Annotated in this window: 212 protein-coding genes, 5 tRNA genes and 4 pseudogenes (2 of these 221 only partly in view); 110 read left to right on the plus strand and 111 right to left on the minus strand. The window is 66.8% G+C overall.

All coding sequences use genetic code 11. From position 1 onward, the window contains the following. Positions 1–117, minus strand: partial view of an Hsp20 family protein gene (locus AC07NI_RS01820; protein WP_494615463.1) — the 5' portion only. Its footprint begins 345 nt before the window's first position; the window shows 117 of its 462 coding nt (coding positions 1–117); the start codon lies at positions 115–117; the stop codon falls past the left edge of the window. 246 nt (positions 118–363) lie between these two features. On the opposite strand from AC07NI_RS01820, the gene AC07NI_RS01825 reads away from it, so the two are divergent. From AC07NI_RS01825 to AC07NI_RS01845, 5 genes are all read left to right on the plus strand, one after another. Continuing rightward, the gene (locus AC07NI_RS01825; RefSeq protein ID WP_494615466.1) at positions 364–1,206 is read left to right on the plus strand and encodes a class I SAM-dependent methyltransferase; all 843 of its coding nucleotides are present in this window, start codon (positions 364–366) and stop codon (positions 1,204–1,206) included. 44 nt (positions 1,207–1,250) lie between these two features. After that, entirely contained in the window at positions 1,251–2,147 is an 897-nt protein-coding gene (locus AC07NI_RS01830; RefSeq protein ID WP_494615468.1) for a class I SAM-dependent methyltransferase, read from the plus strand. Next, the gene (locus AC07NI_RS01835) at positions 2,144–2,791 is read left to right on the plus strand and encodes a DUF2987 domain-containing protein (protein WP_494615470.1); all 648 of its coding nucleotides are present in this window, start codon (positions 2,144–2,146) and stop codon (positions 2,789–2,791) included. The genes AC07NI_RS01830 and AC07NI_RS01835 overlap by 4 nt, the downstream gene beginning before the upstream one ends. Positions 2,792–2,880: 89 nt before the next feature. Beyond that, positions 2,881–3,189 carry an SCP2 sterol-binding domain-containing protein gene (locus AC07NI_RS01840; RefSeq protein WP_125158677.1) on the plus strand — a complete coding sequence of 103 codons (309 nt, stop codon included), beginning with the start codon at positions 2,881–2,883 and terminating at the stop codon, positions 3,187–3,189. A 7-nt stretch (positions 3,190–3,196) separates the two neighbouring features. Continuing rightward, a complete protein-coding gene (locus AC07NI_RS01845; protein WP_494615473.1) occupies positions 3,197–4,180 on the plus strand; it encodes an alpha/beta fold hydrolase in 984 nt (327 codons plus the stop codon). Here AC07NI_RS01845 and hisN read toward each other — a convergent pair. Together hisN and AC07NI_RS01855 are read right to left on the minus strand one after the other, a co-directional pair. Continuing rightward, positions 4,155–4,991, minus strand: a complete 837-nt coding sequence (gene hisN / locus AC07NI_RS01850; protein WP_494615475.1) for a histidinol-phosphatase — start codon at positions 4,989–4,991, stop codon at positions 4,155–4,157. The two genes, AC07NI_RS01845 and hisN, sit on opposite strands and share 26 nt — an antisense overlap. Positions 4,992–5,036: 45 nt before the next feature. Continuing rightward, entirely contained in the window at positions 5,037–5,426 is a 390-nt protein-coding gene (locus AC07NI_RS01855; protein WP_494615477.1) for a helix-turn-helix domain-containing protein, read from the minus strand. A gap of 126 nt (positions 5,427–5,552) precedes the next feature. On the opposite strand from AC07NI_RS01855, the gene AC07NI_RS01860 reads away from it, so the two are divergent. Next, positions 5,553–6,500: a lysophospholipid acyltransferase family protein gene (locus AC07NI_RS01860; RefSeq protein ID WP_494615479.1), complete on the plus strand. Its 948-nt coding sequence runs from the start codon at positions 5,553–5,555 to the stop codon at positions 6,498–6,500. Here AC07NI_RS01860 and AC07NI_RS01865 read toward each other — a convergent pair. From AC07NI_RS01865 to xseA, 4 genes are all read right to left on the minus strand, one after another. Then, positions 6,497–7,027 carry a response regulator gene (locus AC07NI_RS01865; RefSeq protein WP_494615480.1) on the minus strand — a complete coding sequence of 177 codons (531 nt, stop codon included), beginning with the start codon at positions 7,025–7,027 and terminating at the stop codon, positions 6,497–6,499. The two genes, AC07NI_RS01860 and AC07NI_RS01865, sit on opposite strands and share 4 nt — an antisense overlap. A 135-nt stretch (positions 7,028–7,162) precedes the next feature. Beyond that, positions 7,163–8,011, minus strand: coding sequence for a M23 family metallopeptidase (locus AC07NI_RS01870; RefSeq protein WP_494615481.1), 849 nt, complete (start codon positions 8,009–8,011; stop codon positions 7,163–7,165). Further along, positions 7,996–8,208 (minus strand): DUF2093 domain-containing protein, encoded by a 213-nt coding sequence (locus tag AC07NI_RS01875; protein WP_494615484.1) that lies wholly within the window; start codon positions 8,206–8,208, stop codon positions 7,996–7,998. The genes AC07NI_RS01870 and AC07NI_RS01875 overlap by 16 nt, the downstream gene beginning before the upstream one ends. Before the next feature lie 27 nt (positions 8,209–8,235). Further along, complete coding sequence (xseA, locus tag AC07NI_RS01880; RefSeq protein ID WP_494615488.1) at positions 8,236–9,762, minus strand: exodeoxyribonuclease VII large subunit; 1,527 nt, start codon at positions 9,760–9,762, stop codon at positions 8,236–8,238. 36 nt (positions 9,763–9,798) lie between these two features. On the opposite strand from xseA, the gene AC07NI_RS01885 reads away from it, so the two are divergent. Continuing rightward, positions 9,799–10,278, plus strand: a complete 480-nt coding sequence (locus AC07NI_RS01885; protein ID WP_494615490.1) for a DUF7079 family protein — start codon at positions 9,799–9,801, stop codon at positions 10,276–10,278. A gap of 79 nt (positions 10,279–10,357) precedes the next feature. On the opposite strand, the gene gcrA is transcribed toward AC07NI_RS01885, so the two are convergent. After that, positions 10,358–10,882, minus strand: a complete 525-nt coding sequence (gcrA, locus tag AC07NI_RS01890) for a cell cycle sigma 70 cofactor GcrA (protein ID WP_494615492.1) — start codon at positions 10,880–10,882, stop codon at positions 10,358–10,360. Between the two features lie 239 nt (positions 10,883–11,121). On the opposite strand from gcrA, the gene AC07NI_RS01895 reads away from it, so the two are divergent. From AC07NI_RS01895 to AC07NI_RS01910, 4 genes are all read left to right on the plus strand, one after another. Further along, the gene (locus AC07NI_RS01895; protein WP_494615494.1) at positions 11,122–11,943 is read left to right on the plus strand and encodes an ABC transporter permease; all 822 of its coding nucleotides are present in this window, start codon (positions 11,122–11,124) and stop codon (positions 11,941–11,943) included. A gap of 155 nt (positions 11,944–12,098) precedes the next feature. Beyond that, a complete protein-coding gene (locus AC07NI_RS01900; RefSeq protein ID WP_494615496.1) occupies positions 12,099–13,313 on the plus strand; it encodes an aspartate aminotransferase family protein in 1,215 nt (404 codons plus the stop codon). Positions 13,314–13,382: 69 nt separating this feature from the next. Then, the gene (argF, locus tag AC07NI_RS01905) at positions 13,383–14,318 is read left to right on the plus strand and encodes an ornithine carbamoyltransferase (protein ID WP_494615497.1); all 936 of its coding nucleotides are present in this window, start codon (positions 13,383–13,385) and stop codon (positions 14,316–14,318) included. Positions 14,319–14,500: 182 nt separating this feature from the next. After that, positions 14,501–15,412, plus strand: coding sequence for an Hsp33 family molecular chaperone (locus AC07NI_RS01910; protein WP_494615498.1), 912 nt, complete (start codon positions 14,501–14,503; stop codon positions 15,410–15,412). A 45-nt stretch (positions 15,413–15,457) separates the two neighbouring features. On the opposite strand, the gene AC07NI_RS01915 is transcribed toward AC07NI_RS01910, so the two are convergent. The 3 genes from AC07NI_RS01915 to metZ form a co-directional block, all read right to left on the minus strand. Next, positions 15,458–15,940: a hypothetical protein gene (locus AC07NI_RS01915; RefSeq protein ID WP_494615500.1), complete on the minus strand. Its 483-nt coding sequence runs from the start codon at positions 15,938–15,940 to the stop codon at positions 15,458–15,460. A 75-nt stretch (positions 15,941–16,015) separates the two neighbouring features. Next, positions 16,016–16,480 (minus strand): Co2+/Mg2+ efflux facilitator ApaG/CorD, encoded by a 465-nt coding sequence (gene apaG, locus AC07NI_RS01920; RefSeq protein ID WP_494615502.1) that lies wholly within the window; start codon positions 16,478–16,480, stop codon positions 16,016–16,018. After that, a complete protein-coding gene (gene metZ, locus AC07NI_RS01925) occupies positions 16,461–17,645 on the minus strand; it encodes an O-succinylhomoserine sulfhydrylase (protein ID WP_494615504.1) in 1,185 nt (394 codons plus the stop codon). Before metZ ends, apaG begins: the two co-directional genes overlap by 20 nt. 187 nt (positions 17,646–17,832) lie before the next feature. Here metZ and AC07NI_RS01930 point away from each other — a divergent pair, with 187 nt between their 5' ends. The 8 genes from AC07NI_RS01930 (at position 17,833) to AC07NI_RS01965 (ending at position 23,349) form a co-directional block, all read left to right on the plus strand. Next, positions 17,833–18,051, plus strand: a complete 219-nt coding sequence (locus AC07NI_RS01930) for a hypothetical protein (protein WP_494615509.1) — start codon at positions 17,833–17,835, stop codon at positions 18,049–18,051. 51 nt (positions 18,052–18,102) lie between these two features. Further along, positions 18,103–19,128, plus strand: a complete 1,026-nt coding sequence (locus AC07NI_RS01935; RefSeq protein ID WP_494615511.1) for a 2'-deoxycytidine 5'-triphosphate deaminase — start codon at positions 18,103–18,105, stop codon at positions 19,126–19,128. A 100-nt stretch (positions 19,129–19,228) separates the two neighbouring features. Continuing rightward, positions 19,229–20,107 (plus strand): TraB/GumN family protein, encoded by an 879-nt coding sequence (locus AC07NI_RS01940; RefSeq protein ID WP_494615513.1) that lies wholly within the window; start codon positions 19,229–19,231, stop codon positions 20,105–20,107. Positions 20,108–20,259: 152 nt separating this feature from the next. Then, complete coding sequence (locus AC07NI_RS01945) at positions 20,260–20,562, plus strand: hypothetical protein (RefSeq protein WP_494615516.1); 303 nt, start codon at positions 20,260–20,262, stop codon at positions 20,560–20,562. Between the two features lie 109 nt (positions 20,563–20,671). Continuing rightward, a complete protein-coding gene (locus tag AC07NI_RS01950) occupies positions 20,672–21,259 on the plus strand; it encodes a hypothetical protein (RefSeq protein ID WP_494615518.1) in 588 nt (195 codons plus the stop codon). After that, a complete protein-coding gene (locus tag AC07NI_RS01955) occupies positions 21,256–21,450 on the plus strand; it encodes a helix-turn-helix transcriptional regulator (RefSeq protein ID WP_395444243.1) in 195 nt (64 codons plus the stop codon). The genes AC07NI_RS01950 and AC07NI_RS01955 overlap by 4 nt, the downstream gene beginning before the upstream one ends. An 82-nt stretch (positions 21,451–21,532) precedes the next feature. Beyond that, positions 21,533–22,423, plus strand: a complete 891-nt coding sequence (locus AC07NI_RS01960; protein WP_494615524.1) for an alpha/beta fold hydrolase — start codon at positions 21,533–21,535, stop codon at positions 22,421–22,423. 47 nt (positions 22,424–22,470) lie between these two features. Further along, positions 22,471–23,349 (plus strand): TraB/GumN family protein, encoded by an 879-nt coding sequence (locus tag AC07NI_RS01965; protein ID WP_494615527.1) that lies wholly within the window; start codon positions 22,471–22,473, stop codon positions 23,347–23,349. A 15-nt stretch (positions 23,350–23,364) separates the two neighbouring features. On the opposite strand, the gene AC07NI_RS01970 is transcribed toward AC07NI_RS01965, so the two are convergent. Further along, a tRNA-Gly gene (locus AC07NI_RS01970) sits at positions 23,365–23,439 on the minus strand. A gap of 230 nt (positions 23,440–23,669) precedes the next feature. Here AC07NI_RS01970 and AC07NI_RS01975 point away from each other — a divergent pair. Beyond that, positions 23,670–24,041: a winged helix-turn-helix domain-containing protein gene (locus AC07NI_RS01975; RefSeq protein ID WP_494615530.1), complete on the plus strand. Its 372-nt coding sequence runs from the start codon at positions 23,670–23,672 to the stop codon at positions 24,039–24,041. A gap of 56 nt (positions 24,042–24,097) precedes the next feature. Here AC07NI_RS01975 and AC07NI_RS01980 read toward each other — a convergent pair whose 3' ends face one another. From AC07NI_RS01980 to AC07NI_RS02015, 8 genes are all read right to left on the minus strand, one after another. Further along, a complete protein-coding gene (locus tag AC07NI_RS01980; RefSeq protein ID WP_494618211.1) occupies positions 24,098–24,934 on the minus strand; it encodes an alpha/beta fold hydrolase in 837 nt (278 codons plus the stop codon). Positions 24,935–25,273: 339 nt separating this feature from the next. Beyond that, positions 25,274–25,603, minus strand: a complete 330-nt coding sequence (locus AC07NI_RS01985) for an EF-hand domain-containing protein (RefSeq protein WP_494615533.1) — start codon at positions 25,601–25,603, stop codon at positions 25,274–25,276. A gap of 135 nt (positions 25,604–25,738) precedes the next feature. Continuing rightward, positions 25,739–26,137: a nuclear transport factor 2 family protein gene (locus AC07NI_RS01990; RefSeq protein WP_494615535.1), complete on the minus strand. Its 399-nt coding sequence runs from the start codon at positions 26,135–26,137 to the stop codon at positions 25,739–25,741. A gap of 87 nt (positions 26,138–26,224) precedes the next feature. Further along, complete coding sequence (locus AC07NI_RS01995; protein WP_494615537.1) at positions 26,225–26,602, minus strand: biopolymer transporter ExbD; 378 nt, start codon at positions 26,600–26,602, stop codon at positions 26,225–26,227. A 3-nt stretch (positions 26,603–26,605) separates the two neighbouring features. Beyond that, a complete protein-coding gene (locus AC07NI_RS02000) occupies positions 26,606–27,544 on the minus strand; it encodes a prephenate/arogenate dehydrogenase family protein (protein ID WP_494615542.1) in 939 nt (312 codons plus the stop codon). Beyond that, positions 27,545–28,654 carry a histidinol-phosphate transaminase gene (gene hisC / locus AC07NI_RS02005; protein WP_494615547.1) on the minus strand — a complete coding sequence of 370 codons (1,110 nt, stop codon included), beginning with the start codon at positions 28,652–28,654 and terminating at the stop codon, positions 27,545–27,547. 30 nt (positions 28,655–28,684) lie between these two features. Then, on the minus strand, positions 28,685–29,485 hold the full coding sequence (locus AC07NI_RS02010) for a chorismate mutase (RefSeq protein ID WP_494615549.1): 801 nt from the start codon (positions 29,483–29,485) through the stop codon (positions 28,685–28,687). Between the two features lie 104 nt (positions 29,486–29,589). Then, positions 29,590–30,612, minus strand: a complete 1,023-nt coding sequence (locus AC07NI_RS02015) for a DUF2125 domain-containing protein (RefSeq protein WP_494615553.1) — start codon at positions 30,610–30,612, stop codon at positions 29,590–29,592. Positions 30,613–30,641: 29 nt separating this feature from the next. Between AC07NI_RS02015 and AC07NI_RS02020 the strand changes: the two genes are divergently transcribed. Next, positions 30,642–31,190: a gamma-glutamylcyclotransferase gene (locus AC07NI_RS02020; protein WP_494615557.1), complete on the plus strand. Its 549-nt coding sequence runs from the start codon at positions 30,642–30,644 to the stop codon at positions 31,188–31,190. Here AC07NI_RS02020 and AC07NI_RS02025 read toward each other — a convergent pair. The 4 genes from AC07NI_RS02025 to ftsE are packed head-to-tail and all read right to left on the minus strand — an operon-like array spanning position 31,187 to position 34,099. Further along, entirely contained in the window at positions 31,187–31,891 is a 705-nt protein-coding gene (locus AC07NI_RS02025) for a lysophospholipid acyltransferase family protein (RefSeq protein WP_494615562.1), read from the minus strand. The genes AC07NI_RS02020 and AC07NI_RS02025 overlap by 4 nt on opposite strands. Continuing rightward, positions 31,888–32,505 (minus strand): YdcF family protein, encoded by a 618-nt coding sequence (locus AC07NI_RS02030; RefSeq protein ID WP_494615564.1) that lies wholly within the window; start codon positions 32,503–32,505, stop codon positions 31,888–31,890. The genes AC07NI_RS02025 and AC07NI_RS02030 overlap by 4 nt, the downstream gene beginning before the upstream one ends. Beyond that, positions 32,502–33,395 (minus strand): cell division protein FtsX, encoded by an 894-nt coding sequence (locus AC07NI_RS02035; RefSeq protein WP_494615567.1) that lies wholly within the window; start codon positions 33,393–33,395, stop codon positions 32,502–32,504. Before AC07NI_RS02035 ends, AC07NI_RS02030 begins: the two co-directional genes overlap by 4 nt. Continuing rightward, positions 33,392–34,099 (minus strand): cell division ATP-binding protein FtsE, encoded by a 708-nt coding sequence (gene ftsE, locus AC07NI_RS02040; protein WP_494615571.1) that lies wholly within the window; start codon positions 34,097–34,099, stop codon positions 33,392–33,394. The genes AC07NI_RS02035 and ftsE overlap by 4 nt, the downstream gene beginning before the upstream one ends. A 58-nt stretch (positions 34,100–34,157) precedes the next feature. Between ftsE and AC07NI_RS02045 the strand changes: the two genes are divergently transcribed. Both AC07NI_RS02045 and AC07NI_RS02050 read left to right on the plus strand, forming a co-directional pair. After that, positions 34,158–35,120: an MJ0042-type zinc finger domain-containing protein gene (locus AC07NI_RS02045; RefSeq protein ID WP_494615575.1), complete on the plus strand. Its 963-nt coding sequence runs from the start codon at positions 34,158–34,160 to the stop codon at positions 35,118–35,120. Continuing rightward, the gene (locus tag AC07NI_RS02050) at positions 35,059–35,643 is read left to right on the plus strand and encodes a phosphoribosyltransferase (RefSeq protein ID WP_494615580.1); all 585 of its coding nucleotides are present in this window, start codon (positions 35,059–35,061) and stop codon (positions 35,641–35,643) included. The genes AC07NI_RS02045 and AC07NI_RS02050 overlap by 62 nt, the downstream gene beginning before the upstream one ends. A 2-nt stretch (positions 35,644–35,645) precedes the next feature. Here the strand turns inward: AC07NI_RS02050 and AC07NI_RS02055 are convergent, their stop codons facing one another. The 4 genes from AC07NI_RS02055 to argH all read right to left on the minus strand — a co-directional run bounded on the left by AC07NI_RS02055 (position 35,646) and on the right by argH (position 40,353). Continuing rightward, the gene (locus AC07NI_RS02055) at positions 35,646–37,256 is read right to left on the minus strand and encodes a methyl-accepting chemotaxis protein (protein ID WP_494615584.1); all 1,611 of its coding nucleotides are present in this window, start codon (positions 37,254–37,256) and stop codon (positions 35,646–35,648) included. 98 nt (positions 37,257–37,354) lie between these two features. Further along, positions 37,355–38,620, minus strand: a complete 1,266-nt coding sequence (gene lysA, locus AC07NI_RS02060) for a diaminopimelate decarboxylase (protein WP_494615587.1) — start codon at positions 38,618–38,620, stop codon at positions 37,355–37,357. Positions 38,621–38,629: 9 nt separating this feature from the next. Further along, positions 38,630–38,935: a hypothetical protein gene (locus AC07NI_RS02065; protein WP_494615589.1), complete on the minus strand. Its 306-nt coding sequence runs from the start codon at positions 38,933–38,935 to the stop codon at positions 38,630–38,632. Further along, a complete protein-coding gene (argH, locus tag AC07NI_RS02070) occupies positions 38,932–40,353 on the minus strand; it encodes an argininosuccinate lyase (protein ID WP_494615595.1) in 1,422 nt (473 codons plus the stop codon). Before argH ends, AC07NI_RS02065 begins: the two co-directional genes overlap by 4 nt. Here argH and AC07NI_RS02075 point away from each other — a divergent pair, their 5' ends adjacent. The 5 genes from AC07NI_RS02075 to AC07NI_RS02095 all read left to right on the plus strand — a co-directional run bounded on the left by AC07NI_RS02075 (position 40,354) and on the right by AC07NI_RS02095 (position 44,023). Continuing rightward, a complete protein-coding gene (locus tag AC07NI_RS02075; protein ID WP_494615598.1) occupies positions 40,354–40,977 on the plus strand; it encodes a TlpA family protein disulfide reductase in 624 nt (207 codons plus the stop codon). Continuing rightward, positions 40,974–41,702 (plus strand): GNAT family N-acetyltransferase, encoded by a 729-nt coding sequence (locus AC07NI_RS02080; RefSeq protein WP_494615600.1) that lies wholly within the window; start codon positions 40,974–40,976, stop codon positions 41,700–41,702. The genes AC07NI_RS02075 and AC07NI_RS02080 overlap by 4 nt, the downstream gene beginning before the upstream one ends. A 113-nt stretch (positions 41,703–41,815) precedes the next feature. Then, complete coding sequence (locus AC07NI_RS02085; protein ID WP_494615602.1) at positions 41,816–43,033, plus strand: acyltransferase family protein; 1,218 nt, start codon at positions 41,816–41,818, stop codon at positions 43,031–43,033. Positions 43,034–43,050: 17 nt separating this feature from the next. Continuing rightward, a complete protein-coding gene (locus tag AC07NI_RS02090) occupies positions 43,051–43,701 on the plus strand; it encodes a hypothetical protein (protein ID WP_494618213.1) in 651 nt (216 codons plus the stop codon). A 7-nt stretch (positions 43,702–43,708) separates the two neighbouring features. Further along, the gene (locus AC07NI_RS02095) at positions 43,709–44,023 is read left to right on the plus strand and encodes a winged helix-turn-helix domain-containing protein (RefSeq protein ID WP_494615603.1); all 315 of its coding nucleotides are present in this window, start codon (positions 43,709–43,711) and stop codon (positions 44,021–44,023) included. A gap of 2 nt (positions 44,024–44,025) precedes the next feature. Here AC07NI_RS02095 and gluQRS read toward each other — a convergent pair whose 3' ends face one another. Next, the gene (gene gluQRS / locus AC07NI_RS02100; protein ID WP_494615607.1) at positions 44,026–44,868 is read right to left on the minus strand and encodes a tRNA glutamyl-Q(34) synthetase GluQRS; all 843 of its coding nucleotides are present in this window, start codon (positions 44,866–44,868) and stop codon (positions 44,026–44,028) included. A gap of 7 nt (positions 44,869–44,875) precedes the next feature. Further along, positions 44,876–45,499 carry a TetR/AcrR family transcriptional regulator gene (locus AC07NI_RS02105; RefSeq protein ID WP_494615609.1) on the minus strand — a complete coding sequence of 208 codons (624 nt, stop codon included), beginning with the start codon at positions 45,497–45,499 and terminating at the stop codon, positions 44,876–44,878. Between the two features lie 161 nt (positions 45,500–45,660). Here AC07NI_RS02105 and AC07NI_RS02110 point away from each other — a divergent pair, with 161 nt between their 5' ends. The 5 genes from AC07NI_RS02110 (at position 45,661) to AC07NI_RS02130 (ending at position 48,403) form a co-directional block, all read left to right on the plus strand. Continuing rightward, positions 45,661–45,771 carry a hypothetical protein gene (locus AC07NI_RS02110; protein WP_494615611.1) on the plus strand — a complete coding sequence of 37 codons (111 nt, stop codon included), beginning with the start codon at positions 45,661–45,663 and terminating at the stop codon, positions 45,769–45,771. Between the two features lie 180 nt (positions 45,772–45,951). After that, positions 45,952–46,434 (plus strand): transcription elongation factor GreA, encoded by a 483-nt coding sequence (gene greA / locus AC07NI_RS02115; RefSeq protein WP_494615613.1) that lies wholly within the window; start codon positions 45,952–45,954, stop codon positions 46,432–46,434. A gap of 52 nt (positions 46,435–46,486) precedes the next feature. Then, positions 46,487–47,128, plus strand: coding sequence for a DNA-3-methyladenine glycosylase family protein (locus AC07NI_RS02120; protein WP_494615615.1), 642 nt, complete (start codon positions 46,487–46,489; stop codon positions 47,126–47,128). A gap of 174 nt (positions 47,129–47,302) precedes the next feature. Beyond that, positions 47,303–47,866 (plus strand): HNH endonuclease, encoded by a 564-nt coding sequence (locus tag AC07NI_RS02125; RefSeq protein WP_099576605.1) that lies wholly within the window; start codon positions 47,303–47,305, stop codon positions 47,864–47,866. Positions 47,867–48,121: 255 nt separating this feature from the next. Next, positions 48,122–48,403, plus strand: coding sequence for a hypothetical protein (locus AC07NI_RS02130; RefSeq protein ID WP_494615616.1), 282 nt, complete (start codon positions 48,122–48,124; stop codon positions 48,401–48,403). On the opposite strand, the gene AC07NI_RS02135 is transcribed toward AC07NI_RS02130, so the two are convergent. The 6 genes from AC07NI_RS02135 to AC07NI_RS02160 all read right to left on the minus strand — a co-directional run bounded on the left by AC07NI_RS02135 (position 48,396) and on the right by AC07NI_RS02160 (position 54,983). Further along, complete coding sequence (locus AC07NI_RS02135; RefSeq protein WP_494615619.1) at positions 48,396–48,896, minus strand: VanZ family protein; 501 nt, start codon at positions 48,894–48,896, stop codon at positions 48,396–48,398. The two genes, AC07NI_RS02130 and AC07NI_RS02135, sit on opposite strands and share 8 nt — an antisense overlap. Positions 48,897–48,977: 81 nt before the next feature. Continuing rightward, entirely contained in the window at positions 48,978–50,735 is a 1,758-nt protein-coding gene (locus tag AC07NI_RS02140; protein ID WP_494615623.1) for a M1 family metallopeptidase, read from the minus strand. 76 nt (positions 50,736–50,811) lie between these two features. Further along, complete coding sequence (locus AC07NI_RS02145) at positions 50,812–51,372, minus strand: demethoxyubiquinone hydroxylase family protein (RefSeq protein ID WP_494615627.1); 561 nt, start codon at positions 51,370–51,372, stop codon at positions 50,812–50,814. Next, the gene (locus AC07NI_RS02150; protein WP_494615632.1) at positions 51,372–51,998 is read right to left on the minus strand and encodes a disulfide bond formation protein B; all 627 of its coding nucleotides are present in this window, start codon (positions 51,996–51,998) and stop codon (positions 51,372–51,374) included. The genes AC07NI_RS02145 and AC07NI_RS02150 overlap by 1 nt, the downstream gene beginning before the upstream one ends. Continuing rightward, complete coding sequence (locus tag AC07NI_RS02155; RefSeq protein WP_494615635.1) at positions 51,995–52,603, minus strand: YqaA family protein; 609 nt, start codon at positions 52,601–52,603, stop codon at positions 51,995–51,997. The genes AC07NI_RS02150 and AC07NI_RS02155 overlap by 4 nt, the downstream gene beginning before the upstream one ends. Positions 52,604–52,784: 181 nt before the next feature. After that, positions 52,785–54,983, minus strand: a complete 2,199-nt coding sequence (locus tag AC07NI_RS02160; RefSeq protein ID WP_494615638.1) for a TonB-dependent hemoglobin/transferrin/lactoferrin family receptor — start codon at positions 54,981–54,983, stop codon at positions 52,785–52,787. Between the two features lie 160 nt (positions 54,984–55,143). On the opposite strand from AC07NI_RS02160, the gene AC07NI_RS02165 reads away from it, so the two are divergent. The 6 genes from AC07NI_RS02165 to AC07NI_RS02190 all read left to right on the plus strand — a co-directional run bounded on the left by AC07NI_RS02165 (position 55,144) and on the right by AC07NI_RS02190 (position 58,634). Next, positions 55,144–55,929 (plus strand): DUF4198 domain-containing protein, encoded by a 786-nt coding sequence (locus AC07NI_RS02165; protein ID WP_494615640.1) that lies wholly within the window; start codon positions 55,144–55,146, stop codon positions 55,927–55,929. An 11-nt stretch (positions 55,930–55,940) separates the two neighbouring features. Then, positions 55,941–56,408, plus strand: a complete 468-nt coding sequence (locus tag AC07NI_RS02170; RefSeq protein ID WP_494615643.1) for an EF-hand domain-containing protein — start codon at positions 55,941–55,943, stop codon at positions 56,406–56,408. Between the two features lie 107 nt (positions 56,409–56,515). After that, positions 56,516–56,764, plus strand: coding sequence for a DUF3297 family protein (locus AC07NI_RS02175; protein WP_494615645.1), 249 nt, complete (start codon positions 56,516–56,518; stop codon positions 56,762–56,764). Between the two features lie 41 nt (positions 56,765–56,805). Next, positions 56,806–57,048, plus strand: a complete 243-nt coding sequence (locus AC07NI_RS02180; RefSeq protein WP_494618215.1) for a hypothetical protein — start codon at positions 56,806–56,808, stop codon at positions 57,046–57,048. Between the two features lie 78 nt (positions 57,049–57,126). Beyond that, positions 57,127–57,897, plus strand: coding sequence for a hypothetical protein (locus tag AC07NI_RS02185; RefSeq protein WP_494615650.1), 771 nt, complete (start codon positions 57,127–57,129; stop codon positions 57,895–57,897). Positions 57,898–58,124: 227 nt separating this feature from the next. Beyond that, positions 58,125–58,634 carry a MarR family winged helix-turn-helix transcriptional regulator gene (locus AC07NI_RS02190; protein WP_494615651.1) on the plus strand — a complete coding sequence of 170 codons (510 nt, stop codon included), beginning with the start codon at positions 58,125–58,127 and terminating at the stop codon, positions 58,632–58,634. On the opposite strand, the gene AC07NI_RS02195 is transcribed toward AC07NI_RS02190, so the two are convergent. Beyond that, positions 58,621–59,616, minus strand: a complete 996-nt coding sequence (locus tag AC07NI_RS02195; protein WP_494615654.1) for a P1 family peptidase — start codon at positions 59,614–59,616, stop codon at positions 58,621–58,623. The two genes, AC07NI_RS02190 and AC07NI_RS02195, sit on opposite strands and share 14 nt — an antisense overlap. 81 nt (positions 59,617–59,697) lie before the next feature. On the opposite strand from AC07NI_RS02195, the gene AC07NI_RS02200 reads away from it, so the two are divergent. Both AC07NI_RS02200 and AC07NI_RS02205 read left to right on the plus strand, forming a co-directional pair. After that, positions 59,698–59,782: transfer RNA gene (locus AC07NI_RS02200), tRNA-Leu, on the plus strand. 195 nt (positions 59,783–59,977) lie between these two features. Then, positions 59,978–60,571, plus strand: coding sequence for a hypothetical protein (locus tag AC07NI_RS02205; protein ID WP_494615658.1), 594 nt, complete (start codon positions 59,978–59,980; stop codon positions 60,569–60,571). A gap of 61 nt (positions 60,572–60,632) precedes the next feature. Here AC07NI_RS02205 and AC07NI_RS02210 read toward each other — a convergent pair whose 3' ends face one another. Together AC07NI_RS02210 and msrB are read right to left on the minus strand one after the other, a co-directional pair. Next, the gene (locus AC07NI_RS02210) at positions 60,633–61,238 is read right to left on the minus strand and encodes an alpha/beta hydrolase (RefSeq protein WP_494615661.1); all 606 of its coding nucleotides are present in this window, start codon (positions 61,236–61,238) and stop codon (positions 60,633–60,635) included. A gap of 127 nt (positions 61,239–61,365) precedes the next feature. Continuing rightward, positions 61,366–61,848 (minus strand): peptide-methionine (R)-S-oxide reductase MsrB, encoded by a 483-nt coding sequence (gene msrB / locus AC07NI_RS02215; protein WP_494615666.1) that lies wholly within the window; start codon positions 61,846–61,848, stop codon positions 61,366–61,368. A 58-nt stretch (positions 61,849–61,906) separates the two neighbouring features. Here msrB and AC07NI_RS02220 point away from each other — a divergent pair, with 58 nt between their 5' ends. Further along, on the plus strand, positions 61,907–62,482 hold the full coding sequence (locus AC07NI_RS02220; RefSeq protein ID WP_494615672.1) for a type 1 glutamine amidotransferase family protein: 576 nt from the start codon (positions 61,907–61,909) through the stop codon (positions 62,480–62,482). A gap of 144 nt (positions 62,483–62,626) precedes the next feature. On the opposite strand, the gene AC07NI_RS02225 is transcribed toward AC07NI_RS02220, so the two are convergent. Next, positions 62,627–63,127: a GlcG/HbpS family heme-binding protein gene (locus AC07NI_RS02225; protein WP_494615676.1), complete on the minus strand. Its 501-nt coding sequence runs from the start codon at positions 63,125–63,127 to the stop codon at positions 62,627–62,629. Beyond that, positions 63,124–67,038, minus strand: a pseudogene (locus tag AC07NI_RS02230) (LamG-like jellyroll fold domain-containing protein). Before AC07NI_RS02230 ends, AC07NI_RS02225 begins: the two are co-directional and overlap by 4 nt. Positions 67,039–67,059: 21 nt before the next feature. Here AC07NI_RS02230 and AC07NI_RS02235 point away from each other — a divergent pair. Genes AC07NI_RS02235 through AC07NI_RS02245 form a run of 3 tightly spaced genes read left to right on the plus strand, consistent with a single transcriptional unit; the run spans position 67,060 to position 70,046 of the window. Further along, the gene (locus AC07NI_RS02235) at positions 67,060–69,054 is read left to right on the plus strand and encodes an acetyl-CoA carboxylase biotin carboxylase subunit (protein WP_494615680.1); all 1,995 of its coding nucleotides are present in this window, start codon (positions 67,060–67,062) and stop codon (positions 69,052–69,054) included. A 41-nt stretch (positions 69,055–69,095) separates the two neighbouring features. Beyond that, positions 69,096–69,593, plus strand: a complete 498-nt coding sequence (locus AC07NI_RS02240; RefSeq protein ID WP_494615682.1) for a DUF805 domain-containing protein — start codon at positions 69,096–69,098, stop codon at positions 69,591–69,593. 42 nt (positions 69,594–69,635) lie between these two features. After that, positions 69,636–70,046 carry a DUF805 domain-containing protein gene (locus AC07NI_RS02245; RefSeq protein WP_494615685.1) on the plus strand — a complete coding sequence of 137 codons (411 nt, stop codon included), beginning with the start codon at positions 69,636–69,638 and terminating at the stop codon, positions 70,044–70,046. Positions 70,047–70,738: 692 nt separating this feature from the next. Here the strand turns inward: AC07NI_RS02245 and lipB are convergent. After that, positions 70,739–71,464, minus strand: coding sequence for a lipoyl(octanoyl) transferase LipB (gene lipB / locus AC07NI_RS02250; RefSeq protein WP_494615689.1), 726 nt, complete (start codon positions 71,462–71,464; stop codon positions 70,739–70,741). Between the two features lie 12 nt (positions 71,465–71,476). Here lipB and AC07NI_RS02255 point away from each other — a divergent pair, with 12 nt between their 5' ends. From AC07NI_RS02255 to AC07NI_RS02275, 5 genes are all read left to right on the plus strand, one after another. After that, a complete protein-coding gene (locus AC07NI_RS02255) occupies positions 71,477–71,788 on the plus strand; it encodes a FliM/FliN family flagellar motor switch protein (RefSeq protein ID WP_492919988.1) in 312 nt (103 codons plus the stop codon). A gap of 87 nt (positions 71,789–71,875) precedes the next feature. Beyond that, a tRNA-Leu gene (locus tag AC07NI_RS02260) sits at positions 71,876–71,960 on the plus strand. Between the two features lie 151 nt (positions 71,961–72,111). Next, positions 72,112–73,566, plus strand: coding sequence for a magnesium transporter (mgtE, locus tag AC07NI_RS02265; RefSeq protein ID WP_494615695.1), 1,455 nt, complete (start codon positions 72,112–72,114; stop codon positions 73,564–73,566). Positions 73,567–73,662: 96 nt separating this feature from the next. Further along, positions 73,663–74,982, plus strand: coding sequence for a lysozyme-family localization factor SpmX (spmX, locus tag AC07NI_RS02270; RefSeq protein ID WP_494615697.1), 1,320 nt, complete (start codon positions 73,663–73,665; stop codon positions 74,980–74,982). Between the two features lie 84 nt (positions 74,983–75,066). Next, the gene (locus AC07NI_RS02275; RefSeq protein ID WP_494615701.1) at positions 75,067–76,221 is read left to right on the plus strand and encodes an isovaleryl-CoA dehydrogenase; all 1,155 of its coding nucleotides are present in this window, start codon (positions 75,067–75,069) and stop codon (positions 76,219–76,221) included. A 101-nt stretch (positions 76,222–76,322) separates the two neighbouring features. On the opposite strand, the pseudogene AC07NI_RS02280 reads toward AC07NI_RS02275, so the two are convergent. Then, positions 76,323–76,408 (minus strand): annotated as a pseudogene (locus AC07NI_RS02280) (hypothetical protein). Positions 76,409–76,496: 88 nt separating this feature from the next. Continuing rightward, on the minus strand, positions 76,497–76,646 hold the full coding sequence (locus AC07NI_RS02285; RefSeq protein ID WP_494615705.1) for a hypothetical protein: 150 nt from the start codon (positions 76,644–76,646) through the stop codon (positions 76,497–76,499). Positions 76,647–76,762: 116 nt separating this feature from the next. Here AC07NI_RS02285 and AC07NI_RS02290 point away from each other — a divergent pair, with 116 nt between their 5' ends. After that, positions 76,763–77,536: a methyltransferase domain-containing protein gene (locus AC07NI_RS02290; RefSeq protein ID WP_494615708.1), complete on the plus strand. Its 774-nt coding sequence runs from the start codon at positions 76,763–76,765 to the stop codon at positions 77,534–77,536. On the opposite strand, the gene AC07NI_RS02295 is transcribed toward AC07NI_RS02290, so the two are convergent. After that, on the minus strand, positions 77,514–79,289 hold the full coding sequence (locus AC07NI_RS02295; protein WP_494615711.1) for a patatin-like phospholipase family protein: 1,776 nt from the start codon (positions 79,287–79,289) through the stop codon (positions 77,514–77,516). The two genes, AC07NI_RS02290 and AC07NI_RS02295, sit on opposite strands and share 23 nt — an antisense overlap. Before the next feature lie 170 nt (positions 79,290–79,459). Here AC07NI_RS02295 and AC07NI_RS02300 point away from each other — a divergent pair, with 170 nt between their 5' ends. The 5 genes from AC07NI_RS02300 to AC07NI_RS02320 all read left to right on the plus strand — a co-directional run bounded on the left by AC07NI_RS02300 (position 79,460) and on the right by AC07NI_RS02320 (position 85,844). After that, entirely contained in the window at positions 79,460–81,052 is a 1,593-nt protein-coding gene (locus tag AC07NI_RS02300; protein ID WP_494615714.1) for a carboxyl transferase domain-containing protein, read from the plus strand. Between the two features lie 22 nt (positions 81,053–81,074). Further along, complete coding sequence (locus tag AC07NI_RS02305) at positions 81,075–81,914, plus strand: enoyl-CoA hydratase-related protein (protein ID WP_494615716.1); 840 nt, start codon at positions 81,075–81,077, stop codon at positions 81,912–81,914. Positions 81,915–81,944: 30 nt separating this feature from the next. Then, positions 81,945–83,231, plus strand: a complete 1,287-nt coding sequence (locus tag AC07NI_RS02310; RefSeq protein WP_494615718.1) for a DUF3667 domain-containing protein — start codon at positions 81,945–81,947, stop codon at positions 83,229–83,231. 8 nt (positions 83,232–83,239) lie between these two features. Further along, complete coding sequence (locus AC07NI_RS02315; RefSeq protein WP_494615720.1) at positions 83,240–85,204, plus strand: acetyl/propionyl/methylcrotonyl-CoA carboxylase subunit alpha; 1,965 nt, start codon at positions 83,240–83,242, stop codon at positions 85,202–85,204. A 238-nt stretch (positions 85,205–85,442) separates the two neighbouring features. Then, positions 85,443–85,844, plus strand: a complete 402-nt coding sequence (locus tag AC07NI_RS02320) for a DUF1489 family protein (protein ID WP_492812237.1) — start codon at positions 85,443–85,445, stop codon at positions 85,842–85,844. Positions 85,845–86,024: 180 nt separating this feature from the next. Here AC07NI_RS02320 and panC read toward each other — a convergent pair whose 3' ends face one another. Continuing rightward, positions 86,025–86,873: a pantoate--beta-alanine ligase gene (gene panC / locus AC07NI_RS02325; RefSeq protein WP_494615725.1), complete on the minus strand. Its 849-nt coding sequence runs from the start codon at positions 86,871–86,873 to the stop codon at positions 86,025–86,027. Between the two features lie 196 nt (positions 86,874–87,069). On the opposite strand from panC, the gene mipZ reads away from it, so the two are divergent. From mipZ to AC07NI_RS02345, 4 genes are all read left to right on the plus strand, one after another. Then, on the plus strand, positions 87,070–87,906 hold the full coding sequence (gene mipZ, locus AC07NI_RS02330; protein WP_494615731.1) for a division plane-positioning ATPase MipZ: 837 nt from the start codon (positions 87,070–87,072) through the stop codon (positions 87,904–87,906). A 72-nt stretch (positions 87,907–87,978) separates the two neighbouring features. Beyond that, a complete protein-coding gene (locus AC07NI_RS02335) occupies positions 87,979–88,413 on the plus strand; it encodes a J domain-containing protein (protein ID WP_494615733.1) in 435 nt (144 codons plus the stop codon). A gap of 15 nt (positions 88,414–88,428) precedes the next feature. Further along, positions 88,429–88,488, plus strand: a complete 60-nt coding sequence (locus AC07NI_RS02340; RefSeq protein WP_024265769.1) for a hypothetical protein — start codon at positions 88,429–88,431, stop codon at positions 88,486–88,488. Between the two features lie 76 nt (positions 88,489–88,564). Next, positions 88,565–89,782, plus strand: coding sequence for an aminotransferase-like domain-containing protein (locus tag AC07NI_RS02345; RefSeq protein ID WP_494615737.1), 1,218 nt, complete (start codon positions 88,565–88,567; stop codon positions 89,780–89,782). 58 nt (positions 89,783–89,840) lie between these two features. On the opposite strand, the gene AC07NI_RS02350 is transcribed toward AC07NI_RS02345, so the two are convergent. After that, positions 89,841–91,157, minus strand: coding sequence for a D-alanyl-D-alanine carboxypeptidase family protein (locus AC07NI_RS02350; protein WP_494615739.1), 1,317 nt, complete (start codon positions 91,155–91,157; stop codon positions 89,841–89,843). Between the two features lie 321 nt (positions 91,158–91,478). Between AC07NI_RS02350 and AC07NI_RS02355 the strand changes: the two genes are divergently transcribed. The 5 genes from AC07NI_RS02355 (at position 91,479) to AC07NI_RS02375 (ending at position 94,899) form a co-directional block, all read left to right on the plus strand. Continuing rightward, positions 91,479–91,913, plus strand: a complete 435-nt coding sequence (locus AC07NI_RS02355) for a phasin family protein (protein WP_454716986.1) — start codon at positions 91,479–91,481, stop codon at positions 91,911–91,913. Positions 91,914–92,028: 115 nt separating this feature from the next. Next, the gene (locus AC07NI_RS02360; RefSeq protein WP_494615743.1) at positions 92,029–92,490 is read left to right on the plus strand and encodes a RidA family protein; all 462 of its coding nucleotides are present in this window, start codon (positions 92,029–92,031) and stop codon (positions 92,488–92,490) included. Beyond that, positions 92,490–93,263, plus strand: a complete 774-nt coding sequence (locus AC07NI_RS02365; protein WP_494615746.1) for a glycerophosphodiester phosphodiesterase — start codon at positions 92,490–92,492, stop codon at positions 93,261–93,263. Before AC07NI_RS02360 ends, AC07NI_RS02365 begins: the two co-directional genes overlap by 1 nt. Next, positions 93,260–94,432 carry a GNAT family N-acetyltransferase gene (locus tag AC07NI_RS02370; RefSeq protein WP_494615747.1) on the plus strand — a complete coding sequence of 391 codons (1,173 nt, stop codon included), beginning with the start codon at positions 93,260–93,262 and terminating at the stop codon, positions 94,430–94,432. The genes AC07NI_RS02365 and AC07NI_RS02370 overlap by 4 nt, the downstream gene beginning before the upstream one ends. Next, the gene (locus AC07NI_RS02375) at positions 94,432–94,899 is read left to right on the plus strand and encodes a cobalamin biosynthesis protein (protein ID WP_494615750.1); all 468 of its coding nucleotides are present in this window, start codon (positions 94,432–94,434) and stop codon (positions 94,897–94,899) included. Before AC07NI_RS02370 ends, AC07NI_RS02375 begins: the two co-directional genes overlap by 1 nt. A 2-nt stretch (positions 94,900–94,901) precedes the next feature. On the opposite strand, the gene AC07NI_RS02380 is transcribed toward AC07NI_RS02375, so the two are convergent. Together AC07NI_RS02380 and AC07NI_RS02385 are read right to left on the minus strand one after the other, a co-directional pair. Next, the gene (locus tag AC07NI_RS02380) at positions 94,902–95,390 is read right to left on the minus strand and encodes a pyridoxamine 5'-phosphate oxidase family protein (RefSeq protein ID WP_494615752.1); all 489 of its coding nucleotides are present in this window, start codon (positions 95,388–95,390) and stop codon (positions 94,902–94,904) included. 50 nt (positions 95,391–95,440) lie between these two features. Continuing rightward, positions 95,441–96,022 carry a DUF4287 domain-containing protein gene (locus AC07NI_RS02385; protein WP_494615754.1) on the minus strand — a complete coding sequence of 194 codons (582 nt, stop codon included), beginning with the start codon at positions 96,020–96,022 and terminating at the stop codon, positions 95,441–95,443. 54 nt (positions 96,023–96,076) lie between these two features. On the opposite strand from AC07NI_RS02385, the gene AC07NI_RS02390 reads away from it, so the two are divergent. Continuing rightward, on the plus strand, positions 96,077–96,511 hold the full coding sequence (locus AC07NI_RS02390) for an HIT family protein (RefSeq protein ID WP_494615756.1): 435 nt from the start codon (positions 96,077–96,079) through the stop codon (positions 96,509–96,511). 59 nt (positions 96,512–96,570) lie between these two features. Then, positions 96,571–97,017 (plus strand): BLUF domain-containing protein, encoded by a 447-nt coding sequence (locus AC07NI_RS02395; protein ID WP_494615758.1) that lies wholly within the window; start codon positions 96,571–96,573, stop codon positions 97,015–97,017. Here AC07NI_RS02395 and AC07NI_RS02400 read toward each other — a convergent pair. The 6 genes from AC07NI_RS02400 to AC07NI_RS02425 form a co-directional block, all read right to left on the minus strand. Then, positions 97,014–97,370: a hypothetical protein gene (locus AC07NI_RS02400; protein ID WP_494615761.1), complete on the minus strand. Its 357-nt coding sequence runs from the start codon at positions 97,368–97,370 to the stop codon at positions 97,014–97,016. The two genes, AC07NI_RS02395 and AC07NI_RS02400, sit on opposite strands and share 4 nt — an antisense overlap. A 107-nt stretch (positions 97,371–97,477) precedes the next feature. Beyond that, on the minus strand, positions 97,478–99,808 hold the full coding sequence (gene clpA, locus AC07NI_RS02405) for an ATP-dependent Clp protease ATP-binding subunit ClpA (RefSeq protein WP_494615764.1): 2,331 nt from the start codon (positions 99,806–99,808) through the stop codon (positions 97,478–97,480). Between the two features lie 11 nt (positions 99,809–99,819). Beyond that, positions 99,820–100,149 carry an ATP-dependent Clp protease adapter ClpS gene (gene clpS, locus AC07NI_RS02410; RefSeq protein WP_013079900.1) on the minus strand — a complete coding sequence of 110 codons (330 nt, stop codon included), beginning with the start codon at positions 100,147–100,149 and terminating at the stop codon, positions 99,820–99,822. Positions 100,150–100,389: 240 nt separating this feature from the next. Next, positions 100,390–101,646 (minus strand): DNA polymerase IV, encoded by a 1,257-nt coding sequence (locus tag AC07NI_RS02415; RefSeq protein WP_494615771.1) that lies wholly within the window; start codon positions 101,644–101,646, stop codon positions 100,390–100,392. A gap of 10 nt (positions 101,647–101,656) precedes the next feature. Next, positions 101,657–102,547, minus strand: a complete 891-nt coding sequence (locus AC07NI_RS02420; protein WP_494615777.1) for an ROK family protein — start codon at positions 102,545–102,547, stop codon at positions 101,657–101,659. Then, complete coding sequence (locus tag AC07NI_RS02425) at positions 102,544–103,191, minus strand: hypothetical protein (RefSeq protein WP_494615781.1); 648 nt, start codon at positions 103,189–103,191, stop codon at positions 102,544–102,546. The genes AC07NI_RS02420 and AC07NI_RS02425 overlap by 4 nt, the downstream gene beginning before the upstream one ends. 114 nt (positions 103,192–103,305) lie before the next feature. Here AC07NI_RS02425 and divK point away from each other — a divergent pair, with 114 nt between their 5' ends. The 7 genes from divK (at position 103,306) to AC07NI_RS02460 (ending at position 110,006) form a co-directional block, all read left to right on the plus strand. After that, complete coding sequence (gene divK, locus AC07NI_RS02430; protein ID WP_494615784.1) at positions 103,306–103,686, plus strand: cell-cycle response regulator DivK; 381 nt, start codon at positions 103,306–103,308, stop codon at positions 103,684–103,686. Then, positions 103,683–105,047 carry a PleD family two-component system response regulator gene (locus tag AC07NI_RS02435; protein WP_494615787.1) on the plus strand — a complete coding sequence of 455 codons (1,365 nt, stop codon included), beginning with the start codon at positions 103,683–103,685 and terminating at the stop codon, positions 105,045–105,047. The genes divK and AC07NI_RS02435 overlap by 4 nt, the downstream gene beginning before the upstream one ends. A 106-nt stretch (positions 105,048–105,153) precedes the next feature. Next, positions 105,154–106,539 carry a glycoside hydrolase family 28 protein gene (locus tag AC07NI_RS02440; RefSeq protein WP_494615789.1) on the plus strand — a complete coding sequence of 462 codons (1,386 nt, stop codon included), beginning with the start codon at positions 105,154–105,156 and terminating at the stop codon, positions 106,537–106,539. A 62-nt stretch (positions 106,540–106,601) separates the two neighbouring features. Further along, positions 106,602–107,741, plus strand: a complete 1,140-nt coding sequence (locus AC07NI_RS02445) for a sugar-transfer associated ATP-grasp domain-containing protein (protein WP_494615792.1) — start codon at positions 106,602–106,604, stop codon at positions 107,739–107,741. A 101-nt stretch (positions 107,742–107,842) separates the two neighbouring features. After that, positions 107,843–108,871: a D-alanine--D-alanine ligase family protein gene (locus AC07NI_RS02450; RefSeq protein WP_494615794.1), complete on the plus strand. Its 1,029-nt coding sequence runs from the start codon at positions 107,843–107,845 to the stop codon at positions 108,869–108,871. Next, positions 108,855–109,676 (plus strand): NTP transferase domain-containing protein, encoded by an 822-nt coding sequence (locus AC07NI_RS02455; RefSeq protein WP_494615800.1) that lies wholly within the window; start codon positions 108,855–108,857, stop codon positions 109,674–109,676. Before AC07NI_RS02450 ends, AC07NI_RS02455 begins: the two co-directional genes overlap by 17 nt. A 99-nt stretch (positions 109,677–109,775) precedes the next feature. Next, entirely contained in the window at positions 109,776–110,006 is a 231-nt protein-coding gene (locus AC07NI_RS02460) for a hypothetical protein (protein WP_494615805.1), read from the plus strand. Between the two features lie 61 nt (positions 110,007–110,067). On the opposite strand, the gene rpmG is transcribed toward AC07NI_RS02460, so the two are convergent. The 3 genes from rpmG to AC07NI_RS02475 form a co-directional block, all read right to left on the minus strand. Continuing rightward, positions 110,068–110,235: a 50S ribosomal protein L33 gene (gene rpmG / locus AC07NI_RS02465; protein ID WP_010920317.1), complete on the minus strand. Its 168-nt coding sequence runs from the start codon at positions 110,233–110,235 to the stop codon at positions 110,068–110,070. Positions 110,236–110,316: 81 nt separating this feature from the next. Further along, positions 110,317–110,769, minus strand: coding sequence for a DUF6265 family protein (locus AC07NI_RS02470; protein ID WP_494615808.1), 453 nt, complete (start codon positions 110,767–110,769; stop codon positions 110,317–110,319). A gap of 10 nt (positions 110,770–110,779) precedes the next feature. Next, the gene (locus AC07NI_RS02475; RefSeq protein ID WP_494615812.1) at positions 110,780–111,508 is read right to left on the minus strand and encodes an NUDIX hydrolase; all 729 of its coding nucleotides are present in this window, start codon (positions 111,506–111,508) and stop codon (positions 110,780–110,782) included. A 75-nt stretch (positions 111,509–111,583) separates the two neighbouring features. Here AC07NI_RS02475 and AC07NI_RS02480 point away from each other — a divergent pair, with 75 nt between their 5' ends. After that, positions 111,584–112,882, plus strand: a complete 1,299-nt coding sequence (locus AC07NI_RS02480; protein ID WP_494615817.1) for an amidohydrolase — start codon at positions 111,584–111,586, stop codon at positions 112,880–112,882. 121 nt (positions 112,883–113,003) lie between these two features. Further along, entirely contained in the window at positions 113,004–113,450 is a 447-nt protein-coding gene (locus AC07NI_RS02485) for an ion channel (protein ID WP_494615819.1), read from the plus strand. Here AC07NI_RS02485 and AC07NI_RS02490 read toward each other — a convergent pair. Continuing rightward, positions 113,407–114,555, minus strand: coding sequence for a pyridoxal phosphate-dependent aminotransferase (locus AC07NI_RS02490; protein WP_494615822.1), 1,149 nt, complete (start codon positions 114,553–114,555; stop codon positions 113,407–113,409). The two genes, AC07NI_RS02485 and AC07NI_RS02490, sit on opposite strands and share 44 nt — an antisense overlap. A gap of 53 nt (positions 114,556–114,608) precedes the next feature. Here AC07NI_RS02490 and AC07NI_RS02495 point away from each other — a divergent pair, with 53 nt between their 5' ends. Next, complete coding sequence (locus tag AC07NI_RS02495; protein ID WP_494615825.1) at positions 114,609–115,625, plus strand: SGNH/GDSL hydrolase family protein; 1,017 nt, start codon at positions 114,609–114,611, stop codon at positions 115,623–115,625. Here AC07NI_RS02495 and rnr read toward each other — a convergent pair. Genes rnr through topA form a run of 3 tightly spaced genes read right to left on the minus strand, consistent with a single transcriptional unit; the run spans position 115,622 to position 121,054 of the window. Then, positions 115,622–117,904 (minus strand): ribonuclease R, encoded by a 2,283-nt coding sequence (gene rnr / locus AC07NI_RS02500; RefSeq protein WP_494615829.1) that lies wholly within the window; start codon positions 117,902–117,904, stop codon positions 115,622–115,624. The two genes, AC07NI_RS02495 and rnr, sit on opposite strands and share 4 nt — an antisense overlap. 44 nt (positions 117,905–117,948) lie before the next feature. Further along, complete coding sequence (locus tag AC07NI_RS02505; protein ID WP_494615834.1) at positions 117,949–118,314, minus strand: hypothetical protein; 366 nt, start codon at positions 118,312–118,314, stop codon at positions 117,949–117,951. A gap of 37 nt (positions 118,315–118,351) precedes the next feature. Next, the gene (gene topA / locus AC07NI_RS02510; protein ID WP_494615837.1) at positions 118,352–121,054 is read right to left on the minus strand and encodes a type I DNA topoisomerase; all 2,703 of its coding nucleotides are present in this window, start codon (positions 121,052–121,054) and stop codon (positions 118,352–118,354) included. 180 nt (positions 121,055–121,234) lie between these two features. On the opposite strand from topA, the gene AC07NI_RS02515 reads away from it, so the two are divergent. Continuing rightward, positions 121,235–121,405, plus strand: a complete 171-nt coding sequence (locus AC07NI_RS02515) for a hypothetical protein (protein WP_494618217.1) — start codon at positions 121,235–121,237, stop codon at positions 121,403–121,405. Here the strand turns inward: AC07NI_RS02515 and AC07NI_RS02520 are convergent. Further along, positions 121,402–121,980, minus strand: coding sequence for a hypothetical protein (locus AC07NI_RS02520; protein ID WP_494615838.1), 579 nt, complete (start codon positions 121,978–121,980; stop codon positions 121,402–121,404). The two genes, AC07NI_RS02515 and AC07NI_RS02520, sit on opposite strands and share 4 nt — an antisense overlap. 138 nt (positions 121,981–122,118) lie before the next feature. Here AC07NI_RS02520 and AC07NI_RS02525 point away from each other — a divergent pair, with 138 nt between their 5' ends. Continuing rightward, positions 122,119–122,916: a hypothetical protein gene (locus AC07NI_RS02525; RefSeq protein WP_494615841.1), complete on the plus strand. Its 798-nt coding sequence runs from the start codon at positions 122,119–122,121 to the stop codon at positions 122,914–122,916. Here AC07NI_RS02525 and AC07NI_RS02530 read toward each other — a convergent pair. From AC07NI_RS02530 to AC07NI_RS02555, 6 genes are all read right to left on the minus strand, one after another. Continuing rightward, a complete protein-coding gene (locus tag AC07NI_RS02530; RefSeq protein WP_494615843.1) occupies positions 122,913–124,121 on the minus strand; it encodes a methyltransferase domain-containing protein in 1,209 nt (402 codons plus the stop codon). The two genes, AC07NI_RS02525 and AC07NI_RS02530, sit on opposite strands and share 4 nt — an antisense overlap. Before the next feature lie 34 nt (positions 124,122–124,155). Beyond that, a complete protein-coding gene (gene dprA / locus AC07NI_RS02535; RefSeq protein ID WP_494615844.1) occupies positions 124,156–125,253 on the minus strand; it encodes a DNA-processing protein DprA in 1,098 nt (365 codons plus the stop codon). Beyond that, complete coding sequence (plsY, locus tag AC07NI_RS02540) at positions 125,250–125,906, minus strand: glycerol-3-phosphate 1-O-acyltransferase PlsY (RefSeq protein WP_494615846.1); 657 nt, start codon at positions 125,904–125,906, stop codon at positions 125,250–125,252. Before plsY ends, dprA begins: the two co-directional genes overlap by 4 nt. Positions 125,907–126,015: 109 nt before the next feature. Then, positions 126,016–126,291 (minus strand): hypothetical protein, encoded by a 276-nt coding sequence (locus AC07NI_RS02545; RefSeq protein ID WP_494615848.1) that lies wholly within the window; start codon positions 126,289–126,291, stop codon positions 126,016–126,018. A gap of 185 nt (positions 126,292–126,476) precedes the next feature. After that, complete coding sequence (gene pyrC, locus AC07NI_RS02550) at positions 126,477–127,778, minus strand: dihydroorotase (RefSeq protein WP_494615850.1); 1,302 nt, start codon at positions 127,776–127,778, stop codon at positions 126,477–126,479. Continuing rightward, positions 127,775–128,773 carry an aspartate carbamoyltransferase catalytic subunit gene (locus tag AC07NI_RS02555; protein WP_494615853.1) on the minus strand — a complete coding sequence of 333 codons (999 nt, stop codon included), beginning with the start codon at positions 128,771–128,773 and terminating at the stop codon, positions 127,775–127,777. The genes pyrC and AC07NI_RS02555 overlap by 4 nt, the downstream gene beginning before the upstream one ends. Positions 128,774–128,963: 190 nt before the next feature. Here AC07NI_RS02555 and AC07NI_RS02560 point away from each other — a divergent pair, with 190 nt between their 5' ends. Further along, entirely contained in the window at positions 128,964–129,476 is a 513-nt protein-coding gene (locus AC07NI_RS02560) for a hypothetical protein (RefSeq protein ID WP_494615855.1), read from the plus strand. Between the two features lie 105 nt (positions 129,477–129,581). Here AC07NI_RS02560 and AC07NI_RS02565 read toward each other — a convergent pair whose 3' ends face one another. The 4 genes from AC07NI_RS02565 to AC07NI_RS02580 form a co-directional block, all read right to left on the minus strand. Beyond that, a complete protein-coding gene (locus AC07NI_RS02565) occupies positions 129,582–130,127 on the minus strand; it encodes a hypothetical protein (RefSeq protein ID WP_494615856.1) in 546 nt (181 codons plus the stop codon). Between the two features lie 212 nt (positions 130,128–130,339). Further along, positions 130,340–130,609 carry a hypothetical protein gene (locus tag AC07NI_RS02570; RefSeq protein WP_494615858.1) on the minus strand — a complete coding sequence of 90 codons (270 nt, stop codon included), beginning with the start codon at positions 130,607–130,609 and terminating at the stop codon, positions 130,340–130,342. Positions 130,610–130,702: 93 nt separating this feature from the next. After that, positions 130,703–131,173 (minus strand): Holliday junction resolvase RuvX, encoded by a 471-nt coding sequence (ruvX, locus tag AC07NI_RS02575; protein ID WP_494615860.1) that lies wholly within the window; start codon positions 131,171–131,173, stop codon positions 130,703–130,705. A 10-nt stretch (positions 131,174–131,183) separates the two neighbouring features. Next, a complete protein-coding gene (locus tag AC07NI_RS02580) occupies positions 131,184–132,779 on the minus strand; it encodes a M28 family metallopeptidase (RefSeq protein ID WP_494615862.1) in 1,596 nt (531 codons plus the stop codon). Positions 132,780–132,969: 190 nt separating this feature from the next. On the opposite strand from AC07NI_RS02580, the gene gatC reads away from it, so the two are divergent. Next, positions 132,970–133,257 carry an Asp-tRNA(Asn)/Glu-tRNA(Gln) amidotransferase subunit GatC gene (gatC, locus tag AC07NI_RS02585; RefSeq protein WP_494615864.1) on the plus strand — a complete coding sequence of 96 codons (288 nt, stop codon included), beginning with the start codon at positions 132,970–132,972 and terminating at the stop codon, positions 133,255–133,257. Continuing rightward, the gene (gene gatA, locus AC07NI_RS02590) at positions 133,257–134,729 is read left to right on the plus strand and encodes an Asp-tRNA(Asn)/Glu-tRNA(Gln) amidotransferase subunit GatA (RefSeq protein WP_494615866.1); all 1,473 of its coding nucleotides are present in this window, start codon (positions 133,257–133,259) and stop codon (positions 134,727–134,729) included. The genes gatC and gatA overlap by 1 nt, the downstream gene beginning before the upstream one ends. Positions 134,730–134,787: 58 nt before the next feature. Here gatA and AC07NI_RS02595 read toward each other — a convergent pair whose 3' ends face one another. Then, a complete protein-coding gene (locus tag AC07NI_RS02595) occupies positions 134,788–135,399 on the minus strand; it encodes a hypothetical protein (RefSeq protein ID WP_494615868.1) in 612 nt (203 codons plus the stop codon). A gap of 240 nt (positions 135,400–135,639) precedes the next feature. Between AC07NI_RS02595 and gatB the strand changes: the two genes are divergently transcribed. Further along, entirely contained in the window at positions 135,640–137,139 is a 1,500-nt protein-coding gene (gene gatB, locus AC07NI_RS02600; protein WP_494615870.1) for an Asp-tRNA(Asn)/Glu-tRNA(Gln) amidotransferase subunit GatB, read from the plus strand. A 77-nt stretch (positions 137,140–137,216) separates the two neighbouring features. Here gatB and AC07NI_RS02605 read toward each other — a convergent pair whose 3' ends face one another. Continuing rightward, on the minus strand, positions 137,217–137,561 hold the full coding sequence (locus AC07NI_RS02605) for a proteophosphoglycan 5 (RefSeq protein WP_494615872.1): 345 nt from the start codon (positions 137,559–137,561) through the stop codon (positions 137,217–137,219). A 192-nt stretch (positions 137,562–137,753) separates the two neighbouring features. Then, positions 137,754–138,275 (minus strand): RcnB family protein, encoded by a 522-nt coding sequence (locus AC07NI_RS02610; protein WP_494615873.1) that lies wholly within the window; start codon positions 138,273–138,275, stop codon positions 137,754–137,756. Positions 138,276–138,485: 210 nt separating this feature from the next. On the opposite strand from AC07NI_RS02610, the gene AC07NI_RS02615 reads away from it, so the two are divergent. Both AC07NI_RS02615 and AC07NI_RS02620 read left to right on the plus strand, forming a co-directional pair. After that, complete coding sequence (locus AC07NI_RS02615) at positions 138,486–139,211, plus strand: glutathione S-transferase N-terminal domain-containing protein (RefSeq protein WP_494615875.1); 726 nt, start codon at positions 138,486–138,488, stop codon at positions 139,209–139,211. Between the two features lie 172 nt (positions 139,212–139,383). Continuing rightward, the gene (locus tag AC07NI_RS02620) at positions 139,384–139,665 is read left to right on the plus strand and encodes a sel1 repeat family protein (protein ID WP_494615878.1); all 282 of its coding nucleotides are present in this window, start codon (positions 139,384–139,386) and stop codon (positions 139,663–139,665) included. A 49-nt stretch (positions 139,666–139,714) separates the two neighbouring features. On the opposite strand, the gene AC07NI_RS02625 is transcribed toward AC07NI_RS02620, so the two are convergent. Next, the gene (locus AC07NI_RS02625) at positions 139,715–140,479 is read right to left on the minus strand and encodes a polysaccharide biosynthesis/export family protein (protein WP_494615880.1); all 765 of its coding nucleotides are present in this window, start codon (positions 140,477–140,479) and stop codon (positions 139,715–139,717) included. An 85-nt stretch (positions 140,480–140,564) separates the two neighbouring features. Here AC07NI_RS02625 and AC07NI_RS02630 point away from each other — a divergent pair. The 3 genes and pseudogenes from AC07NI_RS02630 to AC07NI_RS02640 all read left to right on the plus strand — a co-directional run bounded on the left by AC07NI_RS02630 (position 140,565) and on the right by AC07NI_RS02640 (position 144,111). After that, positions 140,565–142,096, plus strand: a pseudogene (locus AC07NI_RS02630) (Wzz/FepE/Etk N-terminal domain-containing protein). Positions 142,097–142,144: 48 nt separating this feature from the next. Further along, a complete protein-coding gene (locus tag AC07NI_RS02635; RefSeq protein ID WP_494615884.1) occupies positions 142,145–142,846 on the plus strand; it encodes a P-loop NTPase family protein in 702 nt (233 codons plus the stop codon). 86 nt (positions 142,847–142,932) lie between these two features. Then, on the plus strand, positions 142,933–144,111 hold the full coding sequence (locus AC07NI_RS02640; protein ID WP_494618219.1) for an O-antigen ligase family protein: 1,179 nt from the start codon (positions 142,933–142,935) through the stop codon (positions 144,109–144,111). On the opposite strand, the gene hfsH is transcribed toward AC07NI_RS02640, so the two are convergent. Genes hfsH through hfsE form a run of 4 tightly spaced genes read right to left on the minus strand, consistent with a single transcriptional unit; the run spans position 144,108 to position 148,771 of the window. Then, positions 144,108–144,881 (minus strand): oligosaccharide deacetylase HfsH, encoded by a 774-nt coding sequence (gene hfsH / locus AC07NI_RS02645; protein ID WP_494615888.1) that lies wholly within the window; start codon positions 144,879–144,881, stop codon positions 144,108–144,110. The two genes, AC07NI_RS02640 and hfsH, sit on opposite strands and share 4 nt — an antisense overlap. Next, positions 144,881–145,810: a polysaccharide biosynthesis protein HfsG gene (gene hfsG, locus AC07NI_RS02650; protein WP_494615889.1), complete on the minus strand. Its 930-nt coding sequence runs from the start codon at positions 145,808–145,810 to the stop codon at positions 144,881–144,883. The genes hfsH and hfsG overlap by 1 nt, the downstream gene beginning before the upstream one ends. Next, on the minus strand, positions 145,807–147,246 hold the full coding sequence (gene hfsF, locus AC07NI_RS02655) for a polysaccharide biosynthesis protein HfsF (protein WP_494615890.1): 1,440 nt from the start codon (positions 147,244–147,246) through the stop codon (positions 145,807–145,809). Before hfsF ends, hfsG begins: the two co-directional genes overlap by 4 nt. 10 nt (positions 147,247–147,256) lie before the next feature. Then, entirely contained in the window at positions 147,257–148,771 is a 1,515-nt protein-coding gene (gene hfsE / locus AC07NI_RS02660; RefSeq protein ID WP_494615891.1) for a polysaccharide biosynthesis protein HfsE, read from the minus strand. A gap of 132 nt (positions 148,772–148,903) precedes the next feature. Here hfsE and AC07NI_RS02665 point away from each other — a divergent pair. The 4 genes and pseudogenes from AC07NI_RS02665 (at position 148,904) to AC07NI_RS02680 (ending at position 150,394) form a co-directional block, all read left to right on the plus strand. Next, positions 148,904–148,994 (plus strand) — tRNA-Ser (locus AC07NI_RS02665). Positions 148,995–149,261: 267 nt separating this feature from the next. Further along, positions 149,262–149,345: pseudogene (locus tag AC07NI_RS02670) on the plus strand (Arm DNA-binding domain-containing protein); the annotation flags it as partial. 60 nt (positions 149,346–149,405) lie between these two features. Then, positions 149,406–150,158, plus strand: a complete 753-nt coding sequence (locus AC07NI_RS02675; protein WP_494615894.1) for a tyrosine-type recombinase/integrase — start codon at positions 149,406–149,408, stop codon at positions 150,156–150,158. Next, positions 150,155–150,394, plus strand: a complete 240-nt coding sequence (locus AC07NI_RS02680) for a hypothetical protein (protein WP_494615897.1) — start codon at positions 150,155–150,157, stop codon at positions 150,392–150,394. Before AC07NI_RS02675 ends, AC07NI_RS02680 begins: the two co-directional genes overlap by 4 nt. On the opposite strand, the gene AC07NI_RS02685 is transcribed toward AC07NI_RS02680, so the two are convergent. Further along, complete coding sequence (locus AC07NI_RS02685) at positions 150,354–150,605, minus strand: helix-turn-helix domain-containing protein (RefSeq protein WP_494615899.1); 252 nt, start codon at positions 150,603–150,605, stop codon at positions 150,354–150,356. The genes AC07NI_RS02680 and AC07NI_RS02685 overlap by 41 nt on opposite strands. Before the next feature lie 267 nt (positions 150,606–150,872). On the opposite strand from AC07NI_RS02685, the gene AC07NI_RS02690 reads away from it, so the two are divergent. Further along, positions 150,873–152,018, plus strand: coding sequence for a hypothetical protein (locus tag AC07NI_RS02690; protein ID WP_494615903.1), 1,146 nt, complete (start codon positions 150,873–150,875; stop codon positions 152,016–152,018). Here the strand turns inward: AC07NI_RS02690 and AC07NI_RS02695 are convergent. The 8 genes from AC07NI_RS02695 to AC07NI_RS02730 form a co-directional block, all read right to left on the minus strand. After that, positions 152,015–152,743: an ABC transporter permease gene (locus AC07NI_RS02695; RefSeq protein WP_494615908.1), complete on the minus strand. Its 729-nt coding sequence runs from the start codon at positions 152,741–152,743 to the stop codon at positions 152,015–152,017. The genes AC07NI_RS02690 and AC07NI_RS02695 overlap by 4 nt on opposite strands. Continuing rightward, positions 152,740–153,381 carry an ATP-binding cassette domain-containing protein gene (locus AC07NI_RS02700; protein WP_494615911.1) on the minus strand — a complete coding sequence of 214 codons (642 nt, stop codon included), beginning with the start codon at positions 153,379–153,381 and terminating at the stop codon, positions 152,740–152,742. Before AC07NI_RS02700 ends, AC07NI_RS02695 begins: the two co-directional genes overlap by 4 nt. A gap of 2 nt (positions 153,382–153,383) precedes the next feature. Continuing rightward, positions 153,384–154,955 carry a hypothetical protein gene (locus AC07NI_RS02705; RefSeq protein WP_494615916.1) on the minus strand — a complete coding sequence of 524 codons (1,572 nt, stop codon included), beginning with the start codon at positions 154,953–154,955 and terminating at the stop codon, positions 153,384–153,386. Further along, positions 154,942–156,324: a hypothetical protein gene (locus tag AC07NI_RS02710; RefSeq protein ID WP_494615919.1), complete on the minus strand. Its 1,383-nt coding sequence runs from the start codon at positions 156,322–156,324 to the stop codon at positions 154,942–154,944. The genes AC07NI_RS02705 and AC07NI_RS02710 overlap by 14 nt, the downstream gene beginning before the upstream one ends. A 9-nt stretch (positions 156,325–156,333) precedes the next feature. Then, positions 156,334–157,437: an ABC transporter substrate-binding protein gene (locus tag AC07NI_RS02715; protein ID WP_494615922.1), complete on the minus strand. Its 1,104-nt coding sequence runs from the start codon at positions 157,435–157,437 to the stop codon at positions 156,334–156,336. Between the two features lie 316 nt (positions 157,438–157,753). Next, entirely contained in the window at positions 157,754–158,116 is a 363-nt protein-coding gene (locus tag AC07NI_RS02720; protein WP_494615924.1) for a hypothetical protein, read from the minus strand. A gap of 64 nt (positions 158,117–158,180) precedes the next feature. Further along, positions 158,181–164,474 (minus strand): NACHT domain-containing protein, encoded by a 6,294-nt coding sequence (locus AC07NI_RS02725; protein ID WP_494615926.1) that lies wholly within the window; start codon positions 164,472–164,474, stop codon positions 158,181–158,183. A 141-nt stretch (positions 164,475–164,615) separates the two neighbouring features. Continuing rightward, positions 164,616–165,041 carry a hypothetical protein gene (locus AC07NI_RS02730; protein ID WP_494615928.1) on the minus strand — a complete coding sequence of 142 codons (426 nt, stop codon included), beginning with the start codon at positions 165,039–165,041 and terminating at the stop codon, positions 164,616–164,618. Positions 165,042–165,233: 192 nt separating this feature from the next. On the opposite strand from AC07NI_RS02730, the gene AC07NI_RS02735 reads away from it, so the two are divergent. Continuing rightward, positions 165,234–165,923 (plus strand): putative phage abortive infection protein, encoded by a 690-nt coding sequence (locus tag AC07NI_RS02735; RefSeq protein ID WP_494615932.1) that lies wholly within the window; start codon positions 165,234–165,236, stop codon positions 165,921–165,923. Positions 165,924–166,016: 93 nt separating this feature from the next. On the opposite strand, the gene AC07NI_RS02740 is transcribed toward AC07NI_RS02735, so the two are convergent. From AC07NI_RS02740 to AC07NI_RS02755, 4 genes are all read right to left on the minus strand, one after another. Next, on the minus strand, positions 166,017–167,540 hold the full coding sequence (locus tag AC07NI_RS02740) for a hypothetical protein (protein WP_494615938.1): 1,524 nt from the start codon (positions 167,538–167,540) through the stop codon (positions 166,017–166,019). 61 nt (positions 167,541–167,601) lie between these two features. Continuing rightward, positions 167,602–168,231 (minus strand): hypothetical protein, encoded by a 630-nt coding sequence (locus tag AC07NI_RS02745; RefSeq protein WP_494615943.1) that lies wholly within the window; start codon positions 168,229–168,231, stop codon positions 167,602–167,604. 66 nt (positions 168,232–168,297) lie between these two features. Further along, a complete protein-coding gene (locus AC07NI_RS02750; protein ID WP_494615946.1) occupies positions 168,298–173,106 on the minus strand; it encodes a hypothetical protein in 4,809 nt (1,602 codons plus the stop codon). Beyond that, positions 173,103–180,266 (minus strand): hypothetical protein, encoded by a 7,164-nt coding sequence (locus AC07NI_RS02755; protein ID WP_494615949.1) that lies wholly within the window; start codon positions 180,264–180,266, stop codon positions 173,103–173,105. Before AC07NI_RS02755 ends, AC07NI_RS02750 begins: the two co-directional genes overlap by 4 nt. Positions 180,267–181,737: 1,471 nt before the next feature. On the opposite strand from AC07NI_RS02755, the gene AC07NI_RS02760 reads away from it, so the two are divergent. From AC07NI_RS02760 to AC07NI_RS02780, 5 genes are all read left to right on the plus strand, one after another. Further along, the gene (locus AC07NI_RS02760) at positions 181,738–182,391 is read left to right on the plus strand and encodes an exopolysaccharide biosynthesis polyprenyl glycosylphosphotransferase (RefSeq protein ID WP_494615954.1); all 654 of its coding nucleotides are present in this window, start codon (positions 181,738–181,740) and stop codon (positions 182,389–182,391) included. 162 nt (positions 182,392–182,553) lie between these two features. Beyond that, positions 182,554–183,861, plus strand: a complete 1,308-nt coding sequence (locus tag AC07NI_RS02765; RefSeq protein WP_494615958.1) for a UDP-glucose dehydrogenase family protein — start codon at positions 182,554–182,556, stop codon at positions 183,859–183,861. A gap of 128 nt (positions 183,862–183,989) precedes the next feature. Beyond that, a complete protein-coding gene (locus tag AC07NI_RS02770) occupies positions 183,990–185,177 on the plus strand; it encodes a polysaccharide pyruvyl transferase family protein (RefSeq protein ID WP_494615961.1) in 1,188 nt (395 codons plus the stop codon). 275 nt (positions 185,178–185,452) lie between these two features. Further along, positions 185,453–186,955: an oligosaccharide flippase family protein gene (locus tag AC07NI_RS02775; protein ID WP_494615965.1), complete on the plus strand. Its 1,503-nt coding sequence runs from the start codon at positions 185,453–185,455 to the stop codon at positions 186,953–186,955. A 54-nt stretch (positions 186,956–187,009) separates the two neighbouring features. Then, the gene (locus AC07NI_RS02780) at positions 187,010–188,227 is read left to right on the plus strand and encodes a glycosyltransferase family 2 protein (protein ID WP_494615970.1); all 1,218 of its coding nucleotides are present in this window, start codon (positions 187,010–187,012) and stop codon (positions 188,225–188,227) included. Here the strand turns inward: AC07NI_RS02780 and AC07NI_RS02785 are convergent. Next, positions 188,212–189,165: a glycosyltransferase family 2 protein gene (locus tag AC07NI_RS02785; RefSeq protein ID WP_494615974.1), complete on the minus strand. Its 954-nt coding sequence runs from the start codon at positions 189,163–189,165 to the stop codon at positions 188,212–188,214. The genes AC07NI_RS02780 and AC07NI_RS02785 overlap by 16 nt on opposite strands. Before the next feature lie 388 nt (positions 189,166–189,553). Between AC07NI_RS02785 and AC07NI_RS02790 the strand changes: the two genes are divergently transcribed. Then, positions 189,554–190,660: a glycosyltransferase family protein gene (locus AC07NI_RS02790; protein WP_494615978.1), complete on the plus strand. Its 1,107-nt coding sequence runs from the start codon at positions 189,554–189,556 to the stop codon at positions 190,658–190,660. Then, positions 190,653–191,639, plus strand: coding sequence for a glycosyltransferase family 2 protein (locus AC07NI_RS02795; RefSeq protein ID WP_494615980.1), 987 nt, complete (start codon positions 190,653–190,655; stop codon positions 191,637–191,639). The genes AC07NI_RS02790 and AC07NI_RS02795 overlap by 8 nt, the downstream gene beginning before the upstream one ends. Positions 191,640–191,648: 9 nt before the next feature. On the opposite strand, the gene AC07NI_RS02800 is transcribed toward AC07NI_RS02795, so the two are convergent. Both AC07NI_RS02800 and AC07NI_RS02805 read right to left on the minus strand, forming a co-directional pair. Further along, positions 191,649–192,767 carry a glycosyltransferase family 4 protein gene (locus tag AC07NI_RS02800; protein WP_494615981.1) on the minus strand — a complete coding sequence of 373 codons (1,119 nt, stop codon included), beginning with the start codon at positions 192,765–192,767 and terminating at the stop codon, positions 191,649–191,651. Between the two features lie 29 nt (positions 192,768–192,796). After that, positions 192,797–193,936: an O-antigen ligase family protein gene (locus AC07NI_RS02805; protein WP_494615983.1), complete on the minus strand. Its 1,140-nt coding sequence runs from the start codon at positions 193,934–193,936 to the stop codon at positions 192,797–192,799. Between the two features lie 251 nt (positions 193,937–194,187). Here AC07NI_RS02805 and AC07NI_RS02810 point away from each other — a divergent pair, with 251 nt between their 5' ends. From AC07NI_RS02810 to AC07NI_RS02820, 3 genes are read left to right on the plus strand one after another with little or no spacing between them, the layout of a single operon-like run. Next, positions 194,188–195,129: a glycosyltransferase gene (locus AC07NI_RS02810; RefSeq protein WP_494615987.1), complete on the plus strand. Its 942-nt coding sequence runs from the start codon at positions 194,188–194,190 to the stop codon at positions 195,127–195,129. 41 nt (positions 195,130–195,170) lie between these two features. Further along, positions 195,171–196,322 (plus strand): glycosyltransferase family 2 protein, encoded by a 1,152-nt coding sequence (locus AC07NI_RS02815; protein ID WP_494615992.1) that lies wholly within the window; start codon positions 195,171–195,173, stop codon positions 196,320–196,322. Then, positions 196,315–197,211 carry a glycosyltransferase family 2 protein gene (locus AC07NI_RS02820; protein WP_494615997.1) on the plus strand — a complete coding sequence of 299 codons (897 nt, stop codon included), beginning with the start codon at positions 196,315–196,317 and terminating at the stop codon, positions 197,209–197,211. Before AC07NI_RS02815 ends, AC07NI_RS02820 begins: the two co-directional genes overlap by 8 nt. Here AC07NI_RS02820 and AC07NI_RS02825 read toward each other — a convergent pair. From AC07NI_RS02825 to AC07NI_RS02855, 7 genes are all read right to left on the minus strand, one after another. After that, on the minus strand, positions 197,208–198,194 hold the full coding sequence (locus AC07NI_RS02825) for an NAD-dependent epimerase/dehydratase family protein (RefSeq protein ID WP_494615999.1): 987 nt from the start codon (positions 198,192–198,194) through the stop codon (positions 197,208–197,210). The two genes, AC07NI_RS02820 and AC07NI_RS02825, sit on opposite strands and share 4 nt — an antisense overlap. A 119-nt stretch (positions 198,195–198,313) precedes the next feature. Next, complete coding sequence (locus AC07NI_RS02830; RefSeq protein ID WP_494616002.1) at positions 198,314–199,255, minus strand: UDP-glucuronic acid decarboxylase family protein; 942 nt, start codon at positions 199,253–199,255, stop codon at positions 198,314–198,316. Between the two features lie 228 nt (positions 199,256–199,483). Beyond that, a tRNA-Cys gene (locus AC07NI_RS02835) sits at positions 199,484–199,557 on the minus strand. Between the two features lie 119 nt (positions 199,558–199,676). Continuing rightward, entirely contained in the window at positions 199,677–201,899 is a 2,223-nt protein-coding gene (locus tag AC07NI_RS02840; RefSeq protein ID WP_494616005.1) for a TonB-dependent receptor domain-containing protein, read from the minus strand. A gap of 97 nt (positions 201,900–201,996) precedes the next feature. Next, positions 201,997–202,515 (minus strand): DUF6702 family protein, encoded by a 519-nt coding sequence (locus AC07NI_RS02845; RefSeq protein WP_494616008.1) that lies wholly within the window; start codon positions 202,513–202,515, stop codon positions 201,997–201,999. Then, on the minus strand, positions 202,512–204,926 hold the full coding sequence (locus tag AC07NI_RS02850; RefSeq protein ID WP_494616011.1) for a M1 family metallopeptidase: 2,415 nt from the start codon (positions 204,924–204,926) through the stop codon (positions 202,512–202,514). The genes AC07NI_RS02845 and AC07NI_RS02850 overlap by 4 nt, the downstream gene beginning before the upstream one ends. A gap of 83 nt (positions 204,927–205,009) precedes the next feature. Beyond that, a complete protein-coding gene (locus AC07NI_RS02855; protein WP_494616015.1) occupies positions 205,010–206,977 on the minus strand; it encodes a TonB-dependent receptor in 1,968 nt (655 codons plus the stop codon). A gap of 146 nt (positions 206,978–207,123) precedes the next feature. On the opposite strand from AC07NI_RS02855, the gene AC07NI_RS02860 reads away from it, so the two are divergent. Next, entirely contained in the window at positions 207,124–208,185 is a 1,062-nt protein-coding gene (locus tag AC07NI_RS02860; RefSeq protein ID WP_494616018.1) for a sterol desaturase family protein, read from the plus strand. On the opposite strand, the gene AC07NI_RS02865 is transcribed toward AC07NI_RS02860, so the two are convergent. Then, positions 208,182–210,488 (minus strand): acyl-CoA dehydrogenase, encoded by a 2,307-nt coding sequence (locus AC07NI_RS02865; RefSeq protein WP_494616020.1) that lies wholly within the window; start codon positions 210,486–210,488, stop codon positions 208,182–208,184. The two genes, AC07NI_RS02860 and AC07NI_RS02865, sit on opposite strands and share 4 nt — an antisense overlap. Before the next feature lie 68 nt (positions 210,489–210,556). Beyond that, the gene (locus tag AC07NI_RS02870) at positions 210,557–213,334 is read right to left on the minus strand and encodes a PAS domain S-box protein (RefSeq protein ID WP_494616022.1); all 2,778 of its coding nucleotides are present in this window, start codon (positions 213,332–213,334) and stop codon (positions 210,557–210,559) included. A gap of 159 nt (positions 213,335–213,493) precedes the next feature. On the opposite strand from AC07NI_RS02870, the gene AC07NI_RS02875 reads away from it, so the two are divergent. The 4 genes from AC07NI_RS02875 to AC07NI_RS02890 are packed head-to-tail and all read left to right on the plus strand — an operon-like array spanning position 213,494 to position 216,961. Next, positions 213,494–214,474 carry an ABC transporter ATP-binding protein gene (locus AC07NI_RS02875; protein ID WP_494616025.1) on the plus strand — a complete coding sequence of 327 codons (981 nt, stop codon included), beginning with the start codon at positions 213,494–213,496 and terminating at the stop codon, positions 214,472–214,474. 1 nt (position 214,475) lies between these two features. Then, on the plus strand, positions 214,476–215,213 hold the full coding sequence (locus tag AC07NI_RS02880; protein ID WP_494616030.1) for an ABC transporter permease: 738 nt from the start codon (positions 214,476–214,478) through the stop codon (positions 215,211–215,213). Positions 215,214–215,215: 2 nt separating this feature from the next. Further along, positions 215,216–216,352 carry a sensor histidine kinase gene (locus AC07NI_RS02885; protein ID WP_494616032.1) on the plus strand — a complete coding sequence of 379 codons (1,137 nt, stop codon included), beginning with the start codon at positions 215,216–215,218 and terminating at the stop codon, positions 216,350–216,352. A 3-nt stretch (positions 216,353–216,355) separates the two neighbouring features. Then, positions 216,356–216,961, plus strand: coding sequence for a response regulator transcription factor (locus AC07NI_RS02890; protein ID WP_494616035.1), 606 nt, complete (start codon positions 216,356–216,358; stop codon positions 216,959–216,961). Here the strand turns inward: AC07NI_RS02890 and AC07NI_RS02895 are convergent. Beyond that, positions 216,958–217,950, minus strand: coding sequence for a flippase-like domain-containing protein (locus AC07NI_RS02895; RefSeq protein WP_494616037.1), 993 nt, complete (start codon positions 217,948–217,950; stop codon positions 216,958–216,960). The genes AC07NI_RS02890 and AC07NI_RS02895 overlap by 4 nt on opposite strands. After that, a complete protein-coding gene (locus tag AC07NI_RS02900; protein ID WP_494616040.1) occupies positions 217,947–219,149 on the minus strand; it encodes a glycosyltransferase family 4 protein in 1,203 nt (400 codons plus the stop codon). The genes AC07NI_RS02895 and AC07NI_RS02900 overlap by 4 nt, the downstream gene beginning before the upstream one ends. A 352-nt stretch (positions 219,150–219,501) precedes the next feature. Here AC07NI_RS02900 and AC07NI_RS02905 point away from each other — a divergent pair, with 352 nt between their 5' ends. After that, on the plus strand, positions 219,502–220,266 hold the full coding sequence (locus tag AC07NI_RS02905) for a phosphocholine cytidylyltransferase family protein (protein WP_494616042.1): 765 nt from the start codon (positions 219,502–219,504) through the stop codon (positions 220,264–220,266). Positions 220,267–220,270: 4 nt separating this feature from the next. Here AC07NI_RS02905 and AC07NI_RS02910 read toward each other — a convergent pair whose 3' ends face one another. The 3 genes in view from AC07NI_RS02910 to AC07NI_RS02920 are tightly spaced (each overlapping or abutting the next) and all read right to left on the minus strand, a layout consistent with a single transcriptional unit that may run on beyond the window. Beyond that, positions 220,271–221,146: a nucleotidyltransferase family protein gene (locus tag AC07NI_RS02910; protein WP_494616046.1), complete on the minus strand. Its 876-nt coding sequence runs from the start codon at positions 221,144–221,146 to the stop codon at positions 220,271–220,273. Next, the gene (bcerS, locus tag AC07NI_RS02915; protein WP_494616051.1) at positions 221,050–222,204 is read right to left on the minus strand and encodes a ceramide synthase; all 1,155 of its coding nucleotides are present in this window, start codon (positions 222,202–222,204) and stop codon (positions 221,050–221,052) included. The genes AC07NI_RS02910 and bcerS overlap by 97 nt, the downstream gene beginning before the upstream one ends. Further along, positions 222,204–222,440, minus strand: the 3' end of a protein-coding gene (locus AC07NI_RS02920; protein WP_494616053.1) for an LptF/LptG family permease. Its footprint extends 825 nt past the window's final position; the window shows 237 of its 1,062 coding nt (coding positions 826–1,062); the start codon falls outside the window, past its right edge; the stop codon is at positions 222,204–222,206. The genes bcerS and AC07NI_RS02920 overlap by 1 nt, the downstream gene beginning before the upstream one ends.

A 222,440-nucleotide genomic window follows, 5' to 3' on the forward strand; every position in this document is an offset into this window, starting at 1 on the left:
GTTGTAGGGGGGATAGCCCGAGGCCGCTTCGGTGCGGGCGGCGGCGTCCAGCTGGTCGGCGAGGCGGTCGAAGCCGACGAGCGAGCGGTACAGGGGCGAAAGGTCGATCGTACGCATAGGGTCAGATCCTTCTTATCAAGCAAGGTCTTTGATGTTCGTCCCGTCGGCGACCCGAAATCGGCATCGCCAGGTGGTCCGGAAGGCCCGGGTGTCCAGCGCCTTCGTGAAACTAGTTGGTGAGCGGATTTTCCGGTTCAAGGGGCGTCCAACTCAAAGAACGTGAATCGTTTGACGCACGGGTTCCCCCGGCTAAGGTCCCCGCACTTCCAACCCGTCGCCCCCTCCGTCGAAGGACACGACCCCATGCCGCTTCGCCGCCAAGTCCTGCTGCTCGCCGCCGCGCTGAGCCTTTCCGCGACCGCCGCCTTTGCGTCGACCGACGCCGCTCTCAAGGCCGCCGTCGCCTCGTCGACCCGCCCCGCCGGCGATGTCGCCCGCGACGGCGCCCGCCATCCTTATGACAGCCTGTCGTTCTGGGGCGTGAAGCCCAAGCAGACGATCATCGAGATCTCGCCGGGCGGCGGCTACTGGACCGAAATCCTTGCCCCGTACGCCAAGGCCACCGGCGGCACGTACGTCGCCGCGGTCGCCGACCTGTCGAACCCGAAGATCTCGGAAGGGGCCAAGAAGGGCCGCGCCGACTTCGAGGCCCGCTTCGCCGACGCGGCCAAGTACGGCAAGCCGCAGTTCGCCAACTTCGGCGCCGTCTCGGGTCCGCTGGGCGCGCCCGGCTCGGCCGACGTCGTGCTGACGGCCCGCAACGTCCACAACTGGACGCAAGCGCCGGGCATGGCCGACAAGGTGTTCGCCGACTTCTTCGCCGTGCTGAAGCCGGGCGGCGTGCTGGCGATCGAGGATCACCGCGCCGACCCGCGCTCGGAAAAGGAAGCCGGCGCCGACGGCTACCTGAACACCGCCACGGTGGTCGCCCTGGCCGAGAAGGCCGGCTTCAAGCTGGACGCCAAGTCCGAGATCAATGCCAATCCCAAGGACACCAAGGACCATCCCTTCGGCGTCTGGACCCTGCCGCCGACCAAGCGCACCGCGCCGGGCGGCCAGCCGGCCAACCCGAACTTCGACCGCGCCAAGTACGACGCGATCGGCGAGAGCGACCGCATGACCCTGCGCTTCAAGAAGCCGGCCTGACTTTGGTCAAGGTCGGCCCATAGGCTGGCGCGCGTTTCGGGGGGATGATGCTTCCAGCTCAGTATTGGTCGCGGCGAGGGGTCCTGGCGAGCGTTGGCGCGCTGGGCCTCTCGGCCTGCGGCAAGAAGAACGATCCGTCCAAGACCGAGGCCAAGGCCGCCGAAAAGGCCGGGCCGGCGACCATCGAGTCGGCCGTGGCCGGCGACTGGCGCCTGCCCGCCGACCGAGCCCGCGATCTGTGGCGGCATCCGGTCGAGACCCTGAAGTTCTGGGGGCTGCAGCCCGGCCAGACCGTGGTCGAGTTCTGGCCCGGCGCGGGCTGGTACACCGACATCCTCGGGCCCTTCCTGGCCGACAGCCACGGCAAGCTCTACGAGGCGGTGCTGGAGACCAGCGATCCTTCCGACCCGGCCGCCGCCGAGATCGTCGAGGGGTATCGCCGCAAGCTGACCGAGAAGAAGAAAATCTATGGCGAGGTGGCCTTCACCGCCTTCGGCCCGACCAGCGGCCCGGTGGCGCCGGCGGGCACGGCCGACCTCGTCCTCTTCCTGCGCAACCTGCACAACTGGATGGCCGGCGGCGTCGCCGAGAAGGCCTTCAAGGACGCCCTGGCGGCGCTGAAGCCGGGCGGCGTCCTGGGCGTCGAGGAGCATCGCGGCGAGCCTGGCCGGGTGCAGGACGTGCTGGCCGCCGACGGCTATGTCCAGCAGGACTACGTGATCCAGATGGCCAAGGAGGCGGGCTTCGTCCTGGCCGGGACCAGCGAGATCAACGCCAATCCCAAGGACACCAAGGACCACCCGTTCGGCGTCTGGACCCTGCCGCCGACGCGCCTTTCCGCCCCGCGTGGCGAGCCAGCCGAGCCCGGTTTCGACCATGCCAAATATGACGCCATCGGCGAAAGCGACCGCATGACCCTGAAGTTCGTGAAGCCCAAATGAAGCGCATCCTGATCCTGGCCGCCGCCCTGGCGGTGGTCGCCACGCCGGCCCTGGCCGAGAAGACCGCGCCCGCCGACAAGGTGCTGCCGTATCTCGAGAAGTTCCTGAAGGTCCCGCCCGCCGAGCGCTCGCGCGTCAAGCTGGCCTACGCCCTGCGCCACGAAGGCAAGCCGGCCGCGAACCTCAAGGTGACCCTGGTCGAGAAGAGCGGGACGCGCACGCCGCTGCCGGTCAACGCCGACGGCTATTTCGAGCGCCTGCCGACCGCGGCCCAGATGGGCGGCGATCCGACCCTGGTCTTCGATGTCCCGCCCGACTGGAAGATGGGCACGGTCATGGACTTCGGCACGCAGCTGAAGTCGGCGACGGAGTACGACGTCCGCGAGCTGACGGCGACCGTCGACGAGGCCAACGGCCTGATCGGCCGCCTGGCTGGGGTGGCCAGCTTCATGGCGCCGAAGATGTCCGGGATCACCTTCCTGAACGCCGACGGCGGGGTCGTGGTGTTCGCCGACGGGCATACGGCGCCGCTTCCGGAGGCGAAGGCGATGCCATATTTCCGTCCCGACGATCACAAGGGCGCCGTACGGGTAAAGTTGACAAAAACGCCAACTAAGGTCGCCTTCTATGTGGGGAAGAAATAGACCCTGGGTCGTCTGAACGGTGTTTACTTAACCGGACGGCCCGGTCTAGCTATCCGTCAAACTTTTTCGCGCAGAGGGAGATCGCGCTCATGGCCACGCTTCAGGAAATCACCGACCGCATCAAGGGCGCCGTGGGCGACGACAGCGGTCTCGGCAAGAGCCTCAAGTTCGACCTGAAGGACGCCGGCGTCATCCACATCGATGGCGGTTCGGTCACCAACGAGGACAAGCCGGCCGACCTGACCATGACGCTGAGCCTGGACGACCTGCTGGCCATCGGCGCCGGCTCGCTGGACCCGACCATGGCGGTCATGACCGGCAAGCTGAAGCTGTCGGACATGGGCACGGCCATGGCCCTGCAGCCCAAGATGGGCGCTCTGTTCGCCAAGATGCGCTAAGCCGAAGATGACGGAAGAACCGGCGCGTCTGGTCTCGATTCCCGAGGCGCTGGTTCCCGCAAACGGCAAGGCCGAATGGTTTCGCGGCGCGGATGGGGCGACCCTCCGCGCCGCGACGTTTTTCCCGCAAGGCCCCGCGCGGGGTTCGGTGGTGCTCAGCCCCGGACGCAGCGAGCCGATCGAGAAGTATTTCGAGGTCGTCGAGGACCTCCTGAGCCGCGGCTTCGCCGTGCTGCTGCATGACTGGCGAGGGCAGGGGCTGTCGGCCCGCGGCTTGCCGGACCGCCTCAGGGGCCACGCCCGGGGCTTCAAGACCTTCGTCTCCGACTACACCGCGCTGCTCGACACGTTCGAGGCGCGGATGCCCAAGCCGTGGATCGCCATGGCCCACTCGATGGGCGGCTGCCTGACCATGCTGGCCCTGGCCCACGGCGAGACGCGTTTCGCCGCCGCCGTGCTGTCCGCGCCGATGCTGGGGCTGAACACGGCCGGCGTGCCGCCGTGGCTGGCCAAGCCCCTGGCCTGGACAATGTCCCGGGTCGGGATGGCCGGCGAATACGTCTCGGCCGCCTACGATCCGCTGACCCAGACCTTCCAGGGCGACGGCCTGACCCATGACGAGACACGTTACGATCGCTACCAGGCCCAACTGAGGGCCGATCCCGAGATCGCGCTGGGCGGCATGACCTGGGGCTGGGCGGACTTCGCTATCTCGGCCTGCGCCTGGCTGCGGAGTAGCAAGGGCGTCGAGAAGATCCAGATCCCGGTGACCATCGCCGGGGCGGAACTCGACAACCGGGTGCTGAACGCCGACTCGGAATCGATCGCCAAGCGCATCCCCAAGGGGCGCTATGTCGAGGTCCCGGGGGCCTTCCACGAAATCCTGGTCGAGACCGACGCCCGCCGCGCGATCTTCTGGCAGGCCTTCGACGAGACGGTCGATCCCGTCGCGCCGCGTGAGCCGATTACTTCGCTGAACGCTTCAGACTGACCAGCGCCTCGTCCAGCGGACGACGGTCGCCGGAGATGACCATCTGGCCGCCGTTCGGGCCGACGGGCTCGCCGCGCCAGTTGGTGACGATGCCGCCGGCGCCTTCGATCAGGGGGATGGCGGCTTCGATGTCCCAGGACTTCAGGCCGGCCTCGATGACCATGTCCATCTTGCCCATGGCGACCATGGCGTAGGCATAGGCGTCGCAGCCCAGGCGGGCCAGCTTGGACGCCGCGCGCACCTGCAGCCAGGCGCCGCGTTCGGCCCCGTCGAAGCAGGCGTCGGGATCGGTGGTGGCGATGACGGCGTCGGTCAGGTCGGCGCACTCGCGGACCTTGATCGGCGCGCTCTTGCCGCGCGACATCAGCCGTGAGCCGCCGGCGTGGCCGATGAAGATCTCACCGACATAGGGTTGGCCGATCGAGCCCAACACGGGGCGACCCTGATGGCGCAGGCCGATCAGGGTGGTCCACAGCGGCAGGCCCGAGATGAAGGCGCGCGTGCCATCGATCGGGTCCAGCACCCAGACGAACTCGGCGTCCGGACGGTCCTCGCCATACTCTTCACCGATCACGCCGTGCTCGGGATAGCGCTCCGAAATCAGCTTTCGGATCGCCGCCTCGGCGCCGCGATCGGCCTCCGTCACCGGGTCGAACGCGGCATGGCTGTCGCGCGGGAGGTTCTTGCCGGCCCCCTTGTCCTCAAGCCCATGGTCGGCCCGGAACAACGGCAGGATCACCTCCGCGGACGCGCGGTTCAGATCGATCGTGAAGGCGTCGAGCGCCGCGAGCGTGTCAGCGGAAAGCGTCATGAGCGGGGGTTTAGCGCCCCCGCATCACGTACGCCACAACCGATCTTATGCGTCCGCGTGCTCGGGACCGCCGCCGTTCAGCGACTTGGCCAGGTCCAGCAGGCGACGGCGCGGACGCTCGCCCAGCAGGTAGTAGGCGCGGATCAGGTCCAGCGTCTCCTTGCGGGCGAACATCTCGCCACCCTCGGCCGACTCGCTGGCGGCCTCGCGGCGCACGTCCGACAGGCCGTCGTAGAAGTAGCCGACCGGCACTTCCAGGGCCTCGGACAGTTGCCACAGACGCGCGGCTGAGATGCGGTTGGCGCCGCACTCGTACTTCTGGATTTGCTGGAAGCGCACGCCAACCGTGCCGGCCAGTTGCTGCTGAGTCAGACCCAGCAGACGACGGCGGCGACGCAGGCGCTTGCCCAGGTGAGTGTCGATGTCGTTGCCCATGGAAGCCTTGCCCCCTAGTTTCTCGCGACCCGTCCCGAAACGGAACGGTCTGGGCTGACAGCCGCAAGTCGCGTGCCGGGCGAAGCCACGTTGCGCGATACGTGCGAGCAAGCCTACTTAGAAGCCATGTCGGATAAGCGTCAGCCCTGGGTTCAGGACATTCTTTGGCGGTTGGAGGCCCTGGGCTTCGACCTCTTTATCGGCGCGGTGCGCCTGATGGGCGTGGATCGCGCCTCGGACTTCGGCGGCTGGTTGGGCCGCACGTTCGGGCCGATCAGCGGCGCGCACAAGGTCGCGAGCCGCAATCTGAAGCTGGCCTTCCCGGAAAAGGACGCCGCCTGGCACGCCCGCATCCTGGACGAGCAGTGGGAGGGCCTGGGCCGCTCGTTCGCCGAATTCCCGTTGATGGACAAGATCCTGCCGTCCACCGGCCGGGTCGAGGTGATCAACAAGGAGCGCCTGGAGGAGATCGCCAAGGGCGATGTCCCGGTGGTGTTCGTCTCGGGCCACCTGTCGAACTGGGAGGTCATGCCGGCGGCCATCGTCGACAGCGGCGTGGCCTGCGAGATGACCTATCGCGCGGCCAACAACCCCTATGTCGACAAGCGCATCCGCGACAGCCGCTTCCGCTATGGCGTGCGCCTGTTCGCGCCCAAGGGCGGCGACGGCTCGCGCGAACTGCTGCGGGGGATGAACCAGGGCCGATCCGTGGCCCTGATGAACGACCAGAAGTTCAACAGCGGCGTAGCGGCCCCGTTCTTCGGCCACGACGCCCGCACCGCGCCGGCTCCGACCCGCATGGCGATCCGTTTTGGCACGGTGCTGCAGACCATGTCGGTGCAGCGAGTAAAGGGCGCCTATTTCCGGGCGGTGGTGCACGAGCCGATCGTGCCGCCCAACACCGGCGACCGCACGGCCGACATCGAGGCCGGCGTGCGGATGATCAACGCCTTCCTGGAAGAGCGCATCCGCGAGCGGCCGGCCGAGTGGTTCTGGGTCCACCGGCGCTGGCCGAATGAGGTCTATGCGGCGCTGGCCGAGCGCGAACGCGCGGCGGCGGGGCAGGGCGGCTAGATTTCCAGCGTATCGGAGGCGTCGCCGCCGCCCGCGTCCTTCTCGCCCGAGCGGCGGAAGGGACCGGTATGGTGCGGGTCGACGCGCCGACGGCGGCAGGGCCCGAAATATTCCGGCGAGCGGATGAACGGCCGCGGATGGAAGATCACCGTGTTGATCCGGTCCAGCAGCGAGCGGGCCGTGACGGGCTTCACCACCACCTCGGTCACGCCGGCGTCGCGGGCCTCGAACACGCGGTGACGCTCGGCGAAGCCGGTCAGCATGATGATCGGCAGGAACGGGTCGACACTGTCGGGCGAGTTGCGCACCAGCTGGGTGAACTGCACCCCGTCCAGCGGCGTCATCTTGAAGTCGACGATGGCGATATCGGTCTGCCAGTCGCGCAGGATCTGCAGGCCCTCGGCCCCGTCCATGGCTTCACGGATGTGGCGAACGCCCACGCCCTTGAGGATGGCCGAGACGATCGACCGGATATGCTGGTTGTCGTCCACCAGCAAAAAGCGCAGCTTTTCCAACGCCGCCGACATGCGGGAGCCGCCTCCTAAGGGATGTTGCGGGAAGACCGAAACGTCAGATCGCTCCCCCGCGACCCTCCTGATCCGATAACGGCGGCATAGCTAACGAAAGATTGAAATTCGCGCCAGGGGCGAAAGCGCGGAAATTCACGTTCGGAAGGGGCCCGCTCCGACCAGAAGCGACGGATCCAGATTGCGGCCGCGCCACTTCATGCGCCAGCACAGGTGCGGTCCGGTCGCCCGACCTTCCTTGCCGGTCTGGGCGATCAGCTGGCCCTGGGTCACATAAGTCCCCGCCGGCGCTAGGATTTTGGACAGGTGCAGATAGGCGGTCACCAAACCTTGGCCGTGATCGACCAGGACGAGACCGCCCTCGTAGTGCAATCCGGTCTCGGCGAAGCAGACCAGGCCCGCAGCCGGAGCGCGAACCGGCGTGCCCACCGGCGTGGCCAGATCAACCCCATAATGGGGACGTTTGGGTTCGCCATTGAGGATACGCTGTCCGCCGAAGCGGGCCGAACGGCGCGCGCCCACAACCGGGAGTATGAAGCCGTCGCGGAATCCCTCGAGGTCGGCCTGGCTGGCGAAGCCGGCGACCTTGCGGATGTTCTCGGCGGTGATCCGCTCCAGCAGGGCCGGATCGGTCGGCGTCACCTGTTCGGGCGGCAGGCCGTCGATGCGCTGGATGTCGAAGTCGCCGACCGCGATGGTCCGCTCGTCGACCGAGGAGCCGTCGGGCGTGGTCACGGTCAGCTTGCTGGTCGGCGGGGCGTCGCGATCGAAGCCGATCACGAACCAGCCGTTGGCCGAGGCGGTGGTCTGCACCAAGCCGTCGACATCGATCAACGCGCGCGGCGTGGTGCGGCCGACGGCATAGCCGCCCTGGACGAACTTGCCCGTCAGCGATAGGCCCGGCGCGGCGGCGCGGGTCGTTCCGGCGAGGGTGGTCAGCGGCAGCGCGGCGAGGACCGCGCGGCGGCTCAGGCCCCCTGCCAACGCTTCAGCGCTTCGGCGGGACCGGCATAGGCCTCCTGGTGCTCGGGGCTCCAGTAGCGCAGGGCGTCCAGGGGGATCTGCTTGTTGGTGATGGCGCACAGCACGAAGCGGCCGGGGCTGAGCACGGCGAACTCGCCGTCGCCATAGTGCAGGACGGCCAGACCGTCCTTGCCGAGATCACGATCGAAAGCGTTCATAGGCTCACTCTACGCCAAACAGGCGTCTCAGAACAGATCGCCCTGGCCGGCCGGCGGCGCGGCGGGCTTGGGGCGGGGCTTGGGCGCGGGGGCGGCGGCCGGCGCCGGCGGCGGGACGAAGCCGCCTTCGCCGTCGATCACCGCGTCGCGGTCGCCGCTCTTGAACTTCAGGTTCACGCGCTCGCCGGAGACGAGGTCGGCCGCCGAGCGGGCCAGGGTGCCGTCGCCCTTGCGGACCAAAGCAAAGCCCAGCTCCAGCGGGCGTTCGGGGTTCAGAGACTGGCGCAGCTTCTCCAGGCCGGCCAGGCGGTCGGCGTCGCGCTGCAGGCGGCGGTCGCCCGCCGCGTTCAGGCGTTGCCACAGGGCGGGCAGGCGGGCGTGCTGGGCGACGCGGTCCGGCGCGCGGCGGGCGGCCAAGTCCAGGCGCTTGGCGAGGTCGCCCAGGCGATCGGCCTTGATGGCGCGCTGGCGGGTCAGCACCTCCGGCGTCAGGCGCGCGGTGACCTTCAGCAGCTCTTGCGCGTGGACGGTGGTGTTGCGGTGCAGGGCCGCGTCCAGGCGTCCCGACGCGATGTCGAACCGCTGCTGGGCCAGCGCGAGGATGTCGTCGGGACGGGGCAGGCCGCGCGCGGCGCTGACCAGGCGGGTGCGGCGGTCCTCGATCAGGCGTGCGCCCGTGCGGTTCAGGCGGCGGTCGAAGTCCGAGATCAGGGCGCGGAGTTCGGCCAGCACCGGCGTCGCCATCTCGGCGGCGGCCGTCGGCGTGGGCGCGCGGCGGTCCGAGACGAAGTCGATCAGGGTGGTGTCGGTCTCGTGGCCGACGGCCGAGATCAGCGGGATGGTCCCCTCGGCCACGGTGCGGGCCAGGCTCTCGTCGTTGAAGGCCCAGAGGTCCTCGACCGAACCGCCGCCGCGCGCGACGATCACGATGTCGGGGCGCGGCACGGGGCCGCCGGGTTCAATGGCGTTGAAGCCGCGAATGGCCGCGCTGACCTGGGCCGCGGCGGCGTCGCCCTGGACGACGCACGGCCAGACCAGCACCTGGCAGGGCCAGCGGTCGCGGATGCGATGGAGGATGTCGCGGATCACCGCGCCGGTCGGGCTGGTGATGACGCCGATCACGGCCGGCATCGAGGGCAGGGGCTTCTTGCGCTCGGGCGCGAACAGGCCCTCGGCTGCCAGCTTGGCTTTCAGGCGTTCCAGCTGGGCCAACAGCGCGCCGACGCCGGCGGCTTCCATGCTGTCGATGACGATCTGGTAGCGCGAGCCGGCCGGATAGGTGGTGATCTTGCCGGTGACGATGACCTCGAGGCCATGCTCGGGCCGTACGCCCAGGCCGCGGACATTGCCCTTCCACACGACGCCGTCGATCGCGGACTTGTCGTCCTTGATGGTCAGATAGACGTGGCCATTGCTGTGGTGGGTGACCTTGCTGAGCTCGCCGCGCAGCCGCACGAAGCCATACCGGTCCTCCAGCGTCCGCTTCAGGGCGAAGGCCAGCTCGGAGACCGAATAGGGCGGGGCGTTGGAATCGGTTGGCGGCAGATCGCTCATGGGCTTCTAGATAGGACAAAGCCGGGGCGGGGTTAAATGGCTGAACGCGTACTGAGCGAAGATGAGATCACGGCGCGCATGCCGCTCTGGTGCGCGCTGGCGGAGCTGTTGCTCGACACCCAGATGCAGCGCCAGGACTATGAGGCGATCGCCCGGGCGGCGCGCGAGGGCGGCTTTTCGGCGGATCAGGTCCGGGAAATCTTCGAGCGGGAGGTCTTCCCAGCCCTGGCCTACAACCTGATGCAGGTCGCCGGTGAGTGGGCGGGCTTTGATCCGGACTTCGTGCGTGAGCGGATCCTGTTGACCCTGGGCCGTCCTCAGGCGAGCCGGTTCCTGACCGGCGGTCTGAAGAAGCATCTGCTGGCCGAGGAGTGGCCGCGCGTGCAGGCGGTGTTGGAGGGGCGCGAGCCCGATCTCTCAGAAACGCCGGTCAAGCCGGATCCGCCCATCCTGCTGATCGGGGTCGGCGCTCTTGTCGTCCTGGCGGGCCTGGCTCTGGTCTTCGGCTGGCTCTGACGCCGGCTCCGGACATAGAAAATCCCGGACGGCCTTTTGGGCCATCCGGGATCCGCCGCCTGAGAGACTATTGTTCTTATTAGATGTAGCGGCGAAGCGAACGGGCGAGCTCGGTGGCGCCGCCCTTCTTCTTGGTCTGCTGCGGCTGGTACGCCACGCGGGCGTGCTCGACGCAGTAGGGGCCTTCCGACGAGCGGCGGCCGCAGAAGGTGAAGCCGTCGGTCGACGGATCGCCGATCGGCCACTTGCACATGTGCGCGCCCAGGGTCAGCACGGTGGCCGAGCCCGGCTCTTCATGACGGAAAGCCGGCAGCGACGGCGGGGCCGAGGCGACCGGAACCGACGAGGTCGGGGCCTCGACCGGCGTCACGCGACGCGGGGCCGACGGCATGGCCTGGGCGGCCGGACGCGCCGGACGCGGAGCCTTGAAGGCCGGACGCGCTGGTTGCGAGGGGGCCGCGCGGCCCGAAAGGCCCAGGCGGTGCACCTTGCCGATGACGGCGTTGCGCGTGACGCCGCCCAGTTGCTTGGCGATCTGGCTGGCCGACAGGCCGTCCAGCCAAAGCTTCTTCAAGGTCGAGACTCGTTCGTCGGTCCAGCTCATAACCCGTCTCCGCCGTTACCTAGGAGAGACGGGCGTCCCCACGCCCATCACCCCTATATGTGGTGATCAGACCGCCCCGCCGGCGGTCGTCCTACTACATATCGTAAAGAAAGCGTTAAAAGGTACAATGGGCGGTAACGACTCTGTCCACAGAAACAAGATGTTGATTCAGGCAAGCCCAAGCTTGCGGAAACGACCCCCAGAGCGCACATGGCCAAGCAACACAACGGGTTGAGCGTATGAGAGACATGGCCGACAGCGTCATTCCGCCGCAGCCGCGCGACTATCACGGCTGGAATTGGTCCGGGTTCGTCACGCTGTATCAGCGCGAAATCCGTCGATTCTGGAAGGTCGGCACCCAGACGGTGGCCGCGCCGGTGGTCACCACGCTGCTCTACATGCTGGTCTTCGTGGTCGCTGTGGGCGCCAGCCGGCCGGCCGTGGGTGGCGTCACCTTCGGCCATTTCGTGGCCCCGGGCCTGATCATGATGGCGATCCTCAACAACGCCTTCGCCAATTCCTCGTCCTCGCTGATCCAGGCCAAGATGATGGGCCTGACGCCGGACTTCCTGACGCCGCCGCTGTCGGCGCTGGAGCAGGTGCTGGGCTTCACCCTCGGCGCGGCGACCCGCGGCGTGGTCGTGGGCGCCGTCACGGCCATCGTCATCGGCGTGCTGCCGGGCGCGGGCCTGTCGGTCGCCCACCCGTGGGCCATCGCCTATTTCGCCGTGACGGCGTCGCTGATCCTGGGCCTGGCCGGCGTGCTGGCCGGTCTGTGGGCCGAGAAGTTCGATCAGCTGGCGGCCGTGACCAACTTCCTGATCATGCCCATGACCTTCCTGTCGGGCACCTTCTACCTGGTCGACAAGCTGCCCGAGCCGTTCCGCTCGGCCAGCCACTTCAACCCGTTCTTCTATCTGATCGACGGCTTCCGCTACGGCTTCATCGGTCATGCCGACGGCTCGATCCTGATCGGGGTGATCAGCATGGGCGTGCTGACCACCGGCATGTTCCTGTGGTGCTGGCGTCTGTTCGTCACCGGTTACCGTCTGAAGAGCTGACGCAACAGCCGCCGGAAAACGCCAGAATTCGTCGGTTTTTCAGCGACCTTCACAGTCCCTTGATTGACACGACGTCGTTCCACGGCGACAACCTGCGGCCTTCCGGTCCCCGTGCTCACGCGCGGGGGCTTCTTTCCTTTTAAGGAGGGCCGGTCTTGAGCACCGCGACGTCGTCCAACCCCGCACAACACCACATCATGGGCGTCTACAACCGCGCCCCGCTGGCGTTCGAGCGAGGCCGAGGCGCGCGCCTGTTCTCGACCACGGGCGACGAATATCTGGACTGCGTGGCGGGCATCGCCACCTGCGGCCTGGGTCACGCCCACCCGGTCCTCGTGGACGCGCTGAAGACCCAGGGCGAGAAGCTCTGGCACGTCTCCAACATCTACACGATCCCCGAGCAGGAAACGCTGGCCGACAAGCTGTGCGCGGCCACCTTCGCCGACGTGGTGTTCTTCACCAACTCGGGCACCGAGGCGATCGAGTGCGCCCTGAAGGCCGCCCGCCGCTATCACGTGATGAACGGCCAGTCCGAGCGCATCGACATCATCGGCTTCGACGGCTCGTTCCACGGCCGCTCGTACGCCGCCGTCAACGCCTCGGGCAACGCCGGCTATCTGGACGGCTTCGGCCCGCGCCTGCCGGGCTTCGTGCAGCTGCCGTTCGGCGACTTCGACGCCCTGAAGGCGGCGATCGGCCCGACCACGGCCGGCGTCATCATCGAGCCGGTGCAAGGTGAGGGCGGGGCGCGGGCCCTGACCGAAGCCCAGCTCCTGGAGCTGCGCCAGATCACCCGCGACGCCGGCGTCCTGCTGATCTACGACGAAGTCCAGAGCGGCATGGGCCGGACCGGCAAGCTCTTCGCCTACGAGTGGGCGCCGGGCAGCGAGCCGGACATCATGTGCGTGGCCAAGGCCCTGGGCGGCGGCTTCCCGGTCGGCGCTTGCCTCGCCACCAACGAAGCGGCCAAGGGCATGACGCCTGGCACCCACGGCTCGACCTACGGCGGCAACCCGCTGGCCATGGCGGTCGGCAACGCGGCCTTCGACGCGATCAACAGCGAAGAGCTGCTGGACAACGTCAAGACCGTCGGCGGCTACTTCACCCAGCAGCTGAACGGCCTGAAGGATCGCTTCCCGGACGTCATCGTCGACATCCGTGGCAAGGGCCTGCTGGTCGGCATCAAGGTCGTGCCGAACAACCGCGAGTTCATGGTCATGGCGCGTGACGAGAAGCTGCTGATCGCCGGCGGCGGCGACAACTGCGTGCGCCTGCTGCCGCCGCTGAACCTGACCGTCGAGGAAGCCAGCGAGGCGATCGCCAAGCTGGAAAAGGCCTGCGAAACCGCGCGCGCCAAGGCCTCGGCCTAAAACGACAACAAACACTAGCCGCCCGCTCCGGACCCCGGGGCGGGCGGAACCGTTAGGGACATGGCCAAGATGACCACCCCCCGGCACTTCATCGACCTGTGGAAGCTGGACGGCGCGACCCTGCGCCTGATGCTGGACGACGCCCACGCCCGTAAGGCGGCCCGCAAGGGCTGGCCGCAGGGCAAGGTCGACGCCGACGCGCCCGCCAAGGACCGCGTGCTGTCGATGATCTTCCAGAAGAACTCGACCCGCACCCGCTTCTCGTTCGACGCGGCCATGCGCCAATTGGGCGGCAGCGCCATCATCTCGACGTCCAACGACATGCAGCTGGGTCGCGGCGAGACCATTGAGGACACCGCCAAGGTGCTCTCGCGCATGGTCGACGCGGTGATGATCCGCGCCAACCGGCACGAGGATGTTGAGCGTTTCGCCCAGCACTCGACCGTGCCGGTGATCAACGGCCTGACCGACAAGAGCCACCCCTGCCAGATCATGGCCGACATCCTCACCATCGAGGAGCATCGCGGCCCGATCGCCGGCAAGACGATCGCCTGGGTCGGCGACGGCAACAATGTCTGCTCCAGCTTCATCCACGCCGCCCCGCTGCTGGGCTTCGAGCTGAAGATCGCCTGTCCGGCGGTCTATCACGCCGACCTGCACGACCTGGCCCGCGCCGAGGGCCTGCAGGGCAAGGTCAGCATGACCACCGACGCCAAGGCCGCCGTGGCCGGCGCTGACGTGGTGGTGGCCGACACCTGGGTCTCGATGGGCGACACCGACCACGACGAGCGCCTGGCCGCGCTGGAGCCCTACCAGGTCGACGACGCCCTGATGGACCTGGCCGCCGGCAACGGCGTCTTCCTCCACTGCCTGCCGGCCCACCGCGGCGAGGAAGTCACCGACGCGGTGCTGGACGGCCCGCGCTCGCTGGTCTGGGACGAGGCCGAGAACCGCATCCACGCCCAGAAGTCCGTGCTGGCCTGGGTGTTCGGCGCGATCGGGTAGGGCCTTCAAGATCCTCCCCCGCGATGCGGGGGAGGTGTCGGCGGAGCCGACGGAGGGGGCAAGCTGGAGGTCGGCCGCGCTGGCCCCCTCCGGCCCGCTGGGCCACCTCCCCCGCAACGCGGGGGAGGATCTAAAAGTACGGCCCTCGCAATTCTCCTGTGGCTCACCTATCTAGCCTCCCCATGACCGACATCGCTCCCAATCCCGGCGTCCTCGACGACGTCGTTTCCGCGTTTCAGATCGAAGGCCTGCCCGTGCGCGGCCGCATGGTCCGCCTCGGCGACGCCGTCGACGAGGTGCTGACCCGTCACGCCTATCCCGAGGCTGTCGCCAACCTGCTGGGCGAGGCGTGCGCGCTGGCCGCCCTGGTCGGCTCCAGCCTGAAGTTCGAGGGCCGCCTGATCGTCCAGGCCCAGGGCGACGGCCCGGTGCGCTATGTCGTGGTCGACTACGACACCAGCGGCGGCCTGCGCGGCTATTGCCGGTTCGATCCGGAAGAGGTCGCCAAGGTCTCGGAAGGCTTCACGCGTCCGGGCGCCAAGACCCTGCTGGGCGGCGGCGTGTTCATCATGACCCTGGACCAGGGCGCGGACATGGACCGCTATCAGGGCGTCACGCCGATCGAAGGCGAGACCCTGGCCCTGTGCGCCGAGCAGTACTTCGCCCAGTCGGAACAGACCCCGACCCGCGTGCGCCTGGCCGTCGGCCAGGTCGATACGGGCGAGGGCCCCAAGTGGCGCGCCGGCGGTATCCTGATCCAGGTCATCGCGGGCGACCAGGCGCGCGGCGACACCCAGGACGCCTGGACCCACGTCCAGGCCCTGTTCGAGACCACCGGCGAGGACGAGTTGATCGACCCGACCGTCACGACCCCGACCCTGCTGTGGCGGCTGTTCAACGAGGACGGCGTGCGTCTCCTCGAGGAGAAGCCGATGCGGGCCTTCTGCCGCTGCTCGGACGAGCGGATCGGCGTGGTGATGGACTCGTTCTCGGCCGAGGAAGTCGCCGACATGGTCGAGCCCGACGGCAAGATCCACGTGACCTGCGAGTACTGCTCGCGCGTCTACAAGCTGGACCCGCCGGCGGCGGCCTGATCACCCTGGAGCGGGCGGCGTCGCCGTCCGCTCGCCAGCCTTCGATCAGCTGTATTCGACCGTGAAGGAGCCGTCCGCGGCTTGGGTCACGGTCGCGGTGGTGTGTGGCCTGCCGGTGAAGTCGATGGCCGCGCTCTTACTGCTGACGGCGGAATAGTCGATCATCGAGCCCGCGACATAGAGGCCGTCGGAGACATAGAATTTCGTCACCGGGGTGATGTTGTAGACCGCGTTCGGCTGGGCATCGAACCTCGCCACGGGCGTGGCGATCCCGGGCGCGAACACCACCGGTTCGCCAATTTGCACCGAGGGGACGTCGGCGGCCACCAGGCTGTCCGTCGCGGGGGGGCGGTTGTCGTACACCACCGTGTCCCAGCCGCCGTCGGTGATGCTCTCGAAGGTCGCCCAGGCGTTGGTGTAGATCGGGTTGGCGCCCTCGTTCGGCGTCGGCTGGGCCGGGTCCATGAACGCGACGTAGCTCTTGTCCACCGACGACTGGTTGACGATCCTGATCGTATAGTTCGACATCGACCTCACTCCCCATGAGGCGCGAAGTAGACGCGAACGCCGATGTCTTCGCAACTCCTGGTGAGGCTAGCTTGGCTAGTTCAGCTTCGCCGCCGCGCCCGGCAGGTGCAGCGAGAACTCCGGGATCTCGACCTCGAACAGGTCGCCCTGGTCGGTGACCATCTGGTAGCTGCCCTTCATCGCGCCCGACGGCGTGGGCAGGGGGCAGTTGGAGACGTAGCGGAAGGCCTCGCGCGGCTTCAGTTCGGGCTGTTCGCCGACCACGCCGGAGCCCTCGACGTCATTGACGCGATTGAAGCCGTCGGTGATCGACCAGCGCCGCGAGATCAGGGTCACCGTCTCGCCGCCGTGGTTCTCGATCTCGACCGTATAGGACCAGAGATACAGGCCCTGGTCGGGCGAGGACTCCTCGGCCGCGTAGACCGGGAAGACGCGCACGACGATGTCACGGGTGCGGGCCTCATAGGCCGCGCCGTCCTGGCCGCGACGGCGGCGCATCCGCTGCATCGGCGGAGAGGTTTCACGCCTGATCGAGCGCACGGGTCACATCTCGCTGAAGGTCGGCCAGGGCTTCCAGGCCCACGGAAAGGCGCACGCCGCCCTCGGTCACGCCCAGGGACGGGCGCTGCTCCTCGGGCACCGAGCGGTGGGTGGTGGTCGGTGGGTGGGTCGCCATCGACTTGGCGTCGCCCAGATTGTTGGAGATGTCGACGATCTCCAGCGCGTTCAGGAACTTGAAGGCCGCCTCGCGCGAGCCCAGGTCCATGGCGATGACGGTGCCGCCGCCGCTCATCTGCGCCTTGGCGACGTTGTGGCCGGGGTGGTCGGAGCGGAACGGGTAGAGCACCCGCTGCACCTTCTTGTGCTCGGCGATGGTGTTGGATAGGGCGAACGCGCTGTCGGCCTGACGACGGACGCGCAGGTCCAGGGTCTCCAGACCCTTCAGCATCACCCAGGCGTTGAACGGCGACAGCGACGGGCCGGTGTGGCGCAGGCTGTCGCGGTAGAATTCCTCGTTGATCGCCTCGCTGGTCAGGATGGCCCCGCCCAGCACGCGGCCCTGGCCGTCGATGTGCTTGGTGGCCGAATAGACGACGACGTCAGCGCCTAGCTCCAGCGGCTGCTGGAAGATCGGGGTGGCGAAGACATTGTCGACGATGACCTTGGCGCCGACCGCGTGGGCCATCTCGGAGACGGCGCGGATGTCGGTGATCTCCAGGACCGGGTTCGAAGGCGTCTCGATCAGCACAGCCTTGGTGTTGGGACGGATCGCCGCTTCCCATTCTTTCAGGTCGGTGGCGTCGACGAAGGTGGTCTCGACGCCGAAGCGCGGCAGCCATTCGCTGACGATCCAACGGCACGAGCCGAACAGGGCGCGGCCGGCCACCACGTGGTCGCCGGCGCGGACCAGGCCCATCAGGGCGCTGTGGATCGAGGCCATGCCGGTGGCCTGGGCGCGGCACACCTCGGCGCCTTCCAGCAGGGCCAGGCGGTCCTCGAACATCTTCACGGTCGGGTTGTTGAACCGCGAATAGACGAAGCCCGGATCCTCGCCCGAGAAGCGGCGGTCGGCCGCCTCGGCGCTGTCATAGGTGAAGCCTTGCGTCAGGTAGAGCGCCTCGGCGGTTTCCATGAACTGCGAGCGCGCGATCCCCCCACGAATGAGCTTCGTCGCGACGTCCCAGTCTTTTGGATCCTCGGCCACCGGCTTCCTCACGCTTTACCTGAAAGGCCGGCATGAAAGGTATCGGAGGGGGGCGGGTCAAGCCGACAATCGCGTGGCGATACACCTATTCGTCCCATGCGCGATCTGTCGGGAACCAAACGCCCGTCGTTAACCTTAGGCGTCAGGCTCTTTGCTCAAGCTTCCGATCCGGATTTGGAGACCGTCCATGATGCTGACGCTCGTGTTCCGCGTTTTCGCCGCCATCCTCGCCATCTTCGGCGCGCTGAACATCCTGCTGCTGATCCTGTCGGATCGGGTGCTGTCGTTCCTGCCCGTCGAGTTCCACCCGATCAGCAGTCTGACGGAAGCCACGGCGCTGTTCGGCGTCGGGGCGGGCATCTATCTGCTGGCTGGCCACCAGGCCAAGAAGGCGCATCACCACTAAACCCTGCTTCCCCGCTTGCTTCAGGGCGGCGCTTTAGCGAGTGTCGCGCCGATGACCGACGCCCATGCCGCAGGGATTCTGCCCTGCCAGAATATCGAAGAGCTGATCGCCGAAGAGGCGATCACCTCGGCCACGCCCTTCGACACCGATCAGGTGCAGCCCGCCAGCCTGGACCTGCGGCTGGGCGCGCGCGCCTGGCGCGTCCGGGCCTCGTTCCTGCCGGGCCTGGCCCGCAAGGTGCCCGAGCGCCTGAAGGACGTGGCCATGCACGAGCTGGACCTGACCAAGGGCGCGGTGCTGGAGAAGGGCTGCGTCTATATCGCCGAGATCCAGGAGCGCCTGGCCCTGCCGATGACGGTGTCGGCGCGCGGTAACCCCAAGAGCTCGACCGGCCGAGTGGACGTCTTCGTGCGCCTGCTGACCGACCACAGCCGCGCCTTCGATGACGTGGACGCCGGTTACACGGGCCCGCTCTATATCGAGATCGCGCCGCAGACCTTCTCGGTGCTGGTCCGGGCCGGCACGCGCCTGAACCAGTTGCGCCTGAAGCGCGGCGAGCCGGCCAAGCTGGCCACCCGCAGCGTCGGCGTCGACCTGCTGTCCGAGAACGGCGTCGTCGGCTTCCGCGGCCGTCGCCACGCCGGCGTCGTCGACCTGGACCACGAGGACGGCCACGACCCGCGCGACTACTGGGAGCCGCTGGAAGCCCGCCACGGCGAGCTGCTGCTGGACCCGGGCGAGTTCTACATCCTGGCCTCCAAGGACGACATCGAGATCCCGGTGCTGGAAGCGGCCGAGATGACCCCGATCGACCCGTCGGTCGGCGAGTTCCGCGTCCACTATGCCGGCTTCTTCGACCCGGGCTTCGGCACCGAGGAAGCCTTGGCCCAGGGCTCCAAGGGCGTGCTGGAAGTGCGCAGCCACGAGACGCCGTTCCTGCTGGAGGACGGCCAGACCGTCGCCCGGCTGGTCTATGAACCGCTGACCGCGCGACCCAAGCGGCTGTACGGCGAGGGCGGCTCGCACTACCAGCGGCAGGGCCTGAAGTTGTCCAAGCATTTCAAAGCCTGGAGCTGACCGGGCGACTCTCTGAGTCGTTATGTCGCGGCCGTCGTTCACTAACGGCTTAACCACCCCGCGCTTACCTTGAGGTCCAGTACAGGTCGGGCCTTGATGGATGTTGCGTAGCGTAGTGAAGCGTCTGGCGTTCGGGGTGTTCGCGGCCGTGGCCTGCTTCGGCGCGGCCCAGGCGGCCCCGGCCATGTGGGAAGTCCGCGACAAGGACAGCGTCGTCTACCTGTTCGGTTCGATGCACGTGCTGGCGCCCAATGTGCGCTGGCGCACCCGAGCCTTCGATCACGCCTATGCCGCCGCCGACCGGGTGTGGTTCGAGACGCGGGCCGATGTCGGTCCCGACCGCATCAAGGCCCTGGTCGACCGCTACGGCGTCGATCCCGACCGCTCCCTGACCGAGAAGCTCTCGCCCACGGCCCTGGCCACACTGCGGCCGGTGCTGGATCGGGGCGGCGTGCCCTTGGAGCGCGTCGAGCGCCTGCGGCCCTGGGCGGCGGCGATGATGTTGTCGGTCGCGCCGATGACTCAGGCGGGCGGCAAGGTCGAGAGCGGCGTCGATGTCGCCACCACCCAGCGTGCCCGCACCGCCGAGAAGCCGATCGAGACCTTCGAGACGATCGAGCAGCAGCTGCGCATCTTCGCCGACCTGCCCGAACCGGTGGAGCTGGCCTATCTGGACGACGTCGCTCGCGAGCAGCTGTCGCCGCCGCGCGACGGCGTGGTGCTGGAGCGCGCCTGGCTGAAGGGCGACATGAACCGCCTGGGCTCGGCCCTGGTCGACCACATGAAGACCGAGCGCCCAGAGCTCTACCAGGCCCTGCTGCTGCGTCGGAACCTGGCCTGGGCCGACCGGCTGGATGCGGTCATGCGGCAAGGGCAGGGGACCGATCTGGTGGTCGTTGGAGCCCTGCACATGGCCGGGAACGAAGGCCTTCCGGCCCTGATGAAGGCGCGCGGTTATGCCGTGCGGAGGATCCAATGAGGCTGTCGCAGCTACGCCGCGCGGCAACGCGCCGCACTACATCTGGTGGACAGTCGGTGCGGTTACACAAATTCTAGCCCTCGTTCCCGTCCGGCGCGACTCACTGAGTCGGCAGCTCGACGGGGCCGGTGAAACTCTCCACGGAGGCCGTCTTGGCCCGCACTGCACATGATCCGTTCCTGATCCTGCAAGGCCGCGTCGAGGCCTGGGAGCGGTGCGCGCGTATCCCCGGCTGTGACAAGGCCGTCTGGCGCCAGGACGCCGAGGGCCGGGTGATCCGCTGGTCCGACTTTGGCGACCGCTTCTCGCGCTACGGCTGGGAAGTCGTCAGCCGCCCGCGCCCCGGCGTGCTGGGCCGCGCCCTGTCGGTCAAGCGCCTGGAGGCCACCCACTGGCGCGGCGTGACCCTAGACGCCGTCTCGTCCGACCCGTTCCAGGACCGCAAGGCGGCCTGATCCCCGAAGAAGCTTACGCCAAGCTCACTCTACAAAATGACAAAGGTGCTTGACACGATCGCGCTCTGATATGACAAGTCTGCTTGTCAAATAGAGAGGGGTGCTTGTCATGGACGCCGACGCGAAGCCCAAGTGGCCTAGGTATGTCCTGTTCTTCGCCGGCGCGGCGGCCCTGTCGGCCATCCCGTTCTGGCTGGCCTTCGCCCGTCCGTTCTCGGGGACGGCGATGCTGGTCGCCATGCTCGTCTGGTTCCTGGTCTACATGGCCTATGTCTATGTCGGCTCGTCGCGACTGAAGGCCGGCCAGATCGGACCCGTCATGAAGCGCTATCGCCGCCGCCTGGCCGTGGCGATGCTGGCCTATTTCGTGTTCCTGATCGGCTCGCTGACCTTGCTGCGCGACGGCCACCTCGCCGGGCCGTTGCTGTGGATCGTGGCCGCCGCGCCGGCCATCCCGATCCTGGGCGTGCTGGTCGTGATGGGTCTGTACCTCAAGGAAGAGCCCGACGAGTTCGAGCGCATGATCCATGTCGAGTCCATGCTGTGGGGTCTGGGCGCGGTCCTGGGGGTCTCCACCGTCTGGGGCTTCCTGGCCAATGCGCAGGTCGTGCCGAGTCCGCCGCTGTTCCTGGTCTTCCCGCTGTTCTGCCTGGCCTGGGGCTTCAGCCAGCCGCTGATCCGGAGGCGGTACCAATGAAGAACCGCCTGAAGGTCCTGCGCGCCGAGCGGGACTGGAGCCAGGCGGACCTCGCCGAGAAGCTCCAGGTCTCCCGCCAGACCATCAACGCCCTGGAGACGGGCAAGTACGATCCCAGCCTGCCGCTGGCCTTCAAGATCGCCCGCCTCTTCGAGCAACCGATCGAAGCGATCTTCCAAGACGAGGCCTAAGGGCCTCCCACCACCCGGACTTCAACCCAAAGCTCGGCGCGCCGCGCCGAACCCTTCCGCACGCCTGTGCCCAGGAGAAACCATGCGCAAGCCCACCGTCCGTTTCCGCTTCCTGGTGATGTTCATCGCCATCATGGCCGCCTGCGGCGTCTTCGGCGGCAACCACGCCCACGCCGCCGACCGCATCACGGTCACCGTCACCGGCAAGGGTCCCGACGTCGTCCTGATCCCCGGCCTGGCCTCGTCCGGCGCGGTCTGGGACGAGACCGTCAAGCAGCTGGCCCCGACCCACCGTGTCCACGTCGTCCAGGTCGCGGGCTTCGCCGGCGCGCCGGTCGCCGGCAACGCCGAAGGCCCGGTCGTCGAGCCGCTGGTCGAGGCGGTCGACGGCTACATCAAGGCCAACCACCTGAAGTCGCCGGCCGTGATCGGTCACTCGATGGGCGGCTTCACCGGCCTGATGCTGGCCCGCCGTCATCCCGAGGACGTCAGCCGCCTGCTGATCGTCGACAGCCTGCCGTTCTTCTCGGTGCTATTCTCGCCGACCGCCACCGCCGAGAGCATGAAGCCCCAAGCCGCCGCCCTGCGCGACGCCACGGTCGCCATGAGCGCCGACGCCTTCGTCAGCCAGCAGGCCATGACCATGCCGCGCTTCGTCAAGTCGCCGGAAGGCCAGAAGACCACCCTGGCCTGGTCGGCGGCCTCGTCGCAGTCGGTCGTGGCCCGCGCCATGTACGACCTGCTGACCACCGACGCCCGCGCCGAGCTGCCGGCGATCAAGACCCCGACCACGCTGCTCTATCCGTACGACCCTGCCATGGGGGCGCCGACGGCGATGATCGACAAGACCTATGCCGACGCCTACGCCACCCTGCCGGGCGTGACCCTCAAGCGCATCGACGACAGCCGCCACTTCATCATGCTGGACCAGCCCAAGGTCTTCGCCGACGCGGTCGAGAGCTTCTTGAAGTAGAGGACGACGCGGTCCAAGCATGGGGCCAACGCATCAGCGGGGGTCCCATGCTTCTCAATCTTCGTCGCCTGGCAGCGGGGCTGGCTTCGATCCTGGCTCTGGGCTTCGCCGGGTCCGCCCTGGCCGAGCCGGCGCTGTGGAAGATCCAAGACGCGGACTCCACCATCTACCTGTTCGGCACGATCCATGTGCTGAAACCCAGCACCGTCTGGCGCTCGCCCAAGATCGACAAGGCCCTGAAGGACAGCGGCGACCTGACCCTGGAGATCGTCGGCGCCGACGACCCGGCCGTGATGCAGCCGCTGGTGCTCAAATATGGCCTGGACCCCAACAGCCCGCTGTCGGGCAAGATCGACGCCGCCGCCTTCCAGAAGGCTTCGACCCTGGCCCAGGTCGGCGGCGTGCCGCCCGCGCTGCTGAACGCCATGCGGCCCTGGCTGGCGGCCGTGCAGCTGTCGCTGATCCCGGTGATCAAGGCTGGTTACGACCCCAAGAGCGGCGTCGAGCCGATCCTGGCCGGCGAGATCAAGGCCGCTGGCAAGCCGGAAGGCGCGTTCGAGACCCCCGAGCAGCAGATCCGCTTCTTCGCCGACCTGCCGATCAAGACCGAGACGGACTTCCTCAAATCGACCCTCGACGAGGCCGATGAAGGCGTCGGCAAGATCGACAAGATGGTCGCCGCCTGGGCCGCCGGTGACACCCGCGAGCTGGAGACCGAGTTCGTCACCGAGATGAAGGGGCAGTACCCCGAGCTCTACGACCTGCTGATCACCAAGCGGAACCAGGACTGGGCGCGGCAGCTGAAGACCAAGCTGGCCGGCAAGGGCGTCAGCTTCGTCGCCGTCGGCTCGGGCCACCTGGTAGGCCCCGACAGCGTCCAGGCGCAACTGGCCAAGCTGGGCGTCAAGGCCGAGCGGGTCGAGTAGGACTGGGGGAGACCTTGGAGCGGGCGGGGGGAATCGAACCCCCGACATTCAGCTTGGGAAGCTGACGTTCTACCTCTGAACTACGCCCGCCAAAGGGACGCTCCGTGTAGCCTGTGACGTGCGCCTACTCAAGCCGCCTTCGCGCGGTTCGGCGCCGCTTGTGCGGGCAGATGGGCGATGGTGGGCTGCAGCCAAGCTGACCAAATTGCGCCGCACAATTCGTCTCCCTATCCCGGATGTGAAGCAGGGGAGTCGATCGACGCGTGCCAGTTCTGTCGGAAAGCCCTCGGGAAGCCGAACCCCGCCCAGCTCCGCCTCGGATGGCGTTCGGCGAGGTGACGGTCGATGTCGAAAGCCTGGAGCCCAAGGTCCTCGACCTGCTGCTGACCCTGGCCGAGCGGCCGGGCCTGACCGCCTCGCGCGATCACCTGATCGAGACCGTGTGGGACCGGGACGTCGGCTCCAGCCTGGCGCTGGACCAGGCGGTGGTCGACCTGCGCCGGGCCCTGGGCGACGACGCCCGCGCGCCGCGCTTCATCGAGACGGTGCCTCACATCGGCTATCGCTGGATCTTCGCGCCGCCGCCGGAGCGTCCGTCGCCGCCGCGCTGGTCGCTGGGGTCGGCCTGGTCGGCCCTGGCGGTGGTCGTGGGCGGCCTGGGCCGCGAGCCGCGCAGCTTCACCGAGCGCTAGACGCGAAGAAAGCGGACGCCGCAGCGCCCGCCTTCCAAGGTTCAGTGCGAACCGGATCAGGCCTTGATGAAGGCCAGCAGGTCCGGGTTCACGATGTCCGGGTGGGTGGTGCACATGCCGTGCGGCAGGCCCGGATAGGTCTTCAGCGTGCCCTTCTTCAGCAGCTTGATGCCGATGCGGGCGCTGTCGTCGATCGGCACGATCTGGTCGTCCTCGCCGTGCATCAGGAACACCGGCACGTCGACCTTCTTCATGTCCTCGGTGAAGTCGGTCTCCGAGAAGGCCTTGATGCAGTCGTAGTGGGCCTTGGTCCCGCCCATCATGCCCTGGCGCCACCAGTTCTCGACCGTGGCTTGCGAGACCTTCGCGCCGGGGCGGTTGAAGCCATAGAACGGGCCCGCCGCCACATCGTGGAAGAACTGGGCGCGGTTGGCGATCTGGGCGGCGCGGAAGCCGTCGAACACCTCGATCGGCAGGCCGCCCGGATTGGCGGCGGTCTTCAGCATGATCGGCGGCACGGCGCCGATCAGCACGGCCTTGGCCACGCGGCCCGGCTTGGCGCGGGCTACGTAGTGGATCACTTCGCCACCGCCGGTCGAGTGGCCCACGTGGACGGCGTTCTTCAGGTCCAGGTGATCGGTCAGGGTCGCGACGTCGGCGGCGTAGGTGTCCATCTCGTTGCCGGTGTCGGTCTGGGTCGAGCGACCGTGGCCCCGACGGTCATGGGCGATGACGCGGAAGCCCTGGCCCAGGAAGTACATCATCTGGTTGTCCCAGTCGTCGGCGCTCAGCGGCCAGCCGTGGTGGAACACGATCGGCTGGGCGGTCTTGGGACCCCAGTCCTTGTAGAAGATCTGCGTGCCGTCCTTGGTGGTGACGAAACCGCTGCTCATGTTCGAAGCTCCTGGAGCGGCCATCGCGACGGCCGGGGTGGTGAGAGTGGGGAGGGCGGCGAGCGCGCTGAGAGCGATCCCGCCCGCCAGCACGTCGCGGCGCGAGGTTCGGATCGGTTCGTTGGCGTCCATGGTCTTGCCCCTCGGATGAAGCGGCTGCCTGAGCGGCGGCCGTCGTTCTGCGACACGGACATTGGCCCGGTGGGCGCGGTCGCGATTGGATGACCTGGACGCGGTTTGAATGTTCGTGAGGCTTGTCGCCAAAAGGGTGAAGGCCTGGAATGCAAAACGCCGCCCGGCGGACCGGGCGGCGTTCGAAAGCGTCTTTGGCGGGAGCGCCTAGTTGCCTTGCGGCGGCTGGCCTTCCGGCGGCGGACCGGGAGGCGGGCCGCCTTCCTGCGAACGGCGGGCGCGCATCTTCTCGAAGGCGGCCTTCAGTTCGTCCAGGGTGACCTTGCCGTCGTTATTGGCGTCGATCATGGCGAAGCGGTCGGCCGGACGGCCCGTGGCGTCCCATTCGGCCTTGTCGACCGCGCCGTCGCCATTGGCGTCCCAGCGCTTGAAGATGTCTTCCGGCGCCGGCATCTGGCGCGGAGCGTCCTGAGCCAGGGCGACGCCGCCGGCCAGGGTGGTGAGCGAAGCGAGCGCGACGATAAGCGTGCGGCGCATGGGTGGGTTTCCTTCCCCGATGAATGTCCCTGACCTTGGTGGATGGGCTCGTATTGTTGCCGTCTTATTGCGGGATTGGGGCGGGAAAAGGCGGGGCCGTCAGGCCATGAGGACCGGACGGCGCGCCGGGATCGCTCAGTGGGCGGCGTTCAGGATGCGCGCCGTATCCACGAATTCCTTGTAGTCGATGACCTTGCCGTCCCGGAATGTGAAGACGTGGGCCCAGTCGACTTCGACGGCCTTTCCAGTGGCCCGCATCACGCCGTCGGTCTTGCCCAAGACCACGACCGTGTCGCCCTCGACCACGAACTGGTAGGGCTTGATCGACGTGATGTTGAGCGTCTCGCCGAGCTTGGCGAGATAGTCCCGGGCGCCATCTTGTCCCGTGTATTCGCCGAATGGTGCGAACGAGCTGGGCTCGCCCATCACCTTCCAGCTGACGCTCTGATCCAGAAGCTCTGCGACGGCCTCCACGTCGCCACGGGCGACATCCGAATACGCTTGTTGAAGGGTCGTTACATTGACGCTGTCCATGCTCACCTCCTCAAGTTGTCGACCTGAAGAGGGTCCGCCTGTACGGCGCTGAATGCAAGTCTGGCGCGAGAAGTTTGCAAAGACCCGTCAGGGGGCATCAGGGCCGTGGATGTCTTCGTTGATCAGACCGACCTTTATCCAGCCGCTATCCTTGAGGCGGTTCAGGACGGCCATGAAGGTGTCGTATCTGACGCCCTGACCCGCGTGCATCATGATCCGCTGCTCCGCCGGGCTTGCGGCGTGCGAATGGGCGGCGACGTCACGCGGAAGCGTCTCGAGATTGGAGGGGGCGCCATCCACGGTCAGCTGCCCGGTGTCGCTGATCTGGATGTGGACTGGCGGAGCAGGGACGGGTTCAGCGGGCGGCAACTCGATGCGGATCGAAACGATGCTCAGGCGCAGCGCCAGGACGATCACCGCGAGACCGATCAGGACGCCGATCGCGATCTTCGTCCGCCGTTTCATCGCCTAGTGCTTCCCGCGATCGCGTCCGAAGTTCGGTTCGGCGCTCTCCTGGCCCGCCGCCACGATCCCACGGCGGATCGCCCGCGTCCGCGTGAAATGCGCGTGAAGGGTGTCGGCGTCGCCCCAGCGGATCGCGCGGCTCATGGCCTGGAGGTCCTCGGTGAAGCGGCCCAGCATCTCCAGCACCGCGTCCTTGTTGGCCACGAAGATGTCACGCCACATGGTCGGGTCGCTGGCGGCGATGCGGGTGAAGTCGCGGAAGCCCGAGGCCGAGTACTTGATGACCTCGTTCTCGGTGACGTTCTCCAGGTCGGCCGCGCTGCCGACGATCGTATAAGCGATCAGGTGGGGCAGGTGGGAGACGACGGCCAGGACGAGGTCGTGGTGCTTCTCCTCCATCAGCTCGACCTGGGCCCCGAAGGCGCGCCAGAAGGCTGACAGCTTGGCGACGGCGGCGGCGTAGTGCTCGTCGTCGCTCTCGAAGGGGGTCAGGATCGTCCAGCGGTTCTCGAACAGCTCGGCGAAGCCGGAGTCGGGCCCCGACTGCTCGGTGCCGGCGATCGGGTGGCCGGGGATGGCGAAGATCTTCGACAGGTCCTGGGCGCGGAAGGCCTCGGCGACATTGGCCTTGGTCGAGCCGACGTCGGTCAGGGTCGCGCCGGCCTTCATGGCCGGGATGACGACGGCGGCCAGTTCCGGGATCGACAGCACCGGGGTGGCGATGACGACGAGATCGGCGTCCTTGACGGCCTCGGCGATATCGCCGGTGACGTGCTCGGCGATGCCCAGTTCGACGACGCGGGCGCGGTTGGCCTCGCTGGCGTCGGCCACGGTGACCTCGCCGACGACGCCGTGCTCACGCGCCGCGCGGATCACCGAACCGCCGATCAGGCCGCAGCCGATGACGGTGAGCTTGGGGTAGAGGAGACCGGGAGCCGACATCTAGCGACCCATGAACTCGGAGAGCAGGTCCACGACAGCGCGGTTCTGCTCTTCCAGGCCGATGGTGATCCGGATCGCGTCGGGCAGATTGTAGTTGCCGACGGCGCGGACCAGATAGCCCTTCGACGCCAGGAACGCCTCGGCCTCCTTGGCGGTCTTGCCCGGCGTGGTCGGGAAGCTCGCCAATACAAAATTGGCCGCCGACGGTGTCACTTCCAGCCCCAGGCCGCCCAGCTGCTGGGCCAGCCACGGACGCCATTGCTCGACCAGGGCCAGCGAGCGGGCCTGGAAGTCGTCGTCGAACAGGGCCGCGACGGCGGCTTCCTGGCCGGGGATCGAGGTGTTGAACGGCGGGCGGATACGCTCCAGCGGCTCGATGATGTGCTCGGGCGCATAGCCCCAGCCGACCCGCAGGGCGGCCAGGCCGTGGAGCTTGGAGAAGGTGCGGGTGACGATCACGTTCTCGGCGGTGCGGGCCAGGTCCAGGCCGTCCTCGAAGCGCGGGTCGCTGCAGAATTCGGAATAGGCGCCGTCCAGCACCAGGATCACCGACGGCGGCAGGGCCGCGTGGAGGGCGCGGATCTCCTCGCCCGTCAGCCAGGTGCCGGTCGGGTTGGCGGGGTTGGCGATGAAGACCAGACGCGTGCGCTCGTCGACGCATTTCACCGTCTCGTCGATGTCGATGCGGTGGTTGATCTCCTTGGCCATGCGGACCTCGGCCTGGCAGGCGCGGGCCCCGATGGCGTAGGCGGCGAAGCCGTGCTCGCCCTGGACGATGTTGTCGCCGGGCTCCAGATAGACTTGGCACAGCAGGGCGAAGATCTCGTCACTGCCGTCGCCGAAGGTCAGGCGCTCGGGCTCCAGCTTGAAGCGCTCGGCCACGGCGGCGCGCAGGATGCCGGCCTTGCCGTCCGGATAGATGTGCATCCGGTCGACGGCGTTGCGATAGGCCTCCTTGGCCTTGTCGCTGCTGCCCAGGATGTTCTCGTTGCTCGACAGCTTCACCGGATGGGCGATGCCTTCGACCTTCGACTTGCCGCCGACATAGGCGTGGATGTCCATGATCCCGGGCTTGGGGACAGGACGGGGCGCGGCGAAGCGATCGGTCATCGGAATACTCAGTCTAGAGACGGGGGTCTCTTACACGTCGAACTGTTCGGGCGCAGCCCCGATGACGCCCGTAAGTTGGCCGGGCGCGCGGGCCAGGCGCTCGTCATCGGCCTGGAAGAAGCCCGACAGCGAGAACAGTTTCAGGCCCCCGGCGTCGGCGACCTGTTCGGCGGCGACGCCGTCCAGGCTGAGGGCGTCGATGATGGCGGACGTGCTCTTGGCCGAGTCGGTGACCCAGAAGGTCTGGTCGTGGCCGGTGGGCTCAACCTCGACTTCGGCCACGGCCAGCGCGGCTTGAGGACCCCAAGTGGCCAGGCAGGGCAGGGCGGCGAACACCTTCAACTTCGGCTCGGCCAGCAGGCGGCCCCACCAGGGCGTCTCGGCGGCCAGCGGCAGGACGGCGACGCCCCACGGGGCGCGAGCGACGGCCAGGGCGTCCTGGGCGGTGGGGACGATCGACAGGCGCGGGGCAGAGCCGAAGCGCAGGCGAGTCAGCTCGACCGCACGAGCCGGCTCGCGGCCGCCGAACACGGCCAGTTGATAGGGACCCTGGCGCGCCAGGTTGTCGGCCATGATCTCGCGCCAGATGCGGATGACCAGGGCGTTGGAGGCGCCGGTGCGGGGGCTCTCCAGCAGCTTGCGGACGATCTGGGCCTCGCGGCCGGGACGCAGGCCAAAGCCGGTATCGCCCGAGGCGCGCTTGGCGGCCGCGACGGCGCCGGCCAGGCCCGCGCGCTCGTCGAGCAGCTTCAGCAGTTCACCGTCGATGGCGTCCAGTCGCCATCGGACCTCTTCGAGAGACGGTGTGGCGTCCGTCGCGTCGCTGCCCATGTTCTTCCCCGAAATTGGAGGCCGGACCATAGTCTTTGCCGCCGAACACGCAATACCCGACCCCTTCGGGGAAGAAAATTGCGCGCTCGACGATCAGCGATCGGTCAGTACACCTTCGGCGCCGGCCCCGTATCGATCACGCCGAGGTAGCTGCGGCCGTTGGCGAACTTCAGGTCGGCTTCGATCACCGGCTCCTGGCCGGCGGCCTGCGCCATGGCGGACAGGGCCTGTTCCGGGGTCTTGATCGGCTGGGAGAGATCGGCCCGTTCCTTGAGCGCCACGCTCAGCGAACCGGTGACCGCGCCGTTGGCGTCAACCGACAGCACGCCCGACTTGGCCTTGCCCTCGGCGTCGCCGGCCAGCAGCTGGCTCTGCTGCACACTGATCTGGCCGCCGGCCTCGCTCCAGCGCTTGACGGCGGCTTCCCAATTGCGGCCGCGCAGGTACGAGACGTGCGACAGGCGGGTCTCCAGGATCATCGAGGCGGTCTTGTCCTGTGCGATGCGGCCCAGCAGGCCCGTGAAGGCGGTCTTGGCGCCGTCGGCCTTGAAGAAGATCGCGCCCTGGTCGTCGGGACCCGAGCGCGTGTGCAGCTGCATCTTGTCGGCCGAGATCAGCTGGAAGGGCTTGGTCCCCGGAGCGGGGGTGAAGGTCAGCTTGGCGCCCTCCACCGAGACGCGCGGCGGATATTCGGCCACGTGCGAGATGCTGGCGCGCAGGGCCTGGCCGGTGATGGTCACGTCGCCGGCCTCGGGACGGGTCAACACGACGCCTTCCGGCGCGACGAGCACCCAGTGGGTCAGGTCGTAGATCTCGGCCTCGCCCTTCAGGGTCGGGGTGCGGACGGCCCAGCCGGTCGGCTCGGCCATGCGGGCGTTGGTCAGGTCGACATTCATCCGGAACGGGAAGCCGTGGAACCGGCGGGCGCTCCACGACAGGTCATAGCCGCGCGACTTCAGGTCGGCCGACTGGGCGTCCATCCGCTGCTCGGCCTGACCGCGCAGCCAGAACCAGCCATAGCTCCAACCGCCCGCAATGACGGCGGCGAGGACAAAAGGCGTGAACAGACGACTGCGCCGAGCCTTTTGGGGGGCTTTGCGGGACGGGGCGGCGTCGTTATGGGTCATGTATTGGGCGCGTCCAGTCGGGATCGGGAATGGGTTTGGCAGGCGACAGCGAAGATCGCTGGGTGTTCGGATACGGATCGCTCATGTGGCGGCCCGGGTTCCCGTTCATAGACCGAAGAACGGCCGTGCTCCACGGGCGGCGGCGGGCCTTCTGCATCTATTCCGTCCACCATCGCGGCACCTACGAGCGACCGGGCCTGGTGCTGGGCCTGGCCCCCGGCGGCGCGGTGCGCGGCATGGCCTACCGGGTGGCGGCCAGCGAGTGGGAAGAGGTCTACGCCTATCTGCGCGAACGCGAGCAGCCGACCGAGACCTATTTCGAGACCTGGCGCGATGTGAAGATCGACGGCGGGGAGAAGACGCCGGCCCTGGTTTTCCTGTCGGACATGAAGCACGCCCAGTGGGCCGGGGCCCTGACCCTGGAGCAGCAGGCGGAACTGATCGCCGGCGCCAAGGGCCTGTCGGGCCGCAACATCGACTACCTCTCCGACCTCGTTCTGCACCTGCGCGAGGACGGCGTGCGGGACGTGGCGATGGAGAAGCTCTTGAAGATGGTCGAGGCGATCGAGCCGGCTTAGACGCCGCTGTCTTCCAGCGCCTTGGTCGCGGTGTCGATCCGGGTCTGCAGCTCGCGCATGAACTCGCCGCGCTTCAGGCCGGCGGGGATGGGCTCGAGGTAGTCGAAGACGATCGTGCCAGGTTTGATCACGAAGCCTTTGTTCCAGTGGCTGCCGCAGTTGAGGGCCAGCGGCGTGACGGGCATGTTCAGCTCGCGATAGAGCGCGGCGATGCCCGGCTTGTACTCGCCGGGCTGGCCGGGGAGGCCGCGCGTGCCTTCCGGGAAGATCACGATCTGGCGCGTCTCCTTCATGCGTTCGACGGCGTCGCGGACCAGCTTCTTCAGCGCGGTCGAGTGGCCGCCGCGATCGACGACCAGCATGCCAGCCTTCAGGCCGTGCCAGCCGAACAGCGGCACCATCAAGAGTTCCTTCTTCATCACGAAGCAGGCGTCGGGCAGCAGGGCGAACTGGCTGAAGACGTCGAACATCGACTGATGCTTGGGCGCGACCAGGGCGTTGCCGGTCGGGCGTTGGCCGCGCACCTCGACCTTGACGTCGGCCAGCCAGCGCAGACCCCAGATCAGGCCCTTGGCCCAGGTCGTCAGCGACCAGGTGTTGACGCGGCGGGGCAGGGGATAGGTGGCGATCATCAGGACCGCCGTCCCGATCGACCACAGCCAGAAGAACAGCTGGAACAGGAACGAACGCAGATAGATCAAGACGCTTCCTTCGCCGCCGGAGCGGCCTTCTCTTTCGGCCCTAGCCCCAGGAACGCTTCGCGGCCCAGGATCGCCAGGTACTTGCAGTATTCCACGATCATCCGCCGGGCGCTGATGCTGGTTCGCCACCAGCGATGGGCGTTGAGGTCGGTCTTGACCGGATAGGCGTAGAGCTCGACGTGCGGCATGGCCGCCCGCAGCTCCAGCATCGAGCGCGGCATGTGGTAGTCGGCGGTGACGACAATAAGGCTCTTATAGCCCTTGGACTTGGCCCACTCGGCCGTCTCGCGGGCGTTGCCGACGGTGTTGGCGGCCGCGAAGCCGAGGTCGACGCAGCAGTCATAGATCGGCTTGACAGCCTTGGTGACCGTCTGGACGTCGGCGCGGGTGGCCTCGCGGTTGACGCCGGAGATCAGCAGGCGCTGACCCTTGCCTTCTTCCAGCAGCTTGGTGGCCGCCTCCAGGCGCAGGGTCGAGGCGCCGGTCAGGGCCACGACGCCGTCGGCGACCGGCGGCTCCTTGGCGGGCGTCGACTGGTCCACCCGGCCGGTGAAGGCCAGCAGGCCCAGGCCCCAGATCATCATCGCGATCAGCAGCGCGGCTAAGGTCTTCACGGCATCTCCCCCACGATCCGCGACGCCGCCAGACGGGCCGACAGCCCGGCGATCAAGGCCGCGACCACCGGAGCGGGCAGGGCGGCGACCAGATCGATCCAGGCTAGCGGCAGAACCGGCGCAACCCCCGCGCCGCCGGCGAAATAGCGTGCAACGGCGCCGATGATGGCCGCGCCCGCGCCGCCCAGCAAGCCCGCCAGCGCGCCCATGGTCGCGAAGCGGTTCTGGAACAGGCCGGTGATGAAGCCCTGCTCGGCGCCGGAGAAGTGCAGCACCTCGATCACGTCACGGCGCGCGGCCAGGCCCGCGCGGGTGGCGAAGGCGATGACGGCGGCGGTGGCGGCGGCGATCAAAGCAAAGACGGCCAGGGCCGCCAGGCGGGCCATGTCGGCGGCGCGCTCGATGTCGGCGATCCAGCGGCTGTGGTCGTCGACCGTGGCGTCGATGCCGGCCGAGCGCAGGGCCTTGTCCAGCACCTGGGCGGTCGGCGGAGCCTTGGGGTCGAGGTCCAGGGTGACGAGGCGCGGCGTGGGCAGGTCGTCGACCAGGGCTTCCTGGCCGATCCACGGGGCCAGCAAGGCCTCGGCCTTCTCGCGCGGCAGGGCCTGGGCCTCGGCCACGCCCTTGATCCCGGCCAGGGTCTCGGCGGCGCGGGCGGCGGCGCTGTCGGGCGTCTCGTTGGCGCGGGCCCGGACCACAACGGTGGCCGAGTTGACCAGCTGGGCGGTCCAGCCGTGGGCGGCGCGGTTGGAGGCCAGGGCGGCGAAGGCGGTCAGGCAGGCCAGGAAGCACAGCACCGCGACCACGAAGACCAGCGCCCCATCGCGGGCGTCGTTCGGCGGGAGCAGCGGGCCGGGCTTCCAGCGGGCGACCTGGAAGAACTCGCTCATGGGCGACCTCCCACATCCACGAGGCGGCCCTGGTCCAGGTGCAGGGTCGGCCGCGCGGCGCGGGCCACCAGGTCCTCGTCGTGGGTGGCGATCAGCACCGTGGTGCCCAGGCGATTGAGCTCCACGAACAGGCGCAGCAGGCGCAGCGACATGGCCGGATCGACATTGCCGGTCGGCTCGTCGGCCAGCAGCACGTCGGGACGGTCCACGACGGCGCGGGCGATGGCCAGGCGCTGCTTCTCGCCGCCGGACAGGGTGGCGGGCAGCGCATGCATGCGTTCGCCCAGGCCGACCCAGCTCAGCAGCTCGGCGACGTCCTCGCGATAGGTGGCGGGCTTGCGCTTGAGGATGCGCAGGGGCAGGGCGGCGTTGTCGAACACCGAGAGGTGCTCCAGCAGCCGGAATTCCTGGAACACCACCCCGATCCGGCGGCGCAGGAACGGCAGGTCCGAGGTGTGGGTGAGGCTGACATCACGCCCGAAAAGCTCGACGCGACCCCGTGACGCACGGTGCGCCAGATAGATCAGCTTGAGCAGGGAACTCTTGCCCGCGCCCGACGCACCGGTCAGGAAATGGAACGAGCCTGGGGCCAGGGAAAAGCTGATATCCCTTAGGGTTTCCGGCGCGCGGCCGTAACGCATCGAGACGCCATCGAACCGGACCACCGGAAGGGCGTCATCGCCCTGTTCTGTGTCGATCCGCAAGGCGCGTCACTTGGGTTTCTGGACATCAGGGTTAAAATCAGCGACCCCCTTTAGGTGTGTGGGGAGCGTTCGATTCGCGGCCATGATACTGACCTGTCCGGAGTGCGCCAGCCGCTATTTCGTCGACGACTCCAAGGTCGGCGCGACGGGTCGCGTCGTGCGTTGCGCCTCCTGCGGTCACCGCTGGAACGCGCGCAACGAAGCCGCCGTCGACGACCTGTTCGACGAGCCTGAAACCCCGACCCTGGCCAGCCAGATCGAGAGCATCGAGCAGGTCTCCGAAACCACGGACGCCAGCGCCGACGCCGAAGAGCCGCCCGTCAGCGCCCTGCCGGGCGAGGAGCTGCCCAAGGTCTTCCGCGCCCGGGCCGACGCCGAGCGTCGCCTGCGCGAAGCCACCGCCACCGGCGTCATCTGGGCCGGCATGGCCGCCGCCATGGCGGTGGTCGTGGTCGCCGCCCTGATCTTCCGCATCGACGTGGTCAAGATCCTGCCGGGCTCGGCCGGGGCCTATGCCGCCGTCGGCCTGCCGGTGAACACCATCGGCCTCGTCATCGACCGCGACAGCATCAAGGCCCAGCCGATCATGCTGGAAGGCCACGCGGCCGTGACCGTCACCGGCACGATCCGCAACATCACCGAGCACGACGTGCTGGCCCCGCCGCTGCGGGTGGAGCTGCTGAACAAGCAGGAGAAGCGCGTGGCCGGCCAGCTGGCCGCGGCCGCCGACGCCAAGATCCCGCCGGGCCAGGTGCGCCACTTCTCGATCACCTTCATGAACCCGCCGCGCACGGCCAAGGACCTGCAGATCGGATTCGCCACCGAGGCCGGCGCCGCCAAGGCGGTGAAAGCTGCCCTGAAGAAGCCCGAAGGCCACGGCGAAGAGCCGCAATTGGACCTGCGCGGCGCACAGGACGCCCCCGCTGAGCACGAAGCGGCTGGACAGGAACCCTCGGGACATGAGAGCGGGGAGGCAACGCCTCCTCCCGCAGACTCTCACGAATCCGAACATCATGAATGACATCACCAAGCCCGAAGTCCTGATCTCGGAAGCCGAGATCGCCGAACGGGTTCAGAAGCTGGCCGAAGCCATCGCGCCGCGCATCGACAACGACACCGTCGTGGTCTGCCTGCTGACCGGCGGCCTGTGGTTCGCCGCCGATCTGACCCGCGCCCTCTACAAGGCCGGCCGCGACGTGCGGTTCGACGCCCTGTGGCTGGCCTCCTATCACGACGAGCGCAAGAGCACGGGCCGCTGCGAGGTCCGCGCCGACCTGCAACGCCCGCTGATCGGCCGCCGCGCCCTGGTCGTCGACGACGTCTTCGACACCGGCCTGTCGCTCTCGGAAGCCGCCCGCCTGGTTAAGGACGCCGGCGCCAGCGAAGTGCTGACCGCCGTCTTCGCCCGCAAGCCCTGGCCCAAGGATCGCGGCATGGAGCCCGACTTCGTCGCCTGGGAAGCGCCCGCGCGCTACCTGGTCGGCTATGGCCTCGACGACGAGGGCAAGAGCCGCGGCCTGCCCTATATCGGCGCGATGGACTGATTTCAGGCCGCCCGCTGCGCTTCGGCGTGGCGGGCCTGGCCGATCTCGAACAGGCCGACGCGATCGGCCAGTTCCTGCGATTCCGAGCTCAGAGCGTGAGCGGCGGCGGTGGTCTCCTCGACCATGGCCGCGTTCTGCTGCACCACCTGATCCAGCTGACCCATCGTGACATTGACCTCGCCCAGGCCCGTGGCCTGTTCGCGGGCCGAGGCGGCGATGGTCTTCACCTGGGTGTCGATTTCGGCCACGCGGGCGACGATGCGCGCCAGGGCCTCGCGGGTGCGGGCGACGCGCTCCACGCCGGCGGCGACCTGGTCGCCCGAGACGTTGATCAGCATCTTGATCTCGCGGGCCGCGTCAGCCGAGCGCTGGGCCAGGGCCCGCACTTCTTGAGCGACGACGGCGAAGCCGCGACCGGCCTCGCCCGCCCGAGCGGCCTCGACCCCTGCGTTCAGGGCCAGCAGGTTGGTCTGGAAGGCGATCTCGTCGATGACGCCGATGATCTTGCCGATCTGGCCGGACGAGGTCTCGATCTGGGTCATGGCCTCGACGGCCTCGATGACCACCGGATCGGAGCGCTCGGCCTCCTCGCGGGCGTGGTGGGCCGCGGCATTGGCCTGGTTGGCGCTGTCGGCGGTGCTCTGCACCGTGGCGGTGATCCCGTCCAGGGTGGCGGCGATCTGGACGAGGCTGGCGGCCTGGTGCTCGGTGCGGCGGGCCAGCTCGTCCGAGGCGCGCGACATGTCGGCGACCCCAGCGGTCATGGTCGAGGCGTTGCCGGAAATCTCACGCATGGCGGCCTGGAGCTTGCCAAGGGCGTCGTTGAAGTCCTCGCGCAGGCCCTCGTAGCGGATGGCGAAGGGCTCCTCCAGACGCCAGGTCAGGTTGCCGCGCGACAGGTGGGCCAGGGCCTCGGCCAGTTGTTCGACGACCTGGGTCTGTTCGGCTTCCAGGGCGGCCTTCATACGAGCCTGTTCGGCATTGGCGCTGTCGCGGGCGGTGCGCTGGGCCTCGGCTTCGGCGTTGGCGGCGTCCGCTCGCGTGGCGGCGTCCAGGGCTCGGTCGGTGCGGGCGGTGACGGTGACGAACAGGCGCGAGACGCTGGCGGTCAGCCAGACCAGCGACCAGGCCGTCACCAGGGTGACGCCGGCGTTGGCGGCCAGGCGCAGGGCGGTGACCTCGCCGGTCATCATCAGCTGCGGCGCAAGCGTGCCGAGCGCGACGTCGATGGCCACGACGGTTCCAGCCCCGACCGCGACGGCCCGCCAGTCGCCATAGGCCACCAGCAGGGCCAGCGCCGCCAGATAGGCCATGCGGGCCTCGGCCTGCAGCGGGTGGCCCGAGAAGGCGGCGATGAACAGGCTGACCTGGCCCATCAGGGTCACGGCGGTGGAGATGCGCTGGGCGGCGTTGTCGCGCCAGATGGCGAAACCGCCCCAGGCCAGGGCGGCCAGCAGCAGCGATCCGCCGGCCAGCTTGAGGGCTGAGGAATGGCCGGCGAACAGGCTGACGGCCGGGGTGATCAGCGCTAGCGCGGCAATGCAGGCCAGGACCAGATGGCCGCCGACCTTGCGCTGCGCTTCGATGCTGTCGAATTCAATGAGGTTGCCCACCGCCGAGCTCCACTGTTCCCGAGACTGGGCCAGCAGATGCGGCGGTGGAGGTTAATCCCCTATAACTGTAGGGTCTTTCGAGGCTTCCGTACGACTACCTAGACCCAGTCCGGGACCAGGTCCCGGGCCAGGATCTCGTCATAGGTTGGCCGCTTGCGGATCACCGCGTAGCGGTCGCCATCGACCAGGACCTCGGGGACCAGCGGGCGGGTGTTGTACTCGCTGGCCATGGCCGAGCCGTAGGCGCCGGCCGACATGAAGGCCACCAGATCACCGGCCGAGAACGGCGGCAGTGCGCGATCGCGGGTGAAGGTGTCGCCGGTCTCACAGACGGGACCGACCACGTCATAGACGGTCTCGCCGGCGCGCTTGATCACTGGGCGGATGTCGTGGAAGGCGTCGTACATGGCCGGACGGACCAGGTCGTTCATGGCCGCGTCGATGACCAGGAACTTGCGGCCTTCCGGGCGCTCGTGGACGTGCATCACTTCGGAGACCATCACGCCGGCGTTGGCGGCGATGACCCGGCCCGGTTCGAAGGCCAACTTCACGGGCAGGCCCTTGGTGACCTCGCCGACCATCGCGCCGAACTCGGTGGGCGAGGGCGGTTCGGGGTGGTTGAAATAGGGCACGCCCAGGCCGCCGCCCAGGTCCAGGCGCTCGACCGACAGGCCTTCGCCCAGCAGTTGCTCGACCAGGCCCCGCATCTTGGTGAAGGCCGCGCGCATGGGCGCAAGGTCGGTGATCTGGCTGCCGATGTGGCAGGCCACGCCGACGGGCTCGAGATTGGCGTTGTTGCTGGCGTTGGCGTAGAGGCGCGCGGCCTCGGCGAACGAGACGCCGAACTTGTTCTCGGACTTGCCGGTGGCGATCTTGGCGTGACCGCCGGCCGCGACGTCCGGATTGACCCGGAAAGCGACTTTCGCGCGGACGCCCAGCTCGCCGGCCACCTGAGCGATCAGGTTCAGCTCCGGCTCGGACTCGACATTGATCTCGGCGACACCGGCCTTGAGGGCAAACTCGATCTCGCGGCGGGCCTTGCCGACGCCGGAGAAGACGATGCGTTCGGGCGGGATGCCGGCGGCCAGGGCGCGACGGACCTCGCCTTCCGAGACCGTGTCGGCCCCAGCGCCCAGGTCGCCCAGCACCTTCAGCACCGCAACGTTGGAATTGGCCTTCACGGCGTAGGCGACCAGCGGGTCGACCACGCCGCCGGCCACCAGGGCGTCGCGGAACACGGTGAAGTGCCGCTCCAGCGTGGCGCGGCTGTAGACATAGACGGGCGTGCCGACCTCGGCCGCGATCTTGGCCAGGGGCACGCCTTCGCAGGCCAGGCCCTCGGGGCCGTATTCGAAGTGGTTCAACTTAGTCTCTTAGTTGGGGGTAGCGCCGGGGAAGCCCTTGGCCGAAGGGCCGCCGAACGGGTCCTTGGTGCCGGGCAGGGGCGCGGCGCGGATGGTGCGGTCGCTGGAGGCCGGGTCGCGGACTTCCTGGGCGCCGCCGGCGCGGGCCGGCTGGTTGGCCTGGGCCGAGGCGGCGCGGCGTTCGGCTTCCCAGGCGGCTTTCTTGACCGGGTCCCACAGCGGGGCGGGACGATCCAGCGTGCCTTGCTTGCCGCAGGCGGCGGCCGTCAGGGCCAGGGCGGTCAGCGCGAGCAGGGTGACAGAACGCGACTTCATGCGAGGACTTCCTTCCAACGCGCGATCTGGGCGCGGACCTGGGCGGGGGCGGTCCCGCCGTAGCTCATGCGGCTGGCCGCCGAGGCGGCCGGGGTCAGAACGGCGTAGACGTCCTGGGTGATCCGGGCCTCGATCGCCTGGAACTGTTCCAAGGTAAGATCGGCCAGATCGACGCCAAGGCCTTCGGCCGTCTTTACCGCCGAGCCTGTCACGTGGTGGGCGTCGCGGAAAGGCATGTTCAGCGTCCGCACCAGCCAATCGGCCAGATCGGTGGCGGTCGAGAAGCCCGCGCCGGCCGCCTGGGCCATCTTGTCGGTGTTCGGGGTCAGGTCGGCGACCATGCCGGCCATGGCCAGCAGGGACAGCTCCAGCGCGTCGAAGGCCTCGAAGGTCGGGACCTTGTCCTCCTGCATGTCTTTCGAATAGGCCAGCGGCAGACCCTTCATGACCACGGTCAGGGTGGTCAGCGAACCGAGGATGCGGCCGACCTTGGCGCGGATCAGCTCGGCGGCGTCCGGGTTCTTCTTCTGCGGCATGATCGAGCTGCCGGTCGTGAAGGCGTCGGTCAGCTTGATGAAGCCGAACATCGGCGTCGTCCACAGCACGATCTCTTCCGCCAGGCGCGACAGGTGCGTGGCGGTGATCGAGGCGGCCGACAGGGCTTCCAGAGCGAAGTCGCGGGCCGAGACGCTGTCCAGCGAGTTGGCCGTCGGACGGTCGAAGCCCAGGGCCGCCGCCGTCTGGTGGCGATCGATCGGGAAGGGCGAACCGGCGAGAGCCGCCGCGCCCAGCGGGCACTCGTTCATGCGGGCGCGGGCGTCGCGGAAGCGGCTAGCGTCGCGGCCGAACATCTCGACATAGGCCATCAGGTGGTGGCCGAAGGTCACCGGCTGGGCGGGCTGCAGGTGGGTGAAGCCCGGCATCAGGGCGTCGGCATAGGCCTCGGCCTGGGCCAGCAGGGCCTTCTGGAGGGCCTCCAGCTGGGCGGCCGAGCGGTCGGCGGCGTCGCGGACCCACAGACGGAAGTCGACGGCAACTTGGTCGTTGCGCGAGCGGGCGGTGTGCAGCCGGCCGGCGGTCGCGCCGATCAGCTCGCGCAGCCGCGCCTCGATGTTCATGTGGATGTCTTCGTATTCGTCGCGGAACGGGAAGGCCCCGGCCGTGATCTCGCCCTCGATGGCGTCGAGCCCTTTGAGGATTTCCTCACCGTCGGCGCTTGCAATCACACCTTGGCTGATCAACATCCGGGCGTGGGCGCGGGAGCCTGCCAGGTCCTGCGCCCAGAGGCGCTTGTCGAAGCCGATGGAGACGTTGATCGCCTGCATCAGTTCCGCCGGCTTGGCCGAGAACCGACCGCCCCACATGGCTTGACCCTGGCCCTTGTCGGCCTTGGGCGTATCGGAGGCGTTGTCGGTCATATGAGCGAAGTCCAATCGGAGGCGGCGGCCAAGAAGCGCAACCCTGTGAGGCTGGCGCTGGGCGGCGTCTTCCTCGTCGGCGTGGCGGCGGTTCTATACGTCATCGCCAGTGCTTCGTTCAAACCCTCAGGGCCCGCCGACCTCACAGAATTCAAGAAAGGGACGTTGGTAAAGCTCGACGTGCCGTCCACGCCGCGCGCCGCGCCCGACACCGTCTTCACCAGCCTGGACGGAAAGCCGGCGACCCTGGCCGATTTCAAGGGCCGCGTGGTGGTCATGAACCTGTGGGCGACCTGGTGCGCGCCGTGCAAGGCCGAGATGCCGACCCTGGCCAAGCTGCAGGCCACCTACGCGACCCAGCCGGTCACCGTGCTGCCGATCAGCGTCGACCGTGACGGCGACCTGAATCTCGTGAACGAGGAGATGGCCGCCAACCCGCCGCTGAAGACGTATCGCGACCCATCCTACAAGATGTCGTTCTCGCTGACGCCCAAGGCCGAGGGCTTCCCGACCACGGTGATCTACGACCGCCAGGGCCGCGAGCGCGCTCGGATGAGCGGTCCGGCCGACTGGTCCAGCGCCGAAGCCAAGGGCATCGTCGAGAAGCTGCTGGCCGAGAAGTGATCGACCCAGCAGCGCTCGAACCCCTGGCCGACGACGCCTGGCCGGCCCGCGAGCGGGCGCGGCTGGGCGGTTGGCGGCTCAACGCTTCGTCCGGCCGCTCGATGCGGATCAACGCCTGCTGGCCGCTGGCGGCGCCGGACCGCGAGGTCGAGGCGGCGCTGGACGCCACGGAGGCCTGGTTCGCCGAGCGCGGCCTGCCGCCGCGCTTCAAGCTTACCGACGGCGTGGTGGCGCCGGCCGACCTGGCCGAGCGCTTGGCGGTTCGGGGCTACGCGCCCTGCAAGACGACCCTGGTGATGCTGGGTCCGACGGGCGGGGCGGGCGATGCCGCCATCCGTGTCTCGGACGCGCCCGACGCCACCTTCGAGGCCGTGTTCACCGCCACGGCCGGCGATCCGGAGGACGGCCGCGAGCGGCTGGAGGCTCTCGGCCGTATCCCCGCGCCGGCCCGCTTCGCCCGGCTGGATATCGACGGCGCTCCGGCCGCGATCGGAGCCAGCGCCATCGGCGGCGGCTATGCCGGGATCTTCGGCATGCGCACCGTCCCCGACCATCGCCGCAAGGGTCTAGCCCGGCGGGTCTTGCGCGCCCTGCTGGCCGAGGCGCGCGCGCTGGGCGCCGATCGCGCCTGGCTGCAGGTCGAGGCCGAAAACGCTCCGGCGATCGCGCTCTATGCCGACGAGGGCTTCGAGCCCGGGTATCGCTACAGCTACTGGGTTCGCTGAGAGCGGCGCGCACAAGCTCGCGCGCCACATCACAAAACGGCGTTTGATAGACTAGTTTACAAAACAAACTTGTTGATACATGGTGCGGACATCTTCAAGGGGAGGATCAACCCATGCACGCGCCTCTCGGCGCCGCCGAACGATCGACCGTTGCGCAGCTCGGTAGTCGCAACGCTCCGATCGGCGCCTTGCGCGCCTTCGTCACCCTGCTGGTGATCGCCCACCACACGGTGCTGGCCTACACGCCGCAGCCGCCGCCCGTTCAGGCTTTCGACGCGGCGCCGTACCTGTGGATGGCGTTTCCGGTCCGTGATCCTCAGCAATTCGCGCCGTTCGGGCTGCTGACCATGGTCAACGACCTCTTCTTCATGTCGCTGATGTTCTTCATCTCCGGCCTGTTCGTCGCCGACGGCCTGCGGGCCAAGGGCGAAGGCGGGTTCCTGGGAGGAAGGGTCCTGCGTCTGGGCATCCCGTTCGTGCTCGCCGCGGGACTGCTGGCGCCGCTGGGCTATTTTCCGGCGTGGCTACAGGCGGGCGGGGCAGGTTCGCTCCCGGCCTTCGTCGACGCCTGGACCCACCTGCCGTTCTGGCCCAGCGGCCCAGCCTGGTTCCTGTGGGTGCTGCTGGCGTTCGGTGCGCTGATCACCGCCGCCCACATCGTGTTCCCCGGCGTGATCGAGGCGCTCGGCCGGCTGGCGGAGGGCGCGGAGGCCAAGCCGCTCCACTTCTTCCTGGGCCTGACCGCCCTCAGCGCCATCGCCTACATCCCGATGAGCGCGACGTTCGGCTTCATGCACTGGACGCAGGTCGGGCCGTTCATGGTCCAGACCTCGCGGGTGCTGCACTACTTTATCTATTTCCTGGCCGGGGTCGCGGTCGGCGCGGCGGGCGTCGGCTATGGCCTGACCGATCCGGAGGGCAAGCTGGCCAAGCGCTGGTGGCTCTGGCAGGTCGCGCCGGTCCTGCCGATCGTGGGCGTCATCGCCGTCTTCATCATGGCCATGTCGCCGCAGCATCCGCCCCGGCTGTTCCTGGATACGTTCGGCGGCGTGATGTTCGCCCTGGCCTGCGCGGGCCTGTCCTTCGCGGCCCTGGCGACCTTCCTGCGCTTCGTCCGCAAGACCGGCCCGCTCTCAAAGAGCCTTCAGGCCAACGCCTACGGCATGTACCTGACCCACTACGTCTTCACCTCGTGGCTGGCCTGGCTGCTGTTGCCGCAGAGCTGGGGCGGCCTCGCCAAGGGTTGCGCGGTGTTCGGCGGGGCGGTGGCCCTCAGCTGGCTGACCACCATGGCCCTGCGCCGCATGCCGCTGTTGGGTCGAATCCTGTGACCGTCCATGATGCAGCGCTGAAGGGGATCGGCATGTCCGAAGATCATCTCAAGACCGTCCAGGACGACCTGGCCTTCCTGCGCGGCCTGGCCGATGGCGCGGGTGAGCGCGGCGGGCTGGGCGTGGCCGGGGGCGCGCTCTACGGCTCGGCCGGCGTGCTCTACGGCATCCAGACCCTGATCTATGTCGCCCAGGAGTGGGGCTGGGTCAGCCTGGGCTTCGCCGGCAACATGTGGCTGGCCTGGCTCCCGACGGTGATCTTCCTGATCTTGATGACCATCGTCATCATCCTGGACCGCAAGAACCCCCAGCGCGGCGTCACCAACCGCGCGGTGAACGCCGCCTTCTCGGCGGCCGGGGTGGCGAACCTGGCCTTGATCATCGTCTTCGCCGCGGCTGCCGCGCGTCACAAGGACTTCCACTACTGGCTGTTCCATCCGGCGGTGGTGTTCATCCTGCAGGGCGCGGTCTGGCAGGTGACCTTCGTGCTGCGCCGGCGGATGTGGACGCTGGCGGTGGCCATGGGCTGGATCGTCTGCGGCGTGGCCATGGGCGTGCTGATCGAGCGCGCTGACCTCTATCTGCTGATCGCCAGCTTCGGCCTGTTCGCGTTCATGGCCGCCCCCGGCTTCTTCATGATGCGCCAGGCCCTGCGGCCGGCCGCCTGAGACGATCGTGGGTCCGAGGTTCGACATCAGCGGGCTGGACGACGTCATCCACGGCCGCGTGCGGCTGGGGATCGTCGCCTATCTGGCCAGCGCCGAGGTCGCCGACTTCACCGAGCTCAAGGACGTGCTGGAGGTGACCCAGGGCAACCTGTCGATCCACCTGCGCAAGCTGGAGGAGGCGGGATATGTGGCGATCGACAAGAGCTTTGTCGGTAGGAAGCCTTTGACCCGCGTGCGTTTGACCGAGGCCGGACGGGCGGCGTTTTCGAACTATCTAAAGGCGATGGGGCAGTTGGTCGAGCAGGCGGGCAAGACCTCCTGAATTCAGGAGAAGCCGAGTTCGGCCCGCAGTTCGGCGGGGCTCATCCCCGCCGCCCGTAGCTCCCGCAGCGTCTGGGCCCTATCCCGCTTCGCATACCGCTTGCCGTCCGGACCGACCAGCAGACCATGATGCCGGTAGATCGGCGTCGGGTAGCCTAGCAGGGCCTGGAGCAGGCGCTGGATGTGAGCGGCCTCGAACAGATCCACGCCCCGGATCACGTGGGTGACGCCTTGCAGGGCGTCGTCGTGGACTACGGCCAGGTGGTAGGCGACGCCGACGTCCTTGCGGGCCAGGACGATGTCGCCGGCGGTCTCGGGACGGGCCTGGATGACGCCGGTCTCGCCGTCGGGGCCCGCGCCTTGCTCGACGAAGGTCAGGCCCTCGAACCCGCCCAGGGCTTCCCGCGCCGCCGTCAGCGACAGCCGCCAGGCGAAGGCCTCGCCGCGTTCGAGGCGTTCGGCTTCCTCGTCAGCGGGGAGGGGCTCGCCGACATACGGAACCGCCGGCTCGTGTGGGGCGCGGCCGATGTCGATCTCCTTGCGGGTCTTGAAGCAGCGATAGACCAGGCCGCGCTCACGCAGGGTCTCGATGGCCGCATGGAAGTCGGCCAGGTGCTCGGACTGCCGGCGCACGGGCTCTTCCCACTCCAGGCCCAGCCAGGCCAGGTCCTCGAAGATCGCCGCGTCGTACTCCGGCCGGCAGCGGGTGGCGTCGATGTCCTCGATGCGCAGCAGGAAGCGACCGCCGGCGTCCTGCGCGGCGCGCCAGGCCGTCAGCGCCGAGAACGCATGGCCGCGATGCAGATAGCCCGTCGGGGAGGGGGCGAACCGGGTGGCGAAGCGCACGTGGGCCTCAGGCCGGATCGGTGAACTTCGCGAACATGCCCAGGTGCTCGAACACCGCGCGCAGGAAGGCTTCCTCGCCGCCCAGCTGCGCCTTCAGCGACGTGAACTGCTTGAAGCCGATCATCTCGGCCAGGCCGTGGCCGGCGCACCAGGCGGCGATGGTCGCCAGCTCCAGGTCGATGTCGCTGACGTGGCCGCCGCTGTTCTCGTTGATGGTGTTGCGGACCTGGCAGTAGGCGCCGTCGTCCTTCAGCTGGTCGGGCAGGGCGTCCTTGTCGCGCGAGCGATCGTACATCACGCGGTACAGGGCCGGGTTGTCACGCGCGAAGCAGACATAGGCCACGCCGATATTGGTCATCCGCGAGCGGGGGTCTTCCGTCGAGGCGCGGGCGGTGGAGAGCGCCACGTCCAGCTCGTGCCAGCCCTCGTGGGCGACGGCTTCCAGCAGTTCGGCCTTGTCCTTGAAGTGGTGGTAGGGCGCGGCGGGACTGACCCCGGCCTCGCGCGCCACGGCCCGCAGCGACAGCGCCGCCGGACCCTCGGTCTCGAGGATCTTGCGGGCGGCGTCGACCAGGGCGCGGCTCAGGTCGCCATGGTGATACGGGCGGGATTCGGCGGTCGCGGTGCTCATCGGATCGGACTGTAACAGCACCTTTCCAAATTTTCATCCAAACACTGTACAGATTATCTTGACGTCGTTCAGATTGGTGTTATCTAAGCATCGTTCAAATTGGTTTGGCGGAGGCCGGCCAGGCCCATCGGGGGCAGGAACACGAACTGGAGGGACTACCCATGCAACGCACGCTCAACGCCTTTGAAAACGCCTTCGACCGTCTGGCCGCCGGCTATTTCCTCGTCATCGCCCTGGGCGTCGCCGCCGCTGTCGCCGGCGTCGTTATCTAAGACCGCTTGCTCGCGAACGGCGGGGCCGGCTGCTGATCCCCCAGCGCCACCCGCCGCGGCGTTCGGCCTGCTTGAAGCTTTGCTTTAGCGGAGCTAACCAGGACTGGACGCGTTAGCCTTTCCGACGCTGTTTCATCCGTACGCGTCGCAGGCAATCCCCATGATCCGAGACTTCTTCCGATGAGCGTCGCCTTCACCAAGGAAGGCGACAGCGAGGCTTTCGCGGCTGATCTGCCCGATCGCCCGATCTCCACCCAGCCCAATCTCGTGACGCCCGAAGGCCTGGCCATGATCGAGGCCGAGCTGGCGTCCGCGCGCGCCGCCTACAGCGCGGCCCAGACCGCTGGCGGGGCCGCCGACGGTGACCGCACCGCCATGGCCCGCGCCACCCGCGACCTGCGCTACTGGTCGGCCCGCCGCGCGACCGCCCAGCTGATGGAGCGCGATCCCGACAAGACCGCCGTGCAGTTCGGCGACCGCGTGACCTTCGAGCGCGAGGACGGCCGCGTGCAGACCTTCCGCATCGTCGGCGAGGACGAGGCCGACCCGGCCAAGGGCTCGGTGTCCTATGTCGCCCCGATCGCCCGCGCCCTGCTGGGCAAGGTGGTCGGCGACGTCTCGCCCGCGCCAGGCGGCGAGATCGAAATCACCAGCATCGGATAGTTCAGCAAGTTCCGGATTGTCAGCGGCCGCGGGGCAGGGTCCCTTGCGGCCGATGTTCGTTCCGCCCACCGCCGACGCCCTTCTTCAAGCCCGCAAGGCCCTGGCCGCCGCCGACCCGGCCTTGGCGGCCATGGAGGCCGTGACCCCGCCGTTCGAATGGCGGGTGAGCACGGGCGGTTTCCCGGGCCTGCTGAAGATGGTGGTGCAACAGCAGGTCTCCCTGGCCTCGGCCGCCGCCATCTGGGCGCGTGTCGAGGCGGGCCTGCCCGAGATGACGCCCGAGCGGGTGATGGGGCATGAGCAGGACTACCTGCTGTCGCTGGGCCTCTCTCATCCGAAGGCCCGTTACGCCCACGCCATCGCCCACGCCCATCTGAACGGGACCTGCGACTTCGACGCCCTGCCGGGCCTGTCGGACGAGGAAGCGATCGCGGCCCTGACCGCCATCACCGGCATCGGCCGCTGGACCGCAGAGGTCTATCTGATGTTCACCCAAGGCCGCCTCGACATCTTCCCGGCCGGCGACGTCGCCCTGCAGGAAGCCATGCGCTGGGCCGACAACGCCGAGGTCCGGCCCAACGAGAAGCAGGCCTACAAGCGCGCCGAACTCTGGCGGCCGTATCGCGGTGTCGCCGCCCATCTGCTCTGGGCCTGCTACGGCGCCGTGAAACGACGCGAGATCGCGCCTTTCTAGGACCCGTCGGCGAGATGTCTTGGTTCTGTCGCTGACATGGCCCATCCTTTCCATGCGTTCGGGAATGAATGGCGATTCCCTGAATAGCGTAGGAAGGAGGCCCGTCTTCAGTCCTGTCGCGTATCACATCAGCCGAGGCGCTGAACGTTTTGACGTTCGCCTTGAAGGGGGGCTCTGATGCAGGTCCTCACGCGTCCACCATCGGGCATGCCGGCCCTGGTGCTCAACGCCGACTTCCGGCCACTCAGCTACTATCCGCTGTCCCTCTGGCCCTGGCAGGAGGTGATCAAGGCGGTGTTCCTGGATCGCGTCGACGTCGTGGCCAGCTACGACCAGGTCGTCCATTCGCCGTCCTTCGAGATGCGGCTGCCCAGCGTCGTGGCGCTGAAGCAGTACGTCCCGCAGGAGCGGCCGCCGGCCTTCACCCGCTTCAACCTGTTCCTGCGCGACAGCTTCAGCTGCCAGTATTGCGGCTCGCCCGAGGACCTGACGTTCGACCACGTGATCCCCCGCTCGCGCGGCGGCCGCACGACCTGGGAGAACATCGTCACCGCCTGCGCGCCCTGCAACCTCAGCAAGGGCGGTCGCACGCCGCGCGAAGCCGGCATGCAGCCCTTCCACAACGCCCGCCGCCCGTCGATGCACGAGCTGCAGGAACGCGGCCGCCGCTTCCCGCCGGGCCGACTGCACGTCAGCTGGCTGGACTATCTGTACTGGGATATCGAGCTGGAGGCGTAAGCGCCTTCGGCTTCAGACAGCAAAACGGCCCGGGCTGTGCATGAGGGGATAGCTGTCCCGGGCCGTGGCTGTGGGCGGAAGGGGATTGACCGCCGAAGCTGAGTCTTAAATGCGGGCTCATGGCCAAGGTTCCAGGGGGCGGCCTGAAATATTTCGGCGCTGACACAACGGCTGTGGCGGGTCCCCGACCATGCAACCGTAACCTCGACCGGCGGGTTTTTACATCCGAGGCGAAAAGCCACGGGAGATAACGCCATGAGCCGACAACCCACCACCGACGACCAACGCCACTTCACGCACGGCACCGCCGCTTCGACGGCCGACATGGCCTCGGAAGCCAAGGTCCGTCCGGAAGACCGGCACATCGACGCGCCGCACTCGCGGGAAGCCAAGCGTCCGCTGGCCGAGAACGAGAAGCACGACCAGCTGGCCGCCAAGGTCGAGCAGTCGGAGAACCGTCAAGAGGCTCTGCTGGACGAGGGCCTGGAAGAGAGCTTCCCGGGCAGCGACCCGGTCAGCGTCAAGCGCATTACCTGATCGGAAAGCGTTTCGCGGCGCGTTCGGCGAAGCTGGGCGCGCCGCCTTCTTGGGGTTCGAACGCCGTCGCGCGACGACGGCGGCCCCGGCGACGGTCCATCGCCTTAATCTGCGCGAAGGTCAGGTCGCCTTGCTCGCGGGCCATCTTGCGGACCGTCTCGATCATGCTGGCGCCGTAGATGGTCAGGATGCCGGCCGCGTCGGCCAGCCAGTCGGCGACATTGCCGTCGCGATGGGCGATGACCTGGGCGACCTCGACGGCCGCGCCCAGCACCAGGGCCGCGATCATCAGGTCGTTGCGGCGCATCTTCGGGAAGGCCAGGAACGACACCGCCAGCAGGCCGCCGAACGCGATGGCGTGGGCTTCCTTGTCGGTCAGGCCGAAGTGGCCCTCGGCGCCCTGGAACGGACCCAGGGTCAGCACCACCACGGCCAGGGATCCGGCCACGAGCGTGAAGCGCGCGGCGTTGACGAAGTGGACGGGCTTGAACATGGGACGCGACCTCCGGAAGGACGCGGGTGTCCTAACAGCGAAGGTCGCGCCATCCGGTGAACGGACAGGGTTAGCCTCGTCTTACTGTTTCGTGGCTTCAGCCTTCTTCTTGGCCTCGGCTTCAGCCTTGGCGGCATCGTCCTGGACCTTCTTCCAGGCCAGGTAATCCTCGAGATAGGGCTGGCGGCGCAGGACCTTGGAGGCGGGGTCGACGATCACCGGCACGGTGTCGCCCACGGCCACGCGACCGGTCCCGTCGGCCATCGGCACGGTAACCACCTTTCCGCCGACCTTGACCTCCACCGGCATCGGGAAGGGCTTGTCGCCGGGCGTCTTCCACTTCAGCACCAGGTCGCCGCCCTCGCGCGTCTCCAGCAGGTCCGGCTGCGCGGCCTCGTAGAGATAGACGTCGAAGAACCAGCCGTAGTCCTTGCCGGTCACCTGGTTGACGATCTTGATGAAGTCCCTGGTGCCCAGATAGCGGGTGGTGAAGTTGCCGGGCTTGGGGTCATCGCGGCCATAGACGGCGATGCGGGTGATGCGGAAGAAGGCCTCGTCGCCGATCAGGGTGCGCAGCGTGTGCAGGACGTTGGCGGCCTTGTAGTAGATGTCGTTCCCGGGCCCGCGGTCGGGGTTGTAAACCTCGTCTTCCACCAGCTGCTTGCCGGAGACGATCGGGAAGCGGTTCTTGCTGTCGATCCGCATCTGGTTCAGGCGCGCCATGTACTCCATGTCGCCGTGCAGCCATTGCGACATCAGCGGCTGCATGTAGGTGCCGAAGCCCTCGTGCAGCCACATGTCGTCATTGTCGCTGTTGGTCAGCTGGTTGCCGAACCACTCGTGCGCGAACTCGTGCTGCAGCAGCCAGTCGAAGCCGTAGACCTCCTTCTTGTACTTGTTGCCGTAGGCGTTGATCGTCTGGTGCTCCATCCCGAGGTGCGGAGTCTCGACCACGCCCATCTTCTCGTCGCGGAAGGGGTAGGGGCCGATCATCTGCTCGTAGAAGTCCAGCATCGGCGCGAACTCGGCGAACAGGCCCTTGGCCTTGTCGGCGCTGCCCTTGAGATACCAGAACGACATCGGGAAGCTGTCGCCGAAGCGGCTCTTGTAGGGGGCGGTCAGCTCCTCGTAGGGGCCGACATCCAGGGCGATGGCGTAGGTGTTGGGGTTCTTGGCCTGCCAGTTGTAGGTCCGCCAGCCGTCCTTCTCGGTCATGCCCTTGAAGACGCCATTGGCCGGGGCGACCAGCGGAGCGGGGACGGTGATGTGCAGGTCCACCAGCTTGGGCTCGCCGGTCGGATAGTCGATGCAGGGCCAGAAGATGTCGCAGCCGTCGCCTTGCACGGCCGTGGCGATCCAGGGCTCGCCGGTGGGGGCCGTGCTCCAGACGAAGCCGCCGTCCCAGGGCGCGCGCTTGGCCTCCAGCGGCACGCCGTCATAGGCGACGACCACGGTCACCACCTTGCCCTTGGCCACCGCCTTCGGAAGCTTGATGGTCATCCGGCCTTCTGGATTGGTCCAGGTCGCCGCCTTGCCATCGACCGTCAGCTTGCGGATCGTGAAGACGCGGTCGAAGTCCAGGACCAGCTTGTCCAGCGCGCTCCTGGCCGTGAAGGTCAGGGTCGCTTCGCCCTCGATGGCCTTCTTGTCGGGCAGGATCTTGAACTTCAGGTCGGCGTGATCGAACGCCAGGGCCCGCTGCTCGGCGGGCATCGGGCCGCCGGTGCTGAGGGAGAGTTCGCTGGTCTTCAAGGGCTCGGCGGCCCAAGCGGGCGAAAATGCCGCCGTCGATAGGGCCAGCAGCGACGCCGCGCAGGCGGCGAAGGTACGGAACGACAAGTAGGCGACTCCCCAACACGAAGGTCTTGTTGGGGAGCATCGGTAGGCCCGCCGGAAAGCGGCGCCAAGTCCGGGGTCAGATCTTCTCGCTGATCTTGATGGCGGCGCGGCAGCCGGCCTGGATCACGGCGGTCAGCAGCGGATAGGCGACGGCTTCGTGAGCGCCTTCCTCGACGGCGATGTCGCGGTGGCCCAGCTCGTCGTCGCGGAACTGGGTCAGCTCGGCGGCCAGGGCCGGGTCGCGGTCCTTCAGCTCCTCGATCTGGCCGGCATAGTGCTTCTCGATGACGTTCTCGACCGCCTCGGTGCAGGCGTGGGCGGCCTTGTCGCCCAGCAGGGCGGTGCCGGCCCCCAGGGCGAAGGCAGCGGCGCGCCAGACGGGCGACATCAGGGTCGGGCGCACGCCGCGCTCGCTCAGCAGTTCGTTGAAGCGCGAGAGGTGGACCTGTTCGTGGCCCTCCATCTCCTTCAGCTGGTCGGCGATGCGCTCGCGGCCGGGGGCGGCGCGCATGACGGCCGCCTGACCGCGATAGATGTGCACGGCCGCCAGTTCGCCGGCCTGGTCGACGCGCAGGATCTCGGCGAGGCGCGAAGCCAGCGCGCCTTGACCGGGGCGAGGCGGGACCGGACGAACCATCAGAGGGTCTCCGCCTTGCGCAGGCCCGCCAGCACCGACCAGACGGTCAGCTTCAGCGAGACGAGAGCGTTCCAGCCCGCCATCGACAGACCCAGGAACACCCAGGCGGCCTTGTCGCACATCGGGGCTTTGACCTGGGCCGTGCCGTTCAGCATGGCCGACAGGTTGGTCGCGCTGGCGACGCTGCCGCCGGTGCAGGTGGTCGGACCCGGCCACCACTTCCACTCGACGCCGGCGTGGAAGACGGCCAGGCCCGTCCCGTACAGGAAGATCGCGCCCAGCAGCAGGTTCACCGGCTGGCGCAGGCGGGTCCACAGCGGCGTGCGCTGCAGGATCGCACCGATCAGGCCGACGGTCCCGGCCAGCCAGTAGACCTCGCGGGCCTTGAGGCAGAGATGGCAGGGGGCGAGGTGGCCGAAGGTCTCGAACGAGTGCGCAATGGCCAGCATCAGGGCGCTGGACAGCAGCGCGACCAGCGGCCACTCGCGGGTCACCAGATCGTAGACGACGCCGATGAAGGTCTTGGTCGGGGCCGGCGCGGCGACCGGCGCGGGGCCGCGCACAGGCGTGGCCAGGGGCGGCTCGCCGCCGGCCGGAATCTCAGTCTTCGGATCGTTGTTCGTCACGCGGCGCAAGCTCCAGCATGTCCGCCCCCACCGATGAAGTGGCTGGCGCCCAGGCCGATGACAAGGAGGGCGATCAAAATTCCGGCGAACAGGGCCAGGCGACGCTCGACGATCGGCATCATGGCCGGGCCGAACTTCTTGACGATGAAGGCCACGAGGAAGAAGCGCGCGCCGCGCGTCACCGCCGAGGCGGCCAGGAAGATCGGGAAGCTGAACGCGGCCAGGCCCGAGGCGATGGTCACCAGCTTGTAGGGGATGGGGGTCAGGCCCTTGGCCAGGATCACCCAGACGCCGTACTTGCCGTACCAGCACTGGAACTGCTCCAGCCCGCCGGTGTGGCCGGTCGCGGCCATCATCCACAGGCCGAAGTCGCGCAGGAAGTAGCCGATGCACCAGCCGAGCGCGCCGCCCAGCACCGAGGCGAGCGTGCAGATCAGGGCGTAGCGCCAGGCCTTCTCAGGCTTGGCCAGCACCATCGGGGCCAGCATCACGTCCGGCGGGATCGGGAAGAACGAGCTCTCGGCGAACGAGACGGCGAACAGGCTCACCGGAGCGTGGCGGGAAGCGGCCAGGCCCATGACCCAGTCGTAGAGGCGACGCAGCATGCGAACTCCGAAGTCGTGACGCGGTCGGTGGTAAAGCGAGAGCGCGCAAAGTGTAAGGGCTTTCGGCGATGTCGCGGCCCTTAAGCGCAAAACGCCCCGATCCGGCGGGACCGAGGCGCTTGCTTGCAGGATATGCGGCGCGCGCGGCTTCCCGGCCCACGCGCGCCGCTCCATTCCCAGCTTAGAACTTCAGCGCAAGGGAGACACTGTAGTTGCGGCCGGGCTGGCTGTAGCCGTCCTTGACGGTCGAGGTGTCGGCGAGGCCACGGGCGTCGCTCCACCACCAGTACTTCTCGTCGGTCAGGTTGAAGACGCCGGCGCGCACGGTCACCGCGTCGGTCACCGCGAACCAGGCGGTGGCGTCGGCGACGGTGAACGACGGCGGCAGGAAACAGCCGCCGGTGCAGGTGACGCCCGCCTTGCTGGCCGACTTGCGGTCAGAGTGGATGACGCTGAGGTCGCCGCCGAACCGGCCCGCGGGGTCACGATAGGCGACGCCGCCGGTCAGCTTGACCGGGTCGATCGACACCAGCGGAGTGCGCACGCCGTTGGTCTTGGACGAGCCCTTGGCGTAGGAGGCCGCGGCGCGGGCCGTGAAGCCGTTGCCGAAGTCGTACGAGGCCTTGGCCTCGGCGCCGCTGATCTTGGCGTCCGACAGGTTGATGTACTGGTAGACGGCCGGATCGGCGGCGGTGAACGTGCCGCGCACCTGCACCTGCTCGATGAAGTCGTCGTACTTGCCGGTGAAGGCCGTGACGGCCGCGCGGAAGCCGCTCTGGTGGAAGCGGACGCCGCCTTCGATGGTCTTGCTGGTCTCGGGCTTCAGGTCGGGGTTGGAGATCGACTTGTAGTTCGAGATCAGGTTGGCGAAGCCGGTGTTGATCTGGATCGGGGCGGGGGCCTTGAAGCCGGCCGCGGCGTTGGCGAACACGGTGACGACGTCGCTGGCGTTCCACACCACGCCCAGCTTCGGCGAGATGTGCGAGTCGTTCTGGCCCGACGAGGCGGTGGTGAACAGCGGGTCGGCCTTGGGGGCCAGCTTGTAGTAGTCGAAGCGGACGGCCGGGTAGATCGACACCGGACCGGCGGTGATCTCGTCCTGTACATAGAGGCCGGTCAGGGTGAAGTCCGTGGTCGGGAAGGCCTTGGCGGGGAAGGTCTCGCCGGCCGGCGGCACGGTGCCGTCGCGGGTGCCCTGCTGGCGGGTGATCGAGGCGTCGCCGCCCCAGACGATCTCGTGCTTCAGATCGCCGGAGTCGAAGACGCTGTGCAGCTCGACGCTGGCGCCCAGGACGCGGTTGTCGAACGTGGCGTCGCGGGTGCGATCGACGGCGGTCGAGCGGTCCTCGGCCGAGAACTGGCGGGTGGTGCTCTTCTGCCAGTAGACGGTCGAACGGGCGGCGTTGATCAGGCCCTCGCCGCCGTCGAAGCGGTGGTCGGCGCTGACGCGGTTGCGCTTGACCTTGTCGAAGGCGGTCAGGCCGATGACGCTGGTCGAGGCCAGCGGCGGCTTGGCGATGGCCGACAGCACGGTCCAGTCGACGTCGCGATCCAGGTGGTCGACCGTCAGGCGGAAGCGGTTCTTGTCATTGGGGCTGTAGACCAGCTTGCCCAGGAACGAATTGGACTGGTTGTCCTCGGGGTTGGCGGTCGTGCGGTCGGTATTGGCCGAGTCGTTGGTCCCGGCCGTCTTCTGGCCCTTGCCGTCGCGGCGGGTATAGGCGGCCAGGGCTTCCCAGCGGTCCGACTTGCCGGCCAGCAGCAGGCTCTCGGTCCAGCTCTCGTCGGCCGAGGCGTAGCCGACGCGGGCGCGGCCGGCGAAGGACTTGCCGTCCTTGACGATGTCCGACGGATCCTTGGTGATGAAGCTGACCGAGCCGGCCAGGCCGTCGGCGCCGTACAGGGCCGAGGCGGGGCCGCGCACGATCTCGACCGACTTCAGGATGTCCAGGTCGACATAGTCGCCGCGACCGGTCGACTGGGCGCCGAAGGCGAAGCCGTCTGGCACGCGCACGCCGTCGACGACGATCAGCACGCGGTTGCCTTCCAGGCCACGGATGTTGAAGCCGGCATTGCCGTCACGGCCCGTCGAGGCGCCGGCGGCGGTGAAGCGGGCAGGGGCGCTGCGGACCGACACGCCCGGCTCGTCGCGGACCAGGTCCTTGATGTCCTTGACCAGGCCATCCTCGATCTCGTCCGACGAGATGACCGTGACGGTGGCCGGGACCTTGTCGACCGACTTCTCCGAGCGCGTGGCGGTGACGGTGACCTTGTCGACTTCGACGGCGTCAGCCGGCGTGGCGTCCGCAGCGTGCGCGACAGTGGCCAGGAGGGCGGCGGTGGAGGCCGCCGCGAACGCGGCGAGCTTCAGGCGAGACATCGATATCCCCTTCGATGGTGCGTTTGCGAATTAGTCGCAATTGATGGTGACGGCCTAAAGCTGGCGCCCCGACCGGTCAAGCTATTTGCAATTGATTCTTAGAACTAATCGCAATATCCCCAGTTTCGCCGCGACTGGAGCGGCGCCTGGGGTGCTCCCGATGATCCGTTCTCTCCGCGCTGGCCTGCTGGGCGGCGCGCTCCTGCTGGCCCTGGCTGCCCCGGCCGCCCAGGCCCACTCGCCCTATCTGCTGCCGACGGTGTTCGACGCCTCGGACCGCAAGATCGTCACCGTGCAGGGCGCCTTCACCGAGAGCTTCTTCACGCCGGAAGTGGTGATGAAGTCGGACGCCTACGCCGTGATCGGCCCCGACGGCGTTCGCATCCCGCTGACTCCGGTCTACACGCGCGAACTGGCGCTGGTGGAAGCCGTCACCGAGAAGCCCGGCACTTATCGTATCACCACTGGCCTGCGCGGCGGCCGCACGGCCAAGGCCGCGCTGGTCAAGGGCGAGTGGCAGTTCTTCGAGGGCGAGAAGGCTCCGGCCGACGCCATCGACATGCAGAGCCTGACCATGGCCGATGTCTATGTGACGCGCGGCGCGCCGAACGACGCGGCTCTCGCGCCCATCGGCAAGGGTCTTGAGTTCAAGGCCGTCACCCACCCCAGCAAGATCGTCACCGGCCAGGACGCGGTGTTCGAGGTGCTGTTCGACGGCAAGCCGCTGGCCAACCAGGCGATCGAGTTCGTGGCCGCCGAGGACCGCTACGCAGACAGTAAGCCCGCGCCCAAGACCGTCACCAGCGACGCCAAGGGCCGCTTCGCCGTGAAGCCGGACCACTCGGGTCTCTATCACGTCCAGACCCGCCACCGCGTCGCCCCGGCCGCCGCCGGCCAGCCGGGCCAGAGCTTCACCTACGCCCTGACCTTCGAATCCCTCCGCTAGGACGAGACCCCATGAAGACCCGCATCATCCTCGCCGCCGCCCTGGTCGCCTCGCTGGGCGCCGGTAGCGCTTTCGCCGCCTCGCACGCCCGCGACACCTTCATCAAGGAGCAGGACCAGAACGGCGACGGCGTCGTCTCCAAGGACGAGTTCGCCGCCACCCGAGCCCTGCAGTTCGCCGCCACCGACGCCGACAAGAACGGCTCGCTGTCACGGTCCGAATATGTCGGCGAGTTCAAGGCGCGCCTGGAGAAGAAGCTCGCCGCCGACGACCGCACGCCCGAGAAGAAGGAAGAGGAACGCGAGCGCCAGATGCGCCAGGCCGACGTCCGCTTCGGCGTGCTCGACAGCGACAAGAGCGGCGCCATCACCCGCGCCGAGTTCGACTATTCGGGCTGGCGGATGTTCAACCACCACGACACCAACAACGACGGCACGGTGTCGGCCGCCGACCCGGTCAAGGAAGACCAGCAGGACTAGACGGAAGAGGGGAGGCGGGTCGCTCCGACTTGGACTTTCGGCGTTTCATCGCTATCACCGCCGGCCAAGACATTGGGGCCGCGCGGCCCAGACGAAAGCCAGAGACCATGAGCGACACGCCTCCCGACCGCCTCTCCGTCAACCCGGACAGCCCGTTCTATGACGCGGACCTGCTGGAGCGCGGCATCGGCATCCGCTTCAAGGGCGTCGAGAAGACCAATGTCGAGGAATACTGCATCAGCGAGAAGTGGGTGCGGGTCGCGGCCGGCAAGACCGTCGACCGCAAGGGCAACGCCATGACCCTGAAGCTGCAGGGCGAGGTCGAGGCCTATTTCCGCGACACCGCCGAAGGCTGAGGCCTTTGAGCAGTCCGATCGGCGATCCCGACCTGGAGGCCATGGCGCGCGATGAGCTTTCGCGCGCCGTGACCCTGCGCTGGCAGGAGCTGAAGGGAATCGTGCCCTGGGGCGACACCTTCGAGGGCATCTCGCCGGCCGGCCGCTATGTCGAGGTCGAGCGCAGCTACATCTGGGCCTCGGCCGAGGGCGGCGACATCCTCTGCGAGGTCACCGTCTATGGCGGTCCGTCGCGCTATGACGCGGGCGCCAAGGTCTCCAGCATCATTTCCGCCCCGACCTGAGCACCTTGGCCGTGCATCCGTAACGTTGTTGCGTTAACCATATGGCGACGCAGAACGCTGTGTGGTGGAGGGGTCCCGGTGTACCAGTCTGAATTCCCGGTCGAGCAGCCGGTGCCGGTCTTCGATCCGACCCTGGTGTTCCTGCTGATTCTGGCCGGCATCGCCATCGCGGCCCTGGCCTTCTTCGCCGGTCGCCTGACCGGACGCGGCGACAAGGGCGAGAAGACCGACGGCGTCCCCAAGAAGATCCACGAGGCCATCAAGGCCAAGTGCGTGGCCGCCTCCAGCGCCCATTCGGGCGAGCTGGAGAAGAAGGCCCACGAGCTGCTGGACGAGGTCAAGCGCCTGATCGGCCCGCTGCTGATGTTCGGCGGCCCCTGCGCCAAGGCCTTCAAGCACCTGTCCGACGCCATTGAGGGCAAGCCGCCCGAGGAGAAGCCGAAGGATGGCCACAAGGACGGCCATCACGGCGCGGCGCACGGCAAGGACGACAAGCACGGCGAGGAAAAGACCTGCGCCGAGCACGGCCACGACAAGCACAAGTGCGACGACAAGTGCCGCAGCGGCGGCGGGTTCGAGCTGCTGAGTCGCAACGTGACGATCGTCGGCTCCCAGACCGTGCTGCTGGCCGCTCACAAGCCCGAAGCCAAGCACGACGACCACCACCACGAGGAGCCCAAGGGCCCGGACTCCAGGGAATTCAAGCAGCTGCTGCGCCTGGCCGTGGCCGAGTTCGCCGACTTCTGGAACCGTCCCAACTGCCTGCGCGAGCTGGAGGATTGCCAGCGGTCGCTGACCGTCCTGCCGCCGATGCCCAAGGACAAGCCGCACGGCGCCGAGCATCACTGACGCCCTGAGGGCATAAGAACGCCGTTCAGGAAGGCGAGACGGCTATTCTCTGCCCAAGCGGCGTGCGAATGTGGTCCTTCGTTCGAGCAAACTCGCCTCGTCGTTGAGACAGGGGCGAGGGACGCTCACACCAAGAGCACGCGCGGTCGTCTGACCGAGGCGTGATGGATTGGCGAAGGCCGCTCCTCCGGAAGGCGGCCACGCCCGGGAGGGACGAAAGGAAGGGCATGACCGCGACGGTCTCCACGATCACGTCTGGCGCACCCGAAGCGCCCGAGCCCGGCGTCAGCCTGGTCGACTACGTCCCGTATCGCCTGGCCACGGCCTCGGCGGCCGTCAGCCGCCTGATCGCCCGCGCCTATGAAGACCGCTTCGGCCTGACCATCCCGCAATGGCGGCTGATGTCGGTGCTGGCCGAGGGCAGCCTGACCCAGCACACCGCCGTCACCCGCACGGCCATGGACAAGGTTCGGGTCAGCCGCGCCGCCCAGGAGCTGGTCGTCCGTCGTCTGGTGGCCCGCACCACGGTCCGCTCGGATCGTCGCTCGCACACCCTGGAACTGACCGCCGCCGGCCGTCGCCTGTTCGCCGAGATCGCGCCGCTGGCGCTGGCCTACGAGGCGACCCTGCTGGCCGGGCTGCAGCCCAGCGAAGTGGCGATGTTCAAGCGCCTGCTGGACCACCTGGAAACCGCCGCCGTCCAGCTGACCGGCGGCGAGACGGTCAGCCCGCCCTAGCGGCTTCGTACACGGCGCGTGCAATGGCGCGGGCCACGCAGTCGGCCGCCGCCGCGCCGATCTTCGCCCGCATCAGCCCGCGCATCGGATCGGGGCCCAGCGCCACCGCGCCCGAGGCCAGGGCGAAGCAGACATCGCCGTCGAACGGCGAGTGCGACGGCCGCACCGCCCGCGCCATGCCGTCGTGGGCCATCATCGCCATCCGCTGGGCCTCGGCGGTGCTGAGGTCGGCGGTGGTCGCCACCAGGGCAAGCGTGGTGTTGGCCCCGGCCTTCAGCCGCGCGGCCAGCTTCGAATCGTCCGGGATCGGCTCGATCGAGGGCGGCATGTCCGCGCCCGGCCGCTGGCCGCCGAACTCGCCGTCGATCTCGTAGGGCCAGGCCCAGAAGGTCTCGCCGTCGGGCATGTAGGGCGTGCCGACCGGATTGGCCGCCACCAGGGCCGCGACGATCAGGCCGCCGCCCAGGTCGATCGAGGCTGAGCCCAGCCCGCCCTTGCGGATCCCCGCCATCGCCCCGCGTCCGGCCCCGACCGAGCCCAGCGCGAAGTCCTCGCCCGCCGCCGCGACGGCCTTCATGCCCAGCTCGCGATAGGGCGGGGAGAGGCCCCAGGCCTTGTCGCCGCCATTGCCCAGGTCATGCAGGCAGGCGGCAGGCACGATCGGGATGGCCGGTGTCCCCGGCGCCAGCTTCAGGCCATGCTCGCGCGCCGACAGCGCCACGGCCGCGCCGTCCGCTGCGGCGAGGCCGAACACCGAACCACCCGAGAAGCAGATGGCGTGGGCCTTCGAGAAACTGTTCTCCGGCCGCAGGGTGTCGGTCTCGCGCACCGCCGGCCCGCCACCGCGCACATCGACCGCCGCCGTCCAGGCTTCGGGGCACAGCACCACCGTCACGCCGGTGCGCACGGCCTCGTCCTCGACGCAGCCGACCCGCAGGCCGGGGACGTCGGTGATCAGGTTGCGCGGACCGGGTTTCAGCATCGGGATTCTCCGTTCGCACGATGCTAGACCGACCCGTCAACGCCTGCTACGAAGACCGCCCTTCGCGGAGACGCGAAGCCTGCGGGCGTGGTGAAACTGGTAGACGCGCCGGACTCAAAATCCGGTTCCGAAAGGAGTGTCGGTTCGACCCCGACCGCCCGCACCAACTTCTTTTCTTTCGAGAGATTGTACGACCATCTAGATGGTCATGGTGCGTAATACTGAGTGCTTTGTCCTTATGCCGGTAGGTTCAGCATTCGCTGCCTTGTTCCCAATTGCTGAACTAAGAGCGCACAGAAGTGGCGATCTGTTCGCTTCGAGCTGACTCCTCAAACCGATCGAGCGCCGATAACGTGTCTTTATGGGGCAGGTAATCGAATTCGTTCGACGCAACGTCGTCGCGCAACTGCTGGCGTTGGCCGGCACCGTCGTCCTGATTCTTGGCGGAATAAACGACGCTGTTTCGTTTTTTTCCGCACCATGGCTGCCAAAATGGGCCCCCGGCGCTTTGGGGGTCCTACTAGTTTATATGGCGTTTCAAGCCGTAGCGTTCCGCGTTGATCGGGCTTTGGGTGGCGCACAGCGTCAAGAGGGGCAGGACCGCGGTCCCGAAGCTAAAGCGAGAAACGCTCGACCGGGCCGGGAACCGAACATGGCCTACCCTGAGTTCGTCCAATATATGCGTCGCACTCTTTGGCATCGCAATACGGCCGGAAAGACCCCTATCGAACGGGAGCTTCAAGATAAGCTTTCTCTGGGCCTTCTAGCATCATGGGCGCGGCGGGACATCAACGCGCCTATGGAAGAGATCGCTCAGGTCGAATGGCGCAACTTAGCGGTTGGAGGCGACGGCTTGGCCCGTGACGCGGCTGGAGCGGTTGTGCTTTACGACATCCAGTTTGATCAGTGGGCGGTTCGATTGCGCTGGCCCGTGGGAGGCGGTTGGGCGGCTTAGTTTCCGTCAGCATCGACGTTTCATTGGTATTGGGACGAGCAGGTGCCTTGAATCTAGTAAATTAGATTGTCCGGCATTCAGTCTGCACCCGCTGCACCAAACCTCGCAGCAGCCCGCGCCCCTTCGTCCAAGCCCCGTGGCCGCTATCGACGTTGATGTGCCCGGCACGCCCCAGGTCCACGAACTCCGACCCCCAGCTCCGCGCGAACGCTTCGGCGCGGTCTATCTCGACATACGGATCATCCCGACTCGCCACGACCAGGCTCGGAAACGGCAACCGCTGACGCGGGATGGGCGAGAACCCCACCAGCAGACGACCCGCCGGGCCTTCGCGGTTGACGTCGGCGGGGGCGACCAGCATGGCGCCGCCGACGCCGCGTCCGCCGGTCACCTGGGCCAGGTGGCAGATCAGGGCGCAGCCCAGGCTGTGGGCGACCAGGATCGCGCCGGGGTTCTGGCGGATGGCCTCGGCCAGGCTGATGGTCCAGTCGCCCAGCAGCGGATGCTCCCAGTCCTGCTGGTCGACGCGTTGGGCGTTCGGCAGCTCGCGCTCCCAATGGCTCTGCCAGTGGTCGGGGCCGGAGTTGTAGAGGCCCGGCACGATCAGGATCGGCGGGTCGTCACGATCGCGGCGGGGCGCTTCGAAGATGGAGGGCGCTGGGGTCATGGCTCAACTCTGGCTACCCGGCGGAGATGCCCCATTCCGCCGCTTCCGAACAATTCATATCAATTCGATAGGAATTGAGAAAAGCTGGGGCGAGACGATGGTTTCGCCCCAGCTCTCAGGCCTGTGGTCAGGCCGCGATCTTGTCGCCGCGATGCAGCGGATCGGGGAGGGGATCGCCCGACTTCACGAACTGCAGCGACACCGAGTTGATGCAGTAGCGCAGGCGCGTCGGGGCCGGGCCGTCCGGGAAGACGTGGCCCTGGTGGCTGTCGCAGCGGGCGCAGCGGGTCTCGATGCGGACCATGCCGTACGAGTCGTCGCGGATGCCCAGCACGTGGTCCTCGGCGAACGGCGCGTAGAAGCTGGGCCAGCCGGTGCCGCTCTCGAACTTGGTCTCGTGCTTGAACAGCGGCAGGCCGCACAGGCGGCAGGCGTAGACGCCGGGACTCTTCTCGCCCAGCAGGCCGCCGCAGAACGGGGCCTCGGTGCCGTGGTGCAGAAGGACTCGCGCCTCTTCGGCCGTCAGGTCGGCCTCCAGGCGTTCACGCTCGGCCTCGTTCGGCGGCGTCAGGTCGAATCCGGCGGTTGAAAGGGCGGCTGTGTCTGTCATGACAGCCAATGTAGGTGTTCGGGCGTTCGTCCGGTAGCACCCTCGTGAGGAGATCAGCATGACCGTCGCCGTCGCATTCCTGCAGCCGGGTTGGGCCGATTGGGAGGCAGGGAGCGTGCTGGCGCTGCTGCGCCGCGAGCTGAAGGTCCAGATCGAGATCGCCACGCCGGATGGCGCGCCGGAGACCTCGATCGGCGGCGTGCTGGCCGCGGCCGACTACCGCTTCGACGATCCGGTGCTGAACGACGCCGACCTGTTCATCCTGATCGGCAGCGACGCCTGGGCCGAGGGCGAGAACAAGGCGGTCAGCGGCTTGCTGCGCCAGGCCTTCGCCGACGGCAAGCCGGTGGCCGGCATTTGCGCCGGGACCACGGCGCTGGCTCATGCCGGCCTGTTCGAGGGGCGCAAGCACACCTCGAACGGCGCGGAATGGCTGGCCAAGACCGTCGAGGGCTATGCGGGCGCCGAGCACTATGTCGACACGCCGCGCGCGGTCAGCGACGGCAAGGTGGTCAGCGCTTCTGGGTTGGCGCCGGTGAGCTTCGCGGCCGCCGTGGCGCGGTTGGTCGCGCCGGAGGCCGAGGAGATGATCGCCGGGTATGAGGCGATGTTCGCCCGGGAATTCTCGGCCTAACCCCACCTCCGTTCTTCCCGGCGAATGCCGGGACCCAGATCGTAGGACGCTGAGGTTCATGCAAAACGCCCGCGATCCTGTCCGGAACGCGGGCGCTCTTGCATCTGGGCCCCGGCATTCGCCGGGGAAATCGGATTTGGGGGATTACTTGATCGCCGCCACGCCCACCCGCGCCACCTGGCCGTCCTGAACCGCCGAGCCGCCCGAGACGCCGATCGCGCCGACGATCTTGCCGTCGACCAGCAACAGCTCGCCGCCCTCCAGCGCCATGGCGCCGGTGAAGATCGCGTTCAGCGTGCCGGCCTTCACCGCGTCCTGGAAGTAGGACGAGGGCTTGCGGAAGTTGGCGGCGGTCGCGGCCTTCTTGTGGGCGACCTCGCCCGAGCCGTACTGGGTGCCGTCCATCTTCTCGGTCAGGACCGGCTGGCCGTTCGACTCCAGCACGGTGATGACCATGGTCCAGCCGTTCTTGCGGGCCTCGGCCTCGGCGGCGGCGACCACGGTCTTGGCCTCGGCCAGGGTGATCACGCGGCTGGAATAGGGCGGCGAGGGCGGAGCGGCCGGAGCCGCCGCCGGAGCGGTCTGGGCGAGCGCCGAGCCCCCCGTCAGGAGCAGGCCGGCGGCGATCAGGGCGATGGTCTTCATGGCAGCACGACCTCGTCGTTCAGGGTGGTGTTCTGGGGTTGGGCGGCGACGATGCGGACGCGGAGCCCTTGAGCCTTCACGCCGGCCGGGATCTTCAGCTTCACCGAAGCCGTCTTGGGCAGCAGGTCCGTCGGGGCCTTCAGGGCCGGGGTCGGCGCAGTGGCCAGCACCTTGCCGGCCGCGTCGACCAGTTCGAGCTTGGCCGGCGCGGCGTCCTGGGCGCCCAGGCTGTGGACCGTGGCGGTGATCGCCGAGCCCTTCACCACCACGTCGTCGCGACCGATACCGAGATCGGCGCGCTTGGCCGGATCGTCGCCGGCCGTGACCAGCTTCATGTCGATGACCGTGGTCTGGCGCGGAGCTAGCACGACCTTGGTCCCGAGGCTGCGCTCGAACGGCAGGGCGCGAGTCTCGGCCGAACCGTCGATCGCGTCATCGCCGTTGGCGTCGAGGCCTTGCGACAGGCTCCACTGGCCCGGCGCGACGTTCCAGCCGGTCATGGTCGCCGTCACCGGCTTGTCGGTGGTGTTGTAGGCGATGACCTTGAAGCCGGTCTTGGTGGCGTCCTTGACCAGCAGCGCCACGTCCGTGCCGTCGACGCCGTCGAAGCGCCACGAGACGGTGTGGCCCGGAGTCATCTGGCTGCGCTTGTTGGCGATGCCGCCCATCCGCGTGCGTTGCAGGATGTCGGACGGCAGCTCCACACGGTCGGACCACCAGTGGCCTTCGGTGTGCATGTACATGTGCTGGTCGTTGAACTGGATCTCGTCGGCATAGAGGTCCTCGAGGAATGTCTTGTCGCCGGTCAGGGTCCAGGCGCTGTAGCGCTCCAGCGCGCCGCCCTTCTTGGCGGCGGCCAGGATCTGATCCTTGGCGGCGGCGCCCAGGCCCATCTCGGTCAGGGCGTTCTCGTTGATGCTGCCCAGCGACTTGATGCTGTTCTTGGAGATGCGCCACTTGATCGGGACCAGGTACTTCTGGTCGCCGGTCAGACGGTACGCCTGCCAGAACACCTGGAACGGGCCGTCGGCGCCGGAGCCCTGCAGCACCGTGCCGCCGCGCTCGGCGTCGCTGCGCCAGTTGATCTCGTTGGGGTACGAGCCGTCCTTGCCGACGTGGGCCAGGTAGCCGTCGGCGAGGCCGATGACCAGGTCGCGGGCGGTCTTGTCGCCGTTGTAGTCGCTGGTCAGGATCGCCGGGTGGGTGACGCCGAACGAGTACGGCTTCTGCCACTCCCACGGCCCCTCGCGGTACGAGATCTTGCCGCTGTACCAGTTGGTGTTGAAGTGGACGTGGCCGGCCGGGTTCTTGTCGATGACGCGCGGCAGGGCCTTCACGGTGGCGAACATCCGCTCGACCGCTTTGGGCTCGCCGTAGTGGATGTACATCGCCTCGGCGTCCGAGTTGATGCCTTCCTCGTAGGCGTGCAGCTCGTCGGTGACGATGGTCGACAGGCCGTCGGTGAACATGCCGTTCTTGTGGGCGGCGTCGGCCAGGCGGTCGTGCGAGGTCGTCAGCTTGTCGGGCTGGACGCCCATCAGCACCAGGGCCGGCCACTGTTGCAGCAGGTCGGTGTCGTCCGAGATGCCGCCGCCGAAGTCGCCGAAGTCCGACTGGCGCTCATCGACCCACCAGTTGACGAACTTGGAGACCAGCTTGAGGTCCTCCAGCTGGCGGAAGGCCCACAGCGGGGTGTTGTCGGTCGGCTTGGGCTGTTCGAACGCCGGCCAGCCCTGGCTGCCATAGGTGATGTCGCCCCAGTACTCACGGCCGATCTGGTTGTCGGGATCGACCTTCAGCAGGTCGGTGATGTCGGCATAGAGGCGGCGATAGAGGCCCTGGCGCTTGGAGGTGGTGTGCTCCTCGACCAGGAAGGCCCAGTTGTCCTTCACCTGGTTCAGGCGGTCGGCGACGTGCTCGGCCTTGGCCTTGTCGCGGTCCTTCAGCACCAGGCGGATCTTGGCGCCGTCCAGGGCCTTGGGACCGAAGTCGGTGCTGTCGGCGGCGATGGTCAGGTACAGGCTGTCCGAGGTGAGGATGCGGTCGCGCATGTCCAGCCACACGGTGCGGGCCTCGCCGGCCTTCACCGAGACGCTGACGTCGATCATGTTGCGGCCCGGCCAGATCGGATCCTTGACCTGGATGTTCAGCGGGATGGTCGTTCCGGCCGCGCCGGGCAGGGCGGGGATGTCGATGGCGACGCCGTCCAGACCGTCGCGGGCGTTCTCCCAGCCATAGGCCCAGTTGCGGGCTAGCGCTTGAGCGGCCGGGGCGTCGCCGAAGCCCGACGGGATCAGCACGTGGACAATCGGCAGGCCCTTGGCGGTCAGGTCGCCGGCGGGACGCTTGCGGCTGGGCGCGCCCTCGGGCAGGGCCACGACGGTGGCGCGCTCGCCGGCCGGGTGGCGGCCGGTGATGTAGGCGTTGAGCTGCGCCAGGTTCAGATAGTCCGGCGCCACGTCGGCGCGGACCACGTAGCTCATCTTGAACGCGTCCTTGGGCTCGGCGCCGGCGCTGACGTTGTAGGCCCAGATCTCCTGGATCGGGGTCTCCTGGGCCACGTTGGTGAAGGTCAGGACGCCGCCGGTCAGGGGCTTGGCCAGGGTGTTGACCGTGCGCTCCTGGTCCTTGGGGCGCGTACCAACCGAAGCGCCCTTGTCGCCGGCCTTCGCGGCCCAGCTGAGGTCGCCATAGGCCGGGCCCTGGATCTCGATCCGGTTCACCGGCTCGTCGGGCAGGGACAGGGTCAGGGCCTTGCCGCCGTCGACATAGACGTTCCAGTCCGGGAGCTGGAAGTAGTCGTTACGGCCAGGCAGGCGCGAGCGGTTGTAGACGCCGGGCCAGGTGGTCTCGGCGATGCCGTCCGTGCCCTTCCACATCCATTCCTTGATGTCCTTGGCGTCCTTGAACTCGACCTTGCGGATCGTGGTCTTGGCGTCGGTCAGGAGCGGCGGGAGGTCCTTGTTCCAGCCGTAGCGCTGCTTCCAGGCGGCGTGGATGGCCGGGTCGTCCAGCGTCGCGACCGGGGCGGCGGCAGCAGGCGCTTCGTTGCGGGCGAGCGCGGCGATGGCGTCGGCGGCCAGCGGACGGTCGTAGACGCGCAGCTCGTCCAGGTCGCCGCCGCGGGTGAAGTTGTAGCGGCTCTGCACCTGGTGCGGGGCGACCACGCGGCCGGCGACGCCGAACTGGTCGAGACCGGCGTCATAGACGGCCTTGGTCTCGGTCTTGGCGGCCAGCTTGCCGTCGACGAACAGCTGCACGCCGGTCGTCTCGTCCCAGGTGAAGGCCAGGTGCGTCCAGGCGTCGGCGGCCGGGTTCTTGTCGACCTTGAACGACACGCGTGTGCGGGCGAGACCGTTGTCGGTGACGAAGGCGTCGAAGCCGTGGCCGTTCCAGTCGATGCGCAGGAACGCCATGTCCCAGCTGGAGTGGTCGGCATAGCCGACGCGGAAGATCACGAACGGCGCGACGCCGACCGGATAGCCCGAGCGCCAGAAGAAGGAGAGCGTGCCCCGCTGGGCCTGGATGTTGCCGGGCGCGTTCCACGAGACGACGCCGTCGTCCTCGGCGTGGAAGCCCTTGCCCGCCTTGCCGTCGGCGATCGGCGTGACCTTGTCGGCGAAGTTCGGAGTGGGGTCGCCGGCGGCGACGTCGGCCACCAGGCCCTTGTCACCCGAGACCTTGAACAGCAGCGCCGGTTCAGCGCTCTGAGCGGCCGCAGCGGCGTTGGCGAGGATCAGCGCGCAGGCCGATCCCAGGAAAATCGCCTTCATCAGTTGTCTCCTCCCGGTGGCGTCCATCGCAGCTTCCGCACTAATGGAAACCGGTGTCATGCCTGAGCTCTGGTTTAGCGCCCTAAGGGCAAGCTTGCAAACCCGACGGGGACTGATAGGCCGTGCTGCAAAGCACAAAATCTTTGGGCGGAAGTTGCGATGTTTTCCAAGATTCTGATCGCCAACCGGGGTGAGATCGCCGTCCGTGTGATCAAGACGTGCCGCCGCCTGGGCATCAAGACCGTGGTCGTCTATTCCGACGCAGACGCCGGCTCGCTGGCCGTCGAGATGGCCGACGAGACCGTGCACATCGGCGCCTCGCCGGCCGCTCAGTCCTACCTCGTCGCCGACAAGATCATCGCCGCCTGCAAGCAGACGGGCGCGCAAGCGGTGCACCCGGGCTTTGGCTTCCTGTCCGAGAACGCCAGCTTCGCCCAGCGCTGCGCCGACGAGGGCGTCGTCTTCATCGGTCCCAACCCTGGCGCCATCAGCGCCATGGGCGACAAGATCGAGAGCAAGAAGTTCGCCCAGGCCTCGGGCGTCTCCTGCGTGCCCGGCCACATCGGCGAGATCGCCGACACCGCCGAGGCCGTGACGATCTCCGAGCAGATCGGCTATCCGGTGATGATCAAGGCGTCGGCCGGCGGCGGCGGCAAGGGCATCCGCGTGGCCTGGAACCGCAAGGACGTCGAGGAGGGCTTCCCTGCCGTCCGCGCCGAGGCCAAGGCCAGCTTCGGCGACGACCGCATCTTCATCGAGAAGTTCATCGAAAGCCCGCGCCACATCGAGATCCAGGTGCTGGGCGACAAGCACGGCAACGTCGTCCACCTGTTCGAGCGCGAGTGCTCGATCCAGCGCCGGAACCAGAAGGTCATCGAGGAGGCCCCGTCGCCCCTGCTGGACGAGGCCACCCGCGCCGCCATGGGCGCCCAGGCCGTCGCCCTGGCCAAGGCCGTCAACTACGACTCTGCGGGCACGGTCGAGTTCGTCGCCGGCCAGGACAAGAGCTTCTTCTTCCTGGAGATGAACACCCGCCTGCAGGTCGAGCACCCGGTCACCGAGCTGATCACGGGCCTGGACCTCGTCGAGCAGATGATCCGCTCGGCCTACGGGGAGAAGATGGCCTTCGGTCAGGATGACCTGAAGATCAACGGCTGGGCCATCGAGAGCCGCATTTACGCCGAGGACCCGTACCGCAAGTTCCTGCCCTCGATCGGCCGCCTGGTCCGTTACGACCCTCCGGAGGAGGGACAGCGGGAAGGCTACAAGGTCCGCAACGACGCCGGCGTCCGCGAGGGCGACGAGATCTCGATGTACTACGACCCGATGATCTCCAAGCTCTGCACCTGGGCCCCGACCCGCCTGGAGGCGATCGACGGCATGGGCCGGGCGCTGGAGGACTTCCACATCGAGGGCCTGGGCCAGAACATCCCGTTCCTGGCCGCGGTGATGGACCAGGAGCGCTTCCGGTCCGGCAAGATCTCGACCAACTACATCAAGGACGAGTTCCCCGAGGGCTTCGCCGGCGCGGCGCCGACGCCTGAGCAGATCGATATCCTGACCGCCGTCGGCGCGGCCATGCAGCGGGTCTATGCGGCCCGCGCCCGGTCCTACGCCTCGGGCCTGGCCGGCCCGCCGCGCGCCGACTGGATCGTCGCGGTCGGCCACGCCAAGCGCCGCGTGAAGGTCAGCGGGGAGGGCGACGTCTCCGTCGAACTGCTCGACGAGGGCCGCACCCTGGTTCTGACCGACATCGACTGGCGTCCGGGCAAGCCGGTGTTCAAGGCGGCCCTGGGCGGCAAGGTCTTCACGGTCCAGGCCGCGCCGGCCGCCGAGGGCTTCGACATCCGCCACCGCGCCACCAAGGCCCGGGTTCTGGTCCTGACCCCGCGCAACGCCGAACTGCACGACAAGCTGCCCGAGAAGCAGGCCGCCGACACCTCCAAGCTGGTGCTGTCGCCGATGCCGGGCCTGGTGGTCTCGATGGACGTCGTCACCGGCCAGCAGGTCCGCGAGGGCGAGGTGGTCTGCGTGCTCGAGGCCATGAAGATGCAGAACATCATCCGCGCCGAGCGCGATGGGGTGGTGAAGGCGGTCAACGCCAAGGGGGGCGATCCGGTCGCGGCCGATGAGGTGCTGGTGGAGTTCGCGTAAGGCGACTTGCACGATATCCAGGGTTGAGTCATGCAAGGCGCATGGCCAAGCTCAACTCCAGGCACATCCTTGAGATCTATCTCTCCGGCAACGGGCGGATAGGGCGCGGCGAGTTCTGGGGCTATTGGATCGCCCTGACGTTCGTGCTCGCGCTTCTGGCGCTGGGCTGCCACTTCGTTCCGGCGCCGTTTGGCGAAGCCCTGACGGTGATTTTGGGTCTCTTGATGCTGTGGGGCTACGCTGTCCTGATGATCAAGCGTGGCCATGATCGTGGCCGTCCCGCCTGGTTCTCGATCCTGATCCTGCTCTTGAGGCTGGCGGCCGAAGCCGCGAACGAGAGGCTGGGTCATACGCCGCCACTAGTGATGGCTCATGTCGCCTTGGTGCTCTACGTGCTCATCGACTACGCGCTGATGCCGGGAACGGGCGGAACCAACCGCTATGGCCCTCCCATCGGCGGCGTGAACAAGAATCCGCTCGTGCTGGGTGGTGAGGCGACGTCGGAACCTGCTCTTTCGAGCGAGGCGTCAAAAGCCTAGATTGCCGCTTCGGCGCACTCGCCGACTCGGAGCCAAGGCGAAATGAGCGATCGTAGCGAATGGGCGGAGCTGTTCCTGTCGTCGAACGGCAGGCTGGCGCGGACGCCGTTCCTGATCGCCTCCGGCGTGCTGCTGGGCCTGGCGTGGCTGTACGAGGCCATGATCGGCGATGGCCACACCCTGCACCTGCTGACCGGCTGGCTGGTCTATCCGGTGCTGCTGTTTTCGGCCGCCTGCGTGGTGTCCAAGCGCCTGCATGATCGAGGACGGTCGGGCTGGTGGGCCATGCTGATCCTGATGGCCGTGATCGCCGTCTGGCCGCTGCCCAGCAGCTTCACCGACTTCGCGTTCTCGCTGGTGATCATCTGGGCGGTCGTCGAACTGGGCGTGATGGGCGGCGAGCAGGGCGCCAACCGGTATGGGCCCAACCCGCTGCAGCAGATCGCGATTTAGAAGCCCCCTCTCCCCTTGCGGGAGAGGGTGGCCCGCGCAGCGGGTCGGGTGAGGGGTTGCGCTCCGCTATCCGGACAGGCCTTTCGACCCCTCATCCGTCAGCTTCGCTGACACCTTCTCCCGCAAGGGGAGAAGGGGATACAGCGCGCTCTATCCTCGGCGTTCGCGATCTCGAACCGTGCGAAATCAACCCCTTGTCGATTTTACACGCCGCTGAATGATCCGCGCTCAACCCCGCCCCATACTCATAGCCATCCCCGTCGCGGGGGAGGGCGTTTGGATCCGGCCCAAGACGGCGGCGGGGCTAGGTTGAGCGGGGCCGCTGCGGTTCCTGGAGGCTCGAAGGCCGTCGCATCTGTACTCTTCAGGCAGATCGGCAGGCGGACGGGCAGTCTCCGGGGCCAAAGCCATCAGCGGAGCGACAGGGCGGTGATCGTATAAGCCGCCTATCGTGGATCGTCGGGGTCGAGACGGATGTAGCCGATCGACTTGGTCCGCGCCCGTCCGGGGGCTAGTGGGGACCCGAGCTGAAATACGCTCACGCCTCCCATCCTCACGGGCAAGAACAGCCTGGCTGAGCGGTCAGCGAGCCGAAACACAACAAACCCTACGGTCTCCGGGTTCGCCCGGCCGCTCCGTCGCCTCCCCAACACCTTCAGCGGCTCGCCGCATGAGGATGAGCTCCCATGACCCTAGGCTGGAGCGCCCGCGTCCTCGACCGGGCCGAAGATCTTCTGGAAGCTGGCCTTCAGGGCCGCGTCGGCCTCGTCGAGCGTGACGGGCAAGCCGAGGTCCACCAGGCTGGTGACGCCGTGCTCGACCTGGCCGCACGGCACGATGCCGCTGAAGTGGCCAAGGTCCGGCTCCACGTTCAGGCTCATGCCGTGGAAGCTGACCCACTTGCGCAGCTTCACCCCGATGGCGGCGATCTTGTCCTCGCGGCTCCAGCCGGCGCCCTTGCGCTCGACCCAGACGCCGACACGGCCGTCGCGCAGCTCGCCGGTGACGTTGAAGGCGGCCAGGGCGTCGATGATCCAGGCCTCCAGCGCCGCCACGAAGGCGCGCACGTCGCGGCCGCGCTTGGTCAGGTCCAGCATAACATAGGCCACCCGCTGGCCGGGGCCGTGATAGGTGAACTGCCCGCCGCGCCCGCTCTCGAACACGGGGAAGCGGTCGGGCTCGATCAGGTCGCCCGGCTTGGCCGAAACGCCAGCCGTGTAGAGCGGCGGATGCTCCAAAAGCCAGATCAGTTCGCCCGCCGTTCCGTCGGCGATGGCGGCCGCGCGGGCCTCCATGGCGGCAACGGCTGCCGGGTAATCCACGTAGCCGGTCGAAACCGCCCACCCCACGGGCGCGCCGTCGTCGCGCCCCATCGTCGGAAGTCCTGTATTTTCAGCGCTTAACGGGAGAGCAAGCATGTGGCCCTAATCTTGCGATCGAGACGGTGGCGACCCGGTCGGTCGCGTGTGTCAGTTCAAGGGTCTTACTTCGTGAGCCAGGTCAACGCCGTCAATGTCGAGATCTCCGTTCTGCTGGGACGCTCGATTCTACCCATGCAGCAGCTGCTGCGCATGGGCCGCGGCGCGGTGATCCCGCTGGACGCCAAGACCAATGACGAGGTCTGGATCCTGGCCAACAACCACCCGATCGCGCGCGGCGAAATCCAGATCAGCGACGACCGCATCGCCATCCAGGTGACCCGCGCGGCCGACGTCTATGACTACATGGCCGGCGGCGCTTAATTCGTCGCAGGCGTGAAGTTCGACATACTCGAACTTCCGGCTTCCCAAAGCTGATTCAGTTTGCTACCAGCCGCCCCTCACCACGATGCGGTCGTGGCGGAATTGGTAGACGCGCAGCGTTGAGGTCGCTGTATCGCAAGATGTGGAAGTTCGAGTCTTCTCGACCGCACCAGTGTTGAACACAGAATAGAGCGCTCTCGGCGAAATCGGTTTCCGACTCGCTGGGGGCGCTCTAATCGTTTCAGGCCCTGATTTCGCCTCAGGGACGCTTCATCGGACCCACCAGCCACGAACTCAGCAGCTTTAGAGCTCAGGAGGCCCCCATGACCCGGGAAACCGCCGAACTGACCGACGAAATGCTGGACGATATTCCGCTGGCCAAATCCGAGACGCCCGAGGAGCTGGAAGATCTCGCCCTCGGCGACGACTACGCCCTCAATCCCGAATACGTCGAGATGGTGATCGACGCGGTCGACAGCGGCGACCTCAAGCGTCTGCGCGAACTGGTCACGGCGCTGGAGCCGGCCGACGTCGCCGACCTCATGGGCTTCCTGACCGCCGACTACCGCGAGGACGTGATCCCGCTGCTCGACCCGGAAGCCCTGGGCGAGATCCTCTCGGAAATGGACGAGAACCTCCGCGAGGAGGTGCTGGAAGCGACCCCGTCCGTGACCCTGGCTCGGGCGCTGGAAGAACTGGACACCGACGACGCCGCCGACGTCATCGACGACCTGGACGACACCAAGCGCTTCCAGGTGCTGGCCGCCATGGGCGAGACCGACCGCGCCGCCATCGAGACGACCCTGTCGTACGAGGACGAGACGGCCGGCCGCCTGATGCAGCGCGAATTCCTGGCCGCGCCGGAATTCTGGACCGTCGGCCAGACGATCGACCACGTCCGCGAGGCGGGCGACCAGCTGCCCGAACTCTTCTTCGACGTCTATGTGGTCGATCCGACCTACAAGCCCGTCGGCGCGATCCCGATCAGCATCCTGCTGCGCAGCCGTCGCGAGACGCCGCTGGCCGAGCTGATGGAAGCGGCGACCGAAATCGATGTCGGCATGGACCAGGAAGAGGTCGCCTATATCTTCGACAAGTACCACCTGATCAGTGCCCCCGTGATCGATCCGGGCGGACGCCTGGTGGGCCAGATCACCGTCGACGACATCGTCGAGGTCATCCGCGACGAAGCGCAGGAAGACATTCTCGCCCTGGCCGGTGTGTCCGACGCTGGCCGTGACGCCTCGGTGATCGAGATCGTCAAGTCGCGCCTGCCGTGGCTGATGCTCAACCTGGCCACCGCGACGCTGGCCGTCAGCGGCGTGGCCATCTTCCAGGCCGAGATCGCCCAACTGGTGGCCCTGGCCATCCTGATGCCGATCGTCTCGTCGCTGGGCGGCAACGCCGGCACCCAGACCCTGGCCGTGGCCGTGCGGGCCCTGTCCAGCAAGGAACTGACCACGGCCAACGCCCGTCGCATCGTGCTGCGCGAGCTGCTGGTCGGCCTGGTCAACGGCGTGTGCCTGGCCCTGGTCATGGGCGCGGCGACCTATCTCTTCTTCGGACCCGCCGACCATCACGGCAAGCTGGCGATTATTGTCGGCTCGGCCCTGATCGCCAACATCTTCACCGCCGCCCTCGGGGGCATCCTGATGCCCCTAGCGCTGGAGAAGATGGGCCGCGACCCAGCGGTGTCGTCGTCGATCTTCGTGACCTTCCTGACGGATTTCACGGGCTTCTTCGCGGTGCTGCTGATCGCGGCGCTGTTGCTGCACTAATCCGGTTTCTTCGCCCGGAGGGGGAAACTGGCGCCGACCTTGCGCCGAGACAGGCGAACGCATCCGCGTCTGTCTCAAACTGGGTCAAACTCCGCGATGAAACCGCGCCATCAGGTCACCCGGACGGCCGTCGATCTCATCAAGAGATTCGAAGGCTACCGTCAGAAGGCCGCGCAGCTCCCCGATGGGCGCTGGACGGTCGGCTATGGCCACACCCTGACCGCTCGCGAGGGCGCCTCCGTCTCCGAAAAGGACGCCGAGGCCCTGCTGCTGTACGACCTGATCTCGGTCGCGCACTCGGTCAACGAACACACCTACGCGCCGCTGAACCAGAACCAGTTCGACGCGCTGGTCTGCTTCGCCTTCAATATCGGCCTCGACAACTTCCTCCGCTCGGGCGTGCTGCGCCGGATCAACGAGGGCTCGCTGCTGCAAGCGGCGTGCGCGATGGAGATGTGGCGCAAGGCCGACTTCGAGGGCGAACGGATCGTCATCGACGCCCTGGTCCGCCGCCGCTCGGCCGAGAAGACCCTGTTCCTGACGCCGGCCAACGGCGAATGGGTGCCCGCGCCCAGCCCGGTGCTGCGCCCGAAGGTCGACTACGACGCCAGCTGCGCCATTCCGAAACAGACGCCGATGGCCGTCAACACCCGCACCGAGGGCGACCGCGTCGTCACCGAGCGCGAGGAAGGTCTGCCGCTGAGCGTCGTCGTCCCGGAAGAGGACGGTCCGACCGCCACCGAAACGTCGGCCGCCGCCGTCGCCGCGCGCCTGGAGGCCATCCTGCCGGACGCGCCGCTGGCCGCCCCGAGCGCGGCCACGACCACGACGGCGCCGAAGCCGGTGCGCCAGGAGGATCTGGGCCTGCCGGAACCGCCGGTCCCGGCCCAGCCCGCCGTCACGGAATCCGCGCCGGCGCTGTTCCAGGACGAGAAGACCACGACCCCGGTCGAGCCGGCGCCCGCCGCGCCGGTCGAGTTCACGCCGTTCCGCCTGACGCCGCAGCCGGTCGAGGAAGTCGAGCGCCCGACGCCGGTCGAAAGCTTCGCCCCGGCCTCGCAGCCGGTCCAGAGCGAGCCGACCCTGTTCGGCGGCCCGGCCGCCAGCTCGTCGGTGTTCAATCTGGGCGGCTTCTCGACCAGCGAGGAAGTCGACCTGCAGCCGATGGACGTCTCGATGGTCCAGGCCGAGGCCCCGCGCTTCGGCAACACCAGCCTGCTGGTCAGCCTGGGCATCCTGGGCCTGGCCCTGTTCGGCGGCGGCGTCCTCTGGATCCTGACCGTGGCCGCTGGCTCGGACACCGGCGTGAAGATGTTCGGCTACGGCGCCAGCATGATTGGCGCGATCTGCTTCGTGGTTTCGGCCTATCTTCTGCTTCGCCGCCTTGCCGGTCCCGATGCGAGCGACGAAGAATAGTTTTCTTTGCTTCCCTCGGGGAACTTGAGCAAGAACGCCCGCAGGTCACAAAGACCGGCGGGCGTTTGTGCTAGGGAGGAAGCTATGACGACGAATTTCGCACCCTCGATGGATTTCGCGCTGGGCGAGACGGCTGACGCGATCCGCGACACCACGGCCCGCTTCGCCGCCGACAAGATCGCGCCGTTGGCGGCCCAGATCGACGAGACCAATGAATTCCCGCGCGGCCTGTGGGTCCCGATGGGTGACCTGGGCCTGCACGGCATCACGGTCGAGGAAGAGTTCGGAGGCCTGGGCCTCGGCTATCTCGAGCACGTGATCGCCATGGAGGAGATCTCCCGCGCCTCAGCCTCGGTGGGCCTCAGCTACGGCGCGCACTCGAACCTCTGCGTCAACCAGATCCGCCGCTGGGCCACGCCCGACCAGAAGCAGCGCTACCTGCCCAAGCTGATCAGCGGCGAGCACGTCGGTTCGCTGGCCATGAGCGAGGCCGGCTCGGGCTCGGACGTCGTGTCGATGAAGCTGCGCGCCGAGCAGCGCGGCGACCGCTACGTCCTGAATGGCACGAAGTTCTGGATCACCAACGCCCCGCACGCCGACACGCTCGTCGTCTACGCCAAGACGGACGAGCGTCGGATCACCGCCTTCATCGTCGAGAAGGGCATGAAGGGCTTCAGCGTCTCCAAGAAGCTGGACAAGATGGGCATGCGTGGCAGCGACACCGCCGAGCTGGTGTTCGAGGACTGCGAGATCCCGGAAGAGAACGTCATGGGCCCGGTCGGCGGCGGCGTCGGGGTGCTGATGAGCGGTCTCGACTACGAGCGCGCCGTGCTGAGCGCCGGCCCGCTGGGCATCATGCAGGCCTGCCTCGACATCGTCCTGCCCTATGTCCGCGACCGCAAGCAGTTCGGCCAGGCCATCGGCTCGTTCCAGCTGATGCAGGGCAAGATCGCCGACATGTACGTGGCCCTGAACTCGGCCCGGGCTTACGTCTACGCCGTGGCCCGCGCCTGCGACGCCGGCAAGACCACCCGCTTCGACGCCGCCGGCGCGATCCTGATGGCGTCGGAAAACGCGGTGAAGGTCTCTCTTGAAGCCATCCAGGCCCTGGGCGGCGCAGGCTACACCAAGGAGTGGCCGGTCGAGCGCCTGCTGCGCGACGCCAAGCTCTACGACATCGGCGCCGGCACCAACGAGATCCGCCGCTTCCTGATCGGCCGCGAGCTGATCGGGGCCTAGAGGCCGGACATGAAAAGGGCCGCCCCGATTGCTCGGGACGGCCCTCCATCGTCGTAGCCGCTCGCGCAGCACGTGACTTAGAAACCTTGGGCGCTCAACGCCTAGGCGGAGACCTCACACGCAAGGCTCCAGGTCACGACTTGCGACCGCGGTTGGAGACAATGAGACACTGGTCACCTCCTTTCAGTTGGTTGAACAACACAACTCAAATATGGACCCGATTTCGCGGATGAAAAGGGGTGATCGACCGCGACGAGGCGTCGCGCTCTCAGTGCTCAGATCGTCAGCAGTCGAACCGCGACCAGGATCATAGCCCACAGCGCGAGCGACGCGCCGACGGCGATGGGGCGATTGAGGTTGAACCGACGAACGCCACCGGCCCGGGGTTGGGGGCCGTTAGGGGCGAAATTGATGGGCGTGAGCATGCCGCGTGAATCCTTCCCTATGACCCCTCTGTTGGGGGTCTGACTCAGACCGTATGGTAAATCTTCGCCTTTGAGAAGAAACCTTCACAAAATCCTTGGTTGTATGGGGAGGTCTGATGGCCAGCTGGGATCCGGACGTCTACGCCCTCTATCGCCGCTATCGCGAGCGGCCGGCGCTGGACCTGCTGACCGCCATCCCCCGCGACCTGGAGCCGCGCGAGGTCTGGGACCTGGGCTGCGGCCTGGGTGAGCAGGCGGCGCTGCTGGCCGCGCGGCATCCGGCGGCGCGGGTGAGGGGCCTGGATTCCAGTCCAGAGATGCTGGAGCGGGCCAAGGCCTTGCCAGCCCGAGTCGAGTGGGTGCTCGGCGATATCGACGGCTTTTCGCCGGATGTCCCGGCCGACCTGATCTTCAGCAACGCCGCCCTGCAGTGGGTGGACGACCACGCGACCTTGATCCCGCGTCTGGCCGACAGCCTCGCGCCCGGCGGCGTGCTGGCGGTGCAGATGCCGGTGGCCGACGGGCTGGGCTGGCGGGGCACGCTGACCGAAATCGCCGCCGAGGGGCCGTGGGCGCCACGGTTCACCGGCGTCGAAGGCGTGCGCCACGCCAATGCGGCCGAGGACTACTACGCCTGGCTGGCGCCGACCTGTCCTGAGATCGATATCTGGACCACGACCTACCTCCACGCCCTGCATGGCCAGGACCCGATCGTCGACTGGACCATGGGCACGACCTTGCGGCCCTATCTCGACGCGCTGCCGGACGATGAGAAGAAGCCGTTCCTCGACGCCTGGCGGGCTCGGCTGGCGCGGGACTATCCGCGCCGCGAGGACGGCGTGACGCTGTTCCCGTTCAAGCGCCTCTTCATCGTCGCGCGGAAGGCGTGATCCCCGCGCGCTTCTCGGCCAGGCTGGGCCGGCGGCGCAGCTCGTCGATGGGTTTGTGCAGGGCGTCCAGCGCCTGGCTGGCGGCGATGTAGCCGGCCTTCACGGCGGGCTCGAACGCCCGCCAGTCGCGGATGTCGACGCCTTCCAGCTTCGGCGTGACCAGCACGTCGGTGGCCTCGCGGGCGGCGGCCAGGTCGCGGCCGGTGGTGACGGTGGCCGCGCGCATCAGCAGGGCCACGATCGGCGGGCCCTTGCGCCACTCGCCCGAGACGATCCAGCTCCAGATCGAGGGCGGGCGGTAGACGTCCTCGGCGGTGATGCTGCGGCCGCGTGTGACATCGACGCCGACGATCGGCCCCAGTTGGAACGAGCGCATGACGTCGGCCGGGAAGTTCTTCATCACCGCGCCGTCGACCAGCACCTGACCGTTCTCGGTGGCCGGCGGCAGCACGCCCGGCAGCGAGATCGAGGCCCGCAGCGCCGATTGCAGGTCGCCGGTGCGATGTAGCTGATAGGCGCCCGAGGTCAGGTTCGAAGAGACGCAGAAGAACGGCAGCCACAGGTCGCTGATGTCGACCGTGCCGAAATGCTCGTCCAGCCGCGCCTTGACCTTCTCGCCCCGGGTCATGGCGATCAGGGGGAAGGCGATGTCGTCCAGCGGGCTGGTGTCGACGAAGGCCTTGCGGATGCGGTGCTCAAGCTCGCCGTCGTCCCAGCCCATGGCGATGCCGGCGGCCACGATCGCGCCCATCGAGGCGCCGCCGACGAAGTCGATCGGGATGCCGCGCTCGCGCATCGCCTGGATCGCGCCGATATGGGCATAGGCCCGCGCGCCGCCGCCGGAGAGGACGAGACCCACCGATTGCCCGGTCAGCACTCGGGCCAACCGCTGCATGTCGGCCAGGCCGTTCTCGCGCAGATGGAACAGACGCGCGGCCTGGGTGGCCTCCATCCAGGCGGCCGAGCCGGTGGGCCGGGCCAGGGTGGCCGACTGCAGCAGGATCAGGTCGACCAGCCGCTGGGCCTGCAGCGGACCCGAGGCGTAGGAGGGGATTTCGGCGGGCGGCGTGCGGTCGCCGCGGCCGATGCGGAACAGGCGGTCCACCTGGCGACCGACCACGTGCTTCCAGGCGGTCTCGTCGGCTTCGGCGACATAGAGGACGAAGTCGTGCTCGCGCTCGACATTGCTGAACCACTCGGTCGGGGCCAGCAGCGACTCGCCGCCCTCGACGGTGACCGAGTAGCCCAGGGCCTCGATGCAGCGGGCCAGGCGTTCGACCACGGGGCGGATCGCCGCGCCGGGCTCGACGGCGATGAAGCCGAACACCGACGGATCGCCGATCGCCGCGTGGGTCTGGGCCTGGCGGGCGCGGCGGATCATCAGCCGCGACAGCTCCAGCATCACGTGCGGGTCTTCCTCGGCCGCCTCGAAGAAATCCTCGCGGGGCAGGGACAGGACCTCGCTGTCGCGCAAGGCCACCATGAAGGCGGAATGGGCGCTGCCGCCGACCAGGGCCATCTCGCCGGCCGGTTCGCCCGGCCGGATCACGCCCAGGAACTGCGGCTCCTGGCCCTCCTCGTGGCGGAAGGCGCCGAGGCGGCCGGTCTTCAGGAAATAGAGTTGGTCGGCGTCCTCGCCGGGCCGGAACAGCACCGCGCCGCCCGGCAGCGAAAACCACGCGGCGGCGCCGGTCCGACGCTCTCGGGTGAACAGGCGGGCCAGGGCCGAGTCGTCGGGCAGGGGCGTTTCCACGGCGCGGACGCTAGCTCACAGCGGCAGGCTTGACCACGGGGGCGGCTTCAGGCGCAACTGTTGATCCCGAAGCTGAAATGTCCGAGAACGGATTTGGCCCGGAATCTTTCTCTTCAGGGTCCAAAAAACTACGACTTCCGGGATAGGGTGGAAGAGGCTAAGCGTCGGTCATGCCGAAGTTGAACTCCGTTATCGACGCGTCCGGTGACGCTTTCGCCCGTAACGCGGCCCATAACCGCGCCCTGGCCGAGGAACTGCGCGTAAAAGTCGCGGAAGCGGCCCTCGGCGGTCCCGAGAGCTCGCGTGAGCGCCACGCCTCGCGCGGCAAGCTCTTGCCCCGCCAGCGCGTCGAGCGCTTGCTGGATCCGGGCTCGCCCTTCCTGGAGATCGGCCAGCTGGCCGCCTGCGACCTCTATGGCGGCGAAGCGCCGGGCGCCGGCATGATCTGCGGCGTCGGCCGGGTGTCGGGCCGCGAGGTGATGATCGTGGCCAACGACGCCACGGTGAAGGGCGGCGCCTACTTCCCGATGACGGTGAAGAAGCACCTGCGCGCCCAGGAGATCGCCGCCCAGAACCGCCTGCCATGCGTCTATCTGGTCGACAGCGGCGGCGCGAACCTGCCGCACCAGGCCGAGGTCTTCCCCGATCGCGACCACTTCGGCCGCATCTTCTTCAATCAAGCCCGCATGAGCGCCGTGGGCATCCCGCAGATCGCCTGCGTCATGGGCTCGTGCACCGCCGGCGGGGCCTATGTCCCGGCGATGAGCGACGAGACCGTCATCGTCCGCAACCAGGGCACCATCTTCCTGGCCGGCCCGCCGCTGGTGAAGGCCGCCACGGGTGAGGTCATCTCGGCCGAAGAGCTGGGCGGGGCCGACACCCACGGTCGTCGCTCCGGCGTCGTCGACCACGTGGCCGAGAACGACGAGCACGCGCTGGAGATCGTCCGCTCGATCGTCGCCAACCTCAACACGACCAAGCCCGACCAACTGGTGCTGACCGAGTCCGAGCCGCCGCTGTACGATCCCGAGGAGATCTACGGCATCGTCCCGACCGACGTGCGGGCGCCATACGATGTCCGCGAGGTCATCGCCCGCATCGTCGACGGCAGCCAGTTCGACGAGTTCAAGGCGCTGTACGGCACGACCCTGGTCTGCGGCTTCGCCCGTATCTGGGGCCAGCCGGTGGCGATCCTGGCCAATAACGGTGTGCTGTTTTCCGAGAGCGCCGTGAAGGGCGCGCACTTCATCGAGCTGGCCTGCAAGCGCAAGATCCCGCTGATCTTCCTGCAGAACATCTCGGGCTTCATGGTCGGCGGCAAGTACGAGGCCGGCGGCATCGCCAAGGACGGCGCCAAGCTGGTCACGGCCGTCGCCTCGGCCGAGGTGCCCAAGTTCACCGTCCTGATCGGCGGCAGCTTCGGGGCCGGCAACTACGGCATGTGCGGCCGCGCCTACAGCCCGCGCTTCCTCTTCACCTGGCCCAACAGCCGCATCAGCGTCATGGGCGGCGAGCAGGCCGCCAGCGTGCTGGCCACCGTCCACCGCGACGCCGCCAAGTGGACGCCGGAGGAGGCGGAAGCCTTCAAGACGCCGATCCGCCAGCGCTACGAGGATGAAGGCAATCCGTATCACGCCACGGCGCGGCTCTGGGACGACGGCATCATTGATCCGGCGCAAACCCGCGACGTGCTGGGTCTGGCCATCTCGGCGTCGCTGAATGCGCCGATCCCGGAGACCACCTTCGGCGTTTTCCGGATGTAGCGCTTAAAAAGGAACGAGCCCCATGACCAACCCGATCGCCGATCCCATCGTCGAAGTGCCCGACACCGAGACCATGACCCCGCTCGTTCATATCGACAGCACGCCCGACGGCGCGGTGACGGTCTGGATCAACCGGCCCGACAAGAAGAACGCCTTCGACGCCGAGACCATCTCGGGTCTGCGCCAGGCCTTCGAGACCCTGCACGGCGCTGAAGGCGTGCGGGTCGTGTTCCTGCGCGGCGTCGGCGGCGCGTTCAGCGCAGGCGCGGACCTGGCCTGGATGGGCGCGGCGGTGGAGTGGGACGAGGACGACAATCGCGCTGACGCCCTCGAGCTGGCCCACATGCTCAAGGCCCTGCACGACATCCCGGCCCTGACCGTGGCCATGGTCGAGGGCCCGGCCTTCGGCGGCGGCGCCGGCCTGGTGGCCGCCTGCGACCATGCCATCGCCCTGGTCGACGCCAAGTTCTCGTTCTCGGAAGTGAAGCTGGGCCTGACCCCGGCGACCATCAGCCCCTACGTGATCCAGGCCCTGGGCCCGCGCACCGCCAAGCTGCTGTTCGCCACCGGCCGGGTGTTCGACGCCGACGACGCCTGGGGCTACGGCCTGGTCGACGAGGTGTTCGAGGACGTCGCCAGCCTGGAAGTCGCCCGCGACGCCCTGATCGAGGAGATGGCTCCCTGCGCGCCCGGCGCGATCGGCGACGCCAAGGCCCTGGTCAATGACTTCGCTGGCCAGAAAATCGACAAGGGCCTGATCGAGGAGAGCGCCAAACGCATCGCCCGCCGCCGTGTGTCGGAAGAGGGCCAAGAAGGGGTGCGCGCCTTCCTCGCTCGTCGTAAACCCTCCTGGGCTGAGTAAGACTCAACTTTAGGGACGGGGGCTTAGGGCGTGATCACAGGGGCAGAACTGGAAGCGGCGGCGGCCGACTCGGCGGGCGGTTACATCCGGCCGAAGAAGAAGCCGTTCGACCATAAGGGCGACGCCTGCAAGAACTGCGGCACGCCGCTGGAAGGCTGGTTCTGCCATTCGTGCGGCCAGAGCGCCGACACCCATCACCGCTCGATCCTGCACCTGATGTGGGAAGCCATCGAGGGGATGTTCCACCTCGACGGTCGTCTGGCCAACACCCTGCCGCTGCTGTTCTTCCGGCCGGGCAAGCTGGCCAAGGACTACATGGAAGGTCGGATCGTGCGGCACGTGCCGCCGTTCCGCACCTTCCTGGTGGCCCTGCTGCTGTTCATCTTCGCCGCCGAGCACGCCATCCACGGCCTCCGCCATGAGCAGGAGCTGAAGGAAGAGCATGAGGCCGCCCAACTGGCCACGCCGGCTGGTCGCAAGGCCAAGGCCGACGAAATCCGCAAGGAGGCTACGGAAGGGCGCGCCGAACGGCTGACCGAGGCCGCCGCCGAACGCGACCAGGGCCTCAAGGAAGAAGGCGCGGACAAGGCCAAGATCGCCGAGTCCTACGCCGAACGTATCCAGCGCGCCGAGACCCGCTACGCCGACAAGATGGCTGAGGCTCTGGCGTTGCAGAACAATCCGAACGCCGCCGCCGATGCGCTGGCCAAGAGCCGGAAAAAGACTTCCGACGCCGCCCAGCAGGTCCGCGACCTGAAGCTGGACGAGGCCGAGGTTCTGCCGAACGGCCAGCAGAAATTGACCGGCACCACGGTGGACGGCGTGCAGGTCAACGTCACCGTACCCGGCGACGTGAAGGGCTACGGCAACCCGGCCAAGGAAGCCACGAAGGGCTGGCTGAAAGAGAACATAGCCAAGGCCATCGAGAACCCGGACTACTACCTGCTGGTTCTGTTCGGCTGGGCCCACCGCCTGGCGGTGCTGCTGCTGCCCATCACCGGTCTCAGCCTGGCGCTCGTCTATGTGAACAAGCGCCAGTACTTCATCTACGACCACCTGCTGGTGGCCACCAACCTGCTGTCGTTCTCGTTCCTGATCTATGCCGTGTGCATGGTCTTGCCGATGTCGGCCTGGCCGGCCGCCTTCGGCATCGCTGGCCTGTGGGGCCCGATCAACCTCTTCCAGACGATGCGGGGCGGCTACGGCTCCAGCATCTTCGGCGCTCTGCTGAAGACCTGGATCGTCTGGACCATCGGCGTCACGTCGTTCGGCCTCCTGATGGTGGGTCTGATGGTCTTCACCCTTTCCCAGATGTAGGTTCCGCCTTGATCTCCTCCGTCCTGATCGCCAACCGAGGCGAGATCGCCCGTCGCATCATCCGCACCGCCCGCGAGCTGGGCGTGCGGACGATCGCCGTCTATTCCGAAGCGGACGCCAACGCGCCCTTCGTGATGGAGGCCGACGCGGCGATCCTGATCGGCCCGGCGCCGGCCAAGGAGAGCTATCTGGATCCGAAGAAGATCCTGGCGGCGGCCAAGCAGATGGGGGCGGAGGCCATTCACCCCGGCTACGGCTTCCTGTCCGAGAACGCCGACTTCGCCCAGGCGGTGACCGACGCCGGCCTGGTCTGGATCGGTCCACCGCCCTCGGCGATCCGGGCCATGGGCCTGAAGGACGCCGCCAAGAAGGTGATGATCGAGGCCGGCGTGCCGACCACGCCGGGCTATCTGGGCGAGGACCAGTCGGTCGAGCGGCTGACCGCCGAGGCGGCCAAGATCGGCTTCCCGGTGCTGATCAAGGCCGTGGCCGGCGGCGGCGGGAAGGGCATGCGCAAGGTCGATCGCGCCGAGGACTTCGAGGCCGCCCTGGGCTCGTGCCGCCGCGAGGCCGCCGCCAGCTTCGGCGACGACCGCGTGCTGCTGGAAAAGTACGTCACCCGGCCGCGCCACATCGAGGTGCAGGTGTTCGGCGACAGCCACGGCAACGTCGTCCACCTGTTCGAGCGCGACTGCTCGCTGCAGCGGCGCCACCAGAAGGTCATTGAGGAGGCTCCGGCCCCTGGCATGGACGAGGCCACCCGTCAGGCCGTCTGCGCCGCCGCGGTCAAGGCCGCCCAGGCGGTGGGCTATGTCGGGGCCGGCACGGTCGAGTTCATCGCCGACGCCAGCGAAGGCCTGCGCGCCGACCGCATCTGGTTCATGGAGATGAACACCCGCCTGCAGGTCGAACACCCGGTCACCGAGATGGTCACCGGCCAGGACCTGGTCGAGTGGCAGCTGCTTGTGGCGTCCGGTGAGCCCCTGCCGCTGGAGCAGGACGAGATCACCTTGGACGGCTGGGCCATGGAAGCCCGCCTCTATGCCGAGAACCCGGCTACCGGCTTCCTGCCCTCGACGGGCAAGCTGAAGCATTTCCGCCTGCCGGAAGGCGACGTCCGCGTCGACAGCGCGGTGGAGGAGGGCGGCGAGGTCACGCCTTTCTACGACCCGATGATCGCCAAGCTGATCGCTCACGGCGTCGACCGCGAGGACGCCGCCCAGCGCCTGGCCGAGGCCTGCGCCCTGGTCGAGGTCTGGCCGGTCAAGACCAACGCCGCCTTCCTGGCCAAGTGCGCCAGCCACCCGGACTTTATCGACGGCGCCGTCGACACCGGCTTCATCGAGGCCCGTCTGGACGAGCTGGTCGAGCGGTCCTTCAGCGACGAGCCGGCCATGGCCGCGATCGGCTGGCGGCTGGACAGCTTCCTGGAGGCCGAGGCCCGCCGCGACCCGTGGGAGAGCGCGCCGTCGAAGCTCTTGGGCTTCCGCATGAACGCTCCGCGCGCCCCGATGCATCTGCCGATGTCGGCCGACGGCAAGGCGATGCCGCTGCAGGTCGCCCTGATCGGCGGCGGTTCCGAGGACTGGTCGTGGGACATCCGCCACGCGGATGGCTCCACGTTCGACGAGGTCACCCGCCTGCCGACCACCTACGGCAAGGGCCCGATCCAGGTATTCGAGGGCGGCGACGTCCAGGAGTTCGACTTCGTCGCCAAGGTCGGCGGAGCGGGCGAGGGCGCGGCCTCGGACGGCGCGATCCTGTCGCCGATGCCGGGCAAGATCGTCTCCGTCGCCGTCGAGGCCGGCCAGACGGTGACCAAGGGCCAGACCCTGCTGACCCTGGAAGCCATGAAGATGGAACACGCCCTGGCCGCGCCGTTCGACGGCGTGGTGGCCGAGCTGACGGCGGTCGCCGGCGGTCAGGTCAGTGAAGGCGTGGTGCTGGTGAAGCTGGAGGCGGCGGCGGGCTGACATCCTCTCTCATCGAGAGGGGATTTCTAGAACGCTTTCGCCCAAACGAAGACCGCCGCTGCGGACTGCCTCCCACAAGGCGTCCGAAACGGCGGTATGGAGCCCCCCGGGCTCGGATCACGCCCCCACATGAACGCGATGCCTAAGGGATAACGCTGTCATCTGAGCCGTCGACGGGTTTCACCCGGCAAGCGAACCGACAGGTTGCCTTACCCCGGAAGCGCGCTATCTAGCGCCCATGGCGTTGCACATCATCAAGCTGGTCGTCGGGTGCGAGACGATCGACGATCTCCTGGCCTGGCACCAGGACAAGAGCCAGCCCTGGGTCATGCACACCCGCATGACGCCCAAGCGGATCGACGAGGTCCTGGACGGCGGCTCGCTGTATCGGGTGTTCAAGGGCCAGATCCTGTGCCGCCAGACGATCCTGGCCATCGACACGATCGGCGAGGGCGCCGCCTCGCGCTGCGAGGTCACGGTCGATCCGCCGATCATCCGCGTCGCGCCGCAGCCTCGTCGGGCCTTCCAGGGCTGGCGCTACCTCAAGCCCGAGGACGCGCCGCCGGACCTGACCGCCAGCGAAGCCGCCGATCTGCCGCCCGATCTCGCTCGGCAGTTGAGAGAACTCGGCGCCTGGTAACTTTCGGTAGTTTCTTTAGCAAAGAAGCAACCAAGGCGGGTGTCATCTTGTCGCAGGGGATTGCGGAGGGATGACGATGAAAGCCGGTTTCGCCGCCTTGGGCGTGGGGATGCTGTTCATGGGCCTGATCGCGGGGCTGCTGATCGCCTTGAAGCCCGTCTAGCTAGGCGCCAAGCCTTCTTAGACGGCCATATTGTCGATCAGCCGGGTCTTGCCCAGCCACGCAGCGACCAGGATGCGACCTTGTGCGTCGCCGATGGGACCGGGGCCCAGGCGCGACAGGTCGCTGGCCTCACGGATCTCGACATAGTCGACCTGACCGAAGCCGGCCGCCTTCAGCGCGGCGAAGGCCTTTTCTTCCGCTTCATCGATACGGCCGCCGGCGGCGACCTCGGCGGCCGCGGCCTTGATGGCCGTCGGCAGAGCCACGGCCGCGGCGCGTTCTTCGGCCGACAGGTAGGCGTTGCGCGAGGAGAGGGCGAGGCCGTCCTCGGCGCGGGCCGTCGGGGCGCCGATGATCTCGATGGGGATATCCAGGTCGCGGGCCATGCGCTTGACCACCTGCAGCTGCTGGTAGTCCTTTTCGCCGAAGACAGCGACGTCCGCCTGGCTCTGGATGAACAGCTTGGCCACCACGGTGGCGACGCCGCCGAAGAACTGCGGCCGGGCCGCGCCTTCCAGAGGCTCGGAGACGCCCGAGACGCTGATCGCGGTGGCGAAGCCGGGGGCGTACATCTCCGCGCCGTTCGGGGCGAACAGCAGGTCGCAGCCGACGCTGGCCAGCTTCTCGACATCGGCGGCCTCGCCGCGCGGATAGGCGTCGAAATCCTCGTGCGGAGCGAACTGCTTGGGATTGACGAAGACGGTGGCGATCACCCGGTCGGCGTTCTGCTGGGCCAGCTTGATCAAGCTGAGGTGACCCTCGTGCAGGGCCCCCATGGTCGGGACCAGGGCCACGCGTTGACCGGCCGCCTTCCAGGCGCGGACGTGCTCTCGCATCTCGGCGACGGTGCGGACGATAGTGGTCATGCTTGGGCCTCACGCGGACGGGCGACGCTTATGGCCTCCAGATGGGCGCGGGTCCACCGTCCCCCAAGGGCAGGTTTGTCCGGGGTGCGACAATTATGCTTGTGGATTGAACCGGTTGACCCGCTAGGGCGGCGGTAACATCGTGTTAACCTTCAGTCCAAGGTCGCGCGAGTCGCGACGCATCGAGGATCGAGCCATGGCCGAAACGCGCGTCATCGTCGTCGGCAACGAAAAGGGTGGTGCGGGCAAGTCCACCATCGCCGTCCACCTTGTCACCGCGTTGCTGTACGGCGGCGCCAAGGTCGCCGTGCTGGACCTGGACCTTCGCCAACGCACCTCGGGCCGGTTCTTCGAGAACCGCACGGCCTGGACCGCCAGCAAGAAGCTGGACCTGCCCATGCCGCTGTCGCTGACTCTCAGCGACAACGACATCGCCCTGGCCGAGAAGTCGGAAGACGAGCAGGTCGCCGGTTTCGAGGCCGCCTTCGCGCGGGCCGCCGAAGAGTGCGACTTCATCCTGATCGACACCCCCGGCGGCGACAGCGCCATCACCCGCTTGGCCCACGGCCGCGCGGACCTGGTGGTGACGCCGATGAACGACAGCTTCGTCGACTTCGACATGCTAGGCACCGTCGACCCGGTGACCATGGAGCTGACCAAGCCCAGCCTCTATTCGCTGACCGTATGGGAAGGCCGCAAGCAGCGCGCCCTGTCGGGCCAGCGCCAGGCCATGGACTGGGTGGTGCTGCGCAACCGCCTGGCCACCACCGAGGCCCGCAACCGCAAGCGCCTGGAGGACCGTCTGACGGCTCTGGCCAAGCGCGTCGGCTTCCGCATCGGCCCCGGCCTGCGCGACCGCGTCATTTATCGCGAGCTGTTCCCGTTCGGCCTGACCATCGCCGACCTGTCGCCGCAAGTGCGTCCGGTGCCGGTGTCGCTGCAGCATCTGGCAGCCCGCCAGGAACTGCGCGCTCTGATGCACAGCCTGGGCCTGTCGGCCTATTCCGGCGAGACCATGCTGGCGGCGCAGTAGTCCAAGGGCTACATGATTGACGAGCGGGCGGCCGGGGCGACCTTGCCGCCCGTTTTCGTATCCGGAGTTGCGATGCTCTACCTGCTGCTGGGCGCGGCTATCCTGGTCTTCCTGCTGTGGCCGAAGGGGCGCGCCTTCTTCAAGGGTGACGGCTGGAGGGTCGGGGCGGGCGCCGCCTCGATCGCCGCCTTCGCCGCCGCCGCCTATGCGACGATCCGGGGCTCGTGGGGCACGGGGATCGTCCTGGCGGTCGTCGCCTTGTGGAGCGTCACCGAAGCCCGCCGCCGGCCGGTGATCCGCCGTGAGATCGTCCATCCGCCCAAGCCGGAGCTCAGCCTGTCCGAAGCTCGCGCCCTGCTGGGCGTCGGCCCGGAGGCGACCCTGGCCGAGGTCAAGGCGGCCTATACGCGGCTGATCCAGATGGCCCATCCCGACAAGGGCGGCACCGAGGGCCTGGCCGCCCAGCTTAACGCCGCGCGGGATCGTTTGATCAAGCGGCGCGGCTGAGCTACGACTGACGCCATGATCAACCGCGAACGCTTCTGGCGCCGCCGCTCGTCGGGCCAAACCTGCTCCGTATGACGCTCTGACCTTCGTTCAGAGCGAGCCACGGCCTGTGGCTCAGACGTCATTTCAGTTTCGGACTTTGATCAACCCCATGACTAGCCAAGCCATCGACTGGGCCGAACGGTTCAGCACGCGCATGGACCGCGTTCGCGCCAGCGAAATCCGTGAACTTCTCAAGCTGCTGGATCAGCCCGACATCCTGTCGTTCGCCGGCGGCATCCCCGATCCCGGCCTGTTCCCGGCCGAACGGATTCAGGCCAATTACGAGGCCGTGCTGGCCGATCCGGTGCTTGTCAAACAGGCGCTGCAGTACTCCGTCAGCGAGGGCTATCTGCCGCTGCGCGAATGGATCGCCGAGCGCATGACCCGCGACGGCATGCCGTGCGAGCCGCACAACATCATGCTTACCGCCGGCTCGCAGCAGGCGCTGGACCTGATCGGCAAGCTGTTCATCAGCCCAGGCGACACGGTGGTCGTGGCCCGGCCGACCTATCTGGGCGCGTTGCAGGCCTTCAACGGCTATCAGCCGGCCTATCGCGACCTGCCGGACGCGGCGCTGACGGGCGGCGAGACCGACCTGCCGCAAGGTGCGCTGGGCTACTTCGTGCCCGACTTCGCCAATCCGACCGGCGTCAGCCTGACCCTGGCCGAGCGCGAAGCGATCCTCAACATGGCCGCCACGCTGGACATGACCCTGGTCGAGGATGCCGCTTATCGCGAGCTGCGCTTCGCCGGCGAGCCGACGCCGACCCTGCTGGCGCTGGATATCGAGCGCTCGGGCGGCATCGATGCGGCGCGCACCATGTTCCTGGGCACCCTGTCCAAGACCCTGTCGCCGGCCCTGCGCATCGGCTGGGTCTGCGGGCCCAAGCCGGTGATCGAGAAGCTCGTTTTGCTCAAGCAGGGCGCGGACCTGCACGTCTCGACCATCAACCAGATGGTCGCCCACCGCGCCGTGTCGGAGGGCTACGACCAGCACCTGCATCGCCTGCGCGGAGCCTATGGCGCCAAGGGGCGGGTGATGCTGGACGCGCTGGAACGGAACATGCCGCAGGGCGTGACCTGGTCGCAGCCGGACGGCGGCATGTTCGTCTGGATCGACCTGCCGGAAGGCCTCGACGGCGCCGATCTGCTGGCCCGGGCCATCGCCGAGGAGCGCGTGGCCTTCGTCCCCGGTGCGCCGTTCTTCGCCGAGGTGAAGACCGCTAACGCCATCCGCCTCAGCTACTCGCTCCCCACCGATGAGCAGATCGAGGAGGGCGTCGGACGCCTCGCCAGACTGATCAGCCGGGCGATCGCCCAAGCCTAGAAAAGCAAAACCCCGGAGGTCGCCCTCCGGGGTTTCTTGTTTCAGCGATGCTGGCCGTCTAGCGCGGCGACAGCACCATGCAGGGCATGCGCTTGGCCTTCAGGGCCGAGCAGGCCTCGCGGGCGGCGTCCGAGGTCAGGCCCTGGAACTGGGCGCGGAACGCTCCGCCGGCGGCGCCTTCGACCGCGCCCTCGGCGTCGGCGACCATCTTGGCGAAGCGGCTCCGGACCAGCTTCAGCTGATCGTTGGCCAGCGACTTGGACTTGAACGCGCCAACCTGCACGCCCCATTCGCCCTTCGGCTTCTTGGTCGCGACGGGCTTGGCTGCCGGCTTGGCGGCTTCGCGCAGGGTGGGGGAGACCTTCACCGGCGGGGTGCGCGGGTTCTCGGTCAGCACGATCCGCAGACCGGCCTGGTCGCCGTCGCCCTGTTCGACCGAGGGACGCTCGATCGGGCCGGTCGGCTCGTCTTCATAGATGTTGGCGGCGATGGTGGTGCGCTCGCCGCGCGATCGGCGCTTCATCACGTCGAAGCCGGTCAGCAGCAGGTCTTCCATGTTGTTGTCGCGCCAGGCAGTCGAGGGGCCGCCCAGGACCACGGCGATCAGGCGGCGGCCATCGCGCACGGCCGAGCCGGCGAGGTTGAAGCCCGAAGCGTTGGTGTAGCCGGTCTTCAGGCCGTCGAACCCTTCCATGCTGTCCAGCAGGCGGTTGTGGCCTTTGACGTAGTTGCCCCGGAAGTAGAAGCCCTTCACCGAGAAGTACGAATAGTACTGCGGGAAGTCGCGCATGGTGGCGCGCGACAGGATGGCGAGATCGCGGGCCGACGAGATCTGGCGGCTGTCGGGCAGGCCCGAGGCGTTCACGAAGCGGCTGTTGCGCATGCCCAGTTCCTGACCGCGCAGGGTCATCAGGGCGGCGAAACGCGACTCACTGCCGGCGAGTCGCTCGGCCATGGCCACGGCGACGTCGTTGGCCGACTTCACGGTCATGGCCTTGATGGCCTCGTCGACCGACAGGCTGTCGCCCGGCGAGATGCCGATCTTGGTCGGGGCCTGGGCGGCCGCGCGGGGCGACATGGTGACCCGGTCGGTCAGCTTCAGGCGGCCTTCGCTCAGCGCCTCGAAGGTGAGGTACAGGGTCATCACCTTGGTGACCGAGGCGGGGTAGCGAGGGCTGTCAGCCCTTTTGTCGTAAAGGACTTCGCCCGAATTGGCGTCGATGACGATCGCCGCGTACTTCGGCTCCTGAGCGTTCAGCTGCAGGTAGGGTATGGCCGCCGACGCCGGGGTCGGGGCGGCCGCGCCGAACAGGCACGAGAGCGCGAGACCGGCGACGGCCAGGAAGGAACGGGCGGAGGTAAGCTTGGCGAACATGAAGCGACGTCCGTCATTTTGAACTGGGACGCGGTTTCGCACCGCGACACGTGTGACCAGTAGCATGATGGAAGCGGCCTTTCGCTAAAGTAAACAACTGGTGAGCGATGTTGCCGCAGGCGCAAAAATATCAGGCGCGTGGTTCCAATGCTGCAGCTTGAAGGGTCATGACGCTGCGTCATGGTGCGCTGCACAAATTTGTTGACTGCTGCACTGCAACATGAGAGAACCGCGGTGTTCCAAGCGCAGATGGGCGAGTTGCAGCTCGCTGGTCCGCCCCGCCTCATTCCCTCGCTCTTCTTCCTCCTCAGGAGAATTCCCATGGCCGCCGCCGAAACCGTCAAGAACACCGTCGAGCAATACACCGCCGCTTCGAACCAAGCGTTCAAGGACGGCGTCGAGAAGTCGCTGGCCGCTCTGGCGGAAGCCAACACCCACTCGAAGAAGAACCTGGAAGCCGTCGTCGCTTCGGTGACCGCCGCCACCAAGGGCGCTGAAGCCCTGGGCGCCCAGACCTTCGCCTACTCGAAGAAGGCCGTCGAAGACCAGGTCGCCGCCGCCAAGTCGCTGGCCGGCGCCAAGAGCGTCCAAGAAGCCGTCGAGCTCCAAACCGCTTGGGCCAAGTCGGCTCTGGAAGCCTACATCGCCCAGGTCAGCAAGGCCTCGGAGATCGTCTCGGCCTCGATCAAGGACTCGGTGAAGCCGCTGAACGAACGCGCCAGCGCCGCCGTCGAGAAGTTCCAAGCCGCTCGCTAAGAGCAGCTTCGAATTCTGGATTGAAGGCTCGGACCGAGAGGTCCGGGCCTTTTTTCTTTTGCGCTTGGATCGAGCACGTTAAGCATGCCCCACTGCATTTGAGTGGAGCGCGTGGATGTCGAAGGTCGAGCAACGCCTGAAGGAACTTGGCGTCGAGCTGCCGCAGCCGGTGGCCCCGGTGGCCAACTACGTGCCCTTCGTCCGCTCCGGCAACCTCGTGACCATTTCCGGCCAGATCTCGATCGCGGCCGACGGCGGCGTCAAGGGCACGGTCGGCGTCGACGTCGACCTGGAGACCGCCCAGAAGGCCGCCCGTCTGTGCGGGATCAACCTGCTGGCCCAGATGAAGGCCGCCTGCGACGGCGATCTCGACCGCGTCGTCCGCGTCGTGAAGCTGGGCGGCTTTGTCCAGGCTGGCCCAGACTTCATCGACATCCCCAAGGTCATCAACGGCTGCTCGGACCTGATGGTCGAGGCCCTGGGCGACGCCGGTCGCCACGCCCGCTCGGCGGTGGGCGTCTACAAGCTGCCCCTCGGCTTCGCGGTCGAGGTGGACGCGGTGGTGGAGATCGCCTGATGCGCTCGCGCGAACGCCCCTCGACCGATGTCTTCGGCGAGGCGTGGGAGCGCCTGTTCGATCCGCCGGTGGCCCATCGCGGCCTCTGGACCCCTGATGGCGCGCCGGAGAATTCCCGCGCGGCCTTCCAGGCGGCTTGCGCCGGCGGCTATGGCATCGAGCTGGACGTCCAGCTGACCGCCGACGGCGAGGCCGTGGTCTTCCATGACGAGCGCCTGGAGCGGATGACGGGGCAGGAGGGGCGGCTGCGCGACCACACCGCCGCCGACCTCGGGACCATGACCCTGAAGGGCACGGACGAAACCATTCCGACCCTGGCCGACGTGCTGACCCTGATCGGTCACCGCGCCATGGTGTTCATCGAGCTGAAGACGCCCTTCGGCGAGGTCGGACCGCTGGAGAAGCGGGTCACCGACGTGCTGGTCGACCACAACGGCCCGACCGCCGTGATCGGCTTCAACCCCTATTCGCACGCCTGGTTCGCTGACCATCACCCACAAATCCTGCGCGGCCTGGACAGCTACAGTTGGAACGACGACAGCGCCCGCAAGCTTGCGCCTGAAATGCGCAAGTCGCTGGCGGCGTTGGAGCAGGTCGAGCTGGCGCGCCCTGATTTCCTGGCCTTGGGTCTGGACATGTTGCCCAGCGCCCGCGCGGACCTATATCGCGCCAAGGGCATGCCGATCGTCGCCTGGACGGTCCGCTCGGCCGACCAGTGGGAAGGCGTGAAGGACCATTGCGACAACCTGATCTTCGAGGGCTTCACGGCGTGAGTTCCGCCCCGGTGGGCGTCCAGTCGGCCGTTCGCGTTCATCGCGACATCACCGAGATCGACAAGGACGCCTGGGAGGCCTGCGCGGGCCACACCGGTGATCCGTTCGTCAGCTACGATTTCCTGTCGATCCTGGAGGAGAGCGGCTGTGTCTCGGCTCGCACCGGCTGGGCGCCGCATCACCTGACCGTCGATGACGACAACGGCGTCGTGGCGGCGGTCATGCTGCTCTATCTGAAGTCCCACAGCCAGGGCGAATACGTCTTCGACCACGCCTGGGCCGACGCCTATGAGCGGGCCGGCGGGCAGTACTATCCCAAGCTCCAGTGCTCCTCGCCGTTCTCGCCGGTGACCGGTTCGCGGCTGATCGTGCGGCCGGACATCGACCTCGACGACGGGCGTTCGGCCTTGCTAGGCGGGGCCCTGACCCTGTGCCAGCGCCTGGAGGCTTCGTCGCTTCACGTGACCTTCCCGGTCCAGGACGAGTGGGACTGGATGGGCCAGCGCGGCATGCTGCTGCGCCAGGACCAGCAGTTCCATTGGGAGAACCGTGACTACGCGACCTTCGACGATTTCCTGGCGGCCCTGTCGGCCAACCGCCGCAAGACCATCCGCCGCGAGCGCCGCGACGCCCAGGACAGACTGGAGATCGTCGCCCTGACCGGCAATGACCTGACCGAGGAGCACTGGGACGCGTTCTTCGGCTTCTACATGGACACCGGCTCGCGCAAGTGGGGGCGGCCGTATCTGAACCGCCGCTTCTTCTCGCTGCTACAGGAGCGGATGGCCGACAAGGTGCTGCTGATCATGGCCCGCCGGCCGGGCGGCCCCTGGATTGCCGGGGCGCTGAACTTGCTGGGCCGCGACTGCCTCTACGGCCGCCACTGGGGCTGCACCGAGGACGTGCCGTTCCTGCATTTCGAGCTCTGCTACTACCAGGCCATCGAACACGCGATCCGCCTGGGCCTGCCGCGCGTCGAGGCCGGCGCGCAGGGGCAGCACAAGATCGCGCGGGGCTATCTGCCGAGCGCGGTCTATTCCGCCCACTGGATCGCCGATCCGGCGCTGCGGGAGCCGGTGGCGCGCTACCTTGAGCGGGAGCGCGAGGCGGTGGAGAGCGACATCGCAATGCTGACGGAAGAATATTCGCCGTTCCGTGAGGAGCGCTGATGCGCCGGCTCGCCGTGACGGCGGCCCTGCTGCTTTTGCCGGCGGGGCCGGCGCTCGCTGACTGCCGGGCCCTCGACTTTGGCCGCCTCCCGCTCGACAGCGCGCGCTTTCCGGTGCCTGGGGATTGCCGGGCGCACGGTGAGTGCGAGTTTCGCGGCGGCGATGGCGTTCGTTATCTGGCGGCTGCGTTCGAACCGAAGACGCCGCCGCGCATCGTGCGCAAGACGATCGACACCGAATGGAAGGCCGCGCCGTTCGGCCTTCGTCGGGGCGCCCCCGTGGCGGCTGTCCGCGCCAAGCTGGCGCGGGCCGGCGTCTCCGCCACGACGGTGCGGACCCACGACGGGAGGCCCGGGATTTCTGCGGCCTGCGTCGCGCGCGGCGTGGACTTCCACTTCGACGCCCTGTTCACCGCGGATGGCGCTTTGAACGGCCTGACAGCCGGCGTGGCGACGCCGAACGACTAAGGCTAGTGCAGCCGCACCTCGGCGACCTTGTCCTGGTAGTCCTGCTTGGGGTCACGCCCCAGCATCAGCCGCACGCCGGCGAACAGGCTGTTCTCGTTCAGCCAGATCTGGGCGTCGGCCGGGTCGAAGCGCAGCAGGCGCAGCTTGGGATCGTCCTTGCCCTCGAACCAGGCGGCGACGAAGGGGTTCCATAGCCGCTCGACCGTCTCATAGTCGGTGTCGATCCGCAGACGACCCTCGACCGTGGCGAACAGGTCGTGACCCTTCGAGGCGAAATGCAGCAGGCTCTCGCGGCCCTCGACGTCGAGAGCGTGGACCAGGTCGGTCTCCGACGAGGTGAAGATCCAGATCGGGCCGCTGTGGTCGCCCTCGATCAGGGCGGTCATCGGCTGGCTGTGGCCGGCGCCCAGGTCCGGCACGGCCAGCATGACGGTGCGGTCGGACTTCAGGGCTTTCCAGAACTTGGCGGTGAGGTCGGCTTCCTTGGACATGACGGGGCTCCTTCTCCAGGGAGAAGAACGGGGCCGCCCGCCCGGTGTTCCTAGGATCGCTCCCAGGCCGCCTTCAGCAGCGCCTTGACCGCGTCATTGACCTCGGCGGGTGAGGCGAGGGGCAGCTTGGCCTTCAGGCGCTCGGACCAGCCTTCGTTTTTGGGCGCTAGCAGGCTGGGCGAGGCGTCGGGCTCAACGGCTAGGCCCAGCATCGCCGTGCCGCCCTTGATGGGCTTTAGGGCCGCGAACTGGGACTTCCTGGACCAGGCGGTGAAGGCCTTGCGTTGGCCCATGACCAAGCCCTCGAAGTCGGCGACGGCGGCCTCTATGGCCTCCAGGATCGCCGCCGAGGCCGGGTCGGTCCACAGCGCTGCGCGCAGGCCCTCGGCGTCGTCCCAGCCCATCTCCGAGGGGAAGGCGACCCCGAAGATCGTGGCGGCGCGGTTCTGGCCGATGCCGTAGGTGGCCTTCAGCCAATCGGTGCGGGCCTTGGGCTTGGTCTCCTGGCACTCGCGACGGACGATCTCGACCCACTCGTCCAAAGTCTTGCCGGTCTCGCGCTCCAGATTGGCGCGGACCGATGCGAACCACTTCTGCTGCTGCTCGGTCAGGCCTTGGGGCTTGGTATCCATGGTTTGCGCGTCCCCTCGCGTTTGCTACCACCATCCCGTCAAAGGGAGACGGTCATGAGCCTCGACGGACGCTACGACGCCGACAACATCTTCGCCAAGATCATCCGCGGCGAGATCCCCAGCGTGAAGGTGTTCGAGGACGATCAGGTTCTGATCTTCATGGACGTCTTCCCGCAGGCGAGAGGCCACATGCTGGTGATCTCCAAGACCTCGCAGGCCCGCAATCTGCTTGAGGCTGAAGCCAAAACTCTGGGGCGGCTGATCGGTGCGACCCAGAAGGCCGCCGCTGCCGTGGTCGAGGCTCTGAAGCCCGACGGCGTGATCGTGACCCAGTTCAACGGCGCGCCGGCCGGCCAGACGATCTTCCACCTGCACTTCCACGTCATCCCCCGCTACGAGGGCGAAGGCCTGGGCCGTCACGGCGAGGGCGGCATGGCCGACGTGGAAGAGCTGAAGGTCCTGGCGGCGAAGATCGCGGCGGCGCTTTAGCAGGACCCCGTTAAGGTTGGCGCGTTAGCGGTAACGACGTTTGCCGTTCCGGAGCGCCCATGTCTGAAGTCGAGGAAGGCCGTAAAGGCCTGCGCCGCGTGATCTACGCCAGCCGGTTCGTCGGCGATGGCGATTTTGCCCAGGTGGCGCAGACCATCGTCAACGCCTCAATCCAGAACAACCGCTTGGTTGACGTGACCGGCTTCCTGCTGGCCGGCGAGGGCCATTTCCTGCAGTGGCTGGAGGGGCCGGCGGCCGGGGTGGGCGAGACCTTCGCGCGGATCGCGGGCGACAAGCGCCACACTGACCTGGTGACCCTCGCCGACGGCCCGGCTGAGCGCCGACGTTTTCGCGACTGGAACATGGGTCAACACCGCCTGAGCGCGCTGGACCAGACCCTGCTGGCCGAGGTGGGTCTGGAGCACTTCCAGCCCGCCGGCCTGGACGCCGACCGCGCCGAACGCCTGCTGACCCGCGTCGGCGAGCGCTACCTGCGGGTCGGCTAGGCGATCAGTTTCGCCAGGGCCGTATAGAACGCCAGCAACACGGCCATGCCGCCCAGCAGAGACCAACCTTGCATGCGGATCTTCTCGCTGAGGCGGAGTTCCGACTGGGCGATCTCGGTGCGCAGGGTGAGTTTGGTTTCCAGCAGGTCCGCCTTTGTAACCAGCTCCAACTGCTTCAAGTCGTCCTTGGTGGCGAACGGCTTCAGATCATCCTTGGTCGCGAGATGGCTGATGTCGGGCATACCGGCCGACTGCTGAAAGAGTTCGACCACAGTGTCGGCCAGCCGTTCGTCCATCCCGGCTTCGCGAAGCCGCTTGGAGGCGCTCAAGCTGTCGAAAGCGATCGTTGCCATATGCACACGCTATTCGCTTGTTCTCGTTTCGTCCACAATTTTCGCGCGACCCAAACGAAAAGGGCCCGGATCGCTCCGGGCCCTTCGCTTAAGTCTGTGACCAAGCCTTACTCGGCCAGGGCCGGTTCGGCCTCGTCGGTCTTGCTGGCCTTGGGGTCCGGCGTGCTTTCGATTTCGAAGGCGATCTTGCCGTTCTCCAGCACCACGGTGACGTGGCCGCCGCGGACCAGGCGTCCGAACAGGATGTCGTCGGCCAGGGGCTTCTTGATGTGCTCCTGGATGACGCGACCCAGCGGGCGGGCGCCGTAGAGTTCGTCGAAGCCGTTCTTGGCCAGCCAGTCGGCCGCGTCGTCGGTCAGCGAGATCGTCACGTTCCGGTCGGCCAGCTGGGCCTCCATCTGCATGACGAACTTCTGCACGACCTGACGGATGATGTCGGCCGTCAGCGGCTTGAAGGCCACGACCGCGTCGAGGCGGTTGCGGAATTCCGGCGTGAACAGGCGCTTGAGGGCGGCCTCTTCCTCACCGACCACCTTGTCGCGGCCGAAGCCGATCGACTGGCGCTGGGCGTCCGAGGCGCCGGCATTGGTGGTCATGATCAGGATGACGTTCCTGAAGTCGACCTTCTTGCCGTTGCTGTCGGTCAGCACGCCGTGATCCATGACCTGCAGCAGGATGTTGTAGACGTCCTGGTGGGCCTTTTCGATTTCGTCGAGCAGCACGACCGCGTGCGGGTGCTGGTCGACGGCGTCGGTCAGCTGGCCGCCTTGGTCATAGCCGACATAGCCGGGAGGGGCGCCGATCAGGCGGCTCACGGTATGGCGCTCCATGTACTCCGACATGTCGAAGCGGATCATCTCGATGCCGAGCGTCTGGGCCAGTTGCTTGGCGGCTTCGGTCTTGCCGACGCCGGTCGGACCGCTGAACAGGAACGAGCCGATCGGCTTGTCCGCGTCGCGCAGGCCGGCCCGGGCCAGCTTCATGGCCGAGGACAGTTGCAGCAGGGCCTCGTCCTGACCGAACACGGCGCGCTTCAGGTCCGCTTCCAGTTCCTTCAGGGCCTCGGTGTCCGACTTGGAGACGGACTTGGGCGGGATGCGGGCGATCTTGGCCACGACGGCTTCGATCTCCTTGACGCCCAGGACCTTCTTGCGACGGCTTTCCGGCAGCAGCATCTGGCCCGCGCCGGCTTCGTCGATCACGTCGATCGCCTTGTCCGGCAGCTTGCGGTCGGTGATGTACTTGGCCGACAGCTCCACCGCGACCTTCAGGGCCTCGGCGGTGTACTTCAGCTTGTGGAAGTCCTCGTAATAGGTCTTCAGACCCTTGAGGATCTTGATGGTGTCTTCCACCGTCGGCTCGTTCACGTCGATCTTCTGGAAGCGACGGACCAGGGCCCGGTCCTTCTCGAAGTGCTGGCGGAACTCCTTGTAGGTGGTCGAGCCCATGCAGCGCAGGCTGCCCGAGGCCAGGGCCGGCTTCAGCAGGTTCGAAGCGTCCATCGCCCCGCCGCTGGTCGCGCCGGCGCCGATCACGGTGTGGATCTCGTCGATGAACAGCACCGCGTTCGGGTGGTTCTCGAGTTCCTTGACGACCTGCTTGACGCGTTCCTCGAAGTCGCCGCGATAGCGGGTGCCGGCCAGCAGCGCGCCCATGTCGAGCGAGTAGATGGTGGCGCCTTCCAAGACCTCGGGGACCTGGTGCGTGACGATCTTGCGGGCCAGGCCCTCGGCGATGGCGGTCTTGCCGACGCCGGGATCACCCACGAGCAGCGGGTTGTTCTTGGTGCGGCGGCACAGGATCTGGATCGCGCGTTCGACTTCGTTCGCGCGGCCGATCAGCGGGTCGACCTTGCCTTGGCGAGCTTTCTCGTTGAGGTCGACGCAGTAGGCTTCAAGCGCTTCGCCGCCGGTCTTGGTGTTCGGCTTTTCGCCGTCTTCCTCGGTGGCGTTCGAACCAGCGCTGGCGCCCTTGACGTTCTTGGTCTCGGAAGCGCCGGCCTTCTTGGCGATGCCGTGGGCGATGAAGTTGACCGCGTCGTACCGCGTCATGTCCTGCTCTTGCAGGAAGTAGGCGGCGTGGCTTTCGCGTTCGGAGAAGATGGCGACCAGAACATTGGCGCCGGTGACCTCTTCGCGGCCCGATGACTGGACATGGATCACCGCGCGCTGGATCACGCGCTGGAAGCCGGCGGTCGGCTTGGCGTCCTCGTCGTCATCGACGACCAGCGAGGCCAGTTCGACGTCGAGATAGTTCGAGAGGCTCTTCTTCAGCGCGGCGAGATCGACGTCGCACGCGCGCATAACTCCGGCGGCGTCCTCGTCGTCGGTCAGGGAAAGCAGAAGGTGCTCGAGCGTCGCGTACTCGTGCTTACGCTGGTTGGCGTACGCAACGGCGCGATGGAGGGACTCTTCCAGGGGGCGCGAAAAAGAGGGCAATGGGGGGCTCCTCAGTCCTTTTCCATGGTGCACTGCAGGGGGTGCTGATGACGTCGCGCCGAGTCTATGACTTGCGCGACCTTGGTCTCTGCGACTTCGTAAGTGTAGACACCACACACGCCCACGCCGTTCTGATGGACGTGGAGCATGATGCGCGTGGCGTCTTCACGCGACTTGTTGAAGAACCGTTCGAGCACGTAAACGACGAACTCCATGGGAGTGTAGTCGTCGTTGAGAATCAGAACTCGATAGAGCGAAGGCTTCTGCGTCTTCGGCTTCACTTCCGTGACGACCGACGACCCAGCGCCGTTGCTTTGTCCGCCTTGCTTCCGCTCGGCCATCGACTTGTTCTCTCCCGGCGGGCAAATCACCCGCCTTCTTGAATTAGATATGGAAACGCGACGGCTTTGGAAGAGGCCGACACGCCGCTGCGCCGCTTTAGCACAGGGGCGCCTCGGAAATCGGCTTCACGATTGGGAGAGCGAAGGCCGGGCGCGAACGGTTCCGTGGGTGAGAGGCCCAAATGGTTAGCGACATCCTGTCGCGCAAGAGGGCGAAAGCGGCGACTCGGCGCGACTCACCTAGCGGCCTTTGAGCGCTCGCCCGCTGATCACGGCCGCTGCCCCGAACTTCCCGCGCAGGGTGTCGATGGCCGTCTCGCTCTTGAGCGTGCGGCGCTCTTCGTCGGCGAACATGTCGGCGCCGGCGGTCTCGGCGTCGACGAACTCGGTCAGGCCGGCGCCGATCAGGCGGTAGGAGAGGCCGGGCTTCTCGGTCGCCAGCAGTTCGCGGGCCACCTGGAACAGGGTGCGGGCCGTCTGGGTCGGCACGGCCAGAGTGCGGCGGCGGGTGTGGATCTTGAAGTCCGGCGTGCGCAGCTTCAGCGTCGCCACGCGGCCGGCGACGCCTTCCTTGCGGGCCTGCTTGGCGACCTTCTCGCAGAGCGGCCAGAGTTCGTCCTCCAGCGCGTCGCGCTTGTGCAGGTCGTCGTTGAAGGTGGTTTCGGCGCTGATCGTCTTGCGGGCCTGGTCGGGGTCGACCATCCGGCTGTCCTGGCCGTGGGCTAGGCGGTGCAAGCGCAGGCCGCCCGAGCCCAGGCTTTTAGCCAGCACCTTCAGGTCGGCGGCGGCGATGTCGCCGACCGTCTTCAGGCCGATCTCGGCCAGGGACGACACCGTGGCGGGGCCGACGCCGGGCAGGATGCTGACCGGCTTGCTGGCCAAAAAGCTCTGAGCCTCGGCCGCGCCGATCGCCGAGAAGCCGCGCGGCTTGTCCAGCTCCGAGGCGATCTTGGCCAGGAACTTGTTGGGGGCTAGGCCAATGGAGACGGTCAGGCCGATGTCGGCCTCGATCTCGGCCTGTAGTCGGGCCAGCATCTGGGCTGGGGTCGCGCCGTGCAGGCGGTCGGTGCCGCTCAGGTCGATCCAGGCCTCGTCCAGCGACAGCGGCTGGATCAGCGGCGTCAGACGATCGAGCTTCTCGTGGATAAGCCGGCTGGCTTCCCTGTACTTGGTGAAGTCGGGCTTGATGACCACGGCCTGCGGGCACAGCTTCAGCGCCTTGTACATCGGCATGGCCGACCGAGCGCCGCTCATGCGGGCGATGTAGCAGGCGGTGGTCACCACCCCGCGCTTGCCGCCGCCGACGATCACCGGCTTGTCGCGCAAGGATGGATCGTCGCGCTTCTCCACCGAGGCGTAAAAGGCGTCGCAGTCCAGGTGGGCGATCGACAGCGCGCCCAGCTCCTCATGGAAGACCGTGCGCGGCGAGGCGCAGGACGGACAGCGCGCGGCTTTCACCTCGCCCGTCCATCCGCAATCGCGGCACAGGGACTTCATGGGAGCGCCCTTAAGCCTCCGACGGCCACAGCCAGACCGCGCCGCGCACGCCGGAGCTGTCGCCGTGGACGGCCTTCTTCACCGGCGTCTCGAACACGTCCGAGAACACATGCGGCGCGATGGCGGCGGGGAGGCGGTCATAGAGTGCGTCGACGTTCGACATGCCGCCGCCCAGCACGATGACGTCCGGGTCGATGATGTCGCAGATCGCGGCCAGGCCTCGGCCGAGGCGATCGATATAGCGGTCCAGCGCCGCGGCGGCCGAGGCGTCGCCGCTGTTGATCGCGTCCATGGTCGCCTGGCCGGTCGGGAAGCCCGCGTCCTTGGAGAAGGCCGGGCCGGCGACCCACTTCTCCATGCAGCCCTTGCGGCCGCACCAGCATTCGGGGCCGGGATATTCCTCTGGCTTGGGCCAGGGCAGGGGCATGTGGCCCCATTCGCCGCCGAAGCCGTTGTGGCCCTCGATAATCTTGCCCTCGACCACGACCCCGCCGCCGCAGCCGGTGCCGATAATGACCGCGAACACCACCCGCGCCCCGGCGCCCGCGCCGTCGGCGGCCTCGGACAGGGCCAGGCAGTTGGCGTCGTTGGCCAGGCGCACCGGGCGGGCCAGGCGCTGCTCCAGGTCCTGACCGAACGGGCGGCCATTCAGATAGACGCTGTTGGCGTTGCGGATCAGGCCGGTGCGCGGCGAGATCGAGCCGGGGATGCCAAGGCCGAGGCGCGCGCAGGTCGCGCCGGCCATGCACTCGGCGTCGGCCAGCAGGCCGGACACCACGTCGAGGGCAGCGTCGTACTCGCCGGGATTGGGCTTGCGCACCCGGGCGACGAACTCGCCGGCTTCGTTGAGGGCGGCGACCTCGATCTTGGTGCCGCCGAAATCGACTCCGAACCGGATCATGCGAACAGACGCTCCTCGATGGCGGCCTTCAGGCGGGGCCACTCGTCAATACGGACATGACGGTCGGGCGCTGAAGGGGCGAACGGGCGCAGGCGCTCGTCGCTGACCATCTGGAACCGCCCGACGTCGGGAGCCTTCTCCGCCACCGATTCCAGCTGCGGCAAAAGGTCGTCGATGAAGACGGCGCGACCCGAGGTGCGTGCGGCCAGCTCGGCGGCCGGCGGGCCCTTGGGGCCGCTGTTGATGATCAGCGGGTAGTCGAAGCCATGGGTCTTCAGCCACTTGGCCCGCGCCAGACGCCCGTGCTCCGGGGCGTTGGTCAGGATCACCACCTCGGCGCGGGTCGACAGATCCGCCAGGGCGTCGGCCGCGCCGATCGCCGGGATCAGGTCGTCGGCCCCGTCACGGAAGAAATCGTCGAACAGGGCCTTGCCCGCGATCAGATCGAGGTGTTCCGTTTCGCCGGGACGATAGATGTTCTGGAACAGGGCGAAGCGATCGACCCGCAGTTCGAAGCCGTGACGCGCGACGAAGACGCCGAAGCCGCGCATGAACTGCGCGAGCACTTCGTCGACATCGACGATGACCAGCGACGCGGTCGGCGTGATGGCGCAAGCCTGAAGGTCGGAGTAGCGTTGTTCCATGAGCTCGGGGTCTTAACGCGATTAGCGCGGGCTTAAGGATATTCGTGGCAACTGGTTCTGGAAGACGGCGCGAATCCCTAGGCGCCGCCACGTGACCGTTTGGTCGGGGTAAGGATGACGAAGAAGGTCCTCATCGTGGAGGATAACGAGCTGAACATGAAGCTCTTTCATGATCTGCTCGAGGCCCAGGGTTACGAGACCCTGCAGACCCGTGAGGGTCTGTCGGCGCTGTCCATTGCCCGCGACAACAAGCCCGACCTGATTCTGATGGACATCCAGCTGCCGGAGATATCCGGCCTGGAAGTCACCAAGTGGCTGAAGGAAGACGATGACCTGGCGCACATCCCGGTCGTGGCCGTCACCGCCTTCGCCATGAAGGGCGATGAGGAGCGTATCCGCGAGGGCGGCTGCGAGGCCTATATCTCCAAGCCCATCTCGGTGGTCCACTTCCTCGACACCATCAAGCGCCTGCTGGACAAGGTCCCGGTCGCATGAGCGCGCGGATCCTCGTCGTCGACGACATCGAAGCCAATGTCCGTCTGCTCGAGGCCAAGCTGACGGCTGAATATTACGAAGTCTCCAGCGCCATGGACGGCCCGACCGCCCTGGCCATGGCGTCCCGCGACCTGCCCGACATCATCCTGCTGGACGTAATGATGCCCGGCATGGACGGCTTCACCGTCTGTCGCAAACTGAAAGAAGACCCGACCACCCGCCACATCCCGGTGGTGCTGATCACGGCCCTCGACGGCCGCGCCGATCGCATCCAGGGCCTGGAATCGGGCGCTTCGGACTTCCTGACCAAGCCCATCGACGACGTCATGCTGTTCGCCCGCGTGCGCAGCCTGACCCGCTTCAAGCTCGTGATCGACGAGCTGCGCCAGCGCGAGGCCTCGGGCCGCCGCATGGGCGTGATCGCCGGCGCCGCCGCCCGTCTGGACGGTCTGGGCGGCCGGGTGCTGATCGTCGACGACAACGAACGTCAGGCCCAGCGCATCGCCGCCGAACTGGGCGTTGAGCATCGCCCGGTCATCGAAAGCGATCCGGAAAAGGCCAAGATCAGCGCCGGCGGTCCGGTCGACCTGGTCATCGTCAACGCCGCGGCCAAGAGCTTCGACGGCCTGCGCTTCACCGCCGCCCTGCGGTCGGAAGAGCGCTCGCGCCAGCTGCCCGTGCTGGCCATGGTCGATCCCGACGACCGGGGCCGCATGGTCAAGGCGCTGGAAATCGGCGTGAACGACATCCTGCCGCGTCCGGTGGACCCGCAGGAGCTGTCGGCCCGCGTCAAGACGCAGATCCAGCGCAAGCGCTACACCGACTATCTGCGCAACAACCTCGACCACAGCCTGGAACTGGCCGTCACCGACCAACTCACCGGCCTGCACAACCGTCGCTACATGACGGGGCAGTTGGACTCGCTGGTCAAGCGCGCGGTGATGGGCGGCGAGCCGGTCTCGGCCCTGCTGATCGACATCGATTTCTTCAAGAAGATCAACGACACCTTCGGCCACGACATCGGCGACGAGGTGCTGCGCGAGTTCGCCTTGCGCCTGGCTTCCAACGTCCGGGCCATCGACCTGCCTTGCCGCTTCGGCGGCGAGGAGTTCGTGGTGATCATGCCCGACACCGCCCTGGCCGACGCCCTGCGCATCGCCGAGCGGATCCGCAACCACGTCGCCGGCTCGCCCTTCAAGGTGGGGCCCACCAAGGAAGAGCTGACGGTGACCATCTCGGTCGGCGTCTCGGCCACGACCGGTGAAGGCGACAGCCCCGAAGCCCTGCTGAAGCGGGCGGACGAGGGCGTCTACCAGGCCAAGGCCTCGGGCCGTAACGCGGTGGTCGGCAAGGCCGCTTAAGCGCCTTCCACGTCTCGACATTTATGGATTGGCGGGCGCGTCGCGTCCGTCGCATGCTGCCTTGAAGAAACCGGTGTCATAAGCCGATCACAGGGAGCGTCCGCCCATGTCCGCCAATCGCCGCGCCGTGCTGGCGCTCGCCGGTCTCTCGACCCTGATCGCCGCGACCCCAGCGGGGGCCGTCGCGTCCAAGGCCGCGACCCCGGCCAAGCCCGCCCTGCGGATCGACCCGCGCGAGCTCGGCGCGGTGGGCGACGGCGTCGCCAAGGACACCCACGCCCTGCAACTGGCCCTCGACCGCTGCACCGTGTTCGGCGGCGGCGAGGTGGTTCTGACGAGCGGGACCTTCCTGACCGGCGCCATCCGGATCGGTTCGAACACCACGCTGCGCATCGAGGAGGGCGCGACCCTGCAGGGCTCGCCCGACCTCGCCGACTATCCGGTCGTGCAGGTGCGCTGGGAGGGCCGCTGGGTGCCCGGCTATATCGGCCTGATCTGGGGGCAGGGCGCGCGCAACATCGCGCTGGCCGGCAAGGGCGCCATCGTCGCCTCCGACGCGATCAAGGGCCGTGTTCAGAAGGAGACGGGCCTGCGCCATCCGGCCCTGCTGGAGTTCGTCGACGTCCAGGGCCTGACCGTCACCGATCTGAAGACCCAGCAGAACGACATGTGGTCGATCCATCCGGTCTATTGCGACGACGTCCTGTTCCGCAACGTGGTGGTCAACGGCCGGGCGGACGGCATCGACGTCGATTCCTGCCGCCGGGTGACCATCGACCACTGCGACTTCGACACCGTCGACGACTGCATCTCGCTGAAGTCCGGCCGGGGGATGGAGGGCAACCTGATCGCCCGCCCGACCGAGGACGTCGTCATCACCGACTGCACGTTCAAGGACCATCGCTGGGCCTGTATCGGCATCGGCAGCGAGACCTCGGCCGGCATTCGCCGCGTGCGGGTCGAGCGCTGCAAGATGCTCGCCGCCCACACCTTCGCCGTCTACATCAAGAGCCGGCCGGGCCGAGGCGCGTTCATCGAGGACATCGTCATGCGCGACCTGGAGGTCTCCGGGACCGGCAACGGCTTCCTGCGCCTGAACTTCCTGGATAGCGGCAAGCAGGACCAGTTCCCGGTCGCCGGCTTTGACGGCATCCCGACGGTGCGCAACTTCACCTTCGAGCGGATCAAGGTCACCGACGTCCCGGTGCTGGTCGAGGCGGTCAACATCCATCCCGACAAGCCGCTGGACGGCCTTGTGCTGAAGGACATCACCGGCTCGGCCGGCAAGGGCATCACCCTGGCCAACATCAGGAGCGTCACCCTGAAGAACGTCGCCGTCACGATCGCCGAGGGCCCGAAGCTCTCGATCAGCAACGTCACCGGCAAAGGCCTCGAAGGGGCCGCGCCGCTGAGCCCGACCGTGCGGCCGGCGGACGTCGTGGCGACCCAGCCGCCGTACAAGCTCGGCATGACTAGCGGCAAGCCGAACTAGAAGCCGGCCTTCCAAAAACCGTTACACGGCGCCGTTAGACCTGTGCGTTCCGGGGGCGGCGCATGGGCTACGACAGCTTCTATTTCCTCAAGAAGGCGTACGGGATCTATCCGGGCGTCGTAGCGCCGGTGTCGGCGCGCTGCCTGCAGGCGCACTATGCCCAGCGCCAGGCCCGACGCGGGCCGGCGCGCGCGGCGCTGGACGCGGTGGTGGGCCTGGCCTTCCAGGCCTGGATCCCCGGCCGCGCGGCCAAGGTGGCCCGCAAGTTCGACCTCGGCGAAGCCTGGCGTCGCCGGGCGGTCGAGATCGCCCACGAACGCTTCGTCGACCCCAACGATCTGGCCCTGTTCCGCATCGAGGACGCGGCCCAGCTGGATGGCTATATCCGCCGCTTCGAGGACGCGGCGCTGAACAAGCGGATCAATCCGTTGGGCTGGACCCGCGACTGCGTGCTGGCCGACAAGGTCCGGTTCGAGGCCCGCTGCGCGGCCGCTCATCTGCCCTCGCCACGCACTGTGGCGGTGATCAGGGATGGTAGAGTTGAGATAAAGGCCGACCCGGCCGGGCGCGACCTGGTGCTGAAGCCGGCGGACGGGGAGGGCGGCGACGGCGTCGTCATCCTGGAGCGCGTGGCCGACGCCGCCGATCTCTCCGCCCGTCTGCCGCGCGGCCGGGGCGCGTGGCTGGTCCAGGATCGGATTGCGACCCATCCGGCCCTCCGGGACTTGGCGCTGGACGCCCTGCCGACCGTGCGCATCGTCACCATGGTCGACGAGGTCGGCGCGCCCGAGGTGGTCAGCGCCACCTTCCGCTTCGCCTCGGTGCGCGGGGCCAAGGTCGACAACATGAAGGCCGGCGGGCTGATCGCGGCGGTCGACCTGCCGGTCGGATCGCTGGGCGTGGCCTGCAAGGGCTATGGCGGCGGCGATCACCCGGTCCATCCGGTCACGGGCGCGGCGATCGCCGGTCGCATGCTGCCCGACTGGCCCGCGGCCAAGGGCCTGGTGCGCCGGGCCCATGCTGAGGTCTTCCCCGACTACGCGCTGATCGGCTGGGACGTGGCCCTGACTCCCAACGGTCCGGTGCTGATTGAGGGCAACGGCAAGCCGGGCGTGCTGATGCCCCAGCGCGCCGCCCGCCAGGGCCTGGGCGTCGGCCGCTATGGCGCTCTACTCGCATATCATCTTGCCATGAAACCGTAGCGTGTCCGTCACGCGCCGGGCCTAGCCTCCGAAGATCGACATCGACACGACGGACCTGCGGAAGGGGGCTTCCGACAGCCGTCGAGCCCGGAGGCATGCCGATGACCCGCTTCGCTGCTCCGCGACGCCTTCCGCTTGAGGCCAAGCGCGCTCTTCGCATCATGCTGATCGCCAAGCACGCCAAGGGGCGGGGCGAGCTGCATCCCGAGGACGGCACCCACGCGGTCTATCACTGCGAGATGCGCCAGACGCTGGAGGACATCGGCGTCAACCTGATGGTCGCCGACGAGTACAGCGTGCTGTTCGAGCGCCCGGATGTGGACTTCGTCTTCCCGCTGCTGAACCGCGCCGGCTTCCTGAACTCGGAAATGCTGGTCCCGCTGCTCTGCAACCGCCTGGGGCTGCCGTACCTCGGCGCCAGCCCGATCCTGCGCGGCCTGTCGGACGACAAGCACCTGACCAAGCGCGCCGCCGTGGCGCGCGGCGTGCCGACCGCGCCCTGGGCCGTCTATCGCCGGGGCGCGCCGCTGGACGCCGCCCTGCTGCCGCCGGGCGAGCATTTCGTGATCAAGCCGAACGCCTCGTCGGCCAGCTGGGGCGTCAGCGACGCCTTCGACTGGGCCGGCGTGCGCGAGTCGGTCCAGCGCCTTCAGGAAGAGGGCCACGACGTCATCGTCGAGCCGTTCATCCAGGGCCATGACATCGAAATCTCGGCCATCACGGTCGACGGCGAGCCCGTCATCCTGCCGACCCAGATCGTCGAGCAGATCAACCCGGCCCAGCTGCGCACCTACCAGGAGAAGCGCAACCTGGTCGGCGGCCAGGCCTATGAGATCCGCCCGCTGGAGGACGGCCCGCAGCGCCAGATCGCCGAGGCCCGGGCCCGCGAGATGATGCGGGAGTTCATGCCGTTCGACTACGGCCGCTTCGAGTTCCGCCTCGACGTCGCCACCGGCGAGGTCCAGTTCCTCGAAGTGAACCTGAACTGCAATCTGTGGTCCCGGAAGACCATCTCGATGGCCGCCCAGCAGATCGGCTGGACCCACGCAGAGCTGATCGAGACCATCCTGACCGAGAGCCTGGATCGCCAGGGCCTGCTGCAAAGGGCGTACGATGTCGTCGCAGCCTGAGCCCTTCGTCGGCGTCATCCTGGCCGGCCAGCGGCCGGGTCGCGTCGATCCCCTGGCTGAGGCCGCGGGCGTCGTGAACAAGAACCTGGTGCCGATCCAGGGCGCGGCCCTGGTGCGCCACGTGGTCGAGGCCCTGATCGCGACGCCGGGCCTGACGCGCCTGCGCATCGTGGTCGAGCCGGAGACCGCGCCGCTGATCGACGCGGTGCTGCCCGCCAGCCGGTTCCTGATCGAGTATGTGCCGGCCGCCAACAATCTGGCCGACAGCGTCTATGCCGCCGCCGAGGGCGTGGGCGACATGCCGCTGCTGGTGACCACGGGCGATAACGTCCTGCTGACGCCGGGTGCGGTGACCGAAGTGCTGGCGGCCCTGAAGGTCGCCGACGTCTCCCTGGCCATGGCGACCCAGCGCTCGGTGATGGCGGCCCATCCGGAAGGCCAGCGCCGGTTCTACAAGTTCTGGGACGACGCCTATTCGAACTGCAATCTCTACGCCTTCGCCGGTCCGGCCGCGACCAGCGTGGCCGAGAGCTTCCGCAGTGGCGGGCAGTTCGCCAAGAAGCCGATGCGGATGATCATGGCCCTGGGGCCGATCAACCTGGCTTTGCTGCTGATGGGCCGCCTGTCGCTGCGCGGGGCGCTCAATCGCCTGGGCCGTCGTTTCAAGCTGAAGGTCGAGCCGGTGGTCCTGGCCGACGGCGCCCACGCCATCGACGTCGACAACGAGCGGACCTTCGGCGTGGCCGACACTCTGCTGGCCAAGCGGGCGCTGGACCAGGGTCGCCTGATCACGGACGCGGCATAACTAACCGAAATTAGGCGGCTTTCTTAGCGGCCTGCATACGGCTGTCGCAGACTCTCGTCTCAATGTCTCGCACGGGGGAGTGGTGAGATGAGAGCAAGAGTGCGTGCGCGTAAGCATCCGTTTCCGGGCGGATGGCTGGTCCTGGGTCTGGCGACCTGCATCGCCCTGTTCTGGCTGGGCGCCCAGGCCAGCGAACATCTGTCAGGCGGGCTGTCCATGGCCGCGATGCTGGGCGCGTTCGTCGCCATCTGCGTCGGGCCGGTGCTGCTGGCCGTGACGGTGGTCTGGGGCGGCTTCGCCTTCTTCCGCTGGTTCTGGATCGGCCGCTGAACGCAAAAACGCCCGGCTATCGCTAGCCGGGCGTCTTGATGTCGTAGCGCTGAAAGCGATCTTACTTGATCTTGCCTTCGCGGAATTCGACGTGCTTGCGGATGACCGGGTCGTACTTCTTCAGCACCATCTTCTCGGTCTTGGTGCGGGCGTTCTTCTTGGTGACGTAGAAGAAGCCGGTGTCCGCCGTCGAGTTCAGGCGGATCTTGATGGAAGCCGGTTTGGCCATAGTCGAATCCCTGCGGTGGTCGCGCAGGTTCCCGCGCGTTGGAAATAAGAGGCGCGGAACATACTGATCGGCAGCTCAAAGTCAATTGGCGGCGGTACACCGTCTGTAAGGAAAGTCCGCCGAGCGCGCCTGACCGCCGACGGAGCCCTCGATCCGGGCCACCAGGGTGTCCTTGTCGACCAGTCTGTAGAGAATCCGCTGCGGGAAGTCGTGCTCCGGCGCCTCGAAGGTCACGCTGTTTTCGGCGATCGCCTTCAGCGGGAAGGCGGCCTCGGCCTGGCCGGAGGGAATCGCCACGTACTGCAGCTTGCCGTCGGCGGCCGGGACGATGCGCATGAACTCGTATTCGCGCAGCTTGCCGTCGCGGACGCTGCGGCTCATGCCGATCATCGCGCCGCCGGCGGGCGCCAGCCACTGCTCCTCGATCTTCGTGCCGTTCGGCCGGGTCAGGGTCCAGCAGCCGGCGATGAAGCCGAGGCGGTCGATGTCGGCGGGTGCGGCGAGCAGCGTCAGGGCCAGGACCGAGGCGATCACGGAAACCTCCCTAGAGGTGCGTCAGGTGACGCTTGCCGTTCAGGAAGCGCATGAACGGCGCGGGCCGTCCAGTCTCCGCCAGCCGCTGGCCGATCTCGTGGACCACGAAGCGGGTGATGTTGGGCAGATCCAGCGCCATGGCTTCCTGGAAGTCGACCCAGGCGATCTCGTCCAGCTCGCCGCAGTCGGGGCGGCGGTCCAGGGACAGCAGGGCCTCTGCCGAGGCCATGAAGAAGCGGGCGTCGAAGCGGCGCGGGCGATAGGGCGGGGTGATGGCCCGGGCCACGAAGCTGAGCGGCGCCAGGTCGGGCAGGGCGCTCTGGGCCAGGAACGGCCGCCAGGGCCCCGCGCCGGGGCGTACAGGGGCTGACTTGGCCAGCAGCAGGCCTGTCTCCTCGAAGGTCTCCCGCACCGCCGCCAGGGCCAGGGCGCGGGCCAGGCGAGCGGGGCTGCGGTGGCGGGGCTCCAGTTCCAGCCGCGCGGCGACCTCGGGCGCGAGTTCGGTGGCGCTGGGGGCGTCGAAGTCGGCGCGGTCGACCCGGCCGCCGGGGAACACCCACTTGTCGGGCATGAAGGCGACGCCGCCGTTGCGCCGGCCCATCAAGAGGCGCGGCTGCGGGCCGTCGGTGCGGACGATGATGACGGTGGCCGCGTGCTTGGGCGTCAGCGCCGCGCCCGTCTCGCGCACGGCGCCGTCGTTGATCGTGTCGAATTTCGCGTCGATCGGCGGCAGGCTCATGCAATCAGGTTAGACCGATTGCGCAGCCTGGAAAGACCGACGTAACGTCAGGGCCTGTTCTTTGGGGGCTTCACGATGTTCGTACGGGTTTCGACGCTGGCGCTAGTCGCTGGCATGGCTTTTGGCGTGCCGGTCATGGCCGCGCCCTCGACCGCCAAGATCGAGGCGGCGGCCAAGGCCGTGCAGCCCAAGGTCATCGCCTGGCGGCGCGACATCCACGAGCATCCGGAGCTGGGCAACCAGGAGGTCCGCACCTCCGCCCTGATCGCCAAGGAACTGAAGGCCCTGGGCTTCGAGGTCCGCGAGAACGTCGGCAAGACCGGCGTCGTGGGCATCCTCAAGGGCGGCAAGCCCGGCAAGGTCGTGGCCCTGCGCGCCGACATGGACGCCCTACCGGTCGAGGAGAAGACCGGCCTGCCGTTCGCCTCGAAGGTCACCGCGACCTGGGAAGGCAAGACCGTCCCGGTGATGCACGCCTGCGGTCACGACACCCATGTGGCCATGCTGCTGGGGACCGCCACGGCGCTGGCCGGCATGAAGGCCGACATCAAGGGCACGGTGGTCCTGATCTTCCAGCCCGCCGAGGAAGGCCCTCAAGCCGGCGAGGAAGGCGGCGCCAAGCTGATGATCCGCGATGGGGCGCTGGACAAGCCCAAGGTCGACGCGATCTTCGGCCTGCACATCGGCCCGGGCGACGCCAACCAGCTGAACTATCGGCCCGAGGGCTTCTACGCGTCGTCCGATCGCCTGACGATCACGGTGAAGGGCAAGCAGACCCACGGCGCGCGGCCCTGGGCCGGCATCGACATGGCCAGCATCGCGGCCGACATCATCCAGGCCACCAACCAAATCGCCGCCCGCCAGGTCGATGTCGGCGCCTCGCCCTCGGTGGTGACGATCGCCGTCATCAACATGGGCATGCGCCAGAACATCATCCCCGAGGACCTGAAGATGGAGGGGACCATGCGGACCTTCTCCACCGCCCGCCACGACGACTTGGTGGCCAAGATGCAGAAGGCCGTCGCCGCGATCGGCGACCGCTACGGCGCCAAGGCCGAGGCGGTGTTCAGCCAGCCCTATCCGGTGACCTACAACGACCCGGCGCTGTCGGCCTGGGTCAAGGCCAGCCTGGAGAAGGCCTCGCCCGGCAAGATCGACGACAAGGCCGCCCTGGTGACCGGGGCCGAGGACTTCTCGATGTACGCCGAGAAGGTGCCGGCGGTGTTCGTGCAGCTGGGCGGCCGCAAGGCCGACGTGCCGGCCGCGACCGCGCCGGCGAACCACTCGCCCTACTTCGATGTCGACGAGGCGGTGTTCGAGACCGGCGTGAAGGCCGAGGTCTTCATGGCGCTGGATTATTTAGACAGGAAGTAGCTGCCCACTGAGGGCGCGCCCCGGGCGGAGATGTCCGGGGCGCGATCATAATTGAGCCCGAATGGCGCCGGCATAGCCGTGCGTCTGAAAGCGAGCCCGGATGGGCTCTAGCGAGCTCCTGATGGCTGATCTCTATGCTATCGCCCTGTCCCTGACGCTGATCGCCGCTGCGGTGCTGATCCACTTCCAGGCGCTTCGAGTCCTGTCGCGCGGCCAGGACGCCCTGGCGATCTCTGGGCACCTGAAGATTCTGCTGGTGATCTTCGGCCTGATCGTCGCCCATGTCCTGGAGGCCATGGTGTTCGCGGGCGGCTACGCCCTCGGCGAGCACGTGCTGCAACTGGGCCGGTTCGTCGGCGATCGAGCCATGACGCCCCGGCAGTTCTTCTTCTTCTCGATCGAGGCCTTCACCACCCAGGGGGTCGGCGACGTCTACCCGATCGGGCCGTTGCGCCTGATCGCCAGCCTGGAGCCGCTGGTCGGGCTGATCCTGATCGGATGGTCCGGATCTTTCACCTTCCTGGCTATGGGGCTGGACTGGCGCCTCGCGCCTCGAACCAAGGCGTGATCCGCCGCAGGGCTTCCTCGACCTCCGGCGTCGAGACCGCGAAGCTGAAGCGGATGAAGTGCTTGCCCTCGACCGGATCGAAGTCGACGCCGGGGGCGGTCGCCACGCCGGTGTCCTTCAGGAGCTGCTGGCAGAAGGCCAGCGAGTCGTCGGTCAGGTGGCCGATGTCGGCCCAGATGTAGAAGGCCCCGTCCGGCGGCGCGATCTTGCGCAGGCCCAGCGCCGGCAGGGCGTCCAGCATCAGCTGGCGGTTGGCGCGGTAGACGTCGATATGGGCTTCGAGCTCTTCGATGCAGTCCATCGCGGCGAGACTGGCGTGCTGGCTCAGCGACGGCGCGGTCAGGAACAGGTTACCGACATAGGCTCGCGCCCGCTCCAGGTCCTCGCCCTTGGGTGCTAGCAGCCAGCCCAACCGCCAGCCGGCCATGCTGAAGTACTTGCTGAAGCTGTTGACGATCAGGGCGTCGGGCGCGAACTCCAGCATTGAGGGCGTGCGGCCCGTGTAGCTGAGGCCGTGATAGATCTCGTCGCTGATGATGCGGATGCCGCGCTCGCGGCAGACCTTGGCGATGGCCTCCAGTTCCTCGGGCGCGATGATCGTGCCGGTCGGGTTGGCGGGGCTGGCGACGATGACGCCGGCCGGGACGGGGGCGAGTTCGGCCAGGTGCTTGGCGGTCAGCTGGAAGCGGTCTTCCGGCCCGCAGGCGATCTCGACGGGTTCGAGGTGCAGGGCCTTCAGGCTGTTGCGGTAGGCGACATAGCCGGGGCGGGCCAGGGCGATGCGGTCGCCGGGCGTGAATACGCTGGACAGCGCCAGCACCAGCGCCGGCGAGGCCCCGCAGGTCAGGACGATCCGTTCGGGCTCGACCGTGACCCCATAGAGGGTCTGGTAGCGCTCGGCGATCCGCTGGCGCAGTGCCGGGCTCTCCCAATAGCCCATGGCCTCGGCGTCGAGGATCTCGTGGGCCTTGGCCAGCGCCTTGCTGGGCGCGCCCGTCGAGGGCTGGCCGAACTCCATGTGGATGATCGAGGCACCCTCGGTCTTCAACTGGTGAGCCAGGCGGCTGATGGCGATGGCATGGAAGGGTTCGATCTGCGCGCGCATGGCTTTGCTTAGCGGGGTTTGACGCGGCGCGCATCCCGCTTGAGAAGAGGGTCATGCGCTTGCTGACTCTCGCCGTCGTTCTGGGCTTGGCCACCCCCGCTTTTGCCCAGACGGCCCTGCCGCTGAACATCGGCGGACGCGTCGCGCCGGAACCGGAAGGCGGCTACGACTTCGGCTGGCCCGGTGTCTATTTCGAGGGACGCTTCAAGGGGCCGTCGGTCGAGGTGGTGGTCGACACCAAGGCCGAACACCTGGCCGTCAGCATCGACGGCGTGCGCAAGGCTGAGCTGACCAAGGCCGGCGAACTGCACCTGCTGCTCGACCGGCTGGGCCCCGGTGAGCACGTCGTGCGCCTGGACAAGCTGACCGAAAGCCAGACAGGCTCGGCGCGGTTCGAGGGCTTCTTCGTCGGGCCGCAGGATGCGGCGCTAACGGCGGCGGCCCGTCCGCGTCGGATCGAGTTCATCGGCGACTCGCACACGGTCGGCTACGGCGTCCGCTCGGCCAGCCGCGACTGCACCGAGCAGCAGGTCCACGACCTGACCGACACCAGCCTGGCCTTCGGGCCGATCCTGGCGGGGCGGCTGGACGCCGACTACCGGATCGAGGCCTTCTCGGGCCGGGGCGTGGTGCGCAACTACAACGGCACGGCGGCAGGCGAGCCGCTGCCGGTGCTGTTTCCGCGCGTGATCCCGGGCCAGGTCGAGCCAAGTGTGGAGGCCGACGATCCGTGGACGCCGGACATCGTGGTCATCGGCCTGGGCACCAACGACTTCTCGACGAAGCTGCATCCCGGTGAGGCCTGGGCCGACGAGGCGGCGCTGCATCAGGACTACCGCGAGACCTACGTGGCCTTCGTCCAGGGCCTGAAGGCCAGCCGGCCGGGCGCGCGGGTGTTCCTGATCGCCGGCGACACCTTCGCCGATGACGTCGCCGAGGTGGCCGACCGTACCGGCGCCAAGGCCGTGCGGATTACCAACATGGATCGCGGCGCATGCCACTGGCACCCGTCGGTCGCCGATCAGAAGATGATGGCCGACAAGCTCGAGGCGGCGATCGCGGCGAACTAGCGCCGCTTGCCGCGCCGCACGCCCTTCGGCAGGCCGCCACGCGGCTTCACCGCCGCCTGACGGCGAGCGCCGAGGCGGGGACGCGGCATGTTCGGATCGGCCGGCATCGGATCGCTGAGCATCTCGAACAGCAGGCCGCCGGTGACCGGCGTGGCCTCGACCAGCTTGACCTCGACGTTCATGCCCAGCGTCCAGCGCTGGCCGGTGCGGTCGCCGACCAGGGCGTGCAGCTTTTCGTCGTGGACGAAGAACTCCTGGCCCAGGGTCGAGACCGGCACCAGGCCGTCGGCGCCGGTGTCGGCCAGCTTGATGAACAGGCCAAAGCGGGTGACGCCGGTGACCCGGCCCGCGAAGGTCGCGCCCACGCGGTCGGCCAGGAAGGCGGCGATGTAGCGGTCGGTGGCGTCGCGCTCGGCGGCCATGGCCCGGCGCTCGGCGTGGGTGATGACCTCGGCCGTGTCCTTGATCTGGGCGATGTCCTGGTCGGTCAAGCCATCGTCGCCCAGGCCCAGCGCCCGGATCAGGCCCCGGTGCACGATCAGGTCGGCATAGCGGCGGATCGGGCTGGTGAAGTGGGCGTACTTGGCCAGGTTCAGGCCGAAGTGGCCGATGTTGTCGGCGCTGTAGTGGGCCTGCATCTGGGTGCGCAGGACCACCTCGTTGATGATCGCCGCGTTCGGGCCTTCGCGCGTCTCGTCCAACAGTTTGTTGAAGCGCGCGGTCTGCGGGGCCTGGCCCTTGTCCCAGCGGATCTCCAGCGTCTGGAGGAAGTCGGCGAGGTTCTGCACCTTCTCCAGGCTGGGCGTGTCGTGCACCCGGTAGATCAGGGGCGAGCGCTTGGCCTCCAGGCTCTCGGCGGCGCAGACATTGGCCTGCACCATCATCTCCTCGATCAGCTTGTGGGCTTCCAGGCTGGGGCGCTTGGTGATCGACAGGATCTCGCCCTCGCGGATGATGATCCGGCGCTCGTCGCTCTCGATCGCCAGGGGCGAGCGGGCGTCGCGGCCGATCTTCATCGTCCGATAGGCTTCCCACAGGGGCTGCAGGATCGGCTCCAGCAGCGGGCCGGACTTGTCGTCCGGCTGACCGTCGATGGCCGACTGGGCCTGCTCGTAGGACAGCTTGGCGGCCGAGCGCATCAGGCCGCGCACGAACTTGTGGCCCTTCTTGCGGCCCGACTTGTCGAACACCATCCGCACCGCCAGCGTGGCGCGGTTCTCGCTCTCGCGCAGGGAGCACAGGCCGTTCGACAGGGTCTCGGGCAGCATCGGCTCGACCCGGTCGGGGAAGTAGACGCTGTTGCCCTTCTCGCGGGCGTCGCGGTCCAGGGCCGAACCGGGGCGCACATAGGCCGCGACGTCGGCGATGGCGACCCAGACGACCCAGCCGCCGACATTGGTCGAGTCCTCGTCGAGGTGGGCGAAGACGGCGTCGTCGTGGTCGCGGGCGTCCACGGGGTCGATGGTCACGAACGGCAGATGCCGCAGGTCCTCGCGGCCCGTCAGCGTCGGCTCGACGGCGGTCTTGGCCTCGGCCTCAGCGGCTTCGGAGAAACCCGTCGGGATGCCGTGGCTATGGATGGCGATCAGCGAGGCCGCGCGGGGATCGTTCTCGGTCCCGACCACCTCCAGCACCTTGCAGGGCTTGGGGCCGTAGCGGCCGCCGTGCGTGCCGACCTGGGCGAGGACGAGGTCGCCGTCCTTGAAGTCGTGGGCGACGCTGGGATCCAGGACCAGGACGTCCTTGGACTTGCGGTCGACCGGCTCGACGCGGATCTCCTTGCGGTGCTTGCGGATGACGCCCAGCACCTTGTGGGCGCTCTGGCCCAGCTTCTTGATCAGCTTGGCCTCGAACTCGCCGGTCTCCAGGCGCTCGAAGCGGACCAGCAGACGGTCGCCCAGGCCCGGCGCGCCGGCGGCGGCCTCGCCCTTGGTCGGGGCCAGGCGGACGTTCGGCACGTCGTCGTCGGACTTGGTCAGTTTGACGTAGAGCTCGCCGTCGACGTCGCGTTCGACCACGTCGGCCACGCCGACGGGGGGCAGGGAGCCAGCTTCCGCAAAACCCTTGCGGCCGCGCTTGGCCAGCGCGCCTTGCGCTTCCAGTTCGCGGATCATCTCGCGCAGCGCCCGGCGGTCGGCGCCCTTGAGGCCGAAGTGGCGGGCGATGTCGGCCTTGCCGCTCTCGCCGGCGTCACGCAGGAACGCGATCAGTGTCTCGCGGTCGGGCAGACCGGCGGGCGGCTTGGGCTTGAAGGTCTTGGTCGGGCGAAGTTTGGCCATGTCCTGCCTTACCCCGTTACGGGGGCGGAAAGCCAGTACGGGCCCTAGTAGAGGTCTTCGATCGAGCGTGGCGGCGGCGGTTCAGCCGGCTTCACCGCTGTGGGGGCCGCGGGCGTCGGGGCGGCCACTGGCGGCGTTTCGATCACCGGCGGGGCTTCCTGCTCGGCGGTCTGGACCTCGACGGCCTTGGGCTTGGGCTTCTCGACCGGCGGCGGCTCGTAGGCGAGGGCGGGGGCGGCGTCCTTGACGGGCACGCCCGAGACCTCGGCCAGCGGCTGCTTGGAGACCTCCAGCCCGCCCCGGTCGATCTTCATGGCGTTGGTGACGCCCATGGCGAAGCCGCCCACGCAGCACAGGATCAGCGCGGACACCACGACATGCAGCGGCAGGGGACGTTCCAGCGTCGTCATGCTCGAAACTTACTCCCCTCCCGATCGTCTGAACAGACTAGGCTTCGTCGTCCCACGGCGTGGCGCCGTCGTCAGAAGAGGCCTCGACCTTAGCCTTCGGCGCGGCTTTCTTCGCCGCCGGCTTCTTGGCGGCGGGCTTCTTCGCGGCCGTCTTCTTGGCCGGAGCGTCGCCTTCCGCCTTAGTCTTGGCGGCGGCCTTCTTCGGCGCAGCAGCCTTCTTCGCCGGCTTCTTGCCGCCGCCCTTGGCGGCGCGCTCGGCGATCAGGGCCACGGCCTCTTCCATGGTGATGGAGGCCGGGTCCTTGCCCTTGGGTACATTGGCGTTGGTGTCGCCGTGCTTGATGTAGGGGCCAAAGCGTCCCGACAGCACGCGCACCGGCTTGCCGTCCTCGGGGTGGGCGCCGATCTCGGCCAGGGCCGTGGCGGCCCCACGCTGCGGACGTCCGCCGCCGGCGCGCTTGTCGGCCAGGATGGCCACGGCGCGGTTCAGGCCGACATCGAACACCTCGTCGGCGTTCTCCAGATTGGCGTAGGTGCCGTCGTGCAGCACGAACGGTCCGAAGCGTCCCAGGCCCGCGGTGATGACCTTGCCATCGTCCGGGTGCTTGCCGACTTCACGCGGCAGCGAGAGCAGGCGCAGGGCCTTCTCCAGGTCCATGGCCGAGGCGATCCAGCCCTTGGGCAGGGACGAGCGCTTGGGCTTGTCGCCGCTGTCGGCGGCCGCCAGCTCCTCGACATAGGGACCAAAGCGGCCGTTCTTCAGCCACACGGCCAGGCCGGTCGCGGGGTTGAGGCCCAGTTCCTTGTCGGCGCTCTCGGCCTCGCCTTCGCCTTCCGACACGCCCAGCTGGCGGGTGTAGCGGCACTCCGGATAGTTCGAGCAGCCGATGAAGGCCCCGAACTTGCCGGTCTTCAAGGAGAGCTGGCCGACATTGCAGGTCGGGCACAGGCGCGGGTTCGAGCCATCACCCTTGTCCGGGAAGATGTGCGGGCCCAGGGCCTCGTTCAGCGCGTCGAGCACATTGGTGGTGCGCAGTTCGGCGATCTCGCCGACGGCGGCGTGGAAGTCCTTCCAGAAGTCGCGGAGGAACTGCTTCCAGTCCAGCTTGCCGTCCGACACCAGGTCCAGCTGCTCTTCGAGCGCGGCGGTGAAGTCGTACTCGACGTAGCGCTTGAAGAACTGCTCCAGGAACGCGGTGACCAGACGGCCCTTGTCCTCGGGAACGAAGCGCTGCTTGTCCATCTTCACGTATTCGCGGTCGCGCAGCACGGTCAGGACCGAGGCGTAGGTCGACGGACGACCGATCCCCAGCTCTTCCATCTTCTTGACCAGGCTGGCTTCCGAATAGCGCGGGGGCGGTTCGGTGAAGTGCTGGTCGGCGCGGGCCTCGATGACCTTGGCGGCGGCGCCTTCCTCGATCATCGGCAGGCGGGCGCTGTCCTCGTCGCCCTCGTCGTCGCGGCCTTCCTCATAGACGGCCAGGTAGCCGGGGAAGAGCACGACCTGGCCCGTAGCGCGCAGGCCGGTCTGGCCATCGCTGCTTTCCAGGTCGACCGTGGTGCGCTCGATGCGGGCGCTTTCCATCTGCGAAGCGATCATCCGCTTCCAGATCAGTTCGTAGAGGCGGCCCAGGTCCGATTCCAGGCGCAGCGAGCCGGGGTTGCGGTTCAGGCTGGTCGGGCGGATGGCTTCGTGGGCCTCTTGGGCGTTCTTGGCCTTGGCCTTGTAGTAGCGCGGGGTCTCGGGGACGTAGGTCGCGCCATAGACATTGCCGATCACGCTGCGCGCCTCGGCGATGCCTTCCGGCTCGACCGACACGCCGTCCGTACGCATGTAGGTGATCAGACCGACGGTTTCGCCGCCGATGTCGATGCCTTCGTACAGCTTCTGGGCAGCCTGCATGGTGCGCTGGGCCGAGAAGCCCAGCTTACGAGCGGCTTCCTGTTGCAGGGTCGAGGTGGTGAAGGGCGGGGCGGGCGAGCGCTTGCCGGGCTTCTTCTCGACGGCGGCGACCTTGAACACGGCGGCGCCGACCGCGGCCTTGGCGGCCAGGGCCGAGGTCTCGTTGTTCAGGTCGAACTTGGTGAGCTTCTTGCCTTCGTGCTTGACCAGGCGAGCCAGGAACGGATCGGCGCCGGCCGAGACGTCGGCGTCGACGCTCCAATATTCCTGGGTCTTGAAGCGCTCGATCTCCATCTCGCGCTCGACGATCAGGCGCAGGCAGACCGACTGCACGCGGCCGGCCGAGCGGCTGCCCGGCAGCTTGCGCCACAGCACCGGCGAGAGGGTGAAGCCGACGAGGTAGTCGAGGGCGCGGCGGGCGAGGTAGGCCTCGACCAGCTCCATGTCGACGTCGCGCGGATTGGCCATGGCCTCCAGCACGGACGTCTTGGTGATGGCGTTGAAGGTGACGCGCTGGACGGCCTTGTCCTTCAACGCCTTCTTCTTGTTCAGCACTTCCAGCACGTGCCAGCTGATCGCTTCCCCTTCGCGATCCGGGTCAGTGGCCAGAATCAGGCGGTCAGCCTTCTTCAGGGCGTCGACGATGTCGCTCACCCGCTTGGAGGCCTTGGCGTCGACCTCCCAGCTCATGGCGAAGTCGTTGTCCGGTTCGACCGAACCGTCCTTGGACGGGAGGTCACGGATGTGACCGTACGAGGCGAGAACCGTGTAGTCGGACCCGAGGTACTTGTTGATGGTCTTGGCCTTGGCCGGGCTCTCGACGACGACGACGTTCATTCTGACTCTTGTTCAGGAAATTGGGATCGCCCCTGAGGCGAGCGCCGGGAAAGTGGGGGCTTCACCTGGGGTCTGTCAACGGAAGGACCTAGAAACAGTGAGGCTTGGGCGTCTGGTAGGCGCTTGTTAAGGCCATTGCACGACAATGCGATGGCTAGTTCCACGACTGCATTGAGCCCGATGGACCTCACCGTCAATCGGATCGCGACCGAGGCCTATGTCTCGCCGATCCAACCGATCAAGGCCGTGACCTCGAACGCCGAACGCGCGGAGATCGCCGATCGGCTGAAGCAAGCCGTGCGCGCGACGCCGGCGGCGGGCACGGGCCTGCTGGTGGATCTCAGCGTCTAGAGCGGTCGATCGCGCAGCTCGGCGCAATCAGCCTGGCTTAATAGGCCTTCACCCACCGAAATCACCTTAGTCTGCCGATGCAGTAGCGGCACCAGTGGCCACTCCTGATGCAGGCGCAGGTTATACGCGCTGTCCAGGCCGCCCCCTTCGGTCATGACACAGGTGATGCTCTGGCTGAGCCGCAAGGTCTGCTTGGGCGGATCGACATATTCGCCCGCCGTGAACATCAGGCCCAGCAGGCCGACGGTGCCGAGAAAGTAGCCATAGGCGATCGGTAGCGCGCCGAAGACGGTGGCGGCCCGCCGCGCCGTTCTGGGCCAGGGCAGTCGGCCGATGGAGAAGACCAGGAAAGCGTAAGCGGCATAGGCCGCCGCCAGGGTCCAGACATTGGCCAGGACGGGCACGAAGCGGATCCCCGTCATTCCGGCCGCAACCACGACGCAGAGGAATGCGGCGATCGCGATGGCCGTCGCCGCGTAGGGACGTGGCGCCAGGCTCCGGGCCAGGGTTTGCAGCACTAAGGCGGCGACGGGCGCGGCCAGCAGCAGCGCCCAGACCAAGGCGACGGGGTCCATGATCATGCTCCTGCCAAAGCTCGATCTTGGGTTGACCATTCGCGACTGGCAAGCTTGACCAATCGCCACGTTCCTGACGCGGGGACGTGGTCGAGTCACGTCTTGGGCCGGCGCTTCGGCCTGTGACGCGGCGGAGTGATGGCGCACTGGAGACGACGCGGCGGGAAGGGCGTGGCCCTGGTCGTGAGCATCGGCGCGCATGTGGCCGCCGTCGCGGTCCTGTTCGCCACGCACATCACCCCGCAGCCGCCCGAGCCGCCGTCGGTGATGGTCACGCTGGTCGATCCGCCGCCTCCGCCTCCACCGCCGCCACCCCCTCCGCCGCCGCCCGCGCCGCATGACGCGCCCAAGTCGCCGGTGAAGGCGCCGGCCAAGCCGCCATCGCCCGAGAAGCCGAAGGCGGCGCCCAAGGCCGCGCCGCGCTCACCGCTGAAGGTGTCGAAACTGCCGCCGCCCAAGGACGTCGTGCCGCTGCCGGCCAGCCGCAACCCGGGTCCAAGCCCCGTGATGGGCCTGGGCGAGTCGGAACTGATGGGCGCGGCGACCGCCGGCTCGGGGTCTGGCGGTGGTGGCGGCGGAGACGGTTGCGACATGGTCCGGCTGCTGCAGGAGGGCCTGCGCAAGAACCCTCGCGCCCGCGCCTCGCTGCTGCGGGCTCACGGCGCGACGGTTGGGGCCGGTCGCGCGCCGTTGGTCTGGAGCGGCGACTGGGCGCGGGTGACCGGCGAGGAGGGCGACGGCCTGGCCGGTTTGCGCGAGATGATCATGATGGAGGTCGCCTTCGCCCCCGCCGCCTGTCGCGCCGAACCGATGCGAGGCCTCGTGCTGATCTCGCTGAACGACGGCCCCGGCAGCGCCCGCTTCGCCCTGGGCGGCGGTCACTGGCGGTGGTCGGACCTGCTGTTCGCCAAGGGCGCGCGCAGAAGCGGCGGCTAGAGCCGCTCCAGCACGTAAAGGCAGCCGGTCGTGACGCTGGTCGTCTCACGACGCAGGGCGATCTCCTGGCGTTCTACGACCCGGAAACCGGCGGCGCTGGTGGCCTGGATATAGTCGTCGCCATGGGCGTAGCGGGCCGTGGGCGTTAGCTTCCAGCCGGTCTCGCCCAGCTCGGTGCTGACGGCCAGCAGGCCGGCGGGGACCAGCGCCTGCGCAGCGGCGGCGAACAGCGCGGTCAGGTCGCCGAAATAGATCAGCACGTCGGCGGCGACGATCAGGTCGAAATGGCCGGGATGGCTTTCGAGGAACTCGACCGCCTCGGCCCGGACCAGATGGTCGTAACCGCCGCGCTCGGCCGCCTTGGCCAGCATGGCGGACGAAAGATCGACGCCGGTCAGCTCGGCCCCGAACCGCTCCAGCGACGGCGCGGCGAGACCGGTGCCGCAGCCCAGGTCCAGGATCCGCTCGAACCGCGCGCGCCGGCCCGCCACCAGGTCGGCCAGCAGCGCGGGCGCGCGGTAGTCCAGCATTTCGACCAGTTGGCGGTCGAACCGCTCGGCGAACTCGTCGAACAGCGCCTCGACATAGGCCGGCGGCGATCGGTCGATGGTCGGATCGAGCAGCACGCGCAGTTCGTGCGTCTTGACCACGTCCCCCGGATTGCGCGCTTCCAGCCAGGCGCCGAGGGCGCGGGCCGCGTCCAGCCGCTGGAAGGCCACCAGGATGCCGAAGCCCTCGCGCGCCACGGTCTCCAGATCCTCGGCCAGCGGGCCCGCGACCTGGACGTAGAGGTCCAGCGCGGCCTGGGCCGGGACACGATCGAGGGCGTTGTAGGCGGCGGCGCGGGCCCAGGTCACTCGCGCGCCCTCGGGCAGGGGCTCCACCCCGTGCGTGGCCGCGAAGGTGTCGGCGGCGCGGGCGAAGTCGCCGGTCAGGAATAGGGCGTGGGCCAGGCATTGCCGGCGCACCGGTTCGGCGTTCGGCGCGTGCGCGGCCCAGGTCAGCGGCTCGACGGCCTCCTGGAAGCGCCGGGCGATCAGCAGGTTCAGGCCCAGCCCGAACAGGGCCTCGTCGTGATCGGGCTTCATGACCAGCACGGCGCGGAACGCCGCCTCGGCGTCGTCCAGCCGCCCTTCGGCGCCGGCCGCCACGGCGTTGGCGAGCATGTCTTCTATGGCCTGGGTGTCCATGGTGGTTCCCTTCAAGTCGGCGACTCGCGGGAGACTCGACTAGGGGGATTTAAACGCCAGCGACCAGCCCGCCGTCCAGCAACTCCGCGCGTCCGGCCAGGCTCAATTCGACCAGGGCCGCCATGACGGCCGAGGCGGGGGCGGCGGCGGCGCGGACGAGGTCGTTGCGCGAGACCGGCGTGGGCGAGAGCAGGGCGGCGACGCGCTCGCGCAGGGCGTCGTGGTCGATGTCGGCTGGGGGCTCGGCCTCGTAGGGACGTTCGCGCTCCCGCAGATGGATCTGGCCCGACAGCGACCGCAGCACGTCCTCGGCCCCCTCGCACAGGATCGCGCCCTGGCGGATCAGGTCGTTGGTGCCCTTCGAGCGCGGGTCCAGCGGCGAGCCGGGTACGGCGAAGACGTCGCGGCCCTGCTCGGCGGCCAGGCGCGCGGTGATCAGCGAGCCGGACTTCAGCTCGGCCTCGACCACCACGACCCCTAGCGACAGGCCCGAGATGATGCGGTTGCGGCGCGGGAAGTCCTTGGCCTGGGCGCGGCGGTCGGGGGCGCTCTCGGACACGACGCAGCCTTCGGCGGCCAGACGCGCGTGCAGGCGGTCATGCTCGGGCGGATAGACGTCGCCCACCCCGCCGCCCAGCACGGCCACGGCGCCGGTGGGGAGCGAGCCCTCATGCGCCGCGCCGTCGATGCCGCGCGCCATGCCGGAGACGACGACATAGCCGGCGGTTCCCAGATCGGTGGCCAGCTGCCGGGCGAAGCGTTGGCCGGCCGCCGAGGCGATGCGAGCCCCGACGATGGCCAGGCTGGGCTCGGAGAGCAGTTCGGCCCGGCCGAGGGCCCAGATCAGGGGCGGCGGTGGATCGAGGGCCGCTAGACGGGCCGGAAAGTCCGGCTCGCAGCCGCAGATCAGTCGCGCGCCCATCTTCGCGCCGGCCTCAAGCTCCCGCTCGATCGCCTCGCGCGGCGGCAGGGACAGCGGCACGGCGCGGCCGCCACGTCGGGACAGGTCGGGGAGGGCAGACAGCGCCCGCTCGGGCGTGCCGTAGCGGGCGATCAGGTGTTCGAAGGCGACGGGGCCGACGGTCTCGGTGCGCGCCAGGCGCAGCCAGGCGAAGCGCTGGATGTCCGAGAGCCGGCCTGGGATCACGGCGCGTCGATGACGGGCGGCGGCGCCTCCGCGTCCTTTTTCTTGCCGATCTTGGGCTCCTGGCCCTTGAGCAGGCGGGCGATGTTCTCGCGATGGCGGATGAAGATCAGCACGGCCATGAACAGGCACAGGGCCATGATCGGATAGGGCTGGTCGAAGGCCAGGGCGAAGGGCGCGGCCAGGACGGCGGCGACCAGGGCGGCCAGCGAGCTGATGCGCAGCAGGAAGGCCACGGCCAGCCAGGTCGCGCCGGCGGCGAGGCCCACCGGCCAGGCGGCGGACAGCAGCACGCCGTAGAAGGTGGCCACGCCCTTGCCGCCCTTGAACTTCAGCCAGACCGGGAACAGGTGGCCCAGGAACGCCGCGCCGCCGGCCAGGGCGATGACCGCCGCGTTGCCGTGGGTCAGGTAGCGGGCCAGCAGCACCGCCACCACGCCCTTGCCGGCGTCGCCCAGCAGGGTGATGGCCGCCAGATCCTTGCGGCCCGAGCGCAGCACGTTGGTCGCGCCGATATTGCCCGAGCCGATCTGCCGGATGTCGCCGGCTCCGCCCAGCCGCGTAGCGATCAGCCCGAACGGGATCGACCCGAGCAGGTAGCCGCCGACGATGGTGATGGCGAGCGTCAGATAGGTGGCGGCGGCGAGATCTTGCACGTTTCGACCCTAAGGCGAGTTGCGCGCGAATTCAACCGCTGCGCAAGCGAGAGTTGTGGATCACAGGTGTAGTGCAGACTCGGAGCCGGGGCAAAAGAGGCGTTTCAGCTCAAGACGCCGCGTTGGCCAGGTCCCGGCCGCCTAGGCGCTGTACAACAGTCGCGCAAAGGAAACCGGCCAAGAGGCCACTGACGCCGAGCGCCGCAGCAGCCACGAAAAGCAGATAGCCCGTCTCGTCGAGATTCTTGAACGGAAGCAGCAGGAACAGGGCGGCGATCGCCGAGATCAGTCCGTACGCGACGGTGCTACGAAAACGAGGATGAGCCCCGCCTGGCAGGATCCGAAGGATGATCACGGTCAGGACGGCTGGGATCAGGCCCTCCATGGCAGCGGATCCGACCAGGGATAGCCAGTCGGACGCTGAGCCGCCCCACAGGGGTCCCGTGTAGTTCTGGGTCAGGACGGCCACGGCCAGGGCCGCTGGAAGCACCGCACCCAAGATGGGACCTAGGACGACATAGACGGCGAAGGTCCGCCAACGCCCGCCCACGGCTTGCGTCGGCGACGCCATCATCCCTCCGCTCGGTGAACCACCCGCCCGTCGACCACCGTCATCAGCACCTGGCCCTGAAGCCTCCGCCCATCGAACGGCGAGTTCTTGGACTTCGAGAGCAGGCGGGCGGCGTCGATGATGATTGGGGCGTCGATGTCGCACAGCACCAGGTCGGCCGGCGCGCCTGGCGCGATGCGGCCGCCGCGCAGGCCCAGCAGTTCGGCCGGGGCCAGGGTGACGGCGCGGATCAGGTCGACGAGGGCGATGCGCTCGTCGTGATAGAGCGACAGCATCGCCGGCAGCAGGGTTTCCAGGCCGACGGCGCCGGGCACGGCTTCGTCGAACGGCAGGCGCTTGTCCTCGGCCGGGGCGGGGTTGTGGGCCGAGACGACGATGTCGATCAGGCCAGAGGCCAGGGCCTCGATCAGCGCTTGGCGATCGTCCTCGCCGCGCAAGGGCGGGTTCAGCTTGGCGAAGGTGCGGTAGTCGCCGATGTCCAGCTCGTTGAAGGACAGGTGGTTGATCGACACCGAGGCGCTGATCCGCAGACCCTTCTTCTTGGCGCGGTCCAGGGTCTCGAGCGCCTGGGCCGAGGTGATCTGGTCGACCAGCAGCTTGCCGCCGGTGGCTTCCAGCAGGGCGACGTCGCGCTCCAGCATGATCCGCTCGGCCATCGGCGAGATCGAGGGCAGGCCCATGCGGCCGGCGAATTCGCCGCCGATCGCGGCCCCGCCCTTGGCCAGCCACGGGTCCATCGGACGGTGGGCCAGCAGGGTGTCGAAGCCCTTCGCATAGGTCAGGACGCGCTGCATGACCTTGCTGTCGACGATCGGCTTACCCGCGTCGGTGATGTAGACGCAGCCGGCCTCGCGCATCAGGCCGATCTCGGCCATCTGCTCGCCGGCCAGGCCCTTGGTCGCCGCGCCGGCCACCAGGATGCGGGCGCTATCGATGTCGCGCGCTCGGCGAAGGATGAAGTCGACGACGCTGGGGTCGTCGATGGCTGGGGCCGTGTCGGGCTGGACGACCATCGAGGTGACGCCGCCGGCCGCCGCGGCCTTCGCCGCCGAAGCCAGGGTTTCCTTGGTCTCGGCCCCGGGCTCGCCGGTGCGGACGCGCAGGTCGATCAGGCCGGGCGCCAGCAGCGCGCCGCCGCAGTCGATGACCCTCACAGCCTTGGACAGCTTGCCGAACTCGCGGCCCTTGGCGACGTCGGCGATGACGCCTTCGGAGACGATGACGCCGCCGGGGCCGTCATAGCCGCTCTCCGGATCGACCAGGCGGGCGTTGACGAGGGCGAGGGGCGTGGGGGCGGTCATTGGCCGGCCTTTTCGATACGGGCGGCCAGGCTGGTCAGCACCGCCATCCGGGCGGCGACGCCCATCTCGACCTGATCCTGGATCAGGCTGACGGCCGGATCGTCGGCGACGTCGGAGTCGATCTCGACGCCCCGGTTCATCGGGCCCGGGTGCATGACCTTGGCCCCCGGCGCGGCGCGGGCCAGCTTCTCGCGGTCCAGGCCGTAGAAGCGGAAATATTCGCGGGTGGACGGCACGAAGGCGCCCTGCATCCGCTCCAGCTGCAGGCGCAGCATCATGACCACGTCGGCGCCGGCCAGGCCGGACTTCATGTCGTGGTGGACGGTGACGCCCCAGCGCTCGGCCTGGGCCGGCATCAGGGTGGGCGGGCCGACCAGGCGCACGCTGGCGCCCAGGGTGTGCAGCAGGGAGACGTTCGAGCGGGCCACGCGGCTGTGCAGCACGTCGCCGCAGATCGCCACGGTCAGGCCCGAGACGCGACCGAAGGCGCGGCGGATCGACAGGGCGTCCAGCAGGGCCTGGGTCGGGTGCTCGTGCTGGCCGTCGCCGGCGTTGACCACGTGGCCGCTGACCTTCTGCGACAGCAAGCTGGCCGCGCCCGACGAGGCGTGGCGCACCACCAGCAGGTCAGGCCGCATGGCGTTCAAGGTGACCGCCGTGTCGATCAGGGTCTCGCCCTTGGCCACCGACGAGGTCTTGGGGTTCATGTTGACGACGTCGGCGCCCAGCCGCTTGCCGGCCAGCTCGAACGAGCTCTGGGTGCGGGTGCTGTTCTCGAAGAACAGGTTCATCAGCGTCCGGCCATGCAGCAGGTCCAGGCTCTTGGACGTCTGCCGGTTGAAGGCGACGAAGGCGTCGGCCAGGTCCAGCAGATCCGTCGCCTGGGGCGCGTTCAGATCGCCGGCGGACAGGAAGTGGCGTTTGGGGAAGGCAAAGACGCGGGCGCGGATCGCATCGATGGCCGCGCGGGCGGGGTCATGGGCTGGTGCCGTCATGAGCTCGCCTCATAGGCGGCTTTGGAGGGGAAGGGAAGCGTAGGGGGCGGCGCGCCGGAGACTGTCCTCAGGAATATTCACGAAGTTTGACATCCGGGACGCCCTTCCGGGGCCGCTTGTGCTTGTTGCCGGGGGGCGAAGGTGGGTACTCTAGCTCCATGCGTTTCGCACAGGCTCCGCGGGGGTGGCCATGCTCTTGCTCTTGATCGCCTTGCTGCAGACAGCGGAGCCCTCGTCCCAGGAGACGAAGGCGACGCTGCAGTCGTGCGAGACGACCGACAAGGGCTGGGTCTGCCACTATCAGATCCCGCAGGCGACGATCGTGCGGCCGCTGGATCCGGCGCCCAGCGTGATGGTCGCGCCGCCTTCGGCCGCGGTGGCCGATCCCGCGCCGCCTCAGCCTCAGTCCCAACCGCCGGCGCCTGTCGTCGCGCCGAAGGACGACCGCGCCGAGGCCGGTCGCCAGACGCGACTGATCGCCCGCTGCGCCGACGCCAAGTGGTACTCGCCGTGCCTGCCCGGCGAGCGCAAGGAAGCCCAGATCCTGCGCGAAGCCGCGCTCAACGCCGCGACGCTGCGGGGCAATGTCACGACCCTGCTCAGCGAGAAGCGCTGCGACGACGCGGTGAAGACCGCGCTGGAAGGCGGCGACCTGGGCTTGGCGCGCGAAGCCCGCGAGTTCTGCGAACCCCAGAAGCACTAGGGGCTATCCCCAGGCGACACTGGCGGCCACAGCCGCCATCCCAAAACGAAAAGAGGCGGGAAGCTTGCGCCTCCCGCCTCGAATTCTTTCGGCTGGGTCCGAGCCTTAGTGGCGCGGCGGAGCCGGTTCGCAGCGCACGCCGTCGGCGCAGCCCGTGAAGTGAATTTCCGGAGCTTCGACCGTGACGGCCGACGGACGGACGAACACTTCCGGACGGTGCAGATAGATCTGCGGGGCGGCGACGCGGACCGGCGGGGCGTCGACATAGACCGGCGGCCCTTGGATATCGATGCGGCCCGACGGCACGACGACCGGCTCGCCGATGACGCGGACGCCCGGGGCGGCGACGGTGATGTCGCCATAGCCCGAGGTCGGGCCGTAGAAGGCCACGGCGCGGGTGCACAGGCAGTCGATGCCGGCGGGGCCCGAGGGCGGCGGCGGGGGCGGCGGATAACCGTGCGGCGGCGGAGCCGGCGCATAGCGGGGAGCCGGCGGCGCGTAGCCACGCTGATCGGCCAGGGTCGCGCCCTGAGCCGGTGCGTAACGCGGCGCGGGGCGCGGCGCATAGTTGCGTCCGTCGGCCATGGCCGAGCCGACCGACAAACCGGCGACGGCGAACGCCATCAGCCCCATCAAGACCTTTTTAGTCATCCGAGCCCCTCGTTGCCCTCAACCCAGATACGCGCCGACCTGGGGCGGACCTGACGTTCGATCCATTACCCGAACTTAACCATATTCAAAGACAGAACAATGTTGTCTTGGTCATTCCCCTCGGAGGAGAACTTTCAGCTCCCCAAATTGAGTGTGGAATGTGCGTTCGCACGCGCTTTAACCTGATTTGTGCAGGCCTGAGCTGAAAGAGTTCAGTGGTCGCGCCTGGGAGGCAGGCGGCCATCGCACGGGATCACCTGCCAATCGAAGCTGGCCTCGCGAATCTTCCGCTGCCGCGTGACCGTTCGATCGCCGGCTTGCTCGACATAGTTCTCGTACTGAGCGGGCCGGTAGACCTTCTCGTAGCACTTGCCGGGTTCCGGATTGGGCGGGCAGTCATCGCCCGTGCCGGCCAGGGTCGAGCTGGCCATCAGGCTGACGAACAGGACGACACCCGCTGTGGCGAACCGCTTGTCCTTCATGCCTGCCCCCGCTCGCGACTTAACCAAGCTTATCCATGACGGACGGGATTCCAGAAAGCCCGGATATTCTGGCCATAGGCGAAAACGGGGACGCTAGAAGGCGCGCAGCCGCTCCAGCGCGCCCTGCAGGATCCAGCCGGCGGCCATCTTGTCGACGACCTCGTCGCGGCGCTTGCGCGAGATGTCGTGCTCGTCGATCAGCACCCGCGTGACGGCCGCCGTCGACAGGCGCTCGTCCCAGAAGGTGATCGGCAGGTCGGGCTTCAGGCGCAGCAGGTTGCGGCCCAGGGCCCGGTTGGACTGGCAGCGGACGCCCTCGGTGCCGTCCATGTTCATCGGCAGGCCGATGACAATGCCGACCGCGCCCCGGCTGTCCATCAGCTTGAAGAGCTGTTCGGCGTCCTTGCTGAACTTGGTCTTCTCGATCAGCGCCATGGGCGTGGCGACCGTGCGGGTGACATCCGAGACGGCCACGCCGATGGTCTTCTCGCCGGGGTCGAGGCCGACGATGGCGGCGTACTGGGGCAGGGCGGCGGCGAAGTCTTCGATGTCGAGAACGGGCATGGCGGCCTCTTTAGGGCTTCGCCGGCGCGGAGTCTCTGAAGATGCTGTCGGCGTTCCAGCTGGGCTTGATCGGGTTGTCAGCGATCTTGAGCGTCAGGGCCGTGACATAGGCGTTGAAGTCCGCGGCGGCAGGCAGATCGACGGGCTGGCTCAGATTGTCGGCCGGCGAGTGATAGCGATTGGTGCGCCAGTCCTTCTCGATCTGATAGGCGGGCGTGCCCACCGGATAGCCGAACTTCAGGGCCAGCGAAGGCACGCCGGCCTTCACGAAGCTGTACTGGTCGGTGCGGACGAACGAATTGCGATCCGGATAGGGATCCTTGGTCAGCTCGTAGCCCTTCGCCGTCGCCACGACCTGGGCCTCGCCGCCCAGCGTGCTTTCCGACGCGCCCTGGATCAGCAGGTATTTCAGCGGCCACAGCGGCAGGGGCATGTCCATGTTGACGTCGGCGACCAGCGAGCCCTTCGGCACGGTCGGCTTCAGGGCGAAGTAGCGCGAGCCCAGCAGGCCCTTCTCCTCGGCGGTGACGATCACGAATAGGATCGAGCGCTTGGGCTTGGCCTTCTGGGCCTTCATCGCCTTGGCGATCTCGATCACCGAGGCCACGCCCGAGGCGTCGTCCATGGCCCCGTGATAGATCGGGTCGCCATCGATCGGCACGCCCACGCCCAGGTGGTCGATGTGGGCCGAGACCACGACGTGCTCGGCGGCCAGTTTGGGGTCGGAGCCCGGCAGCTTGGCGACGACATTGGCCGAGGCGGTGTCGGTGACCTCGGCCTTCACTGTCGCGCGGATCGACTGGTTCAGGTCGAAGCGGTCGAGCTTCTGGCCGGCCTCGGCGGCGGTCAGGAGCTGGCTGAAGTCATGCCCCGACTTGGCGAACAGCTTGGCGGCCTGGGCGGGGTTGAAGCTGGCCGTGAAGCGCGGCGCGCTGACGTCGCCCAGCGTCGGATCGGCCAGGTACATGCCCGGCTGCGAGGCCAGCAGCATCTGGCGCGCCCAGGGAATGTCCATGCCCTTGGGCGTTGGGATGGTGATCAAACCCAGGGCGCCGGCCGCTTCCAAGGCCTTCCAGGTGCGGGCGCTGCGGGTGTGGGACTTCACAGGGGGCGACAGCTCGGCCGGGCCGCCATTGATCACGACCGCGATCTTGCCGCGCAGGTCGAGGCCAGCGAAGTCGTCATGGCCGTATTCGGGGATCTTCAGGCCGTAGCCGATGAACACGAGCGGCGCCTCGACGCTGGCCGGCTGCGGCAGGCGGGCCGACAGCAGCAGGTCCGGGCCGATGGCGAGCGGCGTGGCGACCCCGTCGGCGACCAGGGCGGCGCTGGACTGGTCGGCCAGCACGCGCTGGGCCTTGAAGGCCACCGGCTGGAAGTAGCCGTCTGTCCCCGCGGGCTGCAGGCCCAGGGCCTTGAAACGGGCGGCGACATAGTCGAGGCCCGCCTTCTCGCCGGGACTACCGGTCAGGCGGCCTTGCAGGGCGTCGCCGGCCAGGAACTCGATGTGCGACCACCAGGCCTTGCCGGCTTCTTCGCGGGTTTCGGCGTGGACTGAAGACAGGGTCAGTGCGGCGGCCACGGTGGCGAGAAGCAAGGTTTTCAAGCGACGGTCTCCCGGTTTTCCGGACGGTCGCATGACGTTGATCGATGGAACAGCCTCTCGGGCCAAGCTTGCCGAAAATTCCCCGTTCGCCGGACTTTTCGGCGGTGACGCGCCCCGCAGGGGAGTGGAAGCGCTTGTCAAAGCGCCCCTCGCACGGCTAACCCACACGCTCGAATTTCAGGAGATCCCCATGGCCATCGACGCCGCCACCGTGCGGAAGGTTGCGCGCCTAGCCCGCATCGCCGAACCCGAAGAGCGCCTGGAAGGGCTGGCTCAGGAACTGAACGGCATCATGGCCTGGATCGAGCAGCTGGCCGAGGTCGACACCGACGGCGTCGAGCCGTTGACCAGCGTCGTGGCCGCCGGCCTGCCGCTGCGCGAGGACGTCGTCACCATGGGCGGCGATCCGGCTCGCGTGACCAGCAACGCGCCCAAGTCCGTGAACAACTTCTTCGTCGTGCCGAAGGTGGTCGAATAATGAGCGCCCTGACGAAGCTGACCCTGGCCAGCGCCCTCGACGGCCTGGCCAAGCGCGAGTTCACCTCGGTCGAACTGACCAAGGCCCACATCGAGGCCGTCGAGGCCGCGCGCGGCCTGAACGCCTACATCCTTGAGACCCCGGAAAAGGCCCTCGACATGGCCGCCAAGTCCGACGCCCGCCGGGCGCTGGGCGAGGCCGGCCCGCTGGAAGGCGCGCCGCTCGGGATCAAAGACCTGTTCTGCACCGACGGCGTGCGGACCACGGCCTGCTCGAAGATCCTCGAGAACTTCATCCCGACCTACGAGTCGACCGTCACCAGCCAGCTGTGGCGCGACGGCGCGGTGATGCTGGGCAAGTTGAACCTCGACCAGTTCGCCATGGGCTCGTCGAACGAGACCAGCTACTTCGGCCCGGTGACCAATCCCTGGCGCGCGGCGGGTTCGAACAAGGCCCTGACGCCAGGCGGTAGCTCGGGTGGCTCGGCCGCGGCCGTCGCCGCCGACCTGTGCCTGGGCGCCACGGCCACCGACACCGGCGGCTCGATCCGCCAGCCGGCCGCCTTCACCGGCACCGTCGGCATCAAGCCGACCTACGGCCGCTGCTCGCGCTGGGGCGTCGTCGCCTTCGCCAGCTCGCTGGACCAGGCTGGGCCCATCGCCAAGACGGTCGAGGACGCGGCCCTGCTGCTGACCTCGATGTCGGGCCACGACCCCAAGGACTCGACCAGCCTCGACATCGCCGTGCCGGACTTCACCCAGTTCGTCGGCAAGTCGGTGAAGGGCCTGCGCATCGGTATCCCCAAGGAATACCGCGTCGACAACATGCCGGCCGAGATCGAGAAGCTCTGGCAGGACGGCATCGCCTGGCTGAAGGAGGCCGGTTGCGAGATCGTCGACATCAGCCTGCCGCACACTAAGTACGCCCTGCCAGCCTACTACATTGTGGCCCCGGCCGAGGCGTCCTCGAACCTGGCCCGCTATGACGGCATGCGCTACGGCCTGCGCGAGGACGGCGCCAACCTGACCGAGATCTACGAGCACACCCGTGCGTCGGGCTTCGGCGACGAGGTCAAGCGCCGCATCCTGATCGGCACCTATGTGCTGTCGGCCGGCTATTACGACGCCTACTACCTGAAGGCCCTGAAGGTGCGTCGCCGCATCGCCGAGGATTTCGACAACGCCTGGCAGAAGTGCGACGCGATCCTCACCCCGACCGCGCCCTCGGCGGCGTTCGGCCTGGGCGAGAACAGCAACGACCCGATCGCCATGTACCTGAACGACGTCTTCACGGTGACGACGAACCTGGCGGGCCTGCCGGGTCTGTCCCTGCCGGCCGGCCTCGACGCCAACGGCCTGCCGCTGGGTCTGCAGATCATCGGCAAGCCTCTGGACGAGGCCACGGTGTTCTCGGTCGCCGGAGCGGTCGAGAAGGCCGCGGGGTTCTCCGCCAAGGCCGAGAAGTGGTGGTAAAATGAAAAGGGCGGCTCCTCGCGGAGCCGCCCTTCTTCGTTCGGGGTGTGGGGTCCCGTTATTGCGGGATAGTCGCCTGGGGCTGCGGCGTCGGGGCCGGAGCGGCCGGGGCGGGGATCACCAGCGGAGCCGGCTCGGCGATCGGAGCGCTGACGGCGGGCGGCGCGGCCTGAACCGTGGCGCTGACGTTAGCCGAGGCCGTGGAGGCGTCCGGAGCGCTGGTCTCGACCGGCGCGGCGCGGCGAGCCGTGCGGACCGGAGCGGCAGCGCGCGGCGCCGGGGTCGAGCGGGCCACCGGAGCCGGAGTGGCCGGTTCATTGGCGGCCAGTTCGGTCGGCTGCGGGATCGGCGACGGCGTGGCCGAGACGTTGGCGGGGACCGGCGTCGTGTTGGCCGGAGCCGGGCTTTCGGCGGCGGCGACCTTCAGCGACTGCGGATCGGTCGGCGCTTCGGTGCGATTGGCGTTCATGCCCCAGATCAGGGCGCCGGCGGCGACGGCCAGGACTGGGACGCCGACCAGAAGCGGCAGGTTGCCGGACGCCTTCTTCTTCGGCGTGCGAGCATAGATCGGCTGGCTCGGAAACAATGCCGAAGCATTCGAGTCAGTCGCGACGACCGGTTCCGGAGCGTCGAAGTTCAGAGCGGGGCGGGCGGTGCGAGCGGTGGGCATTTCTACCTCCGTGAGTGAGCTGTTCGAGAAAATGAACGGCGCGATAACTCAGCGGTTCCCTTGCCCCGCAATGGCGCCGGATTTGACTCAATCCGGCCTTATTCAGTTAAATCGAAAAATGAACGGCTACGCTTCCTGAAAACAACTTCAAAGCCTTGCGAGGCCTGGATCGAAGAAGATGCCATCCGCAGGCGTCCGAAAGCTTTTCCGGCCCCGCCCGCTTGATGTAGAGAAACGGCCATGACGCAAGATTCCAAAACGATCCAAGGCCGCACCGGCCCCTGGGAAATCGTCCTCGGCCTCGAGGTCCACGCTCAGGTGGCCAGCAAGTCCAAGCTGTTCTCCGGCGCCGCCGTCGGTTTCGGCGCGGGTCCGAACGAGCAGGTCAGCCTCGTGGACGCGGCCATGCCGGGCATGCTGCCGGTCCTGAACAAGTTCTGCGTCGAGCAGGCGGTGAAGACGGGCCTGGGCCTGAAGGCTCAGATCAATCTGAAGAGCCGCTTCGACCGCAAGAACTACTTCTATCCCGATCTGCCGCAGGGCTATCAGATCAGCCAGTTCGACCAGCCGATCGTCGGCGAGGGCGTCGTCACCGTCGAGCGCGATGACGGCACGACCTTCGACGTGCGCATCGAGCGCCTGCACCTGGAACAGGACGCGGGCAAGTCGCTGCACGATCAGGACCCGAACGCGACCTATGTCGATCTGAACCGTGCTGGCACGGCGCTGATGGAGATCGTCTCCAAGCCCGACATGCGCACTTCGGAAGAGGCTGCCGCCTACGTCAAGAAGCTGCGCACGATCCTCGTCTACCTGGGCACCTGCGACGGTGACATGGAGAAGGGCAACCTGCGCGCCGACGTCAACGTCTCGGTCTGCCGCCCCGGCGACTACGAGAAGTTCCGCGAGACCGGCAGCTTCAGCCACCTGGGCACGCGCTGCGAGATCAAGAACGTCAACTCGTACCGCTACATCCAGCAAGCCATCGAGTACGAGGCCCGTCGCCAGATCGAGATTCTGGAGGACGGCGGCAAGATCGACCAGGAGACCCGCCTGTTCGACCCGACCAAGGGCGAGACCCGCTCGATGCGTTCGAAGGAAGAGGCGCACGACTACCGCTACTTCCCCGATCCCGACCTGCTGCCGCTGGTCCTGGATCCGGCGTGGGTGAAGGACCTGGAAGCGACCCTGCCGGAACTGCCGGACGCCAAGAAGCTGCGCCTGCAGAGCCAGTACGGCCTGTCGGCCTATGACGCCGGCGTGCTGATCATCGAGAGCGACCGCGCCGACTACTTCGAAGTCGCCGCCAACGGCCGGGACGCCAAGCTGGTGGCCAACTGGGTGACCAACGAGCTGCTGTCGAAGCTGTCGGCGAACGGCCACGAGATCGCCGCCTCGCCGCTGCCGTCGTCGGACATCGCCCAGCTGGTCGAGCTGATCGAGAACGGCACCATCTCGTCGAAGATCGCCAAGGAGGTCTTCGAGCACATGTGGGCCGGCGAAGGCCGTCCCAGCGAGATCGTCGAGAAGCGCGGCCTGGTGCAGATCAACGACACCGGCGCCATCGAGAAGGCCATCGACGACCTGGTCGCCGCCAATCCTGACAAGGCCGAGGCCGTGAAGGAGAAGCCGCAGGCCCTGGGCTGGTTCGTCGGCCAGGTCATGAAGGCCACGGGTGGCAAGGCCAACCCCGCCACGCTCAACGAGCTGCTGCGCAAGAAGCTCGGCGTCGCCGAATAGGGCGCTAGCGACCGTCCAGATACGACGAGGGCCCGCGGTGGAAACCGCGGGCCCTTCTTCGTTGATGCGAACTCTTGTTATTGGGGCGTGGTCGGCTCTTCGGCCGGCTTCTTGTGCTTCTTGGCCTTCTTGGCGGCCTTGTCGTCGGCGGCCGGGGCAGCCGGTTCCTGCGTGGCCGGAGCGGTGGCCGAGGTCGGGGCGCCAGCCGAGTCGGCGGGCGTGGCGGTCTCGGAGGCCGGCGGCGCGGATTGCTCGGTGGTCGGGGCGGCGGCCGACGGATCGTTGGTCGGAGCCGGCGTCGTGATGCTCGGCTGCGGATTGGCCGGCGAGGTCTGGGGCAGGGTCGATTGGGCCAGGGCCGAGCCGACATAGGCGGTGGCGGCCAGGGCGAGGGCGGCGGTGGTGATGCGCAGGGTCTTCATGGGTGGGGACCGTGTTGCTTCAGCGTCGTTGTGTGACGCAAGCCCAACGCTGGCTTGGCAATGCGGTCGAAATGACTTCGCAATCGGGCGCTTAGGCCTCAGTCGCGGCGAGGTTGAGGCGCTTGTGACCGCAAAACGGCGTCCCAGGCAAAGCCCAGGACGCCGTGTTCGAGCTGCAAAAGCAGTTCAGGTCTAGTGGTTGGCGATGACGTCAAAGATCAGGCCGGTCGCGATGGCGGCCAGCACGTAGTCATTGCCGGTGCGGTACCAATAGTAGCCACGGGGCGGCTGGCGCAGGCTGTAACGATAGTAATCGTTCACCACATAGCCGCCGCCACGATAGTAGCTGGGCAGGTAGGCGCCGCGACGCCACGACGTATAGCCGGGGCGGAAGCCCGGACGGCCATAGTAAGAGGACGGCGGCGGGCCGTAGGACCAGCGGTTGTTGTAATAGTAGCCGTTGTGACGGCCGCCATCCCAACGATCACCACGGCCATAGTCGCCACGACCGTAATTCCCGCGACCGTAGTCGCCACGGCCGCGATCGCGATCATAGTCGCGACGGTCGTGATCCCGGCCGCGGTCGTAGCCGCCACGGTCACGATCGTTGTGTTCCCAGCGGCCGCGGTCTTGCGCGGCGGCGTCGGTGGCCGTCAGAGCCATCGGGCCCGCCACGGAGGCCACGGCGGCGATGGTGAGCAGCAGACGTTTCATCTCGTCTTCTCCTAGTGGTCGGGCGGCGCCTCCGAGACGTCGCCTAGAAACTTCCCTCGACCTTGAAACGCACAATCGTCCTTCTCGGCTGAACCCAGCCTGAACGGCGCCGTCAGGCTTCGCTTGGCTGATTTCCCTACGGAAGCCTTGGCGGGGAGGGCGCGGGCGACCATCTTCCGTCACAACAACGATTACAGGGAGGGAAGGCCAATGAGCCGTCCGATCGAACTGCACTATTGGCCCACGCCCAACGGCTGGAAAGTCTCCATCGCCCTGGAGGAGATGGGTCTGCCTTACGAGATGATCCCGGTGAACATCGGGACCGGCGAGCAGTTCAAGCCGGACTTCCTGGCCATCAGCCCCAACAACCGCATGCCGGCCATCGTCGACCACGACGGTCCCGACGGCCAGCCGATCTCGATCTTCGAGTCCGGCGCCATCCTGCAGTACCTGGCCCGCAAGACCGGCCAGTTCTACGGCGAGACCGAGCGCGACCGCGTCGACATCGACCAATGGGTCATGTGGCAGATGGGCGGCCTGGGCCCCATGGCTGGCCAGACGCACCACTTCCGCCAGTACGCGCCCTCGATCATCGCCGACCAGCGCCAGATCGCCTACGGCGCCATCCGCTACACCAACGAGACCCATCGGCTGTATGGCGTGCTCAACAAGCAGCTGGAAGGCCGCGACTTCGTCTGCGGCCAATTGTCCATCGCCGACTTCATGATCTGGCCGTGGATCGTTCCCTGGAAGAACCAGGGCATTATTCTCGACGAGTTCCCCAATTTGAGGACGTGGTTCGAGCGGGTCGGGGCGCGGGAAAACGTGCAGAAAGGCTTTAAGCTCGGGGCCGAGTTACGCACGGCAGGGCTGCAAGCGTCGGGAAAAGCGGCCGAAGAAGCCCGCAGAGTCCTGTTTGGACAGCGTGCCCGTTAAGGGGCTGTATACTGTGATTTACGCCCAGTAATCAGAGTCAATAAACAGTAACAGGGTGCGGCATTTATGCTCTCTGCGCGCTTAACTATATGTTCAGTCGCGCGGGACTTTCCTCTCTTCAAGCTCAGAACCGACAAAACGTCCGGGGCGAGTTTGAGAGAGGAGATGAGCCATGATGATGATGAATGAAGCGCCGCCGGCCATCGTCGCCACCCTGCCGCTGCCGACCGCTGGGTCGACCGGTGACGAGCTATTCCGCATGGGCCTGCTGTACTCGACCGGTCAGGGCGGCGCGCCGCTGGACTACGTGTCGGCGCACATGCTGTTCAACCTGGCCGCCATGCGCGGTTCGGTCGAAGCCAAGATCTACCGCAAGGAACTGTCGCAAGAGATGGCCAGCGACGAAGTCGCCGAAGCCCAGCGTCAGGCCCGCGAATGGCTCGCCCACGGCTGAACCCGGTCACCCGGGTTCAAACTGCCCGCCGGTCCTGTGGGGGACCGGCTCAGTTGCCGCCGTTGACGTTGCCGTTGATCGCGTAGCTGAAGCTGATGGGCAGCAGGTCGCGGAAGTACTGCTGCATGAACAGGCCCGCTTCCGACACGCCGCTGCGCGGCACGTAGACGACGTCGAAACGCCGCAGGGGCACCAGATCCGTGCCGCCCGGACGAGTCAGGCCCGCCAGCAGGTCCGCCGTCCGCATCATCGCCCGCCCGTCGGGGCCGCGACGAATGATCACAACCTGATTGCGCTTGGCGCCATTGGTGAAGCCGCCGGCCTGGATGATGGCCCGCAGGGCGTCGCTGTCGCCCGCCATGTCGAACACGCCGGCGTTCTTGACCTCGCCGCCGACAAACACCTTGAGCGGCGTCGCCGTCTTCACCGAAACCTGGACCTGGGGCCGCAACAGCGTGCCGGAATAGGCCTGGCTGATCGAGCCCTCCAACTCGTCGATCGTGCGATCGGCGGCCATGACCGGGGCGACCAGCGACAAAGTGATGCGGCCGTCGGGCTGCACCGTCACCGACTTGTTGAGCTCCGGCGCCGAGGGCACGGCCACATCGACCTCGTCGCCCGGATAGAACCGGTACGACGGCTCGCTCTCGCTCCAGTCGGCGTAACCGATATTAGAGAAGTTCGCGGTAGGTCTGGGGCCAGGCGTGATCGGCTCGGCGTCGATGTGCCCGCAGGCGGAAAGCCCGCCGGCCACCAGGACCACGGCCCAAATCGCCTTCAAGGGGACCGTCTTGAGATGCGTGCGGCTCTGCATGCGACAAGTCTTAACAGGAATGGGTAACGAACCCTTAAGGCCGGTCGCCCCAGGGTGCGAGGCAGATTGAACCGCTTGGATTCGGATGTCGACGAGCCCTTGGACCAACGTGCCGCATGACTCACCGCCTCGGATGGCGGCGAGCAGCGCTGGCGCGCGTCCGAAGTACGCGCCGACCGACTTCGTCACCCTGCTGTGGCGCGAACGATTCCTGATGCTGGTGGTCTTCGTGGTGATCGTGGCGCTGGGCTTTGCCTTCGCCACCACGCTGAAGAAGAACTACACCGCCCAGTCCAGCCTGTTCGTCCGTCTGGGCCAGGAATATGTTTACGAACCCCGGGCCGGCGACGCGGGTCGCGGCGCGGTGCCCAATACCGACGAGGTCATCCAGTCGGAAGCCGAGATCCTGGGCAGCGGCGAACTGCGTGAGCGGGTGATCCGCAAGGTCGGCTTCGGCAACATCTTCCCGAAGTCCGCGGCCAAGTACGCGGCCGCCACGCCCGAGGGTAAGCGCAAGCTGTTCGCCGAAGGCCGCGACTCGATCGCCAAGAGCCTGAAGATCGAGACCGCGCCGGACAATTCGATCATCCGTCTGGCCTATCAGAACAACAGTCCGGAAATGGCCGAGAAGGTGCTCAACACCTTGCTCGAGGAATACCTGATCTATCGCCGCAGCCTGCTGATCGGCGGCGACAACAATGTGTTGCAGCGCCAGCGCGACATCTTCGCGCAGAAGCTGGGCGACGCCGACACGGCCTATCAGTCGTTCCTGACCACCAATGACATCGGCGACTTCACCGCCCAGAAGACCACTCTGACCCAGCTGCAGGCCCAGGTCGAACAGCAGAAGTATTCGGTCGACGCCCAGCTGCAGGATCGCACGGGCCGCTTGGCCGCCGTGGAGGCCGAACTGGCGCGCACGCCGCCCGAGGCTGTGCTGTATCGCGACACCGACATGTCGGCCTCGACCAAGCTGGCTTCGCTGAAGCTGGACCGGGAGGGCCTGCTGGCCCGCTACACCGCCGGCGCCCAGCCGGTGCAGGACATCAACGCCCAGATCGCCCAGTTGGAAGCCGGCCTCGCCGCCGGCCGCACCAATGGCGAGGGCGCGCGCCGCAGCGGTCCCAACCCTATCTGGCAGACCCTGGCCACCACCCGCAACGACCTGCGGGCCGAGGTCGCGGCCCTACAGCAGTCGCAGGCCGCCTACGCCCAGCAGGTCACCGACGTGAACTCGCGTCTGTTGCGCCTGGCCGGGCTGGAGCCGCAGTTCAACGAGCTGTCGCGGGACCGCGACGTCTTGTCCACGAACGTCCGCGACTTCACGGTCAAGGAACAGCAGGACGAGGCCCAGCGTCAGATGTCGTCCGAGAGCAGCGACAACATCCGCATCGTCCAGCGCGCCGTCGCCCCGTCGACCGGCAAGAGCCTGAAGAAGCCGGTCCTGATCCTGGCCGTCCTGTTCGCGGGCTTCACGGCGCTGTGCGTCGGTCTGGTCCGCATGTTCCTGCGTCCTGGTCTGCAGACGCCGGAATCGGCCTCGCGCACCCTGGGCGTGCCGGTCCTGGCCACCGCCGGGGTCAAGCGGTGAGCGCTTTCGTCGCCTTTCGCCCCTAGGGTTAATGTCGCAAGTTGCGATCTTCTGAGTACGTGGCGATTCGGTAGATGGTGGATTTGAACGTCGAGATGACGGAGCTGTGGGGGGCGCTTGGCACGCCGCCCGCCGGACGTCCGCACGTCGTCCAGTTCATCTCCGCACGGCGCGGGGAGGGCACCTCGACGGTCGCCCGCGAGTTCGCCCGCTTCGCCTCGCGCCGCGCCGGTCGCAAGACCTGGCTGATCGACCTGGACCTCAACAGCCCCAGCCAGTTCCGTGAGATCGCCGCCGATCCGAACCGCTTTGGGCCCATGGGTCCGCCGGTGGCGGCCTCGCCCGACGGCTCGACCTTCTTCACCGTCCAGCCGCCCGCGCCGCGCGCCGAGGGCGGCGTGTGGCCGGACGCCAAGTTCCTGACCGGCCACAGCGTCGGCGGGCCGCGCCTGTGGATCACCCGCTTCAACCGCGAGGCCCTGCGCGGTCGCCAGCAGGCCCATGTCATTCCGTCGGCGGACTATTGGCGGGCGCTGCGCAAGCACGCCGAGGTCATCGTCGTCGACAGCCCGTCCCTGGACCGCTCGCAGTCGGGCCCGACCATCGCCCAGCACATGGACCAGACGGTGATGGTAGTCTCGGCCGACCAGCCGGACGTGCGCCAGCCGGCCATGCTGCGCGACGCCCTGACGGCGGCCGGTGGTCGCTGCGCGGGCATGTTCTTCAACAAGGTCTCGGTCGAGCCTCCCGGCTTCCTGAAGGCGATCCTGCCGTGACCAGCCTGGCCCCAGACGCGGCTTGGGGCAGGCGGGACGCTCGGACGCTGGAGCCGTCGCTCCTGACGGTCGCCTTCGCCGTGGTCATGCTGCTGATCTACACCGGTGGCTGGCAGCTGCCGCTGTTCGGCGAGAAGACCGACGAGAGCGCTTCGGGCTTGCTGCGCGTGGCCTTCCTGCCCGCCTACGGCCTGGCCTTCCTGCTGATCCTGGCGCGGCCCTGGAACATGGTGCGGGCCACGCTGCGCCAGCCGTTCCTGATCCTCCTGATGCTGGTCGTGGGCGCGTCGATCTACTGGTCGATCCAGCCCGACGTCTCGATCCGCCGCGGCTTCGCGGTGGGCTGCACCACCCTGTCGGGCCTGGCCGTGGCCGCGCGCTTCCGCTGGGCCGAGATGGCCAGAGTGTTCGCCATCACCTTCTGCGTGCTGGTGGTGGCCTGCTACGTCGCCGCCATCGCCTTCCCGTCGATCGGGATCATGCGGGAGCTCTTCCCCGGCGCCTGGCGCGGCCTGTGGCTGGAGAAGAACTCGCTGGGCGGCATGATGGCCCTGGGCTGCTGCATCCTCTGCGCGGCGGCCCTGCTGGACCCTCGCTACAAAGGCGTCTGGATCACCTTCGCGGTCCTGTCGGTGGGTCTGGTGATCCTGTCGCAGTCCAAGACCTCGCTGGCCTCGCTGATGCTGGGCCTGATGGCCCTGGCCTTCGTGTGGATCTGCCAGCGCGGCCCGGCCTTCGCCGCCGCCGCGACCTGGGCCGGGGTCAGCGGCGCGGCGCTTCTGGCGGCGTTCATCCTCCTGGCGTCGGACGTCTTCTTCCAGTTGCTGGGCAAGGACGCGACCTTCACCGGCCGGACCCAGATCTGGACCGCCGCCATGCGCCAGATCGAGGACCGCCCATGGCTGGGCTACGGCTACGCCGCCGTCTGGAGCGACAAGTCCGGTTGGGGACCGCTGGCCTGGATCGTCCACGACGCCAAGTTCACACCGCAGCACGCCCACAATTCGTGGATCGAGCAGTGGCTGGGCATGGGGATCATCGGCCTGAGCGCCTGGGCGCTGTTCTATCTGCAGACCATGACGCTGGCGATCATCGCCGTGTTCCGCAATCGCGGGGCGCTGCTGGCCTTCCCGTTCCTGGTCGTCTTCACCCTGGTCAGCCTGACCGAGAGCATCGCGGTCGTGTACAACGACTTCCGCTGGGCCGTGTTCGTGGCCCTGGCGGCGAAGCTGGCCTTCTCCGACAAGGCCCAGGACGAGGGCTAGAGCCCGATCCGGCGCGCGCCTTCGGCGACAGTCACCACGTCGAAGCCGTCCGCCACCGCCCGATCGATCAGCCGCTCCAGCGCGCCCGTCGTGCAGCCCCACTGCGAGGGCTCGGCCGCCACGTCGTGGGTGTAGAGGATCAGCCAGGCCTTGCGGGCCTTGGCCTTGTCCAGCCAGCCATTGGCGACGCTCTCGCCGTCCTCGCCCTCGATGCCGACGGCCGGAGCCTGGTTGAGGTCGGCGCCGTCGGCGATTAGGCCGTGGTGCAGGGCGCGCAGGGTCTTGAAGCGGCCCGCCAGGGCCGTCTTGGCCGGCGCGCCGACGTCGCCGTAAGGGTAGGCGAAGCTGACCGGATCAGGCGTGCCCCAGTGGGCCAGGCTCTCGGCGTTCTGGTCGATGTCCGCCACGGTCACCGCGCTCGACGACTGGCCGCAGTCCAGGTGCGAGAAGGTGTGGCAGGCGATCTCGTGCCCGGCGTCATGCAGGCGGCGGGCGTCCGCGCCCGTGGCGAAGCGGCCCATCGGCCCGTCGCGCCCGGCCAGGCCGGCGGCGAAGTAGTAGGTGCCGCGCAGGCCGCGCGTCTCCAGCGCCTTGGCCCCGGCTTCGCAGGCCGTGGCGGGGGCGTCGTCGAAGCTGAACGACACCATCGGCCGCTCCAGCGCCACCTTGGCCGGCCGGCGATAGGCCAGGCGGATCAGCCGGCGGCGCAGCTTGCCCTTCAGGCTGCGGTCGGGCTCGTAGGCGTCGACCTTCTCGAACGAAGTCTGCATCAGACGGCCTCGATATAGAGGGACGCGCGATAGAGCCGCATGGCGAACGCGCGAAGGGAGACGGGGGCGGCTTCGGCCAGGGCGATCGACTTCAGCATCGGTCGCCAGACGCCGCGCAGCGGGAAGGGCTTCAGCGCCTTGGCGACCTTGTAGCTGGGATAGGCGCTGACGATGTCGCGGTGGCTGGCCACTACGCGGGCGAAATTGGCCGCCGACTGCTCGTACTTGGCGGCCATGGTCGGCGCGGCGTCCAGGCCCAGGTGGGTGGCGGTGTTATCGATGTGTAGGATCGGATGCTGGCGCACGACCCTCATCGCCCACTCGACGTCCTCCCAGCCCCAGCCGGCGAAACCCTCGTCGAAGCCGATGGTCTCGAACACGTCGCGGCGGACCAGCAGGTTGGAGGTGAAGACGTGCTTTTCCGGTTCCTTGGCGCGCTCGGGAGCGGGCGTGCAGTCGCTCTTCAGCGCCATGGTCCGGTGCAGCTCGGTCTCGGGCCGTGGAGGCGTCTGGTCCAGGGTGAAGCCGCCGAACGCCACCGGGGCGTTGGTTTCGGCCACCGCGGCCCAGCGGCTCAGGAAGTCGGGCGTGTCGGGCAGCATGTCGCTGTCCAGGAACAGGAAGTGCGCGCCGCGCGCGTGGCTGGCCAGGCGGTTGCGGCCCTTGGCGCGGCCCTCGTTGCTGGAGAGGCGCACGAAGCGGGCCGGCACGCGCAGCTTCTCGATCCGGCGGGCGATGCGTTCGGCCAGGGCGTCATCGCCGCCGCCGTCGTCCAGCACCACGATCTCGGCGTGGGCGCTGGGATCGTCCAGCGCCTTGAGCAGGGCGGACGGGTCGTCGCGGAAGGTGGGGATCAGCACGGACAGGCGCGGCTGGGCGCTGGCCCAGGCGGCGTTCTCGATACGGATTTCGGTGATGGGGGCGGTCATAGGGCGGGGGCCCTCCGACGAAGAAGACCAGAAAGTTTCGCGCGCAGCCCGCCGATGTTCAGGCCCAGGGTCAACGCGCCATAGACGACCGCGCCGACGCCGGCCTTCAGGGCCAGCTCCAGCACGCCGCCGGGCGAGGGCAGCAGCGACACGCAGGCGGCCATGGCCAGGCTGGCGCCGCTGGCCTTGGCCAGCACATCCCACGGGATCGGCAGCGGGCAGGCGCGGCGGGCCAGGGCCCAGGCGGCGACGGCTCCGATGCCGTAGCTGACGGTCGTCGCCCACAGGGCGCCGTCCAGGCCCAGCATCGGGATCAGCAGCAGGTTCAGGATCACGTTGGCGATGGCCGGAGCGATCATGCTGACGATCAGCAGCGGCGTGCGGCGGGCCAGGGTGAAGGCCTGCAGCAGGTAGTAGGTGGTCATGCCCGACAGCCAGCCGCTGGCGGCGATCCAGGGCGTCACGTGGCTGGCGCCCTCGCGCAGGGCCTCGCCGATCATCAGGTCGGCCAGCGGAGAGGCGACCAGGGCCAGGCCGACGGCGGCGGGCAGGGTCAGCAGGATCATGAAGCTGGCCTGCTCGCGCGCGGCCTCGGTCAGGGACGCCTGGCCGCCGCGCTCAAGGGCGGCGATCAGGGCGGGGGCCCCGGCCATGCCCAGCCAGATGAAGACGACGTCCAGGGTGCGGCTGCCCAGCGAATAGCCGGCGTGATAGACGCCGACCGTCGCCTCATCCAGGAACGCGCCCAGCAGCAGTCGGTCGGTGCTGGCCAGCACCAGGGCCAGGATCAGCGAGAAGGCGACGGGCAGGCCGTAGGCGGCGTAGCTCGCGGCCATGGCCTTGTCGAACTTGCCGCCGACCATGTGCTTCAGCTCGCGCGGCAGCACCAGCAGCAGGCACAGCACCGAGATCAGCCCCGTGCCCAGGCTGGGGGCTGCGCCGCCCAGGCCCGTGAGCGCCAGGGCCAGGCCCAGGGCGAAGCCGCCGGCGATCTGGACCATGGTCAGCAGGGCGGCGCTGGAGACCTCGCCGGCGGCGCGGCGGCGCTCCAGAGCCAGCTTCATCAGGCTGCCGACCAGGATGGAGGCGAGTGCCGCGAAGATGGCGTTCTTCAGCGCCGGGTTCAGCGGCAGCAGGGCGATGACGATCCCGACGACCGGCACGGCCAGGGCCGCGATGATCCACATCAGATAGAGGGTGGCGAAGTGGTCGGCGATGCGGCCGTCCTCGGCGCGGGTCGCCAGGAAGCGGGCCATGGCGGCCTCGGTCCAGGCCAGCATGGCGGTCTGGGTCAGGCTGCCGACCGAGAAGGCCAGGGCGTAGACGCCATACTGGGCCGGATCCAGCACGCGCGTGAACAGGACGATGGTGAGCAACCCCACCACGCCTTGCACCACATTGACCGGCAGGTAGCCGAGGACGCCGCGCCAGAACATCGCCGGCCGCCTAGCGCACCGCCGACCGGTCCCCGAGCAGGCAGGGGATGGTCATGACGATGACGTAGAGGTCCAGCCAGAACGACTGGCGCTCGATATATTCGACGTCCAGGGCCACGCGCAGGCGGACGCTCTCGGGCGTGTCGACCGGGCCGCGCGAGCCCTTGATGGCGGCCCAGCCGGTCAGGCCCGGCTTCATGCGGTGGCGGTGGGCGTATTCGGCGACCAGCTTGGCCGACTCGACGCCGCCGGTCTTCATGCCGATGGCATGGGGGCGGGGACCTACGATCGACATCTCGCCGGCCAGCACGTTGAACAGCTGCGGCAGCTCGTCGAGGCTGGTCTTGCGGATGAACTTGCCGACCTTGGTGACGCGGTCGTCATTGGCGCTGATCTGGCGCGCGGCCTGGGCGTCGGCCATCTCGTGGCGCATCGAGCGGAACTTCCAGACCAGGATCGCCTCGTTGTTGAAGCCGTGGCGACGCTGGCAGAAGAAGATCGGGCCGGGGCTGTCCAGCTTCACGGCCAGGGCGACAATCAGCATGACCGGACCGGCGACCAGCAGGCCCACGCCGGCCACGGCCAGGTCCTGGGCGCGCTTGAGCCAGGCGCGGCGCACGCCGGTGGCGGCGCCCGACAGTTCGTTCTCGCTGCCGGCGACGATGCGGGCCAGGGCGGCGTCGTCCTCGGCGGGACCGCCGACGTCGATGAAGAGGTTCACGGGGTTGGGCAGCACGCCCAGCTTCTCGACCAGTTGGCGCACGCGGCCCTGGGCCGTCGACTGCACGGCGATCACCACGCGGTCGACATAGGGCATGATGCGGTGGTCGAGCAGGGCGGTGGTGTCGCCCAGCACCGGCACACCCATGATGTTCTCGGGCGCGCGGTCCAGGCGGTCGTCGAACACGCCCAGGACGTTGGCCTCGCCGGTGCGCAGGGCCGCCTCGACCAGGCGCTGGGCGTTGGCGGTGGCGCCGACCACGATGATGTTGGGCGTCAGGCGACCCAAGGCGCGGCCACGGGCGATGATCGTCCACCAGGTCGCGTGCAGGGCGACGACGCCGGTGGTGGCGGCCAGCAGGGTCCAGACGACCGGCGCTTCGGCGCGGCCCGAGGCCAGCAGGGCGACGGCGGCGGGCAGCAGGCTCACACCTAGCGCCAGGGCGACCCTGGCCATGTGGCGCGGCAGGTCCTGCTTGCGCGGGAAGGCGTAGGCGCCCAGCATCCGCAGGGCGACCAGCACGCTCACCGCCCACAGGCCGGCGGCCAGCGGATGGCCTTCGATCGTCAGTCCCAGGGTGACCCCGGCGGCGACCAGGGCGTCGACGATGCGGAACGTGCGCGCCAGCAGACGAGCTTCCAGGCGGGCCCGCGACGGGATCAGCTGCCCCGGCCGGAACGGTCCGCGCCGCGCTCGCCCCGGATCACCACCCGCGCCGCTCGGAGCGCGCGCCCCGGCCGGCGCCGTCCCGACAAAGGCGGCGGCGGATTCGGCGGGCGAGGTAGGCGAGGAAAGGGGACGCATGACACTCGTCGTTTGAAAAACCATGTTCAGCCTAGCGGAGCCGTCTGAGCGCCCCGTTAACAGGCGAAATTTCCGCATAAGCGCCGTTGTCATCCGCAAGCGAACAGGCTATCTGACCGCTCCCTCTCAGGAGGAGACGTGGCCGAGAGGCTGAAGGCACCGCTTTGCTAAAGCGGCATACCTCAAAAGGGTATCGAGGGTTCGAATCCCTCCGTCTCCGCCACCACCCCTTCCATAGCTGTCCATAAGCGTCCGTACAGGTCCGGGAAACCCTTATGCCATAAGGGAAAAATCGCGATTATGTGTTTGGACGCGTCCACCCAAAACCACCACGATCAACGCTCAGGCCGTGGGTAGGAACTGGGGTAGCAATGGCCCGGCTTCATGAACGTTTGACTGCCCTACAAGTCCGCCGGCTCGACTCGCCGGGCCTTCACCGGACGGCGGCGGCCTCTATCTCCAGATCACTGGTGAGGCCGGGCGCTCTTGGATCTATCGCTATCGGGTCTCAGGACGCGAAAAGCAGATGGGTCTTGGTCCGCTGCACTCGGTCAGTTTGGCTGAGGCGCGGGAGCTAGCCTGTGAGGCGCGCCGGCTTAGGCAGCAGGGCGGCGACCCCCTTACGCAAAAGCGGGTGACCGAAGCGGCGGTGGTTCTCGATGGCGCCCGCGACATCAGCTTCAGCGACGCCGTGGACGGCTATATCGCCGCCAACAAATCAGCCTGGCGCAACGACAAGCACGTCAAGCAGTGGAAGAGTTCGCTCTCGACCTACGTCGAGCCGAAAATGGGCGCGCTCGCCGTCGCCGATGTCGGCACTGATCAGATCCTTCAAGCGCTGCAGCCCATCTGGGCGACGAAGGCTGTGACCGCCAGCCGCCTGCGCGGCCGGATCGAGAACGTCCTCGATTGGGTCACCGCCCGCGGCTATCGCCAGGGCGACAACCCGGCCCGATGGGCGGGGCACTTGGATAAGATCCTGCCGGCCAAGGCGAAGGTGGCCGACGTCAAACACCACGCCGCGCTGCCTTACGCCGGGCTTTCGGCTTTCATGCGCAAGGTGGCTGAGTTACGTGGGGTGTCAGCCAGGGCGTTGGAGTTCACCATCCTCACGGCGGCTCGGACGGGGGAGGTCTTAGGTCTGGGCTGGGAGGAGATCGATCTAGAGGCCCGGGTGTGGACCGTTCCGGCTGGGCGGATGAAGGGGCGCAAGGAGCATCGCGTGCCGCTCAGCGATCCGGCGATCGCCATCTTGGAGGCTATGGCTGAGAGGTGTCGCGAAGTGGAGCGCGTCGCTGGCGGCCGGCTAGCGCGGGCCCGGCGCCGACCAGTCCGATCGGGCCCGTGTTCTTCGGCGCTCGCGCCGGCAAGGGTCTCTCCAACATGAGCCTGCTCCAGGTGCTCAAGACCCTCAAGCGCCCAGATCTGACGACGCACGGCTTTCGCAGCACTTTCCGCGATTGGGCGGCCGAGACCACCAAGTACGCCGGCGAAATTGTCGAGATGGCCTTGGCCCATACGCTGGCCAACAAGGTGGAGGCGGCCTACCGACATGGCGATCTCTTCGCCAAGCGCCGGGCGCTCATGGACGAGTGGGCGAAGGCCTGCGCCGTTGCGGCTTAGGCTCGCGAGCCGCGGCCTCTAGGCGATCGAGATAAGCTTCTAGTTCCGAGCTGCGAACCAGGGTCCGGGTCCCATCCTTGAGGACGCGGATCTCGCCGGCCGCTATCAGCTCATAGAAGCGGCTACGGCTGATGGCCAAGGTCTCTGCGGCCTCCTTCACCCTGTAGGCGAGGCGACTGGTGGCTTGGCGTTCGCACGGCGTGTTGGTCATGGTCGCGCGTCCTGACGGCCAGGCGAAGTTCGGGGCGCCGTGGAGGGCGCTCCGGTCCAAGCTCGGCGCGGCGATCGAGGAGTTCAACGGGGGAGAACTCTTGGGAAACACCGGCGACTAGTGACATCGCCCGCGCAATGATGTGTTGCCGCGCCGCTAGCTAAGCTATGGTTGTGCGAAGGTGGCTACTCGCGGCCATGAGAGCGGGCTTTGTCTTGCCGTGTCAGCGCGGTGAGGCGACATGCGCATGATGGATGAGGGGGATCTATGGAGCTGCATTTTGAGCAGGTCGCTGCGATCGTAGCGGGCTTTATCACCGTGCCTGTCGTGGTTGGGCTCACCATCAGGACCACGGTCTGGGCGCGTCGGCGCGAGTTCAAGCGCGCCAAGGTCGCCGCAAGCCTTCAGCCACCTGAAATGGCCAAAGGCAAACGGTCCAAAGCCGAAGAGGCGCAAGACTTGGCTCTCTACCACCTGATCCAGGACGAGCATAACAAGGCCAAAGTCCTGCAAGATCGATGTGTCGCGCTCGTGGTTGGCGCCGCGATCGCTTTGCTGGCCGCCTTTGTCGCCTCGGCTCTAAGCGTGACCGTCTTGGTCAAGTTCGGAGCGTTTCATTGGTACTCGGCGGCGCTGGACGTGGCCGCCCTCGTCGCAGTGGCCCTCTCGTTTCGTTATTCAGGACAGCTACGCCGTAAATGGATCGGCCAGCGCATCGTAAGCGAGTTCATGCGCCAGTGGGGTGGCAGCGTCTGGCCGCTGACCGTGTCTGCAGACGGCCTTACTGCTCGATATGACGCGGCGAGAGCTAAGGTTGAAGCCGCCCTGCGCGGCCGTGATCCGATCGAGGCCACCATCGATCTTGGGCCTGAATGGCTGAAAGGGCTTGAGCAGGAGATCGCCAACAGTCCGCCGGTCTCTCTGGACGCATTCCGCTATTTCCTGCACCGGCGACCTGGCTACCAATTGGGCTGGTTCGACAAGTCTCGAAAGCGGATTGGAGGTCAGCATCATCGGCGGCGCAATTTGATGACGGGCCTTTTCATTTGCGCGCTGGCGGCGGCAGGAGCCAAAGCCCTCGGGCTCGCCCTGCACAGTCATGACCTTGAGTCGTGGTCGCTGTTCTTCCTGCTCATTTTCATCGGTCTAGGGGCGGCCTCCACTAGTATCTATGTCGGTCAGAACCAGCGCACGCTGCGTCACCGCTACGGGGCTCAGACGCGCCGCATCCAGGCCTGGTTTGATCAACACAAACACATCGTCGCCATGGCCAACGACGACAGGCCGCTTGATGCTCAGAGCATGCGGGCTATCGCGGCCGCCGCCGCATCGTTTGAGCTTTTGATGTTTGACGAGTTGGTGGACTGGATCGCCATCACCGAGGACGACTCCATGGAGCTTGCGCCCGTTTAGCCTTTGGCCGTGCGGCCCAGCCAATGGGCCGTGCGGCGAAGGCCGGCTGTTAGTCCACGATCGAGCGCCAATCCCATCGTCGCTGCGATGATCAGCAGCAGGAAGATCGCGGCGATGTTGAACGTCACCCGTGCGGTGTCCACAGAACGACCAAGGCCAGACGACGAGCCCATAAAGTCGGTGGCCACTGCGCTGGTCAGAGCGATAGCTAGGCCTACCCGCAGCGCCCCGATCATGGGGCCCAGCGTGCCTGGCGTAACCACATGGAAATACTCCCAGATGCGCGAGCGTCCCAAACGTTCGCGCTGCAGGCGCCATTCACGCGGCAGGGCTCTGGTCGCTTCGGCCAGGGGGCCAGCGACATAGGCCATGACACTGAGCGTCACCACCAGGATGCGGGCAGTTTCACCTAGGCCAAACCAGAGCAGGAAGAGCGGCATAGCCGCGAGCGCCGGCACCGACCGCGCCGCGGAGAACTGAGCATCAGCCGCCTTCGTCGTACCCAAACAGTGAGCGACTAAAATCACCAAGTAAGCGGCGCCCACGCCCAGGCCAAATCCGATCACGGTCCGCGCCAGCGTTGCAAGCGCACCGTTTAGCATCGAAATCCGGAAGGACGTCACCACGGCTTCTGGGCTGGGCAGAATGTAATGTGGGATAAGGCCAAACCGCGTGGCGAGCTCCCAAACGACAATCAAAAGTAGGCCGACGCTGATCGATCTCATGAGCCAAGCTCCACGCCGACGATCAGGCCATCGTCGCGGGATTTGAAATGGTAGATGCGGGAGACGTCGGCGAAGGCCTCGGGCGTATGGGTGCTGATGACGACGGTGCGCTCGCCGGTCTTAAGCTCGTTGATCAGGTCGAGGGCCGCGGCTCTCGAGACGGGGTCCAGCGAAGAGAAGAACTCGTCGAGTAGCAAGAGTTTGGCCGGGCTGCAGAGCGCAGCGACCAATTCGGCGCGCTTGTACATGCCCAGCGACAGCTCATGGGGGAAAAGGTCGAGGGCCCCCTCGGGAAGACCAACCCGCCGCCAATAGCTGTCGACAAGGGAGGGGGCTTTGGGGCGACGCAGCGCTATGTTTTCGCGAACGGTGTACCAGGGCAACAAGTTTTGGTGGTTGCCGATGAACTCGACCTCACGCAGGGGGTCATAACTGGCCTCTACACGGGCTTGAGTCGGGAAGGTCGCCCCTCTCTCATACCAACCCGATAGCAGCCTCATGAGGCTTGTCTTGCCGCTGCCCGAGGGCGCGACCAGCAAACAGAGGCCTGGCGCTAGTTCAAACGGGATGGAGATATCGATGCGAGGCGCCGAACCGGGTTCGAACTGCAAAAGCAGCCTGCGGATCTGCAGCTCCACGGTTAGGCCTCGCGTCTACCGGCGGCTGCTGAGCGTCCGGCGTCCTGCGAAACGGGCGCCGGCGACTGTTCTATTCCACCAAACCAAGCGGGTCGGTAACGTACATAAGCGCTAGCGCTCTCCATCTTGGTCATCCAAGCCTCAGGAGGGCCTGAAAGCATGGGTCCGCGATAGTTGGGCTGCGCAAAGAGAAGGGGCGCTAGAAGAGATTTTGCGAAGGGTGATAGTCGCTCACGAGTCTGCAACAGATTACGCGGATCGCGATCTGCTTTATGATCGCGAATTATTTCTTCAACTGGGTCCAAAATGGTCTGAGTGATTATTCTATTTAAGGTTCGCCTAATTTCATCGGATCTCGAGCCAATGTCCGGAATGAACCAGAAGAGCTGCGCGTTCTTATCTTCATCTGTAGAGTCGGGTTGCTGAACGGGATTCCAAACCGCATGGCGGAATGTCGGCTCGAAGCCAATATCAGGCTTGCCCCGGCGAGGTCCGAGATTGAGGCCAAATGAAGCGGCCCAAAGATGAGCGTCGGTCGAGATTGTAAGCGCGAGCCCCTCGCACTTTTCCGGCAAGCCGTTGATCCGGGAGGCAAACGCCAGGATCAACGGGATTTCCCAGTTAGTGATCGGGTCGAGGGCGCTGGAAGCATGAAGCTCTTCGTGGAAGAGTAGGCGATTGTGCTCATGGAAAATCGGATCGCTTACTTCACTAAGCAAGGCTTTGGTGCGATCTGGCCCAAACTGGCCAACAAACGACACCAGTTTCAACTGTGGCATTGGCCGATCGAGTTTGACTCTTAGCAGAAGACTGCGGCTGAAGCCTTCATCGAAAACCTCCTGCGCTACAACGGGGAGGGCCTTTCGGATCGAGCTCTCCAGCTGGAAGGCTGTGGCATAGCCGACATTGTAGTGACCATCTTCGATATTGATTGCGCCGGTGTTTTTGGTGGTCGAGCGAAAGAAGGATGCGGCGCCAAAGCCGACGCCCGGTACTATGTCCTTCACCGCGTAGAGCAGTGTGGCCAGCGGCAGTACGTCTACATAGGGTAGCACTCCGACCCGAAGCGGGTCGACTGGCAGCGAGGCGGCGGGATTTGCAGGCGAAAGCCGGCGAATATTGCTCTGACTTTCGTGGGCTACCAGCGTCTTGACGATGTCTACAAGATCGCCAAGACGCTTTCCGAGGCCCAGTGCCTGCCTCACCTCCTCCGGTGAGAGCGCTTGGTTCCAAAGCGCTTGGGCCCAGCGTGCGGGATAGGCCTGTGGCGCGAAGTGCAGTCCGTCCGGCTTGAAGAAGGCGGCTGCCTCCCGCTGCCGGGTCTCGTTATCGCCCAAAGCTGCGGAAAGGTCGTTCCAGGTCTGCTGAGCGGCTGAGGCGTTGAACAGGCGGGGCGTTTGGATCGGCACATCGATCTCGCCGCTAAGACGGGCGTCTGAAACGGCGTTTGAAATGCGCTCGAAAAGGGTTTGGCGTTCTGTCGGCGGCGCGCCGTTGATGAACCAAGCAAGATAGCGGTCCGCGTCATGCGGTGCGAGAAGCAGCGCTTGCCGGACTATCTCAAGCGGCTGCATCGACAAGCGCCTCGTAGTCCTCAAGCGCGGCGAGATGGTCACGGATAAGCGTGTTTGACCAGCGGACCACAAAGTCCGTCGACCTGGCCGAGCCCCAATCATACATGATCTGCTCTATGATCGTGCCCATTTCCTCAATGTCGTAGGTCGGCGGGGCGTGTTGCTGTCCTTTGATGAAGGAGAACACCGCCAAAACCAGAAAGGCTAGCTGCAGCGTTGCCGCATGCAGGCTTCGTGCATGCTCCGCGGTGTCGCGAAGTTTGATCGCACGGTAGGTTGTGGGTGTGTCTGCCCCGATTACTGCCTGCCAGGCCTCATTGAAGAAAAACCGGAACGAACCGTTCGTAATCAAGTCCATGGTGATTTTATAGCCCTCCACCCACCAGCTAGCAGGGGGCTCGGCCATTGTAGTTGGTGGGTCCTCATGATCGAGGAGAGCTTGCAGGCGCTCGCAGCAGGCCGTCAGAAAGGCCTGCCCTCTCTGGCCGGATGGCTGATGTCCCAGCCGGCGGCGAAAGGCTTGAAGCGCCGGTAGAAGGCCCGCGCCGACGCAATCCCGAAGGTCGGCCTCCAGTCGTGATTGGTGAGGGGGCAGGTAGGCGCTGAGGTATTTCTGGAGTTGAGCGTGCGCGTAAGTAGGCTCCCAAGGGCCATTTTGCGGAGGAGCGGCCATTAATTCAGCCATGGCGTTCTGGAGTTTAATTCCGAGGCCGGCCTGTATAGAGTGTAAGGCCTTCAGGTATTTTAGCGCGTGCGTCAGGCTCTTTCTGGGGACGATGAAGCTCTCCCGTTTATCGTCGAGCTCTAGAGCTGATTCATCCAGGGTAATCAGCCACAGGGTGGCAGCTAAAAGCCCCGTTGATGCCTCCAGAAGGGCGGGTGTGAGTGGTAATTTTGGCTGCTGACCAGCCTTGATCTGGGCTTCGGATCGGAAGAATTCTTGAAACCGGGAGAGCTCCTTGGAGGTCAAGGCGGTGGGGTTCTGAGCGGACATATTGCGCCGCCCCCCAGACTCAAATTCGGGGAGGGGTTCGCCATAAACTTGCACGAAACGAAAGGTGTCGAACCGGCGATCCCTGCGCGCCAGGGTTTCATAGTAATGGTACTCTTTTCGAGCTGATTGCGCTTGATCCCAATCGGCTTCTCTGGCGACCATCAAGCAGCAGTCTGCGGCGTTGATGGCGTGCTTTGATTTGGCGTCGAATTCGTCGTGTGTTTCGGACACGAGAATTGTTTCGATCTCGACCTTGGTGTCACCGGCGGCGAATGCTAGCTGCGACTTCAGGTGATGCGCAGCTTCCTTTCCAGGCTTCTTCGCCCAGAGCAAGAGGACCTTCAGGCTGTCTGCGTTGCTTGAGAAAACCGACATCTTGCGATCTCAATGACACGAAGCAGCGGCTTCGGAAATCACCTGCGGCGCTACGAACTGATCGGTGTTGGCGGGGGCCTCGGCAGCCTTGCCAGCGTCGCTCATGGCCTTGGCCGAGCGATCCCAGACCTTCTTCCAATTGGCGCTGCCATCTTGGGCGATGAACAGGCTGGTCGCTTCAGCCGGCGAGCGGGGCAGCACATTGTAGGCCCGTAGGGCCGAGTATTCTTCGAAGGTGAGGCTGCTGGCGCCGCGCGATACAAGATAGGCGTTGGTGGTGGTATATGCCGCGCGGGGGTCCTGAGTAACCAGGCCGGTGGTCTTATACCAGCCGCAGGCAAAGGCGAGTACATCGGCCTTGCGGGTTTTCCACACTGCTTCGGGGGTGACGAAGCCAGTAACAACGTCCAGGCCAAGAGCCTCTGGGCTAATGGCTTCGACATAACCGCGGCGCTCGGCTTCGAAGCGTTGCTGTGAGCCCACGGCCACGACCGCGACCGAACTGTCCGCCAGCGAGTTCATTGCGCTGTCGAGTGAGGCGTTGACGAGCTGAAGGTCGTCATAGGCCGTGCCTGAGCCCTCGACGAAAGCGCGCAAGGCCTGAGCAAAGACGCTGCCGTCGGGAACTACGACCTTCTTGCCTCGCAGCTGAGTCAGGAACAGCGCTTTGGCGTCGGGGCCTGTGAAATCGGAATAGGGGCGCACGCCCTTGGCCGCGTAAAAGCCCAGGCCACGAAACTTCCAAGCCGGCAGCACGAAGACCACCGGTTTGCCCGCAGCCGCCAAGTTACGGCTCTTGTTGACGAATTCGTCGAGCGTCGACATCGACACGTCAAGCCCGCCGCCGGACAGAATATCGTACTGGTTCTCCCAAGTCGTATCGACGAGCTTGATGCGCGGATTGAGAGGACCAAAGAGGCCCTTTTCGACGCCGACCTGGGTAAAGGCGGTATCGACGAATGGCGGCACAGAGACGCGCAGGTCTGCAGCGGCTGTTTGTTGAGAAGATCGAGTCCAAGCCAAGTAACCGATCGCGGCAAGCGCGATAACGATCGCAGCGGTTACAAAAACCCCGAGCGCGCCGCGGCGCGGTGAACCAGACGTATCAGTCACTTCAGCCCCCCTGAAGGTTCAACCGATCCTTGCACGCGCCACACAGTTCGGCAACCCAATGAAAGAACATGGTTCGTCAAGGGGCCGGCTATGGAGCTATGGAAAAGGGCCGATTTCTCGGGCTGCAATCAAAACGAGCGCCTGCGCTTCCTATTCGGGGAGGAAACCATCTTGGGGCGGCTCGGGAAGTGAACCTCCAGTCGGATCTGGCGAACACAATCTATGGGGGTGGTGGAATTGAAGCCTATCAGGCTGCGCTAATGAGCGATGAGCCTCATGATTTTAGACTTTATTTCAATCCAATTGAACGTGCCGATTATGATTTTTTCTTGTTTTTAAAGCGAGATGCCCAGCTCGATGGTCTATCATCTAAAGGCTTTTCTTTAACTTCGTCGTCCATGTCGGCGATCTTTTCGGCTATTTCCGCCAGCGGATCGATGTCGCGGAAGAATTTTCGGGCGTCGGTCCCGTACATTCGCGCCACCTCTTCGGTGACGTTGAGGGGAGGCTGCTCGCCTTCAGCCGAAGCGACGACCTCGCCAAATTCGTCGAAGTTATAGAGATCGAGCCGACCCTCATTCTGAGCCGCCTGAAAGGCCTCATACTGGGAGGGCTTGACTGCAACGTAGCACCAGAATGGCCCGCCTGTTTCAAGTTGACCGAACAGCAGCATGATCACGCGGGAAACGTCGTCTGGGTCTGTCATTTTCGAGCCTTGGCAAATTCGATAGGTGGCGGTGGCCCTATTCCACGCCATCGGCGAGGAAGAGTTCGGTGCGCACGATGTTGGCTAGGGCGCCGCAGTCCAGCACATGTCCGTCTTGCTGATTTCGTGTGGCGGGCGCGTAGATAAAGATCGATCGCTGGGCGCGCGGATCCACCAAAAAGTCCTCCAGCGCCTGGCTAGCAGTTCGTCGCGTCTGTGCGCCCGTGCTGGCGTCCCGGGCAAGAATACCCAGAAGGCGTATCGCAAGCAGTTGTGTGCGCGGCCGGTCAGAGGCGAGGGCCGCAGTACAGATCGGCAGCGTTGCGCGTTCGACCCGGCCGACGCCGACCAGACATTGCTCCAGCAAGATCCAGTCGCCGACATCGGGCCTCTGGGAGATCGCAACCAAGGCTTCCACGCAGGCGCGATCTAACGGCCGCAACAAGCAGGCCAGAGCTGTGGCTGTGGCGCTCGAGGTCCCGAACGGTGGCGCCTCTATCAATTGGGCGAGAAAGGCCATTAGCCCGGCCTCGCTCTCCAACTGCTTCTTAAGGGCCGCGGCCACCAAGCTTGGCGAGAACAGGGCGAACTCCACACACGTCGCTGCGATAAGCCCGCCAAGTTCGTAGTCCCTTCGCGAGGTCTTTGTCAGGTCGACAAGGAGCTCCGTGACCAGATGCACAGCGTCCGCACCGAACGGGCCTGCGCCGAGAGCGCGACAAGCCTTTCGATGATGACGGAAGGGCACACCTTCCCCCGCCGCCCGCGTTTTTGCGCCCAAGAAGGACTCGAGGGCGGCGTAGTTTGCGGATGGGTCGGACATGGGCGTGCGAATATCCAGCTGTGCTGTCTCCAGCTGGGTGTAGAAGGCGCTGGCGAGGCGTTCCTTTCGCGGCTCGCTGCGGCAAGCCTCGTCGACGAGGGCGCAGAAGTCCTCCCCTCCCTTGGCGAAGATTCGAAATGGCGCGGTGTTGTTGGTGGCGCCGAGGTTCTGAACCGTCTGCGCTAGGTTCTCCGCGGTAAACGGGCGCCGCGCAGGCCGGGTCACCGCGCCAGTATCGTCTCTCTCCTCGTCAACCTTTTGCGTCAGATCGATCGCGGCGAGAGCGATAAGCATCTGAGCCTGAAGTTCAGGATCCTTCCCCGGCATGCGAGCTTGTAGAGCTTGCGTCGCCTCGGCGGATGTCCAGGTTAGATGCTCGAGGATGAAGCCGACGGCGGGCTCGTCGTCGGGATTGTTGTCGATGTGATCGAAGAGCTGAGAAATCACCGCAGCGTCGGAGATCCGTAGGTCCATGATCAAGCAAGCGGCGACGAGGCGCAGTCTTGTCTTCTCGGGCCCTACGGCCTTTTGTCCCAGCCAAAGCAGGGTGTCGAAGCCCATGTCCTCGAAATCTGTGTCGGGGGCAGGGCGCTGTACCAGGGTGCTGCCCCGGGTCAGCATCAAGCTGGCTTGGGCGGCCATTTCCTCGTCATCCGCAGCTATCGCAAAGAGAAGCGGCTCCAAAACCCTCCGGTCGCGACGGGGGCGACCTTTGGCGATGGCCAAGGCGGCGATCCAAGCCAGGGGATGCTCTGGGTGATCAAGCCATCGCTCGCACGCGAAGATGCTGTAGCCACAGGTGATGTAGGTGCGTTCGGCCAGCGCGACAGAGGTCAGCTGCAGGGCATGCTGATCTTCAGCCTTGGCCAGGTCCGCCAGCTCATCGGCTATAGCGACGGTCAACTCCACCTTTGGCGCCGTGGTCGCCCAATCAGGCAGGCTTTCCTCCTGCATGCGCGAATAGGTGTCATTGGCCGCTGCAGATCCGAGGCTGGACAGCAGATCCAAGCAGGTTTGCGCCACGTAGAGGATGGCGCGCGCGTCGCCGTACTCAGCCGGTAAGCGGCAGAGGCTGGAGGCGAGGCGACCAACGCCAAGGCGTTCGGAGAGAGGTCCGACGTGGCCGATTTGCGCTGACATCTCAGGCCGCCTTGAGAACAGCCGCGCGGCGACGCTGGCATCAATCAGCCGCTCTTGCGGACACGCTATCATGTCGATAGCCGCCAGCGCCGCTTCGAGTAGCTGAGCCTGCGGATAGCCTGGTTGCCAGGCGAGCCTAACCAATGCGCGCCAGCGCTGCCCTGGATCGAGAATGGCGCCTGCAGCTTCGAGCGCCCTCTGCCTATAGGTCTCGTCGTCGCCAGCGCGCGCGAGCTTGCTCAAGCGTTCGGCAATGTCCAGTCGAAGCACTGGATTGGTGATGGCCGCCAGATGGGCGCTAGCCTCCTCAAACCCGCTTTCCAAGAGACCAGTCTCGTACAGGCCTAGGGCAAAACGCGCCGAATGATAGGGCTCGCCAGCGGATGCAACCTGCTCTGCGGCTTGTGCGATCGACATGCGATTGGAGATCACACTGCGCGGTAGGACAGCGAAAGGCGCCAGACTGGCCGCTTGAAGGCTGCGAGGTCTGGCTGCCAAGCGGTCAAATAGAGTGCTGGCCTGCGCTGAGCGCAGCATCATGTCGTCGCCTGCGTCGACGCCGCTGGTCATGTCGAGCACGGCCAGAGTGATTTCGGGGGAGGTAGGGTCGAGAGGCCAAGGCGAGCCGACATGACAAGTGTTGCTCGCCTGCGCCCACCCCATGGTCACAGACTCCGGCAGCGCCTGCAGGGCGGTCAGCAAGGTGTTGATGGGGAGGCCGGTTTGAGCGTCGAGCGAAAGCGCTGTGGCGTAACGTGCGTCGTGAACCTCTAGGCCAAGCAGCCGGTAAGCGATCCTTTCGGTGAATAGCCGGAGCGTTGTCGCCTCCGCAGCGTCGGAGACCTTCAATGGTGTGCGCGGTGAGATCTTGGCGACTGTGTCCAGCGCCTGGAGTAGGGCCACTTCGTCTTCAGGCTTGGCTTGCAGATTTGCTGCGACGTGATGGCCAGCGTGGGCGATCGCATCCTCCGCCAGAAGTAGCGTCCGGCGCAAAAGGTTGTCCAAGGCGGCGGCTTGAGTTGCGGTCAGTTTGCCGAGAATCTTGCCGATCGGACTGCGGCCGTCCGTATCATCTAGGGCTTGCGCCAATATATCCTGAGCATGGCGCTCAGGGTCTCGTAGCCGACTAGGGATCAGGGCGTAGAGTCCTCGCCTAATCCATCCCGAGGACGAGCTCTTCGCTCGAGCGAGGGTGGCGGCCTTGGGACTCAGCGGCGCCCATAACGACGGGGTTTGCGCCGACAAATAGGGAGGGATTTCATCCTTGAATGTCGGCTCAAGAACAAGGTCGAGATTTTGGGCGATCCGATAGACAGGATCCTCATAGCCGTAGGCCATTCGCAGCTCAGGATCGTGCTCGAGCAAGGTGTGACGAGCACCATCGTTCAGAGCTAGAAACCTCACCATACGGCGGTGATCGACGAGGAGGGCGGCGCGCCCAAGATTGTCGAAATCGCCATGAAGGGTGCGCAGGATTAGCCCGCTTCGCTGCTGTGGATCGTCAATCTCAAGGGCGACATCGTGGGGTGGTGCATAGGGGAAGGTAGCTAGACGTGCTTGCGCCCCGCTCTGGCGCTTCATGTAGTCGTCGACATTGGCGTCATGGAGCTTGAACCGACTGAGGTAGCCGCGTCGCCCGCGAACGGCGCGCTGCCTGAGCACTTCGTAGATGGAGGCGTTGGCCTCGAACTCGGCCACCTTCGCAGCATCGGTCTCCGAGAACTCTCCTTGGTAAGCGACGATCGTTATCTCGATGATCTGGGCCTTGCCGTTGCTGGCCAGTTCGCCATGCCTGATCTCGCTGAGAACTTGACGGCGCGCCAGCTTGATCGGCAGGCCATTGGCTAGGCTGTCGTGGAGCTCGGCCGCAGCCAGCGCCTCTTCCAGCGCCGGCGTGCACCAGTGCCGGTCTAGAATAATCCGCGCCAACGTCGTACTGGCCGTGGCCGGTCCATCGCGTAGTACTGCGGCGATAGCTGCTTCCAAGCGCTGAGGATCGCGTTGGCCGATATTGTAGAGAGCGGCCATGGCGCGGGCGCGGGCGAAGGCTGGGATGGTAGGCCAATCCAAATTTCCAAGGTCGGCGACAAGCGCGCGGATCACCTCCTCGAGTACCTCTTCACTGGGCAGGTCTGGCATTTCCAACATGGCTTCGGCCAGGAAACGGCCGATTCGGGCGCGGTCCGCAGGTGCGGTCTTAGCGACGAGCAAGGCTTCGAATAGCGCATCACGCGCCTTGGCCTTGTCGTCGCCGGCGTAGGCCGAGGAGCCGAGCATCAGCAACAGGGGCTCGCGCCAGCGCGGATCGACGAGTTGCTCGACGAGATCCTGGCCCAAGGTCGCGACCTCGCTGAGCCAGCGACCCGCAAGGAATTCCTGAAAGGTGCGATGAACGAAGGCCCATAACTCAGGCGCACGTTCGATCAATAGATGCAGTGCGCGCTCATTTTCCGTTAGAAAATTGGCGACCATCACCGACCGCGCATGGTTGCCCCGGATCTCTGGATCAATCTCTTTAAGGCGGGCGACTAGGCGGTCGACCAGATCGCTTTTGGCGATGAGCGGTGGTCCATCGCTGACATGAAGTTCGTAAGCCACTTTGGCGAGCCAACTGGCGATATAGTCGGACGAAAATATCGGTTTTCGCCCTGGCTCCTGCAAAATGGCGGCGAAGGCGCGCTCATAGATCTGGCCGCGATACTCTGGGAATTCGCCTTCACCGTCGAAGGCGCGCGCGAGCAAGGTCGCAAGCAACGGAATGCCCGCTAGATTGGCCAGGCCCCTCCTACCGCTGGCGTAGACCTGCCGGTGTAGGGCTCGCGCCTTGGCGCTGACGTCCTCGCCTGGTCTTGCCGGGGCGCTACGGAAAAGCCGCTCCCAGAACTCCAGAACAACGGCTGGGGTCATGCGGTCAACGACGACGTGGGGCCATTCGGCTGACAGCGGCAAGGCGTGATAGCCGACGATGCGACTGGTCACGATCAGGCGATTGTTGCGGCTGGGATCTGTGTCCGCGTCAGGCGTTGCGCTGGTCCAAGTCTCGGCGAAATCCTCGATAAGCGGCAGGGCAGTGTTGCGATCCTCTTCGGGGACCTCGTCCAATCCGTCCAGCAGGACTACCAAGCGGCCGCGTTTCAGTTCGCTAAGAACGACCTCGTGCGCGATCGTCTCGGCGCCTGGGAATTCCGTGTCATTGACGAGCTGCGCCAACTGCAGGGCTAGGAAGCCGACCAAGTCGCCAACGCCCTTGGTGCGCAGGATGTCACAGAGTTTGGGAATCGAGGTCAGTATAGGCAGGCGCGCAAGGCCAAGGCTCATGTGACGAGGCTGTTCAGCGTCTTCTTGGCCTGAACGTAGGGTCGGATCGACATGGAGGCCTAAGACCTCGACCTCACGATCCGAGGCCCCCGCGTCGTCCAAGGCGCTCCAGCTCTCTGCGAACCGCAGGGCTAGCCATTGCAGCAGGGTGGATTTGCCCGCTGCCGGTTCTCCCAGAATGACCACCCGACCTGTCCGGTCGACAATGTCGGAGAGATTGGTCGGAGCGCCTGCCACCGCCCATGGATCGAATGCCGCCGCCTGTCCCCTAGGCATGCCCGGCATGATTGGGTTTTGTAAAACTCGATTGGCAATCGCCCCGATCCGCGTCAGCCGGTCCTCATGAACCCCGGCGCCCTGCAGCGCGGTCATTTCCTGCAGGGGGTTCAGGAAATCGTTCTGGGCGGCTGCCCTTTCGGCCGCGGAGAGCAGATCGCCGCGAAGCGGAGTGAATACGCTGTCGAGCGCGATTTCCCCCCCGCCGACCAAGCGCACTGATCTGGTTTTCAGGATGGTGTGCCGCATGGCTGCGGCCGCCAGGCGCTGACCAATAGGGCGGGCCGCCCGTTGAACGCGTTCGGCCTCCAGCTGACTACGCATCGCCGCGATCTGGCCGTCGAGCTCACGCCGAGCGTCGAAGAAATTGACGTTGCGGTATGTGTTTGGAGCGTGAGCGTGGGCACCTGGCTCGAGCGCGAGGAGGTAGAAGCCTAGTTTGGGCTTACCCGCAGCCTGTACGGCCTGCGCCGCCAACAGTTCCCGCCAAACGTGGCTGTCCCTTGGGGTGTTGGCGCTTGCCAAAACGATAATCCCGCAGGCGCCTTCAGCCAACGCGCGGATCATCAAGCCGCTCCAGTCGACTAGCTGACTGTCGAAGCTCCACGCAAAGTCGTCGGCGCTCATCTTCGTCAGGCCGTCGATCATATGGGGGCGATCGATCCCCATAGGGATGCCAGCCTGGTGTAGCCTCTCCAGAACCGCCACCAACTCCGGGGAGGTCTTGTCCGCCCCGCCATGTGAGATGAAGAAAAATAGGTTCTCGTCACGCATTGGCATGCGACTGCACGTCCCCTTAGACCGACGTTCCGCGAGCCTACGGCTCTGGATGCAACTGTCGAGGGCGGAAATGGCGCTCTCGTTTTTGGCGCGATGACGTGATCATGAACTTGGGCAGCGATGGTCAGGCGGCGGCTAAGCCAGATCCGCGCAAGGTGCGCCTGGACGCCGTTGAGGCGATCTAAGGTCCCGGTTCTTAAGAGCCGCGAATAGGTAAAGCTGGAAGAGCGCGCCTTTGACCGAAGAGGCCCGTCGATAGGTCGCAGCGGCCTTGATGGCATAGAGGCGTTGGAAGAGGGATTTGCTGACATAGTCCGCCGACGGCCCGTTGAGCGAAGCCTCGAATTCGCGATAGAGCGCAATGTCGGCCGTATCGAGATTTTCGGTGTCGGGGTCTCGCAGTTCGGTATGACCCAACGCCTTCATCGCGCGCAGGATGCCCGCCGCTTCTGTGGCCAGGTCCGCCACCGGGCAGAGCGCCGGCGCGGCGTTTTGGGCGGCGCTTTCGGCGCGGGCGGTGGGCTTGGTCTGGTCGACGATGAGGCGGGCTGCAGCGGCCATAGGATGTCCTTGTGTTTCGAGACGGAGCGCCAGAGCGGCCTCCGCTTTCTAAGGAGCAATCCGGACGCCTTGTATTGCAATCTGGGCTTGCGTATCGGAGGGGCTAACCTGATAGCTGGATCGGGAGCCTAGAACACGCGCCGTGTTCTGAAATATCAGCACGTCAGTGGGGGGAGTTCGGTGGAGCGGAAAGTGATCGCGGCGGCCGGCCTGGGTTACATCACCTGGGCAGCTTTCGTGTTGTGCTGGAGCGGTAGTTTTGTCGCTGGCACCGGCCGTTGGACGATGGAGCAGTTTGGTCAGTTCGGCGACTCTTTCGGATTGCCCAATGCAGTGATGGTGAGTTTAGCGGCCTTCTTTACTTGGCAGGCGCTGCAACACGATCGACAGCAAAGCAATCAGGCTTCAGCGGAGCAAACCTTTTTTCGCCTATTGGAGACCCGGAGCAAGTTGCTTGCACAGATAGAATATGAGGGGAAATCTGGCGTTGAGGCCTTCGAACAAATGCGTGAAGCTGTCGAAGCGGATGGGGTTACCAATATTGCAGAAAATTACGAACATCTGCACAGAGAAGCGAGTAAAATTCTCCATACATACTACCGAATTACCTATCATGCCCTCGCCTTGATCAAGGATCGGTTTGACGCAGATAGTGCATATCGGTTTGCACAAATCCTGAGGGCAGAGCTGTCCCGTTCGGAACAGTTTCTGATCGGTGTAAATGCGGCTTGGAAATATCCGAAGATGCTCAAGCTCGTGGAGCACTTCTCATTGATTCACACGATGCCGATGTCGGACTGGGCTACGCTCAAAGCCGCATTTCCTCATATCGCCGACGATGCTTGGAAGTCCAAAAGCAACCGGGACGGACAGGCAGACTAAAGCGGGAAGTCAGGCGCTGCGGCGGATTCACTCGCCGATAGGGGCTGCTCGCCCCGCGTATCATTTTTTCGGGCTAATTTGATCGGTCGCTGGCTAGCGCATCGTTGCGATCTGCGTCTTACCGTGTGTTGCGATGAAGTCCTTCCAAGTTGGCAAATCGCACGCGCCACTCATTGACCAAGTCGCCCATTGGCCAGGCGGTTCGGCGCGCAGGATAGCCCCGATATTTTCCACCCGTTGGGCGACCACATCTATGGCGTCCTTGGCGACGATTCCTTGGGCGAAGACCACCAAGCTCTGCTCATCATAGCCTGTGGCTGACTGGGCAGAGGCAATGGCATGATCTGCGACGGCGCGGGCGACCTTTGAGCCGATTACATTGTCCAGGTCGAGCACGAACAGTCGGGTGAACGCACTCGTGCCGAATGGCGCGGGCAAGCCGCGCATGGCCGAGAGGCATCGTCCGTTCCGCTCGAGGTATTTGCGATAGGCCGCGGCGATTTCCGCCGAAGCCACAGGACCGCGCAGTTCGGCGCTGAGGCGTGGTATCAGCTTGTGAAAAAGCAGCAGTGTTCGCGTATCGTATTGGCGGATCGGATGTTCGAGCCGGTGCGATTGGGCCAGCTCGATATATTCGGGATCTTGGCTTTCGGCGGCGAACCTCTCTAGTGCGTCGCTGAAGATCTTGAGTTCGTCGGGGTTGTCGTTGGCGGCCACATCGATCTGATAGGGCGCAAAACTCGGGCCGCTTGAGAGCACAATGGCGTCGCCAACATAGTAGGCGGAATCGGTGGCGCTAACGGGCGGCCCCGCCTTGTAGCCTATCTCATTTGCGGTGATCACCGCGTGCAGCCTTGCCACATCACCCTCGAGTGTCGGAACAGAGGCGACGAATGCGCGCGCGTCCTCGGCTTTTCGAGCATCAGACGGCCAAGGGTAATGCTCCATTCGGACGAACTTCAGAACCTCGCGCTCAAGGCGATATCCTCGCTCGGATCTACAGGTCTCTGGTTTGCCGCAAGCGTGCTGGGCTGTGCGCTTGTAGACTTCGTCGATGACGTCAACGGCGCCGCGCTTGGTTCTGACGAGAACGAAGTTGGCGGAATAGAGCGTGTCCCCAACCCGTCCGCCCTGCGGTGGGATGATGATCCTTTGCTCCATTGCCGGTCCGGCAGCCTTTGTTCGCAGCAGAACTTCCCGACTTCCGTCGGGGCGCGCGATGTTGCGCGTCACGCAAGCCACGGACGGGGTGATGGCCGTACAGGTGTAGCCGCCAGCGGGTTTATCGCCCAGGAAAAGCGGGATGTAGTTCTCAGTGTGATCCTTCACCGGCGCCGACATGCGCGCTGTACGAAGATCACGCTGGAAACCGCCCGGGGTGTCGACGCCGCAGTTCTCGGTAATGAGAAGGCTTGCCTTGGCGGGTTGACCGGTCGGGGCCTCAAACTCCTGCTTTTGCAATCGCTCGACGAGCCAGGTGTTCTCGTCGGTTGCCAGTTTGCATTGGTCGCCTGGACCAAGCCGGGCCGATGACATGCCGGTCGTCCGTGCGTCGCCGACGACGGCCAGACCAAAGGCGAGGCTAAGAGCGGCGACGCGAAAGCCGATGAGCTCCACTTTACCCTCCTTCATTGCGATAGGTGTCGGGCGCGCCCGAAGGCGGCGGCTAACAGCGTCCTTACGGGGTAGGGTGATCGCGCAACCACGCCTGACCAACTTCTACGAACTGCTTCCAGGATTGACTGGTAGGGTTGGCGCTAAGGCATTTGCGCCCGACAGCAACGGTGGCCTCGACGCCATTGCGATCGGTCAGGTCGCTGTTGTCCACGGTTTTCAGGATGGCGTAGATGTCCGCACCCGGAAGGTCGCAGATCGAGGAACCGGGCAGCGTGTAACACTCGACGTGAGCGCTATAGGCGTCCTTTTGTAGCTGCGGGCAATTGCAGCCTTGGCTGGTTGCCGGAAGCTTGGCGACTTGGCGTTCCTGCAAGCAGCGTAGCGTCGCGTCACGCCACTTTTGCCCGCTGGCGGTGAAGCTCGTCTCGGCCAGGAAGCGCTCACAATACTTCTTGCCGTAGCTGAGGGCGTAGCCCGAAGAGCCGTAGCCGCATTTACACGTGGCTTCCATGCAGCTGGTGTAGAAGTTGCAGTTGGGCTTGACCGGATTGACGCAGACCGGCGCTGGCGCGGCTAGAAAAGCGATTTCGGTGCGAGCCGTGGCCGCTTGAAAGGCGTTGTTCTCGACTTTGGGCTTACAGGCCGTCAGAGCCAGGAGAACCACCATCAACGCTAGAGGAAGGACGCGCATCTCACCTTGCTCCGTTGTTCTATTGTGCCGATCTGTCGTGACTAGGCGTCGGGGGCGATAAGCGTCCTAGCCCCAAGTTAGGTCGTCGCCGCCGTCCTCCCACGGGGCTAGGTCGACGATCCTGGACATGAACGGGCCCCGTTCGACGAGATTTTTGGTGTCACGTTCGAGCATCACCTCGACCTCTTCGATGAGCAGGGCGTAGCGCCGCCTCCACGTCTTATCGCCGTACTGGTCTCGGCGAAGGGTCGGCAGCTGCATCGACGCTTCCCAGCGCAGAAGGCCGCCTTTGCCTGGCTTGGGGGGCTGATAAAGTTTCTCGGTTTTGCCGCCCGGCCGAAGGGGCTTCCAGCGGATATGGGCGCCATCTACCCCATCCTCGACTTGGTCGCCGGCCACCGCCTCGAGCACACTCAAGTTCAGCATCGGGGTCGCGCGCGTGTCCGGTACGCCGGATCCGGTGTCATTATAGCCCACGCCGTCGACATAGACGGTGAAGTTACTATTTCCCGAGAATTGGACGGTGATGATCCGACTCGGCGGCGCCTGAGCAAACTGAGCGGCCGGATTTGAGAGTTCCAGTCCTTTCACGGCATGAGGTTGCAGCCGGGTCAGTCCCAGCTGCACGAATGGAAAATAGCCGTCGCGAGGATTGATATAGATATCGCAATAATGCCCTTCCTCTCCCTCCTGTGTTCGATACCCGAGCACGCGCACGTCGCTTAGCGTCGTCGGCCCGTCGGTGTCGGACGCTGAGCCCGGAAGCGGCTTGGCCAGATGCAGGGTGAGTGTGTTTTGGTAGACTGGTCCTTCCAAAGCATCTTCGAACTTGGAGGCCGGCGGGATGAAATCCTCGATCCGGACAAGGCCGTCTGATCGTCCGCTGTCGTGAATGGGGTCGCTGCCCCATCGCGTCAGATACTCACCAAACCTACCAAGGCCATCGAGCTGGCAGACATCGGTGATCGTCGCAGGCGGCAAGACAAAACCAAGGAGCTCGCCCTCACCAGAAGCAAACCAGTTGCGCTTCAGATAGATGCGTAGACCGCCTTCCCGGGTATGGACGATCTTGCCTGAGCTGTGGCGCGTCCGGCGCCAGCGGAAGATTGGCAACACCCGTTCGACTTCGGGAGGCGGGGGGCGGAATGTGCAAGGGGTCCAGATTTCGCACGCCAAGTTCGGCTGCTTTTCGGACCGACGCTCGAAGTCGGCGGGGGCAGCTGACGGAAAGTCGTTTGTGAAGCGACTTGTCGCGACAAGCGCCAACTCGAGGCGTCGGGCTTTGCCGTCGACGAAACTGTAGGCGAGGGCTCGAAGCGTTTTTCCGTCCGGACCGTGTGTCAGGTCTACGGGCTTGTTAGTTGGGCGCTCAACCGCTTCGGCCGGTAGCGAAAACAGGGTCGCGGCGCCCTTGCCGACCTTGTAAGTCCAGCGTCCATCATCGTCCTTCTGATAACGTTCGGCGCCGTGCTCTTGCCAATTGGCCTCGCAGCGCACCGCGCCCGTGGTCAAGCGATCGACGACTAGAGAGCCGACGAAGAAGGTCGTTGCGCCGCCCTCGCGGCTCTCCCAAGTGAGCTCGGGCTTGGCGCCTTGGTCCGTGACGAACCGTTCCCACGACGGGTAACCATCGACGCCGCTTTGGGCGCCGATGGTCAAGCAAACCGCTTTCAGGGTGGGCGTTTTGATCATTCGGCCAGGAGCGCTGGGCTCTGGCGACGAGGCGTAGTTGAAGTATGGCGCTTCCAGCGGCCGTTTAACCGCATGGGTGACGCGAATGGAAACGCTGTCCTGAAGCAGACCCAGAGGACCTTCCTTCTGGCTCGCTGTGAGAACATTTCCTGCGCTTAGCTTGGCGAGCGCCTGGCTCAGCGCGCCTTCGGCTGACGCCGCTTGCGCCTTGCCGAGCGTTACAAGCGCGCCTTGAGCCACCGCATGCTCGGCGAGGATCCTATCTGCGTCGGTGTCGCACCACAGTTGAAGGCTAGCGGTCTCTCCAGGGGGAAGCTCGATCGTCAGCTGCGGAACCTTAACCTCCCGCCCAACCGGCTCGACGGAGATCACTTTCTGGCCCGCACGCAGCCGGCCCCGTTTGGTGCGCTTCGATGGTGGTGGGGCAAGGATCCCGGCCAACTCGACATGGATCACCTTGGAAGCGCGCGTCGGCGCTGCGGAGGCCCAAAACTCAATAGGATTGTCCAGACCATCAAACACATTCTCGGCCTTGTCGTCGGCGAGAAGGCGGGCTTGAAGGCGTCGCGCTAGAGGGTCTGGATAATATTGTGACCGCAGCGGAGGCTCGCCCGGCGTGGGCTTTTTGTCTCGCAACACCAAAACCGAGCCGCGACTTTCTGTGACGGTGTTTGATGGGTTAGGTGTCTGGCCGGGCGCCCGGAAGGACCATCCATTGCTACGGGCGAGCGGAAACTCGCCGGTCATCTCTTCGCGTACGGCCGTCAGGTCGGGGCCAACCAACGCGCCCTTGGGAATATCGTCGGGATCGCGATCGAAGACGCCGTGTTGTTCCGAGACCGTGAAGGGCGCTTGCGGGGGGGCCAGGAAGCGCGGCGTGGTCGCACCTGTGTCACGGATAACCAGATCATGAATAGACTCGCCGGGCGGCATGCTGGCGCTGTCAACCAGGCGCTTGTCGTTCCACGCCAAAAGGACCTCTGGGGCCCGAATGGGCTCGTGGCGCCTAAGGACATACGGCTTGTCGCCGTCTCCAAGCCGCAGAGGCGAGTTGAGGTCGTCATAGCGCAGCGCCGCCGCGGCCAATGTCGGACCACAGCCATGATTGAAAACCATCCGCGCACCCAGCAAGTAGCCACAGCTAGCGCGGAACGGCGGGATAAGGCGTAGCGGATCTTGGGGGAGGTCCACCATCAAGTCGATGGCCAGTGTTTGCGACGCATCAAGGGTGGTTTCGGCGCCAATGGGTGGCGGAATTGGATCGCCTGGTTTGAGGCCCGATAGATCCGGTTCGGCTTGACCGGGGACGCCGAGACCGTCGCCGTGCCAGACCATCAAAGTGTCGTATGACTCGATAATACAGGTGCCGTTGGCTTGGGGATGTTCGCCGGTCACGGGAGACACCATCCCGTCGTCGCGCGCGCTGACCGCTTTGACGCTCGCCAGCTCCATGAACCCTTTAGCGACATCGCGGTCGATGGTCGGGTCACCGGCATCGACATCGCGCTGGTACTTCACATCACGGCCGCAAAGCCCGCGCCAACGCCCCGCTGTTGGGAACTTGGGGCCCGCGCCAGGCGGAAGGGTAGCGACGTCGATGCGATAGCCCTGCAAGAGATCCTCGGCATCGCGAATATGAGGCTGTTGCTGGTCTGACGGCTTGCCGATGTTGAAGGTGGAAATAGCGTCGATGAGATCGCTTCGATCTTTGCGAGCTTTCTCGAAAGCCACGCGATCATTGTCGATCAACGCAATGCCCATAGCCTCGCGACGAGGCAGTGCCTTGCCTTCGGCCATAGGCTGACCTTCCAGCTTGGCCGCAGCGATGTCTTCGGCTTTGCGCATGCAGGCAGCGGCCATGCGCACCGCATCATCCGCTACGAGCTCAAAGCGGTTCGATTGCGCGCTCGTTTTGGCCTGAAGGCGAACAAGACCCCTTTCAAGCCAGGCGTCCTTGGCGCCCTCGTTCCGAGCTGCGGGACCAAAATAGTCGGACGTCCGGATGTAGTGCGTCCAAACCACCTCCTCGCCTTTAGGCATCGCCGGGCCTGAAATATCGACAGCCAGCACGCCTTGGGCGGTGGGGGCGGCCGCCACAAACGCCGCCTCGTCAATCTCCAGGTCGATGACCAAACGCAAATACTTGGCCAGGCTTGGGTGGCTGAGAATGGCGGCGAACTTGCGCCCTGCGATCTCGCGCGGCGTGTCGGCATCGAGCGCGGCGTTGAGGGTTTGAACGCCACAGGCTTGCAGCGTTTGATCCAAGCGGTGCATTTCCTCCGCCAGATCAACACAGGCCTGCTGCTGGTCGATCAGCATGGAGGGGGCGTCGAGGTCTTCGCCGCGCCAGAAGTCTGTGTCGAAGACGCGGTCGACGAGATGTTCGGCCGCCGTCACGCCGTTGCGCGCCGCGACAAGCGGGCCTACCGGCGCGTGCGACGGCTCGGCCCTACAAAACAGACCGCCAAGTCGCGTCTGATGATCAGCGACACGAATGGCGATGTCCTCCCGCGGGCGGGGCAGTATTTCGAAAGGCAGCTTGCGGCGACTGGCAAGGCGATCGTTAGGGTCCAGACTGGAGCGTCCCATCCAGCTGGCGTACTGGCTCAGCCACCAGGCGCCGCCAGGGGTGGTCGCATCGAACGCTGGGCGTTGATCGGCCGTAGAGGACGGATTGATTTGGCGCCGCAAGCGTTCAGCCAGCGTCGCGGCCACCGCCGATTGCGTTAAGGTATCCATGGCCTTGGCGATTTGCGCCGTTTGGAAGCCGACCACCTTTGAAACCGTGGTTGCTTGCGGGCCCGCGTGGCCATCCTTCAACACGTCAGCCAAAGCTTGAAGCGGATCGGAACCGCCGGAGAAAATCCGGCCCCAGAGGGTTTGGGCGCGGTCGACATAGGCGTCGCCGATATCGGCAACGGCGCCGCTGATGACCCGAGTCGCAGCAACGTCCCTGCGATCGATATTGCCAGGCGCATCGACGATGTCGCCCGCGATCAGCCGCAAAGACTTGGCGCGGTTGGCCAGTTCCTCCGGCCAGCGCGTGAGATCGATCGTTGTTTCCCCCCGTGGATGAGGGCTGGCCGCCAGACTGACACGCAGCCGGCGCGGCTTGTTCTTTTCTTCGATGAATCCGTCGGGAACGACGATGAAGCGGACCCCGACCAATACGGGTTGGCTCATGTTTGAATCCCCAGGAGATCGAGAGCCGTGCGTTTGCGAAGCTGGTGCCATCCGCCAATCTTGCGGGGTACCTTGTTGACCGCTGTGCGGTCGTTAGGCCCGGCGAGCGCCGCGCACTCCCATCGGTTTTCCGCGAGGTGGGTCTGCGCGGTCTGCTCGTTGCCGCCGCGGATGGTGTATTGGGCCGTGACGCTGTAGCGAAACTTGACGAAGCCCACCGAGAAAGTGAACCCGTACTGCGTCTCGCCAAACATGTTCTGACCCTGCTGATGGATCAGGACGCGGATGTAGATGCAGATGCCAAAGCAGCCGATGCTGCCTTCGCCGACAGCTTCGATCAAACCTGTGAGTTCGGTTCCCTTGGTTGTCACGGCAACACTCATGCCGGTCACGATCCGCCCCTGTGCCTTTAGGGGGCCAAACGCGATCGCGGCGACGCCGCCAAAACTGAAGCCCAACTCCATTGAGACAAGACTACCGGCAGCGCTTACGAGCGAGACGAAGCCTCCACCGCCATAGGGCGCGCAAGCAATCAGGAACGGGCGATCGGGGCTGCCGAGATTAAAGGTGAAGCGGGCCTGCTGCTTGGGGTCTTTTCCCTCGATAAACGGGAGCACCGCCCCAACCGCGAAAGAGACGTTCAGGAACTGCAGGTTTCCAAGCGTAATCAGGCCCGCGTCGAAGATGTAGCCGGCCTCTATGCCCGGTGTCGCCAGGGTCGGCCGCACATAGAAGCCGCTACCGCTCGGCGCCAGCCACGCCTGGAGGGGTTCGATGAATTTCAGCTTGGGGCCAAGCGTGACCTTATCGACGGCCACCTTGAGGCTCGGCGCGCAGCCGTTCTGGCTCACGAAGTCGGCCCCGCTAAAGCCGATCGTGGCGACATCGCCACCAAAAAGGGAGACACTAAAGGGGGATAGGCGGCCCGTGACCGTTACGCTGCGCGTGTTGTTGAGAAAATCCACCGCGATCCGGGTCTCGATCTGGAGATCCTGTTTCGGGCGGGACGGCTCCATGCCGAAAACGGCGCCCGGGGTGAATTTCGGTAGTGTCGCATTCCAGAGGTATTTCGTCTCGACGCTGGTCGGCAGCAGCTTGGTGACGATGTCCTGGAGTTCGGCACGAACGGCGGCGATATGTTTGTCGATTTCGAGCGCGGCCTTCAGGTCAGCGCGCAAGACCGAATTGACGATGGCCGCAGTGGCCACTGCCACCTCTGACAAGCCGATTTTGCCGCCTTTCCACCGGGTAGCCAGTGGCGCCATGGCTGCCTGGAAGGCCGCGAGGTCATTGGCTCCCGCCGTCGCGGTGATATCGGCTTGATCAGCAGCGAAGGATGCGGCCGCGGTCCGGAAATTGGCGACCAAAGCGTCGGGCGGCACGGTGGGCAATATTCGATTTTTCACCGCCGTCTCAACAAGGCGGACGAGCTTTGCGCACAGATCATGTAGCGCCAGCAGGCGCGCGGCGACCTCGTGGGCCATGCCCTGGAAGCGCGTCAGCATATTTGCGGCGATCGGCTCAGGAAGAGCGACCGCTTCAAGCACCTTCGCGATCAAGGCGCGTTCGCTATCTTGTACGTAGGCGACGACCTGGCCTGCGACAGCGTCGAGTTTCGCAGGGCTGTCGACCGCCAAAAGGGCCGCACGCAAGCTGACAGACTTTTGGAGGAGCGCCGCACGACGATCGCGCAGAGCCTGCGTATAGGCAGCCTGCCCCGGGAGGGCGGTGATAACGTCGTCGATCTGCGTTTTGACCCGCATCCAAACGCCCGGGCCACCAACCGCTTGGATACTCGTGATCAGCCCTAGGAGCGAAGCGGCTGCAACCGCCATGGGCTTGAAAGGATCAGGAGACGGGGCGGAGGGGAGGGAGGCCTTGAGCTGAACCATCCAGCTGGCAACTTGTCGCGCAAGATCGGCGGCGTTCCCACGCTCGCGCAGCAGCGCTTCAACATGGTCAAGAACGCTGGCGATATTCTTACAGACGCTCGGATCGGTGGCGACGTTGAGGTTTAGATCATGAAGCTTTGCCTTATGGTCTTTCAGGCGCTCGACGCAGATATCCAGCTGCGCCAGCAGCCTAAGGATTGCCGTCTTGGCGCTTTGAGCCCGCGCAGGCGCGGCCGGCGGGATCGCGATGGCCATCGTCTGGGCAGTAATGCTGTTGACTAGGCTGTCTGCCGCGACGAGATCGCCGAGCAACCCGCCGGCGGCGTCGTCTGCGAAGGCCAGCAGAGGCGCTACGGTTTGTTCGGCCACCTCGTGGCACCATAGACCAGCCTGTCGTCCCAGGAGCGCGATCTGAGTGAAAGCGGCTTGTTGAACGAGAGCGGGAAGCACCTCGGCCAGACGGCTGGCGAGGGTAGCTAGCATGGCTATGCGCGAGCCGTTCTGGATGAGGGGCTTTAGCCGCTCGCGCACCTCCTTCAGCATTACAGATACGGCATCGATGGTCGCTATGACGACCGGGTCGATAACAGCGAGTTCAAAGGCGGCGATGACGGCTGTGGCGTCTTCACCGGCCTGGACGACGAAGGCGGCTGATTGCGCTTGGATGGCGACCTTCAGAGCCGGGCCTACGGCTTGCAGTTGAGCTTCGACATCCGCAAGCTGAGCAGCGATCGTCGCAGGCGGCGCTCCCAAGGGCAGGACCTTGGCGTCAAGAATCTTTCGAGCAGCTTCGAAAACTGCACGGGCCAGGAGGCCCTGTGTTTTAGCGTTGAGAATATTTAGGGCGTCGACATCGCTGGGCTGGATCAGCCTGTCGATGAGATTGTCAGCCGCGCGCTGCAGGATGGTCTCTACCCGATCGAGCAGTAGGCCTTCTTGGAGGATGATCCGGCCCGTCGTTTGGGCCTCCAACTGTCGCACCGTCATCAAAGCGGTGGTCAACGGCGCCCCGAACGCCTCGGAAAACAGCGTCTCGGGCAAATATTGAAGGCTGGTGGGATCCTCAACGATCCGAGCGCAGGGGAAGGTATCGGCGCCTAACAGCGGGCCGTCCAAATCTGCCGCGTCGAGATCGTGGCATATCTCGAGCATCCTTGGCGCAATGGCCTGGCGGTATAGCGTTGCCGCTATCGGCGTTAAGGCGTCCTCTGTGAGCGCCTTCAATTGCTCCCATGCAGCGGCAAGATCGTCGATGTTGCCGCGCACCAAGGGCGGCACAGGGTCCTGGCGAACGTGATCGAGCTCGGCGAGCAATCCCTTGGCGGTAGACATCAGTGCCGCTACCGCCTCGGGAATATTTGCTTTGGGGTTGGAGACTGCGGTTACCGCGTTCTTCAACGCATCACGCGTGTCGGTCAGCCACCGGTAAAGCGCCGGGTAGAGCTTGGCGCCTGTGTAGGTCCCAGACAGCGTGGCTTCGAGAGCGGAAATGAAAGCGTTGATCGGACCTAGGGCGGCTTGCGCCACGCGCCGGACGGTATCGGCCAGGTCCGCCTGAACGGCCGCGCCGTAGCCGACCCGTTCCATCAATTGCGGGCCGTCGGTGAGAGCGGCGTCTCGGACATATTTGCCGAGATCGACAATGCTCAGCAATTTGCCGCCGCTGAAGAAGCTGCTGGGTGAGAGCTTGTTCTGGAGAGCGTCATCCAAATTGTAGGCGCCGGGCGAAGCGGCCCCTGCGGTCAAGCCTTGAGGGCTACGCGGGTCCTTGGCGCCGACTAGCCCGGTCTTTCTCGAAAGGGCGGCTACAAAACTGTTGGGTTTGGCGATGCCGCCCGTCGCCGGCCCGTTGGCGTCGACATCAAGCTTTAGGCCTAGTGTGAGGACGTTCAGATAGAGCTCGGCCGGATTGCCTTGCGTTACATCCGGATCGAAGCCCTTTTCGAGGTATCGCTCGTTGAAGCTAACCTTGATCAAGCCCTGCGGTTGTCCAAGAAGTCGATCAAGACTTTGAACATTGACCAGAGCGGTCTCAACGATCGGATAGAACGGCGGCTGATCGGCGCCGTTCATCTTGGGGTCCATGTCGAAAAACGGCTCAGACGATCCGGGGGCTATCCGGCCGCTGACGCCCAACGTCCAGGAATCCGTGTCGAAACAAGTTTCGCCTGCGGTCGCCTCGGGCGCGTAGCGCCGCCTTAAGCCGTTGAGCCTAGCTTGCCTCAAGGGTGAAGCTTCACCGTTCGCAAGTTTCAGGTCGTTGTAGTAGCGCGCCACCAACGGCAAGGCTGGCGAAGCCAACATGCTCTGCGAGATGAAGAGCAGTCGACTGCTTATCGGCGCCGTATCCTCGTCTAGGGACCATTTGAACTCGACATCGCCATCGTCATGCCCTTGCTCTACGCCTGGCTTGCGGGCGGTAACGCGAGGCCAGAACACTATTTCCTGCGGCTCGGCGCCTGGCAGATAAACCCGGCCATTTTCGCTGACGTATACCTTATCGATCGGGGCAGACGAGCATGAAGAGCCTGGGTCGGGGTTGACGGGCATCAGATCAGGCGTGCGCAGGGTGCGCATGACAAGTTGCCGCGCGGGGAAATCGCGACCCCCTCGCGGTTGATTGACCGCTGGGAATGTCTTGTGAGGGTGGCAGACGATGAAGCTTCGTCGAACCGGGATCGCCACCACACCGCGGTTTGTTTTTACAAAGCGACGTTCGACCAAGCTAACCAGTGAAGCCGGAACGCCCAAGGGCAGCAAATAGCCCTTACGAACGAGCTCGACGCGGATATCCCGGCCAAGCTGAGAAATATAGTCGACCCTCTCCAGATCTGGTGGACGTGGCCAATCCTCAGGCTTCCCGGGGAAGTCCTTGGGGCGAACAATTAGCGGGGGAATGCCGCGCCACTGAGCTTTGACGCTTGCGCCCCAAGGTGTGAGGACGACGTTGGCGTCTTGGAAGGGCTCGGCCAAAGCGACCCCAACATCCTTCGGGTCCAACTTGGCGCCGACGCCCAGGACATAGTCTTTAGAATTCAGATAGTCGTAGGATGCATCTGGTCGTACGACGCCGCCCCGAATAGGCGCTGGTGGCGGGCCTTCACCCGGCTTTTCGTCGGCCGGCGCCCGGAGCAACGCGGGCACGCCATAGACGGAAGTTTGAAGGATCAGCTCCCAGTGATCCTGCGCCGTCATGGCTTGAAGTTGATGGGGCGGCTGCGGGGTCTTCTGGTTGTTGAAGGCTCCTGGCGCCAGGAGCTCTGACCAGATCGCCCGCAGAGTGGATTCTGGTTCCTCTAGTCTGGCGTGCCAGAGCGGCGTCCAACGATTTGGTGGCGGCGGCTCGACCCAAGTGGTGTCAGCTTTGGCTGAGGTTTTGCGGCGACGTGCGCCGGGGGTTAGCCAGCGCCCCTCAGGGCCGGGCGAAAACAGCAGATGGCTGGAAAGCTCCAGGCAAGTTTGCCGCTCAGTGGGAGCGGACAAGCCTTTTGCGATCGCGGCCATGGCCGCCTCCGGAGTGTCCTTCTTGCCAACGCCAGAGTGCTTGAGCTGTTCTTCAACCGGTGCGCCGGGCTCGGGAAGGGCTCGCTCGTGAACGAGCATCCCAAGATCGGCCCAGTTGGTAAGGTTCTCGATCGTCAGATCGAAGTCGGCCCATTGCGCATCCGTCGCGTCCGCCGTGAATACGACGCGGCTGGGCTTAGCGAGGCGGGTCGCGCTCAGGCCGATTTTGCCGGGCGCCGGACAAGCGTTCACCTCCTGGGCTTCCAGAATAGTCTCCGCCACGTGTTGGGGCGGAAAGGTCACGATGATCGTGGATGCGGCGGCTGGATTTTTGCGGGTCAGGCGCGCTTGGCCGATATAGGGCGGAGCCTGCCTGCTGGCGTGAAGGACATAGTCCGGGAAGCTGAACGTCAGGTTCAGCATGTCGATGCTGCGCCTTACATTGAACGTCATGTCCCGCGTGGCGGCCACTAAGAAGGGCTGGCCCTTGCAGAGCCAGATCATATTGAGGGGCGGGCCAAAGCGTTTGACGCCGTCGTCGTAGCCAATAATCGTGGGGCAATGGGCCTCAGCGCTTTGTGGCGAGGCGAGCATCACCTTGATTGGTGTTCCGCTTGCTAAAACGGTGGCGCTGTCGGCGCCCGCAACGGGGAGCGCGATCTTTTCAAGGCGGACCTCTGCGAAGATGTCTTGCTGCCGGCCACCACCCAACTTGGCGAAGAATGGCGCTTCGTCGTCTCCGCTTACGGTGACGAGCAGATCGCCAACATTCAACGCCTGAGGTGCGCGGGCTACTCGGGCGCCAATAGCGGCCCGAGGTTGGAGGCGACCGTCGCTCGGAAAGGCGATAGCCGCCGCCTCCAGCCGTAGACTATGCGCCTGATCTTCCAATGAGCTACCGCTACGCGCCAACACACCGCTGCGATCATGCACGAGCACGCCAGCCGGACCGCCAGTGTCATCAAAAACCTCTCCCTCTAGACGCCCAGACGCAGAGCCGTCGAAGGACCAGCGACCGTCGCCGCGGGTTCGACCCAAGGCCAAGGGCCTTTCATCGAACTTCGGATTGATCAGGGCGTAACGGGTCGCCCGCCGGCGGCCTGCACGCTTGATGAGCTGGCGATAGCTATCCAGATCGGGGCCGACTGCCTTCAAGTAAAGGCCGTCAGCAGTGCAGGGCAGTGCGCCGTCTAGCCGTACGCCTTGAGGGGATGCGATCCGGATGTCGAACGGGGGAGCGATTTCCCAAGTCGCCAACGGCGCCTCGATCGTTTCGCGGCCGAGCTTGAAAGTCTTCTTGGTCGTGGACCCAGCCAGGACATCCGTCCCGCCTAACCAGGCGCCAAGATCACACGTCGCGCCGAAGCCAAGAGCGGGCGCAGCAAGCCGAATTTGCCAGCTGCTCGCCGCTCGTCCTATCGACGCTTGGAAATCTACGCGCAGATCGGTCCCGGCCAGGAACGCCTTGCGCAAGGAGAGAGAAATCCGCTCGCCTACCTGTTCGGCAGAGACTTGCGCATCTGGGCCAAAGAGGTTCGGGTCGATGATCCACTGCTGGTTGCCAAAGCGTACGACGTAGCCTGCCCCTAACGGCTCTAGGACAGGAGGAGGCAAGCGCGAGGCAGCCGCCAGGCTTGGCGCGCCCGACAGTGAGCCAACGATCGCGAAAAGCCCGCGTCGAGTGAACGCCATCGAGAAGCCGAAGTCGTTGCTTTCTGGCTTTTTAAAAGCGCGATCGATAAGGCGGGACCTAAGACGCCGCACAGCCAGCCTCCCTGTTCCATCGCGTGGAACGTGAGCAGCAGAAGAGGCTCGCAGCTATATAGGCCAAGGCTTCCCCTGAGCTCAGTGTTGATATGATTTGAAACGAGAATGGTGTTGACCGGGAAGCAATGGGCCCGGTGATTTTCGCTAGTGGCGAGAGAAGTCAATGAGGCCCATAAGTACGAAAGACGCGGAAACGCGACGCGGTACTTTTACGGATACTGAGGCGTGGCTAACTTAGGCCCCGATAGACAAAGCGGCGTAGAACCAGGCTTGAAATACCTAGTCAGCCAGTCCCGATTAACCAATTTCGCCTCAGCTCAAGCTTGTTGTCAATCATTAAGGGTGCCTCGGCGCGGCGCCATTCAGAATTGTCTGTTGCCTAGCGGATGGGCCGAGGGCTGTGCAGATTGATCGGGCAGTATGGAGATGCAGCCCTCGCCTGACGTCTTGGTCGAGGATCATCAGGTTGTGGACGAGGCCTGCGTGGCGCCGGCGTCTCGATCTTCCTAGTCGCGAATATTGAGGCTGGCTTGGGGCTCTGCCCACGGCGCACTTCGGATCGCCTTCCGCCCAGCTTCGGTTGCTTTGCGCCCTGCAGCCGGGGCCCCGCGAAGGCGTCCCTCCGTTTGCACCCCCGGTCTCGCCGACGGGCAAGGGTTCGATGACGAACCCCTGCCTTGACGGAGGAGCCCATGACTAGGACCGGTGAAGACCTTGAGCCCCGCATCTATGTCGCGTGCCTTGCCGCCTACAACAGCGGCCAGCTCCATAGCGCTTGGTATAGAGGTTGACGATGACGCCGAAACGGTGCGCGCGGCCATCGCTACGATATTGGCCGCCTCACCCCGCGGACCCGCCGCGCCTTCGCCGGCCTGGTCGAGCGTCACCCTGAGTTAGCCTGGTTCTATGTCCGCCTGCCGGCAGATCCTGCGGCTGCAGACCTGCGGCGGGTCGGGTAGGGGGCGGATCCGCCCACAACGTCGCGGAAACAGATTCACAGCCGGGGAAGCGATCCTTCAACGTGGGTTCAGCTCCAGACCGTGGGTAGGAACTGGGGTGCGGCTTCAGCTAAATCGCGTAAAACATTGAATATAATGGGTTGGGAGGATTGTCCGAGGGGACTCCGTCTCCGCCATCCCCTCACATCGATTACTCGACTGTGTCGCGGCGCTGCTTCGTGTCCGGATTAGAACATTCGTTCGGCGTGAGTCAGCGGTGACGCTTGGGTGTGTGTTTCGTCACATCGGCTGCACGATAATAACCTAGTCTCTCGCAATATTGCTGCGCTGCGATGCCTTTGATTTGTCCCAATCTGGGGCCGATGTGTTCTCAGATCGCGCAGAGATCGCTGCGCTGCGAAAAAAGCTTGGTTAAGAACGTTGTTCAGCGTTGTCGGCCGAACGCCGATTTAGTAAAGGCTTTCTAAATCATCGGGCAAAGACCCGGGACTTAGACTGGTGGGGACCGGGTGTTGATCGTATCTAATCCGTCAGCGGAGCAGCGTGCTCGTGCCTCCAAGGGCCAGCCGGTTGCTCAAGACGCTCTCAAGAGAGCGGTCGATATCGTGGTGGCGAGCGGCGCTCTGCTGTTCTTCGCGCCCTTGCTCCTGCTTGTCGCGCTGCTGATCAAGCTTGAGTCGCGTGGGCCGGTGTTCTTCCGGCAGGCGCGAGGCGGCCTGAACGGCCAGGCCTTCACGATCTTCAAGTTCCGCTCGATGCGGGTCCAGGAGAACGGCGACAAGGTCGTCCAGGCGCGTCGCGACGACGACCGGATCACCATGGTCGGCGGCTTCATCCGCAAGACCAGCATCGACGAGCTGCCCCAGCTGCTGAACGTGCTGAAGGGCGACATGTCGATCGTCGGCCCGCGTCCGCACGCCCTGGCCCACGACGCCCAGTACGGCGCCCTGATCGCCAACTATCACCTGCGCTTCCGCGCCCGCCCGGGCCTGACGGGCCTGGCCCAGATCAAGGGTCTGCGCGGTGGCACCGGCGCCGTGGAGGCCATGGCCGCCCGCGTCGACGCCGACAACGAATATATCGAGCGCTGGTCCTTCGGCGAGGACGTCCGGATCATCCTGATGACCGTGCCGCACCTGCTGATGGCTGAAAACGCCTACTAGCGGTCAAGCGACCCACAGCCTTTTGCGATGGCTGAGAGATTGCCGTCGCAATGACCAACTATTCAGCCAACGAGCAAGGTTTGGGCGACCGGTCTTCTGGGCGTCGACCTCTCTGCAACTCTTGTCCCGCGCGGAATTGGCCGGGGAAATAGGTGAACATCCATGCGCGTAGCGATGATTGGCACGGGTTATGTGGGCCTGGTGTCTGGGGCGTGTTTCGCCGACTTCGGCCACGTGGTGACGTGCATCGACAAGGACCCGCGCAAGATCGAGCGGCTGAAGCAGGGCGAGATCCCGATCTTCGAGCCGGGGCTGGACGACCTGGTCGCTCGCAACGTCCGTGAAGGCCGCCTGTCGTTCACCCTGGAAGGGGCCGAGGCGATCAAGAGCGCCGACGCGGTGTTCATCGCCGTGGGCACGCCGACCCGTCGCGGCGACGGCCATGCCGACCTCTCCTACGTCTACGCCGCCGCCGAGGAGATCGCCGGCCTGATCGACGGCTTCACCGTCGTGGTCACCAAGTCGACCGTGCCGGTCGGCACCGGCGACGAGGTCGAGGCGATCATCCGCAAGGTGCGCCCCGACGCCCAGTTCGCCGTGGTGTCCAACCCCGAGTTCCTGCGCGAAGGCGCGGCGATCGAGGACTTCAAGCGCCCCGACCGCGTGGTCGTGGGCACCGACGACGAGCGCGCCCAGGCGGTGATGCGTGAGCTCTATCGCCCCTTGAGCCTGAACGAGACCCCGATCGTCTTCACCGGCCGCCGCACCAGCGAGCTGATCAAGTACGCGGCCAACGCGTTCCTGGCGATGAAGATCACCTTCATCAACGAGATGGCCGACCTCTGCGAGAAGGTCGGCGCCGACGTCCAGCAGGTGGCCAAGGGCATCGGCCTGGACAAGCGGATCGGCGGCAAGTTCCTCAACGCCGGCCCGGGCTATGGCGGCTCGTGCTTCCCGAAGGACACCATCGCCCTGGTCAAGACCGCCCAGGACTACGGCGCGCCGGCGCGGCTGATCGAGACCACGGTCGAGGTCAATGACGCCCGCAAGAAGGCCATGGCCGGCAAGGTGGCCAAGGCCATCGGCGCCGACGACCTGACCGGCAAGACGATCGGCGTGCTGGGCCTGACCTTCAAGCCCAACACTGACGACATGCGTGACGCCCCCAGCCTGGACATCGTCCCGGCCCTGCAGGCCCTGGGCGCCAAGGTCCAGGCCTTCGATCCGGAAGGCGCCAAGGAAGCCGCGCACATGCTGCCGGGCGTCGAGTTCAAGACCGGCGCCTACGAGACCGCCGAGGGCGTCGACGCCCTGGTGCTGATCACCGAGTGGGACCAGTTCCGGGCGCTGGACCTCGACCGTCTGAAGCTCTTGATGAAGGCCCCGGTCGTGGTCGACCTGCGCAATGTCTACAAGCCCGCCGAGATGGTCCGCCACGGCTTCACCTACGCCTCCATCGGGCGGGGCTGACGTTAGGTTTCGTCTAACTCACGGACTGTAATTTGTCCCCAAGAGAACCTGGTGCGCACTGAATGGTGTACAGTGGGGTGCAATATAGCTTTTGATTGCATGAATTGGGCTTGTGGGGAGATCCAAGAATGCGAAAGAAAATAGCCGTAATCTGTGCGTTTCCGCCTGGGCGCAACACCGGCATGGCGACTGTAGATCTCGCGGCGTTATCCATAATGCCGCGGATCTTGGAAGACGCCGACGTCAACTTCTACTGCTTCCATGCGGAGAGCAAATATAGCTACGGCTACGAAGATATACCGGTCAAATACCGGTATATCGAGGAATTCCCGGAAGAGTATATGAGCTCTGACGCCTTCATATTTTGGGGCGACTTCGTTCATTCTCGATCGTACATGGAAACCGATCTCGGCCTCTGGAACGATGGCGCGGAGACGGCCGAGAACGAGGCGCGACGGAAGAACTATCTGAAGTACATCTTCCTGTCGTTCCTGCCGGATAGCGACCTCCACAAGGTCGGGATATTCGGAAGCACGATCTATACCAACAACGCGTCCGACATGATCGACGCGGAATATCGGGAAAGCTTCGAGAGGCTGGTCTCGGGTGCGGGGTTCGTCTTCTTCCGGGATGCGATGTCCGCGGCGAAGGTCGCGCCCTATCGGGCGGGGCGGGCTTCGCTGGCGTGCGACTGCGCCTTCCTCCTGAAGAACGACGATCTCGCGCTACTCAAGGGCTACAAGCCGGTGGAGGGGCGAAGCGGCGTCGGCGTCTTCTTCGGGCGCACCAACGCCAAGTTCGCGATGATGGCGTTCGCCAAGGCCGTGGCCGGCAGGCTCGGCCAAAAGTGCGTCTGGCTGCCCTGGTTCTTCACCCGCCGAAACTGGCGCATTGGCGCCAAGATCTTCGGCTACGACATCCCTTCCAAGGATGCCGATGTCGGGGCGATCATCTCGCAGCTCTCGGGATGCGCCTTCGTCATCACGGACACCTATCATCTGTGCGTGAACGCCTGGAGGTTGGGTATCCCCGCGATCTGCATCGGGAAGGGCGCCGACTACGCGGAGCATTCGCTGTCCGACAAGAAGAAGGAAATCTTGTACGACATGTATGGCGCGCGCGGGTTCTACGTCTTCGTGGAATCGCTGTTCAGGTTCGGCGGGTTCGGTAAGTCCGTCGACGCCGCGGCCAGCGCGCTGTCCAATCCAAAGCTTACGCAGGAGGTGACGCGCATGCTCGAGCGTCACATCGCGAACGCCTCATCGCTCTTGAGATCGTCCGCGAAGAAACTCATTGCGGATGATAGTGCGCGATAGACTTCGGAAGACCTTTTGAGGCAGAGCTCGGTAGGGGGCGTTATCGCCTAGAGAAAAAGTGAACACCTGTTACAGGTGTATGATCTTGAGCGAGGGGGAAGGTTCTCCTCAATCTGGGTTTTCGCTTATTCTCGGGCTGCTTGTATTAAGTCGTCGAGATGATGATCGTTCTGTATTGAGGCGACCTATACACCGTTACCCCTTCCCGCCAGGCCTTGAACCCAGGGGTTCAAGGTCGGAACAGCCCAGGCCTACGAAAGAGCGATGATCCGAGAATGAGTGATCCGGGGAAGGAGCAAGACCGCTCGGCTGCCTATAGCGGACCGAAGAAGGGCCGATCGCTCGCGGCCATGCGAAGCGTCTTGTGGGCCTCGCTGAACAGCGCCGCGCCGATGCTGGTCGGGGCCGCCGTGTTCGCGCTGGCGTCGCGGTACCTGTCCGTCAGCGAGTTCGGCGTCGTCGCCCTCGCGGGGGCGATTTCCGGGGCCGTCAGCACCTTGGGGCCGCAAGGCTTCGGTGACGCCCTGGTCCAGCGCAAGGATCTGGGCGAGGGGGATCTCAGCTCGGTCTTCTGGCTGACGATCGGCTGCGGGGCTGGGCTCTACGCGATCCTGGCCGCCGTCGCCTTCCCGTTCGAGATCCTGTTCAAGGCGCCGGGCCTGGCGCCCCTGGTGCTGGTCATCGGCCTTCGAATTCTGTTCGACCTGGCCTCGACCGTGCCCTGCGCGCTGCTGACGCGGAGCCTGTCGTATAGAGCGTTCGCGCTGCGTGGGATCATCGCCTCGCTGCTGGCGGCCGGGGTCTGCGTGGGGCTGCTGATGCTGGGCAAGGGCAAGTGGTCCCTGGCCCTGTCGCAGCTGTCGTCCTCGATCGTCCTTTGCCTCACCAGCTTCATGTCGGTGACCTGGCGGCCGCGGATCGAATTCTCGTGGCCGACGATCCGCAAGATGTCCCGCCAGGGCCTGGCGGCGTCGGGTCAGAAGATCATCTCGCAGGCCAATCTGGACCAGATCGCCGTCGGCTTCCTGCTGGACCCGCACGCCATGGGGATCTTCAGCTTCTCCCGGCGCATCTACCAGCTGCTGGGCGGCCTGATCTCCGGCGCCATCGGCTCCGTCAGCTATTCGCTGATCTCGAACGTCCAGGGTGAGCAGGAGACCTTCCGCAAGGCGTTCCTGACCATCGTCTTTGGCTCGGCCGCGATCATCGTGCCGGTGTATCTGGGCATCGCGCTCATTGGCCGGGACATCGTGCCGATCGTCTTCGGCGCCCACTGGCTGCCCGCGGTTCACTCCGTGCAGGCCTTCTGTCTGCTTGGCGTGTTCGCTGGCCTGACCCAGGTTCTGAACTCCGTCGTGAACGGATACGGCAAGAACGCCTGGATCCTGAGTTACCAGATCCTGACCCTGGCGCTGACCGTGACGGGCATCGCTGTCGCTAGTTCTAGGGGCGTCGACTGGGTTGTGCTGGCGATGGTTGGCGTTTCTATTGCCAGCCTACCGTTCCTGGCCCGCAAGGCTGCTTCCTTTGCAAACTTGTCCCTGGCTGACTTTTTCGGATGCGTTATGGGGCCAGTTGTCGCCGGGGTGGTCATGTGTATTGCGGTTGTCACGGCAGCGCGCTTTGAAATGAACCTCGCACCGCCGATCAGGATCGCCCTGGCGATTCTACTGGGTGGCGGTGTCTATGGGCTGGTTCTTCTGTTTACCAGTATGCGCCGGATATCGGCGATCGTCAGGATGGTGTTACCAAAACGTCTTGCAACGTTTGCGCGGTGAACGATTTAGAATATCAAACAGTGTCGGGGTTGTTTGGCATTTCTGGTGAGCAGCATGAGTAAAGTGTCCGTTTGCGCGATTGTACCGACCTACAATCGCGCCGATATGCTCCGGGAATGCCTCAATTCTCTGGTCGCGCAGACCAAGGTCTTGGGCCAGATCATCGTCGTCAATGACGGCTCGACGGATCACACCACGGCCGTCGTGTCCGAATTTCCGCAGGTCGAGCTCATCGACGTGGCGAACGGCGGCAAGGCGCGGGCGCTGAACATCGCGCTGGGTCGTTGCGAGTGCGACGCGGTCTGGATTTGCGACGACGACGATATCGCCGCCCTGGACGCCTGCGAGAAGATGACTCTGGCGCTCGAGGCCAACCAAGGGGCCGCGTTCGTCTACGGGCGCTACAGGAGCTTCACGGGGACGTTCGAGCGCGGTTCGGACATGCCGCTGGCGCGCGCGCCAGCCAATCCCGACAAGAATCTGCTGCTGAACGTGATCGAGCGCCTGTTCGTCTGTCAGTTCAGCATGCTTGTCCGCAAGGACGTCTACGACCAGGTCGGGGCGTTCCGGGAGGACCTGCTGCGCTCGCAGGACTACGACATGATCATCAAGATCTGTCATGGGTTCAAAGGCGTCTATGTCCCGGACGTCCTGTTCTACCAGCGCAACCACACCGGAACGCGGGGGCCGTCCCGGGATCGCTTCCGGGTCGAGGAGTCGCAGCGTCGCTGGCTGCACTACGACAAGCTGATCTTCCAGGACTTGTTTCCCCGCCTGACCCTCGCCGACTTCCGGCCCGCCTTCGTGGAGCAGGAGGAGGGCGGCGTCGCGACGCGCGCGACCTATCTCCAGCGCGCCTGCATCTTCGGCCGAAAGGCGCTGTGGGACATCTTCCTGGCGGACATGGAATACGCCGTGGCGATCGACGCGGATCGGCCGCCGTCCGCCGGTGAGAAGGAGATCGCCACGAAGATCCTGCTGGAGATCAACAGCTTCGAGGACTTCGCGGAGCGCAAGGACGTGGTCAGCGCACTGATCTCCACGCTGCGGAAGAGTCGTTTCGGACGGTCGCTGGCCGGCTCCATCATCCAGCCGATCGCCTGGCACATCATGCGCACCCTCAAGCAGGGGCGTCCGTTCAGGGCGTTCAGCTATCTGGGCGTGGCGCTGGCTGTCGCGGGCGTGCTGAGCACCAGCCGGATCTTCCTGGCGCGCATCAAGCGGGCGATCAGCGCGAACACCTTGCTGGTCGGCAATCAGACCCGAGCCTGAACGCCTCGAAATCCATTGGCTGGGCGCTTCTGCAGGAGGTGCCCGACGATCTGGCCCAGCAGATAGGTCGTCAGGACGGCCGAGGAGAAGCATGAGGCCGCCGTGGCGAGGTCCTTGGACTTCATGGCCCGGATGAAGACGCGCCAGCGGAGGCGTTGCTCCACGCTGAGCTGACGGGCCTGGATCGCCTTCTTGGTCTGCTTGTCGATGTCCTCGCGCTGGATCAGAGGCTTGTCGCAGTCCAGCAGCTTGGCGAGGTCTTCTTCGCTGTGGGTCAGGCTCAGGGAGCCCGGCGTGATCACCGAGATGTAGCCGCGCGGCGGCGTCAGCAACATCCGGGCGCCGGCGGCCAGGGTGCGGGCGTACAGGTCGTAGTCCTCACCGAGCCGCATGTCGGAGCGGTAGTTCAGGCCCTGGTCGCGCAGCAGGGACGACCGCAGCAGAGGCTTGATGAAGCCCATGTCGAGCTCGCCGTTCGCGCCGCTGCAATTGGCCAGCACGAACGTCTTCAGGTCGACTGTGCGCGTCGCCGTGTCGATCGGGGAGGGGGCGTCAATGACGTCGCCGGCGCGGACGCGGACCAGCTTGTCGGCGATGATGTCGGCGTCGGCGGCATGGTGGAGCAGCGCGCCAAGGCGGCCTGGCAGCATGAAGTCGTCGGCGTCCAGCGGCGTGATCCAGGCCCCCGTCGCGCGTTCCACGGCCAGTCGTCGGCAGGCGCCGGGGCCGGCGTTGGGGCGGCTCTGGATGATCTTCAGGCGGCCGGAACCGTCGTCGCTGGCAGCGGCGACGTCCAGAGTGCGATCGGTGGAGGCATCATCGACAACCAGGACTTCTATAACTTCCGGTTGTTCGAGGGCGCTTCGGATCGCTTTCTCTATAGTGCTTTGGGCGTTGTACGCCGCAATAATCACGCTGACGGATCGCGCGAGGTCCATAGAGATCCACTGACAGAAGCGTTTACTTCGATGTAGCGTGGTAACCAGTGCGCGTAAATTAAGGATTACTTGGTCGCGCGAGGCAAGTGAAGCGTACCAATTTTGAGTTGATTTAAAGATGTTTACATTTGCGGGTGTGGAGCCGGCTGCCGACGGCTCTAGCGCGGACCGTCCCGCGGGTCCGAGCAAGGCCGATCAATACGCGGGCATCGGGTCAGAAAGACGGCGGCGCGGACGGCAAGTCGCCTTCATCGGCGGACAAGCGGCCTGGAAGCGAACGACGGTCTCGACAGCCCGCTCGTGGCTGCGTACTCAGGCCCCGCCTTTCCTTGGCGGACAGGCGTGATGGTGCTTCCGCTTGCTGGTGGGGCGTTTTGTGGGTCGAAGCATGATCGTCTACCTCGTCCATGATCTGGGCGATGCCGCCGTCATGCGGCGCATCAAGATGCTGACCGCCGGCGGCGCCGAAGTCTCGATCGCCGGCTTCCGCCGCGCGGGTTCGGCCGACGCCCAGGACGGCGCGATAACGCTGGGCGAGACGTTCAATGGCCGCCTGGTCGCGCGGGCGCTGCTGCTCCTGAAGAACATCGTCGCGCCGGGGCCCTTGCTCCGCGCTGTCCGCCGTGGCGATGCGATCCTGGCGCGCAATCTCGAGATGCTGGTCCTGGCCGTCTATGCGCGCTTCCTGTCGGGACGGCGCACGCCGGTCGTCTACGAGTGCCTCGACATCCATTCGCTGATGTTCAAGCGCGGCATCACGGGCGCCCTGGTACGGGGCGTTGAGCGCTGGCTGCTGACGATGGTCCGTGGCGTGATCGTCAGCTCGCCGGCCTTCGAGCGCGAGCACTTCCGCGGCGTCCAGGGTTTCCGTGGCGAGATCCTGCTGGTGGAGAACAAGGTCCTGGTCGGGGCGCCGGGGCGTGTCGACGCTGTCGAGGCGTCGGGCGACGTCGTGCGCATCGGCTGGTTCGGCATGCTGCGCTGTCGCAAGTCGCTGGGGATGCTGGCCGAGATCGTCCAACTGGCGCAGGGGCGCGTCGAGGTCGACATCCGGGGACGCGCGGCCCTGGACGTGATGCCCGACTTCCACGAGGTGGTCGACGCCACCCCCGGCCTGAACTTTTTCGGCAGCTACACCCAGGACGAGCTGGGCGAGCTCTACGCCAAGGTCCAGTTCGCCTGGGCCATCGACTATTTCGAAGCGGGCGCGAACTCCGACTGGCTGCTGCCGAACAGGATCTACGAGGGCATCCGCCATGGCGCGGTTCCGATCGCGCTGTCGCGGACGGAGGTGGGCCGATGGCTCGCCAACGCCGGTGTCGGCGTGATCGTCGAAGAGCCCGTGCGCGATGTCATGGAATTGGTTTCGGCCGCGCCTAACAGGGTGGCGGAACTGCGAAAGCGGATTCGAGACGTCGATCCGACCTTGGTGGAATTCGCCGCCGAAGACTACGTGTCTCTAGTCCGCTTCGTTTCGGGGGAAGATCATGGCTGATCAATTGGCGGGCTCTGTCCTGGTCGTCGTGCCTTGCCTCAATGAGGAGGCCCATCTTCCCGGACTGTTGACCGGTCTGCTGGCGGACGAGGGCTGCCGGCATGCGAAGATCGTGATCGCGGATGGGCGCAGTTCCGACCGCTCGCGGAGCATCGTCGAGGAGTTCGCGGCCCGCGACGCCCGCGTCGTGCTGCTGGACAATCCCGACCGCATCCAGAGCGCGGGCATCAACCTGGCGGTCGAGGTCCATGGCCAGGCGGCCGAGCACCTGATCCGGGTCGATGCGCACGCGGCCTATCCCGAGAACTTCGTGGCGCGCCTGATCGAGGTGGCTGGGGAGACCGGCGCGGACTCGGTCGTGACCGTGATGCACAGCATCGGTCGCACCTGCTTCCAGGTGGCGGCGGCGACGGCTCAGAACTCGGTCATCGGCACCGGCGGCTCCAGCCACCGCAGCAAGGGCGGGGAGGGGCAGTGGATCGATCACGGCCACCACGCCTACATGAAGATCGCCGCCTTCCGCGAAGTGGGGGGCTATGACGCCGGCATGAGCCACAACGAGGACGCCGAGCTGGACGTCCGGCTGGGCAAGGCTGGCCGCCGCATCTGGCTCTATCCGGGGCTTGAGATCAGCTACTACCCCCGCGCCAACGCCAGCTCGCTGTTCCGGCAGTACTTCAACTACGGCAAGGGCCGGGCGATCACGCTGACCAAGCACCGGATCAAGCCGAAGCCGAGGCAGATGCTGCCGATCTTCGTGGCCCCGGCGCTGGTGTTCGGCGTCCTGCTGGCGCCGATCAGCCCGATCTTCTTCCTGCCGGCCCTGGCGTGGATCCTGGCCTGCACCCTGGGCGGCCTGGTCGTGGGTTCGCGGGCCGGCGGCGGTTGCGCCTACTTCGCGGGTTTCCCCGCGGCGGTCAGCCACTTCGCGTGGTCGCTGGGCTTCATCCGGCAGGTGCTGAGACCCGCCGCCAGATAGGTCGCGCGGCTACCCGACCGCCCGACGATAGAGGTTGTCCCAGAACTCGCGGGCGGGCCGGTGGTCGAAGTGGGCCACCGCCGAGTCATAGGCGGCCGTCCGCATGCGGTGATAGGCCTCCGGATCGGCCATGACGCGTTCCAGGGCGGCGAGCGCGCTTTGCGCCAGGCGTTCCGCCTCGGCGGCATAGAGCGCTTCGTATTCCGGCGAGGCCTTGTCCGGATGGGTGGTGTGGATCCAGCCGCCGAATTCGTTGGTCTCCATCGGCAGCAGGACGCCGTTCTCGCCATCGACGATGAACTCGGGCAGCGCGACCTGGGCGCTGGCGATGACCGGCGTGGAGCGGCTCATGGACTCGATGACGCTGAAACCGAAAGTGTCGGTCAGGGTCGGCAGGATCGAGAAGTGCGCGCGGGAGGCCATGTCCAGGACCTCCTTGTTGCTCATGGCGCCGTGCAGCGTCACGTTGTCGAGCTTCAGAAGCTCAAGGTAGGGCGCGTAGAAGTCCTGGCGCGGCGGATCGATCCAGATGCCCTTGCCCATCTCCAGCGACGAGATGATGTCCACCTGCACCGGCAAACCCTTGTCCTGGGCCAGCTTCGCCAGCCTGAGCACCGTCAGGCCGCCCTTGCGCGCGAACTGGCCGCCGACGAAGAACAGCCTGATCGTGTCGCCCGGGGTGTAGCGCAGCTGATCCTGGCGCTCGGGGATCACCATGTTCGGGAAGCGCACCTGCAGCTTCGCCTCGATCACGCCGCAGTCCACATGGTCCGTCAGGTGGCTCAGGAACAGCCTTCTCGCGCAGTCGCTGAAGGCGATGATGCCGCGGCAGCGCTCCGAGGCGAGGGAGCGTTCGAGGGCCCGGTGGTAGGCGGTGCCTTCGAGGCCGAACACGCGCGGCAGGTGGGACTCGAAGCCGATGACGTAGGGCGTGTTACCGATCGGGATGCGGTTGAAGGCGTGGACCAGATCGAACTTCTGGAGCGGGAACGGCGGGAACACCGTGCACCCGTCCAGCCGATCGTCGATCTTGTTCAGCGGCAGGAACTTCCGAAGATGGATGTTGTGCGCCGATCCCTTGGGGCCGTTGAACGCCCACGGGTAGCGGGTCGGCGCCAAGATGTTCAATGCTCTGTCTTGCACGCCGGCCGCCCTTATCAAGATGTCGGCCGTCTTTTACGGCTAAAAATCAGAGCCGCAACCGCGAACGAGAATACAAGCGTGTCAAAAGCGAATGGATAGGCAAGTGCACTCTCTGCATTCATCCGAACAGTGAAATAACAGACGAGTGCGAATGCCGCGCCGGAGAAGGCTCGGGCCCGCTCGCTTGATCCCAGAAGCATCAGGGCGGAGGGCACGAGCGCCGAGGCGATGGCGAAGAAGAACGCCGCCAGGCCGACGAAGCCCAGCTGGATGCGCATCTCGCGGATCTCGTTGTGGAAGTTGAAGCCGGTGCGGTCCTTGATGCCGCCAAAGCGCCACAGGCCCTCGGCGTCGGTCTGGCCCTGGACCCAGAACGACTGATAGCCGTAGCCCAGCACGGGCCGTTGTCGCGCCAGCTCGTCGGCCTTGGCCCACAGATAGCTGCGGCCGGTGAGGGTGCGGTCCTTCTTGAAGACTTCGGTCTGGATGTAGTCGTAGGCGTCCCCGATCGGCTTGGCCGCGACCACGCCAGCGGTGACCAGGAGGCCGGCGAACACCACGGCCAGGACGCGGGCGTTGGCGGACTTGGTGCCTAGCGTGCTGGTGGCGATCAGCACCGCGACGGCGATGGTCGTGCAGATGATGGCGCCGGCCGAGTTGGCCGCGAACAGCAGCGGCCCGCCCAGCACGATGCCCACGGCGGCGAACGCCTTCATGCGGGGCGGCGTCGAGCGGCCGAAGAAGGTGGCCAGGCTGGCGATCACCTGGACGGCGCAGATGCTGCCCAGGGCGTTCTTGCTGCCATACAGCCCTTGAGCGGAGTGGCGTTTGGCCAGGTCGCCAATGGCCGCCGGCAGGTTGAGCAGCAGCACGACCGTGCACACCGCGCACAACAGATGGATCAGGGTCCTGGGCGGCGTCCGCGCGGCGATGATCGTGGCCGCCAGCACCGTAAGGGCGTATTCGAGCCCGATCCGGACGGTCAGGCTCGGCTGCGAGGACCATAGGACCGAGGCGACGGCGATCGTGGGCAGGAGGAGGATCGGCCAGGCGCCGATGCTGATCTGCAGAATCTGGCGCCGGTTGATGAAGACCAGGAACAGGGTGGAGGCCAGAAACGCGACCGCGCCGAGCGTACCGAGGGGCGTCAGCATGGCCGAGGTGAACATCGCCGCGCAAGAAGCGGCTGTCGTCAGCGTACGACCTGAGATAGATGCTCTTTTTCGGTCATGAATATTTATCTTTATGTTCGCAGAAGCCCCAGCTTTGTCCACTTGTGCGATTTCCATCAACTCTATAAACGCGATCTATCGGTGAATTCGGCTGTTCGAAACAATATTCAGCCGGCGAAGTTATATCAATAGCGGAGGTTAGGGTGCCGTTGCGTTCTGAAGATCGGGTTCATGTGCGAACGCCGACCTATCGCCGCCCTGATGACCTGAAGCGCTGTTTACAGTCGTTGCAAGCTCAGACCTGGCAGAATTGGGTGTGCGACGTCTATGACGACGATCGCGAGCAGGGCGCGCGCGCGGTGTGCGAAGCGCTGCAGGACGAGCGCATCGTCTATAACGCAAACGCCAAGCAGCAGTTCGCGTCCGGCAATATCAACCAATGCTTCTCGCGCGCCAATCCGCATGACAGCGAGTACTTCTTCGTGCTCGAGGACGACAACTACGTCTTCCCCGAGTTCATGGAGAAGAACGTGGCCCTGGCCAAGAAGGTCGGGGCGAACGTCATCCTGCGGAACCAGCAGGTCGAGATCTTCAACGCCGGCGGCGCGCTGTCGGACAAGGGCGTGCTGGACCACCTGTTCGAAGAGCGCCTGTACGGCCCCGAGGAATTCCATCTGGCCGTGCTGGTCGGGATAGGGGTCTCGAACGGCGGGCTGTTCTGGTCGCGGCACGCGACCACCGACTTCGAGATCGCCTTCGACTGCTCGGCCGTGCTGCAGGAATATGTCCGCACCGCGCTGACCAAGGACCCCGTCTATGTGGCGCTGGAGCCGCTGGCGGCCTGGGCTGAGAATGGTCCCAGCACGACCCGCGACGCCGGCGCGCAAGCCAGCTGGATGCGGCGCGAGCTGGACTTGAAGAAGTCCGTGCAGACCCTGCAGCGGGCGGCGTGGCGGCGCGCGGACGGAGGCCTCCGTCAGGCGTTCAAGCAGCAGGCTTTGTTCCGCTCCAACGCCACCGAGCGCGCGACCGGCCTGGCAAAGGCGGTCATCTGGGACGCCCTGGCCTTCAAGGCGCCGCCGGCGGCCGTGCTGGACAACTTCCGCCGGGGCGTGATGATCGCCGCGGCCGGCCGGGCCAATCCCGGCGTCAGCCTGCTGGCGCAAGAGTCTTGAGCGACGGGGATCTGGTGTCTACGCCTGCTCCAAAGGTATCGGTGATCGTCGCCTGCCGCGACGTGGGCGAGTTCATCGACGCGTGCCTGCTGTCGATCCTGGACCAGAGCGTCCGCGACATCGAGGTCATCGTCGTCGACGATGCGTCCTCGGATGATACGCGCCAGCGCGTCGCGGCCCATGCCGCCCGCGACGACCGGGTCCGGCTGCTGGCGGGGGAGGGGCGGGGCCCCGCCGTGGCGCGCAACCTGGCGATCGAGGCCGCGCGCGGCGAGTACCTGTCGATCGTGGACGGCGACGACATCGTCCACCCGCTGCGCCTCGAGATCCTGCTGGCCTTCGCGGCGGCGAACGATCTCGATCTCGCCGGTGACGAGCTCCTGGCCTTCGGCGCCGAGGGCGACGGCCTGTGGTCGCATCCGTTCATCTTCCCCAAGGGCTGCCCGGACACATTCGGAGCGATCGCGATCGAGCATCTGCTGGTGCCGCCCGCCGGGACCTGGCGCGAGCTGCCGCTGGGCTATCTGAAGCTGCTGATCCGCCGGTCCGCCCTGGCCGACCTGCGCTACGACGAGACCCTGATGATCGGGGAGGACTTCGATCTCTTCCTGCGGCTGCTGATCAAGGGCTGCAAGGCGCGCTTCCTGCCGTTGGCGATGTACGCCTATCGCCGCCACAGCGCGTCGATCTCGCACCGTATCGGGTCTGGCGAGCTTCTCCGCATGATCGCCTCGAACGACGCGCTGAGCACGATGGAGGGGCTGACCGAGCACCAGCGGCGGATCATCCGGCGGCGGGGCGAGCGCATGCGCAACTACATCGCCGCCCTGGAGATGGTCGAACTGGTCAAGCGGAAGTCGCTGTTCGGCATGGCCGGTCTGGTCGCGCGCTCGCCCGGCGGGCTGGCCATCTTCGCGTCGTTCGTCAGCTCGGGCGTCGCCAAGCGTATCAAGGCGTATCTGCCGGGCGCTTCGACCGAGGCCGTGGGGACTGAAATCAGCGGGGAGGACGCATCTTCGCTGATCAGCGTCGCCGACATGATCGAGGGCTCGAACGAAGCGCTGTCGCGGCTTTCCGCCTCGGCCGCCCAGCTTCTGCAGTCCGGTCGCTCGCCGGCTGGCGCCAGCGACCACGCTTATCTTCAGTTCTTCGCCAATTGGCCGCGCAAAACCATGGAAGCCGACAGTGTCTGATCAAAAGCCGCGATTGTTGAGCGTGATGATCTGCACCTATCGACGTCCGTCGGTGGCGGCGACGATCGCCAGCGTGCTGGGCCAGACGCTTCCCGACGGGTGGACGATGGAGATCGTCGTCGCGGACAACGACGGCGAACCCACCGGCCAGGCGGCCGTGGAGGGCGCGGCCGTTCCCGGCGGCGCGCCCGTGCGCTACGTCCATGCGCCCCGGCAGAACATCTCGATCGCCCGCAACGCCTGCCTGAATGCCGCGCAAGGCGAGTGGGCCGCCTTCATCGATGATGACGAGATCGCCGAGCCGGGCTGGCTGGCCGCCCTGATCGAAGCCAGCGCCGAGGCGGACGTGGTGTTCGGCCGAAGCCGGGCGATCATGGAGCCGGGCTCACCGGCCTGGATGGCCGACGGCGCCTTTCACCACAACGAGATCGCGCCGGGCGAGCCGCTGCACAACGGCTATACCTGCAACGTCCTGCTCAACATGGAGAAGGTCCGGGCGCTGGGCCTTCAGTTCGACAAGGCCTTCGGGTTGACGGGCGGCGAGGACACCTCGTTCTTCTACGAGTTCGGCCTGGGCGGCGCGCGGTTCGCCTATCGGCCCGACGCCGTGGTCAGCGAGGACATCCCGATCGGCCGGTCCAGCTTCAAGTGGCTATTCAAGCGCCGCTACCGCTCGGGCCAGACCCACTGGGACATCCAGATTCGCAACGCGGAGAGCCGGGGCAAGCTGGCCGCGATGGCCGCGGCCAAGGTGGTGTTCTGCGCCGGCAGCGCGGCGCTATCGGGCTTCCAGCCGCGCGAGCGCAACAAGGCCCTGCTGCGCGGCGCGCTGCATCTGGGGGTGCTGTCGCGAGCCGTCGGCGGCCAGCGACACCAAGAGTACGCTTAGACGAAGCTGCCTTCGGTCGCCTTGGCCCACTTTTGCAGGCCAAGGGCCAGGCTCTTGCCGGCGAACAGGTCGCGGTCGTTGGCCCAGCCCGGATAGACGTAGGTCGAGCGGATCAGCTTGGTGACGCGGTCCGGGTGGATGCCCAGGCCCAGGCCGTTGAAGGTCGACAGCATCTTGGCGGCGGTCAGGACGAAGCCCTGCGGCACGTCGATGAACTTCGCCTTCGGGAAGTACTCGTCACGCAGGGTGGAGACGATCCGCTCCAGCGTCGGGCACTCGGGATAGCTGCCGTTCAGGATTTCCAGCGGCTCGGACGTCGCGGCGGCGGCCAGCATCAGGTCCAGCAGGTCCTCGACATAGATGCACGACTTGATGGTGTCGCGACGGCCGGGGAAGACGAAGGCGCCCTTCTTCAGCAGGGCGGCCATGCGGGCGAAGTTGCCGCCTTCGCCGGCTCCGAACACGACGGCGGGGCGGATGATGCTGAGCTTGCGGCCCGGGCCGGCGGCTTGCCAGCTGGTGTGGATCTTCTCGGCCATCAGCTTGGACTTGCCGTAGGCGGAGGTCGGGGCCGGGGCGCTGGTTTCGGTCTTGCGGTCCTCGGACGGGCCGTAGATCGAGATCGAGCTGGTGAAGACCACGTCCTTGACGCCCAGGCGTTCGGCTAGGCGGGAGACCTCCAGCGCGCCGTTGACGTTGGTGTCGTAATATTCGTGGTCCGGGTGGCCCGGCGTCGTGTGGATGGCGGCCAGGTTGAAGATCGCGTCCAGCGCCTGCACATCCAGCGCGCCCAGGTTCCGCACGTCCTCGCTCAGATAGGTTACGCCCGGCAGGGTCTCGCGCGGCGGCTTCAGGTCGAGGCAGTAGAGCGTGGCGCCCTGGTCCGCGAGGCGCTGGGCCAGCCGCGTGCCGATGAAGCCGGACGCGCCGGTGATGAGGACCTTCTTGCCGCTGTAGCGCGGTGCGGGAGCGCTGGTGGTCATGACACTGAGCCTACGGACACGAAGAACCGGCTCCGGCCTCGTCGGTGTTCCGGCGGGACTTGGGAGCGCTAGAGAAAAGCGCCCCGGCGCGGGATCACGCCGGGGAGCGGTGAGCCTGCCTAACCTTCGGCCAGCAGCTTATCAAAATAGGCGACGGTTTTCGTCAGGCCTTGGGTCAATTCGACCGTCGGGGTCCAGTCCAGCAGCGCCTTGGCCTTGGTGATGTCGGGCTGGCGCTGGCGGGGATCATCGGCCGGCAGGGGCAGATGGATCAGGTTGGACTTCGAACCCGTGATCTCCAGGACCTTCAGGGCCAGTTCCTTCATGGTGAACTCGCCTGGATTGCCCAGGTTGACCGGGCCGGTCACGTCGTCCGACGTGTCCATCAGGCGCAGGAAGCCTTCGACCAGGTCGTCGACATAGCAGAACGAGCGCGTCTGGTTGCCGTCGCCGTACAGGGTGATGTCCTCACCCTTCAGCGCCTGGACGATGAAGTTCGACACCACGCGCCCGTCGTTGGGGTGCATGCGCGGGCCGTAGGTGTTGAAGATCCGCGCCACCTTGATGCGCAGGTTGTGCTGGCGGTGGTAGTCGAAGAACAGGGTCTCGGCGCAGCGCTTGCCTTCGTCGTAGCACGAGCGGATGCCGATTGGATTGACGTTGCCCCAGTATTCTTCGGGCTGCGGGTGGACGCTCGGGTCGCCATAGACTTCGCTGGTCGAGGCCTGGAAGATCTTGGCCTTCCGGCGCTTGGCCAGGCCCAGCATGTTGATCGCGCCGTGGACGCTGGTCTTGGTCGTCTGGACGGGATCGTACTGGTAGTGGACCGGGCTGGCGGGGCAGGCGAGGTTGTAGATCTCGTCCACTTCCACGAACAGCGGGTGCGTAACGTCGTGACGAAGCAGGTCGAAATTGGGATTGCCGAGCAGGTGAGCAATATTACGCCGGGAACCGGTATAATAATTGTCTACGCAGAGCACTTCGTGGCCAGCCTCGATGAGGCGCTCACAGAGGTGCGAGCCCACGAAACCAGCTCCACCCGTCACCAGTACGCGCTTCAATGTCAACTCCCCCGATAAATGACCGACTTCCAGCGCTGCGTTGTCTATTGAAGTTCAATCATTCAGACAAGGCAAAGGATAGGGTCCGGAAAATTTGCAGATGTTCGGTGTGAAAATCTGACCGGTTTGTAGTCGCCATCCACGTCTTTTGGATGACATCGGGTCAACGGGGAGAAAAGTATACGTTAACGCTTCGCGCTCTGGTTGGGAGGGGCTGAGGAAGCAAGGTGGAGGCCCGGCCCGGAATCGAACCGGGGTGCACGGATTTGCAGTCCGCTGCGTCACCACTCCGCCACCGGGCCATCCGGGTCGACGACGTTTAAGCGTCGGCGAAGAGGAAGCGTTCGATACAGGACGAGACCGGCCGCTGCAACGGATTCGTCGCAGGGCCGGCCGATTTGTCGCCCAAGGTGGGCGGGAACTACATCGGGCCGACGCCGCCCGGGTTGGTCTGGAAGTCGAAGGCCGGCTCGCGGCGACGGCGCGGGTCGGGGGCGCCGGTTCCGCCGAAGTTGTAGGTGACGCCGATGAAGATGGCCCGCAGGTCCAGGTCGAGGGCGCGGCGGTCCTTCAGGGCCGGGGTGTCGATGACCAGCTTGTCGCCGAAGGTCTTCAGGGCGTCCTGCACCGTCACCACGCCCGAGACGCGGTCGTTGAACTTGTGGCGATAGCCCAGCAGCAGCATGCCGGTCGGCTCCTTGTAGCCCTGCGGCGTCAGGCGCTTGCCGGTGGCGAAGCCGCTGATCTGCAGGAAGTCCTTGGGCGTGGCCTGGACGTTCAGGGCCGCATAGCCGGAGACCGTCCAGGCCGAGCGCTTGTCGGGGAAGCCCAGATCGGTGGCGCCGATCTCGTTCCAGAAGGCGTTGCCGCTGATCGTGTACGAGATCTTGGGCGTCAGGCGGGCGTTGGCGACCAGCTCCAGGCCGCCGCTGCGGCTCTTGGCCAGGTTGGCCTTGGTGGTCAGCAGCACGCCGCCGCCGATGTCGCTGACGACGTCGGTGACGCCGTCGCGGGCCTCGCGGTAATAGACCGTGCCCTGGTAGTAGTTGTAGCCCTTGCGCAGCTGGTAGGCGACCTCGAACGAGTCCGTGGTCTGGGGCTTCAGGCGCGGGTCGCCCTGACGGTAGCTGTAGGGGTCCTGATAGATCCGGTACGGGTTCAGGTCCTGGGCCGTCGGGCGCTGGATGCGGCGGCTGTAGCTGGCGTTGATCTGGCGCGCATCGTCCAGCTTGTACTGCACGTGCAGCGACGGATAGGCGCGCAGGTAGTCGTAGCTGTCTTTCAGCTTCGAGGTGACCTGGTTGGTGTCGACCGTGACCTCTTCGATCCGCAGGCCCGGCATGATGGTCAGATCGCCGATCGGCCGGCTGACGGTGGCGTAGACCGCGTGGACGACTTGGTCATACTTGAACTGGTTGGTCAGGGCCGGATCGACGGCCAGAGCGCCGCCGGTCGGGCCGCGAGCGCCATAGTTGTCGTAGTCGTTGTCGTCGACTTGCAGCTCGTAGCCGGCGACCAGCTTGGCGCCGCCGGGCAGGGGGCGCTTGTACTCGGCCTTCAGGCGGCTCTGGACCAGTTCGTCGCCGATGCTGACGTGCTCGACATAGTTCGAGACGGCCGGCAGCTGGTTGAAGCCGTTCGCGTCCGTGACCTGGCGGTCGCGGGTGCGCTCGACGCTGGTGTGCAGGGTGAACTCGTGCTCGGCGCCGTCGAACTTGCGGCGCAGGTCGCCGGTCAGGCCGGCCACCGACTTCTTCATCTTGCCTTCGCTGAGGCGCTGGTAGCGGACATTGGGGACGCCATTGACGTCCTTGCCCTCGTACGACGAGCCGGCCTTGGAGTCGTAGGACGTGTCGGTGTAGCGGGCCTCGGCGCTGATGCGGGTCTGCTTGTCGAGGTCGTAGTCGACGCCGGCGCGGGCGTTGTGCGACTGGCCCTTGCTGTTGAAGCCGACCTTCTGGTGGCTGTCGGCGTAGCGGCCGGTGACGGGGTCCAGGCGCGAGCGGTCGTCCTCGATCGAGCCCTTGGCCTTGTCGCGGCGCCAGCCGGCGTCGGCCGACAGGGTCAGGGCCTTGGTGTTGCGGGCGAGGCTGATGCTGGCGTTCTTGCGGCCTTCGGTGCCCATGTTGGCGCGGACCGAGCCGGTCGTGCCGACGCCGCGCTGCTGCTTGGTGATCAGGTTGATGATCCCGGCCGAGCCTTCGGGGCTGAAGGCGGCCGACGGGTTGGTCATCACCTCGACGCGCTCGAACTGGCTGGCGGGGATCTGCTGCAGCACCTGGCCGCGGTTGTCGCCCTTGAACATCCCCGAAGGCTTGCCGTCGATCATGATGGTGACGTTGGGATCGCCGCGCAGGCTGACATTGCCCTGCACGTCGACCTGCACCGAGGGGACGTTGCGCAGCACGTCGGCGACCGAGCCGGTCGTGGCCTGCAGGTCCTTGCCCAGGCTGTAGCTGCGGCGGTCGATGGAGGTCTTGATGTCCTGGGCCGCGGGGGCGGTGATGGTCACGCCTTGGACCTGGGTGGACGGCTCCTTCTTGGCGGCGGGAGCAGGCGTCGTCGTCTGGGCGAAGGCGGCGGTGCTGATCGCGGCCAGGCCCGTGGCGGCCAGGAGGGCGGCGCGGCGGGTCGTGAAGGTCATGGAAGGTCTCCTCTGTTGCGAGGACCCTGCCGCAGCGACTCAAAGCGTTGCAGTGCCGGGCGTCAGGCCCGCGAGGTGACGTTTGTCATGTCGGCCTTCAGTTGGCCGGATCGACCGCGTCCAGGGTCTGCGCGCCGTCGCCGGCGTTGAACACCAGGGTGCGGGTCACGCCTAGGCGGCGGACGTTCACCTGGTTGACCTCGTCGCCATAGACATCGGCGAACATCGAGGCCTTCACGGCGACCTCGGCCCGGGCGTCGGCCGGCGCGATCTTGCCGGAATACTGGAAGCGGACGTCGTCGGCCCCCAGGGTCATGTCCTTCAGGGTCAGGCCGACCAGAGCGCCGTTCACGGCCACGGCGAAGTGCTCGCCCATATAGGTCTTCAAGGCGTCGATGGCCTCGGGATCGTCCAGGCTGGCCTGGGCGTCGGGGGCGATCACCGCCAGGGCCGGCTCGGCGTCGTGCGTCGGGATCCGGTGGCTGACGGTGACCGCGCCGGTCTTGGCGTCGATCTCCACGACGCTCAGCGCGCCGTGGCCGCGATGCGCGGCCGCCGGGAGCGGGGCGAGCACAAGGCCCGCCGCCGCGATCAGGGCAGCCGCGCGCACGATCACTTAGGACCTTCGTCCTTCTTGGGGTCCTCCGACGGCGAGGTGCCCAGGCCGCCCGGCTCGACCTTCACATTGGCGTCCTTCATGCGGTTGGGCTGGTCGGGGAACTTCTGCATCTTCAGCGTCGTGGGCGTGATGGCGCCGTCATAGACGTTGTTGCCACGATCGGCGTCGGCGGTCTCCCACAGCGGGTCGATCTCGGCGCCCTTCAGCTCCTTGCCCGTCACGTACTGCCACGTGACCTGCTTGGAGTTCTTGCGCCAGATCTCGGCCGGGATGCGGACCGTCTCGGTCGTGCCGTCGGTGAAGTCCATCTTCAGGATCACCGGCATCACCAGGCCGCCGATGTTGCGGAAGCTGAAGCGGTAGAAGTTGTCCTTCAGGTCCTGGGCGGCCTGTTCCTCGGGTGTTAGGTCCTCGCGGGCGGTCTTGGCCTTCTTGCGGGCGCTGTCGAACACCGTGAACTGGTCGTTCTGGTCGTAGAAGTCGCGGACCTTGGGATCACGCTCGGCGACCGTCTGGCCCTTGTTGTTGGCCGCGGTGCGCGATTCCGGCTCCTTGCCGTCCGCCGTCTTGCGCACGGCGGCTTCGGCGTCCGGGTCGCCGCTGTCGAGGCGGGCCTTGACGATCTTGTCCAGCGAGATGTCGACGTGGTCGGTCGAGTAGAACCAGCCGCGCCAGAACCAGTCGAGGTCGACGCCCGAGCTCTCTTCCATGGTGCGGAAGAAGTCGTACGGCGTCGGGTGCTTGAAGCGCCAGCGGTTGGCGTATTCCTTGAACGCGCGGTCGAAGAGCTCGCGGCCCATAACCGTCTCGCGCAGGATCACCAGGGCGGTGGCCGGCTTGGAATAGCCGTTCGGGCCGAACTGGATGACCGAGTCCGATTGGGTCATCAGCGGCACCTGGTCCTGGCTGACCATGTACTCGACGATGTCCTTGGGCTCGCCGCGACGCGACGGGAACTTCTTGTCCCACTGCACTTCGGCCTGGAACTCGAGGAAGCTGTTGAGGCCCTCGTCCATCCAGGTCCACTGGCGCTCGTCGGAATTGACGATCATCGGGAAGTAGTTGTGGCCGACCTCGTGGATGACCACGCCGATCAGGCCGTACTTGGCGCGCTCGGTATAGGTGAGGGCGCCGGTCTTCTTGTCCTTCACCGGCCGCGGGCCGTTGAAGCTGATCATCGGATATTCCATCCCGCCGACCGGGCCGTTGACCGACTGGGCCACCGGATAGGGGTAAGAGAAGGTGAAGTCCGAATAGACCTTCAGAGTGTGGGCGATCGACTTGGTCGAATAGGCGTCCCACAGCGGGCGCGCCTCCTTCGGGAAGAACGACATGGCCATGACCAGCGGGTGAGCGGCGTCGCTCTCCTGCTTCACGCCCAGGGCGTCCCAGACGAACTTGCGCGAGCTGGCCCAGCCGAAGTCTCGGACGTTGGTGGCCGAGAACACCCAGGTCTTCTCGGTCGTGGCCTTGCCCTTCTCGGCGGCGACGGCCTCCTCGGGGGTGACGACATAGACGGGCTCGGCGGCGGTGCGGGCCTTGGTCAGGCGGTCGCGCTGGGCGGCGCTGAGCACTGCGGCCGGGTTCTGCAGCACGCCCGTGGCCGAGACCACGTGGTCGGACGGCACGGTCAGGGCGACGCGGTAGTCGCCGAACTCCAGCGTGAACTCGCCCGAGCCGAGGAAGGCCTTGTTGTGCCAGCCCTCATAATCCGAATAGACGGCCAGGCGCGGGAACCACTGGGCGCCCTCGTAGATGCAGTTGCCGTCTTCGCCTTTGCCGGTGAAGCACTCATAGCCGCTGCGGCCGCCGACGACCTTGTTCTCGACCATCGGCAGCGACCACTCGATGGTCAGCTTGGTCTCGCCGCCATTGGCGCGGACGGCGGCCGGCAGGTCGACGCGCAGCAGGGTGTCGACGACGGTGAACTTCAGCGAACGGCCCGAGGCGTCCTTCACCGACTTGATGGTGAAGCCGCCTTCCCAGTCCTTGAAGCGCTGGATGCGGCGCACCTGGCCCAGGCTGATGGTGTCGCCCGAGACGGTCTCGGTCAGCTTGCTGATCGAGTCGCGCTTGTAGTCCTGGTCCAGCAACAGCCACAGATAGGGCAGGTTGTCGGGCGAATTGTTCTTGTAGGTGATCGTTTCCTTGCCGGTTAGCAGCTTGGTGTCTTCGTTCAGGTGAACGGCGACGTCGTAATCGACCTTCTGCTGCCAGTAGCGATAGCCCGGCGCGCCCGACGCGTTGCGATAGTCGGTCGGCGTCGGCCAGTCCTCGCCTTCCAGCTGGCGGAACTTGTCCTCGATCGGCGCCTTGGTCTGCTTGATGGCGTCGGCGTGAGCGACAGTGGAAGCGAGCGCGGCGGCGAGCACGCCGGCCACGACGTAGCGGATAGAACCCTTGGACATTCAGCCCCTCAGAACCCTGACAAAACCCCGCAGGGACCTTGGCAGGGCTCAGGTAAAAATCATCCCATTTTCGTACGTTTGTGTCAGAAATTTATCTTGACGCCCGCACGCACGGCACGGGGCTCGACGGGGTGGAAATGGACGTCGTCGACGCCGCCCGCGGGCTCGCCGGGCAGGCGCGAGGCGTAGGAATAGGCGATGTCGTCTTTCTTACTGTTGGTCAGGTTCAGGACCTCGACCATCAGGCTGGCCTTGCCGAAGTCCTGCACGAAGAGCGCATTGACCAGGCTTGTGGGCCGCGAGCGCACGGAATTGTCCTCGATCAGCGGCGCGCCGCCCAGGCGACGATAGGTCAGGGACAGGGTCGAGGCCGGGCCCAGTTTCCAGCTGGCGCCGCCGCTCAGCACCGAACTGACGGCGTTGGGGATGCGGTCGCCATTGGTGAAGCGGGCGTGGGTGCAGGCATAGGACGCGGTGATGTTCAACCGCGCGGTCGGCCGCCAGTCGGCCAGCAGCTCGACGCCCTTGCGGCGGGTCGCGCCGGCCGCTTCGGTGAAGCCGGCGTCGCCGACATAGACCAGCTCGGAATCGACATGCAGCGCCCAGGCCGCCGCCGTCAGGGTCAGGCCCTCGTGCTTCCAGCGCAGACCCAACTCAGCGCCGTCCGACGGCGACAGCAGCGGCGCGCGCTGGCTCGGATCGTCGCCCACCGCCCCGCGCGCGTCGTTGGAATGGAAGCCGCGCCCGGCGTCGGCATAGAGCTCGAAGGTCTTCGACACCCGCCAGGCCAGGGCCAGCTTGGGGCTGACTAGCAGGTCGCTGACATCGCCCGCGTTGCGCGGATCGCCGGCCTTCACATCCGCGCCCATGGCGTCGGCGCGCGCGCCGAAGGTGGCGTCCAGCTTGCCGAAGGACTTCGAGGCCTCGCCCCACAGCGCCGTCGACCATTCGGTCAGGGCGTCCTGGCGCACGGTCTCGCGGCGCACGCGGGCGGTGGTGCGGTAGAGGCCGACCTTGCCGATGTCGTCGACGCGGCCCGAGACGCCGGTGCGGGCGCTCCAGCCGTCGCCCAAGGTCCAGCGCTTGGTCAGCGAGCCGCCGTAAATCCAGCGCTGATCGGCCTGCTCGAACTGATCGCCATTGACGGGATCGTCGAGGAAGTAGGTGAAGTTCGAGAACAGATCGAGCTTGTAGCGCTGGACATAGACCACGCTGTCCAGGCCGCGCAGCAGGTCGCGGCGGCGGGCCGACAGGATGTAGCGCGAGGTGGTCCCGCCGTCGGTCTTGTCGATGGCATCGAGATAGCCCAGCGAGCCGTTCTCGACCGCGCGGCGCGGGATCTGGTCGGTGGCGTTCCAGTCGGCGTCATAGGCGATGGCGGTGATCGACCACCCGCCGACGATGGCGCGGCCCAGCAGGTTGATCTTCTTGAGGTCTTCCGGATTGGTCCACGCGCCGCGCGCGGTGGAGACATCGGCGGCGACCAGCACGTTCTGGCTCAGGGCCTTGGAGCCGACGACGCGGTAGTAGTCGTTCTCGCCGATCCAGGCCTGCAGGCCGTCGCCGTGCAGGTGGTCGGCGGTGTCAAAAGCCACCGCGCCGGCCGTGGCGAAGTCGCCGTTCTCGGCCGAGTAGGGGCCTTTCTTGAAGCCGATGTCGTGCACGAACTCCGGCGTCAGGACATTGAGGTCCAGATAGCCCTGGCCGTGCCCGTGGCTGGGCAGGTTGAGCGGGACGCCGTCCAGCGAGGCGGCCAAATCGGTGCCGTGGTCCAGGTTGAAGCCGCGCAGGAAGTACTGGTTGGCCTTGCCCGCGCCCGAGTGCTGGGTGGCGGCCAGGCCGGGAACGGCCTCGATCAGCTCGCCCGGACGCAGGAGCGGCCGCACGGCGAAGTCCGAATAGCTGATGCGGCCCTCGCTGGCCGAGGTGGCGCGGCCGAAGTCGTTGGCGCGGCGGCCCCAGACCGAGATCGCCTCGACCTCCTGGGCTTGGACCAGCGCCGGCGCCGAAGCGGCGGCCAGCAGGGCTATGAGCAAAGCGGAACGAACCATGCTCGGCTGTTAGGCGAATGGGGCGTTTTGGACAAGTTCGTGACGGTCCTCGACCGAAAGTTGCTTCGCCACACCAAGTTTTAACGGCGCCGTGGCATCGATGGCCGCCTGGAAGTCCAGGGGAGCGGGACGTTTTGAAACCTGCAGTGCTTCAACCGGCGGCCGAGATCGGCATCGACACGACGGGCCCGCAAGGCTTGGGCCGTATCGCGCTGATCGCCGGCTTCGTGGTCTATGCCGCCGCCGCGGGCGCGGCCTGGTGGCTGTCCCTGCGCCTGATCCCGGCCGAGCTGACCCTGACGATCCTGGGCAAGACCCTGCACACGGCGTCGGCCCATGACCACCTCAACAACATCTTCCTCGTCTTCCTGCTGCTGCCGACGGCGCTGTGGATCGAGTGCGTGGTGGTCGGCTGGCCGCAGAGCTCGCTGCGCCAACTGCTGTTCGCCCGCACCCCGTCGCTGAACACCGACCTGGCCGTCTTCATCCTGGGCCAGGGCCATGTGCTCGACATCGCCGGCCGCATCCTGATGCTGGGGGCCTCGATGGTCTCGGGCGCGTGGATCCACGAGGCGATCTTCGCCCACACGGGCGTGAACCTGGGCCCGCCGCCGCTGCCGTTCGTGCTGCAGCTGCCACTCTATTTCGCGATCTACAGCTTCTTCGACTACTGGACCCACCGGACGGACCACACGAAGTTCTTCTGGCCGCTGCACCGCTATCACCACTCGGCCGAGGACTTCGGCGTGGTGACCTCGGTGCGCCAGCACCCGGTGACCTTCACCGCCGTCTTCATCGTCAACTTCCCGCTGGCCGTGCTGGGCGCGCCGGCGGACGTGATGCTGTACGTCAACGTGCTGATCATCGCGATCGGCCTGATCGTCCACTCCAAGATCGACGCCGACTGGGGTTTCGTGGGCCGCTGGCTGATCCAGTCGCCCAACCATCACCGCGAGCACCACAAGCTGGACATGAGCCGCCCGACCGGCCACTTCGGCGTCGCGCCGATCTGGGACCGCCTGTTCGGCACCTGGTACCAGGACAAGCCGGACCCCAAGCTGGTGATCGGCGTCGACACGCCCTACAGCCACGGCTTCTTCGTGCCGCGCGACATGCTGCGCGACTACGTCCACTTCTGGATGGGCTGGTTCGGCGGTCGCAGCGACGGTCCGGAGTCCGACCTTAAGTGGCTGGGGCGGAAGCGCTAAACCATCGAACCCTCGCCGAAGCTGCGCGGTTCGGTCACGACTGACGGTTCCGCGATCGGCTTCGGACGCTTGGCCGGCTGGACAGTTTCCGCCAGGCGGGGCGACAGCTCCTCGGCCGCGAAGTCATCGACCGCGACCACGGCCGCCACCGCCTGATCGGCGGCGTTGAGGGCGGCGATCTCTTCAGGCGTCAGCAGGTTCCTGGCCAGGCCGTCCTTCCAATGGCGCACGCCCTGGTCTTTCAGCCGGTCGTGGATCGGCTGGGTGGCGACGACGCGTTCGAAGGCGTCGATCAGCTGGCCGATCGCCTCGTCCTTGCCGCCGACATAGACGCCCTCGACCAGGCGGTCGCGGGTCTCGGACGGATGCTGCAGCAGCTCGGCGCAGGCGCGGGTGACGTGGTCCGAGGGGCCGCGACGGGTCCCGAACGGCAGCACCGCCGCGCGCAGCAGCCAGCCGGCGAAGCGGTTGGGCAGGTTGGCGAACACCTCGTCCAGGCGCTGCTCGATCGTGGCGAAGGCCGTCTCGGCGCACCATTGCAGCAGCGGGAAGTCGGCGTCCGGGCGGCCGTCGTCCTCCCAACGCTTCAGGGCGCCGGACAGGAAGTACATCTCCGACAGGATGTCGCCGAGGCGCGCCGACAGCATCTCCTTGCGCTTCAGCTCGCCGCCCAGAGTCAACAGGGCGATGTCCGAGGTCAGGGCGAAGGCGGCGCTATAGCGGCCGAGCTTGCGGTAGAAGCGCGCGGCGCGGCCGGTGTCCGGCGCGGGCGACAGGGCCCCATCGGTCCAGGCGCGGGCCGTGGCGCGCAGGCCGTTGCGCAGGGCGTGGACGACGTGCTTCCAGAAGGTCTCGTCGAACGCGGCCAGGCCCTTGGCCTCGTCCGCGTCGCCCAGGGCCAGGATCTCTTGCAGCATGTACGGGTGCGCGCGGATCGCGCCCTGGCCGAACACCATCAGGCTGCGGGTCAGGATGTTGGCGCCCTCGACCGTGATGCCGACCGGCAGGGCGCGGTACTGGCTGCCCATGTAGTTGCGCGGGCCTTCCATGATCGCCTTGCCGCCGTGGACGTCCATGGCGTCGTTGACGGTGATGCGCATCCGCTCGGTCGCGCCGGACTTCATCATCGCCGAGATCACCGACGGATGCTTGCCGAGGTCCAGGCCGGCGCAGGTCAGTCGCCGTGCGCCGTCGACTAGGTAGGCGTTGCCGGCGATGCGGGCCAGGCGCTCCTGCACGCCCTCGAACTTGCCGATCGGGATGCCGAACTGCTGGCGCACGCGGGCATAGGCCCCGGTGGTCAGGGCGCTATAGGCCGCCGCCGCGCCGGACATGGCGGGCAGGGAGATGCCGCGCCCGGCCGCTAGGGCCGTCATCAGCATCTTCCAGCCCTGACCGGCGCGCTCGACGCCGCCGATGATCAGGTCCAGCGGGATGAAGACGTCCTCGCCCCAGTTGGGACCGTTCTGGAAGGTCTGGAAGGCGGGCAGGTGACGGCGGCCGATGCGGACCCCGGGAGTGTCGGTCGGCACCAGGGCGCAGGTGATGCCGATGTCTTCCTCGCCACCCAGCAGGCCGTCGGGGTCACGTAGTTTGAAGGCCAGGCCCAGCACGGTGCAGACGGGGCCCAGGGTGATGTAGCGCTTGTGCCAGTTCAGGCGCACGCCCAGGACGTTCTCGCCCTTCCAGGTTCCGCGCGTGACCACGCCTTCGTCAACCATGGCGCCGGCGTCCGAGCCGGCTTCGGGGCTGGTGAGGCCAAAGGCGGGGACCTCGCGGCCGTCGGCCAGGCGCGGCAGCCAGTAGTCCTGCTGTTCCTTGGTCCCGAACCGCACCAGCAGCTCACCCGGGCCGAGCGAGTTGGGCACCATCGCCGTCACCGCCGCCGAGGTCGAGCGGGTGGCGATCTTGCGGACGATCTCGGCGTGGCCGAAGGCCGAGAAGCCCAGGCCCCCGAACGCTTTCGGGATGATCATGCCGAAGAACTTCTCGCGCTTCAGGAAGTCCCAGACCTCGGGCGGCAGGTCGCGCGTCTCCCAGGTCATCTTCCAGTCGTCGAGCATGGCGCAGAGAGCGTTCACCGGCCCGTCGAAGAAGGCCTGCTCCTCGGGGCTCAAGGTCGGCTTGGGATAGGAGAGCAGCTCGTTCCAGTCCGGATCGCCGGTGAACAGGCTCGCGTCCCACCAGGTGTCGCCGGCCTCGATCGCGTCGCGCTCGGTTTCCGACAGGGCGGGCAGCACGCCCTTGGCCCACTGGTAGATCGGGCGGGTGAGGGTGTCCCGACGGAAGGAAGAGCTGATCATGACGCGGCCTCGCTACTACGCGAGGCATCAACGCCGAGCGGGCGGTGAGGCTCCGAGGAAACGTCGCTTTAGGCGGCCGCCGCCACGCGTCCGGTCATGATCGCGGCGGCGACGGTGCGCAGCAGGTTGGCGGGGTCCAGCGGCTTGCCCACCATGCCGTCGAACACCGCCGGGTCGATGTCGGGATCGACGCTGGCCGAGCAGGCGATGATCGGCGTGGCGCGGTTGGGACCGCGCCCTTCGCGGATACGGCGGGCGGCCGTCGCGCCGTCCAGCACCGGCATCCGCAGGTCCATCAGGATGAGGTCGAACGACTGGGTCTCGGCGGCGGCGATCGCCGCCATGCCGTCGCAGGCCTCGGTGATCTGCGCCGAGAGACCGCGAAGCACCATTGAGACGAGATCGCGGTTGGCTGAGTTGTCATCGACCACCAGCACGTGGCAGCCGTTGTTCTGGCCTGTGAGCGGCCTGACGACGGTTGGAGCCTCGGCCACGGCGGGCAGCTCGAACCAGAAGCACGAGCCTTCGCCCAGCGTGCTCTCGACGCCGATCGTCCCGCCCATGGCCTCGACCAGGCCCTTGCAGATCGCCAGGCCCAGACCCGTGCCGCCGTGGCGGCGGGTCGAAGAGCCGTCGACCTGCGAAAAACGCTTGAACAGCGCCTCCAGCCGTTCGGGCGGGATGCCGGCTCCGGTGTCGCGGACGGCCAGGCGCAGGCGGTCGTTCACATGCGAGACCTCGACCACGACCTCGCCCTGGTCGGTGAACTTCACCGCGTTGCCGATCAGGTTCAGCAGGATTTGGCGCACGCGGTCCTGGGCCAGGGTCACGCTGGCGGGCAGGGCGGAGAGGCCCTCGACCCGCAGCGCCAGGCCCTTCTCGCCGGCCTGCAGGCTGAAGATGTCGGCCGTCTCGCTGATCAGCGGGGCAGGGGCGCAGGGCGCGGCAACGATCTCGACCTGGCCGGCTTCCAGCTTGGAGAAGTCGAGGATGTCGTTGACCGTCGACAGCAGCGCCTTGCCGGCGCTGGACACCCGCTCGACGAAGCCGCGCGTCGCCGGGGTCAGCTCCGGCTGCTGGGCGATCAGCTGAGAGAAGCCCAGCACCGCGGTCAGCGGCGTGCGCAGCTCGTGGCTCATGTTCGACAGGAACTCGGCCTTCACATGGGCGGCGGCCTCGGCCTCGGCGCGGGCGGTCTCCAGCGCCGCCTCCATCGCCTTGCGCGAGGTGATGTCGCGGACGACGTCCTGGATGCCGGTCATGGCCCCGGTCTCGTCGAAGAACAGGGTCGGCTGGCCTTCCAGCCAGATCCACTGGCCGTCGCGGCGGCGGCCTCGGTACTGCAAAGGCTCGGCCTGAGCGCCGGGACCGGCGGCGATCAGGTCGCGGAAATAGGCCAGGACGCCGGGGACGTCGTCCGGATGGGTCAGGTCGATGACCCGCTTGCCCAGCAGTTCCTCGGGCTTGAAGCCCAGCATGACCTTGCTGGCGGGCGACATGAAGGTGATCGTCCCCTTGGCGTCGAGGCGCGAGATCATGTCCGAGGCGTTGTCGGCCATCAGGCGATACCGGGTCTCGCTGTCGGCCAGGGCGTCGTCGGCCGCCTTGCGGTCGGTGATGTCGCGGATGACGTCGGTCACGGCGCTGGGCTCGCCGGTGATGGGGTCGTAGGCCTGCTTGGGGCGAGCCTCGACCCAGCGCACCGCGCCGTCCTTGCGCAGGATGCGATATTCGATTGTCCAGCCGGTCGGGCCTTGCAGCGCTGTGCGGAAGATCTCGGCCACGCGGGCGCGATCCTCGGGATGGATGAATTCGATGGCCAGCCGGCCGACGGCTTCGCTCGGGGCGTAGCCCGAGATCGCCCGCACAGCTGGCGAGACATAGGTGAAGCGCCCGTCCGGACCCATGCGGGTCACCAGGTCGTTGGCGTTCTCGGTCAGCATCCGATAGCGGTCGCTGGTCCGCTCGACCGCGCGCAGGGCGTTGGAATAGTCGGTGACATCCTGCAACAGGCCGAACAGGGCCGAGACCTCGCCGCGCTCATCCAGCTCACACAGGCCGCGCGCCATGACGTCGCGCGCCTCGCCGTCCGGGCGGATCAGCTGGACCCGCAGGTCGAAGCCGCCCTTCTGGGCGATGGCGGCGGCGATGCCCTGCTCCAGCACCGCCCGGTGCTCGGCCGAATAGTGGTTGAGCGAGGTCTCCACCGTCGGGGTGTAGCTGTCACGGCTGAGGCCGAAGATGTTGAAGGTCTGGTCCGACCAGGTCAGGTGGTTGGTGGCGACCTCGATGCGCCAGTGGCCGACCTGGGCCACGGTCTCGGCCAGCTCCAGCAGGCGCTGCTTCTCGGCGGTCTCGCGGTGGGCCTTGGCCAGTTCGAACTCGTCGACGACGATGCGGGCCAGCAGCTTCAGGCGCTGCAGCTCGTCCTCGGACGGACGGGCGCGCGGCTTGTCGTCGATCACGCACAGCGTGCCGAGGTTGTGGCCGTCCTTCGTGGTCAGGGTCGCGCCGGCGTAGAAGCGGATGTCGGGCGCGCCGGTCACCAGCGGGTTGGCGGCGAAGCGCGGGTCCAGGGTCGCGTCCTCGACGACCAGGACCGTCTCTGGACCCTGGGCGATGGCGTGGGCGCAGAAGGCGTCGCTGCGGGGTGTCGAGAGGGCGTCGAGGCCAACCCTGGCCTTGAACCACTGGCGCTCCTCGTCGACCAGCGAGACCAGGGAGATCGGGGTGTGGAACAGGTTGCCGGCCAGGTCGGCCAGGCGGTCGATGGCCGCGTCGGCTGGGGTGTCCAGGACCTTGTAGGCCTTCAGGGCGGCTAGGCGCTGGGCTTCACGAAGGTCCATGGGGGCGAGACGCGGCTCCTACTCGAACGATGGCCCGATCGTACGAGGCGGCGGCGCCGAACGTCGTTAAAGGCGAGCGCGGCCGATTGGCGCAGTCGGCGAACGCTGGTTGCCCTTGAGGTGACGTTTGTCATGTCGGCCCGGTGACGGCCGGCACTGATGGACCGCCTCGGGCGGCGGCATGGTGGCTTCACAACGAGGGAGCAACCCATGTCACCCAGAACTTCCGAACCGGTCGCGATGCTGCGCCAGACGGTCAAGCGCCGCGGCGCGACCCTGGCCCTCAACGGCCTGGACCTCGACATCCGTCCCGGCCAGTGCGTGGCCCTGCTGGGCCCGAACGGGGCCGGCAAGAGCACGAGCGTCGCCCTGCTGACCGGCCGCTTGCGCCCCGACGCCGGGACCGCCAGCCTGTTCGGCGGCGATCCGCGCGATATCGCCAATCGCGGCCGTATGGGCGTGATGCTGCAGGAGGCCGGCCTGCCGCGCACCCTGACCGTCCGCGAGCAGGTCGACCTGTTCCGGGGCTACTATCGCAAGCCCCGTCCGCTGGACGAGATCATCCGCCTGGCCGGTCTCGAAGGCCTGGAGCGTCGCCGCTGCGGGGCCCTGTCCGGCGGCCAGCAGCGCCGCGTGCAGTTCGCCTTGGCCATCGCCGGCCGCCCGGATTTCCTGGTCCTGGACGAGCCGACCACCGGCATGGACATCGACGCCCGCCGCGCCCTGTGGACCGCCGTCCGGGCCGAGATCGCTCGGGGTTGCGCGGTTCTGCTGACCACCCACCACCTGGATGAGGCCGAGTCCCTGGCCGACCGCATCGTTGTCATCGACCACGGCCAGGTCATCGCCGACGGCTCGCCTGAAGCGATCAAGAGCCGGGTCTCCGGCGTCGCCATCCGCTGCCGCACGCGCCTGTCGGACGCCGAGCTGTCGGGCCTGGCCCGCGTCACCGGCGTCAGCCGCGATGGCGGCAAGGTCACGCTGCTGACCACGTCCGCGCCGGCCACCCTGCGTGAGCTGCTGGCTCGGGACGAAACCGTCGATGACCTGACCGTCGCCGGCGCCTCGCTGGAGGACGCCGTCACCCGTCTCGTGCAGGCCGGTGCGCCTGCCTCTAACCGCCAAGCCGAGGTCGCCTGAGATGCACACCCTGCTCGTCTACATCCGTGAAGCCCGCGCCCAGATCGTCTCCACCTGGCGCACCCCGCAATTCATCATCCCCAGCGTGGTCCTGCCGCTGCTGTTCTACGGGGTGATGGGCCTTGGTCTCAGCAAGGGGCACGAGGAGATCGCCCACATGATGCTGGCCAACTATGTGATCTTCGCCGCCATCGCTCCGGCCATGTTCGGCTTCGGCGCCGCCGTCGCCGCCGAGCGCGAGGCCAAGCTGATCGAACTGAAGCAGATCGCCCCGCTGCCGGCCGGTGGCTACTTGGCCGGCCGCCTGATCGCCGCGCTGGTGCTGGTCGGGGTCTCCATCGCCCTGCTCGGCGTCCTGGCCTACTTTGGCGGCGTGAAGATGGTCCCGTGGCGCTGGGCCGCGACGCTGGGGCTGGGCCTGGCCTCGGCCATCCCGTTCGCCCTGATCGGTCTAAACGTCGGCCTGCGCTTCGGCTCGCAAGGCGCGACGGCGGTGGCGAATGTCCTCTTCCTGGGCTTCTGCCTGTTCGGCGGCCTGTGGGCGCCGCTCAGCATCATGCCGGCCTGGGTGGGCAAGGTCGCCGACTTCATGCCCTCGTACCATCTTGGCCAGCTGTCGCAGATGCTGTCGGGCATGCAGCCGATGGCCAGCGTGCCGCACCACCTGTCGGTGCTGGGCGCCATCAGCATCGCGGCCATGATCGGCGCGGCGACGGCGTGGCGTAGGCAAGCGGCTTGACCGTGACGAGCCTCCCGCGCGACATCGCCGCCATGGATCAGGCGACACCCAGCAAAGAAAAGGCCCCGGCCAACGTCGAGGCCAACTTCCGGCGCAACGGCAGCCTGATCTTCCTCTCCTACCTGCCGTTCTATTTCGTGGCCTGGTTCAACCACCGGCCCGGCACGCTGGAAGTGGTCGCGGCGATCGCTGGCCTCCTGGTCTTCATCGGCCTGTTCTGGGCGATCTGGCGCAAGCGCGGCCGGCCGGTGCTGTGGCAGGTGTTGGCGATCTACGGCATCGGCCTGGCGCTCTCGCCGTTCAACGCCGGCTGGAGCGTCTACACGATCTACGCCATGTCGTTCGCCTCGCGCCTACCGTCGCGGCGGCTGTCGATCCGGGTGATGATCGCCCTGGAGATCGCGTTGCTGGTGATCGGTCTGACCTTCTACCGCCACGTCTGGCCGATCTGGGCCTCGGGCCTGATCTTTGGCGGCATCACCGGCTTCGCCACGCTGATGCAGATGGATGTTGAGCGGAAGAACCAGGAACTGGCCGTCGCTCACGAGGAGGTTCGGGCTCTCGCCACCACGGCCGAGCGCGAGCGGATCTCCCGCGACCTGCACGACCTTCTGGGCCACACCCTGACCCTGGTCGCCGTGAAGGCCGAGCTGGCCGCCCGCCTGGTCAGCCGCGACGCCGAGGCCGCCGAGCGCGAGATGCAGGCTGTCGCCGCCGCGGCTCGCGAGGCGCTCTCTGAGGTCCGCACCGCGGTGGTTGGCATGAAGGGCGCCTCCCTGGCGTTCGAGATCGACAAGGCTCGCCAGGCTCTAGCCGCCGCCGATATCCGGGCCGAGATCTCGGCCCTGACCACCGACGGCCATCCCGCCCAGGAAGCCGTGCTGGCCATGGCCCTGCGTGAAGGCGTGACCAATGTCATCCGCCACGCCGGCGCCAGGCATTGCGACATCAAGCTGGAGCCCAGCGCCAAGGCCCTGGTCCTGACCATCGCCGACGACGGGCCGGGCAGCGGCAAGCTGGTCGAGGGCTCGGGCCTGAAGGGCATGCGCGCGCGCCTGGCCGCCATCGGCGGGGCGCTGGACATCAAATCCGACAAGGCCGGGACGCGTTTGACCGCGACCGCGCCGCTGGAGATCTAGATCGTGATCCGCGTCGTCATCGCCGAAGACCAGAAGATGGTGCTGGGCGCGCTCAGCGCCTTGCTCGAGATGGAGGGCGACATCCAGGTCGTCGGCCGCGCGCCAGATGGCGCTGTCGCGCTGGAACTGGTGAAATCGGAAAAGCCCGATGTGTTGATCTCCGACATCGAGATGCCCAGCCTGACCGGCATCGACGTCGCCGCCCGGCTGAAGGCCGAGGGCGCGGCGACCCGAGTGCTGATCGTCACCACCTTCGGCCGGCCGGGCTATCTGCGCCGGGCCATGGAGGCGGGGGTGAAGGGCTATCTGCTGAAGGATGGTCCCAGCAGCGTGCTGGCCGCCGCCGTCCGCACCGTCGCCGCCGGCGGCCGGGCCATCGCGCCGGAGCTGTCGGAGGCGGTCTGGGACGCCGAGCCCGACCCGCTGACCGACCGCGAGCGCGAGATCCTGCGCCTGGCCGAGGAGGGGCGCTCGAACAAGGACATCGCCGACGTGCTGGACCTCTCGCCCGGTACGGTCCGCAACTACCTGTCGGAAGCGGCCCAGAAGCTGGGCGCGGCCAACCGAGTCGAGGCGGGCCGCATCGCGCGCTCGAACGGCTGGCTCTAGGCGGTTACGGGCTCGGGCGCGGGCGAACGGGTCGCGCGCCAAAGGACCAGGCCGATGACGCCCAGGGTCAGCTCGCGCAGGCGGCGCAGCAGCGAAAGCGCCAGCGCCTGGTCGGGCGTCAGGCCCAGCGCGCCGCCCAGCAGCAGGTAGCCGCCTTCCTGCACGCCCAAGGCGCCAGGTATGGCGAAGCCGACGACCTTGGCCGTCTGGGCCAGGCCCTCGACGATCAGGGCCTGCAGCAGGGTGGGGTTGAGGCCCAGGGCCCACATCGAGACATAGGTTTCGAACGCCCCGGCGATCCAGGCGGCCATGTGCCAGGCCCAGGAGGCGAACAGGTTGTTGCGCTGGCGGCCGATGTCCCCGAAGGCCTCGCCCAGCTTGCCGATCCGGCCGGCGGCGGCGGTCCAGCGCTGAGAGAATTGACCAAGGCGCCGATGCAGGCCGGCTCGGTGAGCGAGATAGGCGGCCGCGACGATCGCCGCGACGATGCCGACCAGGGCCAGGCCCGCCTGCGCCAAGCGCGGGTCGTGCAGCGTGACCATGGCCACGATCAGGCTGGCCAGGACGAACAGTACTAGGCCCACCGTGCCGGCCAGAACGTCGACGACGCAGCTGGCCGTCGCTTCCGCCAAGGTCAGGCCGTTGCGGACCGATAGCTTGGCGCGCACGACATCGCCGCCGACCTGGGCGACGGGGAGGAGGGCGTTGACCGCCTCCTTGATCAGGCGGACGCGGAACAGGAACGAGAGAGGCGGACGGCGATCGGGCGGCAGCAGGACTTGCCAGCCGACGGTGGCGAGGAAGGTGACGGGCAGGTGGGCGGCTATGACGATCACCGCCTGCCAGCCGACCTGGGCCAGGATCTCTCGCACCGCGCCGACGCCGTGCGTGGCCAACAGGATCGCCAGCAAAGCGACCCCGATGGTCAGCAGCCAGCCCCGCCAAGGCGAAGGCTTGCCCTGCGTCTCTTCCCCCGTGTCCGTGGTCATGCGGCCGAGCGGGCTCGTTGCTCGGACGTGACGCCCAGTTCGCGATAGACGGCCAGCACCTCGGCGCAGATGGCGTTCCAGTCGTAGCGGGCGCTGGACTGGCGGGCGGCCCGGCCCAGGCGCACGCGGCGCAGGGGCTCGGAGATCAGGCTCTGGATCGCGACGGCATAGCTCTCAGCGTCGGCGCTGGCGGTCAGCACCCCGTCCTGGCCGTCGGCGATCAGGGCGCTGGTGCTGGGCGCGCGCGGGCAGACCACGGCCAGGCCCGCGGCCATGCCTTCCAGGCTGGCGTTGCCGAAGGCTTCCGTCAGGCTGGGGTTGAAGAGAATGTCGGCGCTGGACACCGCGCGGCCCAGGTCCGCAGCGTCGAGATGGCCGGTCAGGATCGCCTCGGGCAAGCGCTCTTCCACGAAGGCGCGGGCCGGGCCCTCGCCGATAATCAGGGGACGGATCGGTTGGCCGCGCAGAGCGACCAGGGTCTCGGTCAGGACGTCCAGGCCCTTCTCCATGACCAGACGGCCGAGGAAGGCGACGACGATCTCGTTGTCGTCGATGCCCTGCGACCGGCGCCAGTCCATGTCGCGCTTGGTCGGCGAGAAGCGCTCGCGGTCGACGCCGCGACCCCAGACGCGGACACGCTCGCCCAGGCCTTGCTCGCGCAGCAGGTCGGCGATCGGGGCGTTGGGGGCCAGCACGCGGTCGCAGCCGCGATAGAATTTATCGAGGTAACGCTCGGCGCTCGGGCGCAGCCAGTCGAGGCCGTAGTAGGAGAGATAGGTCTCGAACCGGGTGTGCAGGCTGGCGACGACAGGGAGGCCGTTACGACGGCCCCACTTGCCGGCCTGATTGCCCAGCAGGTCAGGGGCGGAGAGGTGAACGGCGGTCGGGCGGAACTCGGCCAGATCGGCGCGCAGGGCACGGTTCAGGCCAAGCGCCAAGCGGTACTCGCCGCGACCGGGGATCGCCACCGACGGGGCGGACACCAGTTCGCCGGCCGGCTCGAAGGCCGGGGTGTCGGTGGTGGGGGAGTAGACCCGCACTTCGGCGCCCTGGCTGATCAGATAGGCGGAGAGGCGATTGAGAGCCTGGTTCGAGCCGTCGCGGGTGTAATTGTAGTTCCCGGAAAACAGCGCCAGGCGCAGTCCTTCGGCGGGGTTTTCTTCTGCGGGATGATGAAAGGTTCTTTCCGCGAGCAGCACGACGCCTCCGTTGGTTACGTCTCCGAGGCCCCCGCCCTTCCGAGTATGACAATGGCCATATGGTGGAATGGTTCAGTTTCCGGAAGAGGTGGGGGGCGTCCTTTTCCGTGCACGGCCGGTTTGGTGTAGCGCCAGGGTTACACCCCTCCGGGGCGTGTCTCTGGGAGCGCGCTCGACGAAAAACGCCGATGGGGGCTTGCGCCGCGACGTCATGACCGGTTTCTGGCGGTCCGCGCGGACTTGCCGTCGGGCTGGTTCGTGCTCAGTTATGCGCGCGTGGCCGCCAGGTTCGCGGACCACCGATTCCTACAGGGGCGAAGCGCCCCGAATTCCAGCGAGATTTCGAAACGTCATGCAGCCGGTCAAGACCCTCATCCTCAGCGCCGGTCAGGGCAAGCGCCTCTCGCCCCTAACCGACGACCGGCCCAAGTGCCTGGTCGAGCTGGCCGGCCGCACGGTCCTGGAGTGGCAGCTGCGCCACCTGGCCCAGGCGGGCGTCACCGAGGCGGTGGTCGTCACCGGCTTCCGCGCCGACCTGGTCGAGGCCGAGGTCGCGCGCCTGGAACTGCCGGGCCTGAGCGTGCGCACGCTCTACAACCCGTTCTACAGCGTGACCGACAACCTCGCGACCTGCTGGCTGGCGCGCGAGGAGATGCGCGGCGGGCCGTTCATGATCCTCAACGGCGACACCCTGTTCGAGCCGGCCATCGCCGAGCGCCTGATCAGCGCCCCGGCCGGCCCGATCACCGTGACGGTCGATCGCAAGGACGACGGCGTCTACGACAGCGACGACATGAAGGTGCTGACGGAAGGCGACAGCCTGCGCGCCATCGGCAAGACCATCACCGAATACGACGCGGAGTCGATCGGCTTCCTGCGCTTCGACGCCGAGGGCTCGGCCCTGTTCATCGAGACGCTGGAAAAGATCATGCGCACGCCGGAAGGCCTGAAGCGCTGGTACCTCAGCGTCATCAACGAGATCGCCCAGGCCCACGACGTGGTCCGCGTGCGCTCGATCCAGGGCCTGGAGTGGGCCGAGATGGACTTCCCGGAAGACCTGATCGGCAACCGCGCCCTGACGGCGAAGTGGGCCGAGCAGGAAGCCGTTTCGGCTTAAGGCCTCAGGTGGTAGGCGAGGTCTCGCCCACCAGTTCGCGCACCAAGTCGAGATCCGACGGCTTGTCGACATCGACGGCCGCCAGGCCGTCGTGCGCCCGCGTGGCGGCGGCCTTGACCTTGGCCAGCTTGCCCAGCTTCAGCACGGCTTGGTCCAGGGTCAGCCAGTTCAGCAGGTAGCGGATCAGGAACGACGGTCCCAGCATGGCGGCGATCTTCCAGGGCTGCTTGCGCAGCGCTTCGACCTTGCGCCAGGTCTCGACGACGTTCAGCGCCGTCTCGTTGCGCAACAGGAAGATGTTGCAGCCGGAATAGCGGCCGTCCTGGAAGCGCAGATACGTCCGCTTGGTCTGCGGGGCGGCGGCGTGGACCTTCTCTTCCGAGGCCAGCATCACCGCGACGTCGGCCCATTCGGGCGTGTCGGCCAGGAACTGGGTGATCCATTCGGGCTTGAGCAGGGCGTGGTCGACCGTGGTCACCACCAGCGGGAAGCCCAGCGTGCGCGCGGCGTTCTCGACGCTCTGGCTGGGACCCGAGGCGGTGGGCAGAATGACGACGCCGGCATCGGCCAGGCGGGTCTTGATCGCCTCGTCATTGGCCGCGACGCCGATGGTCTCGGGCCCGGCGGCGCGGACGGCGTCCAGCACCCGGTCCAGCAGCGTCCGGCCTTCCAGGGTGATCAGCGCCTTGTGGCTGACGCCCGCATAGGCGGCGGCCGGATCGGTCTCGCCGCCGCGGGAGCCGGCCAGGATCAGGACCTTGAAGGGAGTCCCAAGACCGGCGCTCACAGCGCCTTCTCGTAGACGCGGTAGGTCTTGTAGTGCGTGCCGCCGACGTTCTCGGCGATGTGGGTCATGGCCTTGTTGGCCTCCAGCACCCACGAGATCTCGTAGCGATTATAGCCCAGGCTCATCGCCATATCGCGGCTGGCCTTCATCATCCAGAACGGCAGCATGCGGCCGCGCTGGGAGGTCTGGAACTTCTTCTTCACGCCCATCAGCGGGATCCGGGCCGACTTCACGCCCTTGACCTTCAGGCGCCACAGCAGCTTGGCCCAGCCGAACGGCAGCAGCTTGCCGCTCAGGTCGGCGATCGCCTCGTTGATGTTGGGCAGGAAGACCACGACACCGGCGGCCTCGCCGTCGATTTCCGCGAACCAGATCAGGCGCTTGTCGATCACCTGCTTCAGCGCCTTGCCCAGCTGGGCGGTCTCGGCCTCGGTGGTGGCGGTGAAGCCCCAATTGTCGGACCAAGCGTCGTTGAGGATTTCCGTCAGCGTGACGACTTCCTGGTCGTAACGCTTCATGTCCAGCTGGCGCAGGACCACGCCGGCGGGCAGGCCGCGCTTGACGCGGCGCTGGGCGATCTCAGGGATGTCGCCGGTCTCGTCGGCGCGATAGGCGAACAGGTCCTGGGCCTTGACGTAGCCCTGCTGCTCGACGCGCTTGCCGGCATAGACCGGGTCGTGGCCCATCAGGATCATCGGCGGGGTGTCGAAGCCCTCGACCAGCAGGCCGACCTCTTCGTTGATCGACAGGTTGAACGGGCCGACCACGTGGGTGCGGCCCCGGGCGCGCAACCAGTCCTCGGCGGCGCGGAACAGCACCTGGAACACCGCCGCGTCATCCTCGGCGGCGATCATGCCGAAGTGGCCGTCCAGGCGGCCCGGCGTCGGCTGCGGGGTCAGTTGGTCGATCTGGGCGCTGATCCGGCCCACGTCGCGGCCGCCGCGCGTGGCCAGGAACAGCTGGACCTCGGCGTGGGCGAAAAACGGGTTGGTCTTCGGGGTCAGGGCCTCGGTGCGTTCCATGAACAGCGGCGTGATCCAGTTGGGATCCTTGGCGTTCAGGCGGGCGGGCAGGGCGATGAAGCGTTGCAGCTCTTTCGCGGTCTTGACCGGAATGACCGTGAGGTCGGCGTTCGCGGAGTCGAAAGGCATCACCCCTCCAGGGCCAGGAATGTGCGGATGGCGAGGGCGCCAAAGATCGCGGGGGCGGCCCAGACGGCCAGGAACGGGGACACGGCGCCGGACTCGCCCAGGGCGGTCAGCATGCCGTTGGCCACCAGGAAGAAGAGGCCAGCTCCCAGGCCGGCGGTCAGCAGGACAGCGCCTTGGCCGCTGCGGAAATTGGCCAGGGCGACGGGGGCGCTAAGCAGCAGCATGACCAAGGCCAC

This window comes from Caulobacter sp. GW821-FHT10E02, from assembly GCF_059415225.1.

Excerpts from the sequence above, each read along its gene's own strand:
- AC07NI_RS02075 (WP_494615598.1), top strand. The coding sequence starts at position 40,354 with ATGAGCGAAGTCCAATCGGAGGCGGCGGCCAAGAAGCGCAACCCTGTG.
- AC07NI_RS02450 (WP_494615794.1), top strand. The coding sequence starts at position 107,843 with ATGACCCGCTTCGCTGCTCCGCGACGCCTTCCGCTTGAGGCCAAGCGC.
- AC07NI_RS02825 (WP_494615999.1), bottom strand. The coding sequence starts at position 198,194 with ATGACCACCAGCGCTCCCGCACCGCGCTACAGCGGCAAGAAGGTCCTC.
- AC07NI_RS02155 (WP_494615635.1), bottom strand. The coding sequence starts at position 52,603 with ATGCTGCGTCGCCTCTACGACTGGGTCATGGGCCTGGCCGCTTCCCGC.
- AC07NI_RS02360 (WP_494615743.1), top strand. The coding sequence starts at position 92,029 with ATGTCGAAGGTCGAGCAACGCCTGAAGGAACTTGGCGTCGAGCTGCCG.
- AC07NI_RS02065 (WP_494615589.1), bottom strand. The coding sequence starts at position 38,935 with ATGAAGTCGCGTTCTGTCACCCTGCTCGCGCTGACCGCCCTGGCCCTG.
- AC07NI_RS02390 (WP_494615756.1), top strand. The coding sequence starts at position 96,077 with ATGAGCCTCGACGGACGCTACGACGCCGACAACATCTTCGCCAAGATC.
- AC07NI_RS02875 (WP_494616025.1), top strand. The coding sequence starts at position 213,494 with ATGGACCGCCTCGGGCGGCGGCATGGTGGCTTCACAACGAGGGAGCAA.
- AC07NI_RS02290 (WP_494615708.1), top strand. The coding sequence starts at position 76,763 with ATGGCCAGCTGGGATCCGGACGTCTACGCCCTCTATCGCCGCTATCGC.
- clpS (WP_013079900.1), bottom strand. The coding sequence starts at position 100,149 with ATGGCCGAGCGGAAGCAAGGCGGACAAAGCAACGGCGCTGGGTCGTCG.
- divK (WP_494615784.1), top strand. The coding sequence starts at position 103,306 with ATGACGAAGAAGGTCCTCATCGTGGAGGATAACGAGCTGAACATGAAG.
- hisN (WP_494615475.1), bottom strand. The coding sequence starts at position 4,991 with ATGACGCTTTCCGCTGACACGCTCGCGGCGCTCGACGCCTTCACGATC.
- AC07NI_RS02805 (WP_494615983.1), bottom strand. The coding sequence starts at position 193,936 with ATGCTGACGCCCCTCGGTACGCTCGGCGCGGTCGCGTTTCTGGCCTCC.
- AC07NI_RS02505 (WP_494615834.1), bottom strand. The coding sequence starts at position 118,314 with ATGACGACGCTGGAACGTCCCCTGCCGCTGCATGTCGTGGTGTCCGCG.
- AC07NI_RS02895 (WP_494616037.1), bottom strand. The coding sequence starts at position 217,950 with ATGACCACGGACACGGGGGAAGAGACGCAGGGCAAGCCTTCGCCTTGG.
- AC07NI_RS02785 (WP_494615974.1), bottom strand. The coding sequence starts at position 189,165 with ATGGACCTCGCGCGATCCGTCAGCGTGATTATTGCGGCGTACAACGCC.
- AC07NI_RS02305 (WP_494615716.1), top strand. The coding sequence starts at position 81,075 with ATGACCAACCCGATCGCCGATCCCATCGTCGAAGTGCCCGACACCGAG.
- AC07NI_RS02380 (WP_494615752.1), bottom strand. The coding sequence starts at position 95,390 with ATGTCCAAGGAAGCCGACCTCACCGCCAAGTTCTGGAAAGCCCTGAAG.
- pyrC (WP_494615850.1), bottom strand. The coding sequence starts at position 127,778 with ATGACCGCCCCCACGCCCCTCGCCCTCGTCAACGCCCGCCTGGTCGAT.
- lipB (WP_494615689.1), bottom strand. The coding sequence starts at position 71,464 with ATGCTTGCTCTCCCGTTAAGCGCTGAAAATACAGGACTTCCGACGATG.
- AC07NI_RS02710 (WP_494615919.1), bottom strand. The coding sequence starts at position 156,324 with ATGTCGGTTTTCTCAAGCAACGCAGACAGCCTGAAGGTCCTCTTGCTC.
- AC07NI_RS02195 (WP_494615654.1), bottom strand. The coding sequence starts at position 59,616 with ATGCTGAAACCCGGTCCGCGCAACCTGATCACCGACGTCCCCGGCCTG.
- AC07NI_RS02515 (WP_494618217.1), top strand. The coding sequence starts at position 121,235 with ATGGACCTCACCGTCAATCGGATCGCGACCGAGGCCTATGTCTCGCCG.
- AC07NI_RS01965 (WP_494615527.1), top strand. The coding sequence starts at position 22,471 with ATGCTTCTCAATCTTCGTCGCCTGGCAGCGGGGCTGGCTTCGATCCTG.
- AC07NI_RS02855 (WP_494616015.1), bottom strand. The coding sequence starts at position 206,977 with ATGGTTCGTTCCGCTTTGCTCATAGCCCTGCTGGCCGCCGCTTCGGCG.
- AC07NI_RS02775 (WP_494615965.1), top strand. The coding sequence starts at position 185,453 with ATGAGTGATCCGGGGAAGGAGCAAGACCGCTCGGCTGCCTATAGCGGA.
- AC07NI_RS02210 (WP_494615661.1), bottom strand. The coding sequence starts at position 61,238 with ATGACCCCAGCGCCCTCCATCTTCGAAGCGCCCCGCCGCGATCGTGAC.
- rpmG (WP_010920317.1), bottom strand. The coding sequence starts at position 110,235 with ATGGCCAAACCGGCTTCCATCAAGATCCGCCTGAACTCGACGGCGGAC.
- argF (WP_494615497.1), top strand. The coding sequence starts at position 13,383 with ATGACCACCCCCCGGCACTTCATCGACCTGTGGAAGCTGGACGGCGCG.
- AC07NI_RS01990 (WP_494615535.1), bottom strand. The coding sequence starts at position 26,137 with ATGGACAGCGTCAATGTAACGACCCTTCAACAAGCGTATTCGGATGTC.
- AC07NI_RS02725 (WP_494615926.1), bottom strand. The coding sequence starts at position 164,474 with ATGCGTGACGAGAACCTATTTTTCTTCATCTCACATGGCGGGGCGGAC.
- AC07NI_RS02770 (WP_494615961.1), top strand. The coding sequence starts at position 183,990 with ATGCGAAAGAAAATAGCCGTAATCTGTGCGTTTCCGCCTGGGCGCAAC.
- AC07NI_RS01840 (WP_125158677.1), top strand. The coding sequence starts at position 2,881 with ATGGCCACGCTTCAGGAAATCACCGACCGCATCAAGGGCGCCGTGGGC.
- AC07NI_RS02690 (WP_494615903.1), top strand. The coding sequence starts at position 150,873 with ATGGAGCTGCATTTTGAGCAGGTCGCTGCGATCGTAGCGGGCTTTATC.
- AC07NI_RS02135 (WP_494615619.1), bottom strand. The coding sequence starts at position 48,896 with ATGTTCAAGCCCGTCCACTTCGTCAACGCCGCGCGCTTCACGCTCGTG.
- hfsF (WP_494615890.1), bottom strand. The coding sequence starts at position 147,246 with ATGTTCTGGCGCGGCGTCCTCGGCTACCTGCCGGTCAATGTGGTGCAA.
- AC07NI_RS02165 (WP_494615640.1), top strand. The coding sequence starts at position 55,144 with ATGATCCGTTCTCTCCGCGCTGGCCTGCTGGGCGGCGCGCTCCTGCTG.
- hfsG (WP_494615889.1), bottom strand. The coding sequence starts at position 145,810 with ATGACCGCCCCCATCACCGAAATCCGTATCGAGAACGCCGCCTGGGCC.
- AC07NI_RS02475 (WP_494615812.1), bottom strand. The coding sequence starts at position 111,508 with ATGAGCCTGCCGCCGATCGACGCGAAATTCGACACGATCAACGACGGC.
- AC07NI_RS02175 (WP_494615645.1), top strand. The coding sequence starts at position 56,516 with ATGAGCGACACGCCTCCCGACCGCCTCTCCGTCAACCCGGACAGCCCG.
- AC07NI_RS01980 (WP_494618211.1), bottom strand. The coding sequence starts at position 24,934 with ATGAGCAGCGGTTTCGTCACCACCAAGGACGGCACGCAGATCTTCTAC.
- AC07NI_RS01910 (WP_494615498.1), top strand. The coding sequence starts at position 14,501 with ATGACCGACATCGCTCCCAATCCCGGCGTCCTCGACGACGTCGTTTCC.
- AC07NI_RS01825 (WP_494615466.1), top strand. The coding sequence starts at position 364 with ATGCCGCTTCGCCGCCAAGTCCTGCTGCTCGCCGCCGCGCTGAGCCTT.
- AC07NI_RS02170 (WP_494615643.1), top strand. The coding sequence starts at position 55,941 with ATGAAGACCCGCATCATCCTCGCCGCCGCCCTGGTCGCCTCGCTGGGC.
- AC07NI_RS02420 (WP_494615777.1), bottom strand. The coding sequence starts at position 102,547 with ATGATCCGGTTCGGAGTCGATTTCGGCGGCACCAAGATCGAGGTCGCC.
- AC07NI_RS02425 (WP_494615781.1), bottom strand. The coding sequence starts at position 103,191 with ATGGAACAACGCTACTCCGACCTTCAGGCTTGCGCCATCACGCCGACC.
- AC07NI_RS02840 (WP_494616005.1), bottom strand. The coding sequence starts at position 201,899 with ATGACCTTCACGACCCGCCGCGCCGCCCTCCTGGCCGCCACGGGCCTG.
- AC07NI_RS02865 (WP_494616020.1), bottom strand. The coding sequence starts at position 210,488 with ATGATCAGCTCTTCCTTCCGTCGGGACACCCTCACCCGCCCGATCTAC.
- AC07NI_RS02560 (WP_494615855.1), top strand. The coding sequence starts at position 128,964 with ATGCTCTTGCTCTTGATCGCCTTGCTGCAGACAGCGGAGCCCTCGTCC.
- AC07NI_RS01950 (WP_494615518.1), top strand. The coding sequence starts at position 20,672 with ATGGACGCCGACGCGAAGCCCAAGTGGCCTAGGTATGTCCTGTTCTTC.
- spmX (WP_494615697.1), top strand. The coding sequence starts at position 73,663 with ATGAAACCGCGCCATCAGGTCACCCGGACGGCCGTCGATCTCATCAAG.
- AC07NI_RS02765 (WP_494615958.1), top strand. The coding sequence starts at position 182,554 with ATGCGCGTAGCGATGATTGGCACGGGTTATGTGGGCCTGGTGTCTGGG.
- AC07NI_RS02235 (WP_494615680.1), top strand. The coding sequence starts at position 67,060 with ATGTTTTCCAAGATTCTGATCGCCAACCGGGGTGAGATCGCCGTCCGT.
- AC07NI_RS02300 (WP_494615714.1), top strand. The coding sequence starts at position 79,460 with ATGCCGAAGTTGAACTCCGTTATCGACGCGTCCGGTGACGCTTTCGCC.
- gatA (WP_494615866.1), top strand. The coding sequence starts at position 133,257 with ATGAGCGCCCTGACGAAGCTGACCCTGGCCAGCGCCCTCGACGGCCTG.
- AC07NI_RS02205 (WP_494615658.1), top strand. The coding sequence starts at position 59,978 with ATGGGGCAGGTAATCGAATTCGTTCGACGCAACGTCGTCGCGCAACTG.
- AC07NI_RS02415 (WP_494615771.1), bottom strand. The coding sequence starts at position 101,646 with ATGAAGTCCCTGTGCCGCGATTGCGGATGGACGGGCGAGGTGAAAGCC.
- AC07NI_RS01915 (WP_494615500.1), bottom strand. The coding sequence starts at position 15,940 with ATGTCGAACTATACGATCAGGATCGTCAACCAGTCGTCGGTGGACAAG.
- AC07NI_RS02120 (WP_494615615.1), top strand. The coding sequence starts at position 46,487 with ATGTTCGTTCCGCCCACCGCCGACGCCCTTCTTCAAGCCCGCAAGGCC.
- AC07NI_RS02685 (WP_494615899.1), bottom strand. The coding sequence starts at position 150,605 with ATGACCAACACGCCGTGCGAACGCCAAGCCACCAGTCGCCTCGCCTAC.
- AC07NI_RS02435 (WP_494615787.1), top strand. The coding sequence starts at position 103,683 with ATGAGCGCGCGGATCCTCGTCGTCGACGACATCGAAGCCAATGTCCGT.
- topA (WP_494615837.1), bottom strand. The coding sequence starts at position 121,054 with ATGAACGTCGTCGTCGTCGAGAGCCCGGCCAAGGCCAAGACCATCAAC.
- AC07NI_RS02880 (WP_494616030.1), top strand. The coding sequence starts at position 214,476 with ATGCACACCCTGCTCGTCTACATCCGTGAAGCCCGCGCCCAGATCGTC.
- AC07NI_RS01875 (WP_494615484.1), bottom strand. The coding sequence starts at position 8,208 with ATGAACGCTTTCGATCGTGATCTCGGCAAGGACGGTCTGGCCGTCCTG.
- AC07NI_RS02490 (WP_494615822.1), bottom strand. The coding sequence starts at position 114,555 with ATGCGCGCGCAGATCGAACCCTTCCATGCCATCGCCATCAGCCGCCTG.
- AC07NI_RS02285 (WP_494615705.1), bottom strand. The coding sequence starts at position 76,646 with ATGCTCACGCCCATCAATTTCGCCCCTAACGGCCCCCAACCCCGGGCC.
- AC07NI_RS02780 (WP_494615970.1), top strand. The coding sequence starts at position 187,010 with ATGAGTAAAGTGTCCGTTTGCGCGATTGTACCGACCTACAATCGCGCC.
- AC07NI_RS01955 (WP_395444243.1), top strand. The coding sequence starts at position 21,256 with ATGAAGAACCGCCTGAAGGTCCTGCGCGCCGAGCGGGACTGGAGCCAG.
- mgtE (WP_494615695.1), top strand. The coding sequence starts at position 72,112 with ATGACCCGGGAAACCGCCGAACTGACCGACGAAATGCTGGACGATATT.
- AC07NI_RS02245 (WP_494615685.1), top strand. The coding sequence starts at position 69,636 with ATGAGCGATCGTAGCGAATGGGCGGAGCTGTTCCTGTCGTCGAACGGC.
- AC07NI_RS02705 (WP_494615916.1), bottom strand. The coding sequence starts at position 154,955 with ATGCAGCCGCTTGAGATAGTCCGGCAAGCGCTGCTTCTCGCACCGCAT.
- AC07NI_RS02455 (WP_494615800.1), top strand. The coding sequence starts at position 108,855 with ATGTCGTCGCAGCCTGAGCCCTTCGTCGGCGTCATCCTGGCCGGCCAG.
- AC07NI_RS02870 (WP_494616022.1), bottom strand. The coding sequence starts at position 213,334 with ATGGACCTTCGTGAAGCCCAGCGCCTAGCCGCCCTGAAGGCCTACAAG.
- AC07NI_RS02495 (WP_494615825.1), top strand. The coding sequence starts at position 114,609 with ATGCGCTTGCTGACTCTCGCCGTCGTTCTGGGCTTGGCCACCCCCGCT.
- AC07NI_RS02480 (WP_494615817.1), top strand. The coding sequence starts at position 111,584 with ATGTTCGTACGGGTTTCGACGCTGGCGCTAGTCGCTGGCATGGCTTTT.
- hisC (WP_494615547.1), bottom strand. The coding sequence starts at position 28,654 with ATGACCGATCGCTTCGCCGCGCCCCGTCCTGTCCCCAAGCCCGGGATC.
- AC07NI_RS01885 (WP_494615490.1), top strand. The coding sequence starts at position 9,799 with ATGGCTGAACGCGTACTGAGCGAAGATGAGATCACGGCGCGCATGCCG.
- AC07NI_RS02335 (WP_494615733.1), top strand. The coding sequence starts at position 87,979 with ATGCTCTACCTGCTGCTGGGCGCGGCTATCCTGGTCTTCCTGCTGTGG.
- AC07NI_RS02905 (WP_494616042.1), top strand. The coding sequence starts at position 219,502 with ATGCAGCCGGTCAAGACCCTCATCCTCAGCGCCGGTCAGGGCAAGCGC.
- AC07NI_RS01835 (WP_494615470.1), top strand. The coding sequence starts at position 2,144 with ATGAAGCGCATCCTGATCCTGGCCGCCGCCCTGGCGGTGGTCGCCACG.
- AC07NI_RS02085 (WP_494615602.1), top strand. The coding sequence starts at position 41,816 with ATGCACGCGCCTCTCGGCGCCGCCGAACGATCGACCGTTGCGCAGCTC.
- AC07NI_RS02620 (WP_494615878.1), top strand. The coding sequence starts at position 139,384 with ATGATGATGATGAATGAAGCGCCGCCGGCCATCGTCGCCACCCTGCCG.
- AC07NI_RS01855 (WP_494615477.1), bottom strand. The coding sequence starts at position 5,426 with ATGGGCAACGACATCGACACTCACCTGGGCAAGCGCCTGCGTCGCCGC.
- AC07NI_RS02565 (WP_494615856.1), bottom strand. The coding sequence starts at position 130,127 with ATGACTAAAAAGGTCTTGATGGGGCTGATGGCGTTCGCCGTCGCCGGT.
- AC07NI_RS01995 (WP_494615537.1), bottom strand. The coding sequence starts at position 26,602 with ATGAAACGGCGGACGAAGATCGCGATCGGCGTCCTGATCGGTCTCGCG.
- AC07NI_RS01985 (WP_494615533.1), bottom strand. The coding sequence starts at position 25,603 with ATGCGCCGCACGCTTATCGTCGCGCTCGCTTCGCTCACCACCCTGGCC.
- AC07NI_RS01860 (WP_494615479.1), top strand. The coding sequence starts at position 5,553 with ATGTCGGATAAGCGTCAGCCCTGGGTTCAGGACATTCTTTGGCGGTTG.
- AC07NI_RS02595 (WP_494615868.1), bottom strand. The coding sequence starts at position 135,399 with ATGCCCACCGCTCGCACCGCCCGCCCCGCTCTGAACTTCGACGCTCCG.
- AC07NI_RS02615 (WP_494615875.1), top strand. The coding sequence starts at position 138,486 with ATGAGCCGTCCGATCGAACTGCACTATTGGCCCACGCCCAACGGCTGG.
- AC07NI_RS02240 (WP_494615682.1), top strand. The coding sequence starts at position 69,096 with ATGGCCAAGCTCAACTCCAGGCACATCCTTGAGATCTATCTCTCCGGC.
- AC07NI_RS02520 (WP_494615838.1), bottom strand. The coding sequence starts at position 121,980 with ATGGACCCCGTCGCCTTGGTCTGGGCGCTGCTGCTGGCCGCGCCCGTC.
- argH (WP_494615595.1), bottom strand. The coding sequence starts at position 40,353 with ATGACCGACAACGCCTCCGATACGCCCAAGGCCGACAAGGGCCAGGGT.
- AC07NI_RS01975 (WP_494615530.1), top strand. The coding sequence starts at position 23,670 with ATGGCGTTCGGCGAGGTGACGGTCGATGTCGAAAGCCTGGAGCCCAAG.
- AC07NI_RS02020 (WP_494615557.1), top strand. The coding sequence starts at position 30,642 with ATGGGTTTGGCAGGCGACAGCGAAGATCGCTGGGTGTTCGGATACGGA.
- AC07NI_RS02035 (WP_494615567.1), bottom strand. The coding sequence starts at position 33,395 with ATGAGCGAGTTCTTCCAGGTCGCCCGCTGGAAGCCCGGCCCGCTGCTC.
- gcrA (WP_494615492.1), bottom strand. The coding sequence starts at position 10,882 with ATGAGCTGGACCGACGAACGAGTCTCGACCTTGAAGAAGCTTTGGCTG.
- AC07NI_RS02130 (WP_494615616.1), top strand. The coding sequence starts at position 48,122 with ATGAGCCGACAACCCACCACCGACGACCAACGCCACTTCACGCACGGC.
- AC07NI_RS01940 (WP_494615513.1), top strand. The coding sequence starts at position 19,229 with ATGTTGCGTAGCGTAGTGAAGCGTCTGGCGTTCGGGGTGTTCGCGGCC.
- AC07NI_RS02110 (WP_494615611.1), top strand. The coding sequence starts at position 45,661 with ATGCAACGCACGCTCAACGCCTTTGAAAACGCCTTCGACCGTCTGGCC.
- AC07NI_RS02745 (WP_494615943.1), bottom strand. The coding sequence starts at position 168,231 with ATGCGCGTCCTTCCTCTAGCGTTGATGGTGGTTCTCCTGGCTCTGACG.
- gatC (WP_494615864.1), top strand. The coding sequence starts at position 132,970 with ATGGCCATCGACGCCGCCACCGTGCGGAAGGTTGCGCGCCTAGCCCGC.
- AC07NI_RS02345 (WP_494615737.1), top strand. The coding sequence starts at position 88,565 with ATGACTAGCCAAGCCATCGACTGGGCCGAACGGTTCAGCACGCGCATG.
- AC07NI_RS02635 (WP_494615884.1), top strand. The coding sequence starts at position 142,145 with ATGGTGGATTTGAACGTCGAGATGACGGAGCTGTGGGGGGCGCTTGGC.
- AC07NI_RS02525 (WP_494615841.1), top strand. The coding sequence starts at position 122,119 with ATGGCGCACTGGAGACGACGCGGCGGGAAGGGCGTGGCCCTGGTCGTG.
- AC07NI_RS01935 (WP_494615511.1), top strand. The coding sequence starts at position 18,103 with ATGACCGACGCCCATGCCGCAGGGATTCTGCCCTGCCAGAATATCGAA.
- AC07NI_RS02695 (WP_494615908.1), bottom strand. The coding sequence starts at position 152,743 with ATGAGATCGATCAGCGTCGGCCTACTTTTGATTGTCGTTTGGGAGCTC.
- AC07NI_RS02730 (WP_494615928.1), bottom strand. The coding sequence starts at position 165,041 with ATGGCCGCTGCAGCCCGCCTCATCGTCGACCAGACCAAGCCCACCGCC.
- panC (WP_494615725.1), bottom strand. The coding sequence starts at position 86,873 with ATGACCACTATCGTCCGCACCGTCGCCGAGATGCGAGAGCACGTCCGC.
- AC07NI_RS02375 (WP_494615750.1), top strand. The coding sequence starts at position 94,432 with ATGCGCCGGCTCGCCGTGACGGCGGCCCTGCTGCTTTTGCCGGCGGGG.
- AC07NI_RS02610 (WP_494615873.1), bottom strand. The coding sequence starts at position 138,275 with ATGAAACGTCTGCTGCTCACCATCGCCGCCGTGGCCTCCGTGGCGGGC.
- AC07NI_RS02000 (WP_494615542.1), bottom strand. The coding sequence starts at position 27,544 with ATGTCGGCTCCCGGTCTCCTCTACCCCAAGCTCACCGTCATCGGCTGC.
- AC07NI_RS02750 (WP_494615946.1), bottom strand. The coding sequence starts at position 173,106 with ATGAGCCAACCCGTATTGGTCGGGGTCCGCTTCATCGTCGTTCCCGAC.
- rnr (WP_494615829.1), bottom strand. The coding sequence starts at position 117,904 with ATGGCCAAACTTCGCCCGACCAAGACCTTCAAGCCCAAGCCGCCCGCC.
- gatB (WP_494615870.1), top strand. The coding sequence starts at position 135,640 with ATGACGCAAGATTCCAAAACGATCCAAGGCCGCACCGGCCCCTGGGAA.
- AC07NI_RS02625 (WP_494615880.1), bottom strand. The coding sequence starts at position 140,479 with ATGCAGAGCCGCACGCATCTCAAGACGGTCCCCTTGAAGGCGATTTGG.
- AC07NI_RS02640 (WP_494618219.1), top strand. The coding sequence starts at position 142,933 with ATGCTGCTGATCTACACCGGTGGCTGGCAGCTGCCGCTGTTCGGCGAG.
- AC07NI_RS02680 (WP_494615897.1), top strand. The coding sequence starts at position 150,155 with ATGAGCCTGCTCCAGGTGCTCAAGACCCTCAAGCGCCCAGATCTGACG.
- AC07NI_RS01960 (WP_494615524.1), top strand. The coding sequence starts at position 21,533 with ATGCGCAAGCCCACCGTCCGTTTCCGCTTCCTGGTGATGTTCATCGCC.
- AC07NI_RS02365 (WP_494615746.1), top strand. The coding sequence starts at position 92,490 with ATGCGCTCGCGCGAACGCCCCTCGACCGATGTCTTCGGCGAGGCGTGG.
- AC07NI_RS02440 (WP_494615789.1), top strand. The coding sequence starts at position 105,154 with ATGTCCGCCAATCGCCGCGCCGTGCTGGCGCTCGCCGGTCTCTCGACC.
- AC07NI_RS02220 (WP_494615672.1), top strand. The coding sequence starts at position 61,907 with ATGACCGTCGCCGTCGCATTCCTGCAGCCGGGTTGGGCCGATTGGGAG.
- AC07NI_RS02850 (WP_494616011.1), bottom strand. The coding sequence starts at position 204,926 with ATGTCCAAGGGTTCTATCCGCTACGTCGTGGCCGGCGTGCTCGCCGCC.
- AC07NI_RS02395 (WP_494615758.1), top strand. The coding sequence starts at position 96,571 with ATGTCTGAAGTCGAGGAAGGCCGTAAAGGCCTGCGCCGCGTGATCTAC.
- AC07NI_RS02010 (WP_494615549.1), bottom strand. The coding sequence starts at position 29,485 with ATGGGCAGCGACGCGACGGACGCCACACCGTCTCTCGAAGAGGTCCGA.
- AC07NI_RS02545 (WP_494615848.1), bottom strand. The coding sequence starts at position 126,291 with ATGGAGGGCCTGATCCCAGCCGTCCTGACCGTGATCATCCTTCGGATC.
- AC07NI_RS02105 (WP_494615609.1), bottom strand. The coding sequence starts at position 45,499 with ATGAGCACCGCGACCGCCGAATCCCGCCCGTATCACCATGGCGACCTG.
- AC07NI_RS02015 (WP_494615553.1), bottom strand. The coding sequence starts at position 30,612 with ATGACCCATAACGACGCCGCCCCGTCCCGCAAAGCCCCCCAAAAGGCT.
- AC07NI_RS02445 (WP_494615792.1), top strand. The coding sequence starts at position 106,602 with ATGGGCTACGACAGCTTCTATTTCCTCAAGAAGGCGTACGGGATCTAT.
- AC07NI_RS01865 (WP_494615480.1), bottom strand. The coding sequence starts at position 7,027 with ATGTCGGCGGCGTTGGAAAAGCTGCGCTTTTTGCTGGTGGACGACAAC.
- AC07NI_RS02555 (WP_494615853.1), bottom strand. The coding sequence starts at position 128,773 with ATGACGGCACCAGCCCATGACCCCGCCCGCGCGGCCATCGATGCGATC.
- AC07NI_RS02485 (WP_494615819.1), top strand. The coding sequence starts at position 113,004 with ATGGCTGATCTCTATGCTATCGCCCTGTCCCTGACGCTGATCGCCGCT.
- AC07NI_RS02190 (WP_494615651.1), top strand. The coding sequence starts at position 58,125 with ATGACCGCGACGGTCTCCACGATCACGTCTGGCGCACCCGAAGCGCCC.
- AC07NI_RS02795 (WP_494615980.1), top strand. The coding sequence starts at position 190,653 with ATGGCTGATCAATTGGCGGGCTCTGTCCTGGTCGTCGTGCCTTGCCTC.
- AC07NI_RS01930 (WP_494615509.1), top strand. The coding sequence starts at position 17,833 with ATGATGCTGACGCTCGTGTTCCGCGTTTTCGCCGCCATCCTCGCCATC.
- AC07NI_RS02570 (WP_494615858.1), bottom strand. The coding sequence starts at position 130,609 with ATGAAGGACAAGCGGTTCGCCACAGCGGGTGTCGTCCTGTTCGTCAGC.
- AC07NI_RS02050 (WP_494615580.1), top strand. The coding sequence starts at position 35,059 with ATGAGAGCGGGGAGGCAACGCCTCCTCCCGCAGACTCTCACGAATCCG.
- AC07NI_RS02355 (WP_454716986.1), top strand. The coding sequence starts at position 91,479 with ATGGCCGCCGCCGAAACCGTCAAGAACACCGTCGAGCAATACACCGCC.
- AC07NI_RS02160 (WP_494615638.1), bottom strand. The coding sequence starts at position 54,983 with ATGTCTCGCCTGAAGCTCGCCGCGTTCGCGGCGGCCTCCACCGCCGCC.
- AC07NI_RS02790 (WP_494615978.1), top strand. The coding sequence starts at position 189,554 with ATGATCGTCTACCTCGTCCATGATCTGGGCGATGCCGCCGTCATGCGG.
- AC07NI_RS02385 (WP_494615754.1), bottom strand. The coding sequence starts at position 96,022 with ATGGATACCAAGCCCCAAGGCCTGACCGAGCAGCAGCAGAAGTGGTTC.
- AC07NI_RS02145 (WP_494615627.1), bottom strand. The coding sequence starts at position 51,372 with ATGGTTCGTCCGGTCCCGCCTCGCCCCGGTCAAGGCGCGCTGGCTTCG.
- xseA (WP_494615488.1), bottom strand. The coding sequence starts at position 9,762 with ATGAGCGATCTGCCGCCAACCGATTCCAACGCCCCGCCCTATTCGGTC.
- AC07NI_RS02400 (WP_494615761.1), bottom strand. The coding sequence starts at position 97,370 with ATGGCAACGATCGCTTTCGACAGCTTGAGCGCCTCCAAGCGGCTTCGC.
- AC07NI_RS02225 (WP_494615676.1), bottom strand. The coding sequence starts at position 63,127 with ATGAAGACCATCGCCCTGATCGCCGCCGGCCTGCTCCTGACGGGGGGC.
- ruvX (WP_494615860.1), bottom strand. The coding sequence starts at position 131,173 with ATGCCCGTTCTCGACATCGAAGACTTCGCCGCCGCCCTGCCCCAGTAC.
- bcerS (WP_494616051.1), bottom strand. The coding sequence starts at position 222,204 with ATGCCTTTCGACTCCGCGAACGCCGACCTCACGGTCATTCCGGTCAAG.
- AC07NI_RS02320 (WP_492812237.1), top strand. The coding sequence starts at position 85,443 with ATGGCGTTGCACATCATCAAGCTGGTCGTCGGGTGCGAGACGATCGAC.
- AC07NI_RS01830 (WP_494615468.1), top strand. The coding sequence starts at position 1,251 with ATGATGCTTCCAGCTCAGTATTGGTCGCGGCGAGGGGTCCTGGCGAGC.
- msrB (WP_494615666.1), bottom strand. The coding sequence starts at position 61,848 with ATGACAGACACAGCCGCCCTTTCAACCGCCGGATTCGACCTGACGCCG.
- AC07NI_RS01895 (WP_494615494.1), top strand. The coding sequence starts at position 11,122 with ATGAGAGACATGGCCGACAGCGTCATTCCGCCGCAGCCGCGCGACTAT.
- AC07NI_RS02350 (WP_494615739.1), bottom strand. The coding sequence starts at position 91,157 with ATGTTCGCCAAGCTTACCTCCGCCCGTTCCTTCCTGGCCGTCGCCGGT.
- greA (WP_494615613.1), top strand. The coding sequence starts at position 45,952 with ATGAGCGTCGCCTTCACCAAGGAAGGCGACAGCGAGGCTTTCGCGGCT.
- hfsE (WP_494615891.1), bottom strand. The coding sequence starts at position 148,771 with ATGCGTCCCCTTTCCTCGCCTACCTCGCCCGCCGAATCCGCCGCCGCC.
- AC07NI_RS02605 (WP_494615872.1), bottom strand. The coding sequence starts at position 137,561 with ATGAAGACCCTGCGCATCACCACCGCCGCCCTCGCCCTGGCCGCCACC.
- AC07NI_RS01845 (WP_494615473.1), top strand. The coding sequence starts at position 3,197 with ATGACGGAAGAACCGGCGCGTCTGGTCTCGATTCCCGAGGCGCTGGTT.
- AC07NI_RS02180 (WP_494618215.1), top strand. The coding sequence starts at position 56,806 with ATGGCGCGCGATGAGCTTTCGCGCGCCGTGACCCTGCGCTGGCAGGAG.
- mipZ (WP_494615731.1), top strand. The coding sequence starts at position 87,070 with ATGGCCGAAACGCGCGTCATCGTCGTCGGCAACGAAAAGGGTGGTGCG.
- AC07NI_RS02275 (WP_494615701.1), top strand. The coding sequence starts at position 75,067 with ATGACGACGAATTTCGCACCCTCGATGGATTTCGCGCTGGGCGAGACG.
- hfsH (WP_494615888.1), bottom strand. The coding sequence starts at position 144,881 with ATGCAGACTTCGTTCGAGAAGGTCGACGCCTACGAGCCCGACCGCAGC.